The 223595-nt window shown below is 67.2% G+C and carries 213 protein-coding genes and 3 pseudogenes (1 of these 216 running past the window's edge); 108 read left to right on the plus strand and 108 right to left on the minus strand.

Annotated elements, in window-relative coordinates; genetic code table 11:
- Nucleotides 1-296: pseudogene (locus JQ639_RS22725) on the minus strand (OmpA family protein); the annotation flags it as partial.
- 733 nt (nt 297-1029) lie between these two features.
- Between JQ639_RS22725 and JQ639_RS22730 the strand changes: the two are divergent.
- Nucleotides 1030-1407 (plus strand): MAPEG family protein, encoded by a 378-nt coding sequence (locus JQ639_RS22730; protein ID WP_211967918.1) that lies wholly within the window; start codon nt 1030-1032, stop codon nt 1405-1407.
- A 16-nt stretch (nt 1408-1423) separates the two neighbouring features.
- Here the strand turns inward: JQ639_RS22730 and JQ639_RS22735 are convergent, their stop codons facing one another.
- The 6 genes from JQ639_RS22735 to JQ639_RS22760 form a co-directional block, all read right to left on the minus strand.
- A complete protein-coding gene (locus JQ639_RS22735) occupies nt 1424-1807 on the minus strand; it encodes a VOC family protein (protein WP_211967917.1) in 384 nt (127 codons plus the stop codon).
- Between the two features lie 150 nt (nt 1808-1957).
- Nucleotides 1958-2740 (minus strand): succinate dehydrogenase iron-sulfur subunit, encoded by a 783-nt coding sequence (locus JQ639_RS22740; protein WP_211967916.1) that lies wholly within the window; start codon nt 2738-2740, stop codon nt 1958-1960.
- 69 nt (nt 2741-2809) lie between these two features.
- Entirely contained in the window at nt 2810-4633 is a 1824-nt protein-coding gene (sdhA, locus tag JQ639_RS22745; protein WP_211967915.1) for a succinate dehydrogenase flavoprotein subunit, read from the minus strand.
- A 4-nt stretch (nt 4634-4637) separates the two neighbouring features.
- Nucleotides 4638-5042 carry a succinate dehydrogenase, hydrophobic membrane anchor protein gene (sdhD, locus tag JQ639_RS22750; RefSeq protein ID WP_211967914.1) on the minus strand — a complete coding sequence of 135 codons (405 nt, stop codon included), beginning with the start codon at nt 5040-5042 and terminating at the stop codon, nt 4638-4640.
- Complete coding sequence (gene sdhC, locus JQ639_RS22755) at nt 5039-5434, minus strand: succinate dehydrogenase, cytochrome b556 subunit (RefSeq protein ID WP_211967913.1); 396 nt, start codon at nt 5432-5434, stop codon at nt 5039-5041. The genes sdhD and sdhC overlap by 4 nt, the downstream gene beginning before the upstream one ends.
- Nucleotides 5435-5857: 423 nt before the next feature.
- Nucleotides 5858-7390 (minus strand): malonate--CoA ligase, encoded by a 1533-nt coding sequence (locus JQ639_RS22760; RefSeq protein WP_211967912.1) that lies wholly within the window; start codon nt 7388-7390, stop codon nt 5858-5860.
- A gap of 264 nt (nt 7391-7654) precedes the next feature.
- Between JQ639_RS22760 and JQ639_RS22765 the strand changes: the two genes are divergently transcribed.
- From JQ639_RS22765 to JQ639_RS22790, 6 genes are all read left to right on the plus strand, one after another.
- Entirely contained in the window at nt 7655-8245 is a 591-nt protein-coding gene (locus tag JQ639_RS22765) for a fasciclin domain-containing protein (protein ID WP_211967911.1), read from the plus strand.
- Between the two features lie 245 nt (nt 8246-8490).
- Nucleotides 8491-9162: a cytochrome b/b6 domain-containing protein gene (locus JQ639_RS22770; protein WP_211967910.1), complete on the plus strand. Its 672-nt coding sequence runs from the start codon at nt 8491-8493 to the stop codon at nt 9160-9162.
- Between the two features lie 10 nt (nt 9163-9172).
- A complete protein-coding gene (locus JQ639_RS22775; protein ID WP_211967909.1) occupies nt 9173-9952 on the plus strand; it encodes a molybdopterin-dependent oxidoreductase in 780 nt (259 codons plus the stop codon).
- 98 nt (nt 9953-10050) lie between these two features.
- Nucleotides 10051-10560 (plus strand): superoxide dismutase family protein, encoded by a 510-nt coding sequence (locus tag JQ639_RS22780; protein WP_211967908.1) that lies wholly within the window; start codon nt 10051-10053, stop codon nt 10558-10560.
- Nucleotides 10561-10879: 319 nt separating this feature from the next.
- Complete coding sequence (locus tag JQ639_RS22785) at nt 10880-12106, plus strand: efflux RND transporter periplasmic adaptor subunit (protein WP_211967907.1); 1227 nt, start codon at nt 10880-10882, stop codon at nt 12104-12106.
- A 114-nt stretch (nt 12107-12220) separates the two neighbouring features.
- Nucleotides 12221-15379 carry a multidrug efflux RND transporter permease subunit gene (locus JQ639_RS22790; protein WP_211967906.1) on the plus strand — a complete coding sequence of 1053 codons (3159 nt, stop codon included), beginning with the start codon at nt 12221-12223 and terminating at the stop codon, nt 15377-15379.
- Nucleotides 15380-15391: 12 nt separating this feature from the next.
- On the opposite strand, the gene JQ639_RS22795 is transcribed toward JQ639_RS22790, so the two are convergent.
- Nucleotides 15392-16579, minus strand: a complete 1188-nt coding sequence (locus JQ639_RS22795) for a YbfB/YjiJ family MFS transporter (RefSeq protein WP_249123356.1) — start codon at nt 16577-16579, stop codon at nt 15392-15394.
- Between the two features lie 146 nt (nt 16580-16725).
- Between JQ639_RS22795 and leuB the strand changes: the two genes are divergently transcribed.
- Nucleotides 16726-17838, plus strand: coding sequence for a 3-isopropylmalate dehydrogenase (gene leuB, locus JQ639_RS22800; RefSeq protein WP_211967905.1), 1113 nt, complete (start codon nt 16726-16728; stop codon nt 17836-17838).
- A 100-nt stretch (nt 17839-17938) separates the two neighbouring features.
- Here leuB and JQ639_RS22805 read toward each other — a convergent pair whose 3' ends face one another.
- Nucleotides 17939-18310, minus strand: a complete 372-nt coding sequence (locus JQ639_RS22805; RefSeq protein ID WP_211967904.1) for a hypothetical protein — start codon at nt 18308-18310, stop codon at nt 17939-17941.
- A 147-nt stretch (nt 18311-18457) separates the two neighbouring features.
- Nucleotides 18458-18844, minus strand: coding sequence for a hypothetical protein (locus JQ639_RS22810; protein WP_211967903.1), 387 nt, complete (start codon nt 18842-18844; stop codon nt 18458-18460).
- 251 nt (nt 18845-19095) lie between these two features.
- Here JQ639_RS22810 and JQ639_RS22815 point away from each other — a divergent pair, with 251 nt between their 5' ends.
- Nucleotides 19096-20130 (plus strand): aspartate-semialdehyde dehydrogenase, encoded by a 1035-nt coding sequence (locus JQ639_RS22815; protein ID WP_211967902.1) that lies wholly within the window; start codon nt 19096-19098, stop codon nt 20128-20130.
- Nucleotides 20131-20198: 68 nt separating this feature from the next.
- Here JQ639_RS22815 and JQ639_RS22820 read toward each other — a convergent pair whose 3' ends face one another.
- Both JQ639_RS22820 and JQ639_RS22825 read right to left on the minus strand, forming a co-directional pair.
- Nucleotides 20199-20459 (minus strand): hypothetical protein, encoded by a 261-nt coding sequence (locus JQ639_RS22820; RefSeq protein ID WP_211967901.1) that lies wholly within the window; start codon nt 20457-20459, stop codon nt 20199-20201.
- Between the two features lie 152 nt (nt 20460-20611).
- On the minus strand, nt 20612-21253 hold the full coding sequence (locus JQ639_RS22825; protein WP_211967900.1) for a carbonic anhydrase: 642 nt from the start codon (nt 21251-21253) through the stop codon (nt 20612-20614).
- Nucleotides 21254-21382: 129 nt separating this feature from the next.
- On the opposite strand from JQ639_RS22825, the gene JQ639_RS22830 reads away from it, so the two are divergent.
- Complete coding sequence (locus tag JQ639_RS22830) at nt 21383-22258, plus strand: HpcH/HpaI aldolase/citrate lyase family protein (RefSeq protein WP_211967899.1); 876 nt, start codon at nt 21383-21385, stop codon at nt 22256-22258.
- 57 nt (nt 22259-22315) lie between these two features.
- Complete coding sequence (locus JQ639_RS22835; protein WP_211967898.1) at nt 22316-22747, plus strand: YcxB family protein; 432 nt, start codon at nt 22316-22318, stop codon at nt 22745-22747.
- A gap of 52 nt (nt 22748-22799) precedes the next feature.
- On the opposite strand, the gene leuD is transcribed toward JQ639_RS22835, so the two are convergent.
- Both leuD and JQ639_RS22845 read right to left on the minus strand, forming a co-directional pair.
- Nucleotides 22800-23405 carry a 3-isopropylmalate dehydratase small subunit gene (gene leuD, locus JQ639_RS22840; RefSeq protein WP_211967897.1) on the minus strand — a complete coding sequence of 202 codons (606 nt, stop codon included), beginning with the start codon at nt 23403-23405 and terminating at the stop codon, nt 22800-22802.
- Nucleotides 23406-23581: 176 nt separating this feature from the next.
- Nucleotides 23582-23989, minus strand: coding sequence for a metallopeptidase family protein (locus JQ639_RS22845; RefSeq protein ID WP_211967896.1), 408 nt, complete (start codon nt 23987-23989; stop codon nt 23582-23584).
- Between the two features lie 125 nt (nt 23990-24114).
- Here JQ639_RS22845 and JQ639_RS22850 point away from each other — a divergent pair, with 125 nt between their 5' ends.
- Nucleotides 24115-24396, plus strand: coding sequence for a hypothetical protein (locus tag JQ639_RS22850; protein ID WP_349644570.1), 282 nt, complete (start codon nt 24115-24117; stop codon nt 24394-24396).
- 6 nt (nt 24397-24402) lie between these two features.
- On the opposite strand, the gene JQ639_RS22855 is transcribed toward JQ639_RS22850, so the two are convergent.
- Nucleotides 24403-24627 (minus strand): hypothetical protein, encoded by a 225-nt coding sequence (locus JQ639_RS22855; RefSeq protein ID WP_249123303.1) that lies wholly within the window; start codon nt 24625-24627, stop codon nt 24403-24405.
- A gap of 216 nt (nt 24628-24843) precedes the next feature.
- Between JQ639_RS22855 and JQ639_RS22860 the strand changes: the two genes are divergently transcribed.
- Together JQ639_RS22860 and JQ639_RS22865 are read left to right on the plus strand one after the other, a co-directional pair.
- Nucleotides 24844-25086, plus strand: coding sequence for a hypothetical protein (locus tag JQ639_RS22860; RefSeq protein WP_211967894.1), 243 nt, complete (start codon nt 24844-24846; stop codon nt 25084-25086).
- A 179-nt stretch (nt 25087-25265) separates the two neighbouring features.
- Nucleotides 25266-25799, plus strand: coding sequence for a hypothetical protein (locus JQ639_RS22865; protein WP_211967893.1), 534 nt, complete (start codon nt 25266-25268; stop codon nt 25797-25799).
- Nucleotides 25800-25896: 97 nt separating this feature from the next.
- On the opposite strand, the gene leuC is transcribed toward JQ639_RS22865, so the two are convergent.
- The 4 genes from leuC to JQ639_RS22885 form a co-directional block, all read right to left on the minus strand.
- Nucleotides 25897-27309, minus strand: coding sequence for a 3-isopropylmalate dehydratase large subunit (gene leuC / locus JQ639_RS22870; protein ID WP_211967892.1), 1413 nt, complete (start codon nt 27307-27309; stop codon nt 25897-25899).
- A 349-nt stretch (nt 27310-27658) separates the two neighbouring features.
- Nucleotides 27659-28042, minus strand: a complete 384-nt coding sequence (gene rplS, locus JQ639_RS22875; RefSeq protein ID WP_211967891.1) for a 50S ribosomal protein L19 — start codon at nt 28040-28042, stop codon at nt 27659-27661.
- Nucleotides 28043-28147: 105 nt separating this feature from the next.
- Nucleotides 28148-28906 carry a tRNA (guanosine(37)-N1)-methyltransferase TrmD gene (gene trmD / locus JQ639_RS22880; protein WP_211967979.1) on the minus strand — a complete coding sequence of 253 codons (759 nt, stop codon included), beginning with the start codon at nt 28904-28906 and terminating at the stop codon, nt 28148-28150.
- A gap of 66 nt (nt 28907-28972) precedes the next feature.
- Complete coding sequence (locus JQ639_RS22885; protein WP_211967890.1) at nt 28973-30184, minus strand: MFS transporter; 1212 nt, start codon at nt 30182-30184, stop codon at nt 28973-28975.
- A 187-nt stretch (nt 30185-30371) separates the two neighbouring features.
- Between JQ639_RS22885 and gcvA the strand changes: the two genes are divergently transcribed.
- Nucleotides 30372-31289, plus strand: coding sequence for a transcriptional regulator GcvA (gcvA, locus tag JQ639_RS22890; protein ID WP_211967889.1), 918 nt, complete (start codon nt 30372-30374; stop codon nt 31287-31289).
- A gap of 16 nt (nt 31290-31305) precedes the next feature.
- On the opposite strand, the gene JQ639_RS22895 is transcribed toward gcvA, so the two are convergent.
- A complete protein-coding gene (locus tag JQ639_RS22895; protein WP_211967887.1) occupies nt 31306-32421 on the minus strand; it encodes a zinc-binding dehydrogenase in 1116 nt (371 codons plus the stop codon).
- Between the two features lie 100 nt (nt 32422-32521).
- Between JQ639_RS22895 and JQ639_RS22900 the strand changes: the two genes are divergently transcribed.
- Entirely contained in the window at nt 32522-33061 is a 540-nt protein-coding gene (locus JQ639_RS22900) for a TetR/AcrR family transcriptional regulator (protein ID WP_211967886.1), read from the plus strand.
- A gap of 12 nt (nt 33062-33073) precedes the next feature.
- On the opposite strand, the gene JQ639_RS22905 is transcribed toward JQ639_RS22900, so the two are convergent.
- Both JQ639_RS22905 and JQ639_RS35840 read right to left on the minus strand, forming a co-directional pair.
- Complete coding sequence (locus JQ639_RS22905) at nt 33074-33847, minus strand: LysR substrate-binding domain-containing protein (RefSeq protein WP_349644569.1); 774 nt, start codon at nt 33845-33847, stop codon at nt 33074-33076.
- Between the two features lie 42 nt (nt 33848-33889).
- A pseudogene (locus JQ639_RS35840) lies at nt 33890-34027 on the minus strand (helix-turn-helix domain-containing protein); the annotation flags it as partial.
- Nucleotides 34028-34135: 108 nt separating this feature from the next.
- Here JQ639_RS35840 and phnA point away from each other — a divergent pair.
- Nucleotides 34136-35371, plus strand: coding sequence for a phosphonoacetate hydrolase (gene phnA, locus JQ639_RS22910; RefSeq protein WP_211967884.1), 1236 nt, complete (start codon nt 34136-34138; stop codon nt 35369-35371).
- A gap of 49 nt (nt 35372-35420) precedes the next feature.
- Nucleotides 35421-36719: an MFS transporter gene (locus JQ639_RS22915; protein WP_211967883.1), complete on the plus strand. Its 1299-nt coding sequence runs from the start codon at nt 35421-35423 to the stop codon at nt 36717-36719.
- A 65-nt stretch (nt 36720-36784) separates the two neighbouring features.
- On the opposite strand, the gene rimM is transcribed toward JQ639_RS22915, so the two are convergent.
- The 4 genes from rimM to JQ639_RS22935 all read right to left on the minus strand — a co-directional run bounded on the left by rimM (nt 36785) and on the right by JQ639_RS22935 (nt 40134).
- A complete protein-coding gene (gene rimM / locus JQ639_RS22920; RefSeq protein WP_211967882.1) occupies nt 36785-37321 on the minus strand; it encodes a ribosome maturation factor RimM in 537 nt (178 codons plus the stop codon).
- Nucleotides 37322-37579: 258 nt separating this feature from the next.
- Nucleotides 37580-37897, minus strand: a complete 318-nt coding sequence (rpsP, locus tag JQ639_RS22925; RefSeq protein WP_211967881.1) for a 30S ribosomal protein S16 — start codon at nt 37895-37897, stop codon at nt 37580-37582.
- 45 nt (nt 37898-37942) lie between these two features.
- Nucleotides 37943-39478, minus strand: a complete 1536-nt coding sequence (ffh, locus tag JQ639_RS22930; protein WP_211967879.1) for a signal recognition particle protein — start codon at nt 39476-39478, stop codon at nt 37943-37945.
- 293 nt (nt 39479-39771) lie between these two features.
- Nucleotides 39772-40134, minus strand: coding sequence for a DUF6614 family protein (locus JQ639_RS22935; RefSeq protein ID WP_249123301.1), 363 nt, complete (start codon nt 40132-40134; stop codon nt 39772-39774).
- Nucleotides 40135-40352: 218 nt separating this feature from the next.
- Here JQ639_RS22935 and JQ639_RS22940 point away from each other — a divergent pair, with 218 nt between their 5' ends.
- Nucleotides 40353-41327 carry an MBL fold metallo-hydrolase gene (locus JQ639_RS22940; protein ID WP_211967977.1) on the plus strand — a complete coding sequence of 325 codons (975 nt, stop codon included), beginning with the start codon at nt 40353-40355 and terminating at the stop codon, nt 41325-41327.
- Between the two features lie 51 nt (nt 41328-41378).
- On the opposite strand, the gene JQ639_RS22945 is transcribed toward JQ639_RS22940, so the two are convergent.
- Nucleotides 41379-42101, minus strand: a complete 723-nt coding sequence (locus tag JQ639_RS22945) for an SIMPL domain-containing protein (protein WP_211967877.1) — start codon at nt 42099-42101, stop codon at nt 41379-41381.
- Between the two features lie 11 nt (nt 42102-42112).
- The gene (locus JQ639_RS22950; RefSeq protein WP_211967875.1) at nt 42113-42952 is read right to left on the minus strand and encodes a GyrI-like domain-containing protein; all 840 of its coding nucleotides are present in this window, start codon (nt 42950-42952) and stop codon (nt 42113-42115) included.
- A 211-nt stretch (nt 42953-43163) separates the two neighbouring features.
- On the opposite strand from JQ639_RS22950, the gene dapF reads away from it, so the two are divergent.
- Genes dapF through JQ639_RS22965 form a run of 3 tightly spaced genes read left to right on the plus strand, consistent with a single transcriptional unit; the run spans nt 43164 to nt 45860 of the window.
- Nucleotides 43164-44036 carry a diaminopimelate epimerase gene (gene dapF, locus JQ639_RS22955; RefSeq protein WP_211967873.1) on the plus strand — a complete coding sequence of 291 codons (873 nt, stop codon included), beginning with the start codon at nt 43164-43166 and terminating at the stop codon, nt 44034-44036.
- Between the two features lies 1 nt (nt 44037).
- Nucleotides 44038-45306, plus strand: coding sequence for a tRNA (N(6)-L-threonylcarbamoyladenosine(37)-C(2))-methylthiotransferase MtaB (gene mtaB / locus JQ639_RS22960; protein WP_211967871.1), 1269 nt, complete (start codon nt 44038-44040; stop codon nt 45304-45306).
- A gap of 8 nt (nt 45307-45314) precedes the next feature.
- Nucleotides 45315-45860 (plus strand): 2'-5' RNA ligase family protein, encoded by a 546-nt coding sequence (locus tag JQ639_RS22965; RefSeq protein ID WP_211967870.1) that lies wholly within the window; start codon nt 45315-45317, stop codon nt 45858-45860.
- 184 nt (nt 45861-46044) lie between these two features.
- On the opposite strand, the gene JQ639_RS22970 is transcribed toward JQ639_RS22965, so the two are convergent.
- The gene (locus JQ639_RS22970) at nt 46045-46743 is read right to left on the minus strand and encodes an RluA family pseudouridine synthase (protein WP_211967868.1); all 699 of its coding nucleotides are present in this window, start codon (nt 46741-46743) and stop codon (nt 46045-46047) included.
- 52 nt (nt 46744-46795) lie between these two features.
- On the opposite strand from JQ639_RS22970, the gene ftsY reads away from it, so the two are divergent.
- The 4 genes from ftsY (at nt 46796) to JQ639_RS22990 (ending at nt 50750) form a co-directional block, all read left to right on the plus strand.
- Nucleotides 46796-47737, plus strand: a complete 942-nt coding sequence (gene ftsY / locus JQ639_RS22975) for a signal recognition particle-docking protein FtsY (protein ID WP_211967866.1) — start codon at nt 46796-46798, stop codon at nt 47735-47737.
- 68 nt (nt 47738-47805) lie between these two features.
- Nucleotides 47806-48402: a septation protein A gene (locus tag JQ639_RS22980; RefSeq protein ID WP_211967864.1), complete on the plus strand. Its 597-nt coding sequence runs from the start codon at nt 47806-47808 to the stop codon at nt 48400-48402.
- A gap of 54 nt (nt 48403-48456) precedes the next feature.
- The gene (locus JQ639_RS22985) at nt 48457-49713 is read left to right on the plus strand and encodes an aminopeptidase (protein ID WP_211967863.1); all 1257 of its coding nucleotides are present in this window, start codon (nt 48457-48459) and stop codon (nt 49711-49713) included.
- A gap of 119 nt (nt 49714-49832) precedes the next feature.
- Complete coding sequence (locus JQ639_RS22990; protein ID WP_211967862.1) at nt 49833-50750, plus strand: sterol desaturase family protein; 918 nt, start codon at nt 49833-49835, stop codon at nt 50748-50750.
- Nucleotides 50751-50790: 40 nt separating this feature from the next.
- On the opposite strand, the gene JQ639_RS22995 is transcribed toward JQ639_RS22990, so the two are convergent.
- The 7 genes from JQ639_RS22995 to ccmA all read right to left on the minus strand — a co-directional run bounded on the left by JQ639_RS22995 (nt 50791) and on the right by ccmA (nt 55543).
- On the minus strand, nt 50791-51156 hold the full coding sequence (locus JQ639_RS22995) for a ComEA family DNA-binding protein (RefSeq protein ID WP_211967861.1): 366 nt from the start codon (nt 51154-51156) through the stop codon (nt 50791-50793).
- 211 nt (nt 51157-51367) lie between these two features.
- Nucleotides 51368-51985: a DsbE family thiol:disulfide interchange protein gene (locus tag JQ639_RS23000; protein WP_211967860.1), complete on the minus strand. Its 618-nt coding sequence runs from the start codon at nt 51983-51985 to the stop codon at nt 51368-51370.
- Nucleotides 51982-52161, minus strand: a complete 180-nt coding sequence (gene ccmD, locus JQ639_RS23005; protein WP_249123300.1) for a heme exporter protein CcmD — start codon at nt 52159-52161, stop codon at nt 51982-51984. The genes JQ639_RS23000 and ccmD overlap by 4 nt, the downstream gene beginning before the upstream one ends.
- Entirely contained in the window at nt 52158-52889 is a 732-nt protein-coding gene (locus tag JQ639_RS23010) for a heme ABC transporter permease (protein WP_211967859.1), read from the minus strand. The genes ccmD and JQ639_RS23010 overlap by 4 nt, the downstream gene beginning before the upstream one ends.
- A gap of 130 nt (nt 52890-53019) precedes the next feature.
- Entirely contained in the window at nt 53020-54087 is a 1068-nt protein-coding gene (locus JQ639_RS23015; RefSeq protein WP_211967857.1) for an amidohydrolase family protein, read from the minus strand.
- A 194-nt stretch (nt 54088-54281) separates the two neighbouring features.
- On the minus strand, nt 54282-54941 hold the full coding sequence (ccmB, locus tag JQ639_RS23020) for a heme exporter protein CcmB (protein WP_211967855.1): 660 nt from the start codon (nt 54939-54941) through the stop codon (nt 54282-54284).
- On the minus strand, nt 54938-55543 hold the full coding sequence (ccmA, locus tag JQ639_RS23025; protein ID WP_211967975.1) for a heme ABC exporter ATP-binding protein CcmA: 606 nt from the start codon (nt 55541-55543) through the stop codon (nt 54938-54940). The genes ccmB and ccmA overlap by 4 nt, the downstream gene beginning before the upstream one ends.
- A 360-nt stretch (nt 55544-55903) precedes the next feature.
- Here ccmA and acnA point away from each other — a divergent pair, with 360 nt between their 5' ends.
- From acnA to JQ639_RS23040, 3 genes are all read left to right on the plus strand, one after another.
- Nucleotides 55904-58624, plus strand: coding sequence for an aconitate hydratase AcnA (gene acnA / locus JQ639_RS23030; RefSeq protein WP_211967853.1), 2721 nt, complete (start codon nt 55904-55906; stop codon nt 58622-58624).
- A gap of 128 nt (nt 58625-58752) precedes the next feature.
- Complete coding sequence (locus JQ639_RS23035) at nt 58753-59535, plus strand: DUF1223 domain-containing protein (RefSeq protein WP_211967851.1); 783 nt, start codon at nt 58753-58755, stop codon at nt 59533-59535.
- A 559-nt stretch (nt 59536-60094) separates the two neighbouring features.
- Complete coding sequence (locus JQ639_RS23040) at nt 60095-60466, plus strand: DUF2794 domain-containing protein (protein WP_211967849.1); 372 nt, start codon at nt 60095-60097, stop codon at nt 60464-60466.
- Between the two features lie 17 nt (nt 60467-60483).
- Here the strand turns inward: JQ639_RS23040 and JQ639_RS23045 are convergent, their stop codons facing one another.
- From JQ639_RS23045 to JQ639_RS23060, 4 genes are all read right to left on the minus strand, one after another.
- The gene (locus JQ639_RS23045; protein ID WP_211967847.1) at nt 60484-61008 is read right to left on the minus strand and encodes a GNAT family N-acetyltransferase; all 525 of its coding nucleotides are present in this window, start codon (nt 61006-61008) and stop codon (nt 60484-60486) included.
- A 91-nt stretch (nt 61009-61099) separates the two neighbouring features.
- Nucleotides 61100-61891 carry a Bax inhibitor-1/YccA family protein gene (locus JQ639_RS23050; RefSeq protein WP_211967845.1) on the minus strand — a complete coding sequence of 264 codons (792 nt, stop codon included), beginning with the start codon at nt 61889-61891 and terminating at the stop codon, nt 61100-61102.
- A gap of 425 nt (nt 61892-62316) precedes the next feature.
- Nucleotides 62317-64902 (minus strand): ABC transporter permease, encoded by a 2586-nt coding sequence (locus JQ639_RS23055; protein ID WP_211967843.1) that lies wholly within the window; start codon nt 64900-64902, stop codon nt 62317-62319.
- Nucleotides 64899-65636: an ABC transporter ATP-binding protein gene (locus JQ639_RS23060; RefSeq protein WP_211967840.1), complete on the minus strand. Its 738-nt coding sequence runs from the start codon at nt 65634-65636 to the stop codon at nt 64899-64901. The genes JQ639_RS23055 and JQ639_RS23060 overlap by 4 nt, the downstream gene beginning before the upstream one ends.
- Here JQ639_RS23060 and JQ639_RS23065 point away from each other — a divergent pair.
- The 12 genes from JQ639_RS23065 to JQ639_RS23120 all read left to right on the plus strand — a co-directional run bounded on the left by JQ639_RS23065 (nt 65635) and on the right by JQ639_RS23120 (nt 80065).
- Nucleotides 65635-66348 carry an arylesterase gene (locus JQ639_RS23065; RefSeq protein WP_371745147.1) on the plus strand — a complete coding sequence of 238 codons (714 nt, stop codon included), beginning with the start codon at nt 65635-65637 and terminating at the stop codon, nt 66346-66348. The two genes, JQ639_RS23060 and JQ639_RS23065, sit on opposite strands and share 2 nt — an antisense overlap.
- A gap of 235 nt (nt 66349-66583) precedes the next feature.
- Nucleotides 66584-67120: an RNA 2',3'-cyclic phosphodiesterase gene (gene thpR / locus JQ639_RS23070; RefSeq protein ID WP_211967836.1), complete on the plus strand. Its 537-nt coding sequence runs from the start codon at nt 66584-66586 to the stop codon at nt 67118-67120.
- Between the two features lie 260 nt (nt 67121-67380).
- Nucleotides 67381-68568 carry a cell division protein ZapE gene (gene zapE, locus JQ639_RS23075; protein ID WP_211967835.1) on the plus strand — a complete coding sequence of 396 codons (1188 nt, stop codon included), beginning with the start codon at nt 67381-67383 and terminating at the stop codon, nt 68566-68568.
- A gap of 166 nt (nt 68569-68734) precedes the next feature.
- Nucleotides 68735-69703: a malate dehydrogenase gene (mdh, locus tag JQ639_RS23080; RefSeq protein WP_211967834.1), complete on the plus strand. Its 969-nt coding sequence runs from the start codon at nt 68735-68737 to the stop codon at nt 69701-69703.
- Between the two features lie 51 nt (nt 69704-69754).
- Complete coding sequence (gene sucC / locus JQ639_RS23085; protein ID WP_211967833.1) at nt 69755-70951, plus strand: ADP-forming succinate--CoA ligase subunit beta; 1197 nt, start codon at nt 69755-69757, stop codon at nt 70949-70951.
- A 4-nt stretch (nt 70952-70955) separates the two neighbouring features.
- Complete coding sequence (sucD, locus tag JQ639_RS23090) at nt 70956-71840, plus strand: succinate--CoA ligase subunit alpha (protein WP_211967831.1); 885 nt, start codon at nt 70956-70958, stop codon at nt 71838-71840.
- 319 nt (nt 71841-72159) lie between these two features.
- Entirely contained in the window at nt 72160-75114 is a 2955-nt protein-coding gene (locus JQ639_RS23095; RefSeq protein ID WP_211967830.1) for a 2-oxoglutarate dehydrogenase E1 component, read from the plus strand.
- Between the two features lie 180 nt (nt 75115-75294).
- A complete protein-coding gene (gene odhB / locus JQ639_RS23100) occupies nt 75295-76536 on the plus strand; it encodes a 2-oxoglutarate dehydrogenase complex dihydrolipoyllysine-residue succinyltransferase (RefSeq protein ID WP_211967829.1) in 1242 nt (413 codons plus the stop codon).
- A 4-nt stretch (nt 76537-76540) separates the two neighbouring features.
- Entirely contained in the window at nt 76541-77179 is a 639-nt protein-coding gene (locus tag JQ639_RS23105) for a LysE family transporter (protein WP_211967828.1), read from the plus strand.
- 11 nt (nt 77180-77190) lie between these two features.
- A complete protein-coding gene (locus JQ639_RS23110) occupies nt 77191-77934 on the plus strand; it encodes an SDR family oxidoreductase (RefSeq protein WP_211967827.1) in 744 nt (247 codons plus the stop codon).
- Between the two features lie 36 nt (nt 77935-77970).
- Nucleotides 77971-79374 carry a dihydrolipoyl dehydrogenase gene (gene lpdA, locus JQ639_RS23115; RefSeq protein ID WP_211967826.1) on the plus strand — a complete coding sequence of 468 codons (1404 nt, stop codon included), beginning with the start codon at nt 77971-77973 and terminating at the stop codon, nt 79372-79374.
- Nucleotides 79375-79531: 157 nt separating this feature from the next.
- Entirely contained in the window at nt 79532-80065 is a 534-nt protein-coding gene (locus tag JQ639_RS23120; RefSeq protein WP_211967824.1) for a hypothetical protein, read from the plus strand.
- 209 nt (nt 80066-80274) lie between these two features.
- Here JQ639_RS23120 and JQ639_RS23125 read toward each other — a convergent pair whose 3' ends face one another.
- Nucleotides 80275-80865 carry a DUF4337 domain-containing protein gene (locus JQ639_RS23125; RefSeq protein WP_211967822.1) on the minus strand — a complete coding sequence of 197 codons (591 nt, stop codon included), beginning with the start codon at nt 80863-80865 and terminating at the stop codon, nt 80275-80277.
- Between the two features lie 133 nt (nt 80866-80998).
- The gene (locus tag JQ639_RS23130; protein WP_249123352.1) at nt 80999-81934 is read right to left on the minus strand and encodes a tyrosine recombinase XerC; all 936 of its coding nucleotides are present in this window, start codon (nt 81932-81934) and stop codon (nt 80999-81001) included.
- A gap of 363 nt (nt 81935-82297) precedes the next feature.
- Here JQ639_RS23130 and JQ639_RS23135 point away from each other — a divergent pair, with 363 nt between their 5' ends.
- The 3 genes from JQ639_RS23135 to JQ639_RS23145 all read left to right on the plus strand — a co-directional run bounded on the left by JQ639_RS23135 (nt 82298) and on the right by JQ639_RS23145 (nt 85472).
- Entirely contained in the window at nt 82298-84487 is a 2190-nt protein-coding gene (locus JQ639_RS23135; RefSeq protein ID WP_211967820.1) for a primosomal protein N', read from the plus strand.
- 68 nt (nt 84488-84555) lie between these two features.
- Nucleotides 84556-85035: a hypothetical protein gene (locus JQ639_RS23140; protein ID WP_211967818.1), complete on the plus strand. Its 480-nt coding sequence runs from the start codon at nt 84556-84558 to the stop codon at nt 85033-85035.
- Nucleotides 85032-85472, plus strand: a complete 441-nt coding sequence (locus tag JQ639_RS23145; protein ID WP_211967816.1) for a hypothetical protein — start codon at nt 85032-85034, stop codon at nt 85470-85472. Before JQ639_RS23140 ends, JQ639_RS23145 begins: the two co-directional genes overlap by 4 nt.
- A 173-nt stretch (nt 85473-85645) precedes the next feature.
- Here the strand turns inward: JQ639_RS23145 and JQ639_RS23150 are convergent, their stop codons facing one another.
- Nucleotides 85646-86077: a septal ring lytic transglycosylase RlpA family protein gene (locus JQ639_RS23150; RefSeq protein WP_211967814.1), complete on the minus strand. Its 432-nt coding sequence runs from the start codon at nt 86075-86077 to the stop codon at nt 85646-85648.
- 491 nt (nt 86078-86568) lie between these two features.
- Between JQ639_RS23150 and JQ639_RS23155 the strand changes: the two genes are divergently transcribed.
- From JQ639_RS23155 to JQ639_RS23180, 6 genes are all read left to right on the plus strand, one after another.
- The gene (locus JQ639_RS23155) at nt 86569-86853 is read left to right on the plus strand and encodes a hypothetical protein (RefSeq protein ID WP_211967812.1); all 285 of its coding nucleotides are present in this window, start codon (nt 86569-86571) and stop codon (nt 86851-86853) included.
- Nucleotides 86854-86921: 68 nt separating this feature from the next.
- Nucleotides 86922-87482 carry a F0F1 ATP synthase subunit delta gene (locus JQ639_RS23160; RefSeq protein WP_211967810.1) on the plus strand — a complete coding sequence of 187 codons (561 nt, stop codon included), beginning with the start codon at nt 86922-86924 and terminating at the stop codon, nt 87480-87482.
- Nucleotides 87482-89011: a F0F1 ATP synthase subunit alpha gene (gene atpA / locus JQ639_RS23165; RefSeq protein ID WP_211967809.1), complete on the plus strand. Its 1530-nt coding sequence runs from the start codon at nt 87482-87484 to the stop codon at nt 89009-89011. The genes JQ639_RS23160 and atpA overlap by 1 nt, the downstream gene beginning before the upstream one ends.
- A gap of 32 nt (nt 89012-89043) precedes the next feature.
- Nucleotides 89044-89919 (plus strand): F0F1 ATP synthase subunit gamma, encoded by an 876-nt coding sequence (locus JQ639_RS23170; RefSeq protein WP_211967807.1) that lies wholly within the window; start codon nt 89044-89046, stop codon nt 89917-89919.
- A 70-nt stretch (nt 89920-89989) separates the two neighbouring features.
- Nucleotides 89990-91417, plus strand: a complete 1428-nt coding sequence (gene atpD / locus JQ639_RS23175; protein ID WP_211967805.1) for a F0F1 ATP synthase subunit beta — start codon at nt 89990-89992, stop codon at nt 91415-91417.
- Between the two features lie 6 nt (nt 91418-91423).
- Nucleotides 91424-91834 (plus strand): F0F1 ATP synthase subunit epsilon, encoded by a 411-nt coding sequence (locus tag JQ639_RS23180; RefSeq protein ID WP_211967804.1) that lies wholly within the window; start codon nt 91424-91426, stop codon nt 91832-91834.
- Between the two features lie 63 nt (nt 91835-91897).
- On the opposite strand, the gene JQ639_RS23185 is transcribed toward JQ639_RS23180, so the two are convergent.
- Nucleotides 91898-92401 carry an RNA pyrophosphohydrolase gene (locus JQ639_RS23185; protein ID WP_211967973.1) on the minus strand — a complete coding sequence of 168 codons (504 nt, stop codon included), beginning with the start codon at nt 92399-92401 and terminating at the stop codon, nt 91898-91900.
- 267 nt (nt 92402-92668) lie between these two features.
- Here JQ639_RS23185 and JQ639_RS23190 point away from each other — a divergent pair, with 267 nt between their 5' ends.
- Genes JQ639_RS23190 through JQ639_RS23215 form a run of 6 tightly spaced genes read left to right on the plus strand, consistent with a single transcriptional unit; the run spans nt 92669 to nt 97603 of the window.
- On the plus strand, nt 92669-93328 hold the full coding sequence (locus tag JQ639_RS23190; protein WP_349644785.1) for an energy-coupling factor ABC transporter ATP-binding protein: 660 nt from the start codon (nt 92669-92671) through the stop codon (nt 93326-93328).
- Entirely contained in the window at nt 93325-93936 is a 612-nt protein-coding gene (locus JQ639_RS23195) for a CbiQ family ECF transporter T component (protein WP_211967803.1), read from the plus strand. Before JQ639_RS23190 ends, JQ639_RS23195 begins: the two co-directional genes overlap by 4 nt.
- A 10-nt stretch (nt 93937-93946) precedes the next feature.
- On the plus strand, nt 93947-94501 hold the full coding sequence (locus JQ639_RS23200; protein ID WP_211967802.1) for a biotin transporter BioY: 555 nt from the start codon (nt 93947-93949) through the stop codon (nt 94499-94501).
- Complete coding sequence (locus JQ639_RS23205; RefSeq protein WP_211967801.1) at nt 94498-95982, plus strand: AMP-binding protein; 1485 nt, start codon at nt 94498-94500, stop codon at nt 95980-95982. Before JQ639_RS23200 ends, JQ639_RS23205 begins: the two co-directional genes overlap by 4 nt.
- Nucleotides 95979-97121, plus strand: a complete 1143-nt coding sequence (locus tag JQ639_RS23210) for a thiolase family protein (protein ID WP_211967800.1) — start codon at nt 95979-95981, stop codon at nt 97119-97121. The genes JQ639_RS23205 and JQ639_RS23210 overlap by 4 nt, the downstream gene beginning before the upstream one ends.
- Nucleotides 97118-97603, plus strand: a complete 486-nt coding sequence (locus tag JQ639_RS23215) for a MaoC/PaaZ C-terminal domain-containing protein (protein ID WP_211967799.1) — start codon at nt 97118-97120, stop codon at nt 97601-97603. Before JQ639_RS23210 ends, JQ639_RS23215 begins: the two co-directional genes overlap by 4 nt.
- Here the strand turns inward: JQ639_RS23215 and JQ639_RS23220 are convergent.
- Nucleotides 97567-98835, minus strand: coding sequence for an MFS transporter (locus JQ639_RS23220; RefSeq protein ID WP_211975006.1), 1269 nt, complete (start codon nt 98833-98835; stop codon nt 97567-97569). The genes JQ639_RS23215 and JQ639_RS23220 overlap by 37 nt on opposite strands.
- Before the next feature lie 57 nt (nt 98836-98892).
- Between JQ639_RS23220 and JQ639_RS23225 the strand changes: the two genes are divergently transcribed.
- Nucleotides 98893-99831, plus strand: coding sequence for a LysR family transcriptional regulator (locus tag JQ639_RS23225; RefSeq protein ID WP_211967796.1), 939 nt, complete (start codon nt 98893-98895; stop codon nt 99829-99831).
- Between the two features lie 99 nt (nt 99832-99930).
- Here the strand turns inward: JQ639_RS23225 and JQ639_RS23230 are convergent, their stop codons facing one another.
- From JQ639_RS23230 to proB, 9 genes are all read right to left on the minus strand, one after another.
- Complete coding sequence (locus JQ639_RS23230; RefSeq protein ID WP_211967794.1) at nt 99931-100437, minus strand: RNA pyrophosphohydrolase; 507 nt, start codon at nt 100435-100437, stop codon at nt 99931-99933.
- Nucleotides 100438-100522: 85 nt separating this feature from the next.
- Nucleotides 100523-101779, minus strand: a complete 1257-nt coding sequence (locus JQ639_RS23235; RefSeq protein ID WP_211967791.1) for a divergent polysaccharide deacetylase family protein — start codon at nt 101777-101779, stop codon at nt 100523-100525.
- Nucleotides 101780-101922: 143 nt separating this feature from the next.
- The gene (locus JQ639_RS23240) at nt 101923-103278 is read right to left on the minus strand and encodes a S41 family peptidase (protein WP_211967789.1); all 1356 of its coding nucleotides are present in this window, start codon (nt 103276-103278) and stop codon (nt 101923-101925) included.
- Complete coding sequence (locus JQ639_RS23245) at nt 103275-104714, minus strand: murein hydrolase activator EnvC family protein (protein ID WP_249123794.1); 1440 nt, start codon at nt 104712-104714, stop codon at nt 103275-103277. Before JQ639_RS23245 ends, JQ639_RS23240 begins: the two co-directional genes overlap by 4 nt.
- An 11-nt stretch (nt 104715-104725) precedes the next feature.
- Nucleotides 104726-105208: a 23S rRNA (pseudouridine(1915)-N(3))-methyltransferase RlmH gene (rlmH, locus tag JQ639_RS23250; RefSeq protein WP_211967786.1), complete on the minus strand. Its 483-nt coding sequence runs from the start codon at nt 105206-105208 to the stop codon at nt 104726-104728.
- Between the two features lie 149 nt (nt 105209-105357).
- Nucleotides 105358-105714 (minus strand): ribosome silencing factor, encoded by a 357-nt coding sequence (gene rsfS / locus JQ639_RS23255; RefSeq protein WP_211967971.1) that lies wholly within the window; start codon nt 105712-105714, stop codon nt 105358-105360.
- A gap of 131 nt (nt 105715-105845) precedes the next feature.
- Nucleotides 105846-106523, minus strand: a complete 678-nt coding sequence (locus tag JQ639_RS23260; RefSeq protein ID WP_211967784.1) for a nicotinate-nucleotide adenylyltransferase — start codon at nt 106521-106523, stop codon at nt 105846-105848.
- On the minus strand, nt 106520-107833 hold the full coding sequence (locus JQ639_RS23265) for a glutamate-5-semialdehyde dehydrogenase (RefSeq protein WP_211967782.1): 1314 nt from the start codon (nt 107831-107833) through the stop codon (nt 106520-106522). The genes JQ639_RS23260 and JQ639_RS23265 overlap by 4 nt, the downstream gene beginning before the upstream one ends.
- 186 nt (nt 107834-108019) lie before the next feature.
- Complete coding sequence (proB, locus tag JQ639_RS23270; RefSeq protein WP_211967780.1) at nt 108020-109153, minus strand: glutamate 5-kinase; 1134 nt, start codon at nt 109151-109153, stop codon at nt 108020-108022.
- 319 nt (nt 109154-109472) lie between these two features.
- Here proB and JQ639_RS23275 point away from each other — a divergent pair, with 319 nt between their 5' ends.
- Nucleotides 109473-111572, plus strand: a complete 2100-nt coding sequence (locus JQ639_RS23275) for a hybrid sensor histidine kinase/response regulator family protein (RefSeq protein WP_211967779.1) — start codon at nt 109473-109475, stop codon at nt 111570-111572.
- A gap of 18 nt (nt 111573-111590) precedes the next feature.
- On the opposite strand, the gene JQ639_RS23280 is transcribed toward JQ639_RS23275, so the two are convergent.
- The 9 genes from JQ639_RS23280 to JQ639_RS23320 all read right to left on the minus strand — a co-directional run bounded on the left by JQ639_RS23280 (nt 111591) and on the right by JQ639_RS23320 (nt 120617).
- Nucleotides 111591-113879, minus strand: a complete 2289-nt coding sequence (locus JQ639_RS23280) for a transglycosylase domain-containing protein (RefSeq protein WP_211967777.1) — start codon at nt 113877-113879, stop codon at nt 111591-111593.
- A 147-nt stretch (nt 113880-114026) separates the two neighbouring features.
- Nucleotides 114027-114389, minus strand: coding sequence for a DUF1304 domain-containing protein (locus JQ639_RS23285; RefSeq protein ID WP_211967775.1), 363 nt, complete (start codon nt 114387-114389; stop codon nt 114027-114029).
- Between the two features lie 122 nt (nt 114390-114511).
- Nucleotides 114512-114739 (minus strand): helix-turn-helix domain-containing protein, encoded by a 228-nt coding sequence (locus JQ639_RS23290; protein ID WP_211967773.1) that lies wholly within the window; start codon nt 114737-114739, stop codon nt 114512-114514.
- 80 nt (nt 114740-114819) lie between these two features.
- Nucleotides 114820-115227, minus strand: coding sequence for a DNA-directed RNA polymerase subunit N (locus tag JQ639_RS23295; protein WP_211967771.1), 408 nt, complete (start codon nt 115225-115227; stop codon nt 114820-114822).
- A gap of 195 nt (nt 115228-115422) precedes the next feature.
- Nucleotides 115423-116490: an Ldh family oxidoreductase gene (locus tag JQ639_RS23300; RefSeq protein ID WP_211967769.1), complete on the minus strand. Its 1068-nt coding sequence runs from the start codon at nt 116488-116490 to the stop codon at nt 115423-115425.
- On the minus strand, nt 116487-117839 hold the full coding sequence (locus JQ639_RS23305) for an MFS transporter (protein ID WP_211967768.1): 1353 nt from the start codon (nt 117837-117839) through the stop codon (nt 116487-116489). The genes JQ639_RS23300 and JQ639_RS23305 overlap by 4 nt, the downstream gene beginning before the upstream one ends.
- A 57-nt stretch (nt 117840-117896) precedes the next feature.
- Nucleotides 117897-118871 (minus strand): DUF6282 family protein, encoded by a 975-nt coding sequence (locus tag JQ639_RS23310; RefSeq protein WP_211967767.1) that lies wholly within the window; start codon nt 118869-118871, stop codon nt 117897-117899.
- Between the two features lie 11 nt (nt 118872-118882).
- The gene (locus JQ639_RS23315; protein ID WP_211967765.1) at nt 118883-119806 is read right to left on the minus strand and encodes a cupin domain-containing protein; all 924 of its coding nucleotides are present in this window, start codon (nt 119804-119806) and stop codon (nt 118883-118885) included.
- Nucleotides 119807-119825: 19 nt separating this feature from the next.
- The gene (locus tag JQ639_RS23320; RefSeq protein ID WP_249123298.1) at nt 119826-120617 is read right to left on the minus strand and encodes an HpcH/HpaI aldolase family protein; all 792 of its coding nucleotides are present in this window, start codon (nt 120615-120617) and stop codon (nt 119826-119828) included.
- Nucleotides 120618-120752: 135 nt separating this feature from the next.
- Between JQ639_RS23320 and JQ639_RS23325 the strand changes: the two genes are divergently transcribed.
- Nucleotides 120753-121535, plus strand: coding sequence for a DNA-binding transcriptional regulator (locus tag JQ639_RS23325; RefSeq protein ID WP_211967763.1), 783 nt, complete (start codon nt 120753-120755; stop codon nt 121533-121535).
- 199 nt (nt 121536-121734) lie between these two features.
- Here the strand turns inward: JQ639_RS23325 and JQ639_RS23330 are convergent, their stop codons facing one another.
- Complete coding sequence (locus JQ639_RS23330) at nt 121735-124515, minus strand: [protein-PII] uridylyltransferase (protein ID WP_371745146.1); 2781 nt, start codon at nt 124513-124515, stop codon at nt 121735-121737.
- 274 nt (nt 124516-124789) lie between these two features.
- Between JQ639_RS23330 and JQ639_RS23335 the strand changes: the two genes are divergently transcribed.
- The 8 genes from JQ639_RS23335 (at nt 124790) to JQ639_RS23370 (ending at nt 132378) form a co-directional block, all read left to right on the plus strand.
- Nucleotides 124790-125761, plus strand: a complete 972-nt coding sequence (locus tag JQ639_RS23335; RefSeq protein WP_211967760.1) for an aliphatic sulfonate ABC transporter substrate-binding protein — start codon at nt 124790-124792, stop codon at nt 125759-125761.
- A 96-nt stretch (nt 125762-125857) separates the two neighbouring features.
- Nucleotides 125858-126709, plus strand: coding sequence for an ABC transporter permease (locus tag JQ639_RS23340; protein ID WP_211967758.1), 852 nt, complete (start codon nt 125858-125860; stop codon nt 126707-126709).
- A gap of 2 nt (nt 126710-126711) precedes the next feature.
- Nucleotides 126712-127491: an ABC transporter ATP-binding protein gene (locus JQ639_RS23345; RefSeq protein ID WP_211967756.1), complete on the plus strand. Its 780-nt coding sequence runs from the start codon at nt 126712-126714 to the stop codon at nt 127489-127491.
- 45 nt (nt 127492-127536) lie between these two features.
- Nucleotides 127537-128049 carry an OsmC family protein gene (locus JQ639_RS23350; protein ID WP_211967754.1) on the plus strand — a complete coding sequence of 171 codons (513 nt, stop codon included), beginning with the start codon at nt 127537-127539 and terminating at the stop codon, nt 128047-128049.
- Nucleotides 128050-128272: 223 nt separating this feature from the next.
- On the plus strand, nt 128273-129079 hold the full coding sequence (locus JQ639_RS23355; RefSeq protein ID WP_211967753.1) for a hypothetical protein: 807 nt from the start codon (nt 128273-128275) through the stop codon (nt 129077-129079).
- A gap of 67 nt (nt 129080-129146) precedes the next feature.
- Nucleotides 129147-129488 (plus strand): 5-carboxymethyl-2-hydroxymuconate Delta-isomerase, encoded by a 342-nt coding sequence (locus JQ639_RS23360; protein ID WP_211967751.1) that lies wholly within the window; start codon nt 129147-129149, stop codon nt 129486-129488.
- Between the two features lie 419 nt (nt 129489-129907).
- The gene (locus JQ639_RS23365; RefSeq protein ID WP_211967749.1) at nt 129908-130501 is read left to right on the plus strand and encodes a GNAT family N-acetyltransferase; all 594 of its coding nucleotides are present in this window, start codon (nt 129908-129910) and stop codon (nt 130499-130501) included.
- Between the two features lie 146 nt (nt 130502-130647).
- Nucleotides 130648-132378: a hypothetical protein gene (locus JQ639_RS23370; RefSeq protein WP_211967747.1), complete on the plus strand. Its 1731-nt coding sequence runs from the start codon at nt 130648-130650 to the stop codon at nt 132376-132378.
- Nucleotides 132379-132475: 97 nt separating this feature from the next.
- Here JQ639_RS23370 and JQ639_RS23375 read toward each other — a convergent pair whose 3' ends face one another.
- Nucleotides 132476-133810: a sensor histidine kinase gene (locus tag JQ639_RS23375; protein WP_349644567.1), complete on the minus strand. Its 1335-nt coding sequence runs from the start codon at nt 133808-133810 to the stop codon at nt 132476-132478.
- Nucleotides 133807-134544 (minus strand): response regulator, encoded by a 738-nt coding sequence (locus JQ639_RS23380; RefSeq protein WP_211967744.1) that lies wholly within the window; start codon nt 134542-134544, stop codon nt 133807-133809. The genes JQ639_RS23375 and JQ639_RS23380 overlap by 4 nt, the downstream gene beginning before the upstream one ends.
- A gap of 184 nt (nt 134545-134728) precedes the next feature.
- Between JQ639_RS23380 and JQ639_RS23385 the strand changes: the two genes are divergently transcribed.
- The 3 genes from JQ639_RS23385 to JQ639_RS23395 are packed head-to-tail and all read left to right on the plus strand — an operon-like array spanning nt 134729 to nt 136425.
- Nucleotides 134729-135166: a DUF2147 domain-containing protein gene (locus JQ639_RS23385; RefSeq protein ID WP_211967743.1), complete on the plus strand. Its 438-nt coding sequence runs from the start codon at nt 134729-134731 to the stop codon at nt 135164-135166.
- A gap of 3 nt (nt 135167-135169) precedes the next feature.
- On the plus strand, nt 135170-135868 hold the full coding sequence (locus tag JQ639_RS23390) for a cytochrome c biogenesis CcdA family protein (protein ID WP_211967742.1): 699 nt from the start codon (nt 135170-135172) through the stop codon (nt 135866-135868).
- Nucleotides 135869-135870: 2 nt separating this feature from the next.
- Entirely contained in the window at nt 135871-136425 is a 555-nt protein-coding gene (locus JQ639_RS23395; RefSeq protein ID WP_211967741.1) for a thioredoxin family protein, read from the plus strand.
- A gap of 435 nt (nt 136426-136860) precedes the next feature.
- Here the strand turns inward: JQ639_RS23395 and mutS are convergent, their stop codons facing one another.
- On the minus strand, nt 136861-139596 hold the full coding sequence (gene mutS, locus JQ639_RS23400; protein WP_211967740.1) for a DNA mismatch repair protein MutS: 2736 nt from the start codon (nt 139594-139596) through the stop codon (nt 136861-136863).
- Nucleotides 139597-139829: 233 nt separating this feature from the next.
- Between mutS and pcaF the strand changes: the two genes are divergently transcribed.
- The 3 genes from pcaF to pcaG all read left to right on the plus strand — a co-directional run bounded on the left by pcaF (nt 139830) and on the right by pcaG (nt 142392).
- The gene (pcaF, locus tag JQ639_RS23405; protein WP_211967739.1) at nt 139830-141038 is read left to right on the plus strand and encodes a 3-oxoadipyl-CoA thiolase; all 1209 of its coding nucleotides are present in this window, start codon (nt 139830-139832) and stop codon (nt 141036-141038) included.
- Between the two features lie 65 nt (nt 141039-141103).
- On the plus strand, nt 141104-141805 hold the full coding sequence (gene pcaH / locus JQ639_RS23410; protein WP_211967738.1) for a protocatechuate 3,4-dioxygenase subunit beta: 702 nt from the start codon (nt 141104-141106) through the stop codon (nt 141803-141805).
- Nucleotides 141805-142392 carry a protocatechuate 3,4-dioxygenase subunit alpha gene (pcaG, locus tag JQ639_RS23415; RefSeq protein WP_211967736.1) on the plus strand — a complete coding sequence of 196 codons (588 nt, stop codon included), beginning with the start codon at nt 141805-141807 and terminating at the stop codon, nt 142390-142392. The genes pcaH and pcaG overlap by 1 nt, the downstream gene beginning before the upstream one ends.
- 144 nt (nt 142393-142536) lie before the next feature.
- Here pcaG and JQ639_RS23420 read toward each other — a convergent pair whose 3' ends face one another.
- The 4 genes from JQ639_RS23420 to JQ639_RS23435 all read right to left on the minus strand — a co-directional run bounded on the left by JQ639_RS23420 (nt 142537) and on the right by JQ639_RS23435 (nt 147059).
- Nucleotides 142537-144051, minus strand: a complete 1515-nt coding sequence (locus JQ639_RS23420) for an MDR family MFS transporter (RefSeq protein WP_211967969.1) — start codon at nt 144049-144051, stop codon at nt 142537-142539.
- A 47-nt stretch (nt 144052-144098) separates the two neighbouring features.
- A complete protein-coding gene (locus JQ639_RS23425) occupies nt 144099-145247 on the minus strand; it encodes an HlyD family secretion protein (RefSeq protein ID WP_211967735.1) in 1149 nt (382 codons plus the stop codon).
- Nucleotides 145240-145713, minus strand: a complete 474-nt coding sequence (locus JQ639_RS23430; RefSeq protein ID WP_211967733.1) for a MarR family winged helix-turn-helix transcriptional regulator — start codon at nt 145711-145713, stop codon at nt 145240-145242. Before JQ639_RS23430 ends, JQ639_RS23425 begins: the two co-directional genes overlap by 8 nt.
- Nucleotides 145714-145949: 236 nt before the next feature.
- Complete coding sequence (locus tag JQ639_RS23435) at nt 145950-147059, minus strand: patatin-like phospholipase family protein (protein ID WP_211967731.1); 1110 nt, start codon at nt 147057-147059, stop codon at nt 145950-145952.
- 226 nt (nt 147060-147285) lie between these two features.
- Between JQ639_RS23435 and JQ639_RS23440 the strand changes: the two genes are divergently transcribed.
- The 3 genes from JQ639_RS23440 to ispG are packed head-to-tail and all read left to right on the plus strand — an operon-like array spanning nt 147286 to nt 150037.
- Entirely contained in the window at nt 147286-147774 is a 489-nt protein-coding gene (locus JQ639_RS23440) for a Fur family transcriptional regulator (protein WP_211967968.1), read from the plus strand.
- Between the two features lie 34 nt (nt 147775-147808).
- Entirely contained in the window at nt 147809-148750 is a 942-nt protein-coding gene (locus JQ639_RS23445; RefSeq protein WP_211967729.1) for a DMT family transporter, read from the plus strand.
- A 12-nt stretch (nt 148751-148762) separates the two neighbouring features.
- Complete coding sequence (ispG, locus tag JQ639_RS23450; protein ID WP_211967728.1) at nt 148763-150037, plus strand: flavodoxin-dependent (E)-4-hydroxy-3-methylbut-2-enyl-diphosphate synthase; 1275 nt, start codon at nt 148763-148765, stop codon at nt 150035-150037.
- Between the two features lie 452 nt (nt 150038-150489).
- On the opposite strand, the gene JQ639_RS23455 is transcribed toward ispG, so the two are convergent.
- From JQ639_RS23455 to JQ639_RS23465, 3 genes are read right to left on the minus strand one after another with little or no spacing between them, the layout of a single operon-like run.
- Complete coding sequence (locus tag JQ639_RS23455; RefSeq protein ID WP_211967727.1) at nt 150490-152097, minus strand: Na+/H+ antiporter; 1608 nt, start codon at nt 152095-152097, stop codon at nt 150490-150492.
- Between the two features lie 13 nt (nt 152098-152110).
- Entirely contained in the window at nt 152111-152791 is a 681-nt protein-coding gene (locus tag JQ639_RS23460) for a DUF1345 domain-containing protein (protein ID WP_211967725.1), read from the minus strand.
- 20 nt (nt 152792-152811) lie between these two features.
- The gene (locus JQ639_RS23465) at nt 152812-153735 is read right to left on the minus strand and encodes a polyprenyl synthetase family protein (RefSeq protein WP_211967723.1); all 924 of its coding nucleotides are present in this window, start codon (nt 153733-153735) and stop codon (nt 152812-152814) included.
- A gap of 266 nt (nt 153736-154001) precedes the next feature.
- On the opposite strand from JQ639_RS23465, the gene mtgA reads away from it, so the two are divergent.
- The 3 genes from mtgA (at nt 154002) to JQ639_RS23480 (ending at nt 155848) form a co-directional block, all read left to right on the plus strand.
- The gene (gene mtgA, locus JQ639_RS23470) at nt 154002-154679 is read left to right on the plus strand and encodes a monofunctional biosynthetic peptidoglycan transglycosylase (RefSeq protein WP_211967721.1); all 678 of its coding nucleotides are present in this window, start codon (nt 154002-154004) and stop codon (nt 154677-154679) included.
- Between the two features lie 174 nt (nt 154680-154853).
- On the plus strand, nt 154854-155039 hold the full coding sequence (rpmF, locus tag JQ639_RS23475; protein WP_211967719.1) for a 50S ribosomal protein L32: 186 nt from the start codon (nt 154854-154856) through the stop codon (nt 155037-155039).
- 164 nt (nt 155040-155203) lie between these two features.
- Complete coding sequence (locus JQ639_RS23480; RefSeq protein ID WP_371745145.1) at nt 155204-155848, plus strand: hypothetical protein; 645 nt, start codon at nt 155204-155206, stop codon at nt 155846-155848.
- Nucleotides 155849-155887: 39 nt separating this feature from the next.
- Here the strand turns inward: JQ639_RS23480 and JQ639_RS23485 are convergent, their stop codons facing one another.
- Nucleotides 155888-156109, minus strand: coding sequence for a hypothetical protein (locus JQ639_RS23485; RefSeq protein ID WP_211967718.1), 222 nt, complete (start codon nt 156107-156109; stop codon nt 155888-155890).
- A 352-nt stretch (nt 156110-156461) separates the two neighbouring features.
- Here JQ639_RS23485 and JQ639_RS23490 point away from each other — a divergent pair, with 352 nt between their 5' ends.
- The gene (locus JQ639_RS23490; protein ID WP_211967716.1) at nt 156462-158153 is read left to right on the plus strand and encodes a putative bifunctional diguanylate cyclase/phosphodiesterase; all 1692 of its coding nucleotides are present in this window, start codon (nt 156462-156464) and stop codon (nt 158151-158153) included.
- 156 nt (nt 158154-158309) lie between these two features.
- Here the strand turns inward: JQ639_RS23490 and phaR are convergent, their stop codons facing one another.
- Nucleotides 158310-158915: a polyhydroxyalkanoate synthesis repressor PhaR gene (gene phaR, locus JQ639_RS23495; protein WP_211967715.1), complete on the minus strand. Its 606-nt coding sequence runs from the start codon at nt 158913-158915 to the stop codon at nt 158310-158312.
- A gap of 516 nt (nt 158916-159431) precedes the next feature.
- Between phaR and JQ639_RS23500 the strand changes: the two genes are divergently transcribed.
- The 3 genes from JQ639_RS23500 (at nt 159432) to yddG (ending at nt 162482) form a co-directional block, all read left to right on the plus strand.
- Nucleotides 159432-160607, plus strand: coding sequence for an acetyl-CoA C-acetyltransferase (locus tag JQ639_RS23500; RefSeq protein WP_211967713.1), 1176 nt, complete (start codon nt 159432-159434; stop codon nt 160605-160607).
- A gap of 174 nt (nt 160608-160781) precedes the next feature.
- The gene (phbB, locus tag JQ639_RS23505) at nt 160782-161507 is read left to right on the plus strand and encodes an acetoacetyl-CoA reductase (protein WP_211967711.1); all 726 of its coding nucleotides are present in this window, start codon (nt 160782-160784) and stop codon (nt 161505-161507) included.
- 105 nt (nt 161508-161612) lie between these two features.
- On the plus strand, nt 161613-162482 hold the full coding sequence (gene yddG, locus JQ639_RS23510; protein ID WP_211967709.1) for an aromatic amino acid exporter YddG: 870 nt from the start codon (nt 161613-161615) through the stop codon (nt 162480-162482).
- Here yddG and JQ639_RS23515 read toward each other — a convergent pair.
- Together JQ639_RS23515 and gloB are read right to left on the minus strand one after the other, a co-directional pair.
- A complete protein-coding gene (locus JQ639_RS23515) occupies nt 162479-162916 on the minus strand; it encodes a cupin domain-containing protein (protein ID WP_211967708.1) in 438 nt (145 codons plus the stop codon). The genes yddG and JQ639_RS23515 overlap by 4 nt on opposite strands.
- Nucleotides 162916-163683, minus strand: a complete 768-nt coding sequence (gene gloB / locus JQ639_RS23520; RefSeq protein WP_211967706.1) for a hydroxyacylglutathione hydrolase — start codon at nt 163681-163683, stop codon at nt 162916-162918. The genes JQ639_RS23515 and gloB overlap by 1 nt, the downstream gene beginning before the upstream one ends.
- A gap of 129 nt (nt 163684-163812) precedes the next feature.
- Here gloB and JQ639_RS23525 point away from each other — a divergent pair, with 129 nt between their 5' ends.
- Nucleotides 163813-164562 (plus strand): class I SAM-dependent methyltransferase, encoded by a 750-nt coding sequence (locus JQ639_RS23525; RefSeq protein WP_211967966.1) that lies wholly within the window; start codon nt 163813-163815, stop codon nt 164560-164562.
- Between the two features lie 76 nt (nt 164563-164638).
- Here JQ639_RS23525 and JQ639_RS23530 read toward each other — a convergent pair whose 3' ends face one another.
- From JQ639_RS23530 to JQ639_RS23555, 6 genes and pseudogenes are all read right to left on the minus strand, one after another.
- Nucleotides 164639-165379: a DUF4167 domain-containing protein gene (locus JQ639_RS23530; protein ID WP_211967965.1), complete on the minus strand. Its 741-nt coding sequence runs from the start codon at nt 165377-165379 to the stop codon at nt 164639-164641.
- Nucleotides 165380-165946: 567 nt separating this feature from the next.
- Entirely contained in the window at nt 165947-166840 is an 894-nt protein-coding gene (prmC, locus tag JQ639_RS23535) for a peptide chain release factor N(5)-glutamine methyltransferase (protein WP_211967704.1), read from the minus strand.
- Nucleotides 166837-167916, minus strand: a complete 1080-nt coding sequence (prfA, locus tag JQ639_RS23540; RefSeq protein ID WP_211967702.1) for a peptide chain release factor 1 — start codon at nt 167914-167916, stop codon at nt 166837-166839. Before prfA ends, prmC begins: the two co-directional genes overlap by 4 nt.
- A 32-nt stretch (nt 167917-167948) precedes the next feature.
- The gene (gene ptsP / locus JQ639_RS23545) at nt 167949-170216 is read right to left on the minus strand and encodes a phosphoenolpyruvate--protein phosphotransferase (RefSeq protein WP_211967700.1); all 2268 of its coding nucleotides are present in this window, start codon (nt 170214-170216) and stop codon (nt 167949-167951) included.
- 307 nt (nt 170217-170523) lie between these two features.
- A pseudogene (locus JQ639_RS35845) lies at nt 170524-171237 on the minus strand (aminoglycoside phosphotransferase family protein).
- Nucleotides 171238-171249: 12 nt separating this feature from the next.
- Nucleotides 171250-172506 carry an aspartate kinase gene (locus tag JQ639_RS23555; RefSeq protein ID WP_211967699.1) on the minus strand — a complete coding sequence of 419 codons (1257 nt, stop codon included), beginning with the start codon at nt 172504-172506 and terminating at the stop codon, nt 171250-171252.
- A gap of 220 nt (nt 172507-172726) precedes the next feature.
- On the opposite strand from JQ639_RS23555, the gene JQ639_RS23560 reads away from it, so the two are divergent.
- Together JQ639_RS23560 and ubiG are read left to right on the plus strand one after the other, a co-directional pair.
- On the plus strand, nt 172727-173194 hold the full coding sequence (locus tag JQ639_RS23560) for a PH domain-containing protein (protein ID WP_211967697.1): 468 nt from the start codon (nt 172727-172729) through the stop codon (nt 173192-173194).
- A gap of 44 nt (nt 173195-173238) precedes the next feature.
- The gene (gene ubiG / locus JQ639_RS23565; protein ID WP_211967695.1) at nt 173239-173991 is read left to right on the plus strand and encodes a bifunctional 2-polyprenyl-6-hydroxyphenol methylase/3-demethylubiquinol 3-O-methyltransferase UbiG; all 753 of its coding nucleotides are present in this window, start codon (nt 173239-173241) and stop codon (nt 173989-173991) included.
- Nucleotides 173992-174109: 118 nt separating this feature from the next.
- Here ubiG and JQ639_RS23570 read toward each other — a convergent pair whose 3' ends face one another.
- From JQ639_RS23570 to JQ639_RS23590, 5 genes are read right to left on the minus strand one after another with little or no spacing between them, the layout of a single operon-like run.
- Nucleotides 174110-174574, minus strand: a complete 465-nt coding sequence (locus JQ639_RS23570; protein WP_211967693.1) for an EamA family transporter — start codon at nt 174572-174574, stop codon at nt 174110-174112.
- Between the two features lie 56 nt (nt 174575-174630).
- Entirely contained in the window at nt 174631-175113 is a 483-nt protein-coding gene (locus tag JQ639_RS23575; RefSeq protein ID WP_211967692.1) for a DUF1178 family protein, read from the minus strand.
- Nucleotides 175110-175958, minus strand: coding sequence for a carbon-nitrogen hydrolase family protein (locus JQ639_RS23580; protein ID WP_211967964.1), 849 nt, complete (start codon nt 175956-175958; stop codon nt 175110-175112). The genes JQ639_RS23575 and JQ639_RS23580 overlap by 4 nt, the downstream gene beginning before the upstream one ends.
- A gap of 50 nt (nt 175959-176008) precedes the next feature.
- Nucleotides 176009-176284 (minus strand): glutaredoxin 3, encoded by a 276-nt coding sequence (gene grxC, locus JQ639_RS23585; protein WP_211967963.1) that lies wholly within the window; start codon nt 176282-176284, stop codon nt 176009-176011.
- Between the two features lie 42 nt (nt 176285-176326).
- The gene (locus JQ639_RS23590) at nt 176327-177142 is read right to left on the minus strand and encodes a ComF family protein (RefSeq protein WP_211967691.1); all 816 of its coding nucleotides are present in this window, start codon (nt 177140-177142) and stop codon (nt 176327-176329) included.
- A gap of 10 nt (nt 177143-177152) precedes the next feature.
- Here JQ639_RS23590 and JQ639_RS23595 point away from each other — a divergent pair, with 10 nt between their 5' ends.
- The 4 genes from JQ639_RS23595 (at nt 177153) to JQ639_RS23610 (ending at nt 180062) form a co-directional block, all read left to right on the plus strand.
- A complete protein-coding gene (locus JQ639_RS23595) occupies nt 177153-177338 on the plus strand; it encodes a hypothetical protein (protein ID WP_211967690.1) in 186 nt (61 codons plus the stop codon).
- Between the two features lie 72 nt (nt 177339-177410).
- On the plus strand, nt 177411-177776 hold the full coding sequence (locus JQ639_RS23600; protein WP_211967689.1) for a YciI family protein: 366 nt from the start codon (nt 177411-177413) through the stop codon (nt 177774-177776).
- Complete coding sequence (locus JQ639_RS23605) at nt 177777-179039, plus strand: RNA polymerase sigma factor (protein ID WP_211967688.1); 1263 nt, start codon at nt 177777-177779, stop codon at nt 179037-179039.
- A 147-nt stretch (nt 179040-179186) separates the two neighbouring features.
- Complete coding sequence (locus JQ639_RS23610) at nt 179187-180062, plus strand: methyltransferase domain-containing protein (protein ID WP_211967686.1); 876 nt, start codon at nt 179187-179189, stop codon at nt 180060-180062.
- 183 nt (nt 180063-180245) lie between these two features.
- On the opposite strand, the gene mutT is transcribed toward JQ639_RS23610, so the two are convergent.
- The 3 genes from mutT to JQ639_RS23625 all read right to left on the minus strand — a co-directional run bounded on the left by mutT (nt 180246) and on the right by JQ639_RS23625 (nt 183007).
- Entirely contained in the window at nt 180246-180644 is a 399-nt protein-coding gene (gene mutT, locus JQ639_RS23615) for an 8-oxo-dGTP diphosphatase MutT (RefSeq protein ID WP_211967684.1), read from the minus strand.
- A complete protein-coding gene (argJ, locus tag JQ639_RS23620; RefSeq protein WP_211967682.1) occupies nt 180641-181882 on the minus strand; it encodes a bifunctional glutamate N-acetyltransferase/amino-acid acetyltransferase ArgJ in 1242 nt (413 codons plus the stop codon). The genes mutT and argJ overlap by 4 nt, the downstream gene beginning before the upstream one ends.
- A 189-nt stretch (nt 181883-182071) precedes the next feature.
- Nucleotides 182072-183007 (minus strand): peptidylprolyl isomerase, encoded by a 936-nt coding sequence (locus JQ639_RS23625; protein ID WP_211967681.1) that lies wholly within the window; start codon nt 183005-183007, stop codon nt 182072-182074.
- Between the two features lie 556 nt (nt 183008-183563).
- Here JQ639_RS23625 and secA point away from each other — a divergent pair.
- Entirely contained in the window at nt 183564-186398 is a 2835-nt protein-coding gene (secA, locus tag JQ639_RS23630) for a preprotein translocase subunit SecA (RefSeq protein WP_211967679.1), read from the plus strand.
- Between the two features lie 131 nt (nt 186399-186529).
- On the opposite strand, the gene JQ639_RS23635 is transcribed toward secA, so the two are convergent.
- From JQ639_RS23635 to JQ639_RS23655, 5 genes are all read right to left on the minus strand, one after another.
- A complete protein-coding gene (locus JQ639_RS23635; RefSeq protein WP_211967678.1) occupies nt 186530-187222 on the minus strand; it encodes an aspartate/glutamate racemase family protein in 693 nt (230 codons plus the stop codon).
- 178 nt (nt 187223-187400) lie between these two features.
- Entirely contained in the window at nt 187401-188888 is a 1488-nt protein-coding gene (locus JQ639_RS23640) for a L,D-transpeptidase family protein (RefSeq protein WP_211967677.1), read from the minus strand.
- Between the two features lie 267 nt (nt 188889-189155).
- Entirely contained in the window at nt 189156-190118 is a 963-nt protein-coding gene (locus JQ639_RS23645; protein ID WP_211967676.1) for an acetyl-CoA carboxylase carboxyltransferase subunit alpha, read from the minus strand.
- A gap of 452 nt (nt 190119-190570) precedes the next feature.
- Entirely contained in the window at nt 190571-191650 is a 1080-nt protein-coding gene (locus JQ639_RS23650) for a site-specific tyrosine recombinase (RefSeq protein ID WP_211967675.1), read from the minus strand.
- Between the two features lie 159 nt (nt 191651-191809).
- Nucleotides 191810-191956, minus strand: a complete 147-nt coding sequence (locus JQ639_RS23655; RefSeq protein ID WP_211967674.1) for a histidine kinase — start codon at nt 191954-191956, stop codon at nt 191810-191812.
- Nucleotides 191957-192229: 273 nt separating this feature from the next.
- Between JQ639_RS23655 and JQ639_RS23660 the strand changes: the two genes are divergently transcribed.
- Genes JQ639_RS23660 through JQ639_RS23670 form a run of 3 tightly spaced genes read left to right on the plus strand, consistent with a single transcriptional unit; the run spans nt 192230 to nt 195320 of the window.
- Complete coding sequence (locus tag JQ639_RS23660) at nt 192230-192853, plus strand: shikimate kinase (protein ID WP_211967673.1); 624 nt, start codon at nt 192230-192232, stop codon at nt 192851-192853.
- Nucleotides 192850-193989, plus strand: a complete 1140-nt coding sequence (gene aroB / locus JQ639_RS23665) for a 3-dehydroquinate synthase (protein ID WP_211967672.1) — start codon at nt 192850-192852, stop codon at nt 193987-193989. Before JQ639_RS23660 ends, aroB begins: the two co-directional genes overlap by 4 nt.
- Nucleotides 193990-194009: 20 nt before the next feature.
- Nucleotides 194010-195320 (plus strand): HlyC/CorC family transporter, encoded by a 1311-nt coding sequence (locus JQ639_RS23670; RefSeq protein WP_211967670.1) that lies wholly within the window; start codon nt 194010-194012, stop codon nt 195318-195320.
- A gap of 180 nt (nt 195321-195500) precedes the next feature.
- Here JQ639_RS23670 and JQ639_RS23675 read toward each other — a convergent pair whose 3' ends face one another.
- Entirely contained in the window at nt 195501-195758 is a 258-nt protein-coding gene (locus JQ639_RS23675) for a BolA family protein (protein ID WP_502748180.1), read from the minus strand.
- A gap of 237 nt (nt 195759-195995) precedes the next feature.
- Between JQ639_RS23675 and JQ639_RS23680 the strand changes: the two genes are divergently transcribed.
- A complete protein-coding gene (locus JQ639_RS23680) occupies nt 195996-196631 on the plus strand; it encodes a J domain-containing protein (protein WP_211967668.1) in 636 nt (211 codons plus the stop codon).
- Between the two features lie 89 nt (nt 196632-196720).
- Here the strand turns inward: JQ639_RS23680 and JQ639_RS23685 are convergent, their stop codons facing one another.
- Nucleotides 196721-197812, minus strand: coding sequence for a citrate synthase/methylcitrate synthase (locus JQ639_RS23685; RefSeq protein WP_211967667.1), 1092 nt, complete (start codon nt 197810-197812; stop codon nt 196721-196723).
- Nucleotides 197813-197888: 76 nt separating this feature from the next.
- On the opposite strand from JQ639_RS23685, the gene JQ639_RS23690 reads away from it, so the two are divergent.
- A complete protein-coding gene (locus tag JQ639_RS23690; protein WP_211967666.1) occupies nt 197889-199112 on the plus strand; it encodes a citrate synthase family protein in 1224 nt (407 codons plus the stop codon).
- Here JQ639_RS23690 and JQ639_RS23695 read toward each other — a convergent pair.
- Genes JQ639_RS23695 through JQ639_RS23705 form a run of 3 tightly spaced genes read right to left on the minus strand, consistent with a single transcriptional unit; the run spans nt 199109 to nt 201506 of the window.
- Nucleotides 199109-199792 carry a DUF2161 domain-containing phosphodiesterase gene (locus JQ639_RS23695; protein WP_211967962.1) on the minus strand — a complete coding sequence of 228 codons (684 nt, stop codon included), beginning with the start codon at nt 199790-199792 and terminating at the stop codon, nt 199109-199111. The two genes, JQ639_RS23690 and JQ639_RS23695, sit on opposite strands and share 4 nt — an antisense overlap.
- Before the next feature lie 30 nt (nt 199793-199822).
- Complete coding sequence (locus tag JQ639_RS23700) at nt 199823-200839, minus strand: ribonuclease T2 family protein (RefSeq protein WP_249123296.1); 1017 nt, start codon at nt 200837-200839, stop codon at nt 199823-199825.
- A gap of 22 nt (nt 200840-200861) precedes the next feature.
- The gene (locus JQ639_RS23705) at nt 200862-201506 is read right to left on the minus strand and encodes a DedA family protein (RefSeq protein WP_211967665.1); all 645 of its coding nucleotides are present in this window, start codon (nt 201504-201506) and stop codon (nt 200862-200864) included.
- 279 nt (nt 201507-201785) lie between these two features.
- Between JQ639_RS23705 and cobS the strand changes: the two genes are divergently transcribed.
- The 3 genes from cobS to JQ639_RS23720 are packed head-to-tail and all read left to right on the plus strand — an operon-like array spanning nt 201786 to nt 205739.
- Entirely contained in the window at nt 201786-202781 is a 996-nt protein-coding gene (gene cobS, locus JQ639_RS23710; RefSeq protein ID WP_211967664.1) for a cobaltochelatase subunit CobS, read from the plus strand.
- 8 nt (nt 202782-202789) lie between these two features.
- Nucleotides 202790-204682, plus strand: a complete 1893-nt coding sequence (gene cobT / locus JQ639_RS23715; protein WP_211967663.1) for a cobaltochelatase subunit CobT — start codon at nt 202790-202792, stop codon at nt 204680-204682.
- A gap of 4 nt (nt 204683-204686) precedes the next feature.
- Nucleotides 204687-205739, plus strand: coding sequence for an esterase-like activity of phytase family protein (locus JQ639_RS23720; RefSeq protein ID WP_211967661.1), 1053 nt, complete (start codon nt 204687-204689; stop codon nt 205737-205739).
- A gap of 134 nt (nt 205740-205873) precedes the next feature.
- Here the strand turns inward: JQ639_RS23720 and rpmB are convergent, their stop codons facing one another.
- Nucleotides 205874-206167, minus strand: a complete 294-nt coding sequence (rpmB, locus tag JQ639_RS23725) for a 50S ribosomal protein L28 (protein WP_211967659.1) — start codon at nt 206165-206167, stop codon at nt 205874-205876.
- A gap of 381 nt (nt 206168-206548) precedes the next feature.
- Between rpmB and JQ639_RS23730 the strand changes: the two genes are divergently transcribed.
- The 5 genes from JQ639_RS23730 (at nt 206549) to JQ639_RS23750 (ending at nt 213064) form a co-directional block, all read left to right on the plus strand.
- Nucleotides 206549-207388 carry a DUF3108 domain-containing protein gene (locus tag JQ639_RS23730; protein WP_211967657.1) on the plus strand — a complete coding sequence of 280 codons (840 nt, stop codon included), beginning with the start codon at nt 206549-206551 and terminating at the stop codon, nt 207386-207388.
- A 316-nt stretch (nt 207389-207704) separates the two neighbouring features.
- Nucleotides 207705-211049, plus strand: coding sequence for a helicase-related protein (locus JQ639_RS23735; RefSeq protein WP_211967656.1), 3345 nt, complete (start codon nt 207705-207707; stop codon nt 211047-211049).
- Nucleotides 211050-211071: 22 nt separating this feature from the next.
- Nucleotides 211072-211344: an RNA-binding S4 domain-containing protein gene (locus JQ639_RS23740; RefSeq protein ID WP_211967655.1), complete on the plus strand. Its 273-nt coding sequence runs from the start codon at nt 211072-211074 to the stop codon at nt 211342-211344.
- A 139-nt stretch (nt 211345-211483) separates the two neighbouring features.
- The gene (gene fdxA / locus JQ639_RS23745; RefSeq protein WP_211967654.1) at nt 211484-211822 is read left to right on the plus strand and encodes a ferredoxin FdxA; all 339 of its coding nucleotides are present in this window, start codon (nt 211484-211486) and stop codon (nt 211820-211822) included.
- 255 nt (nt 211823-212077) lie between these two features.
- Entirely contained in the window at nt 212078-213064 is a 987-nt protein-coding gene (locus JQ639_RS23750; protein ID WP_211967652.1) for a CarD family transcriptional regulator, read from the plus strand.
- A 107-nt stretch (nt 213065-213171) separates the two neighbouring features.
- Here the strand turns inward: JQ639_RS23750 and JQ639_RS23755 are convergent, their stop codons facing one another.
- A complete protein-coding gene (locus JQ639_RS23755) occupies nt 213172-214620 on the minus strand; it encodes a M48 family metalloprotease (protein WP_211967650.1) in 1449 nt (482 codons plus the stop codon).
- A 112-nt stretch (nt 214621-214732) separates the two neighbouring features.
- The gene (locus JQ639_RS23760; RefSeq protein WP_249123295.1) at nt 214733-215542 is read right to left on the minus strand and encodes a thermonuclease family protein; all 810 of its coding nucleotides are present in this window, start codon (nt 215540-215542) and stop codon (nt 214733-214735) included.
- Nucleotides 215543-215881: 339 nt separating this feature from the next.
- Here JQ639_RS23760 and JQ639_RS23765 point away from each other — a divergent pair, with 339 nt between their 5' ends.
- The 4 genes from JQ639_RS23765 (at nt 215882) to JQ639_RS23780 (ending at nt 220988) form a co-directional block, all read left to right on the plus strand.
- Nucleotides 215882-217102: an ABC transporter substrate-binding protein gene (locus tag JQ639_RS23765; protein ID WP_211967648.1), complete on the plus strand. Its 1221-nt coding sequence runs from the start codon at nt 215882-215884 to the stop codon at nt 217100-217102.
- A gap of 88 nt (nt 217103-217190) precedes the next feature.
- Entirely contained in the window at nt 217191-217979 is a 789-nt protein-coding gene (locus JQ639_RS23770) for an enoyl-CoA hydratase (RefSeq protein WP_211967646.1), read from the plus strand.
- A 3-nt stretch (nt 217980-217982) separates the two neighbouring features.
- Entirely contained in the window at nt 217983-218768 is a 786-nt protein-coding gene (locus JQ639_RS23775; protein ID WP_211967644.1) for a VOC family protein, read from the plus strand.
- 66 nt (nt 218769-218834) lie between these two features.
- Nucleotides 218835-220988, plus strand: coding sequence for an acetate--CoA ligase family protein (locus JQ639_RS23780; RefSeq protein ID WP_211967642.1), 2154 nt, complete (start codon nt 218835-218837; stop codon nt 220986-220988).
- 16 nt (nt 220989-221004) lie between these two features.
- Here JQ639_RS23780 and JQ639_RS23785 read toward each other — a convergent pair whose 3' ends face one another.
- The 3 genes in view from JQ639_RS23785 to JQ639_RS23795 are tightly spaced (at most 52 nt apart) and all read right to left on the minus strand, a layout consistent with a single transcriptional unit that may run on beyond the window.
- Nucleotides 221005-221826: an enoyl-CoA hydratase/isomerase family protein gene (locus JQ639_RS23785; protein WP_211967640.1), complete on the minus strand. Its 822-nt coding sequence runs from the start codon at nt 221824-221826 to the stop codon at nt 221005-221007.
- 28 nt (nt 221827-221854) lie between these two features.
- On the minus strand, nt 221855-223015 hold the full coding sequence (locus JQ639_RS23790) for an acyl-CoA dehydrogenase family protein (RefSeq protein ID WP_211967638.1): 1161 nt from the start codon (nt 223013-223015) through the stop codon (nt 221855-221857).
- Between the two features lie 52 nt (nt 223016-223067).
- A protein-coding gene (locus JQ639_RS23795; protein ID WP_211967636.1) for an acyl-CoA dehydrogenase family protein crosses the window boundary here: on the minus strand, nt 223068-223595 show its 3' portion. 525 nt of this gene lie beyond the right edge of the window; the window shows 528 of its 1053 coding nt (coding positions 526-1053); its start codon lies beyond the right edge, outside the window; the stop codon is at nt 223068-223070.

The following is a 223595-nucleotide window of genomic DNA, read 5'->3' on the forward strand; positions in this document are numbered from 1 at the left end:
GGCGCGGGGTGCGGCGCGGCCGCTGGCGGCGGAGGCGCGGGATGAGGCGCTGCGGCTGGCGGCGCCGGCGGATGCGCGGCGGGTGGGGGCGGTGGCGGCGGCGCAGGGTGTGCTGCAGGCGGCGCGGCCTTGGGCGGCGCCTTCGGCGGCTCGCCGGGGCCTGGCTTCTTCTCGCCCTCGGGGGCTTGCTGTTGCGCAACGATCATCGGCGCGGTCTGTGCGTGCACCAGCGTCGTGGCGATGGGCACGATCGACATCGCCGTAGTGGCGAGCAGCGCAAGACGAAGTGTTTTCATGTGGGGTTTTGTCCCGGAAACAGGTCTGACAAAAACGATTCGGTTTGCCGATGTGGTTCGGCTGCAACAATCAACGACTAATCATTAGGCCGGATTGTGGCGACCGCCGAAAGGCGGCGCCAGTTTATTTTTCCGATGTTTCGCCATGGCGTGAAACCATTCAGCATGTGTTCACACGAACAGGGTTGGGGGCTGTTGTGGCGTCGGAGATGTGACATCGGGACGCGGCGGCGGAAACTCCTTCGGTTGATCAGGTTCAGCAGGATCGTCGATCACCGGTGGAATCTCCGGACGCGGGTTGCCCGGCGGCTGCTCCGGTGGTGATGGTGGTTCTGCCGGCGTGCCCGGTGTCGCCGGCGGCACCTCGGGCGGATCGACCTTCGGTGACGGAGGCGGCGCTGGATCGGGTGCCGTTGCCCGGCCCTCCCGCTCCCGACGGCGGAGGTCTCTTTGCTGGACGCGTTGGGCGCCATGCCACCACGCGCTCTGCACGCCGATGGCGTGCGCGGAAATCTCGCGCTGCGAAGGCGGCGTCAACGTGAGTGGCATGATCGCGGTGGCGCGGAGGGGCTTTCGCAGCCGTGATGGCCGCGTCATGTCTCTCGCAGGGCTGGTCGTCGCCATGATTGCACTCCCGGAAACTGCCGCCGATTGCGGGGGCAACGGCAGCCAGCGCTGGATGTTCCTCAGGAAGCGCGCATAGTCGGCGCGGAGAGCCCGGGAGATTCGTCTGATGCCGTTCGCCTACTGGTGCGTGCTGGTCGCGGCCGTGATGCCGTTCGTGATCGTCGTGGCCGCGAAGGCCGGCACCGGCGACGACAACCACGATCCGCGCGACAGCGTCGAGCGGCTGTCGCCGCAGCGGCGGCGCGCCTATGCGGCTCACCTCAACGCCTTCGAGAACTTTCCGATCTTCGCCGCGGCCGTCATCATCGCGGTGACCCAGGGCGCATCGCTCACTGCCGTAAACGCCCTCGCCGCGCTCTACGTCGTGTTGCGTGCTGCGCACGCGCTGCTGTACATCGCCGACCGGCCAGCGGCGCGATCGTCGGTGTTCGCCCTGGCGCTGCTGGTCAATATCGCGATTTTCGTGCTGCCGGCGTTCCGCTGACCGATCGTAGCGGCGGTCACGCCGGCGCGTGGCACACCGCCTCGATGTTGTGGCCGTCCGGATCGCGCACGAAGGCGCCGTAGTAGTTGGCGTGGTAATGCGGCCGCAGCCCGGGCGCGCCATTGTCGCGGCCGCCGGCAGCAAGAGCGGCGCGGTGGAACGCGTCGACGCTGGCGCGATTCGCCGCGGCGATCGCGACATGCAGCGGCTTGTTCATGCCGCCTTCGCCGCCGATCCAGAGGTCGGGCTTGCCGTCCCGGCCGAAGCCGGCGGCGGGCGCGTCGTTGTCGTGCTGCTGCACCTCCATCACGAGCGTGTAGCCGAGCGGCGCCAGCGCCGCGGTGTAGAACGCCTTCGCGCGTGAATAGTCGGAAACCGGAAACCCGATATGATCGATCATCACGACCTCGCGGAGAGTGTGAGCGGACAGCGCGAACGTAGCCAAACCGGCGCGGGCGGCAAGCCCGCCCCGCGTCTCTGGCCGCAATGAAAAAGCGGCGGGGCCATGGGCCTCGCCGCTTGTTCGGGTCCGTCGGCTGGACGGCCAGGATCAGATCTGGCGCTCGACCATCTTGAGCTTGAGGTCGGCGATGGCCTCGGACGGGTTGAGACCCTTCGGGCACGCCTTGGCGCAGTTCAGGATGGTGTGGCAGCGATAGAGGCGGAACGGGTCCTCGAGATTGTCGAGACGCTCGCCGGTGGCCTCGTCGCGGCTGTCGTTGACCCAGCGGCTGGCCTGCAGCAGCGCGGCCGGGCCGAGGAAGCGGTCGCTGTTCCACCAGTAGCTCGGGCACGACGTCGAGCAGCAGGCGCAGAGGATGCACTCGTAGAGGCCGTCAAGCTTCTGGCGGTCTTCCTGGGACTGCTTCCACTCCTTCTGCGGCGTCGGGCTGACGGTGTGCAACCACGGCTCGATCGAGGCGTACTGGGCGTAGAAGTTGGTAAGGTCGGGGACGAGGTCCTTGACCACCGGCTGGTGCGGCAGCGGCTTGACATCGACGGCGCCGGTGTCCACGTCGTGCATCGACTTGGTGCAGGCCAGCGTGTTCTGGCCGTCGATGTTCATGGCGCACGAGCCGCACACGCCCTCGCGGCAGGAGCGACGGAAGGTCAGCGTCGGATCGATGTTGTTCTTGATCCAGATCAGGCCGTCCAGAACCATCGGGCCGCAGTCGGACGTATCGACATAATAGGTGTCGATGCTCGGGTTCTTTCCGTCGTCCGGATTCCAGCGATAGATCTTGAACTCGCGCAGCTCGCCGGTGGTGGTCGGCTTCGGCCAGGTCTTGCCGCCTGTGATCTTCGAGTTTTTGGGAAGGGTGAATTCAACCATTGATCTCGAGCCTTTTGCGAGCCGTCCGTGGTGGTGGTCTGATGTCGATGGCGCCGTGCAGTCCGCGTCTCAGTAGACGCGGGCCTTCGGCGGGATGTACTGCACGTCGTTGGTCATGGTGTAGTCGTGGACCGGACGGTAGTTGATCGTGGTGTTGCCGCGATCGTCGATCCACGCCAGCGTATGCTTCATCCAGGTCTTGTCGTCGCGCTCCGAGAAGTCCTCGCGGGCATGGGCGCCGCGGCTTTCGGTGCGGTTGGCGGCGGAGTCCATGGTGACGACGGCCTGCGAGATCAGGTTGTCGAACTCCAGCGTCTCGACGAGGTCCGAATTCCACACCAGCGAGCGATCGCTGACGCCGATGTCGCCGACGCCGCCGTGCACCTTGTGAATCAGATCCTGGCCTTCGTGCAGCACCTCGCCGGTGCGGAACACGGCGCAGTTGGTCTGCATCACCTTCTGCATGTTGGCGCGCAGGTGCGCGGTCGGCGTGTCGCCGGAGGCATTGCGGAAGCGGTCGAGGCGGCCGAGCGCGAGATCGGCCGAGTTCGCCGGCAGGTCGGGCTGCTTGGCGTTCGGCGTCAGCTTCTCGGCGCAGCGCAGCGCCGCGGCGCGGCCGAACACCACGAGGTCGATCAGCGAGTTGGAGCCGAGACGGTTGGCGCCGTGGACCGACACGCAGGCCGCTTCGCCCACCGCCATCAGGCCGGGCACCACCGCGTTGTCGTCGCCGTCCTTCTTGGTGACGACTTCGGCGTGGAAGTTCGTGGGGATGCCGCCCATGTTGTAATGCACGGTCGGCACGATCGGGATCGGCTGGCGGGTGACGTCGACGTTGGCGAAGATCTTCGCCGACTCCGAGATGCCCGGCAGGCGCTCGTGCAGCACCTTCGGATCGAGATGATCGAGGTGCAGGAAGATGTGGTCCTTGTTCTTGCCGACGCCGCGGCCCTCGCGGATCTCGATGGTCATCGCGCGGGAGACGACGTCGCGCGAGGCGAGGTCCTTGGCGGACGGCGCATAGCGCTCCATGAAGCGCTCGCCTTCGGAATTGACGAGATAACCGCCCTCACCGCGGGCGCCCTCGGTGACGAGGCAGCCCGAACCGTAGATGCCGGTCGGGTGGAACTGGACGAACTCCATGTCCTGCAGCGGCAGGCCGACGCGCAGCGCCATGGCGTTGCCGTCGCCGGTGCAGGTGTGCGCCGAGGTGCAAGACGCGTAGGCGCGGCCGTAGCCGCCGGTCGCCAGGATGGTGGTCTGGGCGCGGAAGCGATGCAGCGTGCCGTCGTCGAGCTTGAGCGCGATGACGCCGCGGCAGACGCCCTGGTCGTCCATGATCAGGTCGATCGCGAAGAACTCGATGTAGAACTCGGCCGAGTGGCGCAGGGCCTGGCCGTACATCGTGTGCAGCATGGCGTGGCCGGTGCGGTCGGCGGCGGCGCAGGTGCGCTGCGCCTGGCTCTTGCCGTAGTCGATGGTCATGCCGCCGAACGGGCGCTGGTAGATCTTGCCGTCTTCGGTGCGCGAGAACGGCACGCCCCAGTGCTCGAGTTCGTAGACCGCGTCCGGCGCATTGCGCACGAGGTATTCGATCGAGTCCTGGTCGCCGAGCCAGTCCGACCCCTTGACGGTGTCGTACATGTGCCAGCGCCAGTCGTCCTTGTGCATGTTGCCGAGCGAGGCGGAAATGCCGCCCTGGGCCGCGACGGTGTGCGAGCGCGTCGGGAACACCTTGGTGATGCAGGCCGTACGCAGGCCAGCCTCGCTGCAGCCGACCACGGCGCGCAGGCCGGCGCCGCCGGCGCCAACGACGACGACGTCGTAGGTGTGATCTTCGATGGGGTAGGCGTGGCCGTTGGTGGCCGGAGCGCCGATGCCGTTGGCGGCCATTGCGCTACACTCCAGATGACAGTTTGACGATGGCGTAGATCGAGGCGAGCCCGACCGCGGCCGCGAAGAAGGTGTTGGCGATGACAGCGACGAGCTTGAGCCTCTCGTCCTGCACGTAGTCCTCGATGACGACCTGCATGCCGATCTTCATGTGCCAGGTGCTGGCGATGATGAAGAGGATCATGATGATCGCGATCAGCGGCGAGCCCAGGATCTGCGCCGCCGCGGCATGGTTGCGGCCGAGCAGGGTCAGGATGATCAGGACGACCGGGATGAACAGCAGCAGCAGGGCGAGGGCGGTCAGCCGCTGGCGAAAGAAGTCGCTGGTGCCGCTGTGGGCGGCGCCGAGGCCGCGGACGCGGGCCAACGGCGTGCGAATCGACCGGGCGAACGTCTTGTTATCGCTCATCGTGCACCTCCGACGGCATAGGCGATGATCCAGATCGCCAGCGTCAGCGTGATCGAGCCGATCAGCGTGGCGCGGGCCAGCCACTCGCGTTCGGTCGGGCCGAAGCCGTAGCCGAGATCCCAGACGAAGTGACGGATGCCGCCGAGCATGTGGTGCAGGAGCGCCCAGGTGTAGCCGAACAGGATCAGACGGCCGATCCAGCTCGTCGTGAAGCCCTGGATGTAGGCGTAGGAGGTCGGACCGGAGGCGGTGGCGATCAGCCACCACGCCATCAGCAGCGTGCCGACATACAGCGCGACGCCGGTGATGCGATGCACGATGGACAAGGCCATCGTCAGCGTCCAGCGATACGTGAGGAACGGCGAAAGCGGACGATTTGTTTGGACGGTCATCGATGTCTTTTACGGGTTGCAGGTCACGGCCATAAATCGGCGGCGCTGCGGGCGGCTGGATAGAGCAATTCTATTTACGGAGTCACAACATTGAGCGCAATGCAGAAGTGACCATGGCTCGAATGCGCATTCAGAGCTTGCGCGGCTCTGGTATACCAGCGGTTTTTGCTGGCCGGCGATGTCGATGGAGCGCGAGCTCTGAAGCATGATTCACCTGCGCATCAGTCATGCGACGGCGCGCGCCCCGCAGGCGGCAGGGACACGCCGCGCCACCATGCGCGGCGGGCTGCCATCCCGCAATCCGGAGTATCCGCTGGCGGCCTTCGGCTGGTCCGAAGGCTCCCGGCGCCCGCAGCGAACCACAAGGGGCGGGACAAGGCCGAAGCCGTCCGGCAGATGCCGGCGGTGCCTTTGCTCTGGCCCTTACTTTGCCTTGGCGTAGAGCGCGGCGTAGGTGTCGCGGAGCACGTTTTTCTGGACCTTGCCCATGGTGTTGCGGGGAAGGTCGTCGACGAAGATCACCCGCTTGGGCATCTTGAACTTGGCGAGGCGGCCGTCGAGCGCGTGCAGGACGGCGTCCTCGCTGAGGGACGCAGCCTTGTCGGACACGACAACGGCGGTGACACCTTCGCCGAAATCGGCATGGGGCACGCCGATCACCGCGCTCTCGACCACGCCCGGAATGGCGTCGATCTCGCTTTCGACTTCCTTCGGGTAGACGTTGAAGCCGCCGGAAATCACGAGATCCTTGCCGCGACCGAGAATATGGACGTAGCCCCTGGCGTCGATCTTGCCGAGGTCGCCGGTGATGAAAAATCCGTCGGGCCGGAACTCGGACCTGGTCTTCTCCGGCATGCGCCAGTAGCCCTTGAACACGTTCGGGCCCTTGACCTCGATCATGCCGATCTCGTCGCGTGCCAGCTCCTTGCCGCTGTCCGGATCGGTGACGCGCGCGGACACGCCGGGCAGCGGCAGGCCGACGGCGCCAGGCACGCGGTCGCCATCGTAGGGGTTCGAAGTGTTCATGTTGGTTTCGGTCATGCCATAGCGCTCGAGCACGGCATGGCCGGTGCGCGCCGACCACTCGCGGTGGGTGTCGGCGAGCAGCGGCGCCGAGCCGGAAATGAACAGCCGCATGTGGCTGGTGGTGTCGCGCGACAACCGCGGGTTCTGCAGCAGGCGGGTATAGAAGGTCGGCACGCCCATCAGCACGGTGGCGCGCGCCATCAGGTCGATCACCTGGTTGGGGTCGAACTTGCTCAGGAAGATCATCGATGCGCGCGCGAACAGCGTCACATTGCTGGCCACGAACAGGCCGTGAGTGTGATAGATCGGCAGGGCGTGAATCAGCACGTCGCGGTCGGTGAAGCGCCAGGTGTCGACGAGGGTCTGCGAGTTCGACGCCAGGTTGTCGTGGCTGAGCATCGCGCCCTTGGAACGGCCGGTGGTGCCGGACGTATAGAGAATGGCGGCCAGATCATCACCGCCGCGCGCGACGGTGGCGAACGCCGCATCCTGGCGGGCGGCGCCATCGGCGAGGCTGCCATGGCCGGCCGCATCCAGCGTGTCGACCCCGGCGCCGACGCGCTTCGCCAGTTCGCCGATGCCATCGGCCCTGGCCGGATCACAGACGATCAGCGATGGCTCGGCGTCGCCGACGAAGTACTCGATTTCGTTGAGGGTGTAGGCCGTGTTGAGCGGCAGGAACACAGCGCCGGCACGCACCGTGGCCAGATAGAGCACGAGCGCTTCGACCGACTTGTCGACCTGCACCGCGACGCGGTCCCCAACCTTGACGCCGCGCGACACCAGGTAATTGGCAGCGCGGCCCGACCGCTCGATCAGGTCGCCATAGCTGATGCGTCCGCCGTCGGGTGTCTCGATCGCCAGCCGGTCCGAGGCCTTTGCATCGTTCTTCACATCGTCGAACAGGCGCGAAAACAGGTTGGCGGTCATGGTTCAAGCATCTCGCATTCGGGCGGATCCTGACATGGCAGGCGAGACAGGTTTCATCGCGCATTTGTCCAGCAAGATCAAGCGCGCGGGCGGACGGCGTCGGCCGCGAAAAGTTTCAGCCGTCGCACAAAAATATTCCCGAAACCGGCCCGGGCACGGCTCGTAGATCCGTTATCGGCGCAGGCAACGGCTCGACCGAGCGCCTCGTCGCCGAACGTCCATCACGGGCGGATCGTCCGCCCCTCGTCCATCGGGAGTTTCAATATGTCCAAGTTCACTTCCAGCCTCGCCGTCATGTTGTCGGCTGTCGCCGTCGGAGCGCTGCTGGCCTCCGCGCCGGTGGTGGCGCAGGACAAGATGTCCGGCGAGAAAACCGTGAATGTCGGCGGCGCGCCGATGTATCCGTCCAAGAACATCGTTCAGAACGCCGTCAACTCGAAGGATCACACCACGCTGGTGGCCGCGGTGAAGGCGGCTGGGCTGGTGCCGACGCTCGAGGGCGCCGGGCCGTTCACGGTGTTCGCTCCGACCAATGCGGCGTTCACCAAGCTGCCGGCCGGCACCGTCGATACCCTGCTGAAGCCGGAGAACAAGCCGAAGCTGACCGCAGTGCTGACCTATCATGTGGTGCCGGGACGGCTCACCGCGGCCGCGCTGATGAAGGCGGTGAAGGACGGCGGTGGCACGGCGAAGTTCAAGACGGTCGAGGGCGACGAGCTCACCGTCAAGCAGCCGGAGGCCGGCAAGCTGTCGGTTACCGACGCCAAGGGCGGCACCGCGATGGTCACCATCCCGGATGTGCTGCAGTCGAACGGCGTCATCCATGTCGTCGACACCGTGCTGCTGCCGGGCTGACGTCATGGTTCTGTGCCGGACGGTGCTTCCACCGTCCGTCCGGCGCAGCGGCGAGCCGGTCCGCCCCGGCTCGCCGGCTTTCGGGATCACCGCTCACGAGAATCTGATCGCACGCGCCGCGGCTATGACCGCCATTGCTGCGGTCGGGCTCCACTTTTGTGCCGGCGCCGCGTAACAATGCCGGCCACGCGCCGTAATGGGCACAGACGGAAGCGAGCGACCGAAGGTCTTCAGGAGATTTGTCCATGCCCAGCGTTACGTCGTCCAGCGTCACGTCGAGCCTTGCGACCGAACGCAGCGACGCCGATCATGGTCATGCTGCCTCGGCGCCGGTGAAGGTGATCCAGCCCGGCTGGGTGCGGATCATGCACTGGATCAATGCCCTTGCCGTGATCCTGATGATCATGTCCGGCTGGCAGGTCTACAATGCCTCGCCGCTGTTCGATTTCACCTTCTCTCGCACCATCACGCTCGGCGGCTGGCTCGGCGGCGCGCTGCTTTGGCATTTCGCGGCGATGTGGCTGCTGATGATCAACGGCCTGATCTATCTGGTCACGGGTCTTGTCACCGGTCGCTTCCGTCGCAAGTTGTTGCCGCTGAGCCCCGGTGGCGTGCTTGCGGATACCCGCGCTGCATTGACCGGCCGTCTGTCGCACGCCGATCTCTCGACCTACAATCAGGTCCAGAAGCTGCTCTATGGCGGCATCATCCTCGTCGGTATTGTCATCGTACTATCGGGCCTGTCGATCTGGAAGCCGGTGCAACTGCAATGGTTGACCGCGCTGTTCGGCGGCTACGACACCGCACGATATGTCCACTTCTTCTGCATGGCAGCGATCGTCGCTTTCCTCGTCGTGCATGTGGCGCTGGCGTTGCTCGTGCCGAAGAGCCTGCGCGCCATGATCATCGGCCGCTGAGGAGGGCGCCATGAAGAAGCTCCGCGAACTGATCATTCCCGGCGTCGACACATCGCTGCTGGTGCGCGACGCGACAAAGCTGATGCCGGAGCTGTCGCGGCGGCGCTTCATTGCCGGCGGCGCCAGCTTCGGCGCGCTGACGCTGCTCACCGGCTGCAATGTCGTCGACAGCGATTCCGCCGAGGCGCTGCTAGCGCAGGTGTCGAAGTTCAACGATGCGGTGCAGGCCGCGCTGTTCAATCCCGCGACGCTGGCGCCGACCTATCCCGACAGCGCGATCACCAAGCCGTTTCCGTTCAACGCCTACTATTCGCTCGACGACGCGCCCGATGTCGACGGCAAGGACTATCGCTTCGAGGTCACGGGCCTCGTCGACAACAAGAAGGCGTGGACGCTCGATGAGCTCCACGCGCTGCCGCAGGTCAAGCAGGTCACGCGTCACATCTGCGTCGAAGGCTGGAGCGCGATCGGCAGCTGGACCGGAACGCCGCTGCGCGACTTTCTCAAGCTGGTCGGCGCAGACACCCGCGCGAAGTACTGCTGGTTCCGCTGTGCCGAGGGGTATACCAGCACGCTCGACATGCCGACGGCGCTGCATCCGCAAACCCAGATGACCTTCCGCTATGGCGACGATATCCTGCCGCGCGCGTACGGCTATCCGATGAAGATCCGGGTGCCGACCAAGCTCGGCTTCAAGAATCCGAAATACGTCGTCGGCATGGAAGTCACCAACGACTATAAGGGCGGCTACTGGGAAGACCAGGGCTACAACGCGTTCAGCGGCAGCTGAGGCGCAACAGGCTCACGCGCGCCCTTGCCGATTTGCGCAGCATGGCCGGCGTGGCCGTGCTAGCGTTTGCGCCTCGCCCATCATTCCACGAGGTCCTCATGATCGTTCGTGCCTTCCTCGCCACCGCCGTGGTGGCGATCCTGTCCATCGGCGGTGCCGCCGCCCAGTCGGCCAAGGCCACGTTGAAGAACGCCGAGGGGGCAGCCATCGGCTCGCTCGATCTCGCCCAGGTGTCCGACGGCGTGCTGGTCAAACTCACCGCCAGGGGCCTGCCGCCGGGCGAGCATGCATTCCATGTTCATGCGGTCGGCAAGTGCGAGCCGCCTTTCACCACCGCGGGCGGGCATTTCAATCCCGACAACAGGAAGCACGGCATGATGTCGGCCGAAGGTCATCATGCCGGCGACATGCCGAACCTGATCGTGCCGGCATCCGGCGATGTCGCGGTCGAAGTCGTCAACACTGCGGTGACACTCGACAAGGGCAAGCCGAACTCGCTCTACAAGCCCGACGGCACGGCATTCGTCATCCATGCCGCCGCCGACGACTACAAGACCGATCCGACCGGCAATGCCGGCGGACGCATCGCTTGCGCCGTCGTCGAATAGACGCGGGCGCTTCGCGGACACGCATCGTGTGGCAGTCGGCCAGTGCGTCCGGCTGCCGCAGTCGTCTGCGACACGACAACGCAGTTGTTTGCACGACGCGTCGGGTTCCACTGCGCTAACGGAATCGTGAGCGCTGGAACATGCGGGAAAAACCTTGCGACAGAGCCGGTTAAGCGCGCGCGACATCACGTCGCCGGCTCGTGATGTTGCGACGCAAAAGGCCACACGTCACTGTAGGGCGATGAACGATTGTTCAGAATCAACTGCGGTTGATGCGCCCGCGGCCGCTCCGCCGCTTCCGATCACAAGGTCTCGAGGAATGCTCCGACGCTCGCCCGTTGTTCCGTCCCTGTTGCTGCTTGGCGCTGCCGTGCTGCTTGCGGGGTGCAACGACGCCAGCGTGGCGTCGGCGCCGCCGCCCGCACCGCCGGACGTCAGCGTCGTCACCATCAAGGCGTCGCCGCGCGCCATCATCCGCGAGCTGCCGGGCCGCATCGCGCCGCTGCGTGTCGCCGAGGTGCGCCCGCGCGTGTCCGGCATCATCGTCGAGCGCACGTTCCAGCAGGGCAGCCGCGTCACCGCCGGCGACGCGCTGTACCAGATCGATCCCAAGCCGTTCGAGGTCGAGCTGCAGGCCGCCGAGGCCGCGCTCGCCAAGGCGGACGCGGTCAAGGAACAGGCGGCCCAGCACGCGCACCGCATCGCCATCCTGGCGACGACGCAGGCCGCTTCGCAGGCGACCAACGAGACGGCGATCGCGTCCCTGCGCCAGGCCGAAGCGGACATCGCGGCGCGCAACGCCGATGTGGCCCGTGCGCGCCTCAATCTCGGCTACGCCACCATTCGCGCGCCGATCAGCGGCATCATCGGCGCCGCGCTGCTCAGCGAAGGCGCGCTGGTGGTGCAGAACGAGGCCGCGAGCCTCGCCACCATCCAGCAGCTCGATTCGGTCTATGCCGACTTCACCCAGTCGGTCAGCGAGATGAACCGCCTGCGCCGTGATTTCGAGCGCGGCGATCTCGACCGTATCGCGCCGGGCGCCGCCAAGGTCCGCCTGATACTCGACGACGGCTCGGCTTATCCCCTCGACGGCAAGCTTCTGTTCTCCGATGCCAAGGTCGACGCCAACACCGGCCAGGTGACGCTGCGCGGCGAGTTCAGCAATCCCAAGCAGGAACTGCTGCCGGGCATGTATGTCCGTGTGCAGATCGAACAGGGGCGCGATCCCGACGCGATTTCGGTGCCGCCGCAGGCAATCCAGCGCAACAGCGCCGGCGGCAGCGAGGTCTATGTCGTCAAGGACGACAACCGCGTGATCGCCCAACCGGTGCGCACAGGCAATCTGGTCGAAGGTCAGCTGCTGATCACCGAGGGGCTCGAACCCGGTCAGCGGGTCGTGGTCGAAGGGTTCCAGAAGTTCGCGGCCGGCGACGTCGTCAATCCGTCCGCGTGGAAGGATGCCGGCGCGTCCGCCGATGGGCCGCATCGGGCCGCGTCGGCCGAGCATCCGCAACCGCCGGCGCCGGCGCGGGCCAAGCTGGACTGAGAACTGAAGCTGATGTGTCCGCCGGGCGCAGGTTGCGTCCGGCGCGCCGTGGCGTGTCCGCGGCCAAAATGATCCGACGTCAACATTGTTTTTCCGGTTCCGAGGGACCTGTCCATGCCCGCGTTTTTCATCGACCGCCCGATCTTCGCCTGGGTGGTCGCGCTGTTCATCTGTCTGATCGGCGCCATTTCGATTCCGTTCCTGGCGGTCGCGCAGTATCCGATCATCGCGCCGCCCTCGATATCCGTCTCCACCAGCTATCCCGGCGCCTCGCCGGAAGAGCTCTACAACAGCGTGACGCGGCTGATCGAGGAGGAACTCAACGGCGCGTCCGGCATCATGAACTTCGAATCGACCAGCGACTCGCTGGGACAGGTCGAAATCACCGCCAACTTCGTGCCGGGTACCGATTCGAGTCTCGCCTCGGTCGAGGTGCAGAATCGCATCAAGCGTGTCGAGGCGCGCCTGCCGCGTGCCGTCATCCAGCAGGGCATCCTGGTGGAGGAGGCCTCCAGCGCGGTGCTGCAGATCATCACCCTGCAGTCGACTGACGGCAGCCTCGACGAAGTCGGCCTCGGCGACTTCATGATCCGAAACGTGCTCGGCGAAATCCGCCGCATTCCCGGCGTCGGCCGCGCCACGCTGTATTCGACCGAGCGCTCGCTGCGCATCTGGATCGATCCTGGCAAGCTCGTCGGCTACAACCTGACCTCGGACGACGTCACCAAGGCGATCACCGCACAGAACGCCCAGGTCGCATCCGGCAGCGTCGGCGCCGAGCCGAGCCGCCGGGATCAGCAGATCTCCGCGCTGGTGCTGGTCAAGGGCCAGCTGTCGTCGCCCGACGAGTTCGGCGGCATCGTGCTGCGCGCCAATCCCGACGGCTCGACGGTGCGGCTGCGCGACGTCGCCCGCGTCGAGGTCGGCGGCATGGGTTACCAGTTCACCACCCGCCAGGACGGCAAGCCGAGCGCCGGCCTGTCGGTGCTGCTGGCGCCGACCGGCAACGCGCTGGCGACCGCCACCGCGGTCCAGGCCAAGATGGATGAGCTGTCGAAGTTCTTCCCGGCCAACATCACCTACGACATTCCCTACAACATCACGCCGGTGGTGAAAGCGTCGATCAGCAAGGTCGTGCAGACCCTGATCGAGGCGGTGGTGCTGGTGTTCGTGGTGATGTTCCTGTTCCTGCAGAACTTCCGCTACACCCTCATTCCGACCATCGTGGTGCCGGTGGCGCTGCTCGGCACCTGCACGACGCTGCTGCTGTTCGGCTATTCCATCAACATGCTGACCATGTTCGGCATGGTGCTGGCGATCGGCATCCTGGTCGACGACGCCATCGTCGTCGTCGAGAACGTCGAACGCATCATGGCCGAGGAGGGACTGTCGCCGCGCGAGGCAACGCGCAAGGCGATGACTCAGATCACCAGCGCGATCATCGGCATCACCCTGGTGCTGGTCGCGGTGTTCGTGCCGATGGCGTTCTTCCCCGGCTCCGTCGGCATCATCTACCGCCAGTTCTCGGTCACCATTGTCGCGGCGATCAGCTTCTCGGCGCTGATGGCGCTGTCGCTGACGCCGGCGTTGTGCGCCACGCTGCTCAAGCCGGTCGAGGCCGGTCACGGCCACGCCCGCAGCGGGGTGTTCGGCTGGTTCAACCGCAAGCTCGATGCGGTGAAGGACGGCTATGGCCGTATCGTCGGCTGGTCGATCCTGCGCACCGGCCGGCTGATGCTGGTCTATGTCGCGCTGCTGGCGGGACTGACGCTGGCGTTCGTCCGCCTGCCCGGCGGCTTTCTGCCGATCGACGACCAGGGCTTTTTCACCGTCGACGTGCAGACGCCGCCGGAATCCTCGTTCAACCGCACCGCCAGCGCCGTGCAGAAGGTCGAGGAGTATCTCAAGACCCGCTCCGGCATCGACAACGTCACCTTCCTGACCGGCTTCAGTTTCCTCGGCCAGGGCCAGAACACCGCGCAGGCCTTCGTCAGCCTCAAGGACTGGTCGGAGCGCGGGCCGAAGGATTCCGCCGCGGCGATCGTCGAGGACGTCAACAAGTCGCTGTCCTCGATCCGCGACGCCAAGATCTCGGCGTTGCAGCCGCCGCCGATCGACAACCTCGGCAACTCGTCGGGCTTCAGCTTCCGTCTGCAGGACCGCGGCCAGAAGGGCTATGCGGCACTGATGCAGGCGAAGGACAGCCTTCTGGCGGCGGCGAAACGCAGTCCGGTTCTGCAGGACGTCTACGCCGAAGGCCTGCCCGAGGCGCCGCTGGTGCAGTTGACGATCGACCGCGAGCAGGCCGCTGCGCTCGGCGTCACGTTCGCCGAGATCAATGCGACGATCTCGACCAACCTCGGCTCGAATTACGTCAATGACTTTCCGAACCGCGGCCGCATGCAGCGCGTGATCGTGCAGTCGGACAGTGCCGGCCGCATGAACCCGGATGACATCCTCGCCTATCATGTGCGCAACACGCGGGGCGAGCTGGTGCCGTTGTCGTCGTTCGCGACCGTGAAGTGGGCGGTCGGCCCGACGCAGATCATCGGCTTCAACTACTATCCGTCGGTGCGCATCAGCGGCTCGGCGCGGCCTGGCTTCACGTCGGGCGATGCCATCGCCGAGATGGAAAAGCTCGCCGCCAAGCTGCCGCGCGGCTTCGGCTACGAGTGGACCGGGCAGTCGCTGCAGGAGAAGCTGTCGGGCGCCCAGGCGCCGTTCCTGCTGGCGCTGTCGGCGCTGGTCGTGTTCCTGTGTCTCGCCGCGCTGTACGAGAGCTGGACCATTCCGCTCGCGGTGCTGATGACCGTTCCGCTCGGCATCTGCGGCGCGGTGGTCGCAGCGATGTCGCGCGGCCTGCCCAACGACGTCTACTTCACGGTGGGCCTCGTCACCATCATCGGCCTCGCTGCCAAGGACGCGATCCTGATCATCGAGTTCGCCAAGGATCTGCGGGCGCAGGGCCGGCCGCTGCGCGAGGCGACGCTCGAGGCCTGCCGTCTGCGTTTCCGGCCGATCCTGATGACCGGTCTCGCCTTCGTCTGCGGCGTGCTGCCGATGGTCATCGCCAGCGGCGCCGGCGCCAAGAGCCAGCAGGCGCTCGGCACCGGCGTGATGGGCGGCATGATCGCGGTGGTGATCCTGGCGCTGCTGATGGTGCCGGTGTTCTTCGTCGCCGTGCAGTCGTTCTTCGGCCGCCCCGGCGCCGACATGGCGCCCGAGAAGCCGCGCCGCGGCTGGTGGCGCTTCCTGCGCGGCGCCCGCGCGTAAGCGCGGCCTGCGTTACGGTGCCGGCGTCAGCCGGCGCTGGAAAGCGCTCGCCACCGCGCCGACCGCGAGCGTTGCGGCGGACACCGTGAGAGCCGAGCCGAGGCTGCCGACCATGTCGCTGATCGCACCGGTGACGATCGGCCCGAGCGTCTGGCCGAGGCTGAAGGCGATGGTGACGACGCCGATCGCCTTCGGCCAGGCATCGGGTGGATAGTTGAAGCGCACGAATGCGGTGGTCGAGGAGACCACCGCGAAGAACGCGTTGCCGAACACCAGTGCCGACACGGCCAGCATCACCGGCGAATGCCAGATCAGCGGCAGCGCCGCGCCGATCATGGTCATGCCGATCAGGATCGCAGTGCTGATGCCGCTGGCGCCGCGTGCCAGCAGGCCGCGCCACACCCAGGGCGAAGCGAAGGCGGCGCCGCCGATCAGACACCAGAAAGCGCTCTGCGCCAGCGCGCCGCCGCCGAGGTCGCGGACATAAGCGATCATGAAGGTCATGTAGGCGATGTAGCCGGCGCCGAAGCAGAAATACCCCGCGAGGTAGATCACGATCGGCGCGATCGCCACGGGGATGACATGCGCGCCCGCCGCCGGTGGCGGTGAATCGATCGGGTTGAGCCGCAGCACCAGGGCGAGCACGGCCGAGATCGCAGCGAGCACGGCCCACACGATCCACCATGAGCCGGGTCCGAAGCCCTGCAACAGGAACGGTGCGACGAGGCCCGACAGCATGATGCCCAACGCCGGGCCAGTGTAGAACAACCCCAGCAGCAGCGCGCCGCGCGAAGGCTGCGATTGTGCGATCACCGCGCCGAGCGCTCCGCCGCCGACGAAGGAGATCGCAGCTCCCGCGCCGGCGAGCAGCCGCGCAAGGCTGAGCACGGCAAAGTTGGCGCTGACCGCGCACAGCGCCAGCGATATGACGCAGGCGACCGTGCCGATCCAGGCTGCGCCGAACAGCCCCGTGCGTCGTGCGAAGCGGGCGGCTCCGAGCGCGCCGGCGAGATAGCCGGCGGCGTTCATGGTGTTCATGAAGCCGGCGGCGGAATAGCTCCAGCCGAGGCTGTCGCGCATGTCCGGCAGCACCAGCGAATAGGCGAAGCGGCCGATGCCGAGGCCGATGGCCGGCGCGAGCGCAAGCACGAGGATGGCGCGCACCGGATGCGGCAGCGCGGTCAGCGGCGATTTTTCCAGCACGGCGTCAACTCCCGCTCGTATTGGAGGCGAGCCGGGCCGGTTCCGCAAGCGGGCCTGCGACAATGGTGTCTTGCAAATCGGGCAACGGGGCTCTAGCAAGGCCGCGATTTTCCCGTTCCACCCGGTATCAGTCGAGGCATTCCATGGCGACCCACAAGCTGCTCCTTCTCCCCGGCGACGGCATCGGTCCGGAGGTCATGGCGGAGGTGAAACGCCTGATCGACTGGCTGAACGCGCAGGGCATCGCCTCGTTCACCACCGAAACCGGGCTGGTCGGCGGTTCGAGCTATGACGCCGACAAGGTGTCGATCACCGACGCCACCATGGCGCTGGCGCAGGCCTCCGACGCGGTGATCTTCGGCGCCGTCGGCGGTCCGAAGTGGGACAGCGTGCCTTACGACGTGCGGCCCGAGGCCGGCCTGCTGCGGCTGCGCAAGGATCTCGGCCTGTTCGCCAACCTGCGTCCGGCGATCTGCTATCCGGCGCTGGCCGAGGCTTCGAGCCTGCGCCGCGAGGTGGTCGAGGGGCTCGACATCATGATTGTGCGCGAGCTGACCGGCGGCGTGTATTTCGGCGAGCCGAAGACCATCACCGATCTCGGCAACGGGCAGAAGCGCGCGATCGACACCCAGGTCTACGACACCTACGAAATCGAGCGCATCGCCCGCGCCGCGTTCGATCTCGCGCGCAAGCGCCGCAACAAGCTGACCTCGATGGAAAAGCGCAACGTCATGAAGTCGGGCGTGCTCTGGAACGAAGTCGTCACCCAGGTGCACCAGCGCGAGTACAAGGATGTGCAGCTCGAGCACCAGCTCGCCGATTCCGGCGCCATGCAGCTCGTGCGCAATCCCAAGCAGTTCGACGTCATCGTCACCGATAACCTGTTCGGCGATCTTCTGTCGGATATCGCGGCGATGCTGACGGGCTCGCTCGGCATGCTGCCGTCGGCCTCGCTCGGCGAGGTCGATGCCAAGACCGGCAAGCGCAAGGCGCTGTATGAGCCGGTGCACGGTTCGGCGCCGGACATCGCCGGCAAGGGCGCGGCCAACCCGATCGCCATGCTGGCCTCGTTCGGCATGGCGCTGCGCTACTCGCTCGACCTCGGCGATCTCGCCGACAAGCTCGATCAGGCGATCGCCGCGGTGCTGGCCAAGGGGCTGCGCACCGGCGACATCAAGTCCGAGGGTACGACCCTGGTTTCGACCAGCGAGATGGGCGAGGCGATCATCAAGGAGCTCGCGGCCCTGCACGCGTGATTATCAACAAGCGGTTGATTATCAAAAGAAAATGCCCGGCTCACACCGGGCATTTTTACGTTCGGATCCATTCGACCGATGACGGGGCCGTTGCCGGCCCTCAGTACAGCGGGATGCCGGTCGGATAGCCGCCGACGTCGGCCGGCGTGCTGAGCGGCGAGCGGCGGAAGTCCATGTGCGAGTTCAGCCGGTCGAGGTTCTCGAAGCTGTTCGGACCGCCGGTGGCATAGTCATTGTACTTGCGCTCGCCCGGCAGCACTTCCGTGCCGGCATCGAGCCAGGAGCGCTTGCTCACATAGATACGGGTGCGCGGCCCGGCCTGGTAGGAGTAGCTGGTCGATGAGCGCTTCACCACCGTCTGGCGGTGCTTCTTGGTGGCCGCGTCTGCCTGAATGGGCGCGAGCGCCGTGGCGGCAACGGCTGCGGCGAGGCCGATGCCCAAAGCGGAGCGGCTCAGGAATTTCAAAGTCATCATGTCCTCATCGGGATTCCGAATGTGGCGGCATTTTAGCCGCCCGCGGGTTGCCGCCACAAGGTGAATTGGGCCACACCCGGCGACAATAATAACGCGCCGGCCCCTGCAATGTGCCAAGCAGGGCAAGCTGTTAGCGCAGGTTGCCTAAAGGTCGGCCTGGAGGCTGCCGCGCAGGCGCGGCTGGCCGCCTGCAGCCGCGGGGGCGCCGGCGCGGGCGGCGACGGCGCAGGCCGAATCATCGGGCGCATGGGCGCAGGCGCCGTTGGCGGTCGTGGCGCGCCGGGCGGTATCCGGTGCCGCGACCGTCCCGGTCGTGTCGGGGTCGCTGCCGCGGTGCGCCGCGGTCGATGCCCTGGCGGCTTCGCCTTCGGCGTAAGAGCCTGTTTTATTGATGAAATCGGCCACGCTGGAGAGGTCGGGCGGGCTTGCGGTGAGCACCAGGGCGCCGACCAGCACGAGGGCGGCGAGGCCGCACAGATAAGTGGCGACCCCGATGGCCGCCGCAGCGCCGCCGCGGACAGTACTGCGCAAGGCGGCCCGCCATGAGGTCGGGCGGTGTTCGGCTTGATCTGAGCGGGCGATGCGCATAGCTGCAGGTCTTGTGGTGGCGTTTGGCGCCCTAGATGATCGGATCAGCAGGGCGGGGCGGATCGGCCGGGCTCCGGCGGCATGGCGGCCAGACCGGGCCAGCGTTGTCTTTAGGGTGTTTCTCGCATAGAAGCGCCAACGCTTCCGTGATCCGCCGCGCGCGGGCGCAAGCATTTTTGAGCGGAGAGTGAACGATGGGTTACAAGGTTGCAGTGGTGGGCGCGACCGGCAATGTGGGCCGCGAGATGCTCGACATCCTGTCCGAACGCAGCTTCCCGGCCGACGAGGTGGTGGCGCTGGCGTCCCGGCGCAGCCAGGGCACCGAGGTGTCGTTCGGTGACAAGACCCTCAAGGTCAAGGCGCTCGAGAATTTCGATTTCAGCGACGTCGACATCTGCCTGATGTCGGCGGGCGGCACCGTGTCCAAGGAATGGTCGCCGAAGATCGGCGCCGCCGGCGCGGTCGTGATCGATAACTCCTCGGCCTTCCGCATGGATCCGGACGTGCCGCTGATCGTGCCGGAGGTCAATGCCGCCGCGGTCGCCGGCTTCACCAAGAAGAACATCATCGCCAACCCGAACTGCTCGACCGCGCAGCTCGTCGTCGCGCTGAAGCCGCTGCACGAGAAGGCCACCATCACGCGCGTCGTGGTCGCGACCTACCAGTCGGTGTCGGGCGCCGGCAAGGATGCGATGGACGAGCTGTTCTCGCAGACCAAGGCCGTCTACACGACCGAGGATCTCGTCACCAAGAAGTTCCCCAAGCGCATCGCCTTCAACGTCATTCCCGAGATCGACGTCTTCATGGAAGACGGCTACACGAAGGAAGAGTGGAAGATGATGGTCGAGACCAAGAAGATCCTCGACCCCAAGATCAAGCTCACCGCCACCTGCGTGCGTGTGCCGGTGTTCGTCGGTCACTCCGAGGCCGTGACCGTCGAGTTCGAGAACCCGATCTCGCCGGACGAAGCGCGCGACATCCTGCGCAACGCGCCGGGCTGCCTCGTCATCGACAAGCACGAGCCGGGTGGCTACGTCACGCCGTATGAAGCGGCGGGCGAAGACGCCACCTACATCAGCCGCATCCGCGCCGACGCGACCGTCGAGAACGGCCTGTCGTTCTGGTGCGTGTCGGACAACCTGCGCAAGGGCGCCGCGCTGAATGCCGTGCAGATCGCGGAAGTGCTGATCAACCGCAAGCTGATCACCGCCAAGAAGAAGGCGGCCTGATCGCCGCAGGACAGCGTTTCAAAACAAGCGCGGTCGCCTTCGGCGGCCGCGTTTTGTTTTGCGGTGGATCAGCGCGCGTTGATGTTGCGCACGCAGTTGCCGCGTTCGACCGCGGCCTGAATGCAGCTCTGGTAGTCGTAGTAGCGGCAGTCGGTATAGACGCCCGATGCGCCGTCGCCGCCGCCGCGGGAAATGCAGAAGGGCGGCGGCCCGCTCGGTCGCGGCGGCGCGGTGCGCGCGGCCATGGCCGGCGACACGCCGATGCCGGCGATGATCAGGGCGAGCACGATCGCCCGCATGATGGCAGCAGACCTGACGACAGCAGACATGACGAAAGCAGCCTTCACGAAAGCAGACATGGAAATGACGCCCCGCAGTGATGCGATCAGATGCGCATCATAGCGGCAGCTCGGTCCGGTTGCCGCTCACGATTGCGCAAGCGCGCCATGTCGCGTGGGTGACGTCCGGCAGGCAGGATGGTTCAGGCCGCGGCGACCGGCTTGAATTCGCCGGTCGCTTCGTCGAGCACCGAAAGCGAGCCGTGGGCGACGCCGAAATAGGCGCCGTGCAGCTCCAGCTTGCCGCGTTCGACCAGCACCTGGATGCAGGGGAAGGTCATGAGGTTACGCAGGCTGGTCGACACCGCCTTCTTCTCGAGGCGGGTGACGAAGTCTTCCAGATCCTCATTCGTACGGCGGGCATTCGCGGCCAGCGTGGGTTCGAGCAGCGACATCCACTTGCCGATGAAGTCGCCCGGTGACAGCGGCGCGGAATCCTGCGCCAGCGCCTTGATGCCGCCGCACTGGGCATGCCCGAGCACGACGATGTGCTTGACACGCAGCACCTGCACCGCGAACTCGAGCGCGGCCGAGACGCCATGCGCCTCGCCGTCCGGCGCATAGGGCGGCACGAGGTTCGCGACGTTGCGCACGATGAACAATTCGCCCGGGCCGGCGTCGAAGATCACCTCCGGCGACACGCGGGAGTCGCAGCAGCCGATCACCATGACCTCGGGCGACTGGCCGCGCTCCGACAACTCGCGGTAGCGGCTCTGTTCGGTTGGCAGGCGCTGGGTCGCGAACGTCCGATAGCCGGAAACGAGCTGCTGCGGGAATGATGTCATGGCTGATCTCGGTCCTCAGGAGGAAACTGGCCGTTGGCTAATCATAAGCAGCTGAATGTAACAAGTCTTCCGGTCGGCCTCCTGAAATGCTATCGCGCAGGTTCCACTTGCTCCCGGGGAGATCCGAAGATGGTCCGTCCGCGCCGCAGTCTGCTGTTCATGCCGGGATCCAACCTGCGCGCGCTGGAAAAGGCCCGGACGCTGCCCGCCGACGGCATCATCCTCGATCTCGAGGATGCAGTGGCGCCCGATGCCAAGGGCGTGGCGCGCGACCAGATCGCGGCGGCGCTCGCCGCCGGCGGCTTCGGCAAGCGCGAGGTGCTGATCCGGATCAACGGGCTGGATACGCCATGGTGGGAGGACGATCTCGCGATGGCGGCGAAGGCGGCGCCCGATGGCGTCCTGGTGCCCAAGGTCTCCAGCGTCGGCGATCTCGCATCCGTGGCCGATCGCCTCGCCAAGCACGCCGCACCGTCCTCGCTCAAGGTCTGGGCGATGATCGAGACGGCGTTCGCGATCCTGCGGGTCGAGGAGCTGTCGGCACAAGCGCACCGTCCGGAGATGCGGCTCGCCGGCTATGTGATGGGGCCCAACGACATTGCGCGCGAGACGCGCATCCGCATGGTCGAGGGCCGCGCCACCATGCTGCCGTTCTATCTGTCCTGCATCCTCGCGGCCCATGCGCATGGGCTCGAGATTCTCGACGGGCCCTACAGTGATTTCAGCAATGCCGCTGGCTTCGCTGCCGAGTGTGCCCAGAGCCGCGACATGGGCTTCGACGGCAAGACGCTGATCCATCCCAGCCAGATCGAGGCCTGCAACGCCGCGTTCACGCCGCCGGCCGACGAGGTGGCGCAGGCGCGCAAGATTCTCGCGGCGTTCGAGCAGCCCGAGAACGCCGGACGCGGCGCGATCCAGCTCGACGGCCGCATGGTCGAGCGGCTGCATGCGGAGATCGCAAGCCGTACCATCGCGATCGCCGATGCGATTGCGGCGATGACCTGATCGCGCTGTCGCGGAATTTGGGAAAGGGCAGGCCGGCATCATACCGGTGGGAATGACATGACCCCCTCGTCGGATCGCACCGTTTTGGCCAGCATCGGGTATCGCCTCGCCGAGGCTGACGTCGTCGCCGCTCAACGCGCGCATCTGAACAGGCTGTTTTCAGTGCCCTATCGCTGGCATAGCGTGCTGCCGTTGTTCTATGCGCTCGGCCAGATGATGGTGCCGTTTCGCGTCCGCGAACTGCTTCGGGACAAAAGAGTCCTGCAGCAGGAATGGCAGGTCGAGCTGAGCGAGGCCGGGTTGCGTGCGTTCACCGCAGGGCGGGACGTCCATGTGCCCTGGAGCGACTACATCGACTATTGGGAGGATGATCGCGTCATCCTGCTCTATCGGCAAAAGGCGCAGTATCAGGTCATCCCTGTTGCCGCTGCAAATCCGGATTTCCTGAAGGTCCTGCACAGAAAGCTCGCAGCGTCGCCTCGCGACTAGACGAGGCGCGCTCGCGATATTTCAAGGCCATCGCGCGTCTGCGCGTGGCGTCCTACAGCCAGGGACGGGCCGCCTGCGCCTTGGTCTCGAAGCTGGCGATCGCTGGGCTCTTCTCCATCGTCAAGCCGATGTCGTCGAGGCCGTTGAGCAGGCAGTGCTTGCGGAAGGCGTCGATCTCGAACTTGACCGTGCCGCCGTCGGGTCCGCGGATTTCCTGGTTGACGAGATCCACCGTCAGCGTGGCGTTGGAGCCGCGCTCGGCGTCGTCGAACAGCTTGTCGAGGTCTTCCTGCGACACCCGGATCGGCAGCAGGCCGTTCTTGAAGCAGTTGTTGTAGAAGATGTCGCCGAACGAGGTCGAGATGATGCAGCGGATGCCGAAGTCGGCGAGCGCCCACGGGGCATGCTCACGGCTCGAGCCGCAGCCGAAGTTATCGCCGGCGACCAGGACCTTGGCATTGCGGTACGACGGCTTGTTGAGCACGAAGTCCGGGTTCTCGCTGCCGTCGTCCTTGTAGCGCTGCTCGGAGAACAGCCCCTTGCCGAGGCCGGTGCGCTTGATCGTCTTGAGGTACTGCTTGGGAATGATCATGTCGGTGTCGACATTGATGATCCGCAGCGGCGCCGCGACACCTTCCAGCACGGTGAATTTTTCCATCGTTGTGATCCCGGACAATACCTGAGTGAGGCGACCTTATTATCGCGATTGGGCAAGGGGTTAAAGGCCGAAATCGCATGGCAGCGCCCGCTTTTCGGTGGCACCGGCGCGCCCTTGTGGGGGCCCCGGACAGGAGCCGGCCGGGCGAGCGTCGGCGAAGCCGCCGGGCGCCGGTCTCAAGCCTGGGCCTCGATCGCCTCCATGTCGTCGTCCGACAGCCCGAAATGGTGGCCGATCTCATGGACCAGCACATGGCGGACGATATGGCCCAGCGTTTCCTCGTGCTCGGCCCAGTAGTCGAGGATGGGGCGGCGATAGAGCCAGATCATGTTGGGCAGCGGAGCGACCTCGTCGACGCTACGGAAGGGCAGGCCGACCCCCTGGAACAGGCCCAGCAGGTCGAATTCGCTCTCGGCGCCGAGGGCGTCCAGCACCTCGTCGGTCGGGAAATCGTCGACATGGATGATCAGGCCCTCGCACATCGCGCGGAAGCCCTGAGGCAGCCGCTCGAACACGTGGTGGGCCATGGTTTCGAGCTCGCCCAGCGACGGTGCCCTGGCGGAGGTCCAGACGGGATCGGTCATGGCCAGATCCATAGGACAATGGCTGTTCCCCGCCAAGCCGCACGGTTGACGCGGCGACGCTAATCGGAGAGCGTGGCGCCGGCTTCAACGGGCGGCTAAGGGCGACGACAATGCGGATGAGGACAGTGGCTTTGGGGATCACCGGCGGCGCCGTGCTGCTGATGGGAGTCCTGGCGCTCGGCCCGGCCAGCGCGCAGTCCGCCTCGCGCGATGGCGTCACGTCCGCGACCGGAGAGGACCTCGCGCCGCCGGTCGTCCGGCGCCGTCCGCAGACCCGGCTGCGGGTCTATCGCTCCTCTCTCGGCCCCAACGCGAAGCGCCAGTGCGTCGCCCATTACGAGCAGGAGCACCGCGTCGCCGGCACGGTGATCGTGCCGCGCATGCAGTGCTGGTGGGAGCCGGGCTGAACCTGATCAGCGCCGGCGCGCGGCGCCGATCAGGCCAGCGGCAACGAGCGCGGCCGCGCTCCCGTAGACGACAATCGCCATCGCCTGCTGTGTGAGCGGACTTGCCGTGCCCGGCGACAGGCCTGGCCCCTGCGCCGCGGTCGCAGGCCGCGCCCCGCAGATGCTGACGGCCATCAGCGCGATGATCAACATCGAGCGGATGATGGTGGCATGACCAACGCGGCGGTCCATGGATGAGGCCTCCGGATTGAGAGAGATACCCTCGCAAATACGTTGCGCACCGCCTGTCGTTTCAGTGTGTGTCCCGCCTTTCCGCACGTTCATGTAGCTGACGGGCGCATTCAGGCGGCGTTCACGCGGGCGTCCCTAGCGTTTTGAGGCGATATCGCCGGGAACAATTTCCGGCTCAGGCGTTGATCATGCGCTCATCGTCAGGAGGATTGGCACATGAAGAAAATTCTCGGCATGTTCGCTGTTGCGGGATTGCTTGCCGTTGCGGCTCCCGTCGGGTCGGCGCAGGCGCTCTCGCTTGCGAATCCGGCCGCGGCAGCGGCGACGAAGACGGCATCCGAACATCTCGGCATGACCACCGAGGTGCGCTGGCATCACCGCCACTGGCGCGGGCATCGCTGGCACCACCATCGCCACTGGCGGCACCGTCACTGGCGGCATCATCACCGCCGCTGGTAATCCCCTCCCGACAGCATCCGGTCCAGCGTGGCGAGGCGCGCGTCCTGTCGCAGGCGCGGGCCTTGCTCGCGCCATGTTGCGTTCGCAGATAGGCTGGGATCATGCGTCGTCCGCCTGTCGAGGCGGATGGCGCGTCCGGCCGTGGTGCCGGAGCCAACCGGAAGCATAAGGAGTTCGTGATGAAATCGCTGATCGGTGCGATCGCCGCAGTCGGATTGATCTCGGCTGCGTCGGTCGCGTGGGCGGCCGAGACGTCCTCGACGGCAGCGCCGGCGGCCGGGTCATCGTCGGCCACGACATCCGCGCCGACGCCCGCACCTGCGGCGCCGCCTGCCGCCGCTGCGCCTGCCGCGCCCGCGTCTGGTGGGACGGCGGCCAGCAAGCCCGCGGAGGCGCCCGCACCGGCGGCCGCGTCGTCGGCATCCCCATCCGCGGCCAAGCCGTCAGCGGCTGCGGCCGCTGCGCCGAAAGAGGCGCGTCCCGCCAAAAAGGTGAAGCGCCAGGCGCATGCCAAGCCGCGCGTGCAGCACCGCCGGCTGACCCGCACCTATGTCGAGGATCCTGAGCCGGAGTACGTCTATCATCCGCCGGCCTATTATCGCGGCCCGGGCGGCTACTATGACTACTACTACGGCCGTCCCTACTACTATCGTCCGTACTATTCGTCGGGCTTTGGTCCCTTCAGCGGCTTCGCGTTCGGCTTCGGCTGGTAAGACCGCCTGCATCTCGCGAAATAAAAAAAGCGGCCGCATCATCGATGCGGCCGCTTTGCTTTGACGGAAGGCGTATGGCGGACGGGCCGCCGCGCGCTCAGTGCCAGTCGCGGATGTCGACGAAGTGGCCGGCGATCGCCGCCGCCGCCGCCATTGCCGGCGACACCAGGTGGGTGCGGCCCTTGAAGCCCTGACGGCCTTCGAAGTTGCGGTTCGAGGTCGAGGCGCAGCGCTCGCCCGGCGCCAGCTTGTCCGGGTTCATGGCAAGGCACATCGAACAGCCCGGCTCGCGCCAGTCGAAGCCGGCCTTCTTGAAGATTTTGTCGAGACCTTCAGCCTCGGCCTGTTCTTTCACGAGGCCCGAGCCCGGTACGATCATCGCGCTGACATTGGCGTTGACGGTGCGGTCGCCGATGATCTTCGCCGCCGCGCGCAGGTCCTCGATGCGGCCGTTGGTACACGAGCCGATGAAGACGCGGTCGAGCTTGATGTCGGTGATCCTGGTGCCGGCGGTGAGCCCCATGTACTGCAGCGCGCGATGCTTGGACGCACGCTTGGTCTCCTCGGCGATATCATCGGGATTAGGCACCACGCCGGTGATCGAGATGACGTCCTCGGGCGAGGTGCCCCAGGTCACGATCGGCGGCAGCTTGGCGGCGTCGAGACGAATCTCGGCGTCGAAGTGTGCGCCTTCATCCGTGCGCAGGGTTTCCCAGTAACGCATCGCGGCGTCCCAGTCGGCGCCCTTCGGCGACTTCGGCCGGCCCTTGAGGAAGTCGTAGGCCTTCTGGTCCGGCGCGACGAGGCCGGCGCGGGCGCCACCCTCGATCGACATGTTGCAGACCGTCATGCGGCCTTCCATCGACAGCGCGCGGATCGCCTCGCCGGTGTACTCCAGCACATGGCCGGTGCCGCCCGCAGTGCCGATCTCGCCGATGATGGCGAGGATGATGTCCTTGGCGGTGACGCCGTCGGGCAGCTTGCCGTCGACGACGGCGCGCATGTTCTTGGCCTTCTTCTGGATCAGCGTCTGGGTCGCGAGCACATGCTCGACCTCGGAGGTGCCAATGCCGTGCGCCAGCGCGCCGAATGCGCCATGGGTCGAGGTGTGGCTGTCGCCGCACACGATCGTGGTGCCCGGCAGGGTGAAGCCCTGCTCCGGCCCGATGATGTGGACGACGCCCTGACGCTTGTCGAACTCGTCATAGTATTCGACGCCGAAATCGCGGGCGTTCTCGGCCAGCGTCCTGATCTGCTCGGCGCTCTCCGGATCCGGATTGGGCTTGCTGCGGTCGGAGGTCGGCACGTTGTGGTCGACGACGGCCAGCGTCTTCTCCGGCGCGTGGACCTTGCGGCCAGCGTTGCGCAGGCCTTCGAAAGCCTGCGGCGAGGTCACTTCATGGACCAGATGGCGATCGATGTAGAGCAGGCAGGTGCCGTCGGGCTGCTCGTCGACCAAATGGTCGTTCCAGATCTTGTCGTACAGCGTGGTCGGTTTGGTGGCGGACATCGGTCTTCGTCCCTCAGCGATAAACAGGTGGCATGAAAACAGGTGGCATGGTGTCGGCCGGAAGGCCGGGCAAACGGCGGCGTGCGCGCAAGCGCGTCAAAGGCCGGCGGCGATCGAGGCGGTGAACCGTCCATAGAATCGCCAGGGCAGGCGGCGGTGATCGTCGAGGACGATCCGCTGCGTCGGCAGGCCGGCGATGTCGATCTCTGGAACCATTCTAGCTGTGTATCACACCGTGCGCGGGCGCGACAATCGAACGTCGCGCGTGGCTGAGGTCCCATGGATGCGGGACAAACAAAAAGCGCGGCCGTTCGGCCGCGCTTGTCGCAACTCGCGAGGGTGGGGGCGATTACTCGCCCGACGCGGCCACCTGGCGATCCTGACGCTCGACGATGCGGGCAGACTTGCCGCGCAGGCCACGCAGGTAATACAGCTTCGCGCGACGCACCTTGCCGCGGCGGACCACCTTGATGGCGTCGATCATCGGCGAGTAGAGCGGGAAGACGCGCTCGACACCCTCACCATAGGAAATCTTGCGAACGGTGAAGCTCTCGTGGATGCCACCGCCCTGACGGCCGATGCAGACGCCTTCGTAGGCCTGCACGCGGGTGCGGTCGCCTTCCTTGACCTTCACGTTGACGACGACCGTATCGCCCGGTCCGAAGTCCGGAATCGCACGGGCGGCGGCGAGCTTGTCGAGCTGCTCTTTCTCGAGCTCTTGAATGAGGTTCATGGTGAAATCTCCATCGGCGGCGCTCCCGATCGGCGGGGCGCTAACGTCCGTCCAAAGTCATTCTGCGCGGATTGGGCGCTCCTATACGGCAAAGACGAGCCGTTGTCACCCGTCCGTCGTGTTTTTTGGTCGCTTTTTGGCCGGGGGCGGAGCGGGCCGGGCGGCCCACAGATCCGGGCGGCGCGCCTGTGTCAGGGTTTCGGCCTGCGCATGCCGCCAGCGCGCGACCTTGGCGTGGTCGCCGGACAGCAGGATGTCGGGGATGGTGCGGCCCTCGAACTCCTGGGGGCGGGTGTATTGCGGGTATTCAAGTAGCCCAGCGGAAAAACTCTCGTCATCTCCGGAGCTTACGCAGCCCATGACGCCCGGCAGCAGGCGCACGCAGGCGTCGATCAGGACCATGGCGCCGAGTTCCCCGCCGGACAGAACATAGTCGCCGATGGAAACCTCCTCCAGGTTCCGCGCCTCGATCACCCGCTGGTCGATGCCCTCGAAACGGCCGCAGACGATCAGGGGGCCCGGCCCTGCGGCGAGGGCGCGCACCCGCGCCTGCGTCAAGGGGGCGCCCCGCGGGCTCATCAGCAGGCGGGGCCGGTCCGGGGCGGCGTCGGCGGCGTCGATCGCCCGCGCCAGCACGTCGGCGCGCAGCACCATGCCGGGACCGCCGCCGGCAGGCGTGTCGTCGACGGTGCGGTGGCGGTCGGTGGCGGCGTCGCGGATGTTGCGGGCGTCCAGCGCCCATGTGCCGCCCGCCAGGGCGCGGCCGGCGAGGCTGATCCCGAGCGGGCCGGGAAACATCTCGGGATAGAGGGTGAGCACGGTGGCCTGCCAAGGAGCTGGCGCGGCGGAAGTCGGAAGCGTCATGGCCGGCAAACTGGCCCGCCGCGCGCGCGGCGTCAAACCGCTGCACGGCGGAACGAGCGATGACGTTCAGACGCCGTTGCTGCGGGCGTCGGCCTCGGCGAGGCGCGGTGCAAGGCTCAACACCAGCGGGCAGATGATCAGCGCTGTCGCGGCGGTCGCCACCGTCGCCATCACCGGTCCCAGCGCATCGCCGAGCACGCCATAGAACACCGGCGCGATCGCGCCCGAGCCGATGGTACCGGTGTAGAACAGCGCGAACGCGCGCTCGGCGCGGTCTGCCGGCGCGAGCTCGGGCACGGTGCCGTAGAGCACCGACGAGGTGCCGTTGAGCATCACGCCGAGCAGCGGCAGCAGCGCCATCGTCGGCACCAGCGGCAGCGCCAGCACGGCGAGAATGCAGGCCGCGGTGCCGCCTTCGGTGATCAGCACGGTGCGCAGCGTACCGACGCGCGCGCCGAGCCATCCGCAGGTGAACTTGCCGGCCGCACCACCGATGAACACCAGCGCCAGCGCGATGCCGCTGGTCGGAAGCGATGCGCCCTTGGCCTGCAGCAGGAACGGCAGGAACGTGAGGAAGCCCATGCGCACGGCGGTGTCGAGCACGCCGATGGCGAGCAGCAGGTTGAAGCCGCCGCGGCCGCCGCCATGGGGCGCGGCCTTCGCCTTGGCGGTGCGGGCCTTGCCGACCGCGGGCATCAGCAGTGCCATCGCGAGCGCGACGATGAGGCCGAGCGCGGCGACCAGCACCAGCGCGTGCCGCCAGGGCATCACCACCAGCAGCATGGCGGTCGCGGCCGGGATCGCCGCCTTGCCGAGGTCGCCGCTGAAATTGTAGACGCCGAGCGGCCCGCGTGCTGCCGCGCCATAGGCGCGCGATACCGCGGCGGAGGCGATCGGGTGTTGGGTGCTGGAGCCGGCACCGGACAGCGCCAGGGCACAGGCGAGACCGACAATGCCGCCGGACACGCCGGCGAGCACATAGCCGAGCGCCGACAGCGCCGTGCCGACGATCAGCACGATCTTGCCGTCGATCCGCTCCGCCAGCCGGCCGGCGGGGATCTGCAGCCCGGCCATGGTGCCGGCATAGAGGCCGCGCAGCAGCGCCAGCACGCCGTAGCTCAGGGCGAACTCGGCCTGCCACACCGGCAGCAGCACATAGATGAGGTCGGTGTAGCCGTCATGCAGCGCATGGTTGAGGCCGGTCGTCGCTAGCGTGCGCGTGGCCTGGGCGCCGTCGGTGGGCTCCGCGGTGGCACGGTCGGTCGCGATGTCACCCATGCCGCGCTCCGGTAACAGTCCGTTGGAGGGGCGCGATCTGCAGAAAACCTGTTAAGACAATGTCCACGGTTCGGCGTCCGTCGGTGTGTAAGCGCTGCGTTTGGCGCGGCTGCCGACACACTATGCGGTGTTTCGCATGACTGTCACAAACCAGTAATGATCTGACAAAGGATAGAAAATCTAACTTATGGTCACGCCGTTCCGCATCCGCCGCCTGCCGCCCCTCAACGCCGTCCGTGCCTTCGAGGCCGCGGCCCGTCATGGCAGCTTCAAGGAGGCGGCGACCGAGCTCGGCGTCACCCATGGCGCGGTCAGCCAGCAGGTGCATCTGCTGGAGGAATGGCTCGGCGCGCCGGCGCTGTTCCGCCGTTCGACGCGCCGGGTGGTGCTGACCCCCGCCGGGGCGGCGCTGCTCGCCGAGTTTGGCCCGGCGCTCGATCGCATCGCGGCCGCCGTGCAGGAGCACCGGGCGCGGCGCGATGCGCCTTCCGCAGTGGTGCTCAGGGTCAATGCGCTCGCGACCTTCAGCCTGCGCTGGCTGTTGCCGCGCATGCCGCTGTTTCGCGCCGAGCATCCCGACATCGAGGTGCGGCTGTCGACATCCAACGATCCGCTCGACGCGCTGGCGGAGCCGTTCGACGTCGTGATCCGGGGCGGTCCGGATGCGTTTCACGGCTTCGCGGCGCGGTTCGTGCTGTCGGAGCATCGCCTGCCAGTCTGCAGTCCGTCGCTGCTGGCGAAGCTGCCGCTCGCCGAGGTCGCCGATCTCGCCGGGCATACGCTGCTGCATGTCACGTCGATGCCGCGGCTGTGGCGCGAGTGGCTGGCCGAGGCGGGGCATGCCGCGCTGGAGCCGGCCGCGTCGCTGACGTTCGATCACTTCTATCTGACGCTGCAGGCGGCGCTCGATGGTCTCGGCGTCGCGATGGGGCCGACGGCGCTGGTCGCCGACGATCTCGCCGCCGGGCGTCTGGTGACGCCGTTTCCGACCATCAGCCTGCCGGCGCGCAGCTACTTTGCCTACATCCCGCAGGCGCAGCGCACCGCGCCGCACAGCGCCGTATTCTGCGACTGGCTCGCCGAGCAGGGCCGGCACATGGTGTGATCGGCCGCATCCGTCGTCAGGGCACGATGGCGGTGAGGTCGAGACCCTGCATGGTCGCCGCCGCTGCGATCGCCGCAGGCAACTGGTCGAGTGCAAAGCGCCGCACCGCGATCCTGCCGAGATCGAGCAGCCCGGCTGCGGCGAGTGCCGCGAGATCGGCGGGCGCGGTGCGCGCATACATGAACTGGCCGACGATCTCCCAGTCGTTGGCGAGCAGTTCGCGGAACGAGATCTCCAGCGGCACCTCGGCGCTGCCCATGATCACCAGGCGACCGCCGCGCTTGAGCGCGCGCAAGGTCGACAGCGTGGTCGAGGTGCTCCGGGCGCTGCCGAGCAGATCGAGCGCCGCATCCGCCGCGCCGCCGGCCGCGGTGCGGATGACGTCGAGGTCCGCGGCGGCGTTCGTGCCGCCCACGACCGCCGGCACGACGCGCGGGCCGAAGGTCGCACGCAGCGTGTCGAGCGCGGCGGCGTTGCGGCCGACGGCGACGACCCGCGCCGCGCCCATCGCCACCGCCAGCATCACCGCGCCCGAGCCGAAATAGCCGGTGGCGCCGTTGACGATCACAGTCTGGCCGCCGCCGAGATGCATGCGCTGCAGGCCGCCGAACGGCACCACCAGCTTGGCGAGGCCGAGCAGCTCGGTGGCCGGGCGGTCGTCGAGGCCGCGCAGCGGCGTCGCACAGGCGGCGGGCCAGTGCGCGATCTGTGCGAAGACGCCATCGCCCCAGCGCCGCTGCAGCGCGTGCGTCGCCGGCGTATCCCCCATCCGTGTCAGGCCGATCAGGATCTGCGCCGGTTCGCGGTCCGGCGTATCCGCGCGCAGATGCGGGCTCAGGAACACACGGTCGCCCACCGCGACATGGCCGACGTCGCGTCCGGTCGCGATCACCCGCGCGATGGCATTGGTGCCGGGCACGAACGGGACCGGCGGCAAGCCATAGGGCACGGCGCCCGACAGCACCTTGTCGGTGTAGGACAGCACCATCGCAGCTTCGACAGCGACGACAACGCCGTCGGCGGCCGGCGCGGGCGTCGGCACTTCGTCGTAGCGCAGGTCGCCGGGCGCGTGCAGCCGCCAGGCCCGGTGGTGCGAGGGCGCGGAAGACGGAGCCTTGTCGGAAATCGCCATGGTCGATATCCTCCAATTTCGAAACTTACAGTCTCGAATATATTCCGAGACTTGAAGTCTCGCAAGGGTGTGGCGAGCAGGAAGGGAAGGGCCGCAGGCGATGGACGATACCGACGGCAAGGTGCGCGGGCGGCCGCGCAGCGACGCGGCGCGGCGGGCGATCCTCGACGCGGCCTACGATCTCGTGGTGAGCCGCGGCTACGCCGAGGTGACCATGGACGCGATCGCGGCGCATGCGGGCACCGGCAAGCAGACGATCTATCGCTGGTGGGCGGGCAAGGCCGATCTCGTGCTCGATGCGCTGGAGGACTGGGCCGAGGGACGCATCTCGATCACGGAGACGGAATCGCTGCCGGCATTTCTGAGCAAGGTGTGTGAGGGCGCGACCCGCGCCGGCCCGGTGCTGCGCTCGCTGATGGCGCAGGCCCAGTTCGATGCGGCGCTGCGCGACAAGGTCAGGGCGCGGCTGATCGAACCGCGGCGCGAGGCGCTGCGCCGTTGCCTCGCCCATGCCGGCGTCGAGGCGCGCCGCCGCGAGGCCCTGGTGTTCGCGATCTATGGTGCGCTGTGGTACCGCCTCTTCATGGACGAGCCGCTCGACGCGGCTTTCGTGCGGCAGATGACGGCGCTGGCGCGCTGAAACGCGCGTGTGTCACGTGGCGCGGCGGCGCGGCCTGGCGCGCTTCGGCGCAACCGGTGCGTCGCCCGGCGCGGTCTGCGATTGCCCTTCCTGGACCAGCCAGTCCCTGAACCTCGTCATGGCCGGATCGATGCTGCCGCCGGCGAGATAGGCGAAATACGCCTCGCCCGGAAAATTGAGGTGAGGGAACGGACACGCGAGCTCTTGGCTGGCGATCGCCAGCTGAAGCAGGTTGCGCGGCGCCACCAGCGATCCGAGGCCATCCTTGACGGCCTGAATTGCCACGAACAAATGATCGAACCGGTGCCCGCCAGCCACGATGGCGTTGCCGACATTGGCCTGCTGCAGCCAGGCCTGCCAGTCCTGCGGCCGGGTCATCGATTCGATCAGCGCATGGCGCGTGACGTCGGCGGGCTTCGCCAGCGGCTTGCTCGCCAGCAGTTTCGGCGAACTCAGCACCGTCATGTCCTCGCGCAGGAGGAATACGCGCTCGCTCAGGCGGGTGGACGTCGGGGCCGCCTCACCACGCACGATCACGAGATCATGGCCAGCCAAGTTCGGTGATTGTCCGGTCATGCGCGTCGACACCCAGACATCGGTCTGCGGCTCGCGTGCGCGGAACGCGCTGACGCGCGGCAACAGCCAGTACATCGCGAACGTCGCCGGCGCCTCTACCGTGATGGTCCGGCGTCCCCGCTGGCGCTGCACATAGGCGCAGGCGCCGGCGATGTCGTCGAGGGCAGCACCGAGCTTGCTGGACAGCAGGGTGCCGAACGGCGTCAGCACGAGCCTGCGCCCTTCGAGAAGGTAGAGCGGTTGCCCCAGCCAGCGCTCGAGCTGCTTGACCTGTTTGCTGACGGCGCTGTGGGTGACGCCGAGGGCTTCAGCGGCGGCTGTGACACTGCCGCAATCGGCCACGACGGCGAAGGTGCGCAGCGAGACGAGCGGGAGGTCGCGCAGTTTCATGGGAATAAAAGTTACGATTCATCGCCAATAAGTCAATTTTTATTCGCCGGCCGCCGCCCTACGGTCCGGCCCGATCGATTGACAGTTTCCAGCCAAACGAAGGGCATCATGATCGAGGTCAACGGACGAACCTACGCAAAACCGAAGCGGCCAACGGTGGTGGTGTGTCTCGACGGTTGCGACCCGCGCTATCTCAACTTCGGCGGCGCCGAGAAGGTCTTTCCCAACATCTCGCGGATGATGCGCGACGGCTTTTCGACCCTCGCCGATGCGGCGATGCCGACCTTCACCAATCCGAACAACGTGTCGATCGTGACCGGCGCGCCACCGCTGGTTCACGGCATTTCCGGCAACTACTACCTCGACCGGGCGACCGGCGAGGAGATCATGATCGTCGACGCCAGCCCGATGCGGGCGACGACCATCCTCGCCGAGATGTCGCGTGCCGGCGTGCGGGTCGTGGCGGTTACGGCCAAGGACAAGCTGCGCAAGATGCTCGGCCACCGCATGACGAACGGGATCTGCTTTTCGTCGGAAAAGGCTGGACAGGCGACGCTCGCCGACAACGGCATCGACAACGTCGAGGCATTGGTCGGGCGGCCGACGCCTGACATGTACAGCCCCGATCTGTCGCTGTTCGTGCTCGATGCGGGCATCAGGCTGCTGGAGCAGGGTCGCGCGGAGCTTCTCTATCTGTCGCTGTCGGACCTGGTGCAGCATGGCCATGGTCCGGGCGATCCCGAGGCGGACGCCTTCCACCGTGCAGTCGATGCGAAGGTTGGCCGGCTCGCCGAACTCGGCGCCGTCGTCGGCCTCATTGCCGATCATGGCATGAACGACAAGATCAACGCGGACGGAACGCCGCGCGTCGTCTTCCTCGAGGAGGAGCTCAACCGGCAGTTCGGACCGGGCGCGGTGCGCGTCATCTGCCCGATCACCGATCCGTTCGTGAAGCATCACGGCGCTCTCGGCTCGTTCGTGCGGGTCTACCTGCGCGCCAGGCTGGACCTCGCCGAAGTCATGGACGCGGCGACGGCTCTTCCCGGCATCGCCCTCGTCCTCGACGGCGAGAGCGCCGCCCGCCGCTATCAGATGCCACTCGACCGCGAGGGCGATTTCGTCGCGATCGGTGACACCCACACGGTCATCGGTTCGAGCCGGGCCGAGCATGACCTTGCCGGCCTCAAGGGGCATCGCCTGCGCTCTCATGGCGGACTGAGCGAGCAGATCGTTCCGTTCATTCTCTCGCATCCGGTCAGTCAGGCCTACCGCGAGGTCGCGAGCGCGAGGCGTGTTCGCAACTTCGACATCTTCGACTTCGCGTTGAACGGCGCGCTGCTTTAGGCGCGCCGCACCGGGCCAATCATAAAAATATCATCCAGGGAGGGACGTCATGCTCGAGACAGGGCAGGCCATCGCACGGCCGCTGGCCGCTGAGCCGGATGCCGATACGGACTACAGGCGCTACAAATGGGCGGCATTGTTGGGCGTGTCGTTCTGTTACCTGTTCTACTACACCGGCCGGCAGACCTTCGGATTTGCGATCCCCAGCATCCAGAAGGAGCTAGGGCTCTCCAAGGAAATGCTGGGCTGGGTCAGCGCGTCGATGCTGTGGGCCTATGCGCTCGGCCAGTCGATCAACGGCAATCTCGGCGACAAGTGGGGCGGGCGGGTCATGATGCTCGCCGGCGCCACGCTGTCATTCGCGGCGAACTGGGCGACCAGCTTCGCCACGGGTTTCGTCGGTCTCCTGCTCGCATGGGGGCTGAACGGCTATTTCCAGGCAATGGGGTTTGCGCCGGGCAGCAGGTTGCTGTCGAACTGGTGGGGGCACAAGAACCGCGGCTTCGTCTATTCGTTCTATATCGGCATGTCCGGCTTTTCGTCGGTCCTGGCGTATCTGCTGCCCATCGTCATCCTCGGCGGTTTCGGTCTCGACTGGCGCTGGATGTTTCGCCTGTCGGTGCTGCTGATGCTGTTCGGCGCCATCGTGATGTTTGTCACGGTGCGCGAGCGGCCGGAGGATCTCGGACTCGCCGGTCCCGGCGACGACAAGGCGCCGGATGAGGCCGGCGCGGCGGCCGTCGATACGACGACCAGCGTTGCGCGCTACCGCGCCGTGCTGTCGAACTGGCGGCTCTATGCCGCCGGCCTCTCGATCGGATTCCAGAACGCGGCGCGCTATGCCCTGCTGGTCTGGATTCCCGTGCACTTTCTCGGCCCCAACTGGAAGTCGGCGTCGGCGGTGATCGATCCGGCGTGGATCACGGTGGCGTTGCCGGTCGGCATGGCGCTGGGAGCCGCGACCAACAGCTGGATGTCCGACATCGTCTTCCGGTCGCGACGATACCTCGCCATCATCACGTCCATGGTGCTGGCCGCGCTCATCGCCATCGCGATGGAATTCGTGCCCCATGGCAGCCTGCTCGGCATCGCCGGGCTGTTCCTCTGCGGCTTCTTCGTGTTCGGGCCGGCGTCGTCGTTCTGGGCGCTGTGTCCGGATCTCTTCGGCCGGCGCCTGTCGGGGACCGCGACCGGTCTCCTGAACTTCATGTCCTACGGCTGCGCGGGGCTCGGGGAGCCGCTGATCGGGCGCTTCATGGACCACACAGGAGATACGTCGATCATCTTCCCGATCGTCGCGGTGCTGTGCGTCGGCAGCGCGCTGTCTGCGCTTCTCATCCGGCGGTAAAGCGTTTTGGAGCGACGTGGGGCCCGGCTCGCGGGAAGAAACGGGTCAAAACAAAAGTAAAATGCTCAGGCCGCGTCCGGGCTGTCGCCGTCGATTTCCTGCGGCAGTTCGACGACGATCCGGCCGCCGGCGATGTCGACGGTCGGCACCACCGCGTTGGTGAAGGGCAGCATCAGGGTCGGGCCCTTGGGCGGCGCGATCTCGATGATGTCGCCCGCGCCGAAATTGTGAAGCGCCAGCACCCGGCCGATCGGTTCGCCCGCGGCGGTTTCAGCAGCGAGGCCGATCAGGTCAGCATGGTAGTATTCGTCGTCCGCTGTGGGCGGCAGCTTGTCACGGGCGATGTAGAGTTCAAGGCCGTTCAGCGGTTCGGCATCGTTGCGGCTGGCGACGCCCTTGATCGTCGCGACGAGATGGCCCTTGGCCTCCCGCGCCCGCACCACTTCGAACTGCCGCGCACCGTCCCGGGTCGACAGCGGGCCATAGTGCAGCACCGCGAGCGGGTCTTCCGTGAACGGCCACAGCTTCACCTCGCCACGCACGCCATGCGCAGCGCCGATTTTGGCAACGCAGATTTTGGTGTCCTGCGCCAATAGCGTCATTCCGTGAAAGGCTTCATCGCCGGCATGAGCCGCGATTGTCCGGCGGCTCACTGGAGACGTAGGCAGTGCCACAAATTCCGCGTCATTGCCGGGCTTGACCCGGCAATCCAGCTTACTCGCAGCGTAACGTGAATTTTGAAGCTGGATCACCGGGTCACGCCGCTTCGCGGCGGCCCGGTGATGACGCAGAGAGTGCGGGTGCCTCTGAGCCGGATAACCCGGCGCATCAGCCGGGCATTACGGCAAGCTCAGACCAGCTTAGGCCGCAGCGGCCTTGCGCTCCTTGCGCGGCACGGCCTTCTCGGGGTTGTTGCGCGGGGTGCGCTTGGCAATGCCGGCGGCGTCGAGGAAGCGCGACACGCGGTCCGACGGCTGCGCGCCCTTGGCGAGCCAGGCCTTGACCTTCTCGAGGTCGAGCTTGAGGCGGGCCTCGTTGTCCTTCGGCAGCAGCGGGTTGAAGTGGCCGAGACGCTCGATGAAGCGGCCATCGCGCGGGAAGCGCGAGTCGGCGACGACGACATGGTAGACGGGACGCTTCTTGGTGCCTGCACGGGCGAGGCGGATCACGACGGACATGGGTTTCTCCTTAAGTGTCTGTTCGATGAATGGTGTGAAAGGCAGTTACTTCTTCTTGCCAATGCCCGGAAAACCTCCGAGGCCCGGCAATGTCGGTTTTCCAAGCCCCGGAAGGCCCGGCAGTCCGGTCGGCGAGCCGCCCGGAAAATCCTTCGGCAGCGACGGCATGCCCGGCGGCAATCCGCCTGGCATCTTCTCCGCCATCGCCTTGAGCTGGTCGGGTGACGGCATGCCGCCGCCAAAGCCCATCGCCTGCGCGAGGCCGGCGAGCGGGCCGCGCTTGGCGCCGCCCATGGCCTTCATCATGTCGGCCATGTTCCGGTGCATCTTGAGCAGCTTGTTGACGTCCTCGACCTTGGTTCCGGAGCCGGCGGCGATGCGCTTCTTGCGGCTGGCCTTGAGCACGTCGGGATTCTTGCGCTCCCCGCGGGTCATCGAATCGATGATCGCGACCTGGCGCTTCACCACCTTGTCGTCGAGATTGGCGGCGGCGAGCTGGTTCTTCATCTTGGCGATGCCGGGCATCAGGCCCATCAGGCCGCCGAGGCCGCCCATGTTCTGCATCTGCAGCAGCTGGTCGCGCAGGTCGCCGAGGTCGAACTGACCCTTGCGCATCTTCTCGGCGGCGCGGGCGGCCTTTTCGGCGTCGATATTGGCCGCGGCCTTCTCGACCAGCGACACCACGTCGCCCATGCCGAGGATGCGGCCGGCGATACGGCTGGGATGGAAGTCTTCCAGCGCGTCGGATTTTTCGCCGACGCCGAGCAGCTTGATCGGCCGGCCGGTGACGGCGCGCATCGACAGCGCGGCGCCGCCGCGGCCGTCGCCGTCGACGCGGGTCAGCACGATGCCGGTGAGGCCGACGCGCTCGTTGAAGGCGCGGGCGACGTTGACGGCATCCTGGCCGGTCAGGGAGTCGGCGACCAGCAGCACCTCGTGCGGCTGGCCGGCGGCCTTCACCTGCGCGGCCTCGACCATCATCTCTTCGTCGAGGGTGGTGCGGCCGGCGGTGTCGAGCAGCACGACGTCGTAGCCGCCGAGTTTGGCGGCCTGCAGCGCGCGGGTCGCGATCTGCGGCGGCTGCTGGCCAGCGACGATCGGCAGGGTGTCGATGCCGTTGTCACGGCCGAGCACGGCGAGCTGCTCCATCGCGGCCGGACGGCGCACGTCGAGCGAGGCCATCAGCACCTTGCGCTTGTCGCGCTGGGTGAGGCGGCGGGCAAGTTTCGCGGTGGTGGTGGTCTTGCCCGAACCCTGCAGACCCACCATCATGATGGCGACCGGGGCGGGGGCGTTGAGATCGATGGTCTGGCTGTCGGAGCCCAGCGTCTCGACCAGCTGGTCGTGGACGATCTTGACCACCATCTGGCCGGGGGTCACCGACTTGACGACGGTGGCGCCGATCGCCTGCTCGCGGACCTTGTCCGTGAAGCTGCGCACGACGTCGAGGGCGACGTCGGCCTCGAGCAGCGCGCGGCGAACCTCGCGCATGGCCGCATCGACATCGGCTTCCGTCAGCGCGCCGCGCCGCGTCAGCCGGTCTAGAATGCCGCCAAGCTTTTCCGACAGATTGTCGAACACGTCTGTCTTCCCGCTGCCTCGCCCCGCAGGACACAAGGCCCCGACGGATGCATGTTGAAGATCCCGTTCCGCTCCGCCGCGCCCGCGTGCCGGACGGTCCGGCGCACAAAACACGTTTGCGCCCGAGGGCGCACAGCGCTGTCGGGCGTTGACCTCCGGCCTCATGGACCGGGCGGCGGGTCGAAAAGAAGATCTTTCCGAAAGTGGGCGGACTTAAAGCGGCTATGGGGTGGAAAGTCAATGCCCGGTGTGCCGCCGCCGTCACCCGGCATCCAATTAAGAGATTGATCGAATTAGAATTTTTCCTCGCCGCGGTGCCGCGTCGGATCCGGAAAATCGCGGTAGAGGGCAAATTTCACGTTCTGGACCAGGGCGTTGACGCCAAAATGCAGGCTCTCGACCGGTTCCCGGCGGGACCCGACAAGCGCAAGGGCGCGGTCGAGCTGGTCCAGGCTTTCGAACTCCATCATCAGGTGAAACTCGCCGACATCGGCGCCGCTGAGTCCGAGCTTGCGGCGCATCAGCCGCCAGCGCACCAGCAGCCCCTCGGCCTTCAGCCGGCCGAGATAGGCGGCAAGGTTGTCGCTAAAGGTCGTGTCGCTCACCCCTGGATTGAGGTCGAACCAGGCGTTGTAAATCGTCATCGTCGGCACCATGTCGGATCGGAACCGTCATCCTAGAGGCGGCCGGGCTCACTGATCCACCCGCTTTCCGGTTCGGCAGAGATTCCGGGTCCGGCCCTTCGGGCCATCAGGGAATGACGAAGTCCGGAAAAGTTTGTCATTCCGGGGCACGCCGCAATCGTGAACCCGGAATCTCGCTCGATATTCGTTCCTCAACTCCTTCCTCCACTCCTTCCCACCCGGATGTCTCGATGCCGCGCTACCAGGGCCCCGTCACCGACCATTTCAACGGCAAGCATTTCTTTGATCCCGACGGCAGCCCACCCAAGCGGCTGCGCGACGTCTGGCAGTGGCAGCGCACGCGCAAGCCGGCGCAATGGCCGGCATGGCATCCCTCGCCGTTGAGCGACACGCCGCCGGCGCGCGTCGAGGGCGCCGCGGCGCGCGTCGTGTTCGTCGGCCACGCTTCGTGGCTGATCCAGACCGGCGGCCTCAATATCCTCGTCGATCCGGTGTGGTCGATGCGGGCATCGCCGTTCGCCTCGCTCGGCCCGAAACGCGTCAACGATCCTGGCATCGCGTTCGCCGCGCTGCCGCCGATCGACGTCGTGCTGGTGTCGCACGGCCACTATGATCATCTCGACCTCGCGACGCTGTCGCGGCTGAACGCCGTGCATGCGCCGCGCGTGGTCACGCCGCTCGGCAACGATCTCACCATGCGCGCCCACGACCGCGCCATTCGCGCCGAAGCCTATGACTGGGGCGACCGCGTCCATCTCGGCGACGGCGTTGCGGTGCATCTGGTGGCGACGCGGCACTGGACCGCGCGCGGCCTGTTCGACCGCAATCAGGCCCTGTGGGCGAGCTTCGTGCTGGAGACGCCGGCGGGCAAGATTTATGCGGTCGGCGATTCCGGCTATGGCGACGGCGTGCACTTTCGCCGCGTGCGCGAGCGCCACGGTGCGTTGCGCCTGGCGCTGCTGCCGATCGGTGCTTATGAACCGCGCTGGTTCATGCGCGACCAGCACATGAATCCTGAGGACGCCGTCAAGGCGCTGGCCGACTGTGGCGCAGAGCAGGCGCTTGCGCACCATCACGGCACCTTCCAGCTGACCGATGAGCCGATCGGCGAGCCGGCCGAGCATCTCGGCCACGCGCTCGATTCCGCCGGCGTGCCGCGCGAGCGCTTTCGCGTGCTGAAGCCGGGCGAGGTGTTCGCGTTGTGACGCGCCGGGGCCTCCGGCGCGCCATTGTCGGGATCGTTCGACGAAGCCTTGTTACGGCTTGATCGCGTAGGAGACGCTGACCGAGATGCGCAGCGTCTCGGAGCCCGGCGCCACCGGCGTCGCGGCAACATCCGCCGCCATCTTGCGCGCGTACATCGGCACCGGTCCCGGCGCGCCGTCCTCGGAAATGCTCAGCGGCTCGCCGAGCGAAACGTTGGCCGCCTTGGCGTAGATCTCGGCCTTGCGGCGGGCGTCGGCGATGGCGCGGCCGCGGGCGTCGTCCATCAGCTTGGACGCCTGCGACACCGAGAAGCTGATGCCGCTGATCTCGTTGGCGCCGGCCCCGACGAGCGAATCGATCGCGCCGGCAACCTTGGTGACGTCGCGCAGCGTCAGCATCACGCGGTTGGAAGCGCGATAGCCGGTGATCTGCAGCGGGCCGTTGCCGTTGCGGCTTGCCGAACTCTGCGGCTGCAGCGACAGCCGCGAGGTCTGGATGTCGTTGTCGGCAATGCCGGCCGCCTTGAGCGCCGCCAGCACATTGGCCATCGCCTTGTTGTTGGCATCGGCGGCCTCGCGGGCGGTCTTCGCCTCGGAGGTCACGCCGCCGTCGATCTCGGCCCGGTCGGGCACCACCGACAACGTCGCTTCGCCGCTCACCGTGATCGAGGGCGGCGGCACACTTTCGGCGCGGGCGGCCGAGGCGAACGCCGACGCGCCGGACAGGGCCGTGGCGCAGATCAGGGCGAGCGGGAGGGCGGTCGAACGTTTCATGGTGCGGTCACTCACTTCAGGGGTACGAAAACATTGATGACGAGCTTGTCCTCCGCGGTCTTCAGCGGATCGGTGACATATTCCTCGATGAAGGTGTCCTTGGCCTCGAGGCGCTTCTCGTCGAGGTGATTGGTGATCGCCTCGTAGGTGTTGTCCATGTTGTCGTAGGACCCGCGATGGACGAATTTCAGCACCTTGCCGTCCGGCGACTTGCCGACGGTGATGTCCTTCGGCAGGCCCTTCGGCTCCTGGTCGACCGGAAGCTCGGCCTGGAACGTGAAGCCGGTGTCGTCGGTCGAGGTGTAGACGATCAGGGCCGGGCCGGACTGCTTGATGCCCTGCTTGTCGAGGGCGGTGGTCAGCATCTTCAGCGCCTCGATCAGGGCGTCGAACGCGGAATCCCAGTTGGCCTTGCCCTTGATCACGACAACCGTCTTCGGCGTCAGCGTCGTCTCCTCGCCGAACGGATCGGCGGTCTGCACCTTCTGGTCAGGTGTGGCGGGCGGGGTCTGGGCCGTGGCCGGCGGGGTTGCTGGCGCCTGGGCGGCAGGAGGGGATGTCGGCGTTGCGGCGGGTGTTGACGCGGCCGGCGCGGCAGCCGCCGGTGCGGCGGGCGTCGCAGCCGTTCCTGCCGCTGGCGCGGCCGGCTTGCTGTCCGCGGCGGGCGCGGCAGGGGCCGGTGTCGCGGCCGGAGACGTCGGGGGAGGTGTGGCGGGAGCCGCGGGCGCTGCCGGGGTGGCAGGGGCCGCCGCCGGAGGCGACTGGGCCCACCCCGTGGTCAGGCTAAGGGTTATCGCCGCGGCCGGCACCAGCGTGGTGAGTGCAAGACGACGTAGGCGGGCGCGGTTCATTCCATGTCTCCCCAGATGACGTGCCGAATGGCGGCGGACCCTATCATGCCGGCTTCGCTCTCGTCCCATGACAGATATGTCATGACAACATGGCGGCAAAAAGCAGGCACGCCGCGCGGCGGCCGCCAGGGCTGGCCAACGGTCGCCGTCTTCGCCATATAGGCCGGACAGACCGTTGCGTCCGGCTGCGGACGCTGCCCCGAAGGATGCCATGAGCGCGCTCGCCAACCACAGCTTCATCAAGATGAACGGCATCGGCAACGAGATCGTCGTTCTCGACCTGCGCGATTCGGCGGCTGCGGTCAGTCCGGCGGAGGCGCGCGCGATCGCGGCGCCCGCCGGCGTGCCTTACGACCAGCTGATGGTGCTGATGCCCCCGCAGTTGCAGGGCACGGAAGCGTTCATCCGCATCTACAACAACGACGGCTCGGAGGCGGCGGCCTGCGGCAACGGCATGCGCTGCGTGGCGCGACGGGTGTTCGAGGCCACCGGCAAGGCGGCGCTGACGTTCCAGACCCGGGCCGGTCTCCTGAATTGCTGGCAGGGCCCGACACCGGGCACCTATACCGTCGACATGGGGCCGCCACGGCTTGGCTGGAAGGACATTCCGCTCGCCGAGGAGTTCCGCGACACCCGCGCCATCGAGCTGCAGATCGGACCGATCGATGCGCCGGTGCTGCACACGCCCTCGGTGGTCAGCATGGGCAATCCGCATGCGATCTTCTGGGTCGATGACATCAATGCCTACGACCTTGGCCGCTTCGGGCCGCTGCTGGAAAATCACCCGATTTTCCCCGAGCGCGCCAACATCACCCTCGCCCATGTCGTCGATCGCGAGCACATCGTGATTCGCACCTGGGAGCGTGGGGCTGGACTGACCAGGGCGTGCGGTTCGGCGGCCTGTGCCACCGCGGTCGCGGCGGCACGGCTGCGCCGCGCCAACCGCAAGGTCAGGATCACCCTGCCGGGCGGCGACCTCGTGATCGAGTGGCGCGACAGCGACGACCACGTGCTGATGACCGGCGCCGCCGATTTCGAGTTCGAGGGCCGGTTCGACCCGGCGCTGTTCGCCAACCTGACCTGAGATGACCATCGACGTCGTCACCTTCGGCTGCCGCCTCAACGCGTTCGAATCCGAAGTGATCCGGCGCGAGGCCGCCGGCGCGGGCCTTGCCGACACCATCGTCGTCAACACCTGCGCGGTGACCAACGAGGCGGTGGCGCAGGCGCGCCAGCAGATCCGCCGGCTCAAACGCGACCGGCCGCAGGCCCGCATCGTCGTCACCGGCTGCGCCGCGCAGACGCAGGGGCCGATGTTCGCCGCGATGGCCGAAGTCGATCGCGTGCTCGGCAACGACGACAAGATGCAATCCGAAGCCTGGCGCGCCACCCGCGCCGCGTTCGATGCGCCCTTCGGCGTCGATGTCGCGCCGAAGATCGCGGTGTCCGACATCATGGCGGTGCGCGCGATGGCGCCGCATCTCGTCGACGGCTTCGGCGCGGGACAACCACGCGCCTTCGTGCAGGTGCAGAACGGCTGTGACCATCGCTGCACCTTCTGCATCATTCCGTTCGGCCGCGGCAATTCGCGCTCGGTGCCCATGGGCGCGGTGGTCGATCAGGTGCGCACGCTGGTCGCGGCGGGCCACGCCGAGATCGTGCTGACCGGCGTCGATCTCACCAGCTATGGCACGGACCTGCCTGGCACACCGAAGCTTGGCACATTGACCAAGCAGATCCTGCGGCATGTTCCGGAGTTGCAGCGGCTGCGCATCTCCTCGATCGATTCCATTGAGGCCGACCGCGACCTGCTCGACGCCATCGCCGACGATGCGCGGCTGATGCCGCACCTGCATCTGTCGCTGCAGGCCGGCGATGATCTCATCCTCAAGCGCATGAAGCGGCGGCACTCCCATGCGGATGCGGTGGCGTTCTGCGCGCAGGTGCGGCGTCTGCGGCCCGACATGGTGTTCGGCGCCGACATCATCGCCGGTTTTCCCACCGAGACGGAGGCGATGTTCACGCGCTCGCTCGACCTGGTTGACGCCTGCGATCTCACCTTCCTGCATGTCTTTCCCTATTCGCCGCGGCCGGGCACGCCGGCGGCGCGGATGCCGCAGGTCGAGAGCCGTGCCATCCGCGATCGTGCGCGGCGGCTGCGCGTTGCGGGCGAGCGCGCGCTCAGCGTTCGGCTCGCCGCCGATATTGGGGCCACCCGCGCTGTGCTGATCGAGAGTGCGAGCCAGGGTCGCACCGAGCACTTCCTGCCTGTGGCGATTGCCGGCGCCGCGCCCGGCACGATCCGGCCGCTGACCATCGCCGGTCACGACGGCGCGCGGTTGCTCGCGGCCTGAATCCGGTCATGGCCTACGCGATCAGCCTGTTGCTCGATGATGCGGCCGCGGCGCGCGTGCGCTGGCATTGGGATTTGCTCGCCGCCACCAAGCTGTCGCGCTCCATGCCGGAGCTCGGCTATGTGCCCCATGTCACGCTCGCGGTTTGCGACGAGATCGATGTGGCGGCGGCGCAGGCTGCGCTCGACGCCGTCTTTGCCGGCCGGCCGGCGCTCGATATCGCGCTCACCGTCGTGCAGACATTCGGCGCTGCGAGCGGAGTGCTCTATGCCGCGCTGGCCGAGTCGTCGGAACTGCGGCAGTTGCAGGCCGATGTCGCGGCCGTCCTGCCGGGCGCCGTGCGGCCGGACTATCAGCCGCACGCCTTCACGCCGCATGTCACGCTGGCGACGGGGTTGTCGCCGCATTCGCTGGCGCTGGCACAACGGTTGTTCGAGCAGTACTGGGGCTCGTTCGCGGGGTGCTGTGAAACCGCCGAGCTTGCGGAGTTCGTGCCGGTCAGGCCCCTCACGCGCTGGGCGCTGGTGCCCCGAAGCCTCAATCCGTCATCCTGAGCGCGCTCTGGCGCGCCTCGAAGGATGGACGGCCCCAGCCTCACTGTTCGGACCGTCGCCCTTCGAGGGTTCCGCTTCATCACCAGTCGGGCCCGCCCGACTTGTGACTTTTAAGAACGCCCGGCTAAAGCCGGGGCTGTGCCGCCTCCGGGTGACGGATCATGTCCATCGAATTTCAAATCATCTAAGGCTCCGTCCAGCCGCACGCCTTGAGCCGTTCCTGCAGATGGGCCGGCACCGGCGCGACGACTTCGACCGGCGGCTTGTTCTTCGACAGCGGGATAACAATGGCGCGGGCATGCAGGTGCAGCGACGGCTCGCCGAAGCGCGGGCCGCTGCCATAAATATTGTCGCCGACGATCGGCCAGCCCATCGCCGCACAATGCACCCGCAACTGATGGGTGCGGCCGGTGATCGGTTCGAGCTCCAGCCATGTCAGACTGGCGCTGCGGCCGCGCACCCGCCAGGTCGTCTGCGACGGCAGGCCGGCAGGATCCGGTTTCTGCCACCAGCCGCGCTCCTCGCTGCGCGGCGCCAGCGCGATGTCGATCTCGCCGGTGTCCTCGGCGGGGCCGCCCTCGACCACGGCCCAGTAGGTCTTGGTCACCTTGCTGTGCTTGAACAACAAGCCGAGTGAAGCCGTCGCCTTGCGATGGCGGCCGAGCACGAGGCAGCCGGAGGTGTCGCGATCGAGCCGGTGGGCGAGCACCGGTGGCCGCGGCAGGCCGAAGCGCAGGGCATCGAACGACGCCTCGAGGTTCGGGCCGCCCTTGGGGCCGCGGTGCACCGGAATGCCTGCCGGCTTGTCGATCACCAGCATCAGGCCGTCACGATGAAGCACGCGGGCCTGGATCTGTTCCGGGGTGAGCTGCGGCGTATCCATGAATGAATGGTGACTTTCGTTTGGTCCGGGAAACGGCTAACACGGCGGGATCATGAGCGATAGCACTGAGCAACCCAAGCAGAGCTGGTGGCGGCGGCTGTCCAGCGGCCTGAAGCGGACGTCGAGTTCGATCGGCAGCGCGGTCGCCGATCTCGTCACCAAGCGCAAGCTCGACCGCGCCATGGTCGAGGACATCGAGGACGTGCTGCTGCGCGCCGACCTCGGCACCGAGGTCGCGGCCCGGATCGCCGCCGCGGTCGGTCATGGCCGCTACGACAAGGCGATCTCCGCCGACGAGGTCAAGGCAGTGGTGGCCGCCGAGGTCGAGAAGGTGCTGGCGCCGGTCGCCAGGCCGCTGGTGATCGACACCACACAGAAGCCGTTCGTCGTTCTGGTGGTCGGCGTCAATGGTTCGGGCAAGACCACGACCATCGGCAAGCTGGCGCAGAAATTCGCCCACGAAGGTCGCAAGGTGATGCTGGCCGCGGGCGACACCTTCCGCGCAGCGGCCATCGAGCAGCTGAAGATCTGGGGCGAGCGCACCGGCGCGCCGGTGGTGGCGCGGGAGCACGGCGCGGACGCCGCCGGGCTGGCGTTCGACGCGCTGACCGCGGCGAAGGCCGATGGCTGCGACATCCTGCTGATCGACACCGCCGGCCGGCTGCAGAACAAGGCCGAGCTGATGAACGAGCTCGAGAAGGTGGTGCGGGTGCTGCGCAAGGTCGACGTCACCGCGCCGCATGCGGTGCTGCTGGTGCTCGATGCGACCGTTGGACAGAACGCGCTGTCGCAGGTCGATGCCTTCCAGAAGACGGCGGGCGTCACCGGTCTCGTGATGACCAAGCTCGACGGCACCGCGCGCGGCGGCATTCTCGTGGCGCTTGCGGAGAGGTACAAGCTGCCGGTGCACTTCATTGGCGTCGGCGAGGGCGTCGACGATCTCGCGCCGTTCACCGCCGCGGATTTCGCGCGCGCGGTCGCCGGACAGGACTGACAGCGTACCGGGCGCGGTGACGCCGCGACCGATCATCCATTCCATTTCATGACAGGCTGAACCGATCGATGAACAAGAACGCGCCCCATCCGCTGTTCAAGCTCGCCACCGAACTCGGCCCGCTGGTGGTGTTCTTCATCGCCAACGCCAAGGGCAATCTGTTCATCGCCACCGGCGCCTTCATGGTCGCCTTCGTGGTGGCGATGGCGGCGTCCTACATCGTCACGCGGCACGTGCCGCTGATGACCATCGTGTCCGGCATCATCGTGCTGGTGTTCGGCACGCTGACGCTGGTGTTCCACGACGAGACCTTCATCAAGGTCAAGCCGACCATCATCTACGGCCTGTTCGCGGCGACCCTCGGCGGCGGCCTGCTGTTCGGTCGCTCCTTCATCGCCATCATGTTCGACCAGGTGTTCAACCTGACGCCGGAGGGCTGGCGGCGCCTGACGCTGCGCTGGGCGCTGTTCTTCCTGTTCATGGCGGTGCTCAACGAAGTGATCTGGCGCACCCAGAGCACCGATTTCTGGGTCAGCTTCAAGGCGTTCGGCGTCGTGCCGCTGACCATGATCTTCGCCATGCTGCAGATGCCGCTGGTCAAGCGCCATCACCTCGAGCCGGCCACCGCCGAGGCGAGCGACGCCGAGCGCGGCAAGATCGACTAACCTCCGGTATCGCCACGTTCTGAAACGTTCAATTCCAAGGTCGAGAGAGCGCCCATGACCATTGCCGCCGCCCGCACCACCCTGCTGTCCCACGACGAACGCCTCGATCGCCTCGCCGAAGTCGCCGTGCGGGTCGGGCTGCAACTGCGCGCCGGCCAGGAACTGGTGATCACGGCGCCGGTCGATGCGCTGCCGCTGGTGCGGCGGATCACCGCGCAGGCCTACAAGGCCGGCGCCTCGCTGGTCACGACGCTGTTCTCGGACGACGAATCGACGCTGTCGCGCTTCCGCTTCGCGCCGGACGAGAGTTTCGACAAGGCAAGCAACTGGCTCTACGAGGGCATGGCGTCAGCGTTCCGCGACGGCGCCGCGCGGCTCGCGGTGGTCGGCGAGGATCCCTCGCTGCTGTCGGGCCAGGACGCCCAGAAGGTGGCGCGCGCCAACCGCGCGCGTTCGACGGCGTACAAGCCGGCGCTCGAGCTGATCGTCAACTTCGCGATCAACTGGAGCATCGTGTCCTATGCGACGCCGGCGTGGGCGCACGCCATGTTCCCGGACGATCCGCCGGAGGTGGCGCTGGCGCGATTGTGGGATGCAATCTTCGCCGCCTCGCGTGTCGATGGCGCCGATCCGGTCGCGGAATGGGCCGAGCACAACGCGGCGCTCGACAAGCGCACCGCCTATCTCAACGGCAAGCGCTATGCGGCGCTGCATTTCCGCGGCCCGGGCACCGACCTCACGGTCGGGCTCGCCGACGATCACTGGTGGGAGGGCGGCGCGTCGACAGCCAAGAACGGCATTGTCTGCAACGCCAACATTCCGACCGAGGAGGTGTTCACCACGCCGCACCGGCTGCGGGTCGACGGTGTCGTGCGCAGCACCAAGCCGCTGTCCTATCAGGGCACGCTGATCCAGGACATCGCGGTGCGCTTCGAGGGCGGCGCGATCGTCGAATCGCGGGCGCGCACCGGCGCCGACGTGCTGGCCAAGGTGCTGGCGACCGACGAGGGCGCGCGGCGGCTCGGCGAAGTGGCGCTGGTGCCGCACTCGTCGCCGATCTCGAAAAGTGGCATTCTGTTCTACAACACGCTGTTCGATGAGAATGCCGCGAGCCATATCGCGCTCGGGCAGGCCTACACCAAGTGCATCCGTGACGGCGACAAGCTGACGCCGCCGGAGCTCGCGGAGAAGGGCGCCAACGCCAGCCTTATTCATATCGACTGGATGATCGGTTCCGGCGAAATCGACGTTGACGGCATCGCCGCCGACGGCACGCGGGAAGCGGTGATGCGCGGCGGCGAGTGGGCCTGACGCCTTTCGAGGCGAAAGGATAATGCTTTCTTAATCGCCGCGGAGGCAATCTGCCGCGGCGCATGCGATGCGTGCGCCGGCGCGCGCCCTGTCGGTTGCGCGCCCCGGAGGCCCGGCCGATGTCGCTTTCCGCCTACCTGCAGCCCTTGCTCTGGGTCCTGGTGTTCACGCCGGCCGAGTATCTGTTCTGTGTCTATCCGCTGGTGTTGTTCAGCCACGAGCGCCGCCAGAACATCCTGCTGCTGGTCTTCAACCTGACGGTCACCGCGCTGCTCGGCGGCGCGGCCGCCGGGCTGGTCTATGTCGCCGTCGATGCGGTGCTGCCGGCGGGCCTCGGCGCGCCGATCGCGGCCTGGCCGTTCTGGCTGCAGGTCGTGGCCTCGGTCGTGCTGGCCGATCTCGGCGTCTATGTCAGCCATCGCCTGATGCACACGCCGCTGCTGTGGCGCTTCCACGAGGTGCATCACAGCGCCGAGGAGATGAACTGGATGGTGGCGTATCGCTTCCATCCCGTGGATCTGACCATCACCGGCATCTTCACGTCGCTGCCGCTGCTGGTCCTCGGCCTGCCGACGGAGGCGATCGCCGTCGCCAGGACGGTGCATGGCGTACAGGCGATGCTGAGCCACGCCAACATCACCTGGGGCTTCGGCCCGCTGCGGCGGGTGGTGGTCGATCCGCGCTTCCATCACTGGCACCACGCCAACGAGCGCGACGCCTACGATCGCAATTTCAGCGCGCTGCTGGTGCTGTGGGACTGGCTGTTCGGCACGCTGTATGTGCCGGAGCGGCCGCGCGCCGCGGTGTTCGGCACCGGTGATCTCGCCCGGCGCGGCATCGTCGATCTGCTGCTCGATCCGTTCCGGCCGTCAGTCGCGCCACCGGCCGGCGAGGCGGCGCCTGTCGAAAGGGATGCGCCGGAGCTGGTGCCATCCGCGCCGACGCTGATGCCGGCGACGGCGCAGGGTGGTGCGGCATCCGCCGACGGCACGCATCAAATGCAGCGCCCGGCGGCCATGGCGACCACCGGGCGCTGATTATCGACGACGCGCTGTGTCTTGCGCAGCGGCGCTGACGTCAGCTCTTCTGCTTGGCGACGATCTTGTCCTTGATGCCGTCATAGGTCTTCTGCGGCACGATGTTCTTCTGCACCAGTTCGTCCTTGCCCTTGTACGGACGGCCCTTGATGATCGCAGCCGAGTAGGCCTTGCCGACACCGGGCAGCGCGTCGAGTTGGTCGGCCGTCGCCGTGTTGATGTCGATCAGGTCGATGTGGGCGGATGTCGAGCCCACCGTCTTGGCAGGGGCGACAGGTGCTGGCGCGGCGACCGGCGCCATCTTCGATGCGCCGGCGGCGGGTGCCGGCGCGGCGGTCTGGGCCATCAGCGGCGAAGCCGCGATGAGGCCGAGGGCGGTGAAGGCTGCAAGCGTAAAACGACGCATGGTGTGTCCCTCCAGAGGACAAGTGAGAAGGCGAAGGCTTGCGCGGCGCTTCGCCCGAAGTGTCGTCGCCAGGATGGCGCCGACCCCCACAGCCAACGGTCGGTTTGGGGCGGCGCAATGGCCGCCAAATGAACCGCAGATAAACGCGTGACGATTTCCCGATCGCGGTGCGCGGCCGCTTGTCGCAGGCAGGGCCGTCGACGCGGATTCGTCAGGAATTCGCGGCCATCGCCTTGAGGATCTCGGCCTTCAGCACGCTGTCGATATTGTCAGGCGTGATCGGGCCGACCAGCTTGTAGGCGATGCGGCCATCGCGGCCGACGACGAAGGTCTCGGGCACGCCATAGACACCCCATTCGATCGAGGCGCGGCCGTTGGGGTCGACGCCGACACGGTCGAACGGGTTGCCGTAACGGCCGAGAAAGCGCCGGGCGTTGTCGGGCGCGTCCTTGTAGTTGATGCCGATCACCTGCAGGCCCTTGTCCTGCAGCGTCTTGTCCTTGCCGAGCGCGAGCAGCAGCGGCGCCTCGTCGTGGCAGGGCACGCACCACGACGCCCAGACGTTGACAAGGCTGACGCGGCCCTTGAACGCGGCGGGATCGAGGCCGGGGATCGGCGCGCCGCCGCTTGCGAGGCCCTCGAGCGGGGCGAGCGCGGTCTGCGGCGCGGGACGGCCGATCAGCGCCGATGGCAGGCGCGCCGGATCGCCGGAGCCGAGGCGGAACCAGAAGATCGCGGCGAGGGCGGCGAACACCACCAGCGGTGCGGCCACGAGCCAGGAGCGCCGGCGTGCCGGCGGTGCCGTCTGTGGGGCGGACGTCGTGGTCATGCCGCCTCGCGTCCCGAGCGGCGCGTCACGCCGCTGGCCTCGAGGTCGCGCAGGAGGCGCTGCTGGCGGCGATGGTCGGCAATCACCCACGCGACGAGCGCGACCACCACGATAGCGGCGACCGCATAGGAGGCGACGATGAAGCTGGTGTAGGGCCCGAACATGGCGGCGCTCATGCCGGCTGCCGGCTGGCCTGCAGCATCTGCAGGCTGCGCACCCGGCGGCGCAGGATCTCGTTGCGCATCGCCGCGAGATGCAGCGTGACGAACAGCAGGGTGAACGCCACCGCCATGATCAGCAGCGGCCGCAGGAAGGCGGGATCGAGCGACGAGCCGCCCATGCGCAGCACCGACGCGCCCTGGTGCAGCGTGTTCCACCAGTCGACGGAGAACTTGATGATCGGCAGGTTGATGGCGCCGACCAGCGTCAGCACCGCGGCGGCGCGGCCGGCGCGCGACGGCTCCTCGACCGCATGCCACAGCGCCATCAGGCCGAGATACATCAGGAACAGGATCAGCACCGAGGTCAGCCGCGCATCCCACTCCCAGTAGGTGCCCCACATCGGCCGGCCCCACAGCGAGCCGGTGACGAGGGCGAGGAAGGTGAAGGCGGCGCCGAGCGGCGCAGCGGCCTTGGCGGCGACGTCGGCGAGCGGGTGGCGCCACACCAGCGTGCCGAGCGAGGCGACGCTCATCACGCCCCACACGAACATCGACAGCCAGGCGTTGGGCACGTGAATGAACATGATCTTCACCGTCGCGCCCTGCTGGTAGTCGTCAGGTGCCACGAACGACTGCTGCAGGCCGACCAGCAGCAGGATCACGGTCGCCGCCGTCAGCCACGGCAGCACGCGCCCGGCGAAGGCCAGGAAGCGAGTGGGGTTCGCGAGATCGATCAATGCCATGGCCGGCCTTATAGCAGAACGGCCGGCAATGTCAGGCGCGGCGCAATGACGTTGCGGTGACGCGTCCCGTCCGCCGGAACACGCCGTCAGCGCACCGGCCGCGGCCGGCACGCGTCCCCGATCGGCTGCGTCAGCCACGCAGCCGCGGCAGCAGGGCGAGGGCGTTGTCGCGCTCGATCCGGCGCAGGTCCGGCGCCAGCACCTTGCAACCGGCGAGGCCGGTGACATGCTCGAGGGCGTTGCGGTAGGGGAAATCCGTGCCGAACAGGATCTGCGTCGGCTCGACGAGCTGGCGCAAGGCGCCCATCGCCGCCGGGTTGGACGCCTGGGCGGTGTCGTAGAAGAAGCGCTGCAGCGGCGCCCGCACGCCGCCGGGCAGCATCTTGGTCGCCTGCGGCGTGTTTGCCAGTACCTCGAAGCGCTCGATCAGGAACGGCATGGTGCCGCCGGCGTGGGAGAAGATGAACTTGATGTCCGGCCAGCGCTCCACGGCGCCGGAAAAGATCAGGCTGGCGATGGTGCGCGTGGTGTCGGTGCCGAACTCGACGACGCTGTCGGGGATGTAGGGGATGAGGTTGCCGCAGCACGCCGCTGTCGTCGGATGCACCGAGACCACGGCCTTGCGGCGGTTAAGCTCCTCGAACACCGGCACGAACAGTGCGTCGCCCAGCCATTTGCCGCCATAGCTGGTGAACATCGAGACGCCATCGGCCTTCAGGGTGTCGAGGGCGTAGGCAATCTCGCCGAGCGTGGCGTCGATCGCGGGCAGCGGCAGGGCGGCGAAGGCGCCGAACCGGCCGGGATTGTCGGCGATCAGCTTCGCCATGTAGTCGTTGCAGCCGTGCGCCAGCCTGGTGGCGGCGGTGGCATCGCCGAACCACAGCCCGGGCGTCGAGATCGACAGCACCGCGGTCTGTACGCCCGCCGTATCCATGTCGTCGAGGCTTCTGGACAGCGACCAGTTCGCCGCGACCGGTGCGAGCTGGGTCTTGCCGCTGAGAGCGGCGATGTAGTCCGGCGGCGCGAGATGATGGTGGACGTCGATGCGGAACGGCACGCTCGTCGTCTCGGCGCGGGCCCGGCCGGCTGACATCGCCGCGGTTGACGCGAAGGCTGCGCCGCCCGCCAGCAACTGGCGGCGGTCGAGACGGCAGCCGCAGCGGGTGGCTGCGGGTGGGCGGGCAGCGGGATCGGTCATCGTGTCGTGGTCTCTGCGGGCGCCAGGCAATGGCCGGGCACGGATCTGGTGGGCTCTGGTGCAGGCACAGTCAGGTGTTTTTGCGGCACAAGGCCGCAGCTCGTCAATGAACGGCGCCTGTTTCGGCCCTGTCCGGCGGCTTTGCGTCCAGCCGGTCAGTCCGGTCGATCAATCCGGTCCGTCAATGCAGTCCGTCAATCCAGTCCCTGGCGCAGGCAGGCGGCGGCGGCGACCGGGCCGACGACGAGGCCGACGAGCGACAGCGCGGCGAGGATCGAAAGCGGCGCGGTGACATGGCCGTCGGCCGTCGCGATCGCGGTCGACGCTGCGACGCCGAAGATCAGCACCGGGATCGACAGCGGCAGCACCAGCACGGCAAGCAGCAGCCCGCCGCGGCGCAGGCTGACCGCGAGTGCGGCGCCGATCATTCCGGTGAGCGTCAGCGCTGGCGTACCCACCAGCAGCGTCAGCGCCACCGCCGCCGTGGCCGGCGCATCGAGGTTGAGCAGCAGGCCGAGCACCGGGGAGGCGACGATCAGCGGCACGCCGGCGGCGAGCCAGTGCGCGATGGCCTTTGCGAGGCACGCCAGCTCGAGCGGCAGGCGGCCCATCAGGATGAGGTCGAGCGAGCCGTCGTCGTGATCGGCGGTGAACAGGCGGTCCAGCGTCAGCAGGCTCGCCAGCAGCGCGCCGAGCCAGAGGATCGCCGGGCCGAGGCGGCGCAGCAGCGCGAGGTCCGGACCGAGCGCGAATGGGATCAGCACCACCACGGCGAGGAAGAACAGCACGCCGACCAGGGCGCCGCCACCGGCACGCAAGGCCATGCGCAGGTCGCGGCGAATCAGCGCGATCATGAGAGCTGGCCGATCCGTTGCTCGCGCGCGGCGATGCCGAGCGGGCCGTGGGTGGCCGCAACGACCAGTCCGCCTTGTGCGAGATGATCGGCCATCAGGCGCGCAATCAGGCTTTGGCCATCGGTGTCGAGCGCCGACGTCGGCTCGTCCAGCAGCCAGATCGGGCGCTTGACGGCGATCAGCCGCGCCATCGATAGACGCCGTTTCTGTCCGGCCGACAACGTGACGGCGGGGAGCGTGCGGGTATGGGCGAGCCCGGTCGCGGCGAGGCTGGCGTCGAGACCGCCGGGCGGGCCGCCCAGGAAATCCAGCCAGAAGGCGAGATTTTCCTGCACGGTCAGCGACGGCTTCAAGGCATCGCGATGGCCGAGATAGTGGGCCTGCTCACCGGGCGTGAGATCGCCAGACGACGCGCCCGCGAGCACGATCTGCCCCTGCGCCGCCGGAAGAAGCCCGGCGATCAGCCGCAGCAGCGACGATTTGCCGGCCCCGTTGTGGCCGGTGATCGCCAGTGCCTCGCCGGCGCCGACCTCGAAATCCAGTCCGGAAAACACCTGTCGCCCGCCGCGAACGCAGGTCAGGCCGACACCGGAAAGCCGCATGGTGGTCATCGCTGTCCTTCTAAGCACGATCCCCGCGAAGGGGTACCGGTTTCCCGCCGCGGGCCGGCGGCTGTCGCAGGTGGCGGTGCGCCGATGTGGGGGGAGTTCGACATTGCGAGCCGCGACAGGCTGATGACAGCGTGCGTGCCATATCTCATGCATATGGCAAACGCACTCGTATTAGTCTTGGCGACCACTTTAAAAAGATTATAAACCGGAGCGACGGTGCCTTGACGGTGCAGGTGTGGGGTTTTCTGCGTCCCATGTCCCCCTGTATATCAAGGTATTATAATACCCTCAGAATGCCCCCGAGACTACCCCACGGGTGTCCTTCCCACGTCCCAATCAGGATTGCCTCACATGAGTTCGCTCGACAGTTTCAAGTGCCGGAAGACCCTCAAGGTCGGCGCCAAGACGTACGTGTACTACAGCCTGCCGACCGCCGAGAAAAACGGACTCAAGGGGATTTCGCGCCTGCCGTTCTCCATGAAGGTGCTGCTGGAGAACCTGCTGCGGAACGAGGACGGCCGCTCGGTCAAGAAGGAAGACATCCTCGCGGTGGCGAAGTGGCTCAAGAAGCGCAAGCTCGAGCATGAAGTCGCCTTCCGCCCGGCGCGCGTGCTGATGCAGGACTTCACCGGCGTGCCGGCGGTGGTCGATCTCGCCGCGATGCGCAATGCGATGCAGTCGCTCGGCGGCGACGCCGAGAAGATCAACCCGCTGGTGCCGGTCGACCTCGTCATCGACCACTCGGTGATCGTCAACTTCTTCGGCAACAACGCCGCGTTCGGCAAGAACGTCGCCGAGGAGTACAAGCAGAACCAGGAACGCTACGAATTCCTGAAGTGGGGCCAGAGCGCGTTCTCGAACTTCTCGGTCGTGCCTCCGGGCACCGGCATCTGCCACCAGGTCAACCTCGAATACCTCGCCCAGACCGTCTGGACGAAGAAGCAGAAGATGACTATCGGCCGCAAGACCGGCACCTTCGAGGTCGCCTATCCGGACACGCTGGTCGGCACCGATTCGCACACCACCATGGTCAACGGCCTCGCCGTGCTCGGCTGGGGCGTCGGCGGAATCGAGGCGGAAGCCGCGATGCTCGGCCAGCCGCTGTCGATGCTGCTGCCGGAGGTCATCGGCTTCAAGCTCAAGGGTGAGCTGAAGGAAGGCGTCACCGCCACCGACCTCGTGCTCACCGTCACCCAGATGCTGCGCAAGAAGGGCGTCGTCGGCAAGTTCGTCGAGTTCTTCGGCCCGGGCCTCGACCATCTCTCGGTCGCGGACAAGGCCACCATCGGCAACATGGCGCCGGAATACGGCGCGACCTGCGGCTTCTTCCCGGTCGACAAGGAAGCGATCGACTATCTCAAGATCTCCGGCCGCGCCGCGCCGCGTGTTGCGCTGGTCGACAAGTACACCAAGGCGCAGGGCCTGTTCCGCACCGCCAAGACGCCCGATCCGGTGTTCACCGAAACGCTGGTGCTCGACCTCGGCGACGTCGTGCCGTCGCTTGCCGGTCCGAAGCGTCCTGAAGGCCGTGTCGCGCTGCCGGATGTCGCCGAAGGCTTCGCCACCGCGATGGTCAACGAGTACAAGAAGGCCGACGACGCCGCGAACCGCTACGCCGTCGAGGGCCGCAAGGACGATCTCGGCCACGGCGACGTCGTGATCGCCGCGATCACCTCCTGCACCAACACCTCGAACCCGAGCGTGCTGATCGGCGCGGGCCTGCTCGCCCGCAACGCCATCGCCAAGGGTCTCAAGGCCAAGCCGTGGGTCAAGACCTCGCTCGCCCCGGGCAGCCAGGTGGTCGCCGAGTATCTCGCCAATTCGGGCCTGCAGAAGGATCTCGACAAGGTCGGCTTCAACCTCGTCGGCTTCGGCTGCACCACGTGCATCGGCAACTCCGGTCCGCTGCCGGAAGACATCTCGAAGTCGATCAACGACAACGGCATCGTCGCCGCGGCGGTGCTGTCGGGCAACCGCAACTTCGAAGGCCGCGTGTCGCCGGACGTCCAGGCGAACTACCTGGCGTCGCCGCCGCTGGTCGTCGCCTATGCCCTCGCCGGCACGGTGACCAAGGACCTCACCAAGGAGCCGATCGGCACCGGCAAGGACGGCAAGCCCGTCTACCTCAAGGACATCTGGCCGACCACGAAGGAGATCAACGCCTTCATCAAGAAGTTCGTCACGTCGAAGATCTTCAAGAAGAAGTACGCCGACGTGTTCAAGGGCGACACCAACTGGCGCAAGATCAAGACCACGGCCAGCGAGACCTATCGCTGGAACATGAGCTCGACCTATGTGCAGAACCCGCCCTACTTCGAAGGCATGAAGCAGGAGCCGGAGCCCGTCACCGACATCGTCGATGCGCGCATCCTCGCGATCTTCGGCGACAAGATCACCACCGACCACATCTCGCCGGCGGGTTCGATCAAGCTGACGTCGCCAGCCGGAAAGTATCTCTCCGAGCATCAGGTGCGGCCTGCCGACTTCAATCAGTACGGCACCCGTCGCGGCAATCACGAGGTGATGATGCGCGGCACCTTCGCCAACATCCGCATCAAGAACCAGATGCTGAAGGGCGCCGACGGCAATATCCCGGAAGGCGGTCTGACCAAGCACTGGCCGGACGGCGAGCAGATGACCATCTACGACGCGGCGATGAAGTACCAGGAAGAGAAGGTGCCGCTGGTGGTGTTCGCCGGCGCCGAATACGGCAACGGTTCGTCACGCGACTGGGCGGCGAAGGGTACCCGCCTGCTCGGCGTGCGCGCCGTGGTCTGCCAGAGCTTCGAGCGCATCCACCGCTCGAACCTCGTCGGCATGGGCATTCTGCCGCTGACCTTCGAGGAAGGCACGTCGTGGCAGTCGATCGGCCTGAAGGGCGACGAGCAGGTCACCATCCGTGGCCTGCAGGGCGACCTCAAGCCGCGCCAGATGCTGGCCGCCGAGATCGTCTCCGCCGGCGGTGCCGTCAAGCGCGTTCCGCTGCTGTGCCGCATCGACACCCTGGACGAGCTGGAGTACTTCCGAAACGGCGGCATCCTCCAGTACGTGATCCGGCAGCTCGCGGCCTGATCGAACTGAATAGCCCTCACCGTGAAGTGAGTGGCAGGTGATTGGAAGGCGGCTTATCAAAAAGCCGCCTTCTTCATGAGGGCGTTGGGACATTGGTGGAGAGGGCGCTCCCCGCGTCCGACGTTTGGATGGACAACATCATCGTCGAAGATCGCAAATTGCCGTTTCAGGATCCGTCGTCGCTGCGCTGGTCGGCGCTGCTCGGCGTCTGCTTCGCCATCGTGCTGGGCACGCGGGCCGAGGCCGATCCCCGCGCCGTGGTCGAGTTGTTCACCTCGCAGGGCTGTTCGTCGTGCCCGGCGGCGGACAAGGTGCTCGGCGAACTCTCCAGGGATCCGTCGATCATCGCGATGAGCATGCCGATCGACTACTGGGATTATCTTGGCTGGAAGGACACGCTGGCCAACTCGCGCTTCTCCGCCAAGCAGAAGGCTTACTCGCACATGCGCGGTGACCGCGAGGTCTACACGCCGCAGGTGGTGGTGAACGGCGCCGTGCATGTGCTCGGCAGCGATCGCGCCAGCATTCAGGATGCGGCCACGCGCACCCGTGCCGAAGGCGGCGTGATGTCGGTGCCGGTGTCGATCAAGCAGGCCGACAAGCAGCTCAACGTCACGGTGTCCGCGGGCAATGGCGCCGCGGAGCATGGCGAGGTGTGGGTGTGCGCGATCTCCAGGGAGGTGCCGATCCGCATCGGGCGCGGCGAGAACCGTGGCCGTGAAGTCACCTACTACAACGTCGTGCGCAACTGGCTGAAGGTCGGCGACTGGACCGGCAAGCCCGGCACCTGGACCGTGCCGCTCGAGAACATCAAGAGCGAAGGCGTCGATGCTGCCGTTGTCTATGTCCAGGACGGCAACCGCGAGAAGCCGGGCCTGATGCTCGGCGCGGCCTACACCGCGCTGCACTGAGCGGCGCTGGCCGGCATCGCTTCACGCGATTGATTCGAATTTCCTCAGGACACATGTCGCGTGGTGCGCGTCGTCATGCGGCGCGGCGAGCGGCGCAGGTGCCGCGCGCGATGGCCCTGTGCATGACAATCGGCGATGTGATGGGGGAATGCCCGATCGGGCAAGCGGCGCACGGCGCCGGCAGCGAATCCGAAGCGGGATCCAGTCAACAAAAAAGGCCAACTCGCGTTGGCCCGAAGTTCACCTTTCAAGGTCCTGCGTATAGGCCCGGCTCCAACGACCCCGGGGGGCTGGGGGCTGAGGAATCCGGTGCCGAAAGAACCGGGCCAACGCAGTATCTTCTTATCGCAAGCCACAACGGCGTGGGCTTGGCCGAAATTGGGCGCTTTCATGATTTCGCTGACATCGCCGTGAGGCCGACGGGTGACGCGCTTAACCCGTTGGCGAGGCCTGTGTTTCGCGTGGTGTCGCCTGCGGCAGATGCGACGTCATGCGGCGAAGGACTTGCGGAGTGTCGCGGCTGGGCCGATCATGTCGCGTGGATGACAGGAGGCGCAGCATGGACCTGATCTCGGGGGACACCGAGCCTGGCGAGAACCGCGGGGCGGAGCGCATGGCCGCGCCCGTCCCGTCGCAAGGCCGCGTGACCTTCAATCGCCTGGAGCTCAGCCGCATTCTCAATCTCTACGGGCGCATGGTCGCGGCCGGCGAGTGGCGGGACTATGCAATCGATTTTCTGAAAGACCATGCGGTGTTCTCGATCTTCCGCCGCGCGTCGGAAGTTCCGCTCTATCGGATCGTCAAGGATCCCAAGCTGGCGCGCCGGCAGGGCGCCTACAGCGTGGTCGCCCAGGGCGGCCAGATCCTGCGCCGGGGTCATGAACTCGACCGTGTGCTGCTGGTGATCGACCGCAAGCTGTCGGTGGTCTGAGCCGGCGTCGCGGCGGCCTACGGCGTCGTGCTGGCGCCGGGGCCGAGCTCGCGTTGCATCATCACGGTGTCGAGCCAGCGGCCGAACTTGAAACCGACATTGCGGTGGGTGCCGACCAGCTCGAAGCCGGCGCGCGTGTGAACGCCGATCGAGGCGGCGTTGGCCGAATCGCCGATCACCGCGATCATCTGGCGGTAGCCGCGCTCGGCGGAGGCGTCGATCAGGGCCGTGAGCAGCCTGAGGCCGATGCCGCGCCGCTGCGCCCGCGGCGGCAGGTACACCGAATTCTCGACCGTGAAGCGATAGGCCGGGCGCGGCCGGTACGGGCCGGCATAGGCGTAGCCCAGCAAGTCGTCGTCGCCGATGGCGACGAGATAGGGAAAGCCGGCGCCGGTCAGGTTGCCGTGGCGGGCCGTCATTTCCGCGAGTGTCGGCGCGGTCAGCTCGAACGTCGCGGTGCCGGTGCGGACCGCGTCCTCGTAGATCGCGGTGATCGCGGGCAGGTCGGCCTCCACGGCCGGGCGGATCAGGATATCGGACATGGGCCGACTGTGAATCGTGATCGCCGAAAAGAAAAGCCCCGGCCGAGAGGCCGGGGCTGGTGATCTCCGAATGGCTCGGGAACGAGCCGGATCAGTCGCGCTGTCCGAGCAGCTGCAGCAGCAGCGTGAACAGGTTGATGAAGTTCAGGTACAGCGACAGCGCTCCGGTGATCGCCGCCCGCTCCGCCACGTCGCCACCGGCGCTGGCGTAGCCGTAGATGTACTCGTTCTTCAGGCGCTGGGTATCCCAGGCGGTGAGGCCCGCGAACACCAGCACGCCGATCACCGAGACGATGAACTGCAGCGCCGACGAGGCGACGAACAGGTTCACCAGGCTGGCGATGATGATGCCGAACAGGCCCATCATCAGGAACGAGCCCATGCCCGACATGTCACGCTTGGTGGTGTAGCCGTACAGGCTCAGCGCACCGAACGAGGCGGCGGTGATGAAGAACACGCGCACGATCGAGGTGTGGGTGTACACCAGGAAGATCGACGACAGCGACAGGCCCATCAGCGCCGAGAACGCCCAGAACAGCATCTGCGCGGTGGCCGGCTTCAGCCTCTGGATGCCGAAGGAGATGACGAACACCATCACCAGCGGCGCAAGGATGAACAGCCACTTCAGCGGGCTGACGAACATCGCGACACCGAACGACGTCAGCATCGCGTTGCCGACTCGGCCGGCGGCGGCGCCGGCGTCCGTGGTCACGGCCGCCATGTACACGCCGAGCGCGGCGAAGCCGGTGATGGCCAGGCCGATCGTCATGTAGTTGTAGATCTTCAGCATGTATGCGCGCAGGCCGGCGTCGACGGCCACGGCATCTGCCCGCCCGGCGGCCCGGCCGAACGGCGAAGCATAGTTACGGTCCAAGTCCGACATGGTCGAAACCTCGTTGTTGTCCGGCACTCACTGGGTCAGTGCAGCCGGGGCGAAATCTATCCCAGATGCCGCGCTCCGAGGACTTAATTTTGCGTTAGCAAAGCGGTCGTCGGCGCAGCATCCGGCCCATTGGATATGTGGGAAAATAACACAGCGGGTGCAACCTTTAATGCGCGGCTGAATGTCGCGAAGCGACGAAAACCACGCTCTGGTGCCGCCGGCGGCTGCTTCAAATTGTCGTCCGCAGAGCGGACCGGGGCGATCGGTATGATGGTCGCCATCCTCTGCAGCGATGCGGGTGGCGACGTCACGCGAGACGCGGCCTCTATGCGATGCGATCGTGTTGCGACCTCCGGTCGCATCTTTTGTTTCCATTTGTTGCTGCTGCAACTGAAATCCGGCCGCGTGGCATGTGCCACGACGGCTCAGAGGTTGCGCAGCACCTGCGCTGGCTTCTGGTTGAGGGCGGCCAGTGTTCCCAGCAGCCCGAGGCCGACCGTGACCACGAGCGCCGCGATCACCACCAGGGCGGCGCTGCCAGCCTGCCAGGTGAAGCTCAGGGTCATCAGGCGGGTGACGATCAGCCACGCGGCAATCGAGCCGGCGATCACCCCGAACACTGCGGTGGCGAGGCCGATCATCAGGTACTCGAGGGCATAGGCCCCGATCAGGCGGGTGCGGGTCGCGCCCAGCGTCTTGAGGATCACGGCGTCATAGACGCGGTGACGGTGGCCGGCGGCGAGCGCGCCGCCGAGCACCAGCACCGCGGCGACGAGGGTGAGGGCGCTGGCGCCGCGAATCGCCAGGACGAGGTTCTCGACGACGTCGCCGACGGTGCGAAGCGCGTCGCGCACCCGCACGCTGGTGACCATCGGGTACTTCGCCGCCACCGCCTTGATGATCGCGGCGTCGCCCGCGGCGCTGGGATGCGGTTCCGACAGGGTGGCGAGATGGGTGTGGGGCGCGCCGGCGAAGGTCTTCGGCGTGAACACCAGCACGAAGTTGATGCCAAGACTCTGCCAGTCGACGTCGCGCAGGTTGCTGATGGTCGCGGTGATGTCGCGTCCCAGCACGTTGACCGTCACGGTGTCGCCGAGCTTGAGGCCAAGGCCGTCGGCGATCTTCTTTTCCATCGAGACCAGCGGAGGGCCACTGTAGTCCGGCGACCACCACGTGCCCTCCACCACCTTGGAGCCTTTCGGCACCTCGTTGGTGTAGGTCAGGCCGCGATCGCTCTGCAGCACCCATTCGGCCTGGGTCGTGGGCTTGAGGCTTTCCGCCTTGACGCCATTGGCGGCGGTGATGCGGCCGCGCAGCATCGGTACCCGCTCGACATGGGCGCCGGGCGCGAGCGTCTGCAGGAAGTCGCCGAAGCGGCCGGCTTCCGGCGCGGGGATGTCGATGAAGAAGAACGACGGGGCATGCTCCGGCAGCGCCGCGAGGAACTGGCGGCGCAGGTTGCCGTCGATCTGGGCGATGGTCACCAGCACGGTGAGCCCGAGGCCGAGCGACAGCACCACCGAGGGCGTCAGCGCGCCGATACGATGGATGTTGCCGAGCGCGAGGCGCAGCATGGTCGATTGCGGGCGCGGCAGGCGGCGCGCGATCAGCATGACAAGGCCGGCGACGAGGCGCAGCAGCGCGAACACCACCACGGACGCGGCGACGAACACCGCGGCGACGCGCTTGTCGTAGGCGAGGCCGATGGCGATGGCGACCAGCAGCGCGATGACGACGGCCATCAGCACGAGATAGCGCCGGCGCGGCCAGCGCCAGTCGCTGGCGCCGGCGTCGCGGAACAGGCGGGCGACCGGCACATCGTGCACCGTACCGAGAGGCCACAGGCCGAAGGCGAGAGCGGTGAGCAGGCCATAGAGCAGCGACAGCGCCAGTTCGCCGCCGTGCAGCGACGGCTCGATCGGCAGCGGCAGCAGATGGCCGAACACCTTCGCGATGATGAACGGCAATGCGGCGCCGACGGCAAGGCCGATCAGCGAGCCGACCGCGGCGAGCACCACCACCTGCATCAGGTAGATCGTGAACACATCGCGGCCGGGCGCGCCCAGCGACTTCAGCGTCGCGATCGCGTCGCGCCGGCGGTCGATATGGCTCTTCACGGCATTGGCGACGCCGACGCCGCCGACCAGCAGTGCCGCGAGGCCGACCAGGGTGAGGAACTGGGTGAAGCGGCTGATCGAGCGTTCGAGCTGCGGTGAGGCGTTGGCGCGCGAGCGGATGTCCCAGCCCGCCTCCGGCAGCGCGGCGCGGGCATCGGTGATCAGCGCCTCGGCGGCGCGGTCGTCGCTGCCGGTGTCGGCGAGCTTCACGCGGTAGGTCCAGCGCACGAGGCTGCCGGGCTGCAGCAGGCCGGTGGCGCGCAGGCCGTCGATGCTGATGAGGAAGCGCGGTCCGAAGCCGACGCCGCCGGCGAGCTTGTCGGGCTCGGCGTCGATCGCGGTGGTGATGGCGAAAGTCGCGCCCGCGATGCTGACGCGGTCGCCGACCTTGAGGTCGAGCCGCGCCAGCAGCGTCGGATCGGCGGCGGCGCCGTAGACGCCGTCGTGCGGCGCCAGCGCATCGGCGACGGGCATGTCCGGCGCCAGGGTCGGGCGGCCGAGCATCGGATAGTTGCCGTCGACCGCCTTGAGCTCGACGAGGGCGAACTCGCCACTCGCCGCGCGCACCATGCCGCGCAGCGTCGCCGCCGCCGACACGCGACCGTGGGCATCGAGGAAGGCGCGCTCCTGCGGCGAGGCTTCGCGCTGGATCAGCGAGAACGCAACGTCGCCGCCGAGCAGCGTGCGGCCCTCGCGCGACAGGCCGTCGGCGAGGCTGGCCGCCACCGAGCCGACGCCGGCGATCGCCATGACGCCGAGCGCGATGCAGGCGACGAAGACATAGAAGCCGCTGAGGCCGCCGCGCAGCTCGCGCAGCGCATAGCGCAGCGCCAGCGGGCCGATCCAGCGGCGGGTGGGCGTGGCGGTTGCGGCGCGGTCGAGGGCAAGGGTCATGATGCGGGCGCCGTCGCGGGAGCGTGGCGGGCGGGCGTGTCTTCCGCGTGGCCCGAGCGCAGCCGCACCACACGGTCGCAGCGGCGCGCGAGACTGGAATCGTGGGTCACCAGCACCAGCGTCATGCCGCGCTCGCGGTGCTTGGCGAACAGCATGTCGACGATCTGCGTGCCGGTGGTCTCGTCGAGGTTGCCGGTCGGCTCGTCGGCGACCAGGATCGCCGGATCGGGCGCCAGCGCGCGTGCCAGCGCGACACGCTGCTGCTCGCCGCCGGACAGTTGCATCGGATAGTGATGCAGCCGCTCGCCGAGGCCGACGGCGGTGAGTTCGCGCGCGGCGCGCTCGGTGGCGTCGCTGCGGCCGGCGAGTTCGAGCGGCACCGCGACGTTCTCGAGCGCGGTCATGGTCGGGATCAGGTGGAACGACTGGAACACGATGCCGATGTGGCGGCCGCGGAAGCGCGCCAGGTCGTCCTCGTCGAGGCCATTGAAAGACACGCCGTTGACCACCACTTCGCCATCATCGGGCCGCTCCAATCCGGCCATGACCATGAGCAGGGTGGACTTGCCGGAGCCCGATGCGCCGATCAGGCCGACGGCTTCGCCAGCGCGAACGCGCAGGCTGACGCCCTTGAGGATGTGCACCCGCGCCGCGCCTTCGCCGAGCGAGAGGTTGACGTTGGTGATGACGATGGTGTCGGGAAACGGCGACGAGGAGGCGATGAGACTGTCCATGAGTCCGTCATATGGGCGTTTTCGCGGTGGGGTCGAGGGCCCGCGGCGAAGGTTTCTCGCAGCCGTGATGACAGCGGCATTGGGAGCTTTGATGGCGATGGCGGGGCCGGTTCGCGCTGAGACCGCGGCGGCAGGGGCGGCGCCGCCGATCAGGCTTGCCGTGCTCGGCGATTCCCTGACCGCCGGCTACGGCCTGCCGGCCTCCGCGGCGTTTCCCGCCCGGTTGCAAAAAGCTTTGCAAGACAAGGGGATAAATGTCGACGTGCTGAACGCTGGGGTGTCCGGCGATACCTCGTCGGGTGGGCGCGACCGGCTCGACTGGTCGATCCCCGAGGGCACCCAGGCGGTCATGGTCGAACTCGGCGCCAACGATGCCCTGCGCGGCATCGATCCGGCCGTGACCCGCGCGGCGCTCGACGAGATCATCACGCGGCTCAAGGCGCGCGGCATCGCCGTGATGCTGTGCGGCATGTACGCGCCGCGCAATTTCGGCCCGGATTATGTCGCCCGGTTCGATCCGATCTATCCCGAACTCGCCAAACAGCATGACGTGCCGCTCTATCCGTTCTTCCTCGATGGCGTCGCCGGCAACGCCAAACTGACGCAGCCGGACGGCATGCATCCGACCGCAGAAGGCGTCGATGTCATCGTCGAAAGAGTCCTGCCCTCGGTGCAGGCGTTCCTTGGCAAGGTCGTCGCGCCGAAGAGCTGACGCGCGGCCGGCGCGGCGCCATATCGGGAACCGGAAAAGGCCTTCGATATGCGATGCGCGCGTGCCTTCGCCATGCGCGCAATGGCGTCGAAATGAGCGCGAACCGCTGGTCCGAGAGGCAGCACAACCGGCGCGGAAGGCCCGCACGAACAGTGCTCTTCGCACTGTCATCCGGCTGCGCTACTAATTGGTTGTCAGTGATTCGCTGTCGGCCTCCGCATCGAGGACTTCTGAGATGCCGCGTCTTTTTGCCGGACTGGAAATCCCCCCTGACATTGGCAGATCGCTCTCGGATCTGCGTGGCGGTCTCCCTGGTGCCCGCTGGATCGATCCCGAAAACTATCACGTCACCTTGCGCTTCATCGGCGATATCGATGGCCTCGCCGCCAACGAGATCGCCTCGACGCTGTTTCGCGTCAACCGCAAGCCCTTCGACGTGACGTTGCAGGGCTTGTCGAGCTTCGGCGGCAAGAAACCGCGCGCGGTCGTCGCGTCGGTCGTGCCATGCCGGCCGCTCATGGAGCTGCAGGCCGAACTCGAGCGGCTGATGCAGCGGGTCGGTCTCGACCCGGAGGGGCGCAAGTTCACGCCGCATGTCACGCTGGCGCGGCTGCGCGATGCCTCCAACCAGGATGTCGCCGACTACCTCTCGATCCGGGGCTACTTCCCGAGCCGGGTGTTCACCGCCTCGCGCTTCGTGCTGTTCTCGTCGCGCGCGTCGGTCGGCGGCGGCCCGTATGTGGTCGAGGATTCCTATGCGCTGAGCGCATAGAACGGGCGACGGCACCTGCACACCTTCGTTCAGGCAGGGTATCTGCCTGATCCTGAATGGATTTTTTGATTTCGCTGGCGCCGGTCGGTCCAGCCGCGGCGCAGTCGTCGGCGGCAGCCTCTTGCATTTTCCTCAATTGTTTGGCGGTAAGAGACCGCTTCCTCCGGCTGCGACGCGCGTGCTCTCGGGTTTGGGCATGATCATTCGGAGGCTCTCGCCTCGTTTCGGACCCTGCCCGTCTGCCCCTAGCCCCTGCAACCATGGCCCCTGCTGCTTCACTTTCCTTTCGCGACCAGTATCAGGCGCGGATCGCCGCGGGCGAGATCGAGCCGGACCCGGCGCAAGCCCGGGCGGTCGAGGCTTATGCCGCGCTCGACGCCCGTCTCGATGGCTACAAGCCCGGCCACAAGAACGGCTTCCTCGGCCGGCTGTTCGGCGACAAGAAGAACGGCGAGGCGCCGCAGGGTCTCTACGTCCACGGCGAGGTCGGCCGCGGCAAGACCATGCTCATGGATCTGTTTTTCCATGCCAGTCCGGTGGCGCACAAACGCCGCGCGCACTTCCACGAGTTCATGGCCGACGTGCATGAGCGCATCTATGGCTTTCGCCAGAAGATCGCGAGCGGCCAGCTCGCCGACGCCGACCCGGTGCGCCTCACCGCGCAGACGATCTTCGACGAGGCGTGGCTTTTGTGCTTCGACGAATTCCATGTCACCGACATCGCCGATGCGATGATCCTCGGCCGGCTGTTCGAGCGCCTGTTCGCGCTCGGCACCGTGGTGGTGGCGACATCGAACGTCGCGCCGGAAGACCTCTACAAGGGCGGCCTCAACCGCGCGCTGTTCCTGCCGTTCATCGCCCAGATCCAGCAGCACATGTCGGTGCTGCGGCTCGATGCGCGCACCGACTTTCGTCTCGAAAAACTCGCCGGCGCGAAGATGTGGCTGGTGCCGGCCGATGCCGCCGCCGACGCCGCGCTCGACGCCGCGTTTCTCAAACTCACCGGCGGCGCCAGGGGCGCGCCAAGGGACATCATGATCAAGGGGCGCGTGCTGCACGTGCCGCGCGCCGCGCACGGCGTCGCCCGCTTCTCGTTCGCGCAGCTGTGCGAGCAGCCGCTCGCCGCGTCCGACTACCTGCGGCTCGCGCACGACTATCACACCCTGGTGCTGGATCACGTGCCGGTGATGGACTTCGCGCAGCGCAACGCAGCCAAGCGTTTCATCACCCTGATCGACACGCTCTATGACAACGCCGTGAAACTGGTCGCGTCGGCCGACGCCGATCCGGTGTCGCTCTATCTCGCCGACGAAGGCGTCGAGGCCAACGAATTCAAGCGGACGTCATCGCGGCTGATCGAAATGGGCTCGGAATCCTATCTGGCGCTGGCGCACGGCCGGCCGGATTCGACCGCCAGCGGCGCCAGCACCGGCCTGGTCGAAACCTGATATGCCAGCGGCGCCGGGCCGGCTTCCGATGTCCAATTTGCGGGCACGCCGAGCCCGAGCCGGATTATTGGGCCCCCGCCGACTTGAACGGGTGCGGCGAAAGGGCTAACAGCCTTTCAGGATTTTCCTTCCTCCTCCTCCCACTGGGTTCAAAGGACAGACTCCCATGGCACGCAACAAGATTGCTTTGATCGGCTCCGGTCAGATCGGTGGAACGCTTGCTCACCTCGTCGGCCTCAAGGAGCTGGGCGATGTGGTGCTGTTCGACATCGCGGAGGGCGTGCCGCAGGGCAAGGCGCTCGACATTGCGCAGTCCTCGCCGGTCGACGGCTTCGACTCCGCGTTGACCGGTGCCAACTCCTATGAAGCGATCGCCGGCGCCGACGTCGTGATCGTGACCGCCGGCGTGCCGCGCAAGCCCGGCATGAGCCGCGATGACCTCCTCAGCATCAACCTCAAGGTGATGGAGCAGGTCGGCGCCGGCATCAAGAAGTATGCCCCCGAGGCGTTCGTGATCTGCATCACCAACCCGCTCGACGCCATGGTGTGGGCGCTGCAGAAGGCTTCGGGCCTGCCGTCGAAGAAGGTCGTCGGCATGGCCGGCGTGCTCGACTCGGCGCGCTTCCGTTACTTCCTCGCCGACGAGTTCAACGTCTCCGTCGAGGACGTCACCGCCTTCGTGCTCGGCGGCCATGGCGATACCATGGTGCCGCTGGCGCGCTACTCCACCGTCGCCGGCATCCCGCTGCCGGACCTCGTCAAGATGGGCTGGACCTCGCAGGCCCGCCTCGACGAAATCATCGACCGCACCCGCAACGGTGGCGCCGAGATCGTCAACCTGCTGAAGACCGGCTCGGCGTTCTACGCCCCGGCGTCGTCGGCGATCGCGATGGCCGAGAGCTACCTGCGCGACAAGAAGCGCGTGCTGCCCTGCGCCGCCCATCTCAACGGTGAGTACGGCGTCAAGGACATGTACGTCGGCGTGCCGGTCGTGATCGGCTCCAAGGGTGTCGAGCGCGTCGTCGAGATCGAGCTCTCCGGCAAGGACCGCGAAGCGTTCGACAAGTCGGTCGGCGCCGTGCAGGGCCTCGTCGATGCCTGCAAGAAGATCGCCCCGGACCTGCTCGGCAAGTAAGCCGAGCCGGTTCTTCTCCTCCATGCGATGTGATGTCTTCAGGGGCAATCGATGAATATTCATGAGTATCAGGCCAAAGCGCTGCTGAAGGAATTCGGCGTGCCGGTGTCGCGCGGCGTGCCGATCTTCAAGGCGTCCGAGGCGGAAGCTGCCGCCAAGGAGCTCGGCGGTCCGCTCTGGGTGGTGAAGAGCCAGATCCACGCTGGCGGCCGCGGCAAGGGCAAGTTCAAGGAAGCGAGCGCCGGCGACAAGGGCGGCGTTCGTCTCGCCAAGTCGGTCGACGAGGTCAAGGCGTTCGCGCAGCAGATGCTGGGCAATACGCTGGTTACGATCCAGACCGGCCCGCACGGCAAGCAGGTCAACCGCCTCTACATCGAGGAAGGCTCCGACATCGAGAAGGAGCTGTATCTCTCGGCGGTGGTCGATCGCGAGACCTCGCGCGTCGCGTTCGTGGTCTCGACCGAAGGCGGCATGGACATCGAGGAGGTCGCGCACAAGACCCCCGAGAAGATCATCACCTTCTCCGTCGATCCGGCCACCGGCGTGATGCCGCATCACGGCCGCACCGCGGCGCAGGCGCTGGCGCTGAAGGGCGAACTCGCCAAGCAGGCCGAGCAGCTGATCGCGCAGCTCTACACCGCGTTCGTCGCCAAGGACATGGCGATGCTCGAGATCAACCCGCTGATCATCACCAAGCAGGGTCAGCTGCGCTGCCTCGACGCCAAGGTGTCGTTCGACTCCAACGCGCTCTACCGTCACGCCGACGTCGTCGCGCTGCGTGACACCACCGAAGAAGACGCCAAGGAAATCGAGGCGTCGAAGTACGACCTCGCCTACATCGCGCTCGAAGGCACCATCGGTTGCATGGTCAACGGCGCGGGCCTGGCGATGGCCACCCTCGACATCATCAAGCTGTATGGCGAGAGCCCGGCCAACTTCCTCGACGTCGGCGGCGGCGCCTCGGAGGAGAAGGTCACCGCGGCGTTCAAGATCATCACGGCCGATCCCAACGTGAAGGGCATCCTGGTCAACATCTTCGGCGGCATCATGAAGTGCGACGTCATCGCGCGCGGCGTGCTGACCGCGGTGAAGTCGGTCGGCCTCACCGTGCCGCTGGTGGTGCGCCTCGAGGGCACCAACGTCGAGGAAGGCAAGAAGATCATCCGCGAGTCCGGCCTCAACGTGCTGCCGGCGGACGACCTCGACGATGCCGCGCAGAAGATCGTGAACGCCGTGAAGGGAAACTGAGCCGATGTCCGTCCTGATCGACAAGAACACCAAGGTCATCACCCAGGGCTTCACCGGCAAGAACGGCACCTTCCACTCCGAAGGCGCGCTGGCTTACGGCACCAAGCTGGTCGGCGGCACCTCGCCGGGCAAGGGTGGCTCCGTCCATCTCGGCCTGCCGGTGTTCGACACCGTGGCCGAGGCCCGCGAAAAGACCGGCGCCGATGCCAGCGTGATCTACGTCCCGCCGCCGGGCGCGGCGGACGCGATCTGCGAGGCGATCGAAGCCGAGGTTCCGCTGATCGTCTGCATCACGGAAGGTATCCCGGTGCTTGACATGGTGCGCGTCAAGCGTTCGCTGTCGGGCTCCAAGTCGCGCCTGATCGGGCCGAACTGCCCGGGCGTCGTCACTGCCGGCGAGTGCAAGATCGGCATCATGCCGGCCAACATCTTCAAGCCCGGCAGCGTCGGCATCGTGTCGCGCTCCGGTACGCTGACCTATGAAGCGGTGTTCCAGACCTCCCGGGAAGGCCTCGGCCAGACCACGGCGGTCGGCATCGGCGGCGACCCGGTCAAGGGCACCGAGTTCATCGACGTGCTGGAGATGTTCCTGGCCGACCCGAAGACCACGTCGATTGTCATGATCGGCGAGATCGGCGGCGCGGCCGAGGAAGACGCGGCCCAGTTCCTCAAGGACGAGGCCAAGCGCGGCCGCAAGAAGCCGATGGTCGGCTTCATCGCCGGCCGTACCGCCCCTCCCGGCCGCCGCATGGGCCACGCCGGCGCGATCGTCTCCGGCGGCAAGGGCGACGCGGAATCCAAGATCGCGGCCATGGAAGCGGCCGGGATCGTGGTGTCGCCGTCGCCGGCCCGCCTCGGCCACACCCTGGCGGAGCTGCTGCGCAAGTAACTCTGCCCGCGCGCAACGCAAGTTGCGCCCTGCGGCAAAAGGCGCGCCATCGAGACATGAGGCCCCGGCAACCGTCCGGGGCCTTTTTGTTGGGCATGTCATCAAGCCGGCAGGCGCCGGGCGGCTTGAAAATCTGCATTTCGTCAGAGGGTTGAGGTCAGGTGGTGGCGAAATAAAGCTATGAATTTTAGCTCATTTCTTTGTTCTTTTAAGCGCGTACATTCGCCCCAAATAGGGTAAAGGATGCCGATCAGCCTGCGCGGTCCGCCGGGCTTATCCGACTGTTTTTCCGCGCGATACAATAAAATCAGGACGCATCATGTCTCGCCAGGACGCGAATGCCGCTTTCGCTCTTACCTCCTTCCTCTACGGCGGTAACGCCGCCTACATCGACGAAATCTACGGCCGCTATGAGAAGGACCCCGCGTCCGTCGATGTCGAGTGGCAAGAGTTCTTCAAGAGCCTGAAGGATCAGCCGGCGGACGTCGCCAAGAATGCCCAGGGGCCTTCCTGGGAGAAGTCCAACTGGCCTGTGACCCCGGCTGACGACCTGACTTCGGCGCTCGACGGCAACTGGGTCCAGACCGAGAAGTCGATCGGCGGCAAGCTGCAGGCGAAGGCGCAGGCCAAGGGTGGCGAGCTCAGCGCCGCCGACGTGCAGCAGGCGACGCGCGATTCGATTCGCGCCCTGATGCTGATCCGTGCCTACCGCATGCGCGGCCACTTCTACGCCAATCTCGATCCGCTCGGCATCGAAGCTCCGAAGGACCATGAGGAGCTCGATCCGCGCTCCTACGGCTTCACCGACGCCGACTACGACCGCAAGATCTTCCTCGACCACGTCCTCGGCCTCGAGTTCGGCACGCTGCGCGAGATCGTCGCGCTGTGCGAGCGCACCTACTGCCAGACGCTCGGCGTCGAGTTCATGCACATCTCCAATCCGCAGCAGAAGGCCTGGATCCAGGAGCGGATCGAGGGGCCGGACAAGGAGATCAGCTTCACCCGCGAGGGCCGTCGCGCCATCCTGATGAAGCTCATCGAGGCCGAAGGCTTCGAGAAGTTCTGCGACCTCAAGTTCACCGGCACCAAGCGCTTCGGCCTCGACGGTGGCGAATCGCTGATTCCGGCGCTCGAACAGATCATCAAGCGTGGCGGCAATCTCGGCGTGAAGGAGATCGTGGTCGGCATGCCGCATCGCGGCCGCCTCAACGTGCTGACCCAGGTCATGGGCAAGCCGCACCGCGCCCTGTTTCATGAATTCAAGGGTGGCTCGGCCAATCCGGACGAGGTCGAAGGCTCCGGCGACGTCAAGTATCACCTCGGTGCGTCGTCCGACCGCGAGTTCGACAATAACAAGGTTCACCTGTCGCTGACCGCCAACCCGTCGCATCTCGAGATCGTCGATCCCGTCGTGCTCGGCAAGGTCCGCGCCAAGCAGGACCAGCAGGGCGATCCGCCGGATCAGCGCACCTCGGTGCTGCCGCTCCTGATGCACGGCGACGCCGCGTTCGCCGGCCAGGGCGTGGTCGCCGAGTGCTTCGGCCTGTCGGATCTCAAGGGCTATCGCACCGGCGGCTCGCTGCACTTCATCGTCAACAACCAGATCGGCTTCACCACCTATCCGCGCTACTCGCGGTCCTCGCCGTATCCGTCGGATGTGGCGAAGATGATCGACGCGCCGATCTTCCATGTGAACGGCGACGATCCGGAAGCGGTGGTGTTCGCCGCCAAGGTCGCGATCGAATTCCGGCAGAAGTTCCACAAGCCGGTCGTCATCGACATGTTCTGCTACCGCCGGCACGGCCACAACGAAGGCGACGAGCCGGCGTTCACCCAGCCGGTGATGTACAAGAAGATCGGCGCCCATCCGACGACACTTGAGATCTACGCCAAGCGCCTCGTTGCCGACGGCGTCATGACCGAGGGCGAGGTCGAGAAGGCGCGGGCGGACTGGCGCGCGCGTCTCGATGCCGAACTCGAGGCCGGCTCCAGCTACAAGCCGAACAAGGCCGACTGGCTGGATGGCAAGTGGGCGGGTTTCAAGGTTGCCGATCTCGACGAGGATCCACGCCGTGGCGTGACCGGCGTCGACGCCGATGAACTCAGGGACATCGGCCGCAAGATCACCAAGGTGCCCGACGGCTTCCGTGTTCACCGCACCGTGCAGCGCTTCCTCGAGAACCGCGCCAAGGCGATCGACAGCGGCCAGGGCATCGACTGGGCGACCGCCGAAGCGCTGGCGTTCTGCACCTTGATGGAAGAAGGCCACCACGTCCGTCTGTCCGGTCAGGACAGCGAGCGCGGCACCTTCTCGCAGCGCCACTCGGTGCTGTTCGATCAGGAAGACGAGAGCCGCTACACGCCGTTCAACCATCTGTCCGAGAAGCAGGGCCACTACGAGGTCATCAACTCGCTGCTGTCGGAAGAGGCGGTGCTCGGCTTCGAGTACGGCTACTCGCTGGCCGAGCCCAACGCGCTGACCATGTGGGAAGCGCAGTTCGGCGACTTCGCCAACGGCGCGCAGGTGGTGTTCGACCAGTTCATCTCGTCGGGCGAACGCAAGTGGCTGCGCATGTCGGGCCTCGTCTGCCTGCTGCCGCACGGCTACGAGGGCCAGGGTCCGGAGCACTCCTCCGCCCGTCTCGAGCGCTTCCTGCAGATGTGCGCCGAAGACAACATGCAGGTCGCCAACTGCACCACGCCGGCGAACTACTTCCACATCCTGCGCCGCCAGCTGAAGCGCGAGATCCGCAAGCCGCTGATCCTGATGACGCCGAAGTCGCTGCTGCGCCACAAGCGCGCGGTGTCGACGCTCGCCGAGCTGTCGGCCGGCACCTCGTTCCACCGCGTGCTGCGTGACGACGCCGAGAAGGGCGGCGGCGAGACCAAGCTGGTCGGCGACGATCAGATCCGTCGTGTCATCCTGTGCACCGGCAAGGTCTACTACGACCTTTACGAGGAGCGCGAGAAGCGCGGCGTCAACGACGTCTACCTGCTGCGCGTCGAGCAGCTCTATCCGGTGCCGGTCAAGACGCTGGTGCAGGAGCTCGGCCGCTTCAAGAAGGCGGAGGTCGTGTGGTGCCAGGAAGAGCCGCGCAACATGGGCGGCTGGCATTTCATCGAATCCTATCTCGAGTGGGTGCTCAACCAGATCAACGCGCCGAACCGTCGGCCGCGTTACGTCGGCCGTGCGGCATCCGCCGCCACCGCCAGCGGTCTGATGTCGAAGCATCTGGCACAGCTCAAGGCGTTCCTCGACGACGCGCTGAGCTGAGACGAAGAGGGTTTTGTGACGGCCCGTGCGGCGTGACCTCGTCCCGTCGCGCGGGCCGCTTCACAGCATTGCAACGTTGATCCTTGAAATTCGGAGCCCTGCTCGCCGGGGTTTCGCCCGCCTTCAGATTTGAGACGCCGGCCCCGGTCCTCCCGGACGCCGCGCAAAAGGGAAAGCACCATGACTGAAATCCGTGTTCCGACGCTCGGCGAATCCGTCACCGAGGCGACCATTGGCCGTTGGTTCAAGAAGCCGGGCGACGCGGTCGCCGTCGACGAGCCGTTGGTGGAACTGGAAACCGACAAGGTGACCATCGAGGTGCCGGCGCCGGCTGCCGGTACGCTCGGCGAGATCGTGGCCAAGGACGGCGAGACCGTCGCCGTCGGCGCGCTGCTCGGCCAGATCACAGACGGCGCCGCTGGCGCGAAGCCGGCCGCTGCCGCGCCGGCCAAGGCCGCGCCGGCACCGGCTGCCGCCGCTCCGGCGCCTGCCCCGGCCGCGCCGAAGGCGCCGCCGGCCGATGCGCCGCTGGCGCCCTCCGTGCGCAAGCTTTCCGCCGAGAGTGGCGTCGATGCCTCGACGGTCCCGGGTTCGGGCAAAGATGGCCGCGTCACCAAGGGCGACATGCTCGCCGCGATCGAGCGCGCTGCTTCCGCGCCGACCCCGGTCAGCCAGCCGGCCGCCGCCGTCCAGGTGCGTGCGTCGTCGCCGGCCGACGACGCCGCGCGTGAAGAGCGCGTCAAGATGACCCGTCTGCGCCAGACCATCGCGCGCCGGCTCAAGGACGTGCAGAACACGGCTGCGATGCTGACGACCTTCAACGAGGTCGACATGAGCGAGCTCATGAAGCTGCGCTCGCAGTACAAGGATTTGTTCGAGAAGAAGCACGGCACCAAGCTCGGCTTCATGGGCTTCTTCACCCGGGCCGTGGTGCAGGCCCTCAAGGACGTGCCCGCGGTCAACGCCGAGATCGACGGCACCGACCTGATCTACAAGAACTACTATCACATCGGCGTCGCCGTCGGCACCGACAAGGGCCTCGTGGTGCCGGTGGTGCGCGACTGCGATCACAAGTCGCTCGCCGAAATCGAGAAGTCGATCTCCGAGTTCGGCCGCCGCGCGCGCGATGGCCAGCTCAAGATCGAGGAGATGCAGGGCGGCACGTTCACGATCTCGAACGGCGGCGTCTACGGCTCGCTGATGTCGACGCCGATCCTCAACGCGCCGCAGTCGGGCATCCTCGGCATGCACAAGATCCAGGACCGTCCGGTCGTGGTCGGCGGCAAGATCGAGATCCGCCCGATGATGTATCTGGCGCTGTCCTACGATCACCGCGTCATCGACGGCAAGGAAGCCGTGACCTTCCTCGTCCGCATCAAGGAGAGCCTGGAGGATCCGGCGCGGCTCGTGCTGGATCTGTGATCCGATGCTGCTGGCGCCGGAATTCCTGACCCTGTTCGGCGTGTTCGCGCTTGCCGCGATCGCGCCGGGCGCGGACTTCGCCTGCGTGCTGCGCGAAAGCGTCAGCTACGGACGGCGGGCAGGGATCCTTTCGGCGCTGGGTGTCGGCTCGGCGATCATGGTCCACGTCGCCTATACCGTGGCGGGCGTGGGCCTGATCATTGCCCAGTCGATCGTGCTGTTCACTATCGTCAAGTGGTGCGGCGCGGCCTACCTCGTCACCATCGGGATGCGGTCGCTGACGGCGCGCCGCCGCCCGGCCAGCGGTGCAGCGTTGCAGGCGGTTTGCGCGTGCGGGCCACGGCATGGAGCGACGTCCTATGGCGTCGGCTTTCTCACCAACCTCCTCAATCCCAAGGCGACGCTGTTCTTCGTGTCGCTGTTCGCTACCATTGTGTCCCATCAGACGCCGATGCCGGTCCAGTTCGCCTATGGCGCGGCGCTCGCCGTGTTTCTGGCGCTGTGGTTCAGTTTCGTCGCGGTCTTCCTCACGACGCGCGGCATGCGCGCCGCGTTCGAGCGGATGGGGCACTGGATCGATCGCGTCACGGGGCTGGTGCTGATCGCGCTCGGGGTGCGCGTCGCCCTGCAGCGCGCGAGCTAGGAGCGGGACGGATGGATCGTGTCGCCGTCATCACCGGGGGCAGCCGCGGCATCGGCCGCGCCACGGCGCTGGCCGCTGCGGCGCGTGGCTGGCGGGTCTGTATCGGCTATGCCGGCAACGAAGCCGCGGCGCACGCGGTGGTCGCCGAGATCGAGGGCGGCAACGGCGCCGCGATGGCGGTGCGCTGCGATGTCGCCAGCGAGACGGATATTCTCGCGCTGTTCGCGGCCGCCGATGGCTTCGGTCCGCTCGGGGCGCTGGTCAATAACGCCGGCGTCGTCGATGCGACGGCGCGCCTCGAGGACATGAGTGCAGCGCGCCTGCAGCGCATGATGACCATCAATGTCGTCGGCAGCCTGCTGTGCGCGCGCGAAGCGGTGCGGCGGATGTCGACGCGGCATGGCGGGCAGGGCGGCGTCATCGTCAACCTGTCGTCGGCCGCGGCACGGCTCGGCTCCGCCAACACCTATGTCGACTATGCGGCGTCGAAGGGCGCCATCGACACCTTCACCCGTGGCCTCGCCGACGAGGTCGCGGCCGAAGGCATCCGCGTCACGGGCGTGCGCCCGGGACTGATCGATACCGAAATCCATGGCAGCGGCGGCGATCCTGACCGCGCCCATCGGCTCAGCGTCAACGTGCCGATGCGGCGGGTCGGCACCGCAGACGAGATTGCCAACGCCATCGTCTGGCTGATGTCCGACGAGGCGTCCTATGTCACCGGTTCAATTCTCGACGTGTCAGGCGGGCGCTAGCCGTCCGCGACGTCATTACTTGCTACAGGAGAACTCATGGCGAGCTACGACCTCATTGTCATCGGCACCGGCCCCGGTGGATATGTCTGCGCGATCCGGGCGGCGCAGCTCGGTCTGAAGGTGGCCGTCGTCGAAAAGAACGCGACGCTCGGCGGCACCTGTCTCAATGTCGGCTGCATGCCGTCCAAGGCGCTGCTGCACGCCTCCGAACTGCTCGAGGAGGCCGAGCATTCCTTCGCCAAGATGGGCATCGGCGTCAGCAAGCCGAAGCTCGACCTGCCGGCGATGATGAAGTTCAAGCAGGAAGGCATCGACGGCAACGTTAAGGGTGTCGACTTCCTGATGAAGAAAAACAAGATCGATGTGCTGCGCGGCACCGGCCGCATTCTCGGCGCCGGCAAGGTCGAGGTCCGGGCTGCCGACGGCAAGAGCGAGACCCACGACACCAGGAACATCGTCATCGCCACTGGCTCGGCGGTCACCCAGCTCAAGGGCATCGAGATCGACGAGAAGCGCATCGTGTCGTCGACCGGCGCGCTGTCGCTCGACAAGGTGCCGGAGAAGCTTTTGGTGATCGGCGCCGGCGTCATCGGCCTCGAGCTCGGCTCGGTGTGGCGCCGGCTTGGCGCGCAGGTGACGGTGGTCGAATTCCTCGATCGCATCCTGCCCGGCATGGACGGTGAAATCGCCAAGCAGTTCCAGCGGATTCTCGAGAAGCAGGGCGTTGCCTTCAAGCTCGGCGCCAAGGTCACCGGAGTCGATGCGTCCGGCAAGACGCTGAAGGCGCAGGTCGAGGCCGCCGCCGGAGGCAACCCCGAGACCATCGAAGCCGATGTGGTGCTCGTCGCCGTCGGCCGCGTGCCCTACACCGAGGGCCTCGGCCTGAAGGAAGCGGGCATCGCGCTCGACAACCGCGGCCGGGTGCAGACCGATGCGCATCTTTCGACCAATGTGCCGGGCATCTACGCCATCGGTGACGTCATCGCCGGGCCGATGCTGGCGCACAAGGCCGAGGACGAGGGCGTGGCCGTTGCCGAAATCATCGCCGGTCAGTCCGGCCATGTGAATTACGACGTCATTCCGGGCGTGGTCTACACCACGCCGGAAGTCGCTTCGGTCGGCAAGACCGAGGAAGAGCTGAAGCAGGCCGGCGTCGCCTACAACGTCGGCAAGTTCCCGTTTACGGCCAATGGCCGCTCCAAGGTCAACCAGACCACCGATGGCCTGGTGAAGGTCCTGGCCGACGCCAAGACCGACCGTGTGCTCGGCGTGCACATCGTTGGCCGCGAGGCCGGCGAGATGATCCACGAGGCGGCGGTGCTGATGGAGTTCGGCGGTGCAGCGGAGGATCTTGCCCGCACCTGCCACGCCCATCCGACCCGCTCGGAAGCGATCAAGGAAGCCGCGCTCGGTGTTGCCAAGCGCAGCATCCATATGTAGCGGCTAAACGTCACGGCCCGCGCCGCGGGACGATTTGCCTCGTTTGCGCCGCAGTGTCGCAGTGAGGTCAGCTCGTCCGGGCGCGGTTCGTCCGTGTCGCGATGCTCTGCATCGCGGCAAGCAGGCGCGCCGGGCCGGACGTGCCGGGGATTGTGTCATGCGACGCCTGTTGAAGCCGCTGTGGTTTTTGCTTGCCCTGCTGTTCCTGATCGAAGCGTGGCTGTGGGATTATCTGGTCCCGCTGATCCGCTGGATCGTGGATTCGATTCCATGGCGCACCCTCAAGGCGCGCCTGGCTGCCGCGATCGACCACCTGTCGCCGCCGGCGACGCTGGTCGTGTTTCTGATTCCTGCGGCGATCTATTTCGGGCTCGAATTGATCGCACTGTGGCCGCTGGCCTATGGCCGCTGGTTGCTGGCGCTGATCGTGCTCGGCGTCGCCAAGGTGATCGGCGCAGCCATCACCGCCTTCGCGTTCGACGTGACGCGCGACAAGCTGCTGCAGATGGGTTGGTTTAAGCGCGGCTATGACATGGTCATCGGCTGGCGCGACGCCGCCCATCGCCTGGCGGATCCGCATCTGCAGGATATCCGCAGCTGGTGGCGGGAGCTCCGGCCGGCGGCGCGGTCGCGCTTCGCCCGCTTCGTGCAGCGGTTGCGCCGCCGCGCCCAGGCGGCCGTTTCCAAGTAAGTCCGGCCAGCGAGCGGTGAGCTTTCGGCTGAGCGCTATTCCGTCATTCTGAGGTGCGCGCACTTGCGCGCCTCGTAGGATGGATGTGGGCGCTGAGTTGCCGCTCGGGCCATCGCCCTTCGAGGGTCCCGCTGCGCGGGACCGCCTCAGGGTGACGGATCACTGATGCGGCCCGGCTTCGCGTGAAGCCGGGTCCACGGCAGACGCTGTCAGAGCAGGTGCACCGCATGCGGCGCGAATGCGCCGATCAGGGTGAAGACAATGCCGCCGAGGGCGAGCAGGCCGGAGATCCACGCCAGCGCGATCATGCCGGTGATGATGGTGGCCGATGCCAGCACGATGGCGATCTGGAAGGCGGCCGAGGCGACTTCGAAGTGGTGATACTTGGCCAGCGAGGTGTCGCGCTCGTGCTCGGCGTGCTTGGCCCGCTCGGCGAGCTGTTCGGAGCCCTCGTTGGTCTCAGGCTCGGAGCGATAGCGCGCCGCGGTCTTCTGCCAGTCGTCGATCTGCTTGAGCGCGGCGGCCTTCTGCGTCTCGTCGGTCAGCGTCGGCGCCGTGACCTTGAGGCCTTCGGCGGCGGTCTGGACCGCCGTGCGGCGGATGGTCTTGGCCTGGAAGAACGACCAGAGATTCGCCGCCTCGACGTTCTTGCTGATCGATTCGGTCTGGGCGCCCTTGCCGAGCGTTTCCGACAGCGCCAGGCACAGCGCAATCACCGCGATCAGCAGTGCAATCTTCTTGTTCTCGCCGGAGGCATGCTCGGCATGCTCCGCGTGCTCCATGCTCTCATGTGCACTCATCGAAATCCCCTCCTGCCAAAGGCTTGTCCCGCGTCCTCACGTTTGACCGAACGCAAAGGCCTTCGCAAGAGGCAAAGTCATGGCGGTGGGATGGCCTGCACGCCGGAGATCGCGGCCGCCGTTCATCGACCTGTCACGCGCGCGGATGCGCGGTCTTGTAGACGTCCATCAGCCGCTCGGCATCGATGCCGGTATAGACCTGGGTGGTCGACAGCGAGGCGTGTCCCAGCAGCTCCTGGATGGCCCTGAGGTCGCCGCCGCGGCTCAGAAGATGGGTGGCGAAGGAGTGGCGCAGCGCATGGGGCGTGGCGCTGTCCGGCAGGCCGAGCGCGCCGCGCAGGCTGGCCATGGCGAGCTGGATGATGCGCGGGCTGAGCGGGCCGCCCTTGGCGCCGACGAACAGCGGTCCTGCCGGCGACAGCGTGTAAGGACAGACGGCGACATAGTCGGCAATCATGGTCAGCACGTTCTGCAGCACCGGCACCATGCGGGTCTTGTTGCCCTTGCCGGTCACCACCAGTACATCGCCGGCGCCGGGCGCAGGCACGTCGCGCCGCTTCAGTCCCAGCGCTTCGGAGATGCGCAGGCCCGAGCCGTACAACAGGCCCAGCACCGCGGCGTCGCGTGCCAGGATCCAGGGTTCGCGGTCTTCGCCTGCGCGCAGGTCGACGTCGACGATGCGGCGCGCGGTCGACATCTGCAGGGGCTTTGGCAGGCTCTTGCTGACCTTCGGCGCACGGATCGCCGACAGCGCGCCAACCTTGCCCTTGCCTTCACGCTCCAGAAAGCGCGCGAACGAGCGCAGGCCAGCCAGCGCCCGCATCAGCGAGCGCCCGGCGATATCGTCGGCGCGGCGCGCCGCCATGAAGGCGCGCACATCTGTCGCCTCGAGGCGGGCGAAACGTTTCAGGGTGAGCACGTCGCCCCAGTGACCGGTGAGGAACACCAGGAACTGGCGGAGATCGCGCGCATAGGCTTCCAGCGTCTTGGGCGACAGCCGTCGCTCGGCGCGCAGATGCGCCATCCAGCGCATCATCTCGTCGAGGAGGTCCGGCGCCGCGCAGGTCAGAAGCGGAGCCTCAGTGGAGGCCGTGTCGGAAGCGGTATCGTTGGTCACGCGGCGTGTCTCCTGGCCCCGCGGCGGGCGTGTCACGTCGGGGACATCATCGGAGCGGTTGGTTCAGCAGAGGTTAACCGGCGGTCCGCCCGAAGGATCTGCGAGGCTGCGGCACCGGTCTCGCGCCCCCGGGGCTGGCCTCCAGGCTGTCCCGGGATGACGACGCAAAAATGACCTCATTCCCGGACACGCCGCAGGCGTGCCCCCTGAATCCCGGCCCGAGCCGGTATCGCCTCATCGTGTCGTGGAAACCCCCGAGGCGAGCGACTAAATTGAACCGTTCGTGCCCTCCCAGCCTGCCGATTCGCCCCCCTCATGGCCTCCCCCGTCAGTTCCACCCGCTTTGTCGACGTCCTGGTGCCGGTGGCGCTGAACCAGACCTATTCCTATCGCATTCCAGTCGGCATGACGCTGGCGGCCGGCGACGTCGTCGGCGTGCCGCTCGGCGCGCGTGAGGTCCTCGGCGTGGTGTGGGCCGACAACGCCAATCCCGAGCCGCGCCTGCACAACCGCCTCAAGGACGTCGCGGAGAAGGTCGATGTGCCGCCGCTGCGCGGCGAACTGCGCTCCTTCATCGACTGGGTCTCGACCTACACCCTGTCGGCGCGCGGCATGGTGATGCGCATGGCGCTGCGGATGGGCGAGAACCTCGGTCCGGAGCGGGTGCGGCTCGGCGTTCGCCTCGTCGGCACCCCGCCGCAGCGCCTCACCCCGGCGCGCCGGCGGCTGCTGTCGGTGCTCGACGACGGCCTGCTGCACGCCAAGTCCGAGGCCGCCAAGGAGGCCGGTGTCAGCGTTGGCGTGGTCGATGGCCTTGTCGACGAGGGCACGCTGGCGGTCGAGGTGATGCCGAAGCCGCCGCCGCCCCCGGCGCCCGATCCGTCGTTCGCCCAGCCGGATTTCTCGCCCGAGCAGCAGGCCGGCGCGGAGGCGTTGCGGACCATGGTCGCGAACGGCGCGTTCCAGGTAGCGCTGCTCGACGGCGTCACCGGCTCGGGCAAGACCGAGGTGTATTTCGAGGCGGTGGCGGAGGCGGTGCGGCGCGGCCGCCAGGCGCTGCTGCTGATGCCGGAGATCGCGCTCACCGGCCAGTTCCTCGACCGCTTCGCGGCGCGGTTCGGCGTGCGGCCGCTGGAATGGCATTCGGAGCTGACGCCGCGCACCCGCGCCCGCAACTGGGCGGCGATCGCGTCGGGCGAGGCCCATGTGGTGATCGGCGCGCGCTCGGCGCTGTTCCTGCCCTATGCTGATCTCGGCCTCATCATCATCGATGAGGAGCACGAGCAGGCCTACAAGCAGGACGACGGCGCGCACTACCATGCCCGCGACATGGCGGTGGTGCGCGGTCATATCGCGAAGATTCCGGTGGTGCTGGCGTCGGCGACGCCGTCGGTCGAGAGCGAGGTCAACGCCCGCAAGGGCCGCTACCAGCGCGTCGCGCTGCCGTCGCGGTTCGGCGGCCAGCACATGCCGCATATCCAGGCCATCGACCTGCGGCGCGCCGGGCCGCCGCGCGGCCGCTTCATCTCGCCGCCGCTGGCGGAGGCCGTGCGCCACGCCATCGAGCGGCGCGAGCAGGCGCTGTTGTTCCTCAATCGCCGTGGCTATGCGCCGCTGACGCTGTGCCGCGCCTGCGGCCACCGCTTCTCCTGCAACATCTGCGACGCCTGGCTGGTCGATCACCGCTTCCGCCAGCGTCTCGTCTGCCATCACTGCGGCTTCTCGGTGCCGCGTCCCCATGTCTGCCCGAGCTGCAATGCCGAGGAATCGCTCGCCGCCATCGGCCCCGGTGTCGAGCGGTTGCAGGAGGAGGCGGCGCAGCTGTTTCCTGAGGCGCGCAGCATGGTGCTGTCGAGCGACCTCATCACCTCGATCGAAACCATGCGCGCCGAGCTCACCGAGATCGCCGAGGGCCGTGTCGATCTCATCATCGGCACCCAGCTCGTCGCCAAGGGGCATCATTTCCCGCGGCTCAACCTCGTCGGCGTCATCGATGCCGATCTCGGTCTCGGCAATGGCGATCCGCGCGCCGCCGAGCGCACCTTCCAGTTGCTCAACCAGGTCATCGGCCGCGCCGGCCGCGAGCAGGGCCGCGGCATCGGCTACCTGCAGACTCACCAGCCGGAGCACCCGGTGATCAAGGCGCTGATCGCCAGCGACCGCGAGGCGTTCTACGACAATGAGATCGAATCGCGCGAGCGCACCGGCTATCCGCCGTTCGGCCGTCTCGCCAGCCTCATCATCTCCGCCGGCGACCGGCCGACTGCGGAGGGCTTCGCGCGGCGGCTCGCGGCGATGGCGCCGGTCGACGACCAGGTCCAGGTGCTTGGACCCGCCGAGGCGCCGCTCGCGGTCATCAAGGGCCGTTACCGCTTTCGCCTGCTGGTGAAGTCGGCGCGTGGCTACGACCTCTCCAGTTATCTCCGCGGCTGGCTGGCCGCGGCGCCGAAGACGACAGGCAACCTCAAGCTCGAGGTCGATGTCGACCCGCAGAGCTTTCTGTGATCTGATCAACCCGTGGTTGAGCGAAGCCGACCGATCGAGTCTGTGCGCGAACCCATGGGGAGCGTTTCTTGAAAATCAAAACCAAATCCATCCTGATCTGGACCGGCGCGACGTTTCTGGGCGCGCTGGCGCCGATCTTCGTCTTGTCCGCGACGCTAGACTTCATGGTCGCGCTACCCGAGATGTCGGTATCGTCCTTCTTGATAAGGTTCGTCTTCTATTCGGGAGTGGTGCTTCCCTTCACCCTGTTGGCTGCCATCGTTCTTGGGGTGCCAGCTGCGCGCTTCTGCCTCGCGAAGCGGTGGACACACTGGATTGCCGCGGTCATCGGCGGCGCTCTCATCGGCGCGGTCGCGGCGTTTCCAACGGTGTGGTTCTATGCGGGCATGTTCGGACTTGAAGCGTGGCACAGCTACGCGATGTTCAGTGCGGCTATCGTCGGCTTCGGTGTGCTTGGCGCACTGGTGTTCTGGGGTACACTCAAGCTGTTGGGTGAGTTCGAGCCGGACCGCTCCAACATCGTGTTCGCACCGGGACAGAACCCGTGAAGATTGGCTTCGACACCATTCTGATCTGGGCGATTGCGTTGTTCCTCGCGGCGCTGACGTCAGTCCTGATCCTCACGCTCACTGCGCTGAGGCTGTCACCCTACGATCTGCTGACCGTCGTGAGCTTTTGTATAGCCGTCGCATTTCCTGCTGCCCTGACCTTTGCCGTGATCGCTGGGGTGCCAGTCGCGTTGCTCTGCCTGGCAATGCGCTGGACGCACTGGCGAGTGGCGATTCTTGGTGGCTTTCCGATGGGGGTGATCGCGACGTTCGCAGTGTCAGGGTTCTTCGGCCCGGCGACGGGCGATCCCATCAATGAGTACGTCTTTGGCGGCCTGCTTGGCGTGTCGGGCGCGCTGGTGTTCTGGAGCACGCTCAAGCTGTTTGGGGAGCTCGAGCCGCGTCGCAGAGACGCTGCCGGTCAAGCGCCGGCCTGATCGATCCACGGCAGAGTGGAGCTGTGGTCCAGTGGGCCTCATGGGTGAGGATGCCAGGATCAGCATATGAAAACGCCTGCCATCGCTCCCACGATGGCAGGCGCTCGGGACTTCGCGGAAGACCCGTACCCCTGAACGCTACGCTACAGAACTGGAATGATGCGCTGGTGCGCTTACTGGACTTCGGCGACGACGCGGCCGACGCCGCGGCCCGTCAGGCCAACCGCGCGTGCCGCGCCGGTCGACAGGTCCAGGACCCGGCCGCGAATGAACGGACCACGGTCATTGATGGTGACGACGACGCTGCGGCCGGCATGGGTCACCTTGAGACGGGTGCCGAACGGCAGGGTGCGGTGGGCGGCGGTCAGGGCGTTCTGGTTGAAGCGCTGGCCCGACGCCGTGCGGCTGCCGGCTTCGTTGCCGTAGTAGGAGGCCATGCCCGAGAACGAGTGGCCCGAGCCGATCGAAGCCTGGGAATCCCGCCAGTCGCTGCGGCGCGATTTGGCATCGGCGGCGGACACGCCTCCGGCAAGCACGGACGCCGCCATCGCGGCGGTGACCACAGAGCGAAGCCGCCACGGCGGGAAGTTAAGATTTCGAATCATCAAGTTACCCCTTGGATCGTATTGCAGCGTATTACGTCAGGATGGCTGGCTATAACCCGCGACCCCATAGGCATAAGAACGGTTCACCCGACAATGGGGCGTAAACGCGGCGCTGGAAATTGTTCCCTAAACGATGAGGTTTTTTGTTCAAATCTGGAACTAATCTTTTTAACTTGGGCTAATCTTGAAATTAAGAAATCGTTAACCATCAATTTTAGACGAATACTGAAGAAGAAAGACTTCATTAAAGTTTCACAAGAACAGTGAGGCGTCGTTGCATCACGGTGCGTTATGCGCCTACCGCAATGCATCATGATCTGGGCGCGGGGCTGTGTGGGTTCGAATGCGGCTCTTGCCGTGCGCCGGGGATCGGCGCGGGCACTTTCGTGCTCGCGGGAACGCGTGGCCCGGGCTTGACCCGGAAGGCGGCGGTCCCGTCAGAGGGGGGCGGCGCGATCGGAGGGGGCCGGTCGTGGTCAGGTCCCGAGGTCATGGCGCTGGCGACCGCGCCACCTGGGGTGGTCGGGCTCGAGCATGGCCTGGGCCGATTCAGCCGAAAGATGGATGTCGCGGTGCAGTGCATTGCGGCCCGCGAAATTCACGCGCCGCGCGAAGGGCTTCACCCGGCCAGCGATCCTGCGACAAACCATCACGAGGCGCGCCGCGTCATGTTGCACCTGCGCGCCGCGTATGTTAGCAAACCGCGATTTTTAGCGGCGGCGGCGCTTGCCTGTCGCCCGGAAATAGAAGTCCCGCTTGAATTCCAAGGGCTTTGATCGCCGGTCACCCCCGTGAGACGACGATCCCTGTGCTTGGCCTTTCGACAGCCAGATAGAGCTTATTCGTGGCAACAGAAGATCCGTCGGTTTCTGGAGTGTCCGGTCGCTATGCGACGGCGCTGTTCGACCTCGCGCGCGATGAAAAGTCCGTCGACGCCATCAAGGCCGATCTGGACAAGTTCAACGCGCTGATCACCGAAAGCGCCGACCTGGCGCGGCTGATCCGCAGTCCGGTCTTTACCGCGGACGAGCAGGCCAAGGCGCTCTCGGCGGTTCTCGCCAAGGCGGGCATCGGTGGTCTCTCCGCCAAGTTCCTCGGTGTGCTCACCGCCAACCGCCGGCTGTTCGCCGTGGGTGACGTGATCCGCGCCTTCAACAAGCTGGTCGCCCGCTACAAGGGCGAGGTCTCGGCCGACGTCACCGTCGCTGAACCGCTCAGCGACAAGAACCTCGACGCCCTCAAGACGGCCCTCAAGTCGGTGACCGGCAAGGACGTCGCTCTCAACGTGAAAGTGGATCCCTCGATCATCGGCGGGCTTGTCGTCAAGCTCGGCAGCCGCATGGTCGACAGTTCGCTTCGCACCAAACTCAATTCGATCAAGCACGCGATGAAAGAGGCAGGCTGATGGACATCCGCGCCGCGGAAATCTCCGCAATTCTCAAGGACCAGATCAAGAATTTCGGCCAGGAAGCCGAGGTCTCGGAAGTCGGTCAGGTGCTCTCCGTCGGTGACGGCATCGCCCGCGTCTATGGTCTGGACAACGTCCAGGCCGGTGAAATGGTCGAGTTCGAGAACGGTACGCGCGGCATGGCGCTGAACCTCGAAACCGACAACGTCGGCATCGTGATCTTCGGCGCCGACCGCGAGATCAAGGAAGGCCAGACCGTCAAGCGCACCCGCGCCATCGTCGACACTCCGGTCGGCAAGGGCCTGCTCGGCCGCGTCGTTGACGCCCTCGGCAACCCGATCGACGGCAAGGGCCCGATCCAGGGCGCCGAGCGCAAGCGCGTCGACGTCAAGGCGCCCGGCATCATTCCGCGCAAGTCGGTGCACGAGCCGATGGCCACCGGCCTCAAGGCGATCGATGCGCTGATCCCGGTCGGCCGTGGCCAGCGCGAGCTGATCATCGGCGACCGCCAGACCGGCAAGACCGCGATCGCGCTCGACACCATTCTCAACCAGAAGCCGCTCAACGCGCAGCCGGACGAGAAGATCAAGCTGTATTGCGTCTACGTCGCGATCGGCCAGAAGCGTTCGACCGTCGCGCAGTTCGTGAAGGTGCTCGAAGAGCAGGGCGCGCTGGAGTACTCCGTCGTCGTCGCCGCGACCGCGTCGGACCCGGCCCCGATGCAGTACCTCGCGCCGTTCACCGGCTGCACCATGGGCGAGTACTTCCGCGACAACGGCATGCATGCCGTGATCATCTATGACGACTTGTCCAAGCAGGCCGTCGCCTACCGCCAGATGTCGCTGCTGCTGCGCCGCCCGCCGGGCCGCGAAGCCTATCCGGGCGACGTGTTCTATCTGCACTCGCGCCTGCTCGAGCGCGCCGCCAAGATGAACGACGATCTCGGCGCTGGCTCGCTGACCGCTCTGCCGGTCATCGAAACCCAGGCCAACGACGTGTCGGCCTACATTCCGACCAACGTGATCTCGATCACCGACGGCCAGATCTTCCTCGAAACCGACCTGTTCTATCAGGGCATCCGTCCGGCGGTGAACGTCGGTCTGTCGGTGTCGCGCGTCGGTTCGTCGGCGCAGACCAAGGCGATGAAGAAGGTCGCCGGCAAGATCAAGGGCGAGCTGGCGCAGTACCGCGAAATGGCGGCGTTCGCGCAGTTCGGCTCCGATCTCGACGCCGCGACCCAGCGCCTGCTGAACCGCGGTTCGCGCCTCACCGAACTCCTCAAGCAGCCGCAGTTCTCGCCGCTGAAGATGGAAGAGCAGGTGTGCGTGATCTGGGCCGGCACCAACGGCTATCTCGATCCGCTGCCGCTCGCCAAGATCCGCGCGTTCGAGGACGGCCTGCTGTCGCTGCTGCGCGGCAAGCATGTCGAGATCCTCGATGCCATCCGCACCAGCCGCGATCTCTCGGATGATGTCGCCGGCAAGCTGAAGGCTGTCGTCGAGGGCTTCGCGAAGACGTTCGCGTAAGGCAGGCAAGGCGCCGAGAGGACTAAGCCGCAATGGCCAGCTTGAAAGACATGCGCGTCCGCATCGCCTCGACCAAGGCGACGCAGAAGATCACCAAGGCGATGCAGATGGTCGCGGCGTCCAAGCTGCGCCGCGCGCAGACCGCCGCCGAAGCCGCCCGGCCCTACGCCGAGCGGATGGACGCAGTGATCACCAACATCGCGGGCGCCGCCTCGGGAGCTGGCAACGGCCCGGCGCTCCTTGCCGGCACCGGCAAGGACAACGTGCACCTGCTCCTGGTGTGCACCGGTGAACGCGGCCTGTCGGGCGCGTTCAACTCCTCGATCGTGCGCCTGGCTCGCGAGCGTGCCAATGCGCTGATCGCCCAGGGCAAGACGGTGAAGTTCTTCTGCGTCGGCCGCAAGGGTTACGAGCAGCTGCGCCGCACCTTCGACAAGCAGATCGTCGAGAACATCGAGCTGCGCTCGGTGCGCCAGCTCGGCTTCAAGAACGCCGAGGACATCGCCAAGCGGGTGATCGCCCGTTTCGATGCCGGCGAGTTCGACGTCTGCACGCTGTTCTACGCCCGCTTCAAGTCGGTGATCGCGCAGATCCCGACCGACCAGCAGATCATTCCGCTGGTCATCGAGAAGGCCAAGGATGGTGCTGCGACGGCGGTCTACGACTACGAGCCGGCCGAGGACGAGATCCTCACCAGCCTGCTGCCGCGAAATCTTGCGGTACAGATCTTCCGCGCGCTGCTCGAGAACAACGCTTCGTTCTACGGCGCGCAGATGAGCGCAATGGACAACGCGACCCGCAACGCCGGCGAGATGATCCGCAAGCAGACGCTGGTCTACAACCGGACCCGTCAGGCCATGATCACCAAGGAGCTGATCGAGATCATCTCCGGCGCCGAGGCGGTCTAACGTAATCGTACAGGACATTAGCCGTCACGCTGACGGTCGTTGAATTCAAGATTTCGAGGAGAAAGTTCCCATGGCCCAGCCAGCCAATCAGGTCGGACGCATCACCCAGGTCATCGGCGCCGTCGTGGACGTGCAGTTCGAAGGCCATCTGCCGGCCATTCTGAATGCGCTCGAAACCAAGAACGCCGGCTCGCGCCTGGTGCTCGAGGTCGCCCAGCATCTCGGCGAATCGACGGTCCGCGCGATCGCGATGGACACCACCGAAGGTCTGGTGCGTGGCCAGGAAGTGACCGACACCGGCCAGCCGATTTCGGTGCCGGTCGGTGAAGCGACCCTCGGCCGCATCATCAACGTCGTCGGCGACCCCGTCGACGAAGGCGGTCCGATCGCGGCTGACGGCGTTCGCGCCATTCACCAGCCGGCTCCGGCCTACACCGAGCAGTCGACCGAAGCCGAGATCCTCGTGACCGGCATCAAGGTCGTCGACCTGCTCGCGCCGTACGCCAAGGGCGGCAAGATCGGCCTGTTCGGCGGCGCCGGCGTCGGCAAGACCGTGCTGATCCAGGAGCTGATCAACAACGTCGCCAAGGCGCACGGTGGTTACTCGGTGTTCGCCGGCGTCGGTGAGCGTACCCGCGAAGGCAACGACCTCTATCACGAGTTCATCGAATCAGGCGTCAACAAGAAGGGCGGCGGCCAGGGCTCCAAGTGCGCGCTGGTGTACGGCCAGATGAACGAGCCTCCGGGCGCGCGTGCCCGCGTCGGCCTGACCGGTCTGACCGTCGCCGAGCACTTCCGCGACCAGGGCCAGGACGTGCTGTTCTTCGTCGACAACATCTTCCGCTTCACCCAGGCCGGCTCGGAAGTGTCGGCGCTGCTCGGACGCATCCCGTCGGCGGTGGGTTATCAGCCGACGCTCGCGACCGACATGGGCGCGTTGCAGGAGCGCATCACCACCACCACCAAGGGTTCGATCACCTCGGTGCAGGCGATTTACGTTCCGGCCGACGACTTGACCGACCCGGCGCCGGCAACCTCGTTCGCCCACTTGGACGCGACGACCGTGCTGAACCGCGCGATCTCGGAAAAGGGCATCTACCCGGCGGTGGACCCGCTCGACTCGACCTCGCGCATGCTGTCGGCGATGATCGTCGGCGACGAGCACTACAACACCGCGCGTCAGGTCCAGCAGATCCTGCAGAAGTACAAGTCGCTGCAGGACATCATCGCCATTCTCGGCATGGACGAACTGTCCGAAGAGGACAAGCTGACCGTGGCCCGCGCCCGCAAGATCGAGCGCTTCCTGTCGCAGCCGTTCCACGTCGCCGAGGTGTTCACCGGCTCGCCCGGCAAGTTCGTCGAGCTCGCCGACACCATCAAGGGCTTCAAGGGCCTTTGCGAAGGCAAGTATGATCATTTGCCTGAAGCTGCTTTCTACATGGTTGGCACCATCGAAGAGGCAGTCGAGAAGGGCAAGAAGCTCGCGGAAGCGGCGTAATCAGCCATGGCCACGTTCCACTTCGATCTCGTTTCTCCGGAAAAGATCGCCTTCTCGGGTGAAGTCGACCAGGTCGACGTCCCCGGGCTCGAGGGCGACTTCGGGGTGCTGGCCGGACACTCGCCCCTAGTGGCGAGCGTGCGCCCGGGCATCCTCACTGTCACCGTGAACGGCAAGCATCAGAAGATCATCGTGCTCGGCGGCCTCGCCGAAGTGAACGCGAAGGGTCTGACCGTGCTCGCCGACACCGCGACCTCCATCGAGGAGCTCGACCGCGCTGCATTCGCGCAGCAGATCGCCGAGATGGAAGAAGGCCTCAAGGACGAGGAGCCGGGCGACGCGCTCGACCGCGCCATCTCCCGTCTCGACCACTACAAGACGATCCAGCAGCAGGTCACGTCGACTGCGATGCACTGAACGGCGGATCGCCAGCGTGTTGCAAACAACCCGGTCTCGCCAGAGGCCGGGTTTTTTGTTGCGTCAGGCCGGCGCCGCAAATGTCGCGAATTCGGCCGCCACCGCGCTGTAGATGGCGCGGCGGAACGGCACCACCAGCGCGGCGATGCGATCGAGGCGCTCCCAGCGCCAGGTGTCGAATTCCGGCGGCTGACCGTTGCGCGGCGACAGCGGATCGATGGCGGCTTCATCGCCGGTGAAGCGCAGCGCGAACCATTTCTGGCGTTGGCCGCGGAAGATGGAAAGGCGATGCGGCGGGCCGTCATAGGCCGGGAAGTCGTAGGTCATCCAGTCGGTCTCGCCGAGAATGGCGGCGTCGACAACGCCAGTCTCCTCCCACAGCTCGCGCCGGACCGCCTCGCGTGGATCCTCATTGGGATCGATACCGCCCTGGGGCATCTGCCATTCGAGGCCGGGGTAGATCACCTCCGGCCCATCGTCGCGAAAGCGCCGCGCGATCAGCACCTCGCCGCGACTGTTGAACAGGGCCGCGCCGACGTTGAGTCGATAGGGTTTTGCATCCGTCATGCTGGTGCCGTGATCTGCCATGATGGGGTTCCCGCGCGCGGCGGCCATGACCTGTTGGTGCATGACGTCCAGCGCGCGATCGCCTAAATTGTGCCGCCGGCCGCCCCGGCGGGGACATGCGGCCACGAGGATCCGTTGAAGCTGTTCGAGGCCATACGACCAAAGCGCTCCGCCGCTGTCCAGCCCGCTCCCGCCCCGGCGGCGGATGCTCCGACGGCGCGCGGCCTTTGTTTCCGCAATGTCGGCTTCGCGCGCGACGGGCAGTCCGTGTTCGATGGTCTCTCGCTCGATCTGTCGCAGCGGCGCATCGGCCTTGTTGGCGACAACGGCTCGGGCAAGAGCACCCTGCTGCGTCTCGCCAATGGCCTGCTGCGCGCCGGGCGCGGCGATGTCGTCGTCAATGGCGTGCGGCTCGAGGGCGCGGCGCTCGCCGCCGGCGTCGGCTTCGTGTTTCAGAACCCGGATCACCAGATCATCTTTCCAACCGTTGGCGAGGAAATCGCGTTCGGCCTGACCGAGCGCGGGGTTGCCGCCGCCGAGGCGCAGCGCGCGACTGAGGAACTGCTGGCGCGCCACGGCTGCGCCGGCTGGAGCGGGCGCGCGGTGCACGAACTGTCCGAAGGGCAGAAGCAGCTCGTTTGCATCCTTGCGGTGCTGGCGACCGAGCCGTCGGTGCTGCTGCTCGACGAGCCGTTCGCGAGCCTCGACCTGCCGACGCGGCTGTCGCTGTCGGCGCGGCTGGCGCAGTTGCCGCAGCAGGTGGTGATGGCGAGCCACGATCTCGACCTGCTGCACGATTTCGACCGCGTCGTCTGGCTCGATCGGGGCGCGGTGCGCGCCGATGCGTCGCCCGCCGAGGTGCTGCCGCTCTATCGCGCCCATGCCGCGGTACGCGGCGCGGTTTTGCTGGAGAGCGGCGCGGCATGATGGGCGGCTACCTCGCGCGCGCGACCTGGCTGCACCGGCTGCCGGCGTGGCTGAAGCTCGCGGCGCTGGCCGCGATCAGTCTCGCGCTGCTGCCGGTGCAGGACTGGCGGCTGCTGGCGCTGTCTTTCGCGGCCGTCATCGCGATCTATGCCATGCTCGGGCGCGACGCGTTGCGGCGGCTCGGCCTGTTCCGCCCGCTGATCCCGCTGCTGGTCATTGTCGGTGGCCTGCAGGGGCTGTTCAACCAGTGGCAGGATGGCGCTGTCGTGGTGCTGCGCCTTGTGGTGATGGTTCTCGCCGCCGATCTCGTCACCATGACCACCACGATGACTGCGCTGATGGCGGCGGTCGAGCCGCTGTTCCGTTTGCTGCGTCCGCTCGGCGTCGACGCGCGCAAGATCGCGCTCGCGGTCGCGCTGGTGCTGCGTTTCATTCCGGTGCTGCTCGCCAACTGGCGCGCCCGCGAGGAAGCCTGGCGCGCGCGCTCGCAGCGCCGCCCGCCGCTGCGCATGGTCGTTCTGTTTCTCGCCGAGACGCTGCGTCTCGCCGACCACGTCGCCGAAGCCCTCGATGCCCGCGGCTTCGGCCGGCCGCATCGCCCGACCTGAGGAAAGCCGCATGCCGTCCCGCGCCATCGTCCGGATTGCCCTGCTCGCCGCGATGATCGCGGTACTTGGCCTGCTGCCGACCTTTCACCTGCCGCTCGCCGGTGGCGTGCCGATCACGGCGCAGACGCTCGGCGTGATGCTCGCGGGCATCGTGCTGGGCCCGCGCCACGGCGCGCTCGCGGTGCTCCTCCTGATCTTCGTGGTGGCGCTCGGCGCGCCGCTGCTTGCCGGTGGCCGCGGTGGCCTCGGCGTGTTCTTCGGTCCGTCGGTCGGCTTTCTCATCGGCTGGATGCCGGGCGCGTATGTCACCGGCGCGGTGATGCGGGCGCTGCCGCGCCTGTCGGTATTTCCCGCCGCGCTGATCGCCGCGCTCACCGGCGGCGTCATCGTCGTCTATGCCTGCGGCATTGTCGGCCTGATGGTGATGGCGCGAATGGGCGTGCTGCAGGCGGCGCTGGCGACCGCCGTGTTCATTCCCGGCGACATCCTCAAGTGCATCGCCGCGGCAGCGCTGGCGCAGGCCGCGGCACGCAGCTATCCGGCGGCGCTGGAGCGCCGCGCATGAGCGTGACTGCGGCGCTCGCGGGCCATGCCGCCCGCACGCCGCAGCGTGATGCGCTGGTGTTCGAGGACCAGCGGCTATCGTGGCGCGCACTGAACGAGGCGGTCGATCGCCTTGCCATGGCCATCGCCGCGACCACGCCGCCGGCGTCCGGTGTCGCGCTGCACCTGCCGACCGGCCCGGCGCTGGCGTTGCTGGCGCTGGCCGCGGCGCGGGCCGGGCGCGAGGCTCAGATCCTTGACCCTGACTGGCCGCCTGCAATGGCGCGCGCGATCCTGGGAACGCTCACACCGGCGCGCACCATCACTGCTGATGTGACGCTCGCCGGAGTCGGCGTCACGCTCCTCGACGATCCGTTCGCGCCTGCCGACGCGCTGCTCGCTGCGCTCGATGCGCCCGCTGCGGTCCTGCCGGTCGCCGAGCCGGGCGACCTGCTGCCGTTCTATGTCGGCTTCACGTCCGGTTCGACCGGCGAGCCGAAGGGCTATCGCCGCCATCATCGCTCCTGGACCGAGAGCTTTCGTCATGACGCCATCGAGTTCGCCATTGGCGTCGACGATGTCGTGCTGGCGCCGGGCACGCTGACACACTCGCTGTTTCTCTATGCACTGATGCACGGCCTGCATGCCGGCGCGCGCGTCGTGCTGTGTCGTCGTTTCCGGCCCGATGCCGTCGTGCGCCTGATTGCGGAGGAGCAGGCGAGCGTGCTCTACGGCGTCCCCACCCAGTTCCAGCTCATCGCCGAAGCAGCCGGCGCACGCACTTTCGCCGCGCCGCGCTGGCTGCTGTCGTCGGGCGCCAAGTCGTCGCCGTATCTGCCGGCCCAATTGCTGGCAAGGTTTCCCGGGGCCCGCTTCGCCGAATTCTACGGCGCATCGGAGACCAGCTTCATGACGGTCGCGATCGCCGCCGAGAACGTGCCCGAAGGCTCGGTCGGCCGGGCCTTCTCCGGCACGGCGATCACGATTCGTGATCGTGCCGGCCGGACGCTGCCCAGCGGGCGCACCGGCTACGTGTTCGTCGCCAGTCCCTTCCTGTTCATGGGATACGCCTGCGGCGAGGCGTCGGACCTGCTGCATCATGGCGAAGCGGTTTCTGTCGGCGACATCGGCTTCCTCGACCATCGCGGTTTCCTGCATCTCGTCGGTCGCGCCGGCCGCAAGATCGTCACGTCGGGCAAGAACGTCTATCCCGAGGAGATCGAGCGCGTGCTCGCGCGCCATCCGGCGGTGGCGTCGGCCGCGGTGCTCGGCGTCGACGATGCACGGCGCGGCGAGCGGCTGGTGGCATTGCTGCAGCTTCGTCCGGGCATGGCGACGACGTCAGCGGAGCTGATTGCGCACGCGCGCGCGGCATTGCCGCTCTACAAGGTGCCGCGCGTCCATGCTGCCATCACCGAGTGGCCGCTGACGCGCTCCGGCAAGACCGACTTCGAGGCGTTGCGCGAGACCTGGGGCGCCGGCGCGGCGACGAGGCTGCCATGAGCGGTGTGTTCGTGGTCGCCGCGAGACGGACCGCGGTCGCGCCGCGCAACGGCGCATTCGCGGCAGTCGAGCCCGCCGTGCTGGCCGATGCAGTGATCCGCGCGGTGTGCGCGGACGCCGGCATCGCGGCGGCGGACATCGACGAGGTCGTCCTCGGCAACGCGCTGTATGGCGGCGGCAACCCGGCGCGCGTCGCGGCGCTGCTGGCCGGCCTGCCCGAAGCGATGCCGGCGTCGACGATCGATACCCAGTGCTGCGCCGGTCTCGACGCCATCCTGATGGCCGCCGCGCGGATCCGCGCCGGCGAAGCCGATGCGATCGTCGCGGGCGGTCTCGAAAGCTTCAGCCGTGCGCCGCTTCGCGCCCATCGTCCTCTTGATGCCCAGGCATCGCCCGAGCCGTATGACCGGCCGCCGTTCTCGCCGTGGCCATCGCGCGACCCCGACATGATTCCCGCGGCGGCGCGGCTTGCGGACGAATGGGACATGCCTCGCGCGGCGCAGGAAGCCTTCGCGGTGGAGAGCCATCGCAAGGCGCTGGCGCGCGGCGCTGTCGCCGGCGAGATCGTGCCGGTCGCGGGCCTGGCGTCGGATGCCTTCGCGCGGCGGTTGTCGCCGGCGTTGTGCGCGCGCCTGCCGGTGCTCGCAGGCAGCGCCAGCCACGGCGTCACCGCGGCGACCGTCGCGGTCGAGGCCGACGCCGCCGCCGCTGTGATGCTGGTGTCGGAAGCCGCCTTGAAGCGTCTGCGTCCGTCCGGGCGAACGATTCGGCTGGTCGGCGGCGCACGGCGCGGCGGCGATCCCGAACGGCCGGGCCTGGCGCCGGTCGCCGCCGCACGGGCAGTCATGCAGCGGAGCGGCGTTACGCTCGCGGACATTACGGTGGCCGAGATCATGGAGGCGTTCGCGGTGCAGGCGATGATCGGCGCAGCTGCGCTCGGTCTCGATCCGGCGCGGCTCAATCCCGGCGGCGGTGCGCTGTCGCGCGGCCACCCGATCGGCGCATCCGGCGCCATTGTCGCGGTGCGGCTGTGGCATGAGCTGCAGGCGGCGCCATCAGGCGCAGTCGCGCTCGGTGCCATCGCCGCGGCTGGCGGTCTCGGTTCGGCGATACTGCTGCGTGCGGAGGAGGCGCCATGACATTGCGGGTGGCCGGGGCGGCAGATCTTGCTGAACATGTCGGCGCGGTGCTGCCGGCGAGCGATGCATTCGCTGTCTCGCAGGACGAGATCGATCGTTTCATCGCGCTCAGTGGCGATGCCCAGTGGATCCATGTCGATCCGGTGCGCGCCGCGGCGGAACTGCCCGGCGGCCGCACCATTGTGCCGGGCAATCTGCTGGTCGCGCTGCTGCCGCGCCGGCTGCAGCAGATCTATGTGGTGACGCAGTTCGCCCGCTGTGTCACCGCAGGCTACGGCGAACTGCGCTTTCGCAGGCCGGTGATGGCGGATACGCAACTGGTGTTGCGGGCCGACATCGTGGCGGTGACGCCGGCGCGGCAATTCGTGCGGGTGGAGACGCGCTGCCGGCTGATCGTGCAGGGCACGGACCAGCCGGCGCTGACGGCGCTGGTCACCGACCTCTACTACGGGGCCGACGACGCGTCACCACGGTTGGCCTGATCGATGCGCCACGCCGCATGGGCCGGCAGCATCGCCGCCAGCACGGCGATGCCGGCGACGAGGAAGATCGTCTGGTAGCCGGCAGTCGCGGCGATGATGCCGCAGACCGGTGGCGTGATCAGCGCGGCGAGATCGTAGGAGCCGTCATAGAGGCCGATGGCGGACGCCGTCTGCGCGCGCGGCACGGCGCGGATTGCCGGAACGGCCAGCAGCGGGTAGGTCAGCGACATGCCGAAGCCGCTGAGCGCGGCCGCGGCGATCGCGATCCACGGTGATGGCGCGATCCACAGCACCAGCAGGCCGCCGGCCAGCGCCGCCAGCGCCAGCAGGATCGGCGTCGAGCCCGTTGCGCGATCGCTGATGTCGCCGAACGGCACGCGGGCGATCACGAAGGCGGCGACGAAAGCCGACACCGCGATGTCGCCGGTGGCCCAGCCGCGCGTGACGAAGGCGAGCACCACGAACGAAGTCACCGCGGAGTATCCGGTTGCGGCGAGGCCGAAGCCGAGGCTCGGTCGCCAGATCGCCCGCACGATCTGGCCCAGCGACGCGGGCGCCGCGTCGCTGCTGTGGATCGGCGCGGCCGGGGCGAAGATCGCGAACACCAGTCCCGCGAGCGGTGCGATCATGGTCAGCAGTGCTGCGATGGCGAAGCCGTTGAGCGCGATGGCGGGTTCGAGCCAGGCGGCGACAGCGCCGGCCATGCCGCCGAGCGCGGTGCCGGCGGCGATGCCGACGAACATCGCCATGCCGATCCACGAGATCGCGCGGCCGGCCTGGTCGAAGCTGACAAGGTCGACCGACCATGCGGTGCCGCCGGTGAACAGGAAGCCCTGGCCGACGCCCATCGCGACCCGGCCGGCCAGGATCAGGGCCAGCGCGCCGGCGGGACCAAGAGGCAGCAGGCCCGCGAGCAGGTAGAACAGGCCGGAAACCGCGGCGGCGACCAGGCCAAGGGTCACGGCGCGATGGGTGCCGCGGCGGTCGGCGATGCGGCCGACGGCGGGCCGGGTGATCAGGGTCACCAGCGCTTCCGTCGCCAGCACAAGACCGGCGATCACCGGCCCGAAGCCAAGCACGCGGTCGACCTCGACCGCCAGCACCACCATCGGGGCGCCAAGGCTCATGAGGCCGAGCATGATGACGAGGCTGGGCAGGACGAGGATGCGGGCGAGGCTTGGGGATGGGCCGGCAGCCCGGGCGGGAACAGGTTGTTGCATGGCAGTTCGCATTCAATCTCAAGGGAGCGGCAATAGACTCTCTATCTCCTGGGATTAGAATGCGGCCCAATGACCAGTCAGACCGGACAAAAAGTCCGCAATCTCGATGCGCTCGGCGGGGTCGAGGCCTTCGTGCGCGCCGCCGAGCAGTCGAGCTTCGTGGCGGCCGGGCGGCTGCTCGGCATTTCCGGCTCGGCCGTCGGCAAGGCGGTGGCGAGGCTGGAAGCCCGCCTCGGCGTGCGGCTGCTGGCCCGCACCACCCGCAGCGTCACCCTCACCGATGCGGGAGCGGTGTTTTACGAGCGTGCCAACCGCATCCTGGAAGACCTCTGCGAGGCCGAACAGGTCGTGATGGAGCGGCGCGAGACGCCGCGCGGCCGGCTGCGGGTATCGCTGCCCCACAATGTCGGCCGGCTCATCCTGCTGCCGTCGCTGGCGACCTTCGTCGAGCGCTATCCGGAGATCGAGCTCGACATCCAGCTCGAAGACCGGGTCGTGGACATCGTCGGCGACGGCATCGACGTCGTCATCCGCACCGGCGAGCTCGCCGATTCGTCGCTGATCGCCCGCCGTCTCGGGCCACAACACTTCGTCATCTGCGGCTCGCCGGCATATTTCGCCCGCCATCCGCCGCCGGTGACGCCGCACGATCTCGTGCGCCACCGCTGCATCCACTTCCGCTTCCCGACCAGCGGCATGACCCAGTTCTGGTGCTTCTGCGAGGAGTATGCGCAGACGCCGATCCCGGCCGGGCTGACCTTCAACAACTCGGACGGCATCGCCGGCGCGGTGCGCAGCGATCTCGGCGTCGCGCTGCTGCCGGTGTTCGTCGCGCGGCCGCTGATCGAGAGCGGCGAGCTGCGCGCGGTGCTGACGGACTACATGGTGCCGCGCGGCAGCCTGTGGCTGGCATGGCCGGCCAACCGCCATCGCAATCCGGCGCTGCGTGCGTTCGTGGACTATGTCGTCGCGCATCTGCCGGAGGAGGCGCTCGCGCCGATCACATAGGTGATGGGCGATCAGGCTACGGTCACTGCAGTGGATGGAGGCGCGCAAGGGCGCGCACCTCAGGATGACGGATAACGACTCCGTTCCGGCGTATCCCGCTCAGTCCTTCGCGGCGAAGTGCTCGAACTCCTGCACGACGCGCTCGTAGACCGGCCGCTTGAACGGCACGATCAGCTCGGGAAGGTTGCGCATCGGCTCCCAGCGCCAGGTGACGAACTCGGGCTTGTGGCCGCCGCCGGGTGTCGCGACGTTGATCTCGGTGTCGCTGCCGGTGAAGCGCATGGCGTACCATTTCTGCTTCTGGCCGCGATAGCGGCCCTTCCAGGCGCGGCCGGCGACGGTGCGCGGAATGTCGTAGGTCAGCCAGTCGGAGACCTCGGCAAGCTTCTCGACCGAGCGCGCGTTGGTCTCCTCGTAGAGCTCGCGCTTCGCCGCGGCCCAGGTGTCCTCGCCGGGGTCGACGCCGCCCTGCGGCATCTGCCAGACATGGTTCTCATCGACGTGTTCGATGCCGCCGGCGCGCCGACCGATGAACACCAGCCCCTTGTCGTTGATCAGCATGACGCCGACACAGGTGCGATAGGGCAGGTCGTCGTAGTGCGCCATTCGGGTTCAGCCTTTTGTCATTGGAGCCGCCGCCGGCGACTCTTCGAGACCTCGTCATGCGGTCGCCCGCGGTGGAACAGCGGGATCAGCTTGATTTTGATTTCAGCATTGCGGTTGTCAACGGCACAAGCAAGATCCCGCGTCCCTCCAGGGTCCTGGCCCAGGCATTGATGCGTTCGACCGAGATCGGCAGCGCCGAGGCGATGCCGATGGCGACGCCGCGCTCGCGGGCGATGGTTTCCAGCTTGCCGAGCGCGCGATCGATCTCGGCGGCGGAGGGCACCGCATCGATGCTGGCGTCGGCGCGGGCGTAGGGCAGCGATGCCGTCTCCGCCGCCTGCGAGGCAACGCTGCGGGGCGAAGTGCCGTCGTCGAGGTAGGACAGGCCGCGCTTGGCGGCCTCCTTGAGCAGTGGCTGCATCGCCGCGTCGGTGGCGACGAAGCGCGCACCCATGAAATTGGCGAGGCCGACATAGCCCTGGATGCGGCTGAGATGCCAGTACAGGCGGTCGAGGTTCTGGTCCTGGGGCAGCGAGGCCAGCAGCGTTTGCGGGCCCGGATCGTTGTCGGGGTAGTCGAACGGCTCCATCGGCACCTGGAGCAGCAGCTCGTGCTTCTGCGTCCGCGCCCGCTCGGCGAGCTTTGCGGGATCGGCGCCGTAGGGTGTGAAGGCAAGGGTCACCGCGGCAGGAAGCTTGACGATGGCGTCGGCGGTCTTGGCCGCGCCGACCCCGAGGCCGGTAACGACGATGGCGATGCTCGGCATCTTCGCCGCCTTGGCGCGGTCGGCGTCGGTGCCGCCGGCGTAGGCACGGAACGGCTTGAGGCCGTCGGCAATCACCGGAATCATTCCGTGGCGGGATTTTTCGAGGAGGCGCGGATTGATGCCGGCGGCGACGGTCGTCACGACGCCATCGGCGTCGCCGGCGCCCGCGTCGGTGGTCGCCACCACGACATCGCGCCGGGTGCCGCTCGAGCCGTCGATAATGGTGATGGTCTTCTGGCCGGCGCCCGGCTCCACGGCCTTGTCCGCGGTCTTCTCGCCGCCCTTGTCCGTGCCCTTGTCGGTTCCTTTGGCCGCAGCCTCCCGCTTCGGCGGTTCGGCCGCCGGCGCCCTGGCCGGCTTGTCGCCAGGCAGGGCGGCCGGATCATAGGTCAGGCGGACCAGCGGCTCGCCGCCGAGCGGGTTGTCGTTGAACAGCGCGAAGCCGGCGAAGGTGACCAGGAACAGGCCGAGCCCGATGGCGATCGCCTGGGGCGGCGTCACGGGCAGGCGGGGGCGGAACCGCCGTTTCCGCGCCGGGCCTTGCCCCAGAGGTGCGCTCAGATCGTCGGTCGTCACGGCCGTTCAAATCCCGCGAATCAGTCTGTCGACCCTACCACGATCGCCGCAATCGCTCGTCGGGGAAGGCCCGGTTCCCGCCGGCAACGAAAAAGGGCGGCCTCGCGGCCGCCCTTGCGAAATCTGTCGGGTCTCTGCCGCTGTCAGTTCGCGGCCTTGGTGGTCGGGGCGTTCGGGGCGGGCGCCGCGGTGTTCGACGCGTTGACCTTGATGCCGTGCAGCAGGTCGACCGCCGACTTCAGCGCCTTGTCGTCCTTGGCCTCCGGCGGCACGTAGGACTGCGAACCGGTCTCTTCCTGGCCGTCGGCCTTGAGATGGCCGCGCAGCGAGGCTTCGCCCTTGGTGTCGGTGCGGGACTTGAGCTCGTCCGGCACGTCCTGCAGCACCTCGATGTCCGGGATGATGCCCTTGGCCTGGATCGACTTGCCCGACGGCGTGTAGTAGCGCGCCGTGGTCAGGCGCAGCGCGCCGTTGCCCGAGCCGAGCGGGATGATGGTCTGCACCGAGCCCTTGCCGAACGAGCGGGTGCCGAGCAGCGTCGCGCGCTTGTGGTCCTGCAGGGCACCGGCGACGATTTCCGAGGCCGAGGCCGAACCGCCGTTGATCAGCACGATCAGCGGCTTGTCCTTGATCAGGTCGGCGGTCTTGGGCTTGGCGGTGCGGCGCTGGGTCTCCTCGGCGTTGCGGCCGCGGGTCGAGACGATCTCGCCGCGTTCGAGGAACGCGTCCGACACGGACACCGCTTCTTCCAGCAGGCCGCCCGGGTTGTTGCGCAGGTCGAGGACGAAGCCCTTCACCTTGTCGGCGCCGATCTGGCTGGTGAGGTTGGTGATCTCGCGCTTGAGGCCTTCGGTGGTCTGTTCGTTGAAGGTGGTGATGCGGATGTAGCCGATATCGCCGTCCTCGACGCGCGCGCGCACCGAGCGGACGCGGATGTTATCGCGGGTCAGCGTCACCTCGATCGGCTTGTCGGCGCCCTTGCGGACGATCTTGAGCTTGATCTTGGTGTTCACCGGGCCGCGCATCTTCTCGACGGCCTGGTTCAGGGTGAGGCCCTGCACGGCTTCGTCGTCGAGGTTGGTGATGATGTCATTGGCGAGGATGCCGGCTTTCGAGGCCGGGGTGTCGTCGATCGGCGACACCACCTTGATCAGGCCGTCCTCCATGGTGACCTCGATGCCGAGGCCGCCGAACTCACCGCGGGTCTGCACCTGCATGTCGCGGAAGCTCTTGGCATCCATGTAGCTGGAATGCGGATCGAGGCCGGACAGCATGCCGCTGATCGCCGACTCGACCAGCTTGCCGTCATCGGGCTTCTCGACATAGTCGCTGCGCACGCGCTCGAAGACGTCGCCGAACAGGTTGAGCTGACGGTAGGTGTCGGAAGACGCGGCACGCGCGCTCGATCCAACCATCACAGCGCGGGGCTGGGTCATGAAAAGGGTCGCTGCCGCGCCCGCCGCCGCACTGAGAAGAACCAGGGAAGTCTTGCGCATCATCCGCGAACCTTTTCGCCTTCACTTGCGGCCCACCATGGGCCTGGATCGATCGGAGTCCCGTCCTTTCGGAACTCGACATACAGTACGGGCTGACTGGAGGCTGCCGCCAGGATCGACGCGACCTGAGACGTGGTCCCCATTGTCGCCACCGGCTCGCCCGTCAGTACGAACTGGCCGATATTGACCGATATCCGCTCCATCCCGGCTATCAGGACATGATACCCGCCGCCGGCATTGAGGATCAAGAGTTGTCCATAGCTGCGGAACGGGCCCGAATAGACAACCCAGCCGTCACACGGGGTTGTGACCTGCGCGCCGGGTTTCGCTGCCAAAGAAATGCCTTTTTCCAGCCCGCCGGCGCCGTCTGATCCGCCGAAATCGCGGATCTTGCTGCCGTTGACCGGGAACGCCAGCATGCCCTTGGCCGAGGCGAAGGCGATCGCCGGGCTGAGCCGGCCGGGATCCTTGAGCGCCGCGAAATTGGGCTTGCCGTTGACCGCCGGCGGGGTGCCTTGCTGGCTCGCCGCGGCGGCGGCCTTGGCGGCGGTCTTGAGGTCCTGCTCCATCCTGGCGATCAGGTCCTGCAGGTTCTCCACCTGGCGGGACAGCGTCAGCGCCCGCTGGCGCTCGGTCTCCATGTCCTTCTCAGCCGTGCTCTGCTGCTTCTGCCGTTCGTCGATCAGCGCGGCGAGCTGGGTGCGGTCGGTGTTGAGCTTGTCGCGATCGGCGGCGAGCTGGTCGCGTTCGTCGCGGATCGACTTGCGCAAACCCACGAGCTCGCCCAGATCGGCCACCAGCGCATCGGCGCGGGAGCGCATCTCCGGGACCACGGCGCCGAGCAGCATCGCCGTGCGCAGCGACTGCAGTGCATCTTCCGGCCGCACCAGCAGCGCGGGCGGCGCGCGGCGGCCGGCGCGCTGCAGGGCCGCCAGGACCTCGACGATCTCCGAACGGCGTGAATCCAGCGAGGCGCGGACGCGCTGCTCGCGTTCGTCGAGCGGCCGCAGCCGGCCCTCGGTATCCGCCATGCGGCTTTCGACGCTGCGCACGCGCGCGGCGATGTCGATGAGCTGCTGGTTGAGCTTGCCGCGGTCCTGACCGAAGGCGGCGATCTCGGCCTTGAGCTTCTGCTGCAGCTCTTCGGAATTCTTTTGCTGAATGCGCGCGGCGTCGAGCTCCTGCGCGCGCTGCCTGATCGCATCCTCGGACGGCGCGCCGGCGGTCTTGTCCGTCGTCGGCGCGGCGACCGTGGCGGCCGGCGGCGGCGCCGGGGCCGTCGACGCAGGCTGTGCGGCAGCGGGGCGGGGTGCCTTGCTCTGGGCCTGCACGACCTGTGGCGCCGCGCCCGCAGCGACCAGCGCCAGCCACAGCGCGGGCGCGGAGGTCGCGCGCAGCCAGCGTTCCTGTTGCACTTGGGCGGATCCGGTGCGGTTCATGGTCCAGCGCATCATGCGCGGTGATAGGGGTGGCCGGCCAAAATGGTTGCGGCCCGATATATCTGTTCCAGCAGCATCACCCGGACCATCTGATGGGGCCAGGTCGCCGCTCCGAAAGCGATTGCCAAATCAGCCTTGCGCCGCAATTCGGGCGAAAGTCCGTCCGCGCCGCCGATCACGAAGGCCGTCTGTGCGGTCTGGCTGTCGCGCCAGTTGCCCAGCTGGCGGGCAAAGGTCGTGCTGTCGAGGCTCTTGCCGCGCTCGTCCATTACCACCAGCGCCGAGCGCTCGGGAATGGCGGCGGTGATTGCGGCGGCCTCCTCGGCCATCCGTGCCGCGGCGTCGCGCGCGCGACTCTCGTTGAGCTCGACGATATCAAGCCCGCGGAAGCCGAGCTTGCGGCTGAGGTCGGTGAAACGGTCGCGGTAACGCTCTGCCAGCTCCCGTTCGGGACCTTGCTTCAGACGGCCAATGGAAACGACGAGGATGCGCATGCGCGAATCACGAGGGGCGAGGGCTTCGGCCACCTAAAGCCGCTCGCCGTGTCCGGTGCAACCGCTAAGCCGTCGTCGGCGCGACCACGATGCAGCTCGCCGGACGGGCGGCGAGCGTGCGAAAACGGGACAGTCGTGGCGCGAACGCCTCAGCTCTTGCGTGCCGGCTTCTCGCCCGTGGTCAACATCTTCTCGAGATTGTAGAACTCACGGACTTCCGGCCTGAACACGTGGACGATCACGTCGCCGGAATCGATCAGCACCCAGTCGGCGTTCTGCAGGCCTTCGACGTGGATGTTCTTGATGCCGGCCTCGCTCAGCCCCTTCATCACGTTTTCCGCGATCGCAGCGACGTGCCGGTTGGCCCGGCCCGTGGTGATGATCACATAGTCCGTGATGGAGGATTTGCCGCGAAGGTCGATCGTGATCGTTTCTTCCGCCTTCATGTCGTCGAGGCGGGAGAGGATCAGGTTCAGCGTCTCGTCGGCGTCAGGGCGCGCCTTCAAGACGGCAACGGGCACAGAGCTTGTTCTCGCCCGGGACAATACAGATGTGGTCAGGGACCATTCCTTTCACTGTATCGCGAGCACCGAATCCGGTGCCCGGAGGACATACTACGCAGTTTGCGTTAACGCTTTCAATCGTCCAGTCGCCGCGGTTCCGCGGCATTCTCGCCGGTGTTGTTTTTCCAGCTGCCGTCGTGGTTCCGCAGCGCCGTCGACGACAGGTTCAGTTTCAGGCCGGTCAGGAACGTCCACGCCGGGGCGCGGCGGGTGGCGAGCAGTCCGGCGCTCTGCTCCCCGATGCGATATGGGGCCATGGCCTGCGCGGCGGGAGAGGCCAGCGCACGAATACTTTGCGGGGCACGGTCGATGACCGCGATGGGAACCTGGCCAGCGATCAGCTGCCAGTTTCTCCAGCGATGGAACTGCGCGAGGTTGTCTGCGCCCATGATCCACACGAAGCGAACATCCGCGCAGCGACGGCGCAGATACGCGATGGTATCGGCAGTGTAGCGGGTGCCGATGACGGCTTCGAGACAGGTGATGTCGATGCGCGGGTCGTTGGCGACCGCCTCGGCGGCGGCCGCGCGCTCGTGCAACTCGTGCAGCGCGCTGGTGTCCTTGAGCGGATTGCCGGGTGACACCAGCCACCACACGCGGTCGAGCCGCAGCCGCTTCATGGTGAACAGGCTGATGGCGCGATGGGCCGCGTGTGGCGGATTGAACGAGCCGCCGAGCAGACCGATGCGCATGCCGGCGGCATGCGGCGGCACAGCGCGCTCGACGAGAGCGCTCTCGATCTCGGTGGTCACGGACGCGTCTGCCCGGTGCCGTGGATGCGGTACTTGAAGCTCGTCAGCTGTTCGGCGCCAACCGGGCCGCGCGCATGAAATTTGCCGGTGGCGATGCCGATCTCGGCGCCGAAGCCGAACTCGCCGCCGTCGGCGAACTGTGTCGAGGCGTTATGGAGCACGATCGCCGAATCGACCTCGTCGAGGAATTTCGCAGCGGCCGCCGCGTCCTCGGTGACGATCGCGTCGGTATGATGCGACCCGTAGCGCTCGATATGCGCGATCGCGTCGTCGACCCCGTCGACCAGCTTCACCGCGATGATGGCGTCGAGATATTCGGTCGCCCAGTCCTCGTCCGATACCGCAGACACGCGCGCATCGGCGCGCTGCACCTCGGCGTCGCCGCGCACCTCGCACTTCGCATCGAGCAGCATCGTCACCAGCGGCTTGAGGTGGCTGGATGCGGCGGCGCGCTCGATCAGCAGGGTTTCGGCGGCGCCGCAGACGCCGGTGCGGCGCATCTTGGCGTTGAGCACGACCTCCTCGGCCATCGCGAGCGGCGCGGTGTGATCGACATAGACGTGGTTGACGCCGTCGAGATGGGCGAACACCGGCACGCGCGCCTCGGTCTCGACACGGGCAACGAGGCTCTTGCCGCCGCGCGGCACGATCAGGTCGACATTGCCGTCGAGGCCGCCGAGCAGCAGCCCGACCGCGGCGCGGTCACGGGTCGGCACGAAGCTGATCGCCGCTTCCGGCAGGCCGGCCTCGCGCAGCCCCGCGACGAGGCAGGCATGGATGGCGCGGCTGGAGCGAAAGCTGTCCGAGCCGCCGCGCAGGATCACGGCATTGCCGGACTTCAGGCACAGCACGCCGGCATCGGCGGTGACGTTGGGGCGGCTCTCGAAGATCACGGCGATGACGCCGAGCGGCACGCGCACGCGCTCGATCACCATGCCGTTGGGGCGCTGCCAGCGCTCGGTGATCTTGCCGACGGGATCGGCGATCTCGCGCACCACGCGAATGCCGTCGGCCATCGCCGCGATGCGCGCGTCGTTGAGGGTCAGGCGGTCGATCAGGGCGGCAGTGGTGCCGTTGGCGCGCGCCTCGGCGACATCATCGGCATTGGCGGCAAGGATGTCCGGCGCTGCGGCGCGGATCGCCCGTTCCATGGCCTCCAGCGCACGGTCCTTCTGCGCGGCCGGCGCCAGCGCCAGCACCCGCGCGGCGGCCTTCGCCTTGCGGGCAAGGTCACGCATCATGGCCGGCAGGTCCGGGTTCCCCTGGAGGTCCTGGGGAGCGGAGGCGACGGCTTTCAGGGGCGCGGTCATGGTCGGGTCCAGCACGAGGGGCGAAGGGCGCTCAGGGCACCCCATGATATAAGGTGCTGTCCTAGCACTCCAATTCAGGAATCGCGAGGGTCGGGCGCCGCAATGCTGTGATGCAGCGACTGGAACAGTGGGGCGATCCCCGGGGCCCTGGTCGGCCAATGGCCGACCGTGAGGCGTCCGGGATGCTCAGTCCGCGTGCTTCGGGCCGATCACCAGGTCGTCGCGGTGGATCATCTCGGAGCGGCCGGAAATGCCCAGGATGGTCATGACCTCGGCCGACGAGCGGCCCTTGATCCGTTCGGCGTTATCGGCGTCGTAGGCGACGAGGCCGCGGCCGATCTCGTGGTTGTCCGGGTCGCGGACAATGACCGCGTCGCCCCGGGCGAACTGGCCATCCACCCGGATGACGCCGGCCGGCAGCAGGCTTTTACCGGCGCGCAGCGCCGCCACGGCGCCGGCGTCGATGGTCAGGGTGCCCCTGGGTTCCAGCGACCCGGCGATCCAGCGCTTGCGGGCAGTCACGGGGTTGGCCGGGGTCAGGAACCAGGTGCAGGGGCCGCCGTCGACCACCCGCTGCAGCGGGTGGTCGACCTTGCCGGAAGCGATCAGCATGTGGGTGCCGGCGGTGGTGGCGATCTTGGCGGCCTCGATCTTGGTCGCCATGCCGCCCCGCGACAGTTCGGATTCCGCCGCCCCGGCCATCGCCTCGATCTCGGCGGTGACGCTCTCGACCAAAGGGATCAGGCGGGCGTCCGGATTGGCGCCGGGGGGCTTGTCGTAGAGGCCGTCGATGTCGGACAGCAGCACCAGCAGGTCGGCGCTCGCCATGGTGGCGACGCGCGCGGCGAGGCGGTCGTTGTCGCCGTAGCGGATTTCGTTGGTGGCGACGGTGTCGTTCTCGTTGATGACGGGGACCGCGCGCCATTCCATCAGCTTGCCGAGGGTCGAGCGGGCGTTGAGGTAGCGGCGGCGCTCCTCGGTGTCCTGCAGGGTGACCAGGATCTGCCCGGTACCGATGTCATGGGCGCCCAGCACCTCCGACCATGTCCGCGCCAGCGCGATCTGGCCGACGGCCGCCGCCGCCTGGCTCTCCTCCAGCTTCAGCGGGCCGCGCGGCAGCTTCAGCCGGCTGCGCCCGAGCGCGATCGATCCCGACGACACGATCAGGACGTCGCGTCCGCCGCGATGCAGGGCCGCGACGTCGGCGGCGAGCGCGGCGAGCCAGCTCTCGCGCACCTTGCCCTCGGCGGCGTCGACCAGCAGCGACGAGCCGACCTTGACCACGATGCGACGGAAATTGTTCAGCTCGGGACGGGACATGATGACTAGGCTTGATGAACAGGCTTTATGATGAGTAGGCTTGGAATCCTCGTGACGGGCGCCCTTGGTGCCTGTCAAATCTGACAATTCCCTGTCACAGGACGCCCGGTTTGGCAATTGCGCGGGCCGCAGAAGGATGATGTCACCACCGGCCGGGCCGCCTGCCCGCGCCGGCTGCGATCATCCAACGGAGGGAGCGCTTTGCGCCGCTGCGCAATTCCCGTACGCTATGTCGGAACACCCGTCATCACAGGGGCGTTGCGCGTACGGACTGATGCCGAACAGGGACAGGGCTCCGCTTCGATTTCTGAAACTGACCGTGGCCGCGAGCTTCCTGGTCCCGCTGCTGCTGTTCCTGTACGTCGCAATGCTCGAATGGACCAGCGCATCGCGCCAGGCTGACGAGCGTCTCGAGACCAATCTCAACATCCTGCAGGAGCATGCGCTCAAGGTGTTCGAGACGATCGAGCGTTCGATCGCCGAGGTCGACGAGGTGATCGACGGCTTGTCCGACCAGGAGCTGATCGCCCGCGAGCCACAGCTGCACGCCCGCCTCGGCAAGATCGCGGCGACGCTGCCGCAGGTGCAATCGATCTCTGTCGTCGGTGCCGATGGCCGGCTGCGGGTGACGACCGCAGGCCTGCCGGCGGTGCAGCTCGACTGGTCCCAGCGCGAATACTTCAAGGCGCTCGCCGCCTCCGACGGCGGCACCTATATCAGCCAGGTGCAGACGCTGCCGGGCGGCGAGCGGCCGTTGTTCTATGTGGCGCGCCGCCGGCGAACCGAAAACGGCGCGTTCGCCGGGGTCATCGTCGTCGCCGTGCCGCCGGACTATTTCGACGAGTTCTACGGCCGCATCGTCGATGTCAGCGCCCATGGCATGGCGATGCTGTTGCTGCGTGCCGACGGCGCCGTGCTGGTGCGCTATCCGGTGCCGCTCGGCGCGCCCGGCAAGTTGCCGATGAGCGCGCCGTTCACCGGCCAGATCGCGCAGGCGCCGGAGAAAGGCACCTACAGCGGCGTGTCGTCGTTCGACGGCCAGGAACGGCGCGTCGCCTACCGGCGGCTGGCGAACTATCCGCTCTATGTGCTCAACAGCGTGTCGGAAGCGGCGGTGCGCGCGGACTGGCTGGCGTTTCTCGGCACGCACATGATTTTCGGCGTGCCGGCGACGCTGCTGCTGATTGCCATCAGCTGGCTGGCGCTGCGGCGGACGCGGGCGCTGTACGCCGAGATGTACGCGCGCGAGCGGGTCGAGGGTGCGCTGCGCCAGGCGCAGCGCCTGGAGGTCATCGGCCAGCTCACCGGCGGCATCGCCCATGACTTCAACAACCTGCTGATGGTGGTGATGGGCAGCGCCGATCGCCTGCGCCGCGATCTCACCGATCCCAGACAGATCAAGACGGTCGACATGATTGCCGCCGCCGCCAAGCGCGGCGAGAACCTGATCCGCCATCTGCTGACCTTCGCGCGCCGCCAGGCGATCACGCCGGCGACGGTCGACGTCACGCGGTTCCTCAATCAGATGGAGGATGTGCTGCGCGGCTCGATCAAGGGCGAGATTGCCTTGAGCGTGCTGCCGCCGCCGCAACCGTGCTTTGCGCGGGTCGATGCCGGTGAGCTCGAACTCGCGTTGCTCAATCTTGCCGTCAATGCCCGCGACGCCATGCCGAACGGCGGCCGGTTGACGCTGTCGGCTGCGCCGATGGTGCTGTCGGGCGATGCCAAGTTCGATGGCCTCAGCGGCGAGTTCGTCGCCTTTCGCGTCATCGACAGCGGCGAGGGCATGCCGCCGGATGTGCTGGCGCGGGTGTTCGAGCCGTTCTTCACCACCAAGCCGCCGGGCCAGGGCACGGGCCTCGGCCTCAGCCAGGTCTATGGTTTCGCCAAACAGTCCGGCGGCGCGATCGCCATCGACACCGCGCCCTCGCTCGGCACCACCATCACGCTGGTGATTCCGCGGGTGAGCGAGATCGCTGCTGCAGCGACGCTGCCGAGCGGGGACGACAAGCCCGTCGCCACGCCGCAGCACTCGCTCAAGGCCAAGGTGCTGCTGGTCGAGGACAGCGAGGAGGTCGCCCAGGTCTCGCGCGAGTATCTCGAGCGCCTCGGCCACAGCGTCGTCGGCGTGACCAATGGCGTCGACGCGCTGGCGGCACTCAGCAATGTGCGCGGCATCGACATCGTGCTGTCGGATATCGTGATGCCCGGCGAGATGGACGGGCTCGATGTCGCGCGCAGCATGCGCACGCTGTTTCCCGGCATCCCCGTCATCCTCGTCACCGGCTACAGTGCCAGCGCCAATGCCGCGCGCCGCGAGGGCTTCGAGGTGCTGCGCAAGCCCTACAATGTCAGCCGCATCGCCAAGGCGATCGAGGCGCACCTGATCAAGCGCACCAGGGCGACCGCAAGCAACTGAGCGATCGGCGGCGTGTCGTCAGCGCCGGCCACCGAACAGGCGGTCCACCAGCCAGCCGCCGTCGAGGCCGGCTGCGGCCTCCGGGCGGCCGGAGGTCTGCGTCACCGGCGGCCGTGCGGCGGCGTTGGCCTGCGGTGGCGGGTAGCCGGGATAGGCTTGCGGCGCGGCAGGCGGAGGCTGCATCGGCTGGGGTTGCAGCGGCTGCGGCTGCATCTGTTGCGGCTGGGCCGGCGTCTGCGCGCTGCCGCCGAACAGGCTGCCGAGCCCGGAGAACAGGCTGCGCTCGGAGTTCGGCAGCGTCGCCACCGGCACGTTCTGATGCGCCGTGCGCATGAACCGCGTCCACACTTCCACCGGCAGGCCGCCGCCGGTGGCCTTCCTGGTCGGCGAGTTGTCGTCGTTGCCGAGCCACACGCCGGTGACGAGATTGGCGGTGAAGCCGATAAACCAGGCGTCGCGGAAATCCTGGCTGGTGCCGGTCTTGCCGGCGGCCTGCCACCCCGGCAGTTCGGCCTTGCGCGCCGTGCCGGTCAGCAACGTCTCCTGCATCATCGAATCCATCATCGCGACATAGCGCGGCTCGATCACCTGGTTCGGCGGATCGGCGGGGCGGGCATACAGCACCTTGTTGCCCTCGGTGGTCCGGATGCGGCTGATGACATGCGGCGATACGCCATGGCCGCCATTGGCGAACGGGGCGTAGGCGCCGACCAGCTCCAGCACCGAGACCTCCGAGGTGCCAAGTGCGATCGAGGGATTGGCGTCGAGTTTCGAGGCGATGCCAAGACGATGCGCGGTGCGCACCACGTTCTTCGGCCCGACCTCGAGGCCGACGCGCACGGCCACGGTGTTGAGCGACATCGCCAGCGCCTGGGTCAGGGTGACCGAGCCGAAGTATTCGTGGGTGTAGTTCTCCGGCTTCCAGCCCTTGATGTCGAGCGGGCCGTCCTGGCGGATGGTGTCCGGCGTCAGGCCCTGCTCCATCGCGGTGAGGTAGACGAACGGCTTGAACGCCGAGCCCGGCTGGCGCCTGGCGGTGACGGCGCGGTTGAACTGGCTGTCGGCGTAGTTGCGGCCGCCGACCATGGCGCGGACCTCGCCGTTCGGCGTCATCGCCACCAGCGCGCCCTGCGAGACGTTGAATTTGACGCTCTTGGCGGCGAGTTCGTCGATGATCGCCGCTTCCGCGACGCTCTGCAGCTTGGGATCGATGGTGGTGTCGACGGTGATGTTCTGGTCGATCTGGCCGATCAGGTCGTCGAGCACGTCGGCGACCCAGTCGGCGACATAGTTGACGGTGCCGGCGCCGGCCGGCTTCACCGCATAGGACGGATGGCCGAGATTGGCCTTGGCCTGGGCATCGGTGATGAAGCCGGCGTCGGCCATCGCGGTGAGCACGGTCTGGGCGCGGCGTTCGGCGCCCTCGGGATTGCGGTTGGGCGCGAGGCGCGACGGCGACTTGACGAGGCCCGCCAGCATCGCGGCTTCGGCGATGGTGACGTTGCGCGCCGACTTGCCGAAATAGCGTTGAGCCGCCGCCTCGACGCCATAGGCGCCGGAGCCGAAATAGACGCGGTTGAGATAGAGCTCGAGAATCTCGTTCTTGGAGTGCTTGCGCTCCAGCCAGATCGCCAGCTCCGCCTCCTGCAGCTTGCGCTGCATGGTGCGCTCCTGGGTCAGGAACAGGTTCTTGGCGAGCTGCTGCGTCAGCGTCGAGCCGCCCTGCGATACGCCGCGATGCAGGACGTTGGCGACCGCGGCGCGCACGATGCCCATCGGGTCGATGCCGAAATGCGAATAGAAGCGCCGGTCCTCGATGGCGATGAACGCCTTCGGCAGATAGGGCGGCAGGTCTTTCAGCGCGACATTGGCGCCGGCCATCTCGCCGCGGGTGGCGAGCAGGGTGCCTTCGCTGCCGACGATCTGGATGGTCGGCGGACGCTTGGGGATTTCCAGCGACTGGATCGGCGGCAGATGCGCGCCGATATAGATGACGAGGCCGACGACGGCGATCACGCCCCACAGGCCGAGCACCGCGCCCCAGTAGATCAGGCGGCCGATGCCGAACGAGCCGCGCTCGCGTTTTGCCTTGCCGCGCGTCTTGCTCCGGGCGGCCCGGCGCGGCGGCGGAGCCTCGTCCGGCTCGTCGTCGGGTGGAGCAGGGGCGGCCTTGCGGCGCTTGGGGGCGGGTTTGGGATCGGCGACGCGGACGCGATCGTCCTCGCCGAGGCGCAGATCGACCAGCGACGAGCTCGGCCCGAACCGGGGCTCGCGGCGTCCCTCGCCGTTTCGCCGTGATGATCCCATCCCGCAACTCTACCCACGCACGTCTGTCCGCTCGCACGCTATCGGCGGCGGTTTAAGGGGGCGTTACGCAAAGGTTAACGGGGCATTAGGGAGCGCGCCGGTTCCCCGGCGCAGCCTGTTTCGGGACGAGCGGGACGCGAAGGTCCGTCAGGACAGCCACACCGCGACGAGCGCGATCAGCGCCGGCAGCGCCTGCACGACAATGATCTTTGGCTTCACCGAATAGCCGCCATAGAGGCCGGCCACGATCACGCACATCAGAAAGAATACCTTGATCTGGAAGCCGATCGCCGCGACCGGGTGCACGAGGCCCCAGATCAGGCCGGCGGCGAGGAAGCCGTTGTAAAGGCCCTGGTTGGCGGCCAGCACCGCCGTCTCCTGCGCCTTCTGCAGAGTATTGCCGAACGTCTTGAGGCCGAGCGGCCTGGTCCAGAGAAACATCTCCAGCACCAGAAAATAGGCATGCAGCAGCGCGACGAGCGCGACAAGGACGTTGGCGACGATGGACATTGGATGTTGCTCCCCCACAGGCGTCGCCAGCATACGCGGTTCCACGCGCGGAGCCATCACGCTTGTTGGGGATGATCGCGCCGCCTGCGGCATCTTTTCGCAGCGAAGGGGCGCGCCGCGCCTCAGGCCGGTGGCGGCACGTCGGCGCCGTCGGCCGAATATGCGCTGATCTTGTTGCGCAGCGTGCGGACCGACAGGCCCAGCAGGCGCGCCGAGGCGGTGCGGTTGCCGCGGGTGGTCGCCAGCGTTTCCAGCACGAGATCGCGCTCGATGTCGCGGATCGGCGAACCGACGAGCCAGCGCGCGAGACGCCGGCGCGACGCGTTCGAGATGGGCGGGGGTGGACGCATCAGCACTCACTCCTCGTACAAAGGGTGCCCCACAGCGTCCCCACGGGACAGGAAGTTGGTTAACGAGACGTTAACGAGCGTCAGTCGAAACCCTGGACCGGCGGCATCGATGTCGCCGCAGGCGCAGATGCCGGCGCCGGGGTGGCGGCTGCCGCCGGGGCAACGGCGCGCGGCGCGGGCGCCGGATTCTGCGCGACGCGCTTTACGCCGACCGGCGATCCCTGGGCGACCTGGCGTGGCACTGCGCGGCCCGACGAAGCGGCCGATCGTTTTGTCCTGCGCGTCGTGTCGTGGCGCATGCCCCACGAGCGCGAGATCGACGGACCGGCGGTGTAGCCGACGACCGCGCCGGCGACGGCACCGATCGGGCCAAGCACCACGGCGCCGGACAGTGCGCCGAGCGCCGCGTCCCCCGCGCGTTCCTGAGCGAGCGCGCTCGATGCGGCGAAGGGCAGCATGAGTGCTGCGGCGAGAATGGATGCCTTCATGATGTCGTCCCCGGCAGAGCGTGTCGGCCAGCGAACGAGCACCGCGAATGCGGCGACAGGAAGGAGCGGCGTGTTCCATCTCCGCTGGAACCGTTGCAGCGACATGACCGTCATGACGGCGCAATGACACGACTCGCATCGCTGAATGGCGTGCGGACGGGTGATGGCCTCGATGGTTCGTCGATGATCGCGCGCTCAGGCCTGGAGCCGCTCCGCCGAGGCCATCTCGGCGGCGAAGCGGTCGAGCGCCGTCGCCAGCGCGCGGGGAATGCGCAGCGCATCGGTGCCGTTGCGCGCGGCCCAGCTGCGCTCGCCCGGTGTGCGCAGCGGATCGTCGTTCGTCCTCGCCGTGCGGATGCGCGACAGCGCCGCCGCGGCGTCGCCGCGGAAATCGCCGGGGTCGCGAAAGTGCGCGATGTCGATGGCGATGAACAGCAGCGAGCACACGAAGGGCTTTGCGAGATCGCCATAGAGCGGGGGCACCGCGTCGCCACCAGGGCCTTCCGCCAGCAGACTGCACATCAGGTCGATGGCGAGGGCGAGACCAAAGCCCTTGGCGCCACCCGCCGGCAGCAGCATGCCGGCGATTGCGGCGGTCGGATCGGTCGTCGGTTGGCCATCCGCATCGACGGCCCAGCCGGCGGGAAGCGGTTCGCCTCTTCTCTCGTAGGCGCGAATCTTGCCCAGCGCCGCTTCGCTCAGCGCCATGTCGAGCAGGAAATCGGGACCATTCGTTGCCGCAGGCAGGCCGACGGCGAGCGGGTTGTTGCCGACCAGCTTGGTCAGCCCGCCGGGCGCGGGCATCATCGGCTTGGTGTTGCACATCGCAAGGCCGATGCAATCGTGCGCGCTGGCCTGCCGGGCGTAACGCCCGGCGGCGCCGAAGTGGAAGCTGTTGCGCACCGCGACCACGCCGACGCCGAACGTGTTGCTGCGCTCGATCGCGATTGCCATGGCGCGCCGGCCGGCGAGATGGCCGAACATGCCGCGCGCGTCGAGCACGGCGGTGGCGGCGCGGCTGTCGATGACATCCGGTTCCTCCAGCGTCGACACGCTGCCGAGCTGGAGGCGGCGCAGATACATTTCGGCCTGGGACAGGCCGTGAGACGGCAGGCCCGAGCGGTCGGCGTCGATCAGCGCCTCGGCCATCTCCCGTGCCGCTGCGGGCGACAGGCCGCCGCGTGCGAACAGGTCGGTCAGGAAGCGCTCGGCATGGGCCGCATCGATCGCCAGCGTATCGCTGGTTGGCGCCGTCGCATTCACGACAGAACCTGCGAGCGCTTGACCTGTGAATGCCTGGTGTCCGGCGCGGCGGTGAGAGTGAAGTCCGCCGGGCTGGCGACGCGCCAGATCGCGAGCATCAGCGCCGCGCTCAGCGCCAGCACCGCGAGGCTCGCCGCCGGCACGGCCATGGCGGCTAGCGCGCTGCCCGACCAGTATGCCACCCACGGCATCAGATTCTGGGCGGCAAAGCCGCCGAGGCTGCCGATGGTGCTGATGGCGGCGATGGCGGCGGCGGCGTGCGCGCCCCTGAAGATCTGCGACGGCAGGTACCAGAAGCAGGGGAACAGCAGGGATATGCAGGGCGTGCCGACCGCGAGCGCGACATAGCGCATCCAGTTCTGCTCCAGCAGTGTCGAGGTGAAGAACGCCGCCATGCCGCACAGCGCGATCAACCCCATGCCGATCAGCACCGTGCGGTGCTCGCGCAGGTGGCGCGGCAGCCACATCAGCACGGCAGCGGCGACGGCCCACGGCAGCGCAGTGAGCAGCCCGTTCTGGGTGCCGGTGGCGCCAAAGCCCTTCACCACGGTCGGCAGCCAGTAGATGATGCCGTAGAGCGCGAGCGTGATCATGGTGTAGACGAACGCGAACCACCACACGCGTGGATCGATCAGGACGCGCAGCGGATGGCTGTGCATGGGTTCGGCGGCATCGTCGCGGCCGAGTTCCTGGGTGAGCCAGGACTTTTCGTCGGTGGAGAGAAAGTTCGCGGTCTGCGGGCCGTCCGGCAGATACTTCAGGATCAGCACGAAGAGAATGACAGCCGGCGCGCCGGTGACGACGAACACCCATTGCCATCCGGCGAGCCCGAGAAAGCCGTCGAGATCGAGCAGCGTGCCGCCGAACAGCGATCCGAACATGTTGCCGAGTGGACTGCCGATGGTCAGCAGCGCCACCGCCTGCACGCGGTAGCGCCTGGGAAACCACAGGGTCAGGTAGAAGATGATGCCGGGATAGGCGCCGGCCTCGGCGACGCCGACCAGAAAGCGCACCGCCGCGAACAGCGAGCCGCTGAAGGTGAAGCCGAGCGCGACGGTCAGCACGCCCCAGGTGATCAGGATGCGGGCGAACCACAGCCGCGCGCCGAACTTGTGGGCAGCCAGCGCGCTCGGCACCTCGAACAGCGAATAGCCAATGAAGAACAGCGACGAGGCAAGTCCGTAGGTGGTCTCGGAAATCCCGAGGCTGTGGACCATCTGCAGCTTTGCGTAGCCGACATTCGAGCGGTCGATCACCGCCAGCAGCATCATGCCGACCAGCAGCGGCATGATCCGCCACATCACCCGGCGCACCAGGGCGTCGCCGTCGCCACGCTCGACGAAGCTCATCGGATCGTCCTCCCGTTGGGCCGAGATCGTTCGATCGATCTTCGGCGGATGATTGCGTCAGGCGGCGGTTCGGGCGGCCGGCCGGCTGGCCGGCAGGTCGAGGAAGGCGGCGGCATTGTCGCCGATCAGCTTCTTGATGGCGGCGCGGGGCATCTGCAGGTCGAGCAACATCTGGGTGATGCTGCGGAAACCGTCGACCGGGCGCTGCGAGCCGGTGAGGCCGAGGTCCGACGACAGGATGGTCTTGTCGACGCCGGCGACCTCGATCAGATGCGCCAGGTCGTCGGCGCTGTACTTCTTCGACTTGCCGTCGATGAACATGCAGATCGAGTGCTCCATCACCACGCCGCGGCGGACCAACTGGCGGATGTCGGTGTCGGTGCAGCCGACGATGTAGGTGGGGTGATTGACCATCATCTTCCGGACGCCGCGCTTCACTGCCTCGTCGAACACGAGATGCAGTTCGCTGGCATGCAGGTGGCCGCCAGAGAGGATGATGTCGGCCTCGGCGATCAGGTCGATCACCTTCCTGGTGTCGTCGGTCAGGCGCCCGTTGGCGTCGAGCGCCGACAGCGGCATCGGGTCGAGCATCTTCTGCGACGTCTTGGGGAAGGTCTTGGCCTGGCCGCTCTTCTGCACGGCGATGTGGTTGGCCGCCGACAAGGTCGGCATCCAGACGATCTTGCCGCCGAGCTTGATGGCGTGATCCACCGCATGGGGATTGATGCCGCCGACGGCGTTGTTGAGCGCGACGCCGGAGAACAGCCGCACATGGGTCTCGGGAAACAGCTTCTCCAGCAGGATGGCGTGCGCCATGCCGGGATAGAAGTGATCCTTGTAGAGCACCGCGCGGAAGCCGGCGGCGGCGGCGTCGACCAGCTCCTCGTGATGATCGAGAATTCGCGGCATCGCCGCGGGCCCGCTGTGGCAATGCAGGTCGACCGCGCCGACAAGAAGCTCGGCAACCTCGGCGGGGCGCGACAGCGGCGGCAGCGGCACGGTGTCGGGATAGGTCGTCTGGGTCTCGGCCATGGCGGTGCCTTTCAGGTGCGGGTGGGGGTGGCGGCCGGCATCGGATAGTCGTCGGCGTTGAGCACCCATCCCGGCTTCTCGGAAAAATCGACGCGCGGCGGGCAGAAGATATCGACCAGGAGGTTGAGGCCGGGATCGATCGCCTGCGAGGTGTGGATCGCCGGCGGTGGGATCACGGTTACCGACGGCGAGCCGCAGCGCTCGTGATCGTCGGCCCGCCACTGGCCCATGTCGGTGGTCCATGGCCAGCGCAGGTGGTGGATGAACGTGCCGGCGAGCGCCAGCGAGCACTGCTCGAAATCGTCGTGGTGATGCGGCGACATCTTGGTGGTGTCGCGCGGTCCGTTCTTGGGATCGAGGAAGTTCACCATGAAGGTCGAGCCGCGGAAGATGCGTCCGAACCGGCCCGGCGTCGGGGCGACCTCGAGGCTGTAGGTGCGGACCTTGGCGCCGCCGACCGGATCGGGCCACGCCGCGAACGGCGGCAGGTTGGGATGGGCCGTCGCGTAGGACGCCGCGTTGGCGCAGCGCCGTGCGAGATCGTCTGATTTGGCGGTCATCATCCGCACGACCTTGGCGGGGCCGAGCAGGGTCACGCTGCTGGCGCCGGCCGGCACGAAGCTGATCGAATGGCCGCCGACGGTGGTTGTCTCACCGTTCCAGACGATCTCGGCGCCGGCGCCGGGATCGGGCAGCAGCACGACGTACTCGTCGGGCTGGTCGCCGCGGGCCAGCGCGGTACCTCGCTCAGCCTCGCTGTAGGCGATGATGAAGTTCTGGCCGCGGGCATACCAGGTGCGGGCTCCATCGGCGGTCTCCGCCGGCGGCATGTCGTAGAATTTGGCGTATTCGGCGCCGGCGAAACGGGTCGCGGCCGGTGCGGAGCCAATCGGCGTGGCGGTCAGCGCGGCGCGGGGATCGGTGCTGTGATACATGATGAATGTCCTCGGCGGATCAGGCGTGAGCGAGCTTCTTGAAGTCGGTGAGGGTCTGCGCCGCCGCGCGGCGCATCTGGCCCTGGTCGGACGAGATGATGAAGGCGCTGGCGCCGAGCGCGGCGAAATCGCCGGCTTCCGCGGCGCTGGCGACCATGACGCACACCGGTTTGCCGGCGCGCTTCGCGGCCGCGATGATGTGAACGACGGCCTGCTGCACCCGGGCATCCGACGACGACGGTGCGCCGAGGGCGACGGTGAGGTCGCCGCGGCCGATGAACAGCGCGTGGATGCCGTCGACGTCGGCGATGGCGTCGATGTGGTCCAGGGCCTCCGGATCCTCGATCATGGCGATGGCGCAGACCGACCCATCCTGCTCCTCGACCAGGCTCCACATTGGCGTCGCGCCGTAGCCGCCAGCGCGCGGCGAGCCGGAATAGCCGCGCCGTCCGCCGCGATAGCGCGCCGCCGCGGCGACGGCGCGTGCCTTCTCGACGCCGGAGACATGCGGCACCAGCACGCCGGCGGCACCGCAGTCGAGGCAGGACAGGATTTTCGCCGGATCGTCCGACGATACCCTGACGATCCCCGCGAGATTGCTGGCGCGGGCGGCCAGCAGCACCGTGTCGGTGGTCATGCGATCGAACGGCGCGTGCTCCTCGTCGATCACGACAAAGTCGTAGCCGAGCGCGCCGAAGATCTCCGTCGCATGGGTGGTCGGGGTCTTGATGAAGCTGCCGACGACGGGCTGTCCGTCGGACAGGCGGCGGCGAAACGACGAATAGTGCGGCCTGACGGCGGCGTCGGACAAGGGATCCTCCCGGGATCGTGTGGACCGGCGGCGGTCCGTGGATGGCAGCCGCCGCATCGTTGGCTGGACCATTGCAACGGCCGACCGCCCGGGCCATACCTAATCCCTTACGTTCCACCAGGTGGAATGGCATCCATGCCCCTGAAGTCAGACACGGTCGAAGCCGCCGCCCGCACGCTGGTGCTGCTCGAGGAACTCAATCGCCACCGCGTGGCGTCGATCGACATCCTGCACCGCGCCACCGGCCTGCCGAAGTCGACGGTGGTGCGGTTGATGAAATCGCTGTGCGCGATGGGCTACGCCCTCAACGATCCGCGCCAGGGCGGCTATTCGGTCGCCTCGCGGGTCAAGTCGCTCAGCAACGGCTTTCACGGCGATCCGCTGGTGGTCGAGGCGGCGCGGCCATGGGCGCTCGCCTTCACCGAACAGTATCAGTGGCCGCTGGCGATCGCGGTGCTCGACCGCACGGCGGTGATGGTGCGCTTCAGCACCATTCCCTACAGCCCGATCTCGCCGTTCCACGGCACCATCAACATGCATCTCAGCCTGCTGTGCCGCGCACTCGGCCGCGCCTATCTCGCGTTCTGCCCGGTCGGCGAGCGCTCGATGCTGCTGGACATGCTGGCGCGGTCGTCGGAGCCGGAAGATCGTCTCGCCGGCGATCGCAAGCGCGCGCTGGCGCTGCTTGCCGCCGTCCGCAAGCAGGGCTTTGCCGAGCGCGATCCGATGGTCGAGCCGCGGTCGTCGGGAACGATCGCGGTGCCGATCCTCAGCGGCGGCAAGGTGCTGGCGACGGTCGGAATGACCTACTTCACCTCGGCGCTCGACCGCGCCAGCCTGGTGCAGCACTACGTGCCGCTGGTGAAGACGCTCGCGGCGAACATCGCCGGCAGCGTGGAGTCCCTGCGGCAACCGTGAGGCTCTTGTCGTTACTGGCGCCTAGAGCACGATGGTTTTAGCCAGAGTAGTGATCCGTCATCCTGAGGTGCGAGCAACGCGAGCCTCGAAGGATGAACGGCCGAGGCCTTGATGCTCGGGCCGTCGCTCTTCGAGGGCCATGCTCTGCATGGCCACCTCAGGGCGACGGATTACGCTGGTCGAATCTCAATCATCTTTTCTACGCCGCCGGCTGGGCTGCACCATCGCCATTGGCGAGCAGGTGCACGACCGCGCGCTTGATCGCGGCCTGCCGCGTCGGCGCGGTGATCTGGGCGCCGAGCAGGTCGGTGACATAGAACACGTCGCGCGCGCGCTCGCCGAAGGTCGCGACATGCGCCGAGCCGATGTTGAGGTTGAGTTTCGACATCGCGGTGGTGAGCTGGTAGAGCAGGCCCGGACGGTCGAGGCCGGACACCTCGATCACGGTGTAGCGGTCCGACCACTGGTTGTTGATGATGACCTCAGGCTCGACCGTGAACGGCCGCACCTTGGCGCGGCCGGAGCGGCGCGCCATCACTTCCGGCAGCCGCAGCTTGCCTTCGAGCACCTGCTCGATCATCTCGCCGATGCGGGTGGCGCGGCGCGCCTCGTCCTCGTCACGGTCGTACTCGCGCGAGATCGCGATGGTGTCGAGCGCGAGGCCGTCGGTGGTGGTGTAGATCTGGGCGTCGACGATGTTGGCGCCGGCGGAGGCGCAGGCCCCCGCGATCACCGACAGCAGCCAGGGATGGTCGGGGGCCAGGATCGTCAGCTCGGTGACGCCGCGCGCCTCGTCGAAGCCGACATTGACCGCGAGCTTATGGCCGCTCTGCTCGCTCGACCGGACGAAACGGGCGTGGCGGATCTTGCGCTGCAGATCGACCTTGAGCCAGTACGCCGAATAGTGGCGGGCGATATAGGCGTTGACCTCGTTTTCCGGCCATTCGGTGAAGTTGGCGCGGAATTCGGCTTGCGCACCAGCGATGCGCTGGGCGCGATTGACCTCGGAGAAGCCGCCGGTCAGCACCGGCTCGGTCTCATAGTACAGCGTGCGCAGCAGCTGCGCCTTCCAGCCGTTCCACACGCCCGGGCCGACGCCGCGAATGTCGGCGGTGGTCAGGATGGTCAGCAGCTTGAGGTGTTCGAGCGACTGCACCACCGCGGCGAAGTTCTCGATGGTCTTGCGGTCCGACAGGTCGCGCGACTGCGCCACCGTCGACATCGTCAGGTGCTCCTCGATCAGCCAGGCGATCAGCTCGGTGTCGGCGGGATTGAAGCCGAGCCGCGGGCACAGCCGCCGCGCCACCTTGGCGCCGGCGATCGAATGATCTTCCGGGCGGCCCTTGGCGATATCGTGCAGGAACACCGCGACATAGAGCGCGGCGCGGTGCTCCGGCCGAATCTTGCGCATCAGGTCGCTGGTGAGCGCGAACTCGTCGTTGCCGCCGCGCTCGATGTCCTGGAGGATGCCGATGCAGCGGATCAGATGCTCGTCGACCGTGTAGTGATGATACATGTTGAACTGCATCATCGACACGATCTTGCCGAACGCGCGAATGAAGTGACCGAGCACGCCGGTCTCGTTCATCCGGCGCAGCACGATCTCGGCGTCGTTCGAGGTCAGGATCTCGACGAACAGCCGGTTCGCTTCCGGATTCTCCCGCATCTTCTCGTTGATGAGATTGAGCGAGCGCGTCGCCGCGCGCATGGCGTCCGGATGGAAGGCGAGGTTGTTCTTCTGGGCGAGGCGGAAGATCCGGATCAGGTTGACCGGATCGCGCTTGAACACGTCGGGCGAGACGAGGTTGATGCGGTTGTTGTCGACCAGGAAGTCCGGGTTCTCGCGCAGCCGGTGGCGCCGTGCGCCCGGCCGCAGCCGCGCCATCACCCGGCTCAGCACCGGCGCCGGCTTGGCCTGCTGGTCCTCGAGCTTGGCGCAGAGGATCGCGGTGAGGTTGCCGACTTCCTTGGCGACCAGGAAGTAGTGCTTCATGAAGCGCTCGACGTCCTGCATCCCCGGATGGGAGGTGTAGCCGAGGCGCTGGGCGATCTCGCGCTGCATGTCGAACGACAGCCGCTCCTCGGGACGCCCGGTATAGAAGTGGATGTTGCAGCGGACCGACCACAGGAAGTCCTCGCAGCGCCGGAACGTGCGGTATTCCTGGGCATCGAACACGCCGCGCTCGACCAGCTCGTCGGTGTCGCGCACGCGGTAGACGTACTTGGCCATCCAGAACAGCGTGTGCAGGTCGCGCAGCCCGCCCTTGCCGTCCTTGACGTTGGGCTCGACCAGATAGCGCGACTGGCCGCCGCGGCGGTGGCGCTCCTCGCGCTCGGCGAGCTTGGCGGCGACGAATTCGGCGGCGGTGCCCTGCACCACGTTCTTGTCGAAGCGGGTGACAAGCTCGTCATAGAGCGCGTGGTCGCCGGTGACGAAGCGCGTCTCCAGGATCGCGGTGCGGATGGTCATGTCGGCGCGCGACTGGCGGATGGTCTCGTCGATCGAGCGCGTGGCGTGGCCGACCTTCAGGCCCATGTCCCACAGGCAGTAGAGGATGGCCTCGGCGACCTGCTCGCCCCAGGCGGTCTGCTTGTAGGGCAGCAGGAACAGCAGGTCGATGTCGGACTGTGGCGCCAGCAGGCCGCGGCCATAGCCGCCGGTGGCGACCACCGACATGCGCTCGGCCTCCGACGGCGTCGGGACCTTGTAGAGATAGCGCGTCGCCGCGTTGAACAGCAGGCGGATGACGTCGTCCTGGATGGTGCAGAGCTGCTCGGCGCAGCGCCGGCCGTGGCGATCTCTGAGCAACTGGGCCTGGACGAGCTCGCGCGCGGTCGCGGTTTCGGCCTTGAGCAACTGGGCGAGGGCGGCGCGAAAGGCATCGTCGCGGCCGGCATGGGTGTCGGCCAGGGCCGCGATCTGCGCTTCGATGCGCGCGGTATCGAACAGGAGCTGAGGCTGCTTTTGCGTGTCGATCAAGGCGCTGTCGCTGTCCATGGACCACCGGGATAACGGACAAGCCGCGAAGTGTCACCAGCGATTCTCGGGCAAGGATAAAGCTGTTCTCGTTTACGGGGCACGAAGAGAAGCTTTCTGCTGTCGCACGGCGGCTCGGGATGCGGATTTTCTGGTTGACGCGTCAATGTAACCGTTTGAAATTAAAGGTCGAATTCTATTTTCGCAACAGGCGGGCCGGGGGCCTCGTCGACGCGTTTGCGAATCTCTCAGCCGATCTGTCCCCCGGGAGCCGACGATGACCTTCCTTTCCCGGCGCATGTTCGCCGCCCTCGCCCTGTTCACCGCGATCCCCGCGGTGGCGTGCGCCGCCGACGCGCCCAAGCAGATCGCGATCGACTGGGCGACCTACAACCCGGTGTCCATCGTGCTCAAGGAGAAGGGGCTCCTCGAGAAGGAGTTCGCCAAGGACGGCATCAAGATCGTGTGGGTGCAGTCGGCCGGCTCCAACAAGGCGCTCGAGTTTCTCAACGCCGGTTCGATCGACTTCGGCTCGACCGCGGGCTCCGCGGCGCTGGTCGCCCGCATCAACGGCAATCCGATCAAGTCGATCTACGTCTATTCGCGCCCCGAATGGACCGCGCTGGTCACCACTAAAGACTCGAAGATCGCCAGGGTCGAGGATCTCAAGGGCAAGCGCGTCGCCGTGACCCGCGGCACCGATCCGCACATCTTCCTGGTGCGGGCGCTGCAGGGCGCCGGCCTCACCGAGAAGGACATCACCCCGGTGCTGCTGCAGCATGCCGACGGCAAGACCGCGCTGATCCGCGGCGATGTCGACGCCTGGGCCGGCCTCGATCCGATGATGGCGCAGGCCGAGGTCGAGGATGGCGCCAAGCTGTTCTTCCGCAAGCCCGAGGCCAACACCTGGGGCATCCTCAATGTCCGCGAGCAGTTCCTCAAGGACCATCCGGATCTCGTCCGCCGCGTGCTCGCGACCTATGAAGAGGCGCGCAAGGACGCGCTGGCCAACTACGACGATCTCAAGCGTTCGTTCATCGGCGTTACCAAGCTGTCGGACGCGGTCGTCGACAAGCAGCTCAAGGAGCGTACCGAGCTGACCCACAGCCGTATCGGTGCGCCCCAGCGCGAGTCGATCCTGGCCGCGGGCCTCGCGCTGCAGCAGGCCGGCGTCATCGACGCCAAGGTCGACGTCAAGGGCACGGTCGATGCCCTGATCGACGACCAGGTGCCGCTGCCGACGAACTGAGTTCTGTCTGAGTGGCACGCGCGGCCCGCGCCTCGCGGGCCGCGTTTGCATTTTGATCGCTTGCTTTCTGGGCCGGGACGCGATTTGGCTAGGGTGATGATGAGCGAGATTTCCACCCTGCCCGCGTCCGGTTCTGTCGCAGAGGGGGCGCCCGAGCGTTCCTCGCGCTGGCGTCGCCTTGCCGGCCCCGCGCTCGGCTTGATCGTGCCGGTCGGCGTTGCGCTGGCCTGGGAGCTGGTGGTCGCCGCCGGCTGGTCGACCGGCCGCCTCGTGCCGCCGCCGAGCCGGGTGCTGGTCACGCTGGTCGAACTCGCCCGCAGCGGCGAGCTGCTGCGCCATGTCGTCGCGACATTGTGGCGGGTCGCCGCGGGCTTTGCGCTCGGCGTCGTCGCCGGCACGCTGCTCGGCGCCGTCGCCGGCTACTGGTCGCTGGCGCGGCGGCTGCTCGACCCGACCTTGCAGGCGCTGCGCGCCATTCCGTCGATCGCCTGGGTGCCGCTGTTCATCCTGTGGCTCGGCATCTTCGAGCCGTCGAAGATCGCGCTGATCGCGGTCGGCGTGTTCTTCCCCATCTATCTCGGCGTCACCGCCGCCATCCTGTCGGTCGACCGCAAGATCGTCGAGGTCGGGCGCATCTACCGCCTGTCGGGCTTCGCCATGATCCGCCGCATTCTGCTGCCCGCGGTGCTGCCGGCCTATGTGGTGTCGCTGCGCGCCGGCCTCGGGCTCGGCTGGATGTTCGTCGTCGCCGCCGAGTTCATGGGCGCGTCGGAAGGCCTCGGCTTCCTGCTCACCGATGGGCAGCAGCTCGGCAAGCCGGCGCAGATCATGGCCGCCATCATCGTGTTTGCCGTGCTCGGCAAGTTCACCGACTGGGTGGTCGAGCTTGCGACCGCGCCGCTGCTGCGCTGGCAGGATTCGTTCGGCGCCCGCGCGGGCGGGAGGTGACGATGCTGACCCTCGACCGTGTCGGCAAGGTCTACCCCAACGGCGTGCAGGCGCTCGAAGGGTTTACCGCCGAGATCAGGCTCGGCGAGATTGTCGCCATCATCGGCGGCTCCGGTTGCGGCAAGTCGACGCTGCTGCGTGCGATCTGCGGGCTCGATCCGGCCTCGACCGGCCGCATCGCCCTCGATGGCGCGGCGGTGACGGCGCCGCATGAGAACATCGGCATCATCTTCCAGGAGCCGCGGCTGCTGCCGTGGCTCAGTGTCGCCGACAATATCGGCTTCGGCCTGTCCGGCGATCCGGCTGCCGTGCGCAAGGACAAGGTGGCGCGGGCGCTCGACCGCGTCGGGCTCACTGACAAGGCCGGCGCGTGGCCGCGCGAACTGTCCGGCGGCCAGGCGCAGCGTGTCGCCATCGCGCGGGCGCTGGCGCCGCGGCCCGAGGTGCTGCTGCTCGACGAGCCGTTCTCCGCGCTCGATGCCTTCACCCGCGCCGACCTGCAGGATCACCTGCTGGCGCTGTGGGAAGATTTCCGACCGACCCTGTTGCTCGTGACCCATGATGTCGACGAGGCGGTGGTGCTGGCCGACCGCATCATGGTGATGCGGCCGCGGCCCGGCCGGCTGTTCGAGGAGATCAAGGTCGAGCTGTCGCGGCCGCGTGACCGCGCGTCCGAGGCGTTCGACGCGGTCAAGCGCCAGGTCATGACCGCGCTCGACCGTTCGCTCGATCGCAGCCGCCGCCCGGTGGACGGTTGGTTGACGGCGGGCGAGGGCATATAGTCGCGCCCGACACGCCCCCTCCGAACCGAGCTGGAGACCATTCTCATGGATTCGACCGAGCTGCGCGCCATGCAGGCGCCGATCAAGGACCGCTACCGCGCCGATCCCAAGGCCGCCTTCATCACCCTGCGCGCCCAAGGATCGCTGGAGAGCGAAGGCATCGCCTGCAAGATCGAAACCGGCCGCGCCGCGGCGGCGATCGCCGGCCTGCATCCGGCGACCGGCGGCTCGGGCCTCGAACTGTGCTCCGGCGACATGCTGCTGGAGGCGCTGGTCGCCTGCGCCGGCGTGACATTGAAGTCGGTGGCCACCGCGATCGACGTGCCGCTGAAATCAGGCCATGTCAGCGCCGAGGGCGACCTCGACTTCCGCGGCACCCTCGGCGTCGACAAGGAAGCGCCGGTCGGCTTCGCAGCCATCCGCCTCAAGTTCGACGTCGACACCGACGCGCCGCAGGACAAGCTCGACCAATTGCTCAAGCTCACCGAACGCTACTGCGTGGTCTACCAGACCATCAAGCACGGCCCGCCGGTGACGGTCTCGCTCGCGCGGGTTTAGGGTGGACCACAATCCGTCATCCTGAGGTGCGAGCGAAGCGAGCCTCGAAGGATGGACGGCCCCTGAGCCACTGCACAGGCCGTCGCCCTTCGAGGGCCGCGCGAGGGCGCGGCCACCTCAGGGTGACGGATGACCACGGTCGAACTCTCATCATGCTCTAGCGCGACTTCCCTCCGCGCCACCCAGTCCGCGTCGCGGCCAGGCATGAAAGTCTCTTTCGCCCATGTCTCCCGAACTCTCCTTCGCGCTGCTGCTCGTGCTGCGCATGGCCGTCGCCGCGGCCTTCGTGGTCAGCGCGTCGGTCATCACCGAGCGCGTTGGACCCGTGATCGGCGCGCTGATCGCGACGCTGCCGATCTCCGCCGGGCCGTCCTACGTCTTTCTGGCCATGGATCACGATGCGTCGTTCGTGTCGGCGAGCGCGCTGGCGAGCCTGCCGGTCAATGCCGCAACGATCATGATGGGGCTGACCTATGTGCTGCTGGCGCAGCGCCATCGCATGATCGTGGCCGTCGCGGCCGCGGTCGCGGTGTGGCTGACGTGTTCGGCGTTGATCCGGATGACGAGCTGGTCGCTGGCCGGCGGCCTCGCGGTGAACGCGGTGGCGTTCGCGATCTGCCTGCCGCTGCTCAGCGGCTATCGTCATGCGCGGATGCCGCTGGTGACGCGGCGGTGGTACGACATCCCGCTGCGCGCGGCGCTGGTGGCGACACTGGTGGCGCTGGTGGTCGGCACGTCGGGGTGGGTCGGCCCGCAGGTCACCGGCGTGATCGCGCTGTTCCCGATGGTGTTCACCAGCATGATGCTGATCCTGCATCCGCGCCTCGGCGGCCCCGCCACGGCTGCGGTGATCGCCAACAGCGGCTGGGGGCTGCTCGGCTTCGGCATTGCCGTCGCCGTGCTCCATGTCGCCGCGCTGCCGCTAGGCTCCGCCGCCGCACTTGGTCTTGCGCTCGCGACCTGCGTCTGCTGGAATCTCGGCCTGTGGTGGCTCGGCCGCCGAAGCAAGGCGCGCCGCTCGCCGGCTTGACTTCGATCGGTCCGGGCTTGAAACAGGCGCACGCTCGCCGATCCCGGCGCGAAACGGAGCCGGTCCCTTGCCCCATATCGTCTGCCACTACTCCGTTCCCCAGGACATGCCGCCGCTGCGGGACCTCCTGCTGGCGCTGCACCACGCCGCCGCCGCCACCGGTGTCGTGAAGGCCGAAGACCTCAAGATCCGCGCGCTGCCGTTCAGCGACTACCTCGTCGCCGGCGAGCAGCGCTCGTTCTTCCATGTCAGCCTGTACATGCTGGCCGGCCGCACCGCGGCGCAGAAGCTGGCGCTGAGCGTCGCGTTGCGCGAAATCCTGAGCGGCCTCCTGACATCGACCTACAGCATCAGCATCGATATCAGGGACATGGATCCCGATGCGTACAAGAAGCGGCTGCTGGACTAAGGTCCAGCTCATTCCGCCGATCGCGGTTGATCCCCCTCATGGTGAGGAGCGCGGCAACGCCGCGCGTCTCGAACCATGAGGCCACGGCGGAGTCGCGTTGCAGCGGTTCGCAGCGGTCGTGTGTTCTTCTGCGTCATCGCCGGGCCCGCGCGTCAGCGCCGTGACCCGGTGATCCATCCTGGATGCTGAGAACACGAGAGGAGCTGGATGCGCGGGTCAAGCCCGCGCATGACGGTGGTGGGTGTCGAGGCGTTTCGTCTCATCAAACATGAGCCGCACACGCTCGTCGTCGGTCCATCACGCGGACCGTCATGTTCATGACCTGCCTTCACGCCACGGCGCTGTGTCGCTGATAGCGTCTCTACCCACTCACGTGATGTGTGCTACAGACATGTGAGCCACTTCCGCGAGGAGCCGTCGTGAACCTGCACGCCGTGACCGCTGAGGACGCGTTCGTGCACCTCGAACCCCTGACGTCGGCCCACCGCGACGATCTGCGTGCGGCGTGTAATGCGGATACCGATGTCTGGACCAGCCTCTATCCCATCTCCTGGGCCGGCGCGCATTTCGATCCCTGCTGGGACTGGCTTGCGGGCGAGGTCGCAGCCGGCCGTTATATCGCCCATGCCGTGATCGCCGGCGGCCGCTGCGGCGGGATGACCTGTTATCTCAACATCGACCGCCGCCATGGCGTCGTCGAGATCGGCGGCACCTATTACCGCCCCGACTGGCGCGGCGGCCCGGTCAACCCGGCGGCCAAGCGCCTGATGATCGCCAACGCCTTCACCGCCGGCGCCCGCCGCGTCGTCTTCCGCATCGATGCGATCAATGCCCGCTCCCGCGCGGCAGTCAGCAAGCTCGGCGCGCAATTCGAAGGCATCCTGCGCCAGGACATGATCACCTGGACCGGCCGTATCCGCGACACGGCGGTGTATTCGATCCTGGCGGATGAATGGCCGGCGGTGCGGGCGGGATTGGACGGACGGTTGTTGGGATTGGGCGGCGCGACGTAGGAGGCACGTCCATCACAAGCGTGACGTTGGTTTTTGATAGCGCATTCGGGCAACTCGCCAGGTGAGACGCCTCAATTTGGACCTGTTCGGCCTTTCACCATTCGGGACAGTTGCGATTGCGGGGATCAATGGGGCTGGAAGCGATCATGAGAATGATGAAGCCTCTCATTCTTGCGTTCATCCTGTTGTCTATGGCGTGCCTGAAGGATGCGCAGGCCTGCTTGGGGCCGCATCAAAGGACGTTTCCATCCTGCGAAATCAGCGCCCCTCGCAAGGACGAGCGAACGACGATCGTCTATGTCAACAGCGGTAGCGGCCTTTCGTCGGTCACGCCCGGCAGCGATGCAATCGTCACGGAGGTCGTCGATGTCGAGATCGGCGTCGCCGACAAGCCTCACTACATTGTCCTGTCGAGTGGAAAGCCGATCATCTGGCGGTTCACCGGACGAACTAATGCTATATCGCGTGTCGTCGTTCTAGGCTCGCAATTCAATGGTGCTGCACGGAGCGGAGTTGTTGGTGTTCCACGCGACCGGATTCTATTCGCCAAGACCGACATGGAGAAATTGAAAAGCAGGCCCCGGACCTCGTGCGATTCGTTCTATACCGCCTGCGAAGCTTCCGCATATTTCGACATCCCCAAAGCTGACAGAATGCATCTTGCTGGAGAGGCACCAGCGGACCGTTATGGCGTCGACCAGTTCGTTGAGCGCCTCAGAGGGGATGTCGTCAGAATACCTCAAGACGGCTGGGTCGAGGAAGGTAAGAACGGCGGCTCGAAACTGAAAGGCGATGGCTGGCTGTATGGCGGGCAAAGTTCGGTCGGTCGTCACGAACTGTTTGGCGGCGGGGGCTATGTCGAGACAAGTCAAAATTACGAGCGAGGGCTGATCGAAATCGACGCGCTGAGCGTTGTTTCGCAAGAAGCGGTTCGCGACTACTCCGTCCTCCCGGCAACGGCCGGGATCCGGCAGTTGCTGGCGGACGGGAGTCTCGTTGGCTCTGATGATGCCCGATTCCGGGCCGCATACGACAGGTGGAACGAGCGCTTGAGCCGGTCTTACAGAAGCAAGCTCGATCCGAACTTCTTGTTCTCTTACAAGGTCGACTTCCTTGTGACGCGGCCGCTGAAATTACCTGCCGGATTAACTCGTACTGAGTTTCTGGTTGGCGATGGCGTTGCTTCCCCGGACATGAATGGCAATTCGTACTTCGCGTGCCTCCATTTCGCCGATCTCAGGGACGCGCGGATTGCTCCGCATGCTTCCGGCGATCCGCAATGTACTGCCGGTTTGGGTTCTCTGGTATTTTCGCGTCTTGAACAGTCGATGACAATGAGCGCATGGGCGTTTAATCGGATGCAGCGAGCAGCCCAGGTCGACAAGGACAAGTGTAGAGCTTTCGTGGTTTCGGGTGATGCATACTTCGCGGGAATCTCCGTTTCCGATGAGGCATTCCAGCAGCCTGCCATGGGCACCAAGCCGCGACGCATCGACGTGATCGTCAATCGTTCCGGGAAGGTCGCACTCTATCTCGAGATGTCGAATGCTCGAGCTGACTGGCATATATTTCCTGCCACGCAGACGCAGATTACAGACGTCGTGCTGGGCCGGGGCAGCGCAGTGAGTGGACTAGCTTCGTCAGCTCAGACCTATACGGTGGAGCCCTCATCGCCCGCAATAGGACGGGAGTGCTACGAATTCCTGCCGTCTGGAGACGCTTATCTGGGTGGTCCCGCCGCGCTGGCCCTTGATCAGAGTCTTCAGGTGTTGGCTGGCCATGCACTCGATAGTCTACTGCGTCAAACGAATGATGGAAGCTGGCCTCCTGTTGCCAGCGATCAGGATACTGCACGCGTGACTCTTGTGATCGAGTAGTGGTTTCGGACCCAGGCATGGATATGTGCATGGCATGGTACGTGGGGCTCGTCGCTCTCCGCTTCGATCTGGTGCCTTGAGGATCGCCAGATCGCCTTCACACTCCCGTTGGCAACGTCACGCTCGCCGCCAACCCTCCACCATCCCGATTGGCCAGCCGCAACTCCCCGCCCAGCGATGCCGCCAGCCGCTGCGCGATGGCGAGGCCGAGGCCGGTGCCGCCGGTCTCGCGGTTGCGCGAGGCCTCGACGCGGTGGAAGGGCTGCAGCACGGCGGCGAGTTCGTCCTCTGGGATGCCCGGGCCGCGGTCGAGAACCGCGATGACGATCCGGCCTGTGCCGTCGCGCCGGGCGTCGATGTCGACATCGCGGGCGAACTTCAGGGCGTTGTCGACGAGGTTGGTGACGATGCGGCGCAGGGTCTGCGGCGCGGTCATGATCGGCGTATCGATGGTGCAGGTCAGTCCGACCGGCTGTCCGGAATCGGCATAGTCGTAAGCGAGGCTCTCCAGCAGCGCGGCGAGGTCGGTGCGCACCGGCGTCTCGGCGGCGCGGCCGGCGCTGCGGGCGAAGTCGAGGCCCTCCTCGATCAGCGCCTGCATCGCGCCGAGATCGGCCTGCAGCTTGTGCTTGAGCGCGGTGTCGTCCAGCAGGTCGGTGCGCAGCCGCATCCGCGTGATCGGGCTCTGAAGGTCGTGGGAGATCGCCGCGAGGATGCGCACGCGCTCGCTGACGTCGGCGGCGATGCGTTGTTGCATGGCGTTGAACGCCTTCGCCGCATGGGCGACCTCGCGCGGGCCGTCCTCCTTGAGCGGCTCGCCCTTGAGATCGGGGCCGAGCGCATCGGCGGCGCGGGCGAGCCGCGCCAGCGGCCGGGTCGCGAGGCGCACCGCGATCCACGAGAACAGGCCGAGCAGGGCGAACTGCGCCGTCAGCGCCGCGATCACGAACGGCGACAGGCCGGATTCCGGCGGCAGCATTTCGAGGGTCAGCGGCGTGCGGTCGGCGAGCGCGAGCCGCAGGTCGAAGCGCAGGGGATCGCGGCTGTCAGCCGGCGCGGTCGCGATCACCGTGCGCCCGGGGCCGAGCTCACGCGCCACGGCGGTCGCTACCTGGCTTGCGGTGGTCGAGGCCGGGCGGGGCACGGAAGGCTCGAGGCCGAGGCGATAACGGTAGTTCTTGCGGTCGAGCCGCGGCAGCCACTGCAGCCGCTCCGCCGCGGGCACGCGTTCGAGGATGGCGACGGAGCTGGCAACGTCGCGGGCCAGATACGCCACCATCATGGCGCTGACCGCCTGGGCGCGGTCGTGCAGCAGCAGCGCCAGCGACAGCAGGTGCGCGGCGGACAGGCCGCAGAACAGGATCAGCGCGACGCGGCCGAACAGCGAGCGCGGCCACGGCCGCCAGCGGCGCGGCGCCGTGCGCGTGGTCACCGCGGCGTCCATGTCTCGACCGCGGTGGAGAACACATAGCCTTCGTTGCGCACCGTCTTGATGAAGCGCGGCTCGCGCGCGTCGTCCTTGAGGCGCTGCCGCAGACGGCTGACGAGAAGGTCGATCGAGCGGTCGAACGGTTCGGTGTCGCGTCCCTGGGTCAGGTTGAGCAACTGATCGCGGTTGAGCACGCGCTGCGGATGGTCGAGGAACACGCGCAGCAGGCGGTATTCGGCGCCGCTCAGCGCCACCATGGTGCCGTCGGTGTCGACGAGATGGCGCTGGGTGGTGTCGAGCCGCCAGCCGCCGAACGCCAGCCCGCGCGCCGCCTCGGTGATGCGCAGGTTGGCCGGCAGCGCCCGGGCGCGGCGCAGGATCGCCTTGATCCGTGCCAGCAGCTCGCGCGAGGCGAACGGCTTGGCGAGATAGTCGTCGGCGCCCATTTCGAGGCCGAGGATGCGGTCGGCCTCGTCGCCGCGCGCGGTCAGCATCAGGATCGGCGGAGCGTTGGCATCGGTGGCGCGCAGGTCGCGGCACAGCGTCAGGCCGTCTTCCTGCTGCAGCATCAGGTCGAGCACGATGAGGTCGACGGTCTTGTCGGCGAGCACGCGGCGCATGTCGCGGCCGCCCTTCACCGCGGTGACGGCAAAGCCGCTGCCTTCGAGATACTGCACCAAGAGGTCGCGCAGTTCGCGGTCGTCGTCGACGATCAGGATATGGTCTTTGCGGTCCATCGGGGTCCGACTGTAGCCGCTCCGCCGGGCGAGCGGTGCGGGACTTTGTATCACACTGTATCCGGGCGTGGCTGGGACAGACGGCGAGACACGATCGCGCGGTGGCGGACACATCCGGGATACGCCGGGATGGTGGATGGCGGACGTGCCGGCTCGCTCCGGCGGCTCTTCGGAGGACCCATCGATGCGAACGTTTCCCGTCATCGCCGCCGCCGTTGCCGTGGCCTGGCTGTCCGCGGCGCCGGCGCAGGCCGGCGACGGCCCGGTCGGCCGCTGGCGCACCGACAACGGCAATCTCGAGGTCGAGATCGTGCCCTGTGGAGCGGCGTTTTGCGGCACCGTCGTCAAGGTGCTGGCCAACCGCTCGATGAGCGGCAACGGCGCCATGGTCGCGGCGGACACGCGTTCGCCGCTCGGCATGACCATCCTCAAGGATCTGGTGTCGTCGTCGGCCGGGGAATGGCAGGGCGAGATCTACAACCGCGAGAACGCCAAAACCTATTCCTGCCGCCTGTCGCTCGACGGCCCTGACCAGCTGGTGGTGCGGCCCTATGTCGGCCTGCCGATGTTCGGCAAGACGCTGGTGTGGGCGCGCGTTGCGGCGCCGGCGGAGCGGAACTGAGCCATGTTCGATCTCCCGCTCGCCTTCGCCGCCGGCCTGCTCACCATCGCCGCGCCCTGCGTGCTGCCGATGCTGCCGATCATCCTCGGCGCGTCGGTCGGCCGGCGCGATCCGGTGCGGCCGTTGCTGGTCACTCTTGGCTTCGCAGTCACGTTCGCACTGGTCGCCTTTCTGTTCGGGCTGTTTCCGAGCGTGCTCGGGCTGTCGCAGGACACGCTGCGTGATGCCTCGACCGCGATGCTGCTGGTGTTTGGCGCGTTGATGATCTGGCCGCATCCGTTCGAATGGCTGGCGGCGCGACTTGGCCCGCTCGCCGGCACGGTCGGCCTCGCCGGCGCGCAGGCCGGCGGCCCGGCGGGCGCGGTGCTGCTCGGCGCCAGCCTGGGAGCGGTGTGGGCACCGTGCGCCGGGCCCGTGCTCGGCTCGATCCTGACCCTGATCGCCTCGTCCCAGCGGCTCGACCGCGCGGCACTGCTGCTCGCGGCGTATTCGCTCGGCGCGGCGGTGCCGATGCTGCTGATCGGTTATGGCGGCCAGCTCGCCTCGACGCAGGTGCGTGCGCTGGTGCGCCACACCCGCACACTGCAGCAGGGCTTTGGCGTCGTCATCGTGCTGGTCGCGGTGGCGACCTTCTACCAGGTCGACACCACCATCACCGCCTGGCTCGCCAATTTCTATCCCGCCATCTCAGGAGGACTGTGATCATGACGTTGACCGTTTCAAGACGTGGCCTGTTCGGGCTGATGGCCGGCGCGGCCGCGGTCGCCGGCGGCGCGCGGATGCTGCGCGCGGAGCCCGAGGCTCTCGCCTTCCACGATGATGGTGCAGCGCCAGAAATCGCCGGCATCGAACACTGGCTCAATTCGCCGCCGCTGACGCTGGCGGGGCTGCGCGGCCAGGTGGTGCTCGTCGACTTCTGGACCTACTCCTGCATCAACTGCGTGCGCACGCTGCCCTACGTCACCGGCTGGCACCGCACCTTCGCATCGCGTGGCCTTGTCATCATCGGCGTGCACACGCCGGAATTTGCTTACGAGAAGTCGACACGCAATGTCGAGGCCGCCATCGCCCGTCATGGCATCGCCTATCCGGTCGCGCAGGACAACGCGTATGCGACGTGGAAGGCGTTCGACAACGAATACTGGCCGGCGACCTACCTGATCGACCGGCGCGGCCATATCGTGAGGAAGCACGCCGGCGAGGGCGCCTATGATGTCACCGCGCAGGCGATCGCGACGCTGCTCGATGCGAAGGCGTGAGCCGGCTGTAATGAGGGTGGCCTCAATGCCGGCATTTCGATCGGCAGCGATAGCTGCTGCAGCACCGCTGGTGCCGATCTGTGCCGATCGAGATTCCGGGTCTGGCCCTTCGGGCGATCCCGGAATGACGACTCCCAAATACGGCGTTGCTATGCGGCGCCTTTCCGGGGCGTGCAGCGTTGCGGCATTTCTCAGCGTCATCACCGGGCCGACGCGAAGCGTCGTGACCCGGTGATCCAGCTTTGATTACAGTTCGTCATATCGGGAGCAAGCTGGATGCGCGGGGCAGGCCCGCGCATGACGCGGTGGGGATGGCAGGCACCCAAAGTCGATCGGGGGGCCGTGGCCCGCGCGTTGCATCTCATCGGCCTCATGGTTCGAGACGCGCGGCTCTGCCGCGCTCCTCACCATGAGGGTTGGAATCCGCGGCTGGCCTCAGGCCCCCTCTGCGCTCTGCTTCTTCAGGGCGTAGAGCGCCTCCAGCGCCTCGCGCGGCGACATGTCGTCGGGGTTGAGCGCCTTGACCGCGTCCATAACCCGATCCGCCGGACCGGGCGGCGGCGCTTCCACTTCCGCGCGGGTGGTGATGGCGAACAGCGGCAGGTCGTCGGCGAGCGCCCGCGCGGTCGAGGAGCGGTCCTGCGCCTCCAGCTTCGCCAGCACCGATTTGGCGCGCGCGATCACCGGCGACGGCAGGCCGGCGAGCTTGGCCACCTGGATGCCGTAGGAGCGGTCGGCGGCGCCGGGCAGCACCTCGTGCAGGAACACGACGTCGCCGCGCCACTCCTTCACACGCACAGTGGCGTTGAACAGCCGCGGCAGCCGCGCGGAGAGCGCGGTCAGCTCATGATAGTGGGTCGCGAACAGCGCGCGGCAGCGGTTGGTCTCGTGCAGGTGCTCGATGGTCGCCCAGGCGATCGACAGGCCGTCGAAGGTCGCGGTGCCGCGGCCGATCTCGTCGAGGATGACAAGGGCGCGCTCGCCGGCCTGGTTGAGGATGGCGGCGGTCTCGACCATCTCGACCATGAAGGTCGAGCGGCCGCGGGCGAGGTCGTCGGCGGCGCCGACGCGGGAGAACAGACGATCGACGACGCCGATGCGGGCGCGCTTGGCCGGCACGAAGCTGCCGATCTGCGCCAAGAGCGCGATCAGCGCGTTCTGCCGCAGGAAGGTCGACTTACCGGCCATGTTGGGACCGGTGATCAGCCAGATCTGGCCGTTCTTCTGGCCCGGCGCCGGCGACAGGTCGCTGGCATTGGCGATGAACGGCTGGCCGTCGCGCTTGAGCGCCTGCTCGACCACCGGATGGCGGCCGCCCTCGATGGCGAACGCCAGCGAGGTGTCGACTTCCGGCCGGGCGTAGTCATGATCGACCGCAAGCTGCGCCAGTGCGGTCGCGACATCGAGCATCGCGAAGGCATGGGCGGCGGCGCGCAGGTCGTCGCTGGCGGTCGCGACCTCGGCGCTGAGGCGGTCGAAGATCTCCAGTTCGAGGCCGAGCGCGCGCTCGCCGGCATTGGCGATCTTGGCCTCGACCTCGCTCAATTCGGTGGTGGTGAAGCGCACCTGGCCGGCCAGCGTCTGGCGGTGGATGAAGCGGGCGTTGAGCGGCGCCGTCATCAGGCGGTCGCCATGCTGCGCGGTGACCTCGACGAAATAGCCGAGCACGTTGTTGTGGCGGATCTTCAGCGCCTTGATGCCGGTCTCGTCGGCATAGCGCGCCTGCATCGCGGCGACGACCTGACGGGACTCGTCGCGCAGTGCGCGCGTCTCGTCGAGATTGGCGTCGTAGCCGGTGCGGACGAAACCGCCGTCGCGCTTGAGCAGCGGCAGTTGCTCGTCGAGCGCGCGGGCGAGTTCGCCGGCGAGCGCGCGCGAAGGCTGGCGCAGCGCCGCGACCGTCGCGGCGATCTCGGACGCCGGCTCCGCCATGCGGCCGAGCAGTGCCAGCGCCTGGTCGGCGGCATGGATGCCGTCGCGCAGCGCAGCGAGGTCGCGCGGCCCGCCGCGGCCGACCGACAGCCGCGTCAGCGCGCGCGAGATGTCGGGCGCGGTTTTCAGCGCGGCACGGATGTCGGCGCGCGTGCCGCTGTCAGCGACGAAGGCGTCGACCGCATCGAGCCGGCGCGTGATGCCGGGAACGTCGGTCAACGGCGCCGACAGCCGCTGCGCCAGCAGGCGCGATCCGGCGGCGGTGACGGTCATGTCGATGGCGTCGAGCAGCGAGCCGCGCCGCTCGCCGCCGAGGGTGCGGATCAGTTCGAGGTTGGCGCGCGTCGCGGAATCGATCGCCAGCGTCGTGCCGGCGACCTCGCGGCCGGGCGGCGACAGCGGCGGGCGTTTGCCGACCTGCGTGCGGTCGATATAGGTCAGGGTGGCGGCGGCGGCGGTCGCCTCGATGCGCGACATCGCGCCGAAGCCGTCCATGGTGGCGACGGCGAAATAGTCGCACAGCCGCCGCTCGGCGGTGGCGCTGTCGAACACGTCGCGGGTCAGCGGCGTCACCGCCGACAGCGTGCGCAGCAGCGGCCCGATCTCGGCATCGCTGTACAGCGCGTCGGTCACGATGACTTCGTTGGGATTGATGCGCGCCAGCGTCGCGGCGAGCTCGGCGACGGCGCACTCGGTGACCATGAACTCGGCGGTGGAGATGTCGATCCACGACAGGCCGATGCGGTCGCCGCCCGGCGCCGACGAGCGGGCGCGGGCAATCGCCAGCAGGTAATTGTTGGTGCGGGCGTCGAGCAGGTTGTCTTCGGTCAGCGTGCCCGGCGTGACGACGCGCACCACGTCGCGGCGCACCACGCTCTTGTTGCCGCGCTTGCGCGCCGCCGCCGGGTCCTCCATCTGCTCGCAAACAGCGACGCGGTGGCCCTTCTCGATCAGGCGGTGCAGGTAATCATCGGCGCGTTCCACCGGCACGCCGCACATCGGGATGTCCTGGCCGAGGTGCTTGCCGCGCTTGGTCAGGACGATACCCAGCGCCTTGGAGGCGGCTTCGGCGTCCTCGAAGAACAATTCGTAGAAATCGCCCATGCGATAGAACAGCATCAGGCCGGCATGGGCGGCCTTGATCTCAAGGTACTGTTCCATCATCGGCGTCAGCTTCCCGATCGGTTCGGGAGCCTGATCGGCGGGGAGTTGCGCGGGATTGGGAGGCTGGATCGTCATGGCGGCGGAAACTAGCAAAGTTTGCCGGGCCGATCCTGTCCTTTGCCGGATTTGTCCGGGGTTTTCCCCGCTTCTCGGTTCAGGATGTGAAACCGTGGCGGCGGCCGCGCGGCATGGCCCTGCGCGCAGCAAGCATTTGATTTCCTTCCCGCCACTTCCTAAAACTCGGCCAACCAACGCCCTGTCGCCGACGCGGTCGGGAGCGAGTTCGGGGATTTTGAGGGAGCCTCAACATGCGTGACGTTTTTGTGTGCGATGCCGTGCGGACGCCGATCGGTCGCTTCGGCGGCTCGCTCGCCAAGGTGCGGGCCGACGATCTCGCCGCCACCCCGATCAAGGCGCTGATGGCCAAGCATCCGAACCTCGATTGGGCGCAGATCGACGAGGTGTATTTCGGCTGCGCCAACCAGGCCGGTGAAGACAACCGCAACGTCGCGCGCATGGCGCTGCTGCTCGCCGGACTGCCTGACACGGTGCCGGGCGTCACGCTGAACCGCCTCTGTGCTTCGGGCCTCGATGCGGTCGGCGCCGCGGGCCGCGCCATCCGCGCGGGCGAGATCGAGCTGGCGATCGCCGGCGGCGTCGAGTCGATGACTCGCGCGCCGTTCGTGATGGGCAAGGCCACCGAGGCGTTCCAGCGCTCGGCCGAAACCTTCGACACCACCATCGGCTGGCGCTTCATCAACCCGCTGATGAAGCAGCAGTACGGCGTCGACTCGATGCCGGAGACCGGCGAGAACGTCGCCGAAGAGTTCCAGGTGTCGCGCGCCGACCAGGATGCGTTCGCGATCCGCTCGCAGCAGCGCGCCGGTGCGGCGATCGCCGCCGGCTACTTCGCGCAGGAGATCGTTCCGGTCACCGTGCCCGGCGGCAAGGCCGGCCCGATCACCGTCGACAAGGACGAGCATCCGCGCCCCGAAACGACGCTGGAAGGCCTCGCCAAGCTCAAGACCCCGTTCCGTAATCCCGGCACGGTGACCGCGGGCAACGCGTCGGGCGTCAATGACGGCGCCGCCGCGCTGATCCTGGCGTCGGAAGCCGCCGTCAAGAAGCATGGCCTCACCCCGCGCGCCCGCCTGCTCGGCCTTGCTTCGGCCGGCGTGCCGCCGCGCATCATGGGCATCGGCCCCGTGCCGTCGACCCGCAAGTTGATGGAGCGGCTCAAGCTCAAGATCAGCGACTTCGATCTCATCGAGCTCAACGAGGCGTTCGCCTCCCAGGGCATCGCCGTGCTGCGCCAGCTCGGCGTCAAGGAAGACGCCGATTTCGTCAACCCGCATGGTGGCGCGATCGCGCTGGGACATCCGCTCGGCATGAGCGGCGCGCGCCTCGCGCTGACTGCGGTGCATGGCCTCGAGACCCGCGGCGGCAAGCTCGCGCTCGCCACCATGTGCGTCGGCGTCGGCCAGGGCGTGTCGATCGCCCTCGAGAAGCTGAACTGAAGGCTGGCGGCACGCCGGCGACACGACACGGCGCGGCCGCTTGGGCCGCGCCCGGAGGATCTCAAATGACGCTCGTCTACCCCCGCAGCAGCACCGAAGCGTTCGGGCCGCGCCTCTATCCGGACTACAAGAGCACGGTGAAGCGCGCGCCGCAGAAGCCGCTGATCATCATGCCGCACACCCTGTCCGAGCTGACGGGCCCGGTCTATGGCCACGAGACGGTGCGCGAGAACGACAGCGACCTCACCGTCCAGCACAGCGGCGAGCCGATCGGCGAACGCATCATCGTCCATGGTCATGTGCTCGACGAGGATAATCGCGGCGTGCCGAACACGCTGGTCGAGCTGTGGCAGGCCAATTCCTGCGGCCGCTACATCCACACCCGCGACCAGCACCCGGCGCCGCTCGATCCGAACTTCACCGGCGCGGGCCGCGCGCTGACGGATGCGAATGGCTATTACCGCTTCGTCACCATCAAGCCCGGCGCCTATCCGTGGGGCAACCACTACAATGCGTGGCGGCCGGCCCACATCCACTTCTCGGTGTTCGGCCACTCGTTCCTGTCGCGCGTCGTCACCCAGATGTACTTCCCGAACGATCCGCTGTTCCCGTTCGACCCGATCTTCAACTCGGTGACCGACGAGAAGGCGCGCCTGCGCATGGTGTCGAGCTTCGATCTCGAAAACACCAAGCCCGACTGGGCGTTGTGCTACCGCTTCAACATGGTGCTGCGCGGCCGCAACGCCACGCCGCAGGAGACGCACTGATGACCGGCCTCACCCCTTCGCAGACCGTCGGCCCCTTCTTCAAGTACGGCCTGACGCCGGGCGGCGAGTACACCTGGAACGACGCCTTCACCAACGACCTCGTCACCGCCGACACCGCCGGTGATCGCGTGCGCATCGAAGGCCGCGTGTTCGACGGCGACGGCCAGATCATTCCCGATTCCATGCTGGAGATCTGGCAGGCCGATGCCCAGGGCCGCTTCAGCGACCCCAAGGACAGCCGCGCGCTGCCCAACAGTTCGTTCCGTGGTTTCGGCCGCTGCGGCACCACCAAGGAGGGCGAGTTCTCCTTCCACACGGTGAAGCCGGGCCCGGTGCCGGGCCCGAACGGCAGCACCCAGGCGCCGCACATCCTGCTCGCGGTCTATGCCCGGGGCATGACGCGGCAGGTGCAGAGCCGGATCTACTTCGAAGGCGAAGCGGCCAACGCCAGCGATCCGATCCTGGCCCTGGTGCCGGCGGATCGTCGCGACACCCTGATCGCGAAGCCCGTCGCCGGCAAGCCCGGCGTGTATCGTTTCGACGTGCACCTGCAGGGGGACAACGAGACGGTGTTCTTCGACCTCTGAGAGCGCCGCCGGGCAACGCCCGGCGAGAGCAATGATGCCAGGACAAAAAATAGGGCGTCGCTGGTGGCGACGCCCTTATTCTTTTGCGAGAGTTGTTTGAAGAAGCCGCCGGTCTCGCTCCGGACGACATCCGATCCTGCAAACCTAATCCATCACCGCAGCGTGGTCGGAGGCGCCTTGCGTCTGCTTGCGCAGCGCGGCCTTGGTTGATCCGATCATCAGCGCCAGCGGGATCGAGCACAGCGTCACCACCATCACCAGCTGGTAGTCGCGGGCGAAGGCGATGATCTGGGCCTGGACCTGCAGCACCGCATCCATCAGCGCGCGGCCGGCGTCGGTGTTCATGTTGATCATGCGCGCCACGTCCGGCATCTGCATGGCGCTGTTGAACGGCGTGATGTGCTCGTTGAGGATGGCGTAGGCGCGCCGGCCGCCCTGGGTCAGCTCGGCGATCACCACCGAGATGCCGACGGAACTGGCGACATTGCGCAGCAGCGTCAGCATCGCGGTGCCGTCAGTGCGCAAATGGCTCGGCAGCGTCAGGAACGATACGGTGCTGAGCGGCACGAACACGAGGCCGAGGCCGAAACCCTGGGCGATGCTCCAGATGATGATGGTCGACGCCTGGGTCTGATCGGTGAAGCCTGTCATCATGAACAGCGAAAACGTCATCAGCGACAAGCCGGTGATGATCAGCGTGCGCGCCTCGATGTACTTCATCAGCCGGCCGACCAGCATCATCGCCACGAAGGTACCGCAGCCGCGCGTCGCCAGCAGCAGGCCTGCGGTGATGATGGGGTAGCCGATGACGTTCTGCAGGTAGGGCGACGACAGCGCCATGGTCGAGAACAGCACGAGGCCCATCACCGTCATGAACACGCAGCCGCTGATGAAGTTGCGATCCCTGAAGATCGCGAACTGGATGAACGGCTTCGACGTCGTCAGCGAGTGGGCGAAGAAGTAGTAGAAGCCGACGATCGCGATGATCGTCTCGGCGATGATCTCCGGCGATTCGAACCAGGCGAGCTGCTCACCGCGGTCGAGCGCGATCTGCATCGCGCCGATGCCGACCGCGAGCGCGGCGAAGCCGAACCAGTCGAACTTCAGCGCGGTATTCGGCTTGGTCTCTTCCATGAAGGCCGCGAGGCCGAGCACGGTGAGTGCGCCGAACGGCAGGTTGACGAAGAACACCCAGTGCCAGGAATAGGTTTCGGTCAGCCAGGCGCCGAGCGAGGGCCCCATGATCGGACCCATCATCACGCCCATGCCCCAGATCGACATCGCCGTGGCGCGCTCGTGCAGTGCGTAGGAGTCGAGCATCACCGCCTGGGACAGCGGCACCAGCGCGGCGCCGAACATGCCCTGCAGCAGGCGGAACAGCACCATCTGGGTGATGTCCTGGGCGAGGCCACACAGCACCGAGGCGAAGGTGAAGCCGGCGGCGCAAATGATGAAGATGCGCTTGCGGCCAAAACGGTTGGCGATCCAGCCGACCGGCGCGGTCATGATTGCGGCGGCGACGATATAGGACGTCAGCACCCAGTTGATCTGGTCCTGGGAGGCGGACAGCGTGCCCTGCATGTAGGGCAGCGCGACGTTGGCGATGGTGGTGTCGAGCGCCTGCATGATGGTCGCCGTCATGGCGCAGATCGTCACCATGTTGCGGCGAAATCCGGGGACCGCCGCCGAGGAGGTGGCGGCGGCGGTCACCGGTCGTTCTCCTGCGCGGCCGCGGAGGAGAGACCAAGCAGGCCGGCGAGCGACCGGCGGTGCCCGGTATCGATCCAGACATAGGTGCTCATGCCCGCCTTGAGCTTGCGCACCATCTTGTCGTTGTAGTCGAAGTAGATGCGCACCGGCACGCGCTGCACCACCTTGACGAAGTTGCCGGTGGCGTTCTGCGGCGGCAGGATCGCGAACTGCGCGCCGGTGCCCGGGCTGAGCGAGCCGACGGTGCCCTGAAAGCTATGGTCGGGGAAGGCGTCGACGCTCAGCGTCACCGGCTGGCCGACGCCGACATAAGTGAAATCGGATTCCTTGAGATTGGCATCGACCCACGGGCGGGCATCGTCGATGACGCTGAACACCGGCGTTCCGGCGGGAATGAAGCGGCCGAGCTGGATGCTGTCGACCTGGGTGGCGACGCCGTCGATCGGCGCGCGCAGCACGGTGTGATCGAGGTTGCGCTGGGCTTCGCCGAGCGCGGCCTGGGCCTGGCGGTAGGACGGGAACTGGTCGAGCGGCAGGTCGGGGTTGTTGAGCAACTGGTTCATCGACGTCGACAGCTGCTGTTGCAGCAGTTCGAGCTGCGCCCGCGCCACCACGAGGTTGGTGGTGGCGGTGTCGAGATCGAGCTGCGAGCCGAAGTTGCTCCTGGCGAGCGTGTTCTTGCGCTCGACGTCGCGCTGCTTCAGCTCGACGCCCTGCCTGGCGAGGTCGAGCATCTGCGTGTACGACTGCACGTTCGATTTGAGGTTGTTGTAGGTGGTTTTCGCGGTCTCGAGCGCGGCCTGCGCCTGCTGCAGGGCGAGGCGAAACGGCACCGGGTCGATCTCGAACAGGTCGTCGCCGGCCTTCACATGCTGGCCTTCGCGCACCACCACCTTGTCGATCTTGCCGGAGATGTCCGGCGTGATCAGCACCTTCTGGGCGCCGACATAGGCGTCGTCGGTGGTCGCGTAGCGGCCGCCCGACAGATAGAACAGCACGCCCGCGACCACGGCGATCACGGGCAGCACCACCAGCAGCAGGACGCGGCGATTGTCGACGATGCGCTGGCGCCAGCCCCTGCGCGCCGCTTCGGGCTTGTCCGGCCGCGTCTCGTCGGGCGGGAATTTCAGAACAGGGTCAGCCATAGCGTTGAGCCTTTGCCTTGGCGTCGCCCACGTTCTGCAGGGCGTCGCGCACGTTGTCCTTGATGAGTTCGAGCTGCGCCACGAGCCCCTCGGCTTCGGCCGTGGTCATGCGGCCGAGCGCGGTCTCGGTGATTTCGGCGCGCAGCTCCGCGAGCTTTTCGAGCAGCGGGCGCGCGGCCGGGCGCAGATAGAGGCGGTTGACGCGGCGGTCGCTCATGTCGGCACGCCGCTCGATCAGGTCGTTGTCGCAGAGCCGGTCGATCAGCCGCGTCAGCGTGATCGGCTGCATCTCCATGAGGTCGGCGAGCTCGGACTGCTTGAGGCCCTCGGTCCGTTCGAGCTTGGCGAGCACTGCCCACTGGGCGCGCGTGATGCCGTACCGCGTCGCGAGCTTGTCGGCATAGAGCCGCAGCATCCGCTGGGTTTCGAACAGCGCGAACAGGAAATCGAGATTGTTCTTCGGCATGGGCCGGGGCCAAGCTCCTAAGCTTGGGATATAATAAGCTTGCTTATAAATTCGGCGAGCATCTTTTGCGCCGAGGGCCTCTGAGCAGGCCGCATGGCTAACGAAAAATGAATTTGGGATCAGTCTATTAGAGCGTTTTCGAGCGAAGTGGGCACCGGCTCGCGTGAAGAAAGCGCGTCAAAACAAAATGCTCGAGCGCGTTCGCGATTCCATCAAAACTGAACGCGCTCGAGCGCTCAGTCCCATTCGACGCCGGCCTCGGCCGCGAGGTCGAGGGTGCTGGTCTGGCCGATGGCGTCGAAATGCTGGTCGAGGAACCGGCGGGCGGCGCGCTGGCCGGCGCGGTGCAGCAGCTCCAGGAAGTCGTAATCGGTCTTGAGCTTGCTCGACCCCGCGAGGCGGCTGCCGAGCCCGCCGAGGTCGATGCGGTGGATGTTGAGCCGGCGGTACTGGTTCTTGCCGGTGCCGCGCGGCAGGTGGCCGTCGTCGATCAGCTGATTGACGAAGTCCATGCTGCGCAGCTCCGAGATCAGCGCCGAGTTGAAGGTGATCTCGTTGAGGCGGTTGAGGATCTCCGAGGAGGTGCGCGGCGTCGTCGGCCGGCTCACGGGATTGATCTGCACCACCAGCACGTCCTCGGCCTCCGTCGCCTGCAGGAACGGGAAGATCGCCGGATTGCCCATGTAGCCGCCGTCCCAGTAGGGGATGCCGTCGATCTCGACGGCGCGGAACATGAAGGGCAGCGCCGCGGACGCCATCACCACGTCGGCGGTGATCTTGTCACGGGAGAACATGCGCAGCCGCCCGGTATGGACGTTGGTCGCCGAGATGAACAGTTCGATATCGCTGTTGCGCACCGCGTCGAAATCGACCGAACGCGCGATCAGGTCGCCGAGCGGATTGATGTTGAGCGGGTTGAGGTCGTAGGGCGAGAAGTAGTGCGCCATCGCCTCGAACCAGTTCTGGATCGGCGTGGTCGCGAACGGCATCAGCGACAGCATGCGGTCGGTGACCGCGCGCTGCACCGGCGGCAGGCTGCCGCCGACGCTGGCGGCGCGCCAGAAATCTGCGAGCTTCTTGCGGGCCTCGTCGGCATCGCCGCGGGCGAGCCCGTCAGCCAGCAGCACCGCGTTGACCGCGCCCGCCGAGGCGCCGGAGATGCCGGTGATCTCCAGCCGGCCGTCGGCTAGCAAATGGTCGACCACTCCCCATGTAAAAGCCCCGTGGGCACCGCCGCCCTGCAGCGCGAGATTGATCTTCTTGGCCGTCGGGCGCGGCGCGCGCTCGCTGGCGCGCCGGGTCCAGTTCGTCAGACCGTCGAGATAGGATTTGAGATTGGTGACCAAGGAGCTGGCTCGCTGTCGATGAAAGATACGTTTCGCGATGCGTCGGCCCCGCAGGCGACGGCGTTCAGTCTGTCCCAGATTTGGGGGCTTTTTGTTGCGTTGCAATGAAAAATATTGCATTGCAAAAAATTGATGCATGGCCCGTTTGCGGGAACTTGATGCCGAAAAACCGAGCGGAATCGCGCGGGAGCGATTAAATGGTTCGATGATGACGCCGACCAAGCCGATGCCGACCGCGCCGGTCTTTCCGACGCCCGATCACGACCATGGCCGTTGTGCGGCGGATGCGCTGCGTCACGCCGAGAAGGTCTGCGAAGGGCGCGGCCAGAAGTTCACGCCGATCCGCCGCCATGTGCTGCAGGCGCTGCTGTCCAGCCACCGTCCGCTCGGCGCCTACGAGATCATCGACGAACTCGCCAAGGTCATCGCGCGGCCGGCGCCGATCACGGTCTACCGCGCGCTCGACTTCCTGATGGAGAACGGCCTCGTTCATCGCATCGAGAGCCGCAACGCGTTCCTCGCCTGCGCCCACAACCACGACGATATCGCGATGGTCGCGTTCCTGATCTGCGACCGCTGCGGTTCGGTCGGTGAAATCCCGGCCGCTCCGATCGCCCATGCGATCAACGAGGCGGCGCGCGGCACGGGCTTTTCGCCCAAGCTGTCCGTCGTCGAAATCACCGGCACATGCGTGCATTGCCAGACAACAACATAACAACGGCGTCGATCGCCCGGCACAACAGGTTCCCATGTCAGCGCAAACGTCATCCGCAGCGGGCCGTCCGCTGACCCTCGGCGCCGTCGCCGTGATGCTGATGCTGTGCCTGAGCTGGGGCTTCAACCAGATCGCGGTGAAGCTCGCCCTGCCGGACATTCCGCCGCTGATGATGGCGACGATGCGCTCGATCGGCGGGCTGATCGTCGTGCTGGTGATCGCGCGGCTGCGTGGCGTGAACATCTTCGTGCGCGATGGCACGCTGAAGGCCGGCCTGCTGGCGGGCCTGCTGTTCGGTCTCGAATTCGTGGTGATCTATCGCGGCCTGGTGTGGACCAGCGCCACCCGCGCGGTCGTGTTCCTCTATGTCGCGCCGTTCGTCGTGGCATTCGGCTCGTTCCGGCTGCTCGGCGAGCGGCTCGGACCGGCGCAGTGGGGCGGCCTCGCGCTGTCGTTCGCCGGCGTCGCGCTGGCCATCGGCGTGCCGCAGGTCGGGGTCGACCAGAAGGTGCTGCTGGGCGACGGCCTGATCGTGATCGGCGGCATTCTGTGGGCCGCCACCACCATCGTGGTGAAGCTCTCGCCGCTGCTGCGGGTGCCGGCCGAGAAGACCCTGGCCTATCAGCTGGCCGTGTCGGTGCCGATCCTCGGCCTGTCGTCGCTGGCGTTTGGGGAACGGATGACCGCGCTGCCGGGGGCGACGGCGCTTATCTCCTTGTGTTATCAGACGTTTTGGGTGGTCGGCCTGACCTTCCTGCTATGGTTCATGCTGGTGCGGACCTATTCCGCCAGCAAATTGTCGGCTTTCACATTCATCACCCCGCTGTTCGGGGTCGCGGCCGGCTATTTCGTGATGCACGACCCGATGACGCTCGCCTTCGCCGGCGCGTCCGCGCTCGTCCTGGTCGGACTTATTCTCGTCAACCGCCCCTCACCGCCGGTGGTTGATCCGTTGCTGTCTGTCACAAAAACCTGATATTTGAGGCCCATGAGCAAGCTCGAAAACCCGTCAGAAATCGACGTCGCCGGCCCTGCGCCGCGGCACAAGACCACCGCAGTCAAGGTCGGCGGGGTGACCGTCGGCGGCGGCGCGCCGATCGTGGTCCAGTCGATGACCAACACCGATACGGCAGACGTGGCGGGCACGGTGGCCCAGGTCGCGGCGCTCGCCCGCGCCGGCTCCGAGCTGGTCCGCATCACCGTCGACCGCGACGAGGCGGCGGCGGCGGTTCCCCATATCCGCGAGGCGCTGGACAAGCGCGGCATCAAGGTGCCGCTGGTTGGCGACTTCCACTACATCGGCCACAAGCTGCTCGCCGATCATCCGGCCTGCGCCGAGGCGCTCGACAAGTACCGCATCAATCCCGGCAATGTCGGCTTCAAGGACAAGCGCGATACCCAGTTCAGCGCCATCGTCGAAATGGCGATCAAGCATGGCAAGGCCGTGCGCATCGGCGCCAACTGGGGTTCGCTCGACCAGGAGCTGCTGACGCGGCTGATGGAAGAGAACGCCGCGTCGTCGAACCCGCGCGAGGCCCGCGCCGTCACCCGCGAGGCGATGGTGCAGTCGGCGCTGCTGTCGGCGAAGCGCGCCGAGGAGATCGGCCTCGCCAAGAACCGCATCATCCTGTCGGCCAAGGTGTCGGCGGTGCAGGACCTGATCGCGGTCTACCGCGATCTCGCCTCCCGTTCGGACTACGCCATCCATCTCGGCCTCACCGAAGCCGGCATGGGCTCGAAGGGCATCGTCGCATCCGCGGCGGCGCTCAGCGTGCTGCTGCAGTCGGGCATCGGCGACACCATCCGCGTGTCGCTGACGCCGGAGCCGGGCGGCGACCGCACGCTCGAGGTGCAGGTCGCGCAGGAGATCCTGCAGACCATGGGCTTCCGTACGTTCGTGCCGCTGGTCGCGGCCTGCCCGGGCTGCGGCCGCACCACCTCCACCGTGTTCCAGGAACTGGCGCGCGACATCCAGGACTTCATCCGCGACGAGATGCCGAACTGGAAGACGCGCTATCCCGGCGTCGAGACGCTCAACGTCGCGGTGATGGGCTGCATCGTCAACGGTCCCGGCGAATCCAAGCATGCCGACATCGGCATCTCCCTGCCGGGCACCGGCGAGACCCCGGCGGCGCCGGTGTTCGTCGACGGCAAGAAGTTCACCACCCTGCGCGGCCCGACCATCGCGGCCGACTTCAAGGTCATGGTGATGGACTATATCGAGCGCCGCTACGGCGTCACCGGCCAGACCGCGGCCGAATAGCGGCTGCGGCGTCGACGCCGTCGACACGGTGCGGACGCATGGCAGCGCTTTCCGTCTTTCTCTGTCATGGCCGGGCTTGTCCCGGCCATCTCGCTTAGGGACGCACTGCCCTCCTTGCCGGGGTCGCCGGGAGACCTTAGTCCTAGCGATCGGTTAAAGACGGATCGCGCTGCCCGGCGACGACGAACCTTGCGGTCGGTAGTTGCAGCCTCTAAGAGGCCGACCGAAAATGCAGCCCTCATTTCAGCTGCTGTCTGGGACACACTGCGCTTCCATGTTTTTCTGCGTCATCACCGGGCCGACGCGAAGCCTCGAGACCCGGCGATCCAGCTTTAAAGAAGCCACGTTAAGTCACGAGCAAGCTGGATTGCCGGGTCTTCGCCCGGCAATGACGCGGTGGGTGTGGCCGGCGCCGAATGCACTGCCGTCGCGCCGGCCGCCCGCCGCGGCCCTCACAACGGCGTGTTGCGCTCGCGGTTGTTGACCACGGCTTCCTCGAGATCGAGATCGCGTTCGATGCGCCGCCGCGTCTCGTCTGTGATCTTGCCCTCGCGCAGCAGCCCGTGCAGGAACTTGCGTTCGGCGGTGATCAGCTCGCGCACGATAGGCGCGCCGAGGGTCGCGGGGGTGTACTGGGTGCCCTCGGCGGGCGGCTCGGGAATGGCGCGGGTGCGGGTGTCGTGGCGGGCCTCGAGGAAGCCGACGAGGCTCGGCGACAGCTCGCGGCTGGCGGTGATGTCCTCCAGCGACTGCCGCGCCGACTGCAGGATCTCGCGCCGCGCCGCGATCTCGGCCTCGCGCTCGTGGCGGGCCTCCATCACGCCATGCTTCGACAGGCCGAGCAGCCTGACCAGCAGCGGCAAGGTCAGGCCGATGCCAACCAGCGTCACGAAGATCACGCCGAAGCTCGCGAACAGGATCAGGTCGCGGTGGGGGAAGGCGTCGCCGTTCGGCAAGGTCAGCGGCAACGCCAGGGCGACGGCGAGCGACACCACGCCGCGGATGCCGGTAAAGCTGATGACGATGGTCGAGCGCCATGGCGGCGGCGGATCGCGCTCGCGCAGCCGCCGGCTCATCGCCCGCGTCAGATAGGTGCCGGGAAACACCCAGATGAAGCGTGCCGCGATCACGATCGCGGACGTCAGGGCGATCGCCGTCACCACGTCGTGCAGCGGCACGACCTTGGAGTTTTCCATCAGCAGCCGCATCTGGAAGCCCATCAGCAGGAACAGGAAGCCTTCGATGAGCCAGATGACGAAATCCCAGAAGAAGATGCCCTGCAGGCGGGTGGCCGCGGAAATCAGCAGCGGTCCGTTCCAGCTGACATAGAGGCCGGCGGCGACGGTGGCGATGACGCCGGAGCCGCCGAGATGCTCCGGCACCCAGTAGGCGAGATACGGCGTCAGCAGCGACAGCGAGATCTCGACGCGCTCGTCATGGGCCCATTGCCGCAGCCGCAGGCTGAGCCAGCCGACCGCGATGCCGAAGAACACTTCGCAGGCGACGATGGCGACGAACGCGCCGGTGGCCTTGCCGAGCGAGAAGCTGCCGGTGCCGACCGCCAGCACCGCGAAGCGATAGAGGATCAGCGCGGTGGCGTCGTTGGCGAGGCCTTCGCCTTCGAGGATCACCAGGATGCGGTGCGGCAAGTGCAGGCGGCGCGCGATCGCCAGCGGCGCGACGACGTCCGGCGGCGACACGATGGCGCCGAGCACGAAGCCGAGGCTCCACGGCAGGCCGAGCACGAAGTGCGCGCCGGCGGTGACCGCGCAGGTGGTGAAGATCACGCAACCGATCGCGAGCAGGGCGATCGGCCGCAGGTTGGATTTGAACTCGCGCCAGCTCATCGACACGCCGGCGTAGTAGATCAGCGGCGGCAGCACGATCAGCAGCACCACCTTCGGCTCGAGCTCGATGTGCGGCATGCCGGGAATGAAAGCGAGCGCGATGCCGATCGCCAGGAACGCCAGCGCCGGCGTCAGCTCGAACCGGCGCGCCATCGCGGCGGTGGCAGCCATGGCGGTGAGCAGCAGCAGGACGATCAGGAAGTTTTCGGTCATGGCGATGCTCCCGTCACAACGCGCTCGCGGCGATATTGACCGTGAGCGCCAGCAGGGCGGTGTTGAAAATGAAGGAGACGACGCCATGCGCGGTGGCGGTGCGGCGGATGATGCGGTCGGTGATGCCGACATCGGAGACCTGGGCGGTCATGCCGATCACGAACGAGAAATAGACGAAGTCCCAGTAGTCCGGTTCTTTCTCGTCGCCGGGAAAGGCGAGCCCGCCGACGCGGTCGCCACGATAGAATTCGTGGGCGTAGTGCAGGGCGAAGGTGGTGTGGATCACCGCCCAGGACAGCACGATGGTGGCCGCTGCGAGGGCCGGCGCATAGGGCCAGCGATGGGCGGGTGCGAGCTCGGACAGGATCGCGCCGAGGGTGGCGAAGGCGGCGACCGACGTCAGCACCAGCACGGCGAAACGGCCATCGTCCTGCAGCGCCGCGCGGCGGCGGATCTGGGCGACGCCCGTCGTCATCACGGTGGTAAAGGCGAGCAGCAGATACAGCGCGCTGGCGATGTCCCAGGCGAGCAGCAGCCGTGTCGGCGGCCGCAGCATCGCCGGCATCACCGCCAGTGCGATGATGCCGACCGCGACGGAGAGGAAGAAGCGCGGCCGCGCCAGCACGATGCGCAGCGGCCGCGGCAGGCCGAGAAGCCGCTTCAGGCGGCGGTCGTGGTCGTCCTGGGCCACCATCCGCACACCCCGCCGGCGGGTCAGTTCTTGCGTTCGGCCACGAAGCGCGCCGCGGCGCGCAGCACGTCGGCCCGCTCGCCGAACGGCGCCAGCGCCTTGTCGGCGACGGCGAGCAGATCGCGCAGCCGTGCCTTGGCGCCGTCGAGGCCCAGCTTGGTGACGAAGGTCGCCTTGCCGAGGGCTGCATCCTGGCCGGCCGGCTTGCCGAGCGCGGCGGCGTCGCCCTCGACGTCGAGCAGGTCGTCGGCGATCTGGAAGGCCTCGCCGAACGCGCGTCCGTAATCGTCGAGCGCCTTGTACTGGGTGTCGGAGGCGCGGCCGAGGATCGCCCCGGCCTGGCAGCCGAAGCGCAGCAGGGCGCCGGTCTTCATCTGCTGCAGGCGGGCGACGTCGGGCTCGGCCTTGTCGCCGAAGCGGCCTTCGCCGGCGAGGTCGAGCATCTGGCCGCCGGCCATGCCGCCGACGCCGGCGGCGCGGGCGAGCGCGCGTGTCAGCCTCAGTCGGACCGCGGGATCGGCATGGACTTCGTCCCGTGTGCTGATGTCGAAGGCGATGGTGAGCAGGGCGTCACCGGCGAGGATCGCCGTGGCGTCGTCGTAGAGCTTGTGGGTGGTCGGGCGGCCGCGGCGCAGGTCGCTGTTGTCCATCGCCGGCAGGTCGTCGTGGACCAGCGAGTAGCAATGGATCGCCTCGAGAGCGGCGCCGGCGAGCAGCGCGCCGGCGCGCGGCACGTCGAACAGCGCCGCGCTCTCCACCACCAGGAACGGACGCAGCCGCTTGCCGCCGTTGAGGCTGCCATAGCGCATCGCCTCGATCAGGCGCTGCGGGCGGGCGATCTCGTTCTCCAGCACGTCGTCTGACAGGATCTGGCCGAGCAGGGTTTCGGTATCTTCGGCTGTTTTGTCGAGCCGCCTGGCAAAATCCTGCGGGGAAGCGAGGGTCATTCAGAAAAACTCCAGAAAAATGCGATGCGACAATCGGTCATGGCCACCGCTCCGTCAATTCCGGAGCGCCTGCCGCGCCGCTTGCTGGAGCGCGAGGCCGATCCGGGATATGCAGGGGCAGGGCCGGGCTTGAGGGCTTTTGCGGGCCGCAACAGGCTGGCCGGAACCGTTCGCTGGAACCCGGCTCGAAGAAGCGGGTTCCCTGAACAGGCCCTTGGGCCGCCACGATCGCGTATCGCAATGTCCGTGAGCCGGTAGCACAGCCCTTGCGCCTTGTCCGCAGCCTTCTCCTGATCGTGGTTATCGTTGTGGCGGTGCCCTACGTGCTGGTGCTGACCTACGGTGCAGGCCAGCCGGTTTCCACCCTGATGATGTGGCGCAATCTCACGGGGGCGCCGGTGACGCGCACCTGGGTCGATATCGAGGACATCGCGCCGGTGCTGGCGCGCACCGTGATCGCCTCGGAGGACGCCAAGTTCTGCAGCCATCACGGGATCGACTGGGGCGCCCTCCATGAGGTCATCGAAGACGCCCAGGAGGGGGAGGCCACGCGAGGCGGCTCCACCATCACCCAGCAGGTCGCCAAGAATCTGTTCCTGTGGCCCGGCCGCAGCGTCATCCGCAAGGGCCTGGAGCTGCCGCTGGCGCTGTGGATCGACTGGGTGCTGCCCAAGCGTCGGATCATGGAAATCTATCTCAACATCGCCGAATGGGGACCGGACGGCCGGTTCGGGATCGCGGCAGGGGCGGACTATGCCTTTGGCCGGCCGCCGTCGGCGCTGTCCCCCCGGGAAGCGGCCCTGATGGCCGCCATCCTGCCCAATCCGGTGGCCCGCAGCGCCCGGAACCCGGGTCCGGGGGTGCGTCGCCTGGCCGGGCGCTATGTCGCACGGGCTCAGTCGGAGGGGCCGCAGGGTTGCCTCGTCCGCGGCCGGGCGTCATGAAGGGGCGTCTTTCAGGAAAATCAGGCCATTCGCCCCCTAGATTTGCCGTCCCCCATCCTCTATAAGCCCGGCCTTAATCCGAATTTTGAGCTCGCGCCGGCGGCGCCGCCGAGCCGCCTCGAAAGGGGCGAGCGAGCGCCGATGGCTCGAACGATCACCTGAAGGACCTCTCGAATGGCCGTTCCCCGCAGAAAAACTTCGCCCTCGCGGCGTGGCATGCGTCGCTCCGCCGACGCCATCAAGTCCCCGACCTATGTCGAGGACAAGGACTCGGGCGAGCTGCGCCGTCCGCACCACCTCGACCTGAAGACCGGCATGTACAAGGGCCGCCAGGTCCTGAAGCCGAAGAAGGACGCCTGATCGGCGGACCTGACGGCTGCGCCGCTCCCGCGGCGCGGCTCGATCGGCGGCCTCCTGTCGTCCACGATGGGCCGGGGGCAGCCGATGCAATGGCTTCGAAATCGAGATTGAAGGCGCGCGGGGCACGCCGGTCGCCGACGTCCCTGTAGAGGAAGGCCTTGCCGATGCTGGTCGGTTTCCCGCTGCTGCTGATTCCGCTCGCCATCGTCAACATCATCGTCTTCCTGATGCCGGGGGTGTCGTTCACCGATCCCCTGATTACCGTGACGTTGATGTCGCAGGCCGCCTGGAAGGTGACCTTCGGCGACATCCTGGTCGCGCTCGGCATGCTGTTGCTGCTGTTCGAAGTCATCAAGGCGGCGCGGCCCGGCGGCAAGTACTTCACCGACCACTTCCTGGCGCTGCTGGTGCTCGGCGGCGCCGTGGCCGAATTCCTGCTGCTGCCGCAGTTCGCGACCTCCGTCTTTTTCCTGCTGACCGTGCTGACGCTGGTGGATTTCCTCGCCGGCGTGTCGCTGCGCCTGCGGCGCGAGAACCGTCGCCGCGCGGTCGTGGCGGCGCCGAGCGTCGCCGCGGAGCCCGCACCTGTTGCGCCGGCCCCCGAGCCGCCAAAGGCGGCTATCGCACCTGCACCCGTACCTGCGCCAGTGCCTGCACCCGTGCCCGCGTCGGAACCCAGGCGTGATGCCGAGCTGCCGCCGCCGATGGCGACCATCGAGCCCGCACGGCCTTCGCAGGCCGCGCCCGGCGTGACGCCGTCGCCGGGCCTGCAGCCTGGCGCTCCGCCGCTCGACCAGCCGGGTCGCTGACCCCTTCTCAATCCCTGTCTTCGCGATGACGCGCAGGCTTCAGGCGACGCGGGCTGCGCCCGTTGCGCGCGCGGCCTGCTGCGGTTGTGCGCGGCGGGCGACTGCCCGGTAGCTCGCCTGCGCATCCTCGGGGCTTGCCCGGCACAGGTTGCGGGTCTGCGGCGCATGGGCCGCCGTCGCGATCAGCTGGGCGACAAAGCCGGAGTTGGGGCGGACGCGCGGCCGTGGCGCCGTGCTCTCGGCCGGCGAGACAAGCGGCACCAGCGCGGTCCCGCGCGTGGCCCGATCCGGGGCGATGTCTGCATCGTCTGCTTCATCGTTGAACATGGCGGCGCCCTGACGGTGTCTCGTTTCGGGACACGAGGTCCCTTTCCACACCGTCATCGCAAGGCGCGTGCCGGACCCTGGCCGGCACGTGGCTACCGGTCCGGCAGGGTCCGACAATTCTTAAGTTCTTTAGGAACTCGGCATAGTCTGGTGGTTAAGAGACATTATCCTGAGCGGGGCGAATCATCCGCCCATGTCCCGAAACGAGGCGATCTTGAAAGCGGCTGCTTCACCCCTGACGGGCGCGGCTGAGTCTCCGGAGGCCGTCTCCGGAGCAGGCGTGCCGATGCTCGACAGTCCTGACGCCGCCACGGTGCTCCGCGCGCTGGGCCAGGCGACGTTCGCATGGGATCTCGCCAGCGACGCGATGGGCTGGAGCGAAGCGGCCGCGCGCCTGTTTCCGGATCTGTCGGCGACGGCGCTGGCGTCCGGCCGCGCCTTCGCCGAGGTGATCGAGCCCTTGCAGGGCGTGCGCGCCGACGCGGTGCTACGCTCGGGCCGTGTCGATACCGGCGATGGCGTGCCCTACCAGATCGAATATGGCGTGCGGGCCCGCGCCTCCAGCGACATCCAGTGGGTCGAGGAGACCGGCTGCTGGTTTGCCGGGCGCGACGGCAAGCCCGTCCGCGTCCAGGGGATCGTCCGGCTCAACAACGAACGCCACGCCCGTGATGCGCAACTGCTCAAGCTGTCGCAATGCGATCCGCTCACTGGCGAGCTCAACCGCACCCAGCTCGCGGCGGCGCTCGCCGAAGCCGTCGAGGAAGCGTCGCGCTTTCGCACGCCGTGCGGCTTCATGCTGATCGGTATCGATCATCTCGCCCATATCAATGAGGCCTTCGGCTTCGACGTCGCCGATGAGGTCATCGTCGAGATCGCCGCGCGCCTTCGCGCCAGGCTGCGCAGCGGCGACGTCATCGGTCGTTTCTCCGGCAACAAGTTCGGACTGATCCTGAAGAACTGCACGGCCGAGCAGATGTCGGTCGCGTCCGAGCGGTTCCTCGCCGCGATCCGCAACGACGTCGTGCCGACGAAGTCGGGGCCGGTGTCGCTGACGGCGTCGATCGGCGCGGTCGGCGTGCCGCGCCACGGGCGCACCGCCGAGGAGGCAATGGTCCGCGCCCAGGAGGCGCTGGAGCGGGCCAAGGCGCGTCGCCGCGGCAGCTTCCTGGCCTGGCGTCCGAACGTCGAGCGGGAGGCGCAGCGCCGTGTCAATATCCGCGTCACCGACGAGATCGTCAGTGCCTTGAATGAGCGCCGCCTCGTGGTGGCGTTCGAGCCGGTGGTCGATCTGCGCTCGCGGGCGGTGGCGTTTCACGAGTGCCTGGTGCGGATGCGCCAGGACGATGGCGAGCTGCTGCTGGCGCCGGACATCGTGCCGGTGGCCGAGAAGCTCGGGTTGATCCATCTTGTCGACCAGCGCGTCCTCGAACTGGTCGTCGCCGAACTCGCCGCCGCGCCGCAGATCACCCTCAGCCTCAACCTGTCGCCCGAAACCACCATGGATCCCGACTGGTGGTCGCATATCGAGGTGCTGCTGCGCGCGCATCCCGGCATCGCCGAGCGGCTGATCGTCGAGATCACCGAGACGGTGGCGATCCAGGATCTCGACGACATCCGCGGCTTTGTGATGCGGCTGAAGAATTTCGGCAGCCGGATCGCGATCGACGATTTCGGCGCCGGCTACACCTCGTTCCGCAACCTGCGCAAGCTCGGCGTCGATCTCGTCAAAATCGACGGCGCGTTCGTGCAGAACATCCTGCACTCCTCGGACGATCGTGCTTTCGTGCAGACCTTGATCGACCTCGCGCATCGCCTCGGCATCAAGACCGTGGCCGAATGGGTGCAGGACGAGGATTCGGCCACGCTGCTGAGCGGCTGGGGCTGCGATTATATCCAGGGGCGCCTGATCGGCCTCGCTTCGCCGGAGCGGCCATGGATCGCGCCGCCGCCGACAGGGCGTTCAGCGGCGGGCTGAAGGCGCCTTGCGCCGCCCTCGCGCGTGGCGCCGGGCTTCTTGCGGGACAACAAGCTTCGCAACTGCGGCATACGGTCCTGCCAAAAGAAAATGCGCCGCCGACGCGCGGCAGCGCATGGTCGTGTTCGCACCGGTCGAGGGCGAGGCCGCCCGCGACTACTCCTTGGTGTCGGGCTCTTTCGACATCCGCTCGAGACGGTCCTGCATTTCCTTCATCTGCCGCCGCAGCTCGTTGATGTCGTCGGGTTCTGGCGTGCCATCGGTCGGCGTGCGTCCCGATTCCGGCTCGGGCTCCTTGCGCAGGGAGCCGAGCCCGAACGGCTTGAACATCGCGAAGGTGCGCTCGAACAGTTCCATGTTGCGGCGAACCTGTTCTTCGAGCGGCGCGAATGGGCCGCTGCCGAACGCCGTCGTCATCTGCTTGCGGAACTTTTCCTGCTCACGGGTGAGCGAATCGATCGAGGCCTCGAGATACTTCGGCACCACCATTTGCATGCTGTCGCCGTAGAAACGAATAAGCTGGCGCAGGAAGGTGGTCGGCAGCAGGTTCTGGCCGGCCTTGTTCTCCTGCTCGAAAATGATTTGCGCGAGCACCGAGCGGGTAATGTCGTCGCCGGTCTTGGCGTCGTAGACGAGAAAATCCTCGCCCTCCTTCACCATCGCGGCCAGATCCTCGAGCGTGACGTACGTGCTGGTGCCTGTGTTGTAGAGCCGACGGTTGGCGTATTTTTTGATCGTGATGGGTGTTTCTGACTTCGCCATGGGTCTCACACGCTAAAGAGATTTGGCAGTTCACCGGACACTGCCGAGGGGAAGGTCAATGCAACGCAGCAAGGTAAGCATGTCCGGAACCCTTCGGCTACCGTTTTGTGCAGCACAGTTAATGCCCTAGGCGCTGTCGCGCTTGCGTGACGCACGCGCCGCAGTGATGGCGGGCGGCTCGCCGGTCCGTTGCGTCGGGGGCGATTCGATGCCGTTCCGGTCGAGGTCATCGCTGGATATCGCGCTCGGGCGTGCAGCCATCGCGCGCCGCGCGGCCGGCGCACGGCCGGAATGCGCCAGGTGCGGGCAAGCGTGGAGGCCGGGCAATCCGCCGGTTTCAGCCGCGCCCGCTGCAGTGCGGGCCGGCGGCTGGACGGGACCTGCGGGCCGGCCGCGAATTCGCGGCACTGGCCAATTGACACGCCTGTCTTAGCTTAACAGGATAGGTTCGAGACCTCGCCCTGCCAGCCCCGGCACGGGCCTGTGCCCCCGATACTCAAGCCAAGGAGAGATCCCATGTCCGACGATGTCGTCATCGTCAGCGCTGCCCGCACCGCTGTCGGTGCCTTCAATGGCGCTTTCGCCAACATTCCCGCCCATGACCTCGGTGCTGCCGCGATCAAGGCGGCGCTGGAGCGAGCGGGCGTCGAGCCGGGCCGCGTGTCCGAGGTGATCATGGGGCAGATCCTGACCGCGGCGCAGGGCCAGAACCCGGCCCGCCAGGCCTCGATCGCCGCCGGCATTCCGGTGGAGAGCCCGGCCTGGGGCGTCAACCAGCTGTGCGGCTCCGGCCTGCGCTCGGTGGCGCTCGGCTACCAGGCCATCGTCAACGGCGATTCCGAGATCGTGGTCGCCGGCGGCCAGGAATCCATGAGCATGGCGCCCCACGCCCAGTACCTGCGCAGCGGCGTGAAGATGGGCGGCGTCGAGTTCGTCGACACCATGATCAAGGACGGCCTGTGGGACGCTTTCAACGGCTACCACATGGGCAACACCGCCGAGAATGTCGCGCGCCAGTTCCAGATCACCCGCCAGCAGCAGGACGAGTTCGCCGTCGGCTCGCAGAACAAGGCCGAGGCGGCGCAGAAGGCCGGCCGCTTCAAGGACGAGATCGTCCCGTTCATCGTCAAGACCCGCAAGGGCGACGTCGTTGTCGACACCGACGAGTATCCGCGCCATGGCGCCAGCATCGACGCCATGGGCAAGCTGCGCCCGGCGTTCGAGAAGGATGGCACCGTGACCGCCGGCAATGCGTCGGGCATCAATGACGGCGCTGCCGCGCTCGTCCTGATGAGCGCCAAGCAGGCCGCCAGGGAAGGCCGCACCCCGATCGCCCGCATCGTGTCGTGGGGCCAGGCCGGCGTCGATCCCTCGATCATGGGCACCGGCCCGATCCCGGCGTCGCGCGCCGCGCTCAAGAAGGCCGGCTGGAAGACCGACGACCTCGACCTCATCGAGGCCAACGAGGCGTTCGCCGCGCAGGCGTGCGCCGTCAACAAGGACCTCGGCTGGGACACCTCCAAGGTCAACGTCAACGGCGGTGCGATCGCCATCGGTCATCCGATCGGCGCCTCGGGCGCGCGCGTGCTGGTGACACTGCTGCACGAGATGCAGAAGCGTGACGCCAAGAAGGGCCTTGCCACGCTGTGCATCGGCGGCGGCATGGGCATCGCGCTCTGCGTCGAGCGCTGATACGCCGCGCGTCAGCGCGCCGCACAATTCATCATCGCGACATGCCCGGCCTTTGTGCCGGGCATTTTCGTTTGCCGGATCATTCGTCAAGTTTTGGTCTTGCAGTTCTCACAATTGCTCGGAATACTTTGACAACGATAAAAATCGGCTGATCACGTCAAGGAGGACCTGAGCATGGCACGTGTAGCGTTGGTGACGGGTGGGACGCGAGGGATCGGTGCGGCGATCAGCAAGGCGTTGAAGGCGGCCGGTTACAAGGTTGCCGCGAGCTATGCCGGCAACGACGAGGCCGCCAACAAGTTCAAGGCCGAGACACACATCCCCGTCTACAAATGGGATGTCGCCTCGTTCGACGCCTGCTCCGAGGGGATCAAGAAGGTCGAGGACGAGCTCGGTCCGGTCGATGTGCTGGTCAACAATGCCGGCATCACCCGCGACGGCGCCTTCCACAAGATGACGATCGAGCAGTGGAATGCGGTGATCAACACCAATCTCGGCTCGCTGTTCAACATGACGCGCCCGGTGATCGAGGGCATGCGCGCCCGCAAGTTCGGCCGCATCATCAACATCTCGTCGATCAACGGCCAGAAAGGCCAGTTCGGCCAGGTCAACTACTCGGCGGCGAAGGCCGGCGACATCGGCTTCACCAAGGCGCTGGCGCTGGAAAACGCCCGTGGCGGAATTACCGTCAACGTCATCTGCCCCGGCTACATCAACACCGAGATGGTGCAGGCGGTGCCGAAGGAAGTCGTCGAGAAGAGCATTCTGCCGATGATCCCGGTCAATCGCCTCGGCGAGCCCGAGGAGATCGCGCGTGCCGTGGTCTTCCTGGCGTCCGACGACGCCGGCTATATCACCGGCTCGACGCTGACCATCAACGGCGGCCAGTATCACGCCTGAGCTTCGTCCGGCGTCTCGCGATACCCGTAAATGACGCCTGTGAGACGCAGCCAGTAGGACGTTGGGAGCAGAGCGCGAATCGTCGCGCTCTGCCATAACGTCGTCATGACCTCCGGCTCTGCAACCCTGATTGGCCTCAGTGCGATCCTGATGTGGTCGCTGCTGGCCGCGCTCACCGTGGCGACGGGCCGCATCCCCGCTTTCCAGCTCGCGGCGATGACGTTCGCGATCGGCGCCTGCGTTGGGCCGCTGACCTGGCTGTGGCGTCCCGGTGCGGCGCGGGCGCTGCGACAGCCGCTCAAGGTCTGGCTCGTCGGCGTCGGTGGCCTGTTCGGCTACCATGCGCTGTATTTCCTGGCGCTGCGTTTCGCGCCGCCGGCGGAGGCCGGGCTGCTCAACTATCTCTGGCCGCTGCTGATCGTGCTGTTCTCCGCGCTGTTGCCGGGCGAGCGGCTGGCGCCGCATCACATCATCGGCGCGCTGCTCGGCCTCGCCGGCACAGCGCTGTTGGTCGTCGGCCGCGGCGCCGCGGTGACGACGGCCTATCTGCCGGGCTTCGCTGCCGCGGTCTGCGCCGCGTTCATCTGGGCGGCCTATTCGGTGACGTCGCGGCGGCTCAAGGCCGTGCCGACCGATGCAGTGGCCGGCTTCTGCGCGGTGACGGCGCTGCTGGCGTGGCTGTGCCATCTCGCATTCGAGACGACGGTCTGGCCGCAGACGATGCTGCAATGGAGCTGCGTGATTGCGCTGGGGCTTGGCCCGGTGGGCGCGGCGTTCTATGTCTGGGACATCGGCATGAAGCGGGGCGACATCCGTCTGGTCGGCGCGCTCTCCTACGCGACGCCGCTGCTGTCGACCGGCTTCCTGATTCTCGCCGGCTTCGCGCAGCCGACGCCATTGCTGGCGATCGCCGCGGTGCTGATCGCCGGCGGCGGCCTGATTGCGGCGCGCGACCTGCTGGGCGGCAGGCGTTAAGCCTCCGGCGTCCAGCCGGGCGGCGCCAGCTCGAAGCCGGCGAACTCGAAGCCCGGCGCGACGGTGCAGCCGACCAGCGTCCAGTCGCCGAGGCTCTCGGCGGCCTGCCACGCGCCAGCCGGCACGACGACCTGCGGCGCTTCACCCGCCATCAGGTCGGGGCCGAGGTGCAGCGTACGGCGGCCGTGCTCGTCGGCGATCTCCAGGTTGAGCGGGCTGCCGGCGTAGTAGTGCCAGATCTCGACCGCGTCGACGCGGTGCCAGTGCGATCGTTCGCCGCGCGCGAGCAGGAAGTAGATCGCGGTGGAGGCGGCGCGGCCATGGGCGTCGCGCCGCGTATCGCGAAACACCTCGCGATAATGCCCGCCCTCCGGATGGGGCGTGAGGTGCAGCCGCGCGATCACGGCCGCGGCGTCGAGTGGTGCGGGGCGCATCAGCCGCGGTTCTTGCGCTCGCGCAGCTCGCCGAACACTTCGGCGGCGCTCTTGCCGGCGAGGCCGACGGCGGCGGCGACCGAGGCGACGTCGGCGCGCAGGAAGACGTTGGTATGCTTCTCCTCGCCGATAGTGGTCGGGATCGTCGGCTGGTTGGCGGCGCGCTGGCCGGCGGCCTGCTCGGCGCGGGCCTTGAGGGCGGCGTTGTCGGTCTCGATGCCTTGCGCGAACTTGATGTTCGACAGCGTGTACTCGTGGCCGCAATAGATGCGGGTATCGTCGGGGAGGGCACGCAGCTTGAGCAGCGAAGCCCACATCATTGGATAGGTGCCCTCGAACACCCGGCCGCAGCCGACCGAGAACAGCGTATCGGCGCAGAACACCGCACGCTCGGAATCGAACACGTAGGAGATATGGTCGAGGGTGTGCCCGGGCGTCTCGAGCACCCTGGCTGCGAGCGTGCCGACATGGACGGTGTCACCTTCCTTGACGCGCTCGTCGACCTGCGCGATCGCGACCGCCTTGTCATGGGGGGCGACGACGCGGCAGTTGTACCTGGCCTTCAGCTCGGCGATGCCGCCGACATGGTCGGCGTGGTGATGCGTCACCAGGATGTCGGTCAGCGTCCAGCCCTCGCGTTGCAGGGCCTTGATGATCGGACCGGCTTCCGGGGCATCAATCGAGGCCGTCGCCTTGCTGACGGGATCGTGGACCAGGTAGCCAAAATTGTCCGAAAGGCAGGGGAACAGGCGAATATCGGCGGCCATGACAACTCCATCGTCTTGTTGGCGCGGACGCTAGCACAGCCATGCGGCGGGTTGAAATCCGTCCTGCGTCCGGAGGTGACGGCGTGCTGCACGGCGGCGAGCGAACATGCTAGGCTGGCTGCAATGACCATGGATGTGATCGATCTCCGCAATTTCTACTCTCAGCCGCTCGGCGTGGTGGCGCGCCGGCTGATCAATCGCGGCATCCGTGCCCAGTGGCCCCATGCCAAGGGCCAGCGGGTGCTCGGCATTGGCTATCCGACGCCCTATCTCGGCCTGTTCCGGGAGGACTCCGAGCGCTGCATCGCCTTCATGCCGGCGGCGCAGGGCGTGTTGAAGTGGCCGACGTCGCGGCCGTGCCTCGCGACGCTGGTGGACGAGTTTTCGCTGCCGCTGCCGGATGCGGCTGTTGACCGCATCCTGCTGGTGCATGCGCTGGAGATGTCCGACGATCCGGCGGGACTGTTGCGCGAGGTCTGGCGCATTCTGGCGCCGTCGGGGCGGATGATGGCGATCATTCCCAACCGCCGCGGCGTGTGGACGCGGACCGACAAGACACCGTTCGGCCATGGTCGGCCGTACTCGCGCAGCCAGATCACCGAGCTGCTGCGCCAGACCTGGTTCACGCCGTCGGCGTGGAGCGAGGCGCTGTTCGTGCCGCCGATCGACGGCGGATGGTTTCTGCGTTCAGCGGTGGCGTGGGAGCGGCTCAGCGCGGCGATCTCGTCGCCATTCGCGGGCGTGCATATCGTCGAGGCGACCAAGCAGGTCTATCGCGCGATTCCGGCGCGTCGCCAGCGCACGCGGCTCATTCCCGCGCTCGATCCCGTGCTGGTGCCGACACCGGCGCCCCGCAGAGACGAAATCGGCGCGCCGTAGGCGAAGCTGTCGCCGTCCGGTCGCGCCGTTATCGTGTGCGCGCATGCGCGGGTGCGACGCCGAAACGTCGCGGGACTCACTCGCCCGAAGAGAAGTCTTCGCTCAGGCTCGGCTGTGCCGGGGTGCGGCCTTCGCCGCGCGGGCCATGCGGCCGGCGGCGGCGGCGCGGCGGAAAGCGGTCACCGCCCTGATGGCCGTTGCCTTCATAGCCGTTGGCGCCGTTGGTCGGCTGGGGCTGCGCGCCGGTGATGAACGACGGCAGGCGATCGACGTTGTCCGCGTCGCTGTCCTGATGCACCGGCTGCGAGCGGCCTTCACGCAGATTCTGCTCGCGCGGCTGTTCGCGCAGGCCGGGGTCGCGATCACGGTGCTCGCGCGGCTGGTACGACGGCTGGGGTTCGCGGGCCTGATAGGACGGCTGGGGTTCGCGAACACCGAAGCCGGGCTCGGCGCCGAAGTTCGAAAAGCTCTCTTCGTCCTCGTCGCCATCACGCAAATCGCCGTCGGCGCGCTGCTGCTGTTGCTGGGGTTGCGGCTGGTTCTGCCGGAACTGTTCCTGAGCGGTGGCAATCAGGCGGAAATAGTGTTCGGCGTGCTGGTAGTAGTTTTCCGCCGCGACCGGATCACCAGCGCTCTGCGAGTCGCGCGCGAGCTGCAGATATTTTTCGGCGATATGGGCGGCAGTGCCACGGATTTTGACGTCAGGTCCGTTGGAATCGTACACCCGGGTCATCGGGTTCTGGCCGCGGCGGTTGTTATTATTGTTGTGGTTATTCCGGTTCCGCATCCGCTTGTTGTTGTTCTGACCGTTTCTCATGTCGTGCCTTTTCGCCACCCTGAAGTCTCGATGTCGTCGTGGATGCGTGGGACGCGCATGGCGTCCGACTCATCGCCTGGTCTAGTTCCAGCGTCGTGGTTCAGAAGTTCCGTTCATCTGCGCCGAGGCTCTCGCATGCGGCCAACACGCATGACTGTCGGCGGCGGGGGCATTGGAACCGGATCCCCCGGATATCATCACGTTCAGCGCGTTTCGGGTGCGAAACGCGAGCCCCAAATCATCCGTCGTGCCTGCCACGGACGCGTCCCCCACACGCCGGCGCCGCTAGGCCGCCGGCTCGATCCGCTGGTCAGGCATGCCGCAACAGGCCCGACGTCTCGAAATGAGTGTATAGCCGCAAATATCAGGCTTTCGTTCGCTTGGCGGTTGCGGGCTGCGCGACCGTATGGGCCTTCGCGCTCCAGACAACCGGACTTTTGGAACCTTTCACTCGGTCTGGCTCTCGACGGGGAGAGCTTTAGCCTCCGCAGCGTCTGCGGGGTGGGCTGCCTGGACCGATGCTGTGCCCGGAACCTAGTCGCTCTCGAGCGATATTCCAAGAGGTTTTTATTGGGAAAAATCGGCCCCGGGGCCCCATTTTCGCCCGATCACGACCCGTGGGATTCCCGCCAGATCGGCCCGGATCGGGCCGTGGGCGAGGCCCGTCGCAGACATCAGGCGGGCGACCGTGGCGTGCTGATCCTGCCCGACTTCGACGAGCAGTGCGCCTCCTTCGCGCAGCAGTGGTACGGCCTGCGGGATGAGGCTGCGATAGGCGTCGAGCCCGTCGGCGCCGCCATCGAGCGCGCGTTGTGGATCGTGCGCGCGCACGTCGACGGCGAGAGCCGCGATGTCGCCACTCGGGATGTACGGCGGGTTGGAGACGATCAGGTCGAACGGCCCGCGCAGTGCCTGCGCATAGCTGCACTGGACGAACGTGGCGCGATCGGCGAGCCCAAGCCGGTCGGCGTTGGCGGCGGCGGTCTGCAGGGCGTCGGCGCTGATGTCCGTGCCGAGGCCGCGGGCCTGAGGCAGCTCCGACAGCAGCGCGAGCAGGATGGCGCCGCTGCCGGTGCCGAGATCGGCGATGCGCGGCGCGTCGTTGGTGCTCGCCCGCGCGATGTCGAGGGCCGCGTCCACCAGCGTTTCGGTGTCGGGGCGCGGCACCAGCGTCGCCGCGCTCAGCGCCAGTGTCAGTCCCCAGAATTCCTTGACGCCGAGAATGCGCGCCACCGGCTCACCGGCGCTGCGCCGCGTGGCGAAAGCGGCGAGCCGCTTCGATTCGGCCGTATCGAGTGTGCGCGATGACGCGGCTGTCAGTCCGGTAAGATCGAGGCCGAGCACCGCGCCGACCAGCAGGCGCGCATCGAGTTCGGGCGTCTCGATGCCACTCTCCCTGAGCCGGCGCGCGATCTCGCGGCGCGCCGCCGCGATCGTCAGCCCGGCGAGGCTGGCGCTCACGCCGCCGCGCCTTCGGCGGCGAGCTGGGCCGCCTGGTGCTCCGTGGTCAGCGCGTCGATCAGCTCGCCGAGCGCTTCGCCGGCGATCACCTGCGGCAACTTGTAGAGCGTCAGGTTGATGCGATGGTCGGTAACGCGACCCTGCGGGAAGTTGTAGGTGCGGATGCGCTCGGAGCGGTCGCCGGAGCCGACCTTCTCGCGGCGGTCCGCCGAGCGCGCCGCGTCGAGGCGCTGGCGCTCCGCATCGTAGATGCGGGCGCGGAGGATGTTCATGGCGCTGGCGCGATTCTTGTGCTGCGAGCGGCTGTCCTGCATCATCACCACGATACCGGTCGGGATATGCGTGATGCGGATCGCCGACTCGGTCTTGTTGACGTGCTGGCCGCCGGCGCCGCCGGCGCGCATGGTCTCGATGCGCAGGTCGTCGTTCTTGATGTCGACGTCGATGTCCTCGACCTCGGGCAGCACCGCGACGGTCGCCGCAGAGGTGTGGATGCGGCCCTGCGTTTCGGTGTCGGGCACGCGCTGGACGCGGTGCACGCCGGATTCGAACTTCAGCCGGGCGAAGGCGCCGCGGCCCTGTACCTCGGCGATGATTTCCTTGAAGCCACCCATGGTGCCGTCACTGGCGGAGATGACCTCGACCTTCCAGCCCTGCAGCGCGGCGAAGCGCTCGTACATCCGGAACAGGTCGCCCGCGAACAACGACGCCTCGTCGCCGCCGGTGCCGGCGCGGATTTCCAGCATGACGTTGCGCTCGTCCATCGCGTCCTTGGGCAGCAGCGCGACGCGGATAGCCTGCACCAGCTCGTCACGGCGCGCCTCGAGCTGCGGCCGCTCGCTCTCGGCCATCGCGCGCATTTCCGGATCGGTTGCGGTGTCGGCGATCATGGCGTCGATGTCGGCGAGTTCGCGCACGGCGGCGCGGTAGGTCTTCACCGCCTCGACCACCGGGGCGAGCTCGCTGAGTTCGCGTGTCGCGCGGACATAGGTCTCCGAGGAGACCTGGCCGAGAAGTTCGGCTTCGAGCGCGGCATGGCGCGCCAGCAGGACGTCGAGTTTGGCTTCGGGCAACATGGCGTTTCAGGGCGCTGCGCCGCGGGGGCGGCTTACAGCGGCAGTCCTTCCTTTTCGGCAAATTCCTTGAGCCGCTCGCGGACCGGGACGCTGCCGGCGGGAGCGTCGAGCAGCGGCTTGATCATCGCGGCGGCCTTGCCGACATCGAGCTCCAGGATCATCGCCTTGACCGGGCCGTGGGCGGTGGCCGACAGCGACAGCGAGCGATAGCCGAGCGCGAGCAGCGCCAGCGCGCCGAGCGGCTGGGACGCCATCTCGCCGCACAGCGACGCGACCTTTCCGGCAGCGGTCGCCTTGGTCACGATGTCGCGCAGCGCGCGCAGCACCGGCGTCGCCAGGGTGTCGAAGCGGTCGGACACTTTCGGGTTGCCGCGGTCGACCGCGTACAGGAACTGGAACAGGTCGTTGGAGCCGACCGACACGAAGTCGACGCGCTTGAGCAACTCGTCGAGCTGGTAGAGCAGCGCCGGCACCTCGACCATGGTGCCGATGTCGATGCGCTCGGGCAATGCGTGGCCGTGCTGGCGCAGATAGGTCAGCTCGCGTTCGACGATGACCTTGGCCTGGTCGAACTCGGCGACCTCGGAAATCATCGGGAACATGATCTTGAGCGAACGTCCGCCGCCAGCGCGCAGCAGGGCGCGGATCTGGCCACGCAGCAGTCCGGGCCGATCGAGGCCGAGGCGGATCGCGCGCCAGCCGAGCGCGGGGTTCTCCTCGGTAATGGTCTCCATGTACGGCAGCGCCTTGTCGCCGCCGATGTCGAGGGTGCGGAAGGTCACCGGCTTGTCGCCGGCGGCGTCGAGCACCGTGCGGTAGAGCTGCAGCTGCTCGCTGGCGCGCGGCAGGCTCTGTCCCACCATGAACTGCAGCTCGGTGCGAAACAGGCCGATGCCCGAGCAGTTCGTGTCCTCGATATGCGGCAGGTCGATGACAAGGCCCGCATTGATCATCAGCTCGACGGGCTGACCGTCGCGGGTCGTGGTCGGCTTGTCGCGCAGCGCGAGGTATTGCGCCTGGCGGCGGGCGCGGAAACGCACCCGCTCGGCATAGGCCGCCTCGATCTCGGCGGACGGGCGGAAATAGATCGAACCGGACGTGCCGTCGACAATCACCGCATCGCCGGGGTCGGCGACGCCGGCGGCGTTCGGCACTTCACCGACCGCGGGAATGCCGAGCGCACGGGCGACGATCGCGACATGTGAGTTCGACGTGCCTTCCTCGAGCACGAGGCCGCGCAGGCGCTTGCGGTCGTAGTCGAGCAGCGCCGCCGGGCCCATGGCACGGGCGATCAGGATGGCATTGTCGGGCAGCTGCTCGCGCGACGGCGCGTGGGTCTGGCCTACCAGCTGCCGCATCAGACGGTGGCCGAGATCCTCGAGGTCGTGCAGCCGCTCGCGCAGGTACGGATCGGTCGAGCGCAGCATGCGGGCGCGGGTGTCGGACTGCACGCGCTCGACGGCGGCTTCCGCGGTCAGGCCGGTGGCGACCGCTTCATGCAGCTTGTGCGACCAGCCGTGGTCGTTGGCGAACATGCGGTAGGCTTCCAGCACCTCGCGGTGCTCGCCGCTCTCGGCGACGTCGCCGCGCTCCAGCATGCGGTCGAGGTCTGCGCGCAGGTTGGCGAGCGCGGTGTCCAGCCGCTTGACCTCCTTCTGCAGGTCCTCGGCAATGTAATTGGTGATGACGACGCGCGGCTCGTGCAGCACGACATGGCCGAGCGCGATGCCGTCGGACAGGATCGAGCCTTCCTTGTGCAGCGAGTGCCGCGCGGCGGGTTCGGCGCCGGGCTGGGCCAGCGCCGACAGTTCGCCCGAGGCGATCATCTCCGCGAGCACCATCGCGGTGGTCTGCAGCGCCTCGACCTCTTCCTCGACATAGGTGCGGTGGGCGCGGTTCTGCACCACCAGCACGCCGAGGGTGTTGCCGGCGCGCAGGATCGGCACGCCGAGGAAGGAATGGTAGATCTCTTCGCCGGTTTCCGGCCGGTAGGAGAAGGCCGGGTGGTTCTGGGCGTTGGAGAGGTTGAGCGGGGTCGCCTCGCTGGCGACGAGGCCGACAAGGCCTTCGTGGGCGTTCAGCACGGTCTGGTGGACCGCGTCGCGGTTCAGACCTTCGGTGGCGTAGAGCTCGAGGGTGTTGTCGACGCGCAGCACATAGGTGGAGCACACCTCGGCCACCATGTTGGCCGCGATCAGCACGACGATCTTGTCCAGCCGCTCCTGGGCACTGACCGGCTCGGCCATGACTTCGCGGAGCCGTCTCAACAGGACGCGGGGGCCTCCCAGCGCGCTCCGCATATGCCGACACCTCCGCGTCTCGCAAACCCGGCGCCGGCCTGAGGCAGGAGCACGGGATTTAACCTTCAGGAATATAACAGCTTTTTGCTTTGCCCCAACCGCTTCGGCCAGGTCCTGGCCGAATCGGAGACCCACAAGCTGTGACACAATTTGTCGCTGCCTATTCCTCAGGCGTATAGCGAAATTGTGTTTGTTTTGCCAAGCAAAACGCCTGCCAGTTGACTGCCATGTGGACGGCTCGGGCATGCTCCGCGACAGGGCGTCGCGCCCGGTCCCGCGGGCGTTACCCGTTACCGCGCCGCGGCAGTCAGCGGTCGAGTTCAGCCGCCGCGAGGGCGGCAATCACAAGATCGACCCCGGCGTCGCCGCCGTCGGCGATCAGCCAGGCCGCTGACAGCCCGGTCCAGGCCAGGATCCATTGCAGCAGGCGGTGGCGCGGCAGAACGCGCAGTGACCATCGCGAGGCGGCGGGCAAAGTGTTCGGGGCGGATGGTGACGGGGCGCGACGGGTCGGCCATGTCCGGATTGGTGAAAATATTGGCATAGTCGAAGCCGCGCTCACCGCGCAGGCACCTGGGATCGATGGCGAGCCAGCCGCGTTCGCCGAAGTCCAGCACGTTGTCGTGGTGAAGGTCGCCGTGCAGGACGACGACGTCGCGGGGCTCGGCAAGCAACTGGCGGGCGATGATGTCGGCGCGTCCGAGCAGGCCGCCATGGATCGCGGCCACCGGGGCCAGGTCGTCGAACGCGGCTGCGAGAGGCGGCCGAGCGCCCGTTCCATGAGCAGGGCGTCGCTATCCGCGGCCAACACCCGCGCGGCGCCCTCGCCATTCCACCAGGCGAGCACGTCGCCGGCGCCCCCGGCTTCGGGGTGGGTGACGATCCTGAGCATCGCCGCTTCGCCGCCGCGGCGCACCGGCAGGAGCCAGGCGCCGGGCGTGACGATCGCAGGGCCGTCCGGAACGAGGGCCCAGCGCGCAAGATGGGCCGCGAACGAGCTGTCGGGGCCCGTCTGCGGCATGTCGGCCCGGTTCTAGGCCTGGTCGAGGCCGTACAGGGTGTGCAGCGTGCGCACCGCCAGTTCGGTGTAGGCGGCGTCGATCAGCAGCGAGAACTTGATCTCGGAGGTGGTGATCGCGCGGATGTTGATATTGCGCTCCGACAGCGCCTTGAACGCCTGGGCGGCAACGCCGGCGTGGCTGCGCATGCCGATGCCGATCACCGAGACCTTGGCGACGTCGGTGGCGCTGTCCATCGACTTGTAGCCGATGGTGTCCTTGGACCTGGAGATCGTCTCCTTGGCGCGGACATAGTCGGAGGCCGGCACCGTGAAGGTCAGGTCGGTGGTCTTGCCGTCTTCCGACACGTTCTGCACGATCATGTCGACGTTGATGTTGGCGTCGGCCAGCGGCACGAAGATGGCGGCGGCAACGCCCGGCTTGTCCTCGATCTGGCGCACGGAGATTTGGGCTTCGTCCTTGGAAAAGGCGATGCCTGTGACGACTTGGGCTTCCACGATTTCCTCCTCGCCGCAGATCAGAGTACCCGGCGGCTGGCTGGCATTGGGATCGATATCTTCTGGCTTGTCGAAGCTGGAGCGCACGAACACGCGCACATTGTGCACCATGCCGAGCTCCACGGAGCGCACCTGCAGCACCTTGGCGCCCTGCGAGGCGAGTTCCAGCATTTCCTCGAACGCCACCTTGTCGAGCCGGCGCGCCTTGGGCACGACGCGGGGATCGGTGGTGTAGACGCCGTCGACATCGGTGTAGATATCGCAGCGGTCGGCATGGATCGCGGCGGCGATCGCCACCGCCGAGGTGTCGGAGCCGCCGCGGCCAAGCGTGGTGATGCGGCCGGTCTCCTCATGGATGCCCTGGAAGCCGGCGATGACGGCGACTTCCTTGCGCTCCTTGAAGCGCTTGATCAGCTCGCCGCCGTCGATGCCGAGAATGCGGGCCGAGGCGTGGGCGTCGCTGGTCTTGATCGGAATCTGCCAGCCTTGCCACGAGCGCGCCTGGATGCCGAGCGCCTGAAGGGCGATCGCCAGCAGGCCCGACGTCACCTGCTCGCCGGACGCGACGACGGCGTCGTACTCGCGCGCGTCATGCAGCGCCGAGGCCTCGGTCGCCCAGGCGACGAGTTCGTTGGTCTTGCCCGACATCGCCGAGACCACCACGGCGACCTCGTGCCCGGCGTCAACCTCGCGTTTGACATGCCGCGCCACGTTGCGGATGCGTTCGATGTTGGCGACCGAAGTGCCGCCGAATTTCATGACGAGGCGGGCCATGTGGGTGGCGCAGTCCTTGACTGTGCAACACGCCGCCGGGGCGCATGTTGCGGGTTTATGTAACGGCCCGAACGGACGCGCAAAAAGGGAGGAGGCGCGCCGGCCAAAACGCGCGTATACATAACGCCGCGATTTGGGGCAAGCCGTCGGGCCATAGCCGCGGGGCTGGTCCGGGCGGGGGCCGGGGCGGACCGTGCGCGACGGAACGAGGGGGACCGGCATGGGCCGCTATATCGACCAGATCCTGCAGCCGGGAGAAAAAGTGCTGTATTCGACCACGCTGCATGGCGTGATCTACCTGCCGGCGATCCTGGCCTGGCTGGTGGCGGTTGGCTGCTTCGTCATGGAACGGCGGGCGCAGACCGACGGCGGCAACCTGATCTGGCTGATCCTGGCCGCCGCCGCGGCGCTGGCCGCCCTGTTCTGGACGCTGCGGGCCTGGTTCCGGCGATGGACCACCGAGACCGACGTCACCTCGCTGCGAATTGTCCACAAGGAGGGTTTCATCCAGCGCTCCACCTTCGAGATGAATCTGGACAAGGTGGAGAGCGTCGATGTCAATCAGAGCATTCCAGGACGAGTTCTGGATTATGGCGACGTCACCATCTTCGGCGTCGGCGAGGGTCGCAAGACCATCGCGATGATTGCCTCGCCGCTGCAATTCCGCAATCATATCACCGCGCGCTAGCTGCTTCGCCCGCACGCCCACGCTTCATCAAACCGTTATTGAAAATGGCCGCCAGCACATCATCTCCGTCCTCCACCGTCGATCCCGCGGAAGTCGCGAAATTCTCGCGGCTGTCGGAGGAGTGGTGGGACCCCAAGGGCAAGATGGCGCCGCTGCACAAGATCAATCCGTTGCGGCTCGGGTTCATTCGCGATGCGGCCTGCCGCAAGTTCGAGCGCAATGTGCGCAGCCTGAGCTGCCTGTCGGGGCTGCGCATCCTCGACATCGGCTGCGGCGCCGGGCTGCTGTGCGAGCCGTTTTCCCGGCTCGGCGCGCAGGTCATCGGCATCGACCCGTCGGAGACCAACATCGCGGCCGCCAAGCTCCATGCCGCCCGCTCCAGCCTGCTGATCGATTACCGCTGCACGACGGTCGAGGAGATCGACCCGCGTGAGCGCTTCGATGTGGTGCTGGCGATGGAAGTGATCGAGCATGTCACCGACGTGGGCGCGTTCCTCGACCGTTGCGCGGCGCTGATGAAGCCGTCCGGCCTGATGGTGGTGTCGACGCTGAACCGCAACTGGAAGAGCTTCGCGCTTGCGATCGTCGGTGCCGAATATGTGCTGCGCTGGCTGCCGCGCGGCACCCATGAGTGGGGCAAGTTCGTCACGCCGGACGAACTGACCCAGCATCTCGAGCGCAATCGCCTGATGGTCACCGAACAGTCGGGCGTGGTCTACAGTCCGCTCGCGGACAAGTGGAGCCTGTCGTCGGATATGGACGTCAACTACATGGTGGTCGCGGAGACGGCGGGCTGAGCGTGGCACGTGGCGCTGAGAGCGCGTTCGCTTTTGATGGAATCGTGAACGCGCTCCAGCATCTTGTTTTGACGCGTTTTCTTCACGCGAACCGGTGCCCACTTCGCTCGAAAACGATCTAGCGTTTGACCACCAGCAGCACGGCGCCGGCCGAGATCAAGGCGATGCCGGCCCAGCCGGTCGCCGACGGCCGTTCGCCGAGGAAGACGAAGGCGAACAGCGCCACCAGCACGACACTGAGCTTGTCGATCGGCGCGACCAGCGTCGCCGGACCGAGCTTGAGCGCGCGGAAGTAGCACAGCCACGATGCGCCGGTGGCGAGGCCCGACAGCACAAGGAACGTCCAGGTCCGGCCGGAAATCGCGCCCGGCGACTGAAACTGGCCGGTAAAGGTCAGCAGCAGTGCAAAACTCAGGAGCACGATGCAGGTGCGGATGAAGGTGGCGAGATCGGGATTGATGTTCTCGACGCCGACCTTGGCGAAGATCGCGGTCAGCGCGGCGAAGGATGCCGACAGCAGCGCCCAGATTTGCCAGGATCCTTGCGAGAATCCCTGCCACGACGACCAGCTATCGGGAGCCATTGTTTCGTCCTTGGCGTCGTCCGCGGCGTCGCGGGATCAGGAAAGGGGCGCGAGGGTCAGTTGCGGTCGTCCGGCAGCACCGGCAGCGGCGCCACCTCGATGCCTTCCTCGATCAGCGAGCGGGCTTCGTCGACGGTCGCCTCGCCATAGATCGGACGATGCTCGATGTCGCCATAGTGCATCTTGCGCGCCTCGGTCGGAAAGTCGTCGCCGACATTGTCGGCCTGGCTGACGATGTGGTCGCGCAGCTCCTTGAGCTTGGCGCGCAGCTCCAGCTCCTGTGCCGACACCAATGGCACCGCTTCGGGAGGCGCTTCCTGCACCGGCGTCGCGTCCATCGTGACGGTGCGCCGCGCGGCGGCCTTGGCATTGCTCTTGCGCGTCAGCTGCGGCGCCATCAGCGCTTTCTCGATCGCCGTCGAGTCGCAGGTCGGGCACGCCACGAGCTTGCGCTTGCGCTGGCTGTCGTAGGCCGCCGAATCCTGAAACCAGCTTTCGAAGTTGTGCCCCTTGTCGCAGCGGAGCGTGTAGCGGATCATGCCTTGCTCCGCACGAGCTGCAGATGGCCGGGGCCGCCATGCAGATCGGCGACACTGAAGCGGCGGCCGTGTTGCAGCGAGGGGATGCTCTTGCGCACGCTCTCGACCTTGGCGGGATCGATCCGGGCGAGGATCACGCCGGGCTCGGTGCCGCCTTCCGCGAGAATGGTGCCCCACGGGTCGACGATCAGCGAATGGCCGAAGGTCTCGCGGCCGTTCTCGTGCTTGCCGCCCTGGGCGGCAGCGAACACGAAGCTGCCGGTCTCGATCGCACGGGCGCGCATCAGCACATGCCAGTGTGCCTCGCCGGTCTTGCGGGTGAAGGCCGAGGGGATGCTGATGAACGATGAACCGGCTTCCGCGAGGGCGCGGTACAGCGCGGGGAAGCGCAGGTCGTAGCAGATCGACAGGCCGAGGCGGCCCCACGGCAGATCGGCGATCGCTGCCGTCTCGCCGGGCTGATAGTTGGCGGACTCGCGATAGGCCTCGCCGTTGCCGAGGTCGACGTCGAACATGTGGATCTTGTCATAGCGCGCGACGATCTCGCCCGCCGGATCGATCAGGAACGAGCGGTTGGCGGCGCGCTCGGCCGATGCCCGCACCGCGAGCGAGCCGACATGCACGAAGATCTTCAACTCGCGCGCCAGCTCGCGAAAGCCGGCGAGGGTGCGGTCGGTCTCCTCGTCCTGCAGCAGGGCGAACAGGGCTTGCCGGTTCTCCTGCATCAGGTTGCTCATCTCGGGCGTCTGCACGTAGTCGGCGCCGCCGGCCTTGGCTTCGCGGATCAGCGCTGCGGCCTGCGCGAAGCTCTGCTCCGGCGACAGCGAGGTGCGCATCTGGATCATCGCCGCGGTGAACGGCGCGCCGGTTTCCGGCGGCGTGGTCGCGGCGGCGCTCACGACACCGTCTCCTCGCCGGCCAGCAGCGGATCGAGCTTGCCGGCCTGGTCGAGCGCGTAGAGGTCGTCGCAGCCGCCGACATGGGCGTCGTTGATGAAGATCTGCGGCACGGTGGTGCGGCCGTTGGCGCGCTTCACCATCGCCTCGCGGAGCGCGCGGTCGGTCGCGACATCGATTTCCTTGTAGGAGACGTTCTTGCGCGCCAGCAGCGACTTGGCGGCGCGGCAATAGCCGCAGGTCGGCGTGGTGTAGATCTCCACGGCGGCGGTCACGGGAGCGGACGTCATCGGGGCCTCGATCATGATTTGTTGCAATTATATGGGGGTTTTGAAGCTGTCCACAACCCGCGCGAACACCAGCACGTCGACCTGGCGGGCCTTGGCCCGCAGGAGGGCCCGGGCGCAGGCATCGACGGTGGCGCCGGACGTCAGGACATCGTCCACCAGAACGATGTGGCGGCCCTCGATCGCGCTGCGCCGGTGTGCAGGCACCTGAAAGGCGCCCTGCACATTGTCAGCGCGTTCCGAACGGGTCAGGCCGACCTGCTGGCGGGTCGCCTTGCCGCGGCGGAGCGCGTCGCCCGCGAAGGGGACGCCGCTCTGTGTCGCCACCGCGTGCGCCAGCAGCCCTGACTGGTTGAATCGACGGCTCCAGGCACGTTGCCAGTGCAGCGGCACGGGAACCAGCATGTCGGCATCGTCGAGCAGCTCGCGGCCGGCGCGGGCCATCCATCGCCCCATCACCGGCGCGAGGTCGCAGCGATCCTGGTATTTGAGGCCGTGTACCAGGGTCTTGGCGGTGTCGTCGTAGCGCACCGCGGCGCGGGCGCGATGATAGGCCGGCGGTGCGGCGATCGCCTCCATGGACAGCAGGTCCGGACCGGGATCGTAGACGAAGGGAATGCCGAGGCGGGGACAGTGGGGCGGCGCAATGAACGACAATTGCGCCCAGCAGGCGGCGCAGACACCGTCACCCGCGACCGGCTCGCGGCAGGCGACGCACAGCGTCGGCAGCGCCACATCGAGGGCGAGCCGCGCGACACCGCCAAGCACGGATTGCGTCGTGGCGCGGCAGGCTGCGAGCAGGCCCCGCAGGGTCACAAGGCGTTGCCCGGGCGTGATGTCGTGCATCGTGCGGTCCATGATCGTCCGGCCGATCGTGAAAGGCTATCGTCTGCATGGCAGCATCTCAAGGCGCGACCGTGGCATGGTCTGCCGCGGCGCCGGCGTGGTGGATCGGACATTGCTGCAGCGTGGCCGTGGTCGCCCGGAGGAGAGCACGCGCGTGGAACGGCATGGCGCGATCGGTGTCGGCAAGCGAAAATAATTCTTCAGCCGATGTCGAATCCGCGGCGTCCCCGACGATTACCTGCGTGCTACAACACGCAAGGAGCCGCCCATGCACTACCACTGCCTGATCTTTTTCGATCCAAAAGTCGCCTTCAACGGTTCCCCCGAGGCCGACCAGGTCCTGGCCGACATTCCGGCCTATTCGGCCAAGCTGAAAGCCGAGGGCCATCACGTCACCGATCTTCCGCTGAATCTGCCCGCCACGGCGGTCACCCTCCAAAAGCGGGACGGCAAGGTTTCGACCACCGACGGCCCGTTCATGGAGACCAAGGAGATGCTGGGCGGCCTCATGGTGATCGAGGCGCGCGACCTCAACGAAGCCATCCGCGTCGCCGGCGAGTGCCCGTACGCCCGGCTGGGCACGATCGAGATCCGTCCGGCGATCGATTTCAGCCAGCCCAGGCCGTGCCTCTAAATGGCGCCAGCCGCACACGGCGAACTCGAGGCGGCTTACCGCAACGACGCTCGCCGTGTGTACGCCACGCTGATCCGCCTGCTGGGCGGTTTCCAGGCGGCGGAGGAGGGGGTGCATGAAGCCTTCCTGGCGGCGGCGGCCGCATGGCCGCAAACCGGCGTGCCCGCGAATCCCTATGCCTGGCTGGTCTCGGCCGGGCGCAACCGTGTCGTCGATCGCTGGCGGCGCGACGCCAGGGTGAAGGGCGCCTGCGCCGATATGCCGGCCGAGCCCGACTGGACCGACGATCCCGACCCCCATGCCATCCGCGACGATGATCTCAGCCTGATTTTCATCTGCTGCCATCCGGCGTTGTCGCCCGATGGCCGCGCCGCGCTGACGCTGCGTGAAGTCTGTGGCCTGACGACCGAGGAAATCGCCCGCGCCTTCCTGACGCCGGCGCCGACCATCGCCCAGCGCATCGTCCGCGCCAAGGCCAAGATCCGCGATCTGGCCATCCCCTACGAGGTGCCCGGCCGCGCGGAATGGCCGGTGCGTCTCGACAGCGTGCTGCAGGTCATCTACCTCGTCTTCAACGAAGGGCACACGACCACCGACGGTCCGCAACTGATCCGCACCGACCTGTGCGGCGAAGCTATCCGCCTCGGGCGTTTGCTGAACGACCTCGTCGACGATGCCGAAGCGCTCGGTCTGCTGGCCCTGATGCTGCTGCACGATGCGCGCCGTGCGACGCGCATCGACGCCGCCGGCGATTTCGTGCCGCTGGAAGAGCAGGATCGATCCCGCTGGGACCGCACGCTGATCGCCGAGGCGCAAGGCCTGATCGCGCGTGCGCTGACGCATCGCCGTGTCGGGCCGTATATCCTGCAGGCGGCGATCGCCGAACTCCATGCCGGCGCCCCGGGCCTCGCCGAGACCGACTGGCCGCAGATCGTCGGTCTCTACGACACCTTGATGCGGGTGGCGCCGTCACCGGTGGTGGCGCTCAACCGCGCCGTTGCGATCGGCCAGCGGGATGGCGCGGAAACAGGGCTGGCCGCGGTCGAGGCGGCGATGGCTGGCGGCGGGCTCGATACTTACCATCTGGCTTTCGCGGCAGCTGCGGGGCTGCACCATCAGTGCGGGCGCATCGCGACGGCGATCGCCTTGTATCGACAGGGGCTGGATCTGGCGGTTCAATCCGCGGACCGCCGCTTCCTGGAACGTCGCATGGCGGAGCTGCTGGATGTCGACCGGCGCATGCCAGATCCCGGGCGGCACTAGAATCTTGTGTTAGCGCTTGTGCCTGTGGTTGTTACGTCCGGAAACGAGCCGGCCGCAAAGTCAGGCCAATGTTGGAACCGGGGCAATGATCCGGTGAAGACATTGCTGCGGGGCTCGAACCACTGATCGACAAGGATTTTGCCAGTCATGGCTGACAGGCCCGTTCCCGCGAGCAGCCCAACCGGATCGAGCGCCGCCGCGCCGGAGCTGTTCGACCATGCGCTGCTGCAGGCGCGTCAGCACCGTGCCGAGCGGCTGGGCGCGGCGACGTTCCTGCTGGAGCGCGTCAGCGAGGACGCGATGGAACGGCTCGGGGCGGTGGTGCGCAGCTTTGCCGCGGTCGCCGATATCGGCTCGCCGGGCGCGGCGGTAGGGGATGCGCTGCGTGCGCGTTTCGATGACGTGACGCGGGTCGATCTGCTCGGCCGCGTCCGCGAGGATCTTGCGCTGGCACCGCAGTCGCTCGACCTTGCCGTGTCGGCGCTGGCGTTGCACTTCGCCAACGATCTGCCGGGCGTGCTGGCGCAGGTGCGGCGTGCACTGAGGCCCGACGGGCTGCTGCTGGCGGCGCTGCTTGGCGGCGACACGCTCACCGAGCTGCGCCAGGCGTTCGCCGCAGCGGAGACCGAGGTCGAGGGCGGGCTGTCGCCGCGCGTCGCGCCGTTCGCCGACCTGCGCGATCTCGGCGCGCTGCTGCAGCGTGCAGGTTTCGCCCTGCCGGTCGCCGATGTCGACCGCATCGTCGTGCGCTACGACAATGCCTTCGCGCTGATGCAGGATCTGCGGCGGATGGGCGCGACCAATGTGCTGCGCGAGCGCCGCCGCACGCCGCTGCGCCGGGCGACGCTACTGCGTATGGCGCAGGTCTATGGCGAGCGCTTCGCCGATGCCGACGGCCGCATCCGCGCGACGTTCGATGTGGTGTGGCTGTCGGGCTGGACGCCGCACGACAGCCAGCAGAAGCCGCTCAAGCCGGGATCGGCAACACACAGTCTGGCAGAAGCGGTGAAGCGGCGGGAGTGAACGCTGCCGTCGCGCGGGATGTTCGACGGCTTCGCTCGGTCATTCCGCGAGCTGCGCAGCGGCTATCCGGACTCTCAAGGCTTCGAGATTCCGGGTTCGTGGTGGAGCCTGCCATCGGGTCGCGCGTTGCGCGGACCCGTTGGCGACGGCCCGGAATGACCGAGGACAGCCGCCGGTTCGACGTTACAGCAGATCGATCAGATGCGGGATCAGCGGCAGATCGGCCGGCGGCATCGGGTAGTCGCGCAGCTTGTTGGCACGCACCCAGGCGAGGTTCTGGCCCTCGCGCGCCGCCGGCGTGCCTTCCCAGCGCCGGCAGATGTACAGCGGCATCAGCAGATGGAAATCATCGTAGCCATGGCTGGCGAAGGTCAGCGGCGCGAGGCAGGCCTCGCGCACGGTGATGCCGAGCTCCTCGTGCAACTCGCGGATCAGCGCCTGTTCCGGCCGCTCGCCGGGATCGAGCTTGCCGCCGGGAAACTCCCACAGCCCCGCCAGCGCCTTGCCTTCGGGGCGCTGGGCGATCAGCACGCGGTTGTCGGTGTCGACCAGCGCGCAGGCGACGACGAGGGTGAGCTTCACGACCGGTAGTCGCCGTTGATGGCGACATATTCCTTGGTGAGGTCACACGTCAGCACGCGGTCGCGGCCCTTGCCGAGGCCGAGGGCGACCTTGATCTGGATCTCGGGCCTGGTCATCGCTTCCGACACCTTCGCCTCGTCGTAGGAGGGATCGCGCGCGCCCTTGTGGGCGACGCGGATGCCGTTGAACGCGATCGACAGCTTGTCGCGGTCGGCCGGCTCGCCGGCCTTGCCGACCGCCATCACCACGCGGCCCCAGTTGGCGTCCTCGCCGGCGATTGCGGTCTTCACCAGCGGCGAGTTGGCGATCGACATCGCGATGCGGCGCGCGGAGGGCTGCGACACCGCGCCCTCGACCACGATCTCGACCAGCTTGCGCGCGCCTTCGCCGTCGCGTGCCACCTGCTCGGCAAGGTCGGCGAGCACGGTGTGCAGCGCCTTGGTGAAGGCCTTGAGGCGCGGGTCCGAGGCGCGGCTGATCTTCGGTGCGCCGTGTTCGGCGGCGGCGCCGGTGGCGAACGCAAGCAGGGTATCGGAGGTCGAGGTGTCGCCGTCGATGGTCACGGCGTTGAAGGTGTCGGCGACGCCGGCCTTGAGAAGCGCCTGCAGCGCCGGCGCGGAGATCGGCGCGTCGGTGAACACGAACGACAGCATGGTCGCCATGTCCGGCGCGATCATGCCGGCGCCCTTGGCGACGCCGTTGATGGTCACGGTCGCCTTGCCGAGCTTGACGCGGGCGGTCGCGACCTTGGGGAAGGTGTCGGTGGTCATGATTGCCCGGGCGGCGTCGTTCCATGCGGTCGGCACGGCGGTTTCGACCAGGGTGTCCATGACACCGTTGAACTTGGTGGCGTCGAGCGGCTCGCCGATGACGCCGGTGGACGCCAGGAAGATCTCATCGGCCTTGCAGCCGATCGCCTTGGCGGCAATCGTCGCGGTCAGCGCGGTGGATTGGCGTCCGGTCTTGCCGGTGAAGGCGTTGGCGTTGCCGGAGTTGACCACCAGCGCCCGCGCGGTCTTGCCCTTGAGGCGGTCGCGGCACCACTCGACCGGTGCGGACGGGCACTTCGATGTCGTGAACACGCCGGCCACCGTGGTGCCGGGATCGAGCAGCGCCAGCAGCACGTCGGTCCGTCCCTTGTAGCGGATGCCGGCCGCGGCGGTCGCGAGGCGGACGCCGGCGAGCTCGGGCAGTTCGGGCACGTTGGTCGGGGCGAGGGGGGAGACGGACGTGGACATGGCGGCTTCCGCGGTGAGGAGAGGGCAAAGCAGGATGCGGTATTTAGCCGTGATGCTGCCGTTTGTCGCGGGGCTTTGCCGCGGTTTTTCGGCGCGAGGGCTCATTCTTTTCGCTGTCATCTTTCCGAAATGAAACGGCCGGGGCGCAATGCGCCCCGGCCGGTCCGCTCCATCGACGTTTAATGGCTGTTACTTCTTCTTTGCCGGCTCCGCCGCCTTGGTATCGGTCTTGGTGTCCGACTTGGCGTCCGGCTTGGCGGCGTCCGGCTTGTCGTTCGCGGCCTGGTCGAGACGCTCGATCTTGGCGCCGTCATGCAGCTTGGTGACGTATTCGGCCTGGGCGCGGCGGGTCACGTAGGTTTCGATCTGGCCCTTGACCTGATCGAACTCCGGCGGCTTGCGGTTGCGCTTCTCCTCGACCTTGATGACATGCCAGCCGAACTGCGACTTGACCGGGTCGGAGATCTTGCCCGGCTCGAGCGCGAAGGCCGCGGCAGAGAATTCCGGCACCATCTGGTCCTTGGTGAAGAAACCGAGGTCGCCACCGTCGGACGCGCCCGGATCCTTGGACTTTTTCTTCGCCAGCTCGGCGAAGTCGGCGCCCTTCTTGAGTTCCTCGATCACCTGCTTGGCCTCGTCCTCGGTCTCGACCAGGATGTGGCGCGCGCGCACTTCCTGCTCGGAGGCGATCTGCTTGGCGGCGTCGTCATAGACCTTGCGCATCGCCTCGTCGGTGGTCGCGGCCTTGCCTTCCACGGCCAGGAGGCTGTCCATCAGCAGCCGGTCCTTGGCGAACGCCAGACGCTTCTTGAAGTCGTCGCGGTCCTGGATCTTCTTCTCTTCGGCGGCCTTGGCCGCGATCTTCATGTCGATCAGGAACTTGATGATGTTCTCGCGCTTGCTGGCCGGGTCCATCTGGGCGAGGCTCGGCGCCAGCTCCTCCTCGGCGACCGCGAGGTCGCTCTCGCGGATCTCGCTGCCGTTCACCTTGGCGATGACCGGATTGGAGTCCTGGGCGCGGGCCGGCAGGCCGGACAGCAGCGCCACGGAGAGACAACCTGTCGCGGTGACCGCGAGCAGGCCCAGGCGCAGGGCGGTCATCGTTCGGGACGGAGCAGCGATCATGGAAAATCCTTAATTTGTCAAAGTCGCGCGATGGAGCGCCGAAAGGCGGCGGACACTCGCCCAATCGCATGCCGTTGGCAACCTCCTCGTGTTCCGCCCGGTGATTTCGCTTCGCCCGGCCGTCCCCCCGGGCAAGCGATGGTCAGTCATCACAGGATGCGGACGCGAGTACGCGTTCACGGTCATGGTCGGGCCGCAGAATCTCCTCTTCGGCGCCGCCGACGTTACGGGGATCGGCGCCAAAGCCACATCAAAAACCCGACAAAATCATGAAATTCCTGAAATGCTTGCGCCGTTGACAAGGCTCCGGGCCCCTCATATCTCTGCCCCGCCAAGGTCTTTAGATGGTCTATGGATCGTGGTGCGTATATGGTCGCGCCAGCGCCGGTGAACCTCGGACCGTCTTTCCCGCACTTACGCGCAAGGGATTGCCTGGACACGAGATTTTCGGCAGCGGCACACCCCTCAAGAGCACACCCGCGGGGCCGCTTGGCCCTCTCTCGCCTGGCCTGATGTCGCGGCTGCGACGGCCGGCTTGCAAACGACAGGAATGGCTATGATCGGCGCGATTGCCCGCAAGTTCTTCGGTTCAGCCAACGAGCGGCGGATCCGGGCCTACCAGCCGCGGGTGGCCGCCATCAACGCGCTGGAGCCGGAACTGATCAAGCTGTCCGACGAGCAGCTGCGGGCGCGCACCGCCGAGTTCCGCAAGCAACTCGCCGACGGCAAGACGCTCGACGACCTCCTGGTGCCGGCCTTCGCCACCGTGCGCGAGGCGGCCAAGCGCACGCTCGGCCAGCGCCACTTCGACGTTCAGCTCATCGGCGGCATGGTGCTCCACGAGGGCGATATCGCCGAAATGAAGACCGGCGAAGGCAAGACGCTGGTCGCCACCCTTGCGGTCTACCTCAATGCGCTCGCTGGCAAGGGCGTCCATGTCGTCACCGTCAACGACTACCTCGCCAAGCGCGATGCCGACTGGATGGGCCAGGTCTACGGCTTCCTCGGCCTCACCACCGGCATCATCGTTCACGGCCTCGACGACGAGCAGCGCAAGCAGTCCTACGCCTGCGACATCACCTACGGCACCAACAACGAGTACGGCTTCGACTATCTCCGCGACAACATGAAGTACCGCCTCGAGGACATGGTCCAGCGCGGGCACTTCTTCGCCATCGTCGACGAAGTCGACTCCATCCTGATCGACGAAGCCCGCACCCCGCTGATCATCTCCGGTCCGCTCGACGACCGCTCGGATTTCTACAACACCATCGATACGTTCCTCCCGCGGCTCGACAAGTCCGACTACGAGGTCGACGAGAAGCAGCGCACCGTGACGCTGACCGAAGCGGGCATGGAGAAGATCGAGACGCTGCTGCGCGACGCCGGCCAGCTCAAAGGCGAGTCACTGTACGACGTCGAGAACGTCTCCGTCGTGCATCACATCAACCAGGCACTGCGCGCCCACTCGCTGTTCACCCGCGACAAGGATTACATCGTCCGCGACGGCGAGGTGGTGATCATCGATGAGTTCACCGGCCGCATGATGCCGGGCCGCCGCTACTCGGAAGGCCTGCACCAGGCGCTGGAAGCCAAGGAGCATGTCCAGGTTCAGCCCGAGAACCAGACGCTGGCCTCGATCACCTTCCAGAACTACTTCCGGATGTACGAGAAGCTCGCCGGCATGACCGGCACCGCGGCGACCGAAGCCGACGAGTTCTTCGACATCTACAAGCTCGAGGTCCGCGAGATCCCGACCAACGTCACCGTCAAGCGTCTCGACGAGGACGACGAGGTCTACCGCACCGGCAACGAGAAGCACGCTGCGATCCTCAGCGAGATCGAGCGCGCCAATGCGCGCATGCAGCCGGTGCTGGTCGGTACCGCGTCGATCGAGAAGTCCGAGGTGCTCGCCGATTTCCTCAAGGAGAACGGCTACAAGCAGATCGACTTCGGTAACCCCAAGGCGCTGGAGAAGCTGTACGCAGCGGCCCGCGCCGGCAAGCCGGCGAAGCTGTTCGCGGTGCTGAACGCGCGCTTCCATGAGCAGGAAGCCTACATCGTTGCCGAGGCCGGCGTGCCCGGCGCCATCACCATCGCCACCAACATGGCCGGCCGCGGTACCGACATCAAGCTCGGCGGCTCGCTCGAGATGCGCGTCGCCCAGGAAACCGCGGGGATCACCGACGAGGCCGAGAAGCAGGCCCGCATCGCCCAGATCAAGGCCGATATCGAGCACTTCCGCGACATCGTGCTGAAGGCAGAGGAGGTCGTCGAGATCGAGCCGGCCAAGGGCAATCGCCCGGCCCGGACCGTGACCAAGCCGGGCGGGCTCTACATCATGGGCTCCGAGCGGCACGAGTCTCGCCGCATCGACAACCAGCTGCGCGGCCGCTCCGGCCGCCAGGGCGACCCCGGCCGCTCCAAGTTCTTCCTGTCGCTCGACGACGACCTGATGCGCATCTTCGGGTCGGACCGTCTCGACAGCATGCTGACCCGCCTTGGCCTCAAGGACGGCGAGGCGATCATCCATCCCTGGATCAACAAGGCGCTGGAGAAGGCGCAGCAGAAGGTCGAGGCGCGCAACTTCGACATCCGCAAGAACCTGCTCAAGTTCGATAACGTCCAGAACGACCAGCGCAAGGTCATCTTCGATCAGCGCATCGACCTGATGAAGGACGACAACGTCGCCGAGACCGTCGCCGACATGCGCCATGTCGTGATCGAGGATCTCGTCGCCAAGCACGTGCCCGAGCATGCCTATGCCGAGCAGTGGGACGTCGCCGGCCTCAAGGAGGAGCTGCTGCGCGTGCTGGCGCTCGAGCTGCCGGTCGACGCGTGGGCCAAGGAAGAAGGCATCGCCAACGAGGAGCTGCTGTCGCGCATCATCAAGCATGCCGACGAGCACATGGCCGCCAAGGTGGCGCAGTGGGGCCCGGAGGTGATGCGTTACGTCGAGAAGTCACTGCTGCTGCAGACGCTCGACCATCTGTGGCGCGAACACCTCGTGATGCTCGACCACCTGCGCCAGGTCATCGGCCTGCGCGGCTATGGCCAGCGCGATCCGCTGCAGGAGTACAAGGCCGAGGCCTTCAATCTGTTCGAGGCGCTGATCGGACGTCTGCGCGAAGCGGTCACGGCCCAGCTGATGCGGGTCGAGATCGTGCCGCCGGAAAACGAGCAGCCGCAACTGCCGCAGATGGAAGCCCATCACGCCGATCCCGTTACTGGCGAGGACACCATGGCGTTCGCCAGCGCCGCGCTGGCGCCGGTTCCGGCCGACCAGCGCGATCCCGGCAATCCCGCTTCCTGGGGCAAGGTCGGCCGCAACGAGGATTGCCCGTGCGGCTCCGGCAAGAAGTACAAGCACTGCCACGGCCGCTACGCATAAGCGGCGGTCAGGCTCACGAGGGCCGGCAGAACGGGTTTGAGACCAAAAGGGCTGCGCCGTCGCGCAGCCTTTTTTGTGGTGGTTCGGTGTGCTGTGCGAATGGTGGGCCGCACGTGTGGACGCGACGCGCTCTATCCGTTCAGCGCCGTGCTCAGCGCTTCGTCGCAGTGGATCAATGTGGTGTCGAAGACCGGCACCGGCACATTGCCCTGGTTGAGGAGCATGCCGACCTCGGTGCAGCCGAGGATCAGGCAATCCGCGCCGCGATCCACCAGACGCTGCGCGATGGCGACATAAGCCGCTTCGCTGTCGCGGGTGACGACATCACGACAGAGCTCGTCATAGATGACACGATGGGTGGTCGCTCGATCCGATGCGTCGGGAATGATCGGCGTGAGGCCGGTAGCCGACAGACGCTCGGTGTAGAACGCCTGCTCCATGGTGAACGCGGTCGCCATCAGCCCGGGGGTGCGCAAGCCGCTGGTGCGGATGCGGTTGGCGGTCGCGTCGGCGATGTGCAGCAGCGGGATGGCCAACCCCGTCATCATCTGCTCCGCCAGCTTGTGCATGGTGTTGGTGGCGAGAATGATGAAATCGGCGCCGCCGCGTTCGAGCGCTCTGGCTTCGCGGTTCAGGATTTCGCCGGCCTGCTCCCATTGCCCGGCCATCTGCAGCGCCTCGATCCTCGCGAAATCGAGCGAACGGATCAGCAGCTCCGGTGAATGAAGGCCGCCGAGGCGCTCGCGCGTTCGGTCGCATAGTTCGCGATAGTAGATCTGGGTCGAGGCGGCGGACATGCCGCCGAGGATGCCAATGGTCTTCATCAGTCAGGCCCGTTCGCGGTCGGGAGCGCAGCACAGCCTGCAGCCGGCGAGTACTGGCGGTCCGCAGTGGTCGAGGTATGTCGCGGTGAAAGACGGAAGCCGGGTGACGCGCGGTCATCCAAGGCTCGCACGTGTTGCAGGCGACCGGAGGCGGACGGCGCGGGCGTGGACCGCGGTGCTAGCGGACGTTCGACCAGCGGTTCTCGAACGAGTTGGTCGGCACGATCGCCTGGGCGCCGGACATCGGCTGATCCGCAGGCGCGTTCGATGCGGTGGTCGTCGGCCTCGGCTGCGCCTGGGCGCTGGTGACGGGCCGCGGTGTCGCGGGCTTGGCGTCCGCGGTGCGCACGTCGCGGCCGGGAACAACGGGCTTGCTCGCGACGACGCTGGCGGGCGGGCGGGCCGCCGGCGGCTTGGTCGCGACGGCGGGTTTCGCAGGCTGCTGGGCAGCCGGCGCGGCCGTCGTCGCGGTGGTGTCGTTGCCAATGCCGACCTTGCGGGCCAGCGAATGGAAGAAGTTGCCGGACACGGCGCCATCGTTGTTCGCGGCGGCCGCAGCGGCCTGCGGCGGCGCGGCTTCAGGCACCGGTGCGCCGACGAATGGCGCGTTGACCTCGGGCTCGGGCGCGCGCGGCGGATTGACCGTTTGCGGGATGGTGCCGGGCGCCGCCGAATAGGACGCGACCGAGAAATTGCTGTTGGTGTCGGACAGGCCGGTCTGGCCGTTCGGCAGCTTGGCGGCGAACACCGCGTTCATGCCGCCATCGATCCCGGTGTTCATGCGCGCCACCGGCGTGCCGCGAGAGGCGAGTTCGGCAGCCTTGACCTCGTCCTCGCGCTGCTTGTCGCGCACCGCTTCGGCGAGTTCGTCGGGAATCTGGTAGGCCGGGCAGGCGCCGGTCGGGTTGAAGTTCAGCGGGCGGTTCGAGCCGGCCGGGGCCTGCGCGTCGAACACATAGCGGCGGTCGCAGACATCGACCTTCGGCTCCTGCCGGCTGACCTCGAAATGGTCGTTGCCTTCCTTGAGCATCTTCCAGAACGGCATGTTCGGGTTGTTGCGATGCTTGGCCAGATTCGCCGGCGTCATGCGGAACGGATAGGCTTGGACCTGGAAGGCGCGCTGGCCGCCGAAGAATGATTCGCGTCCCAGCGAATAGATCTCCGAGATCTGCTCGTCGGTCATGGCGTAGCAGCCGCGCGACGAGCAGTCGCCGTGCACCATCAGCTGCGAGCCGGTGCGTCCCAGCGCTTTGTCGAAAGCGTTGGGGTAGCCCATGTTGAACGACAGATAATAGGCCGACTGCGGATTCATCTGCGCCGGCGTGATGGTGTAGAAGCCCTCCGGCGCCTGGCGGTCGCCTTCCCTGATCTTCGGTCCGAGATCGCCGGACCAGCGGCAGATCGGATAGGTCTTCAGCAGCGCGAAGCGGCCATTGCGATCCTGCTTCCAGACTTCGAGCTCGGCTTCCTGCTTGAACAGGCGGACCAGCATCGGCGATGCCTTGTCCATGTTCTTCTGGTCCATCTCGGTGACCAGCTTTTCGGGAAGCGGCTTATTGGCCTTGGCGTTGGTCGACAGGCTGTCGCCGTCGCAGCCGGCAAGCGCGATCGAGGCCACAACGGCGGCCGATGCGAGAAGCGCGCGAACGGGCGAGCGAGATTTCAAAGTGAAGCTCCGCGAGCGGTGGGAGAGTCCCCAAACCCCAATCAAAGTCGGTGCCCTACCCCGATCCCTAAATTTTTATCCTTAAGGGTGTTTGGCCGCAACACGATTCACTCGCAGCCGCCCGGCGCGGGAGCGGGTGGTGAATCAACCGTAAAGGGCGCGCGCCGGTGCGGGAGACGCAAAGCAGCCGGGTTCCGATATCCAGAAAAAGCCACAATGCGCGCCGCGGGCAGGTTCCCGACGGCTCGGTCTGCGATCTGCCGCCGATCAGCCGAGCTTGCGGCCGATGTTGAGGAATTTCTGCCGGCGCTGGTCGCGCAGCGTCTTGCCGTCGAGATGGCGCAGGTCGTCGAGCGCCAGCGCGATGGCCGCGCCCGTGGTCGAGATCATGGCGTCGGGATCGCGATGGGCGCCGCCGGCGGGCTCCTTCAGCACGCTGTCGATAACGCCGAACCGCAGCAGGTCCTGCGCGGTGATCTTCATGCTGGTGGCCGCTTCCTGCGCCTTGGTCGAATCGCGCCACAGGATCGAGGACGCCGCTTCCGGCGAGATCACGCTGTAGATGGCGTGCTCGAGCATCAGCACCTGGTTGGCCGTGGCGATGGCGATGGCGCCGCCCGAGCCGCCCTCGCCGATGACCACGGCGACGTTCGGCACGGTGAGTTCCAGGCAGGCATCGGTGGAGCGGGCGATGGCTTCGGCCTGGCCGCGTTCCTCGGCGCCGATGCCGGGATAGGCGCCGGCGGTATCGACCAGCGACAGCACCGGAATGGAGAATCGGTTGGCCATCTCCATCAGCCGCACGGCCTTGCGATAGCCCTCGGGGCGCGCCATGCCGAAATTGTGTTTGAGACGGCTCTCGGTCGTCGCGCCCTTCTCCTGGCCGATGACACAGACGCTTTCGCCCCTGAAGCGGCCGAAACCGCCGACCAGCGCCTCGTCCTCGCCGAACTTGCGATCGCCGGCGAGCGGTGTGAACTCGGTGATCAGCGCGTTGATGTAGTCCATGCAGTGCGGCCGCTGCGGATGACGCGCGACCTGTGTCTTCTGCCACGGACTGAGATTGGCGTAGAGCTCGTCGAGCGCCTGCTGGGACTTGTCCTCGAGGCGCGAGATCTCGTCGCTGATGTCGCTGCCACCCGCGGCGAGCGACCGGAGCTCATCGATCTTGGAATCGAGTTCGGCGACGGGCTTTTCGAAATCGAGATAACTGCGCATCACATCCGGCATGAAAGGACCATTGGGCTACCGCGTCATCAGATGAAATGGAATTCGGATCACGTCAAGAAGTCGCGTATCTTCAAGAGATTAGCGCTATTTCGAGGCGACCGGACGGCCGTTTCGCTGAATGCGCCGCAATCGGGCGCCGGCAGTGGCGCGGGAAACTGGACTCCCGCACCGCGCAAGTCAATACACGGGCGCTCTGCGTCTTCCCAGCGCGGGGGCGCTCTTGATGACATCGTGAATGGGCCCCAGCCTGTTGTCTTGACGCGGTTTTGTCACGCGAGCCGCGGCCGGCCGCGCTCGAAAACGCCCTGGCGTGCCGTGCGCGGCGTTCCTGTGATTGTCGCCGCGGACCATTTGCCGCCCGCAACGCCATAAAGCTTTCTGGAATCATGGATTTGCCGGCGCTGCGATGGCGAGTCCCGGCCGGGCCGAGGTCGCGATGGCACGACACCGGACTAGCTTCCGGCGGCCTTGTCGGCGAGCGGATGGAGGTCGCGCACCAGGCTCTTGAGGCGCTCCTCGACGACATGGGTGTAGATCTGCGTCGTCGAGATGTCGCTGTGGCCGAGAAGGGTCTGGACGATCCGCAGGTCGGCGCCGTTGTGCAGCAGGTGGCTGGCGAATGCATGCCGCACCACATGGGGACTGACGAGGCGCGGCGAAAGGCCTGCTGCGGCGGCGAGTTCCTTGAGCTCGCGCGCGAAATGCTGCCGCGTCAGATGGCCGCTGTCGCCGAACGAGGGAAACAGCCATTTCGATGACGGCGTGGCCGTTGCGGTTGCTGGTCGCGTCCCCTTTGTGGCCGCCTTCGCAGTTCCCTTCGTGACTCCCTTGTTTGTTGCTCCCCTGGCCGGCTTGCCGGCCGTGTCGCCGCTGGCGGTGCCGCCTGCCGCTGCTGCACTGGCCGCGGCGAGATAGTCTGCCATCGCACGCCGCGCGGCGTCGTTGAGCGGCACGAGGCGTTCCTTGTCGCCCTTGCCGCGCACCACGATCATGCGTGCATCACGGCGTGCGGCAGAGACCGGCAGCGACACCAGCTCCGAGACGCGCAGGCCGGTGGCGTACAGCACCTCCAGCAGGCAGGCGAGACGCAGCGCACGCAGGCGCTGGCCGTCGGTCTGGCCCGGCGTTTCAGTGAGAGTCCTGGCGTGCGCGAGCAGGCGGTCGACATCGGCGATGGTCAGCACCTTGGGCAGGCCGCGGCCGCGCTTGGGGCCGGACAGGATTGCCGCGGGATCGTCGGTGCGAATGCCCTCGGCGAGCAGGAAGCGGAACAGGTGGCGTATCGCCGACAGCCGCCGCGCGACGCTCGACGACTTGAAGCCGCGGGCGTCGAGATCGTCGAGATAGCCGCGCAGCATCTCGGTGTCGGCGCCCGCGAAATCCGACTTACGGCGTTTGAGGAAGGCCGAGAAATCCTCGAGGTCGCTGCGATAGGCGGACAGCGTGTTGTCGCCCGCGCCCTGCTCGGCGGCGAGCATGTCCAGGAACAGCTGGGTCAGCCGCGGATCGGAGGAGTTCGTGTCGGATCGCATGAATGAACTTCGGGTCTGGCCGCGTTGTCGATCCCGTCACGGGGGGGAAGCACGGCGCGACCGCACACGTAAAACGCGCCCCTCACGCCGGTCCATGGGGACCCCGGAACACTAGGACCAGAAAGTTGCCAGTGTCCTATCGGAGCACGAGTTCCGCGTTCAGCGCTTGAGGAACTTGTCGGGCGGCACCGTAACGGTCATCTCCCGCGGGCTCGGCTTGACGAAGTTCGCCAGCGCGAAGATGCCGCCATAGATCAGCCCGCCGATCACGCCGACGACGGCCAGAAAGCGCAGCAGGCTGGGCATGAACGCGTGTCCCCGGTTGTCGATCTGAAAGTCCCGTCGCGCCGGTTATACGGGCCCTGGAACCAAACCGACACAGGCAATATCATGATTCCAGTGCGGTTTTGCTCGTTGAGGGGGCTGCGCGGCGCGGTGCGCCGACGCGGCGAGGCCCTTGGCGTGGGCGGGACGCCGAATCGGAGCGTACACGGGCGATGCCTCTGGCAACCGGGTTGATCGGGGTAGTATAGGAACCCTCTCGCAGCCGCCGGTCCGCCGGCGCACAAGGTTGGGTTGATGACTGAGGCGGCGTCACAGCAAAGCATTCCGTCGGGCCGGGAGGCCGCCGTCGCGGCGGCGCTCGGCGCGCGTTCGATCGTGCTGGTTGGAATGATGGGCGTGGGCAAGTCGACCATCGGCCGCCGTCTCGCCGCCCGCCTGCGGCTGCCGTTCACCGACGCCGACCATGAAATCGAGATCGCCCACGCCGGCATGACCATTCCCGAGATTTTCGCCGACCATGGCGAGCCTTACTTCCGCGACGGCGAGGCGCGGGTGATCTCCCGCCTGCTCGACGGCACGCCGGGCGTGCTTGCTACCGGTGGCGGCGCCTTCATGCGCGAGGACACCCGGGCGCGCATTCGTGCCAAGGCGGTGTCGGTGTGGCTGCAGGCCGACGCCGATGTCATCCTGCGCCGGGTCAAGCGCCGCGCCGACCGGCCGCTGCTGCAGACCGAGGATCCGGCAGCGACCATCCGCCGCCTGATCGACGTTCGCTATCCGGTCTATGCCCAGGCCGACCTGACCGTGCTGTCGCGCGACGAGCCGCACGACAAGATCGTCGGCGAATGTGTCGACGCGCTCTACCACCATCTGTGCCCCGACGCAGTCGAGGCCCCGCAACTGAGTGAGATCCGATGACCGCGCCGCTGAACCGATCCGCCCCGATCACCGTCGCGGTCGAGCTCGGTGAACGGGCCTACGACATCATCATCGGCCGCGATGTGCTGGGATCGCTCGGACAGCGCATCGCGGCGCTGCGTCCCGGCGTGCGCACCGCCATCGTCACCGACCGCACCGTGGCGCAGCACTGGCTCGCGCCGACCGAGGCGGCGCTTGCCGAGGCCGGCCTTCCGACGACGCGTATCGTGGTTGGCGAGGGCGAGGCGTCGAAGAGCTATGGCGTGCTGCAGGAGGTCTGCGAAGGGCTGATCGGCGCGAAGGTGGAGCGCAACGATCTCGTCATCGCGCTCGGCGGTGGCGTCGTCGGCGATCTCGCCGGCTTTGCGGCCTCGCTGGTTCGCCGCGGCGTCGATTTCGTGCAGGTGCCGACCTCGTTGCTGGCCCAGGTCGATTCTTCCGTCGGGGGCAAGACCGGCATCAATTCGCCGCAGGGCAAGAACCTGATCGGCGCCTTCCACCAGCCGGTGCTGGTCGTGGCCGACACCGCGGTGCTCGACACGCTGTCGCAGCGCCAGTTCCGCGCCGGCTATGCCGAGGTCGCCAAATATGGCCTGCTCGGCGACGCCGGCTTCTTCGCCTGGCTCGAGGCCAACCATGCCGAGATCTTTTCCGGCGGCGCCGCGCGCGAACATGCCATCGCCACCAGCTGCCGCGCCAAGGCGGCGATCGTGGCGCGCGACGAGCGCGAGACCGGCGAGCGCGCGCTGCTCAACCTCGGCCACACCTTTGGCCACGCGCTGGAGGCGGCGACCGGCTTCTCCGATCGCCTGTTCCACGGCGAGGGCGTTTCGGTCGGCATGGTGCTGGCGGCGGAACTTTCCGCCGAACTCGGTCTGATCGCTCCCGACGATGCCGCGCGCATCCAGCGCCATCTTGCTGCGGTCGGCCTGCCGACCCATCTGCAGGACATCGCGGGCTTCCGGCAGGAGGGCCTTGCCGACGCCGACGCGCTGATGGCGCTGATGGCGCAGGACAAGAAAGTAAAGCGTGGCCGCCTGACGTTCATTCTGCTGGAGGCGATCGGTCAGGCCGTGATCCGCTCCGATGTCGAGCCCGCGGTGGTGCGCGAATTCCTCGCGCGCCAGCTCGACTGACACCAGATCGGCGGTACGGGATGTACTGGCTCTCATTCGCGATCGTGATCGGCTGCCTCGTCGTCTCGGCGTTCTTCTCGGCAAGCGAGACGGCGCTGACGGGGGCGTCGCGGGCCAGCATGATGCGGCTGCAGAAGCAGGGCAGCCGCGAGGCCGGCATCGTCGGCTCGCTGCTCAACGCCCGCGAGCACATGATCGGCGCGCTGCTGCTCGGCAACAACATCGCCAACATCGGCGCATCCGCGCTCGCCACCGGCATCTTCACCGCATGGTTCGGCGAGGTCGGCGTGCTCTACGCCACCGGCGCCATGACCGTGCTGGTGGTGATCTTCGCGGAAGTGCTGCCCAAGACGGTCGCGATCAATGCGCCCGAGCGCGTCGCCCTGCTGGTGGCGCGGCCGATGAAGTTCCTGGTGATGCTGCTCGGGCCGGTGCTGACCGTGATCGAGGCGGTGGTGCGCGGCATGATGCGGTTGTTCGGCATTCCGATCGGCGTCAACCAGCCGATCCTGTCGCCGACCGAGCGGCTGCGCGGTGCGGTCGATCTCATCCATCATGAAGGTGGCGTCGAGAAGCAGGACCGCGACATGCTCGGCGGGCTGCTCGACCTGCGCGAGCTGCAGGTGTCCGACGTCATGGTCCACCGCACGGAGATGGTGCTGATCAACGCCGACCTGCCGTCCGAGGATTTGGTGCGCGAGGTGCTGGCGACCGAATACACCCGCATTCCGCTGTGGCGGGAGAAGCCGGAAAACATCGTCGGCGTGCTGCATGCCAAGGACCTGCTGCGCGCGATCCGGGCCGCCGACGGCGATCTGTCCAAGGTCGATGTCAACGCCATCGCCGCGCCGCCATGGTTCGTGCCGGAGATGCGGCCGCTGCCGGAGCAGCTCAAGGCGTTCCGCCGCCGCAAGACCCACTTCGCGCTCGTCGTCGACGAGTATGGCGAGGTCGAGGGGCTGGTGACGCTCGAAGACATCCTCGAGGAGATCGTCGGCGACATCTCCGACGAGCACGATGTGGTGGTGGCCGGCGTGCGCGCCCAGCCCGACGGTTCGGTGCTGGTCGATGGTTCGGTGCCGATCCGCGATCTCAACCGCGCCATGGACTGGAACCTGCCGGACGAAGAGGCGACCACGATCGCCGGCCTCGTCATCCACGAGGCGCGCTCGATTCCCGAGCGCGGCCAGAGCTTCACGTTCCACGGTTTCCGCTTCCGCGTGCTGCGGCGGGAGCGCAACCGCATCACCGCGCTGCGCATCGTGCCGCTGACGGGCGAAGCCGAAATGCCGGTGGCGCCGCGGCGGCGGCGTGCCGGGTCGTCGTTCTAGCTGGACGTCGTTCTCGCTGGCGCCAAGCCGAAGCACGCCAAGCATGGCGCGGGAGCGCGCAGGATCGCCGTCGTCGTCTGTCGCAAAGTGAGACGAAACTCGGACCTGGATACCTGACCGGTACCGGGAAGTCCCGAGAAAGGCGCGCGTTTCAGCCGTGCTTGTGGTTCCAGCGCGATCTCAGGCGGGAGTGTCGGCCTTGATGGCGAGCGCATGGACCTGGCCAGCGAGCTCGTCCGCCAGCAGCGTGTTGACCATGCGGTGGCGCTCGATCCGGCTCTTGCCGCTGAACGCCGTCGACACGATATGAACCCTGAAATGTGTCTCACCGCCGGGCCGGTGGCCGGCGTGGCCCTCATGCAGATGTGATTCATCGCGGATGTCGAGGTGGGCCGGAGCGAAAGCTTCGGTCAACTTCCTCGTGATGGTATCTTTCATCATGGGGCGCGGCGTCCGGTCGGGTGCGGTGTGATGGAGTTGGCGGCGATTGGCGAGGTCACAACGGCAAGGTCACAACGGTGGTGATCAAAATCGCCGAAGTGTCGGTCGCCGACATGATCCCGTCGCAATCAGTCACGATGCCGGTGCTGATCAACAGCGCCTTCTTTTAAGCTAGGTACATTAACTTTGGTGTCAAGACTTGTAGATTTCGGCGCTGCGAGGCCATAGTCGACCATGGATTCTGATTCAAAATTCTTCGACAGCATTCGCATCAAGCCGCGCGCGCAGCAGCAGAAGCAGCAGGTCGCGCGCGAGAAGGTGACGCTGTGCGGCTGGCAGGGCTGCGACAAGGCCGGCACGCATCGCGCGCCGAAGGGCCGTGGCCACGAGCGCGAATACTGGACGTTCTGCATCGACCATGTGCGCGAGTATAATGCGTCCTACAATTACTTCTCCGGCATGAGCGACGACGCCGTCGCGCGCTACCAGAAGGACGCGCTGACCGGTCACCGGCCGACCTGGAAGATGGGCGCCAACAGCGGGGTCAAGGGCAAGGCCAGCCCGGAGGATTTCGACGGCGCCGCCGATCCCTTCAGCATGTTCAGTGAATTGAACGGCCGCGGTTCGTGGCGGCCGGGGCCGGCGGGCGGCGCCAAGCCGCAGGAGACGCGCAAGGTCTTCAATGCCGAGCGCAAGGCGCTGCAGGTGATGGGGCTGTCCGTCTCCGCCACCACCGACGAGATCAAGACCAAGTACAAGCTGCTGGTGAAGCAGCATCATCCGGATGCGAACGGCGGCGACCGTTCCACCGAGGACCGCCTGATCGAGATCATCAAGGCGTACAACTATCTCAAGACCTTGCAGCGCTGAGCGCTGCGTCATGGTGCACCTGTGCCAGAGGCCGCGCGTGGCGCGGCCTCGTGGCGTCTGGCGTCACCGCAGCTGTGATCACACCGTGATCACGCCGGCAACGGGCCGATATAGGCCGAGCTCGGACGAATGAGCCGGCCGCCGCGCTGCTGTTCGCGGGCGTGCGCCGTCCAGCCCGCAGCGCGGCCCACGGCGAAGATCGGCGTGAACGCCTGGCGCGGGATCGCCAGTGCATCCAGCAGGATCGCGGTGAAGAACTCGACATTGGTGTCGAGCGGGCGGTTCGGCTTCTCGCGTCGTAGCGCCTCGCGCGCATAGGCCTCGACCTCGCCGGCGAACGGCAGGTCGGTGCCGTTGGTCGCCAGACGCTCGATTGCGCCCTTGAGCACGTCGGCGCGTGGGTCGCGCACCCGATAGATGCGGTGGCCGAAGCCCATCAGGCGTTCGCCGCGCGCCAGCGCGTCGTCGATCCACGGCTTGATCCGGGTCCGGTCGCCAATCGCACCCAGCATTTCCAGCACCGGCTCCGGTGCGCCGCCATGCAGCGGTCCGGTCAACGCGCAATAGCCGGCGGTTACCGACGCGAACAGGTCGGCCTGCGTGGAGGCGACGACGCGGGTGGCGAAGGTCGAGGCGTTCATGCCGTGATCGCACACCGTGACGAGATAGGCGTCGAGCGCCGCCGCCTCGCGCGCGTCGGGTTTGCGGCGATGGATCATTGCCAGCGTGTCGGCGGCGTGGCCGAGCGTCGCGTCCGGCGCGACCGGGTCGGCGCCCCGCGCGCGCTGGATCAGCGCGCCGGCAATCACCGGCAGCGCGCCGACGATCGTCGCCTCGTGGCTGAGGCCGCTCTCGGCGCGCAGCGCCGCGACCGCCGCGCGGAAGCCGTCGACGATCGACAGTCCCCGGCTTGCCGCCAGAAACTCCGGCAGGCGGACGAAAGCGCGCTCGCGGGCAGCACCGAGCGCGGCGCGCACGGCCGCCTCGCCGACCGGCTGGCCGGTACCGCTCGACCACAGTCGCGCCGTCACGCCCTCGAAACTCGCCTTGCCGGCAAGGGAGCCGACCCGTTCGCCGGCAATGATCAGTTCGCCACGCTCGCCGTCGACATGGCTGAGCACGGTCTCGGCGGCAGGAATGCCGTCGAGGCCGATCGGGGTCTTGCTGAGCTGGATGTTCATCGGGGGTCTCCTTCACTTCGGAGGCCCAGAGTCTGCTTGCTCGACAGATTGATCAATCTTGATTATATAAATCAATATGAAGAAGACGGACTCGCTGTATCTCTCGGCCCGGGAGGCCGCGGCGGAACTGGCGATCTCGCCGGCGACGCTCTACGCCTATGTCAGCCGCGGGCTGATCCGCTCGGAGCCGACGGCCGGCGCGCGCAGCCGGCGCTACCGCGCCGAGGACGTCCGCGCCCTCAAGGAGCGGCGGACGCCGTCGCCGGAGCCGCGCGGCCTCAAGAGCTTCGATGCCGACCTGCCGGTGCTGGATTCGGCGGTTGCGACCATCACCGAGGACGGCCCGATCTATCGCGGCGTGAACTGCATCCATCTCGCCGAAGCCGACACGCTGGAGCATGCGGCGACGCTGCTGTGGGACGCGGCGAGCGTCGATCCGTTCGTGCCCGGCAACATGCCCCATGTCTCGGAAGCGATGCGCACGATCGCGGCCGCCGCGCGTGATGCCGCGCCGATCGACCGCACCATTGCCGTGCTGGCGCTCGCCGCCAGCGCCGATCCGCAGGCGTTCACCCGCGCGCCCGATGGCCGCGCCATGGCCGGAGGCCGCATCCTGCGTCTCGTGGTCGCGACCATGCTCGGTGTCGCGCCGTCGCCGGAGCCGCTGCATCGTCAGATCGCGCGCGCGTGGGCGCCGGAGCACGCCGCCGCGCCGGACCTGATCCGGCGGGCGCTGGTGCTGCTCGCCGATCATGAGCTCAATGCCTCGACGTTCACGGTGCGCTGCGCGGCGTCGACCGGTCTCAATCTCTATGATGCGATGATCGCCGGTCTCGCTGCACTCAAGGGGCCCAGGCATGGCGGCGCGGGCGCGCTGGCGGCGCAATTCGTGCGCTCGCTGATCGATGGCGACGTCGCGCCGGTGGTGCGCGAGCGCGTCGCGCTCGGCGAACGCTTCGCCGGCTTCGGCCACGGCGTCTACAGCAAGCAGGGCGATCCGCGGGCGCGGATGCTGCTCCGCGCCCTGGCGAAATCCGGCGCGCCGAAGCGCTTCACCCAGGACATCCCGGCACAGGTGCTGGAGGCGACCGGCGAATTCGCCAACATCGACTATGCGCTTGCGGTGTTGACCCATACGCTGCGCCTGCCGCTCGGCAGCGAGATCGCGCTGTTCGCGATGGCGCGCACGGTGGGATGGATCGCCCATGCGAGCGAGCAACTGCGCCATGGCGGGCTGATCCGGCCGCGCGCGCGCTATATCGGGCCGGCGCCCGGGCGCCCCATTGTCGTGCCGCGCTAGGAATTCGCCGGACCGCAGTCCGCCGCGGCTGCATGCTGCGGCCAGCGCTCCAGCGCGGCGCGGCCCTGATCCGTCAGCGTGTAGATGCCGCGCTCGAGGCGGTCGAACCAGCCGTAGACGTTATGCTGCAGGATCTTCGGCGCTTCCGGCACCGCGGCGGCAAGGTCGCGCCGCCGCTGCGGCCCGGCCTGCAGCGCCGCGGCGCAGAGCAAAGCCTGCTGGCGATAGGCGGTCATCTGCGGCACGCGGGTGCTGCCGCCGAGTGCTGGATCGCCGCGGCGCTTGCGGTATTCGGCGAGCAGGCGCGAGCGGCGCTTCGGCTCGCGGCGCGGTTGCGGCGCCTCGGGACTGACAATGACCTCCACCGTGTCATTGTCCGCAACGCCGAGCAGGCCGAAGCCGAGCCGGCGGCAGAGGTTGCGAAAGCGCGCATCGCTCTCCCGGCCGGCGCCGCGCGCCGAGACGCGCGCCGCCAGCCACACTTCATCGCAGGCGCCGGCACGGTCGACGCCCTGCAGCACGAGTTCGAGATTGAAGCGCTGCTTCAGCTCGCAGATCACCACCACCGGTGGTTCGCCCTCGCGCACCGCCAGCACGTCGCAGCCGCCGATCTCGCCCTTGGCGGTGAAGCCGAGCGTTTCGAGAAAGGCCTTCACGGGCAGGTAGAGCGCGGTTTCCAGGGCAGCACCTTCAGGGCGTAACAGGGCGCATCACTGCAGGCCGACGGGGTCGACAATGCCGGAGGTGCAGCCCTGATCGGTCGGCGACGCCTGTGCGATCAGGTCGGACAGGCGGGCGCCATCGGTGACGTCGCCGCGCAGGCCGATGGTCATCTCGACGATGATGCGGCGGTTGCCGTCGCGCTTGCAGGCGACGCGCACGCGATCGCCCGCACCGGCGCCAAAGCCCTGGTCGAACGCCGCGCGGATGTCGCTGGTCTGGATCTCGCGCCCGATATTGTCGGCGAACAGCTTCTGCACCGGCGAGGTGTTGATCTCGCCGATCAGCGCGATCTCGCGGCGGAAATAGGCGTCGGCGGATTTTTCGAAGAAGCAGCTGCCGTGCTCGGTCCATTCATGGCGGTCGAGGTAGGAGGCGACGCCCGGCATCGCCTTTTCGAGCGCGGTGCGGGTCGCCGGCTGCAGGTCCGTCGCCGGCAGTTGATCCCAGCGGTGCGACTTGTCGGCGTCGATGTCCGCCGCCGACACGCCGCAATAGGCATTGCCGCGCGGCTGCGGCCACAGGCCGTGCAGGGTGAAGTGGGTGGCGTCGTAGCGGTCTGCGGTCTGCGTCCGGCATTCGGTCTTGTCGGGCAGGCCCTCGCAGAACGCGGCCTGCCAGCTGATGGCGAAGACATATGACGCCTTGCCGTCGGCGGGTGGGCCGCCCGCACGGCGTGGCGTGACGGCCGGTGTCGGGGCGGCATCAGCGCCGCTGACCGTGCCGCAGTCGATCGCGACCCAGCGCTGCTGCGGGTCAGCGCCGTCGACCACCACCCGGTAGTGGGTCGCGTCGGTCCTGTTGCGGGCGAGGAGGCGGTAGCCATGACCGGCTTCGAGCGCGACGTTGCCGGGATTGGTCTGCTTGCGGATCGACTGGAGCGCCGGACAGGCCTGCTTCGCGGTGAATGTGCCCTGCATCGGCTCGTCGGCGTAGGCGGTCGTCGTCAGGGGCGCAGCGAACATCACCGCGAGGGCGGGCGACAGCAGCGGCAGCAGGCGCATCATCAAACACTCCGAATATGGATGGTCATATGATTTTGATTCGATCACCCAAATTATCGGCTCGATGGCGATACTGCCAAATCGCAAGCGCCACGACGGCGACCGCGGCCGCCGCGAGCGCCAGCGCGGCAAGATGGTGGTGCAGCGACGTGCCCCACTGCTTGAGGGCCGATCCGGCGAGCAGGCCGGGAACGACGTGCAGCGGCGCCCACAGGGCGATGGCCACGATATTGACCGGAAAAAAGCGCTGCGGCGGCATGTCGAGAGCCCCCGCCGTCACCGGCACGAAGGCGCGGACCGGCGGGATGAAGCGGGCGAGAAACACCGCCAGCGTGCCGCGGCCGGCGAAGAATTCCTCGCTGCGGGCAATCACGGTGGGGTAGTTTTTCAGCGGCCAGGCCTCCAGGATCTGCCGCTTGCTGCGGTGTCCGACCCAATAGGCCGCGCCGTCACCGATGACGGCCCCGGCAAAGGCGCTCGCGAGCATCGGCACGAGCTTCAGTCCCCCGGTGGCGATGACGGCGCTCAGCCCGAGAATCACGGTGGAGCCGGGGACGAACGATCCCAGCACCGGCACCGCCTCGAGCAGCGCAGCACAGAATACGGTGGCATAGGCCCATGCCGGGTAGGCCGACACGAGATCGACCAGGCTGTAGAGAGGGGATGTCAAGACAGGAGCCCTCGCGTGCTCAGGTGTTCGCCGGAGCCGGACCGGAGCAGCGACACCGGTCGGACAAGCGCTGTCGGGACGGAAATCGTCATTCCAATTCGCAAGGCAGCCTTTCAAAACCTGATGGACCAGCCTATCTAGATGATATCGCAACGAAACTTTGATTGATAGGTGGGCTTCTGCCCGCCGCGTCTCTCTGCTAGGTTTCCCGACGCAGCCCAAACCGTAGCAAGCTTGAATGCGCCTGGCTTCGGGAGCGCCCGAAATCACGGAGGATTGATGACCGCCGCCACGACGACCGCGACCGAGCCCGCCAACTTGCCCGACATGAAGGTGTCGGTGCGCCAGGTGTTCGGGATCGACAGCGACCTCGAAGTCCCCGCCTACTCCGAAGTCGATCCGCATGTGCCGGACGTCGATCCGGACTATCGGTTCGATCGTGCGACCACGCTCGCCATCCTCGCCGGCTTCGCCAAGAACCGCCGCGTCATGGTCACCGGCTTCCACGGCACCGGCAAGTCGACCCACATCGAGCAGGTCGCCGCGCGCCTCAACTGGCCGTGCGTCCGCGTCAACCTCGACAGCCACATCAGCCGCATCGATCTCGTCGGCAAGGACGCGATCGTGGTGCGCGATGGCAAGCAGGTCACTGAATTCCGCGACGGCATCCTGCCGTGGGCCCTGCAGAACAATGTCGCGCTGGTGTTCGACGAATACGACGCCGGTCGCCCGGACGTCATGTTCGTGATCCAGCGCGTGCTCGAAGTGTCGGGACGCCTGACGCTGCTCGACCAGAACAAGGTGATCAAGCCGCACCCGGCTTTCCGCCTGTTCTCGACCGCGAATACCATCGGCCTTGGCGACACCTCCGGCCTCTATCACGGCACGCAGCAGATCAACCAGGGCCAGATGGACCGCTGGTCGATCGTCACCACGCTGAACTACCTGCCGCACGACGAGGAAGTCGAGATCGTCCTTGCCAAGGCGCGCCACTACCGCACGGCGGAAGGCCGCGAGATCGTCAACAAGATGGTCCGCCTCGCCGACCTGACGCGCAACGCGTTCGCCAACGGCGACCTGTCGACGGTGATGAGCCCGCGCACGGTGATCACCTGGGCCGAGAACTCCGATATCTTCGGCGACATCGGCTTTGCCTTCCGCGTCACCTTCCTCAACAAGTGCGACGAGCTGGAGCGCCCGCTGGTGGCGGAGTTCTATCAGCGCTGCTTCAATGCGGAGCTGCCTGAATCCGCGGTGAACGTCGCACTGAGCTGAGTGAGGGAATGACCTCCAACATCAAGTTCCGGAACAGCTCCAAGGAAGCACCGACCGAGCCGTTCAAGCGGGCGGTCAGCTCGTGCCTGCGTGCCATCGCGAGGCAGCCGGAGCTCGATGTCACGTTCGCGGCCGAGCGGCCGGGCCTGTCGCCCGGCAAGGCGCGGTTGCCGGAGCCGGCGCGGAAGATGAGCAAGCGTGACGCCGCGGTGGTCCGCGGCCACGCCGATTCCATCGCGCTACGCATCGCCTGTCACGATCCCAAGGTGCATCGCAAGCTGCTGCCGGCCAACCCTCAGGCGCGCTCGGTGTTCGAAGCGGTCGAGCAGGCGCGGGTCGAGGCGATCGGCGCACGCCGCATGGCCGGCGTCGCCAAGAACCTGACGGCGATGCTCGACGACCACTTCCATCGCGGCAAGTTCGACGAGATCACCGACCGCGCCGACGCGCCGCTGGCGGATGCGCTGGCGATGTTGGTGCGTGAGCGGCTGACCGGCCAGGCGCCGCCGGCTGCGGCGCGCAAGGTGGTCGATCTCTGGCGGCCGATTCTCGAAGACAAGATCGGCGCACGGCTCGACCGTCTCGACAAGCTCACCGAGAACCAGGAGCGGTTCGGCGACGCGATCCATGATCTGCTCGATGCGCTCGAACTCGGCGAGGACCGCAGCGCCGATCAGGACGACGACGATCAGCAGGACGACGAGCGCGAGGGCGAGAAGGATCAGTCCGGCTCGGACGGCTCGCCCGACACCGACGCCGCCCAGGAAATGAGTGCCGAGCAGGCGCAGGCGACCAGCGAGGAGATGTCCGAGAGCGCGATGGAGAGCGCCCAGGCGTCGTCGAGCGACATGTTCGACGATGGCGACATGGGCGACGACGATACGCCCGGCGAGACGTCGCGTCCGCCGCATCGCGGCGGCAACGAGCCGCGCGGGCCGGAGTATCACGCCTTCGCGCCGAAGTTCGACGAGGTGGTCGCGGCCGAGGACCTGTGCGATCACGACGAGCTGGAGCGGCTGCGCAGCTATCTCGACAAGCAGCTCGCGCATCTGCAGGGCATCGTGGCGCGCCTCGCCAACCGCCTGCAGCGCAAGCTGATGGCGCAGCAGAACCGCGCCTGGGAGTTCGACCTCGAGGAGGGCATCCTCGATCCGGCGCGGCTGTCGCGCGTGGTCACGGATCCGTTCCACCCGCTGTCTTTCATGCACGAAAAGCAGGCGACATTCCGCGACACCGTGGTGACGCTGCTGCTCGACAATTCCGGCTCGATGCGCGGCCGTCCGATCACGGTCGCGGCGACCTGCGCCGACATCCTCGCGCGCACGCTGGAGCGTTGCGGCGTCAAGGTCGAGATTCTCGGCTTCACGACGCGGGCGTGGAAGGGCGGCCAGTCGCGCGAGGCGTGGCTGGCGGCCGGCAAGCCGGCCAATCCGGGCCGTCTCAACGATCTCAGGCACATCGTCTACAAGTCGGCGGACGCGCCGTGGCGGCGCGCACGCAAGAACCTCGGCCTGATGATGCGCGAGGGTCTTCTGAAAGAGAACATCGACGGCGAGGCGCTGGACTGGGCGCACAAGCGCCTGCTCGGCCGTCCCGAGCAGCGCAAGATCCTGATGATGATCTCCGACGGCGCTCCGGTCGACGACTCCACGCTGTCGGTCAATCCCGGCAACTACCTCGAGCGGCATCTGCGGCACATCATCGAGGAGATCGAGACCCGATCCCCGGTGGAGCTGATCGCCATCGGCATCGGCCACGACGTCACGCGCTACTACCGTCGCGCGGTGACCATCGTCGATGCCGAGGAGCTCGGCGGCGCCATCACCGAGAAGCTCGCCGAGCTGTTCAGCGAAACCGAGGCGCCGGCCGCGCCGCGGACCCGGCGGCGTCTGCACTCCTGAGCGAATGATCGCGGGAACGAGCCGCCGCCGTGTGCTGCCGCGTCTTGCCGCCGCCGCGCTGGCGTTGCTCGCGGCGACGATGGCGCTGGTGCCCGTCGCGGTCGCGCAGACGGCCACGGCGGCAAGGCCCGCGGCGATCGAGGTCAACAGCCGGCCGATCGGCTATTTCTCCCATGGCGAGCCGTCGCGCGTGCGGTTCGGCTCGCTCGAATTCGTCAGCGGCCTCGTGCTGACCTCGTCGTTCCGGGGCTTTGGCGGGTTGTCGGCGCTGCGGGTCGATCCGCGCGGCGAGCGTTTCGTCGCTGTCAGCGACAAGGGGACCTGGTTTACGGGCCGCTTCGTCTATCGCGGGCGGCAGCTCGCCGGTCTCGCCGAGGTGACGGCGGCGCCGGTCCTCGGCCCCGATGGCGGGCCGATCGCGCGACGCGGCTGGTACGACACGGAGTCGCTCGCGATCGACGGCGACACCGCCTATATCGGCATCGAGCGGGTCAATCACATCCTCAAATTTCCAGCCTTCGGCCGCGACGGCGTGCGGGCGTATGGTGAGCCGATCAGCGCTCCGCCGGCACTGCGCCGGCTGCCGTTCAACAAGGGGCTGGAAGCGCTGGTCGTGGTGCCGCGTGCGCTGCCGCTCGGCGGCACGTTGCTGGCGATCTCCGAGCGCGGCCTGGATGCCGCCGGCAATATCCAGGCCTTCATGATCGGCGGGCCGTCTCCGGGCGAGTTCAGCGTCCGTCGTCGCGATGACTACGATGTCAGCGATGTCGCGGTGCTGCCGTCGGGATCGCTGCTGCTGCTGGAGCGCAAGTTCTCCATCTTCTCCGGCGTGGGCATCCGTATCCGCCGCATTCCCCTGGCCGGGGTGGTGCCGGGAGCGGTGGTCGACGGTCCTGCGATCTTCGAGGCGGATCTCGGCTACGAGGTCGACAACATGGAAGGACTCGACGTGCACGAGACTGCGGCGGGCGACACCATCCTGACCATGGTGTCCGACGACAATTTCTCCCTGCTGCAGCGAACTCTGCTGCTGCAGTTCAAGCTGGTCGATCCGTAAGCAGCATTATTGTGCGCGCTGCGCGGGCCATTGCACGAACGAATGGCAGGAAGTGCGGATGGCAGAAGCGAATGGCACAAACGCAAAAAAGCCGGGCGCGGCCCGGCTTGATCGCAGTTCAAAAGGACGGGCGATCAGCTCGCCGCGGCCAGCGTCTTCTTCTCGATCTGGCGCTTGAGGTCGAGGGCACGCGGCGACAGCTCGTCCGCCTTGGCCTTGATCAGGAACGCGTCGAGGCCGCCACGGTGATCGACGCTCTTGAGCGCGTTGGTCGAGACGCGCAGGCGCACCGAGCGGCCGAGCACGTCAGAGATCAGCGTGACGTTGCACAGGTTCGGCAGGAACCGGCGCTTGGTCTTGATGTTGGAGTGGCTCACCTTGTGACCCACCTGGGGAGCCTTAGCGGTCAGTTCGCAGCGCCGGGACATTGGCGAAATCCTCTTTCGTCCCCGAGGCTGCCATCAGGCGCACGGGGGTTTAAAATCGCGTCCATTTCAGGAACCGCGGACGTATAGGGGGCGCAGCGGCCATCGTCAAGATAAAGCCGCCGCCTGCGGCGAAGAAACCAATGGAACCGGCGATTTAACCGGCCTTTTCGGCGAATTGCGTGCCCCGCTCGCCAACATATTAACGACGCAATCGCCGCCGCACTATCCCCTGAGGGCTGCAAGGCCGCCGCGATGCCGAATTTCACCTTATCCGAAAATGCTTTAGCGGCGGCCGCTGTGTTTGCCGCAAAGTTCGCTTATATGGCGGCTTGAGAAGTGGAACAGGACTCGCCATCGGTGGTGGTTTCTCGGGTTTTCCAGATGGGCGGCCGATCGCCGTGGCGGCGGATTGGGTTGGGTCTCGGCTGTGCCGGCATGCTGGTGCTGGGATCAACGAGCATTCACGCCCAAGGCAAGCTCGATGCGCGTTACGAGGCCAGCGTCGCCGGTATCCAAGTCGGAAAAGGCTCCTGGGTCATCGATATCGCAGAGGATCAGTATTCCGCGTCCGCCAGCGGTGGTTCGACCGGACTGCTGAAAGCGGTCGCCGGCGGCTCCGGCACCAGCGCGTCCCAGGGGCGTATGGTCAACGGCCAGTTCGCACCGGTGAGCTACACGGCCACGATCACGTCCGACAAGAAATCCGAAACCATTCGCATCCAGCTCGTCGGCGGCAATATCAAGGACACCTCGATCGAGCCGGAGCCCGAGCCGACGCCTGACCGGATTCCGGTCACGGACGCGCACCGTCATGGCGTCGTCGATCCGATGACCGGCTCGCTGGTTCGCGTCGGCGGAACGGCGGATCCGGTAGGGCCCGAAGCCTGCAAGTCGACGGCATCGATCTTCGACGGGCGCATGCGCTACGATCTGCGGCTCGATTACAAGCGCCTGGAGACGGTCACTGCCAAGGGCTATCAGGGTCCAGTGGTGGTCTGCGCCATCGCGTTTCGGCCGATCTCGGGGTATGTGCCCGACCGTCCGGCCATCAAGTACCTGATCGCCCAGCGCAACATGGAAGTGTGGCTGGCGCCGATCGCAGGCACGCGTGTGCTCGTTCCCTACAAGGTCCTCGTGCCGACGCCGATCGGGATGGCCACTCTGGAGGCCACCCAGTTCGTCTCCACGGCGGCTGTGCGGACGACGGCGAAAACGCAGTAGTTCAGGGCGCTCGGCTCCGTTGAAAAAATCGCCCAGGGGAGCCCGCATCGTGCAACGAATCCTGTTGACTCCGACCGGAGTGTCGCCGGACCCGCATGTTAACCTTTGCGCGCGTGAGTCCGTGGATTTGACGATATGGAATCTCGATGTAGTGCCGCAAATCCGGAGTCAGCAACGACATCTGGGGGCGCTTCGGTCGCACGTCGCGCGAGTCAGCGATTCGGACCTCGTTCGTTCCGGACTCGTTCCAGAGCTTAAATCGGCGTGCGCCGCGCGTCGCAAGGTGAAACACATCTAGCCGGGATTGCCGCAGCTCATGTCCTTGTCTTCCTTGTCGAATGCGAGTGGCCGCGCCCCCGGGGCCGGTGTCACCGCCGTGCTCGGTCCGACCAATACCGGCAAGACCCATCTCGCCATCGAGCGCCTGCTGGCGCATTCGTCGGGCATCATCGGCCTGCCGCTGCGCCTGCTGGCGCGCGAAGTCTATAACAAGATCGTCGCGCGGATCGGGCCGGCCGAGGTCGCATTGATCACCGGCGAGGAGAAGATCAAGCCGTCGCGGCCGCGCTACTGGGTGTCGACCGTCGAGGCGATGCCGCGCGATCTCGACGTGTCCTTCCTGGCTGTCGACGAAATCCAGATCGCCGCGGATCTCGAGCGCGGCCATGTTTTCACCGATCGCATTCTCAATCGGCGCGGGCGCGACGAAACCTTGCTGCTCGGCGCGGCGACAATGCGGCCGATCATCGAAAAACTGCTGCCGGGCGCCAGCATCGTGACGCGCCCGCGGCTATCGAACCTGCTGTTCGCCGGCGACCGCAAGATCACGCGGCAGCCGCGGCGAACCGCGATCGTGGCGTTCTCCGCCGACGAGGTCTACGCCATCGCCGAGCTGATCCGGCGCCAGCATGGCGGAGCTGCGGTGGTGCTGGGATCGCTGTCGCCGCGCACGCGCAACGCCCAGGTCGACCTGTTCCAGTCGGGCGATGTCGATTATCTCGTGGCGACCGACGCCATCGGCATGGGCCTCAATCTCGATGTCGATCATGTGGCGTTCGCCTCCGACCGCAAATACGATGGCTACCAGTTTCGCCGCCTGACGCCGTCGGAATTCGCCCAGATCGCCGGCCGGGCCGGCCGCGCCACCCGTGACGGCACCTTCGGCACCACCGGCCGTTGCGAACCGTTCGAGCCCGAACTCGTCGATGCGCTGCAAAACCATGCCTTCGATAGCGTCAAGCTGCTGCAGTGGCGCAATTCCAGGCTGGACTTCTCGTCGCTCGGCGCGCTGCAGGTGTCGCTGGCCGAGTCGCCCCGTCACGAGGCCCTGACCCGCGCCCCGCTCGCCGAGGATGTCCGTGTGCTCGACCACGTCTCCCGCGACGCCGAGGTCAGGGACATGGCGCAGGGCAGCGCGGCGATCGAGCGGTTGTGGGAGGCCTGCCAGGTCCCGGATTATCGCAAGGTGGCCCCCGCGGCCCATGCCGAGCTTGTCACAACCCTGTTCGGGTTCTTGATGCAAAAGGGTCGCATTCCGGACAACTGGTTTGGGGCGCAGATTGCCCAAACCGACCGAACCGACGGTGATATCGACACGTTGTCGGGCCGGATCGCCCAGATCCGGACCTGGACCTTCGTGGCCAACCGTCCCGACTGGCTGGTCGACCCCGAACATTGGCAGGGCATTTCCCGGTCCGTGGAAGATAAATTGTCAGATGCGCTGCATGAACGGCTAACTGAGCGTTTCGTTGATCGCCGGACCAGTGTATTGATGCGCCGCTTGCGAGAAAACACGATGCTGAATACGGAAATTGGAAAGACCGGCGAAGTCGTTGTCGAGGGCCATGTGATCGGCCGGCTCGACGGGTTCATGTTTGCGCCGGATGCCGCGGAAGCGGGGTCGGAGGCCAAGGCGCTGCATGCTGCAGCGCTCAAGGCGCTGGCCGGGGAAATCGATGCACGCGCCGAGAAGCTGTCGAAGGCGCCAGACGACCAGTTCGTGCTGGCCTCCGACGGCACCTTGCGCTGGACCGGCGACGCAGTGGCCAAGCTGGTTGCGGCCGACGACGTGCTGCATCCACGGGTGCGCATCATCGCCGACGAGCGCCTCACCGGCGCGCCGCGCGATGCGGTGCAGGCCCGGCTCGACCTGTGGCTCAAGACCCACATCGAGAAGCTGCTCGGGCCGCTGTTCGAGCTGACCAAGGCCGAGGACGTCACCGGCATCGCCCGTGGCATCGCCTTCCAGCTCGTCGAGGCGCTGGGCGTGCTCGAACGCCAGAAGGTCGCCGCCGAGATCAAGGATCTCGACCAGCCGTCGCGCGCGACGCTGCGCAAGTACGGTGTGCGCTTCGGCGCCTATCACATCTATGTGCCGTCACTCCTGAAGCCGGCGGCCCGCGGCATCGCGTCGCTGCTCTGGGCTCATAAGGAAGACAACGTCGATGTGTCGGCGCTGTCGAGTGCCCAGCATCTGGCGTCGAGCGGCCGGACCTCGTTCCCGGTCGACAAGGCGCTGAACCGCGACGCTTATCGCGTGCTGGGCTATCGCCAGTGCGGCGAGCGCGCCGTACGCGTCGACATTCTGGAGCGGCTCGCTGATCTCATTCGCCCGGCCCTTGCCTGGCGCGAGAATTCGCCTGGGCCGAAGCCTCCGGGTGCGTTCGATGGCCGCGGCTTCACCGTCACCCAGGCGATGACGTCGCTGACCGGATCGGCCGGCGAGGATTTCGCTTCGGTGCTGCGCGCGCTGGGCTATCGCATGGACAAGCGTCCGCCGCTGCCGCCCGCGCTCGTCGCGGAGCCGGTCGAGGCGGCCGCCGCCGAAACACCTGCTGCCGAGACGTTGTCCGACCAGCTTGCGTCCGACCAGGTGACTTCCGATCAGGTGACGTCCGATCAGGCGGTTGTGGATCAGGTCCCGGTCGATGCGGGCGATGTCGCGCCGGCGGCGGATGCCGCCGACAGCGTGGATGCGGCCGCTGATGTGCCGGTCGAGGCGGCCTCCGAGCCCGCCGTCGGAGCGGCCGCCCATGCCGAAACCGAGGTTGAAGTCGGGACCGCGGCCGCCGTGGAAGCCCCGGCTGCCGAGGTCGTGGCGGCGAGCGGCGACGATGCCGGTGCGCCGGCCGCGGAGGTTGCAGCCGAGCCGGCCGTCACCGAGGCGATCGAAGCTCAGGCCGGCGCTGAGGTTGCCGCCGAGCCGGCGGCGCCTGCGGAGCCGGTGCTGGTCGAGGTCTGGCGTCCGGGTGGCCGTTCGGAAGAGCGTCGTCCGCGCCATGATCGTCATCCGCGCCGGGGGCAGGCCCATGCGGGAGCGGATGCGGCGGCGGGTGATGGCCGTGGGCGGCGCGACCGCCGCGACGATCGCCGGCCGCGACAGGATCAGGCCGCCACCGCGGAAGCGGGCGACGGCGCTGCGGCGCGCGAATCGCAAGGGCACAACCGCAACAAGCAGCGCGGGCGATTGCCCGATGGCTTCAAGGGCAAATTCCGGGGCAGCAATCCGGGCCGCAACGAGGGGCGTCCGCCGCATGGCGGCCAGCGTCACGGCCAGAGCGCTCCGCCTCGCGAGCGCGATCGGCCGATCGACCCGAACTCGCCGTTCGCCAAGCTCGCGGCCCTCAAGGAACAGCTCACCGCCAACCGCAAGGACGGCTAACCTCAAGGGATCGACCGCCCGCGTGGACCGTCAGCGCATCGACAAATGGCTGTGGCATGCGCGGGTGGTCCGTACCCGGGCCGACGCGGCGGCGCTGGTCTCGGGCGGTCATGTCCGCCTCAACGGCGCCCGCGAGACCTCGCCGGGGCATGCGGTGAAGCCCGGCGACGTGCTGACGGTCGCGCTGGACCGTTCGGTTCGTCTGCTGAAAGTGACGGGTTTCGCCGAGCGCAGAGGCGATGCCCCCTCGGCCCGCACGCTCTATGAGGATATGCGGGGGGCGCAGCAGGGGTAGCCGCGCTGGCGCCGAGCCACTTCCTCATACCTGAGGACTTGGGCGGCGGCCGGGTTACTGCTATGCAGCGGTTCGCTTGCAGCAGAGGGCGTCCTGCGCTACGCCATCGCCAGACATCAGACCGGTTCCGGAGCTTTGGATGACTTACGTCGTCACCGACAACTGCATCAAATGTAAGTACACGGATTGTGTCGAGGTTTGCCCCGTCGATTGCTTCTACGAGGGGGAGAACATGCTCGTGATCCATCCGGACGAATGCATCGATTGCGGTGTCTGTGAACCGGAATGCCCGGCGGACGCGATCAAGCCGGACACCGAGCCGAGTCTTGAGAAGTGGCTGGAGCTCAACGCCAACTACGCCAAGAGCTGGCCGAACATCACCCAGAAGAAGGACCAGCCGGCGGACGCCAAGGAATTCGACGGCGTCGAAGGCAAGCTGGATAAATATTTTTCGCCGAATCCCGGCAGCGGCGACTGATGAGCGCACGCGGCGCCACGCTGGCGCCGCTTTTTCCGGTATTTTCCGGGAAAACGAGTCGACTTTTAACCCTAATAGTGAATGCGGCTTCAGTGGCCGCATCAGCCGCGTTGCTGAACCCGCATAAATCATTGATTTTTGCGGGAAATGTGTTATTCTGGTCACATTCAATAAGCCGGACCCTGTGTTGCCTGCTTATGGCCGCCGGGTTCCCCATAATCATTAACAGGGGCGTGGCGGTTCCACGCGCAGGTTGTGGCCAGCAAAACGCGTAACCAGAGTACGTCCAAATCGGCTTCGTCGAAGACGGCAAAGAAGACGGCTGTCGCCGCCCGCAGCACGTCAAAAAGCCCTGCCAAAGGTCCCGCGAAGAAGGATACCCGAGCAGCCTCGAAAACGACCGCTCACAAGGCGCCCGTGAAACCAGCGCCTGCCAAGTCCTCCAAGAACACAAGAAGTGAAATGCCGAAAACCTCTTCTGCTCCTGCCAAGACTGCCAAGGCCCCCGCTGCGAAGGTCGCTGCTGCCGCTGCTCCGAAGCCGTCCGTCGCCAAGCCGGTTGCTGCTGCGCCTGCCGCAGCCGCCGCCAAGCCGGCTGTGAAGCCCGTGGCCGCGCAGCCGCGTGTGGAAGAGCCCAAGAAGCCGCTGACCCAGCGTCAGGGCTTCAAGACCAACGAGTTCGTGGTCTACCCGGCGCATGGTGTCGGTCAGATCCTGTCGATCGAGGAGCAGGAAATCGCGGGCGCCAAGCTCGAACTGTTCGTCATCAACTTCATCAAGGACAAGATGACGCTCCGCGTGCCGACCGCCAAGGTCGCCCAGGTTGGCATGCGCAAGCTGTCCGAGCCGGCGCTGGTCAAGAAGGCGCTGGAAACCCTCAAGGGCCGCGCCCGCATCAAGCGCACCATGTGGTCGCGCCGCGCCCAGGAGTACGAAGCGAAGATCAACTCCGGCGATATCGTTGCGATCGCCGAAGTGGTCCGTGATCTCTATCGTTCGGAATCGCAGCCGGAGCAGTCCTACAGCGAACGCCAGCTCTATGAAGCAGCGCTCGATCGCCTGTCCCGCGAGATCGCTGTGGTGCAGCACATCACCGAGACCGAGGCCGTGAAGGAGATCGAGGCGTCGCTCGCCAAGAGCCCGCGCCGCGGTGCGGCCAAGGCCGAGGCGGACGCCGACGGCGAGACCGATGGTGACGATACCGACGGCGAGGATTCGGTCGCCGAGGACGAGGCGGCCTGATCAAGGCGTCTCATCTTCAATGAACAAGGCTTCAAAGAACAAGGCCCGGCGCTTGCGCCGGGCTTTTTTGTTGCGTCAGCTGTGGGCAAGGCGGTGGAACACCGCGGTCAATCGACGATGATCTTGACGCGGTCGCGCGCCTTGATCGTGTCCTGCGCGCCGAGGCCATTGATGATGCGGAAGCGCTCGGCCTGGTGGTCGACGCCGGCCATGCGATGGGCCAGCGATTCCACGGTGTCGCCCGGCTGCACGTTGATCACCCGGATCCGCAGCGGCCGCGCCTCCTGGACCTCGGCGCTGGTCAGGCGACGGAACGAGTTGACGGTGTCGCGGAAGCTGCGGTCGCCCTCGTTGGTGCGTTGACGCGCGGCAAAGATGAAGCGGTAGACATCGCTGCCGAAGCGCAGGGCATAGACGCGGAACTGCCACTGGTCGCCGCGCGCGATCACGGTCGCGGCCGGAAAGCCATTGAGGGTGAGATCCTCGACCGATGCCTTGTCGACGTTCTCCATCCAGCCGGAGACGAGATACTCGCCGAGCGATTGCTCGGCGGGCACCCGCACCACATCGAAGCGCATCGCCTGGCTGCCACCTTCGCGCACGCCGACCACGGCCTGCGCGGTGTTCTCCAGCGAGAAGCCGTCCGGTGCCGTGAAAGTGAAGCCGAGCTTGGGATGCAGGAAGCGGCGGCCGCGCACGAAGCCTTCGCTCGGATCCTCGCCATAGACGATGTTGTCGATGGCGTTGAGATACTCGTCGCGGTCGCGCGGCGGTGATTGCGGCCCGGCATACTGGCGCGCGTTGGATTGCGCGTTCTGGATGCGCTCGGGCGTCGCCGGATGCGACGACAGGAAATCCTGCGAGCGCGGATCGATGCCCGAGCGCTGGGCCTTGAGCGCCGCATTGCGCTCCATGGCACCGAGGAAGCGGGCGGCGCCGTAGGGGTCGAAATGCGCGCGGGCGGAGATGCCGACGCCGATGCCGTCGGCCTCCAGCTCCTGCGCCCGCGAGAAGTTCGCCATGGTCAGCTTGGAGCGCGCCAGCGCCAGCGCGGTGAGGCCGGGATCGTCGCTCATGTCCTGAACCACGCGCGTCACCAGTGCGGCCTGCCGCGCCTGGTCCTCGCGCATGGCCGCGTGCTTGGCCAGCACATGGGCCATCTCGTGCGACAGCACCGACGACAATTCCGAGGTGTCGCTCGCCAGCGCGACGAGGCCGCGTGTGACATACAGCTGACCGGTCGGCAGCGCGAAGGCGTTGACCGCGCCGGAATTCAGGATGGTGACCTTGTAGGACAGATCGGGCCGTTCCGACGCGGCGACCAGCCGCTCGACGGTCTTGTTGATCAGCGCTTCGAGTTTCGGATCGTCATACGGGCCGCCATAGGACGCGAGAATGCGTTCGTGTTCGCGCTCGGTCGCCGGCGTCTGGGCCACCGGTTTGGGAAACTTCGCGGTGCCGGAAACGGGTGGCGTGACAGCGGTCTGGAAACGCGTGGTGTCGCCACAACTGGCGAGGGAGAGGGCCGCGGCCAGCACGACGGGCGCCGCGAGCATGCGGCGGGACCTTTCCCGCAGGAAACGTTCCGGTCGTCTTCCCAGCGCCGTCACTTCCGTCCCATCCGCCCCAAAGTCTCAAATCAAACGATCGCGTACCCGCAACCACCACTCATTCGCCGGCCAGCTCGACCTGTCCGGGCTGCAGCACGTCGATCCGCGGCCCCCCGCGCAACTCGACCCAGCCCCGGACACGAACGCGCCGATTTTCCAGTGATTTTGGCGCCAGGCCCGAGGCCTCGAGCGCCGCAATCATGCGCCTTGAAATAGTGGCGGCAAAGCTTTCTGTCCACCGACGGCCAAAATTGACATAAATTGTCGCCCCGGCCTGTCGAACTGACAAAACCTTGCCTTCGATCACGACAAACTGCCCCACCAAGGTCGAAATATCGCCCGGCCTTTCAGCGTTTTTTATGGCGGAATCGCTGTTCCAGGTGCCGCGCCGCGCCTTGCGCGCCTCCGCCTCTGCTGCGGCCAGTTCCGTGGCGCAGGGGCGGTCCGCGACAAGGCCGGAGAACAGTGCGAGCCCCTGGCGCAGAAGATCGGCCTGAACGGACGTTGCGGCACCGTCGGCTTCCACGATCGCCGATTGTCGCCCGTAGCGGTCGGGCGTGTCGTCCGGCCCCAGCAGGCTTACGCTGCGCCCCATCACCCGTGCGGCCAGGGCGGAGCCGTCCTGGCCCGGGGGGATTTCGATCCCAGCAAGGCGGATCTCGCGGCCATCGTCGAGGCGAAGGGTGCGCCCGTCGACAACCGCGTCGACACGGCCATCGCCTTGCGGCTCGTAGCTGCAGGCGACGTTCGCCGCCGGTGCGGCGAAGCTCGCGACGGCAGACACGGCGATCAAGGTCATGGCCATAACGGCCATGGCGACAGCCATCGTGGCGATCGCGATCGGCGAGCGGCATGGCGCAAGGCGCATGCGAGAGTCCCTTTCCGCGGCAGCCGATGGTGGCGCGCAGGCGGCGACGCGTCCAGCGTCTTTCGGCCGTCATGTCGTCGCACGGCGCGGCGCTGCCGCGCGCCATGCGTTCGCGCTCACCGGATCGCGCGCCGCCGTCGCGACATTTCCACTTTGCGGAATTGTCGTTGGGCGGTGAAGGCACGGCGTTCGCCCCACACGTTCGCGCAAAGCGAGCGTCGCAAGATGCATTTACATTTTCAAACAAGTGTTCGGCTTGCCGCTGCGCCGACGTTGCGGCATGATCCCGACAACAAAAAGCGACGCTGTTCAGGATCGGCGTCGATCAAGGGGGAAACCATGTTGCGATCGTCTTTCGCCGTCGCCGCGTCCATCGCGTTGGCGTCGGTTGTCACGCTCTCTACCGTGCCGGCCGGCGCGCAGGACAAGCCGCCGCTGAAGCTCGGCGCCATTCTCGACATGTCCGGCCTCTATGCGGACATCACCGGCGTTGGCAGCGAGACCGCCGCGAAGATGGCGGCGGAGGATTTCGGCGGTCAGGTACTGGGGCGCAAGATCGAAATCATCGCAGCCGACCATCTCAACAAGGCGGACCTGTCCGCCAACATCGCCCGCGACATGCTCGACAACCAGGGCGTCGAGGCAATCGTCGATGTCGCGGCGTCAGCGACCGCGCTCGCCGCGGCCGAGATTGCCAAGGCGCGCAACAAGATCATCATGTTCAGCGGCCCGGGCTCGATCCGTCTCAGCAACGAGGCGTGCGGGCCGTACACGGTGCACTATGTGTTCGACACCTTCGCGCAGGCCAACGTCACCGGTCTTGCCGCGGTGAAGCAGGGGCTCGACACCTGGTTCTTCCTGAGTGCGGACTACGCTTTCGGCGCCGATCTCGAGAAAGACACGACCAACGTCGTGGTCAAGTCGGGCGGCAAGGTGCTCGGCAGCGTCAAGCACCCGCTCAACACCTCCGACTTCTCCTCGTTCCTGCTGCAGGCGCAGAGCTCGAAGGCCAAGGTGATCGGCCTTGCCAACGCCGGTGGCGACACCATCAACGCCATCAAGCAGGCGGCGGAGTTCGGCATCACCAGGGGCGGGCAGAAGGTGTCGCCGCTGCTGGCGTTCATCTCGGACATCGACAGCGTCGGTCTGCCCACGGCCCAGGGCCTGTTGCTGGCGGAGGCGTTCTACTGGGATCTCAACGACGACACCCGCGCCTTTTCCAAGCGCTTCATGGAGCGGGTCAAGCGCCCGCCGACCTCGGCGCAGGCCGGTGTCTACTCCTCGGTGCTGCACTATCTCAAGGCCGTGAAGGAAGCAGGAACGACCGATCCCGCCGCCGTGATGAAGATCATGAAGGCGACGCCGATCAATGACATGTTCGCCAAGAACGGCCGCATCCGCGAGGACGGCCGTATGGTCCACGACATGTACCTGTTCGAGGTCAAGTCGCCGTCCGAATCGAAGGGGCGCTGGGACGATTACAAGCTGCTCGCCACCGTGCCCGGCGACCAGGCGTTCCAGCCGCTGTCGGACTCGCGCTGTCCGCTGGTCAAGAAATAGCGCGACGCCGTTCGGGCGGCCGTTGTGGTCGCCCGAGCCGCCGTTTCCCGCATCCGCCGTTTCTTGCATCCATGGAAGGAGCATCCTGATGAGCGACATCGTCCTGCAGCAGCTCGAGCACGGTCTTCTGACCATCACGATGAACCGCCCCGAGCGGCGCAATGCGCTCAATGCCGAGATGAGCCGCGGTCTTGTCGAGGCCGCGCGCCGGGCCGCAGAGGATGCGGACGTGCGCGCCGTGCTGCTCAAGGGCGCGGGCGGAACGTTCTGTGTCGGCGGCGATGTCAAGGCGATGGCCAGCGCGACAGAGACGCCGTCGCTCGAAGCCAAGGTGACGCAATTGCGCCGTGGCATGGAGGTCTCGCGCCTGCTGCATATCATGGCAAAGCCGGTGGTCGCCCAGATCGATGGGGCCGCGGCCGGCGCGGGCCTGTCGATCGCGCTGGCCTGCGATCTGCGCGTGGCGTCGGCTTCGGCGAAGATCACCACGGCTTTCGCCAAGGTCGGCTATTCCGGGGACTATGGCGGCACCTATTTCCTCACCCAGTTGCTTGGCAGCGCAAAGGCGCGCGAACTCTACCTGCTGTCGCCGGTGCTCACCGCGCACGAGGCGCTGGCGCTGGGCATGGTCAATCGCGTGGTGTCTGATGCCGAGATCGATGCCGCGGCCCGTGATCTTGCGATGTCGCTGGCGCGGGGGCCGACCGTGACCTATGGCTACATCAAGAAGAACATCAACAATGCCGAGCATCAGTCGCTCGAGGCGTGCTTCGATGGCGAGGCACTGCACCATTCGCGGTGCTCCGACACGGCGGATCACAAGGAGGCGGCGAAGGCCTTCGTCGAGAAGCGCGCGGCGGTCTTCAGGGGGTATTGAGCCGTGGCATCGGATCTCCGGCTGCGGCAGATCTGTTTGGTCGCGCCGCAGCTCGAGGCCGTGGTCGAGGATCTTGCGGCGATTCTCGGGCTCGCCGTGTGCTATCGCGATCCCCATGTCGGCCATTATGGCCTCGCCAACGCGCTGATGCCGATCGACACCGTGCTGCTGGAAGTGGTGGCGCCGGTCACCGCGGGAACGGCAGCGGGACGCTTTCTGGACAAAACGCACGGTCGCGGTGGCTACATGGCGATCTTCTCCTGCGCCGATCCCGCGGCGCGCCGTGCCCATGCTGAACGTCTCGGCGTCCGGGTTGCCCATGTCATCGACCGGCCGCCCTATCTCGGGGTGCAACTGCATCCCCGTGACTGCCGCGCGGCCTTCATCGAGTTCAACCACACCAACGGCGGCGAAGATCCGCGCGGTCCCTATCCGCCTGCCGGACCGTACTGGCACACCTTCATCGACACCGCCACGACTCGCCGCCTCGTGCAGGTCGATTTCGCGAGCCCGCAGCCGGCGGATCTCGCCCGGCACTGGGGCGCCATTCTCGATCTGCCGGTCGGCGAAACCGGGGCTGGCGCGTCGATGATCGATGTGGCTCCGGCCCGCCTGTGTTTCCAGACCGGGCCGGTCGAATGCCTGAGCGGGCTGACGGTCGAGGTGGCGGACAGCGCCGCGATCGCACGCACGGCGCTGGCGCGGGGCCATGCGGTGGCCGGCCACAGCCTGGAGATTGGTGGCATCACGCTCAGCTGGCGTGCCGCCGCGGAAAGCGAAGCCTCATGATCGCGGCATGCGAGGGCAGCGTCAGGTGACGCCCGACGACAACGACAAGAACAAGGACTGAGACCGATGAGCCCGAATTCCTCCGCGACGCCCGCGCATCCGCTCGACAGCTTCTTCTCTCCAGGGAGCATCGCGATCATCGGCGCGTCACGCGATGCTACCAAAATCCCGGGCATGCTGCTCGCGTTCCTGCGGCGGAACGGTTATGCGGGCGGGATCTATCCGGTCAATCCTCGCTACGACGAGATCGACGGTCTGCCCTGCTTTCCGTCCATCGCTGCGATCGGCCATCGGGTCGATCTCGCGATCGTGGTCATCCCGGCACAACAGGTTCTTGCCGCGCTCGAGGAATGCGCCGCCGCGGGCGTGCGCAATGCCGTGGTGATTTCGTCCGGTTTCGCCGAGGGAGGTGGCGACAGCGCCGGTGTCCAGCGCGACATCGCCGATCTCGCCCGCCGGACCGGCATGCGCGTCTCCGGTCCAAATGCCGAAGGCTTTTACAACGAGATCCGGCGTGTCGCGGCGACCTTCAGCCCGACCGTCGACGTGCGGCCGGACATGCCGCGCCTGGTCGCGACACGGCGGCGGATCGGCATCGTCGCGCAGAGTGGCGGCATCGGCTTTGCGATCTACAACCGCGCCAAGGCCATGGGCGTCGCTGTCAGCTATGTCATGAGCACCGGCAACGAGGCCGACCTCGCCACTGGCGAGGTGATGGACTATCTGGTGCAGGATGCAGCGACCGACGTCATCCTGCTGTTCATCGAAGGGATTCGCGACGTAGCGGCGTTCGAGGCCGCGGCGCGGCGGGCAGCGGAGGTCGGCAAGCCGGTGATCGTCGCCAAGGTCGGGCGGACCAGCGCGGGCGAGCGCGCGGCGGCCTCGCACACCGCCAGCATGGCGGGCTGGAATGCCGCCTACGACGCGGTGTTCGCCAAGTACGGCCTGATCGCCGCACACGACATCGATGAAGCCGTGGCGATCGCCGCCGCCTTCGCCTCCAATCCCTGGCCGCGGGGTGACCGCGTTGCCGTCGTGACGGTGTCGGGGGGCGCGGGCGCCTGGGTCGCCGACACCCTCGCCGGCGAGGGGTTGTCGATTCCGGAGTTGTCGCCGCTTCTCCAGTCTGAAATCCAGGCGTCGATTCCGTCCTATGGCTCGCCGCGCAATCCCGTCGATATCACCGCGCAGGCCGTGCATAGCGGTGGGCTGCAGCGGATCGTCGAGCGGCTGACGCACTGCGACGAGATCGACCTCATCGTGGTGGTGCTGTCGCTGTCGAGCGAGACGCGGATGCCGCTCAAGGTGTCCGAAATCAAGCCGGTGGTGGATGCGGCGCGCAAGCCGATCCTGATCCACAGCTACACCCTGCCGTCGCAGTTCGCGCGCGACGGTCTTGGCGAGGCGGGCATCGTGGTCTTTTCCGGCCTTGCAGCGCTCGGCCGCGCTGCAGGCGCCATGGTTCGGCGGGCGGCCTTCGTGCCGGTGCTGACGCCGCCGGTGCGGGCTGCGGGAGAGATCGCCGCGGCCAGCCTGCTGGAAGGCCTGTCCGGCAGCCTGTCGGAGTACGAGAGCAAGCAGCTGTTGCGCGACTGCGGCATCGCGATGCCGCGGGAGGTGCTGGTGCGAAACCGCAGCGAGCTGCCGGATGCGCTGGCGCAAATCGGATTTCCGCTGGTGATGAAGATCCAGTCGCGCAGCATTGCCCACAAGAGCGAGGTTGGCGGTGTCAAGGTCGATATCCGCGATGTCGCTGCGGCGGAGCGGGCCTACGATGAACTGCTGGAGAGCGCCCGGCGCCACTGTCCGGATGCTCATCTGCTCGGCGTGCTGGTCGGTCCGATGGCGCAGCCAGGAGTCGAGATGATCGTCGGCACGGTGCGCGATGCGACCTTCGGGCCGATGATCATGGTCGGCCTTGGCGGCATTGCCACCGAGCTGTTCCGCGATGTTGTCTATCGGCCCGCGCCGGTCAGCCCGCGCGAGGCGGAGGTCATGATCGGCGAGCTGAAGTCGGTGCGCCTTCTCCACGGCTTTCGCGGCGCCGCGCCGGCAGATATCGGGGCGCTGGCGCACCTGATCGCTCAGGTGTCGCAGCTCGCGGCCTCGTTGCGGCAAGTGGTGGCGGAGATCGAGATCAATCCGGTCGTCGTTCATCGTGATGGCGAGGGCGTTGCGGTGCTCGACGCCCTGATGGTGGCGGCGCTGCCGGCCTCCTGAGCCGGCAGGCGCGGGATCAGCGCCCCCTGAAGTTCGGCACGCGACGTTCTTCCGTGGCCTTCACACCCTCGCGGAAGTCTTCGGTGGCACGCAGCCGGGTCTGCTCGGCGAGTTCGTGCTCGGTCGCCGTTCTGACGCGGTCGGCGAGGCCGCGGCGCACGGTCGCGCGGGTGGAGACGACGCCGAGCGGCGAGCATTCGGCGATCTCGCTGGCCAGCTTGATCGCTTCCGCGCGCACCTGGTCCTGCGGCACCAGCACGCTGGCCAGCCCCATCCTCAGCGCTTCCTCGCCGGTGACGCGACGGCTGGTGTAGAACATCAGCTCGGCGTTGGTGCGGCCGATCGCTTCCGGCAGCGTGACCGTCAGGCCGAAGCCCGGATGGAAGCCGAGCTTGGTGAAATTGGCGGAGAAGCGCGCCTCCGGGCAGGTGACGCGAAAGTCCGCAGCCATCGCAAGGCCGAGGCCGCCGCCGATCGCGGCGCCGTGCACGGCGGCGATGATCGGTTTCCTGGCCCGAAAGATCCGCACCGCCTCGAGATAGAGATGGCTGATCTCGCCGAGATTGGTGGCGGGGTCGCGGCCCTGGCCGGTGTCCACGGCCGGCGCCGTCTCCTGGCGCGCCGGATCGCCGAAATTGGCGCCGGCGCAGAAGGCCTTGCCCTGCGCCGCCAGCACCACGGCACGGGTCGCCGGGTCGTCGTCGATGCGGTCGAGGGCGTCGGCGATCTGCCGGATCAGCTGGATGTCGAAGAAATTCAGCGGGGGCCGGCGGATCTCGATGGTGGTGACGAAGCCGGTCTGTTCCAGGGCGATGTCGAGGCCCGTGGTGCTGCTCATGCGTGTTCTCCGATCGATGGTCGTGGTGTCAGCGCAGGCCGAGCCCGCGCGCGATGATGCCGCGCAGCACTTCGGTGGTGCCGCCCTGGATGGTCAGCTTGGGGGCGAGCTTGATGGCGAAATCGAGCTGCCGGCTGAGGGTCTCGTGGTTGGAGGCGTCGGGCTCGACGAACGCGGCGAGCGTCCGCACGCGCTGTGGCAGCTGCTGCTCCCAGACGGTGCCGATGTCCTTGACGATGGAGGCCTCGACCACCGGCTCCTTGCCGGCCTGCAGCATGCCGGCGACCGACACCGACATCCGCCGCATGGTGTGGAGCTGCGCCACCAGCCGTCCGATGCCCTCGGTGCCGCGCACGTCGGGCGTCGGTCCCAGCGCCCGGACCAGTTCGGTGAGCACGTAGTGGGTTTCAAGGAAGCGCTCCGGGCCGCTGCGCTCGTAGGCGAGCTCGCTGGTCGCCTGCTTCCAGGCGCCGTCGATCTCGCCGAGGGCGTGGTCCTCGGGCAGCACGACATCCTCGAACACCACCTCGTTGAACTCGTGGCGGCCGGTGATCTGCCCGATCGGGTTGACGGTGATGCCGGGCGCCTTCATGTCGATCAGGAACTGAGTGAGGCCGTGGCGACGGTTTTCCTTGGTCGGCGGCGACGTGCGGAAGATGCCGAGCATGTAGTCGGCGATATGGGCCGACGTCGTCCAGATCTTGGTGCCGTTGAGGCGCCAGCCGCTGTCGGTGCGCGTCGCCCTGGCTTTGGCCGCGAACAGGTCGGAGCCGGAGTTCGGCTCGCTCATGCCGATCGCGAAGCACACCTCGCCGCGGCAGATCCGCGGCAGGATGTCGGCCTTGAGGCGTTCGGAGGCGTATTTCAGCAGCACCGGGCCGCTCTGGCGGTCGGCGACGAAGAAACGGCGCGTCGGCGCATTGGCGACGCGCATCTCCTCGGTCACGACATAGCGTTCGAGAAAGCTGCGCTCATGGCCGCCATATTTCTTCGGCCAGGTCATGCCGATCCAGCCACGGGCGCCGACCCGCTCGCTGAAACCGGGAACGTCGACGTCTTCGGTCTGGGGCCGGTGCGGATCGAAGGCGCCGGCGGCGATCTCCTGGGCGAGGAAAGCGCGCACATCCCGGCGCAGCTTCTCGCACTCCGGCGGCAGGCGAATGGGATCGAAACGCAGTGCAGCGGTCATGACGCGCGCTCCCGGGACGCAAAGATCGGAAGATGTGGGGCGAGGGACCGGCTCATCGCGCGGCCACCAGCGGCCAGAGGTCGTCGGCGCCGAGCGCGGCGACACGCTGGCCGAGCGTCACGGCCCAATGGCTCTCGTGGCCGAAGTCATCGCGCCAGCCGAGCGCACGCAGCGTGAAGCGATGCAGGATGTGTTCGCTGGTGAAGCCGATGGCGCCGTGCACCTGGTGGGCGATGGCGCTCGCCGCTTCGGCGGCTTCGCCGCAGCGGATCTTGGCGGCCGCGGCCTCCAGCAGCAGCGCATCGCCGCTTGCACCGTGGGCGAACGCATCCGCGGCCGAGCTTGCCGCGGTCACGGCCGCAGCGACCTCGCCGGCGAGCCGGGCGAGGTTGTGCTGCACGGCCTGGAACTTGGAGATCGGGCGCTCGAATGCGACGCGCTCATTGGCATAGCGCACGGTGATCTCGAGCGCGGTTTCGAGAGCACCGGCCATTTGCAGGCTGCGGACGATCGCGCCCATCTGCAGCAGGCGCGCCGTATCGCAGCCCTGCGGCGCGGCGGCGCGGGCGACCGCGACGGC

Origin of the sequence: Bradyrhizobium sp. U87765 SZCCT0048 (assembly GCF_018131225.1) — a bacterium.
Taxonomy (GTDB): Bacteria; Pseudomonadota; Alphaproteobacteria; order Rhizobiales; family Xanthobacteraceae; genus Bradyrhizobium_A.

Excerpts from the sequence above, each read along its gene's own strand:
- JQ639_RS22730 (WP_211967918.1), top strand. The coding sequence starts at position 1,030 with ATGCCGTTCGCCTACTGGTGCGTGCTGGTCGCGGCCGTGATGCCGTTC.
- JQ639_RS22735 (WP_211967917.1), bottom strand. The coding sequence starts at position 1,807 with ATGATCGATCATATCGGGTTTCCGGTTTCCGACTATTCACGCGCGAAG.
- JQ639_RS22740 (WP_211967916.1), bottom strand. The coding sequence starts at position 2,740 with ATGGTTGAATTCACCCTTCCCAAAAACTCGAAGATCACAGGCGGCAAG.
- sdhA (WP_211967915.1), bottom strand. The coding sequence starts at position 4,633 with ATGGCCGCCAACGGCATCGGCGCTCCGGCCACCAACGGCCACGCCTAC.
- sdhD (WP_211967914.1), bottom strand. The coding sequence starts at position 5,042 with ATGAGCGATAACAAGACGTTCGCCCGGTCGATTCGCACGCCGTTGGCC.
- sdhC (WP_211967913.1), bottom strand. The coding sequence starts at position 5,434 with ATGACCGTCCAAACAAATCGTCCGCTTTCGCCGTTCCTCACGTATCGC.
- JQ639_RS22760 (WP_211967912.1), bottom strand. The coding sequence starts at position 7,390 with ATGACCGCCAACCTGTTTTCGCGCCTGTTCGACGATGTGAAGAACGAT.
- JQ639_RS22765 (WP_211967911.1), top strand. The coding sequence starts at position 7,655 with ATGTCCAAGTTCACTTCCAGCCTCGCCGTCATGTTGTCGGCTGTCGCC.
- JQ639_RS22770 (WP_211967910.1), top strand. The coding sequence starts at position 8,491 with ATGCCCAGCGTTACGTCGTCCAGCGTCACGTCGAGCCTTGCGACCGAA.
- JQ639_RS22775 (WP_211967909.1), top strand. The coding sequence starts at position 9,173 with ATGAAGAAGCTCCGCGAACTGATCATTCCCGGCGTCGACACATCGCTG.
- JQ639_RS22780 (WP_211967908.1), top strand. The coding sequence starts at position 10,051 with ATGATCGTTCGTGCCTTCCTCGCCACCGCCGTGGTGGCGATCCTGTCC.
- JQ639_RS22785 (WP_211967907.1), top strand. The coding sequence starts at position 10,880 with ATGCTCCGACGCTCGCCCGTTGTTCCGTCCCTGTTGCTGCTTGGCGCT.
- JQ639_RS22790 (WP_211967906.1), top strand. The coding sequence starts at position 12,221 with ATGCCCGCGTTTTTCATCGACCGCCCGATCTTCGCCTGGGTGGTCGCG.
- leuB (WP_211967905.1), top strand. The coding sequence starts at position 16,726 with ATGGCGACCCACAAGCTGCTCCTTCTCCCCGGCGACGGCATCGGTCCG.
- JQ639_RS22805 (WP_211967904.1), bottom strand. The coding sequence starts at position 18,310 with ATGACTTTGAAATTCCTGAGCCGCTCCGCTTTGGGCATCGGCCTCGCC.
- JQ639_RS22815 (WP_211967902.1), top strand. The coding sequence starts at position 19,096 with ATGGGTTACAAGGTTGCAGTGGTGGGCGCGACCGGCAATGTGGGCCGC.
- JQ639_RS22820 (WP_211967901.1), bottom strand. The coding sequence starts at position 20,459 with ATGTCTGCTGTCGTCAGGTCTGCTGCCATCATGCGGGCGATCGTGCTC.
- JQ639_RS22825 (WP_211967900.1), bottom strand. The coding sequence starts at position 21,253 with ATGACATCATTCCCGCAGCAGCTCGTTTCCGGCTATCGGACGTTCGCG.
- JQ639_RS22830 (WP_211967899.1), top strand. The coding sequence starts at position 21,383 with ATGGTCCGTCCGCGCCGCAGTCTGCTGTTCATGCCGGGATCCAACCTG.
- JQ639_RS22835 (WP_211967898.1), top strand. The coding sequence starts at position 22,316 with ATGACCCCCTCGTCGGATCGCACCGTTTTGGCCAGCATCGGGTATCGC.
- leuD (WP_211967897.1), bottom strand. The coding sequence starts at position 23,405 with ATGGAAAAATTCACCGTGCTGGAAGGTGTCGCGGCGCCGCTGCGGATC.
- JQ639_RS22845 (WP_211967896.1), bottom strand. The coding sequence starts at position 23,989 with ATGACCGATCCCGTCTGGACCTCCGCCAGGGCACCGTCGCTGGGCGAG.
- JQ639_RS22855 (WP_249123303.1), bottom strand. The coding sequence starts at position 24,627 with ATGGACCGCCGCGTTGGTCATGCCACCATCATCCGCTCGATGTTGATC.
- JQ639_RS22860 (WP_211967894.1), top strand. The coding sequence starts at position 24,844 with ATGAAGAAAATTCTCGGCATGTTCGCTGTTGCGGGATTGCTTGCCGTT.
- JQ639_RS22865 (WP_211967893.1), top strand. The coding sequence starts at position 25,266 with ATGAAATCGCTGATCGGTGCGATCGCCGCAGTCGGATTGATCTCGGCT.
- leuC (WP_211967892.1), bottom strand. The coding sequence starts at position 27,309 with ATGTCCGCCACCAAACCGACCACGCTGTACGACAAGATCTGGAACGAC.
- rplS (WP_211967891.1), bottom strand. The coding sequence starts at position 28,042 with ATGAACCTCATTCAAGAGCTCGAGAAAGAGCAGCTCGACAAGCTCGCC.
- trmD (WP_211967979.1), bottom strand. The coding sequence starts at position 28,906 with ATGACGCTTCCGACTTCCGCCGCGCCAGCTCCTTGGCAGGCCACCGTG.
- JQ639_RS22885 (WP_211967890.1), bottom strand. The coding sequence starts at position 30,184 with ATGGGTGACATCGCGACCGACCGTGCCACCGCGGAGCCCACCGACGGC.
- gcvA (WP_211967889.1), top strand. The coding sequence starts at position 30,372 with ATGGTCACGCCGTTCCGCATCCGCCGCCTGCCGCCCCTCAACGCCGTC.
- JQ639_RS22895 (WP_211967887.1), bottom strand. The coding sequence starts at position 32,421 with ATGGCGATTTCCGACAAGGCTCCGTCTTCCGCGCCCTCGCACCACCGG.
- JQ639_RS22900 (WP_211967886.1), top strand. The coding sequence starts at position 32,522 with ATGGACGATACCGACGGCAAGGTGCGCGGGCGGCCGCGCAGCGACGCG.
- phnA (WP_211967884.1), top strand. The coding sequence starts at position 34,136 with ATGATCGAGGTCAACGGACGAACCTACGCAAAACCGAAGCGGCCAACG.
- JQ639_RS22915 (WP_211967883.1), top strand. The coding sequence starts at position 35,421 with ATGCTCGAGACAGGGCAGGCCATCGCACGGCCGCTGGCCGCTGAGCCG.
- rimM (WP_211967882.1), bottom strand. The coding sequence starts at position 37,321 with ATGACGCTATTGGCGCAGGACACCAAAATCTGCGTTGCCAAAATCGGC.
- rpsP (WP_211967881.1), bottom strand. The coding sequence starts at position 37,897 with ATGTCCGTCGTGATCCGCCTCGCCCGTGCAGGCACCAAGAAGCGTCCC.
- JQ639_RS22935 (WP_249123301.1), bottom strand. The coding sequence starts at position 40,134 with ATGGTGCCGACGATGACGATTTACAACGCCTGGTTCGACCTCAATCCA.
- JQ639_RS22940 (WP_211967977.1), top strand. The coding sequence starts at position 40,353 with ATGCCGCGCTACCAGGGCCCCGTCACCGACCATTTCAACGGCAAGCAT.
- JQ639_RS22945 (WP_211967877.1), bottom strand. The coding sequence starts at position 42,101 with ATGAAACGTTCGACCGCCCTCCCGCTCGCCCTGATCTGCGCCACGGCC.
- JQ639_RS22950 (WP_211967875.1), bottom strand. The coding sequence starts at position 42,952 with ATGAACCGCGCCCGCCTACGTCGTCTTGCACTCACCACGCTGGTGCCG.
- dapF (WP_211967873.1), top strand. The coding sequence starts at position 43,164 with ATGAGCGCGCTCGCCAACCACAGCTTCATCAAGATGAACGGCATCGGC.
- mtaB (WP_211967871.1), top strand. The coding sequence starts at position 44,038 with ATGACCATCGACGTCGTCACCTTCGGCTGCCGCCTCAACGCGTTCGAA.
- JQ639_RS22965 (WP_211967870.1), top strand. The coding sequence starts at position 45,315 with ATGGCCTACGCGATCAGCCTGTTGCTCGATGATGCGGCCGCGGCGCGC.
- JQ639_RS22970 (WP_211967868.1), bottom strand. The coding sequence starts at position 46,743 with ATGGATACGCCGCAGCTCACCCCGGAACAGATCCAGGCCCGCGTGCTT.
- ftsY (WP_211967866.1), top strand. The coding sequence starts at position 46,796 with ATGAGCGATAGCACTGAGCAACCCAAGCAGAGCTGGTGGCGGCGGCTG.
- JQ639_RS22980 (WP_211967864.1), top strand. The coding sequence starts at position 47,806 with ATGAACAAGAACGCGCCCCATCCGCTGTTCAAGCTCGCCACCGAACTC.
- JQ639_RS22985 (WP_211967863.1), top strand. The coding sequence starts at position 48,457 with ATGACCATTGCCGCCGCCCGCACCACCCTGCTGTCCCACGACGAACGC.
- JQ639_RS22990 (WP_211967862.1), top strand. The coding sequence starts at position 49,833 with ATGTCGCTTTCCGCCTACCTGCAGCCCTTGCTCTGGGTCCTGGTGTTC.
- JQ639_RS22995 (WP_211967861.1), bottom strand. The coding sequence starts at position 51,156 with ATGCGTCGTTTTACGCTTGCAGCCTTCACCGCCCTCGGCCTCATCGCG.
- JQ639_RS23000 (WP_211967860.1), bottom strand. The coding sequence starts at position 51,985 with ATGACCACGACGTCCGCCCCACAGACGGCACCGCCGGCACGCCGGCGC.
- ccmD (WP_249123300.1), bottom strand. The coding sequence starts at position 52,161 with ATGAGCGCCGCCATGTTCGGGCCCTACACCAGCTTCATCGTCGCCTCC.
- JQ639_RS23010 (WP_211967859.1), bottom strand. The coding sequence starts at position 52,889 with ATGGCATTGATCGATCTCGCGAACCCCACTCGCTTCCTGGCCTTCGCC.
- JQ639_RS23015 (WP_211967857.1), bottom strand. The coding sequence starts at position 54,087 with ATGACCGATCCCGCTGCCCGCCCACCCGCAGCCACCCGCTGCGGCTGC.
- ccmB (WP_211967855.1), bottom strand. The coding sequence starts at position 54,941 with ATGATCGCGCTGATTCGCCGCGACCTGCGCATGGCCTTGCGTGCCGGT.
- ccmA (WP_211967975.1), bottom strand. The coding sequence starts at position 55,543 with ATGCGGCTTTCCGGTGTCGGCCTGACCTGCGTTCGCGGCGGGCGACAG.
- acnA (WP_211967853.1), top strand. The coding sequence starts at position 55,904 with ATGAGTTCGCTCGACAGTTTCAAGTGCCGGAAGACCCTCAAGGTCGGC.
- JQ639_RS23035 (WP_211967851.1), top strand. The coding sequence starts at position 58,753 with ATGGACAACATCATCGTCGAAGATCGCAAATTGCCGTTTCAGGATCCG.
- JQ639_RS23040 (WP_211967849.1), top strand. The coding sequence starts at position 60,095 with ATGGACCTGATCTCGGGGGACACCGAGCCTGGCGAGAACCGCGGGGCG.
- JQ639_RS23045 (WP_211967847.1), bottom strand. The coding sequence starts at position 61,008 with ATGTCCGATATCCTGATCCGCCCGGCCGTGGAGGCCGACCTGCCCGCG.
- JQ639_RS23050 (WP_211967845.1), bottom strand. The coding sequence starts at position 61,891 with ATGTCGGACTTGGACCGTAACTATGCTTCGCCGTTCGGCCGGGCCGCC.
- JQ639_RS23055 (WP_211967843.1), bottom strand. The coding sequence starts at position 64,902 with ATGACCCTTGCCCTCGACCGCGCCGCAACCGCCACGCCCACCCGCCGC.
- JQ639_RS23065 (WP_371745147.1), top strand. The coding sequence starts at position 65,635 with ATGAGTCCGTCATATGGGCGTTTTCGCGGTGGGGTCGAGGGCCCGCGG.
- JQ639_RS23060 (WP_211967840.1), bottom strand. The coding sequence starts at position 65,636 with ATGGACAGTCTCATCGCCTCCTCGTCGCCGTTTCCCGACACCATCGTC.
- thpR (WP_211967836.1), top strand. The coding sequence starts at position 66,584 with ATGCCGCGTCTTTTTGCCGGACTGGAAATCCCCCCTGACATTGGCAGA.
- zapE (WP_211967835.1), top strand. The coding sequence starts at position 67,381 with ATGGCCCCTGCTGCTTCACTTTCCTTTCGCGACCAGTATCAGGCGCGG.
- mdh (WP_211967834.1), top strand. The coding sequence starts at position 68,735 with ATGGCACGCAACAAGATTGCTTTGATCGGCTCCGGTCAGATCGGTGGA.
- sucC (WP_211967833.1), top strand. The coding sequence starts at position 69,755 with ATGAATATTCATGAGTATCAGGCCAAAGCGCTGCTGAAGGAATTCGGC.
- sucD (WP_211967831.1), top strand. The coding sequence starts at position 70,956 with ATGTCCGTCCTGATCGACAAGAACACCAAGGTCATCACCCAGGGCTTC.
- JQ639_RS23095 (WP_211967830.1), top strand. The coding sequence starts at position 72,160 with ATGTCTCGCCAGGACGCGAATGCCGCTTTCGCTCTTACCTCCTTCCTC.
- odhB (WP_211967829.1), top strand. The coding sequence starts at position 75,295 with ATGACTGAAATCCGTGTTCCGACGCTCGGCGAATCCGTCACCGAGGCG.
- JQ639_RS23105 (WP_211967828.1), top strand. The coding sequence starts at position 76,541 with ATGCTGCTGGCGCCGGAATTCCTGACCCTGTTCGGCGTGTTCGCGCTT.
- JQ639_RS23110 (WP_211967827.1), top strand. The coding sequence starts at position 77,191 with ATGGATCGTGTCGCCGTCATCACCGGGGGCAGCCGCGGCATCGGCCGC.
- lpdA (WP_211967826.1), top strand. The coding sequence starts at position 77,971 with ATGGCGAGCTACGACCTCATTGTCATCGGCACCGGCCCCGGTGGATAT.
- JQ639_RS23120 (WP_211967824.1), top strand. The coding sequence starts at position 79,532 with ATGCGACGCCTGTTGAAGCCGCTGTGGTTTTTGCTTGCCCTGCTGTTC.
- JQ639_RS23125 (WP_211967822.1), bottom strand. The coding sequence starts at position 80,865 with ATGAGTGCACATGAGAGCATGGAGCACGCGGAGCATGCCGAGCATGCC.
- JQ639_RS23135 (WP_211967820.1), top strand. The coding sequence starts at position 82,298 with ATGGCCTCCCCCGTCAGTTCCACCCGCTTTGTCGACGTCCTGGTGCCG.
- JQ639_RS23150 (WP_211967814.1), bottom strand. The coding sequence starts at position 86,077 with ATGATTCGAAATCTTAACTTCCCGCCGTGGCGGCTTCGCTCTGTGGTC.
- JQ639_RS23155 (WP_211967812.1), top strand. The coding sequence starts at position 86,569 with ATGGCGCTGGCGACCGCGCCACCTGGGGTGGTCGGGCTCGAGCATGGC.
- atpA (WP_211967809.1), top strand. The coding sequence starts at position 87,482 with ATGGACATCCGCGCCGCGGAAATCTCCGCAATTCTCAAGGACCAGATC.
- JQ639_RS23170 (WP_211967807.1), top strand. The coding sequence starts at position 89,044 with ATGGCCAGCTTGAAAGACATGCGCGTCCGCATCGCCTCGACCAAGGCG.
- atpD (WP_211967805.1), top strand. The coding sequence starts at position 89,990 with ATGGCCCAGCCAGCCAATCAGGTCGGACGCATCACCCAGGTCATCGGC.
- JQ639_RS23180 (WP_211967804.1), top strand. The coding sequence starts at position 91,424 with ATGGCCACGTTCCACTTCGATCTCGTTTCTCCGGAAAAGATCGCCTTC.
- JQ639_RS23185 (WP_211967973.1), bottom strand. The coding sequence starts at position 92,401 with ATGACGGATGCAAAACCCTATCGACTCAACGTCGGCGCGGCCCTGTTC.
- JQ639_RS23195 (WP_211967803.1), top strand. The coding sequence starts at position 93,325 with ATGATGGGCGGCTACCTCGCGCGCGCGACCTGGCTGCACCGGCTGCCG.
- JQ639_RS23200 (WP_211967802.1), top strand. The coding sequence starts at position 93,947 with ATGCCGTCCCGCGCCATCGTCCGGATTGCCCTGCTCGCCGCGATGATC.
- JQ639_RS23205 (WP_211967801.1), top strand. The coding sequence starts at position 94,498 with ATGAGCGTGACTGCGGCGCTCGCGGGCCATGCCGCCCGCACGCCGCAG.
- JQ639_RS23210 (WP_211967800.1), top strand. The coding sequence starts at position 95,979 with ATGAGCGGTGTGTTCGTGGTCGCCGCGAGACGGACCGCGGTCGCGCCG.
- JQ639_RS23215 (WP_211967799.1), top strand. The coding sequence starts at position 97,118 with ATGACATTGCGGGTGGCCGGGGCGGCAGATCTTGCTGAACATGTCGGC.
- JQ639_RS23220 (WP_211975006.1), bottom strand. The coding sequence starts at position 98,835 with ATGCGAACTGCCATGCAACAACCTGTTCCCGCCCGGGCTGCCGGCCCA.
- JQ639_RS23225 (WP_211967796.1), top strand. The coding sequence starts at position 98,893 with ATGACCAGTCAGACCGGACAAAAAGTCCGCAATCTCGATGCGCTCGGC.
- JQ639_RS23230 (WP_211967794.1), bottom strand. The coding sequence starts at position 100,437 with ATGGCGCACTACGACGACCTGCCCTATCGCACCTGTGTCGGCGTCATG.
- JQ639_RS23240 (WP_211967789.1), bottom strand. The coding sequence starts at position 103,278 with ATGATGCGCAAGACTTCCCTGGTTCTTCTCAGTGCGGCGGCGGGCGCG.
- JQ639_RS23245 (WP_249123794.1), bottom strand. The coding sequence starts at position 104,714 with ATGAACCGCACCGGATCCGCCCAAGTGCAACAGGAACGCTGGCTGCGC.
- rlmH (WP_211967786.1), bottom strand. The coding sequence starts at position 105,208 with ATGCGCATCCTCGTCGTTTCCATTGGCCGTCTGAAGCAAGGTCCCGAA.
- JQ639_RS23265 (WP_211967782.1), bottom strand. The coding sequence starts at position 107,833 with ATGACCGCGCCCCTGAAAGCCGTCGCCTCCGCTCCCCAGGACCTCCAG.
- proB (WP_211967780.1), bottom strand. The coding sequence starts at position 109,153 with ATGTCCCGTCCCGAGCTGAACAATTTCCGTCGCATCGTGGTCAAGGTC.
- JQ639_RS23280 (WP_211967777.1), bottom strand. The coding sequence starts at position 113,879 with ATGGGATCATCACGGCGAAACGGCGAGGGACGCCGCGAGCCCCGGTTC.
- JQ639_RS23285 (WP_211967775.1), bottom strand. The coding sequence starts at position 114,389 with ATGTCCATCGTCGCCAACGTCCTTGTCGCGCTCGTCGCGCTGCTGCAT.
- JQ639_RS23290 (WP_211967773.1), bottom strand. The coding sequence starts at position 114,739 with ATGCGTCCACCCCCGCCCATCTCGAACGCGTCGCGCCGGCGTCTCGCG.
- JQ639_RS23295 (WP_211967771.1), bottom strand. The coding sequence starts at position 115,227 with ATGAAGGCATCCATTCTCGCCGCAGCACTCATGCTGCCCTTCGCCGCA.
- JQ639_RS23305 (WP_211967768.1), bottom strand. The coding sequence starts at position 117,839 with ATGAGCTTCGTCGAGCGTGGCGACGGCGACGCCCTGGTGCGCCGGGTG.
- JQ639_RS23310 (WP_211967767.1), bottom strand. The coding sequence starts at position 118,871 with ATGGCCGAGACCCAGACGACCTATCCCGACACCGTGCCGCTGCCGCCG.
- JQ639_RS23315 (WP_211967765.1), bottom strand. The coding sequence starts at position 119,806 with ATGTATCACAGCACCGATCCCCGCGCCGCGCTGACCGCCACGCCGATT.
- JQ639_RS23325 (WP_211967763.1), top strand. The coding sequence starts at position 120,753 with ATGCCCCTGAAGTCAGACACGGTCGAAGCCGCCGCCCGCACGCTGGTG.
- JQ639_RS23335 (WP_211967760.1), top strand. The coding sequence starts at position 124,790 with ATGACCTTCCTTTCCCGGCGCATGTTCGCCGCCCTCGCCCTGTTCACC.
- JQ639_RS23340 (WP_211967758.1), top strand. The coding sequence starts at position 125,858 with ATGATGAGCGAGATTTCCACCCTGCCCGCGTCCGGTTCTGTCGCAGAG.
- JQ639_RS23345 (WP_211967756.1), top strand. The coding sequence starts at position 126,712 with ATGCTGACCCTCGACCGTGTCGGCAAGGTCTACCCCAACGGCGTGCAG.
- JQ639_RS23350 (WP_211967754.1), top strand. The coding sequence starts at position 127,537 with ATGGATTCGACCGAGCTGCGCGCCATGCAGGCGCCGATCAAGGACCGC.
- JQ639_RS23355 (WP_211967753.1), top strand. The coding sequence starts at position 128,273 with ATGTCTCCCGAACTCTCCTTCGCGCTGCTGCTCGTGCTGCGCATGGCC.
- JQ639_RS23370 (WP_211967747.1), top strand. The coding sequence starts at position 130,648 with ATGAGAATGATGAAGCCTCTCATTCTTGCGTTCATCCTGTTGTCTATG.
- JQ639_RS23380 (WP_211967744.1), bottom strand. The coding sequence starts at position 134,544 with ATGGACCGCAAAGACCATATCCTGATCGTCGACGACGACCGCGAACTG.
- JQ639_RS23385 (WP_211967743.1), top strand. The coding sequence starts at position 134,729 with ATGCGAACGTTTCCCGTCATCGCCGCCGCCGTTGCCGTGGCCTGGCTG.
- JQ639_RS23390 (WP_211967742.1), top strand. The coding sequence starts at position 135,170 with ATGTTCGATCTCCCGCTCGCCTTCGCCGCCGGCCTGCTCACCATCGCC.
- JQ639_RS23395 (WP_211967741.1), top strand. The coding sequence starts at position 135,871 with ATGACGTTGACCGTTTCAAGACGTGGCCTGTTCGGGCTGATGGCCGGC.
- mutS (WP_211967740.1), bottom strand. The coding sequence starts at position 139,596 with ATGACGATCCAGCCTCCCAATCCCGCGCAACTCCCCGCCGATCAGGCT.
- pcaF (WP_211967739.1), top strand. The coding sequence starts at position 139,830 with ATGCGTGACGTTTTTGTGTGCGATGCCGTGCGGACGCCGATCGGTCGC.
- pcaH (WP_211967738.1), top strand. The coding sequence starts at position 141,104 with ATGACGCTCGTCTACCCCCGCAGCAGCACCGAAGCGTTCGGGCCGCGC.
- pcaG (WP_211967736.1), top strand. The coding sequence starts at position 141,805 with ATGACCGGCCTCACCCCTTCGCAGACCGTCGGCCCCTTCTTCAAGTAC.
- JQ639_RS23420 (WP_211967969.1), bottom strand. The coding sequence starts at position 144,051 with ATGGTGACGATCTGCGCCATGACGGCGACCATCATGCAGGCGCTCGAC.
- JQ639_RS23425 (WP_211967735.1), bottom strand. The coding sequence starts at position 145,247 with ATGGCTGACCCTGTTCTGAAATTCCCGCCCGACGAGACGCGGCCGGAC.
- JQ639_RS23430 (WP_211967733.1), bottom strand. The coding sequence starts at position 145,713 with ATGCCGAAGAACAATCTCGATTTCCTGTTCGCGCTGTTCGAAACCCAG.
- JQ639_RS23440 (WP_211967968.1), top strand. The coding sequence starts at position 147,286 with ATGCCGACCGCGCCGGTCTTTCCGACGCCCGATCACGACCATGGCCGT.
- JQ639_RS23445 (WP_211967729.1), top strand. The coding sequence starts at position 147,809 with ATGTCAGCGCAAACGTCATCCGCAGCGGGCCGTCCGCTGACCCTCGGC.
- ispG (WP_211967728.1), top strand. The coding sequence starts at position 148,763 with ATGAGCAAGCTCGAAAACCCGTCAGAAATCGACGTCGCCGGCCCTGCG.
- JQ639_RS23455 (WP_211967727.1), bottom strand. The coding sequence starts at position 152,097 with ATGACCGAAAACTTCCTGATCGTCCTGCTGCTGCTCACCGCCATGGCT.
- JQ639_RS23460 (WP_211967725.1), bottom strand. The coding sequence starts at position 152,791 with ATGGTGGCCCAGGACGACCACGACCGCCGCCTGAAGCGGCTTCTCGGC.
- JQ639_RS23465 (WP_211967723.1), bottom strand. The coding sequence starts at position 153,735 with ATGACCCTCGCTTCCCCGCAGGATTTTGCCAGGCGGCTCGACAAAACA.
- rpmF (WP_211967719.1), top strand. The coding sequence starts at position 154,854 with ATGGCCGTTCCCCGCAGAAAAACTTCGCCCTCGCGGCGTGGCATGCGT.
- JQ639_RS23480 (WP_371745145.1), top strand. The coding sequence starts at position 155,204 with ATGCTGGTCGGTTTCCCGCTGCTGCTGATTCCGCTCGCCATCGTCAAC.
- JQ639_RS23490 (WP_211967716.1), top strand. The coding sequence starts at position 156,462 with ATGCTCGACAGTCCTGACGCCGCCACGGTGCTCCGCGCGCTGGGCCAG.
- phaR (WP_211967715.1), bottom strand. The coding sequence starts at position 158,915 with ATGGCGAAGTCAGAAACACCCATCACGATCAAAAAATACGCCAACCGT.
- JQ639_RS23500 (WP_211967713.1), top strand. The coding sequence starts at position 159,432 with ATGTCCGACGATGTCGTCATCGTCAGCGCTGCCCGCACCGCTGTCGGT.
- phbB (WP_211967711.1), top strand. The coding sequence starts at position 160,782 with ATGGCACGTGTAGCGTTGGTGACGGGTGGGACGCGAGGGATCGGTGCG.
- yddG (WP_211967709.1), top strand. The coding sequence starts at position 161,613 with ATGACCTCCGGCTCTGCAACCCTGATTGGCCTCAGTGCGATCCTGATG.
- JQ639_RS23515 (WP_211967708.1), bottom strand. The coding sequence starts at position 162,916 with ATGCGCCCCGCACCACTCGACGCCGCGGCCGTGATCGCGCGGCTGCAC.
- gloB (WP_211967706.1), bottom strand. The coding sequence starts at position 163,683 with ATGGCCGCCGATATTCGCCTGTTCCCCTGCCTTTCGGACAATTTTGGC.
- JQ639_RS23525 (WP_211967966.1), top strand. The coding sequence starts at position 163,813 with ATGGATGTGATCGATCTCCGCAATTTCTACTCTCAGCCGCTCGGCGTG.
- JQ639_RS23530 (WP_211967965.1), bottom strand. The coding sequence starts at position 165,379 with ATGAGAAACGGTCAGAACAACAACAAGCGGATGCGGAACCGGAATAAC.
- prfA (WP_211967702.1), bottom strand. The coding sequence starts at position 167,916 with ATGTTGCCCGAAGCCAAACTCGACGTCCTGCTGGCGCGCCATGCCGCG.
- ptsP (WP_211967700.1), bottom strand. The coding sequence starts at position 170,216 with ATGCGGAGCGCGCTGGGAGGCCCCCGCGTCCTGTTGAGACGGCTCCGC.
- JQ639_RS23555 (WP_211967699.1), bottom strand. The coding sequence starts at position 172,506 with ATGGCCCGCCTCGTCATGAAATTCGGCGGCACTTCGGTCGCCAACATC.
- JQ639_RS23560 (WP_211967697.1), top strand. The coding sequence starts at position 172,727 with ATGGGCCGCTATATCGACCAGATCCTGCAGCCGGGAGAAAAAGTGCTG.
- ubiG (WP_211967695.1), top strand. The coding sequence starts at position 173,239 with ATGGCCGCCAGCACATCATCTCCGTCCTCCACCGTCGATCCCGCGGAA.
- JQ639_RS23570 (WP_211967693.1), bottom strand. The coding sequence starts at position 174,574 with ATGGCTCCCGATAGCTGGTCGTCGTGGCAGGGATTCTCGCAAGGATCC.
- JQ639_RS23575 (WP_211967692.1), bottom strand. The coding sequence starts at position 175,113 with ATGATCCGCTACACGCTCCGCTGCGACAAGGGGCACAACTTCGAAAGC.
- JQ639_RS23580 (WP_211967964.1), bottom strand. The coding sequence starts at position 175,958 with ATGATCCAGATGCGCACCTCGCTGTCGCCGGAGCAGAGCTTCGCGCAG.
- JQ639_RS23590 (WP_211967691.1), bottom strand. The coding sequence starts at position 177,142 with ATGCACGACATCACGCCCGGGCAACGCCTTGTGACCCTGCGGGGCCTG.
- JQ639_RS23595 (WP_211967690.1), top strand. The coding sequence starts at position 177,153 with ATGATCGTCCGGCCGATCGTGAAAGGCTATCGTCTGCATGGCAGCATC.
- JQ639_RS23600 (WP_211967689.1), top strand. The coding sequence starts at position 177,411 with ATGCACTACCACTGCCTGATCTTTTTCGATCCAAAAGTCGCCTTCAAC.
- JQ639_RS23605 (WP_211967688.1), top strand. The coding sequence starts at position 177,777 with ATGGCGCCAGCCGCACACGGCGAACTCGAGGCGGCTTACCGCAACGAC.
- JQ639_RS23610 (WP_211967686.1), top strand. The coding sequence starts at position 179,187 with ATGGCTGACAGGCCCGTTCCCGCGAGCAGCCCAACCGGATCGAGCGCC.
- argJ (WP_211967682.1), bottom strand. The coding sequence starts at position 181,882 with ATGTCCACGTCCGTCTCCCCCCTCGCCCCGACCAACGTGCCCGAACTG.
- JQ639_RS23625 (WP_211967681.1), bottom strand. The coding sequence starts at position 183,007 with ATGATCGCTGCTCCGTCCCGAACGATGACCGCCCTGCGCCTGGGCCTG.
- secA (WP_211967679.1), top strand. The coding sequence starts at position 183,564 with ATGATCGGCGCGATTGCCCGCAAGTTCTTCGGTTCAGCCAACGAGCGG.
- JQ639_RS23635 (WP_211967678.1), bottom strand. The coding sequence starts at position 187,222 with ATGAAGACCATTGGCATCCTCGGCGGCATGTCCGCCGCCTCGACCCAG.
- JQ639_RS23645 (WP_211967676.1), bottom strand. The coding sequence starts at position 190,118 with ATGCCGGATGTGATGCGCAGTTATCTCGATTTCGAAAAGCCCGTCGCC.
- JQ639_RS23650 (WP_211967675.1), bottom strand. The coding sequence starts at position 191,650 with ATGCGATCCGACACGAACTCCTCCGATCCGCGGCTGACCCAGCTGTTC.
- JQ639_RS23655 (WP_211967674.1), bottom strand. The coding sequence starts at position 191,956 with ATGCCCAGCCTGCTGCGCTTTCTGGCCGTCGTCGGCGTGATCGGCGGG.
- JQ639_RS23660 (WP_211967673.1), top strand. The coding sequence starts at position 192,230 with ATGACTGAGGCGGCGTCACAGCAAAGCATTCCGTCGGGCCGGGAGGCC.
- aroB (WP_211967672.1), top strand. The coding sequence starts at position 192,850 with ATGACCGCGCCGCTGAACCGATCCGCCCCGATCACCGTCGCGGTCGAG.
- JQ639_RS23670 (WP_211967670.1), top strand. The coding sequence starts at position 194,010 with ATGTACTGGCTCTCATTCGCGATCGTGATCGGCTGCCTCGTCGTCTCG.
- JQ639_RS23675 (WP_502748180.1), bottom strand. The coding sequence starts at position 195,758 with ATGAAAGATACCATCACGAGGAAGTTGACCGAAGCTTTCGCTCCGGCC.
- JQ639_RS23680 (WP_211967668.1), top strand. The coding sequence starts at position 195,996 with ATGGATTCTGATTCAAAATTCTTCGACAGCATTCGCATCAAGCCGCGC.
- JQ639_RS23685 (WP_211967667.1), bottom strand. The coding sequence starts at position 197,812 with ATGAACATCCAGCTCAGCAAGACCCCGATCGGCCTCGACGGCATTCCT.
- JQ639_RS23690 (WP_211967666.1), top strand. The coding sequence starts at position 197,889 with ATGAAGAAGACGGACTCGCTGTATCTCTCGGCCCGGGAGGCCGCGGCG.
- JQ639_RS23700 (WP_249123296.1), bottom strand. The coding sequence starts at position 200,839 with ATGATGCGCCTGCTGCCGCTGCTGTCGCCCGCCCTCGCGGTGATGTTC.
- cobS (WP_211967664.1), top strand. The coding sequence starts at position 201,786 with ATGACCGCCGCCACGACGACCGCGACCGAGCCCGCCAACTTGCCCGAC.
- cobT (WP_211967663.1), top strand. The coding sequence starts at position 202,790 with ATGACCTCCAACATCAAGTTCCGGAACAGCTCCAAGGAAGCACCGACC.
- JQ639_RS23720 (WP_211967661.1), top strand. The coding sequence starts at position 204,687 with ATGATCGCGGGAACGAGCCGCCGCCGTGTGCTGCCGCGTCTTGCCGCC.
- rpmB (WP_211967659.1), bottom strand. The coding sequence starts at position 206,167 with ATGTCCCGGCGCTGCGAACTGACCGCTAAGGCTCCCCAGGTGGGTCAC.
- JQ639_RS23730 (WP_211967657.1), top strand. The coding sequence starts at position 206,549 with ATGGGCGGCCGATCGCCGTGGCGGCGGATTGGGTTGGGTCTCGGCTGT.
- JQ639_RS23735 (WP_211967656.1), top strand. The coding sequence starts at position 207,705 with ATGTCCTTGTCTTCCTTGTCGAATGCGAGTGGCCGCGCCCCCGGGGCC.
- fdxA (WP_211967654.1), top strand. The coding sequence starts at position 211,484 with ATGACTTACGTCGTCACCGACAACTGCATCAAATGTAAGTACACGGAT.
- JQ639_RS23755 (WP_211967650.1), bottom strand. The coding sequence starts at position 214,620 with ATGCTCGCGGCGCCCGTCGTGCTGGCCGCGGCCCTCTCCCTCGCCAGT.
- JQ639_RS23760 (WP_249123295.1), bottom strand. The coding sequence starts at position 215,542 with ATGCGCCTTGCGCCATGCCGCTCGCCGATCGCGATCGCCACGATGGCT.
- JQ639_RS23765 (WP_211967648.1), top strand. The coding sequence starts at position 215,882 with ATGTTGCGATCGTCTTTCGCCGTCGCCGCGTCCATCGCGTTGGCGTCG.
- JQ639_RS23770 (WP_211967646.1), top strand. The coding sequence starts at position 217,191 with ATGAGCGACATCGTCCTGCAGCAGCTCGAGCACGGTCTTCTGACCATC.
- JQ639_RS23780 (WP_211967642.1), top strand. The coding sequence starts at position 218,835 with ATGAGCCCGAATTCCTCCGCGACGCCCGCGCATCCGCTCGACAGCTTC.
- JQ639_RS23785 (WP_211967640.1), bottom strand. The coding sequence starts at position 221,826 with ATGAGCAGCACCACGGGCCTCGACATCGCCCTGGAACAGACCGGCTTC.
- JQ639_RS23790 (WP_211967638.1), bottom strand. The coding sequence starts at position 223,015 with ATGACCGCTGCACTGCGTTTCGATCCCATTCGCCTGCCGCCGGAGTGC.